210 protein-coding genes, 4 tRNA genes and 1 other RNA gene (2 of these 215 only partly in view) are annotated in these 226,225 nt (G+C 67.5%); 85 read left to right on the forward strand and 130 right to left on the reverse strand.

The genetic code is table 11. From position 1 onward, the window contains the following. Positions 1 to 1,752 carry the 5' portion of a S9 family peptidase gene (locus ACW171_RS07300; protein WP_492096413.1) on the reverse strand. The gene continues 492 nt to the left of window position 1, outside the view, so the window shows 1,752 of its 2,244 coding nt (coding positions 1-1,752); its start codon is at positions 1,750 to 1,752; the stop codon falls past the left edge of the window. A 264-nt stretch (positions 1,753 to 2,016) separates the two neighbouring features. On the opposite strand from ACW171_RS07300, the gene ACW171_RS07305 reads away from it, so the two are divergent. From ACW171_RS07305 to ACW171_RS07315, 3 genes are read left to right on the forward strand one after another with little or no spacing between them, the layout of a single operon-like run. Beyond that, positions 2,017 to 2,844, forward strand: coding sequence for a ferredoxin--NADP reductase (locus ACW171_RS07305; RefSeq protein WP_492096414.1), 828 nt, complete (start codon positions 2,017 to 2,019; stop codon positions 2,842 to 2,844). 10 nt (positions 2,845 to 2,854) lie between these two features. After that, the gene (locus ACW171_RS07310; RefSeq protein ID WP_492096415.1) at positions 2,855 to 3,187 is read left to right on the forward strand and encodes a chorismate mutase; all 333 of its coding nucleotides are present in this window, start codon (positions 2,855 to 2,857) and stop codon (positions 3,185 to 3,187) included. Between the two features lie 14 nt (positions 3,188 to 3,201). Continuing rightward, the gene (locus ACW171_RS07315) at positions 3,202 to 3,507 is read left to right on the forward strand and encodes a DUF1330 domain-containing protein (RefSeq protein ID WP_492096416.1); all 306 of its coding nucleotides are present in this window, start codon (positions 3,202 to 3,204) and stop codon (positions 3,505 to 3,507) included. Between the two features lie 2 nt (positions 3,508 to 3,509). Here the strand turns inward: ACW171_RS07315 and ACW171_RS07320 are convergent, their stop codons facing one another. The 3 genes from ACW171_RS07320 to ACW171_RS07330 form a co-directional block, all read right to left on the reverse strand. Further along, positions 3,510 to 3,863 carry a beta/gamma crystallin-related protein gene (locus ACW171_RS07320; RefSeq protein WP_492096417.1) on the reverse strand — a complete coding sequence of 118 codons (354 nt, stop codon included), beginning with the start codon at positions 3,861 to 3,863 and terminating at the stop codon, positions 3,510 to 3,512. 94 nt (positions 3,864 to 3,957) lie between these two features. Beyond that, positions 3,958 to 4,311, reverse strand: a complete 354-nt coding sequence (locus ACW171_RS07325) for an Hpt domain-containing protein (protein ID WP_492096418.1) — start codon at positions 4,309 to 4,311, stop codon at positions 3,958 to 3,960. After that, complete coding sequence (locus ACW171_RS07330) at positions 4,311 to 5,762, reverse strand: amino acid permease (protein WP_492096419.1); 1,452 nt, start codon at positions 5,760 to 5,762, stop codon at positions 4,311 to 4,313. The genes ACW171_RS07325 and ACW171_RS07330 overlap by 1 nt, the downstream gene beginning before the upstream one ends. A gap of 195 nt (positions 5,763 to 5,957) precedes the next feature. Between ACW171_RS07330 and ACW171_RS07335 the strand changes: the two genes are divergently transcribed. Continuing rightward, positions 5,958 to 6,033, forward strand: a tRNA-Lys gene (locus ACW171_RS07335). Positions 6,034 to 6,454: 421 nt separating this feature from the next. Here ACW171_RS07335 and ACW171_RS07340 read toward each other — a convergent pair. Together ACW171_RS07340 and ACW171_RS07345 are read right to left on the reverse strand one after the other, a co-directional pair. Next, positions 6,455 to 7,396, reverse strand: a complete 942-nt coding sequence (locus tag ACW171_RS07340; RefSeq protein WP_492096420.1) for a hypothetical protein — start codon at positions 7,394 to 7,396, stop codon at positions 6,455 to 6,457. Positions 7,397 to 7,400: 4 nt separating this feature from the next. Next, positions 7,401 to 7,562: a hypothetical protein gene (locus tag ACW171_RS07345; protein WP_492096421.1), complete on the reverse strand. Its 162-nt coding sequence runs from the start codon at positions 7,560 to 7,562 to the stop codon at positions 7,401 to 7,403. 123 nt (positions 7,563 to 7,685) lie between these two features. Here ACW171_RS07345 and ACW171_RS07350 point away from each other — a divergent pair, with 123 nt between their 5' ends. The 4 genes from ACW171_RS07350 (at position 7,686) to ACW171_RS07365 (ending at position 12,138) form a co-directional block, all read left to right on the forward strand. Next, a complete protein-coding gene (locus ACW171_RS07350) occupies positions 7,686 to 8,207 on the forward strand; it encodes an RNA polymerase sigma factor (protein WP_492096422.1) in 522 nt (173 codons plus the stop codon). Positions 8,208 to 8,244: 37 nt separating this feature from the next. Continuing rightward, entirely contained in the window at positions 8,245 to 9,168 is a 924-nt protein-coding gene (locus tag ACW171_RS07355) for a FecR family protein (RefSeq protein ID WP_492096423.1), read from the forward strand. A gap of 2 nt (positions 9,169 to 9,170) precedes the next feature. Beyond that, positions 9,171 to 11,486: a TonB-dependent receptor gene (locus ACW171_RS07360; protein ID WP_492096424.1), complete on the forward strand. Its 2,316-nt coding sequence runs from the start codon at positions 9,171 to 9,173 to the stop codon at positions 11,484 to 11,486. A 112-nt stretch (positions 11,487 to 11,598) separates the two neighbouring features. Further along, positions 11,599 to 12,138, forward strand: coding sequence for an outer membrane beta-barrel protein (locus tag ACW171_RS07365; protein WP_492096425.1), 540 nt, complete (start codon positions 11,599 to 11,601; stop codon positions 12,136 to 12,138). 302 nt (positions 12,139 to 12,440) lie between these two features. On the opposite strand, the gene ACW171_RS07370 is transcribed toward ACW171_RS07365, so the two are convergent. After that, positions 12,441 to 13,628 carry a benzoate/H(+) symporter BenE family transporter gene (locus tag ACW171_RS07370; RefSeq protein ID WP_492096426.1) on the reverse strand — a complete coding sequence of 396 codons (1,188 nt, stop codon included), beginning with the start codon at positions 13,626 to 13,628 and terminating at the stop codon, positions 12,441 to 12,443. 96 nt (positions 13,629 to 13,724) lie between these two features. Further along, positions 13,725 to 14,516: an alpha/beta fold hydrolase gene (locus ACW171_RS07375; protein WP_492096427.1), complete on the reverse strand. Its 792-nt coding sequence runs from the start codon at positions 14,514 to 14,516 to the stop codon at positions 13,725 to 13,727. Between the two features lie 171 nt (positions 14,517 to 14,687). Here ACW171_RS07375 and ACW171_RS07380 point away from each other — a divergent pair, with 171 nt between their 5' ends. Continuing rightward, complete coding sequence (locus ACW171_RS07380; RefSeq protein WP_492096428.1) at positions 14,688 to 15,155, forward strand: MarR family winged helix-turn-helix transcriptional regulator; 468 nt, start codon at positions 14,688 to 14,690, stop codon at positions 15,153 to 15,155. 249 nt (positions 15,156 to 15,404) lie between these two features. Here the strand turns inward: ACW171_RS07380 and ACW171_RS07385 are convergent, their stop codons facing one another. From ACW171_RS07385 to ACW171_RS07425, 9 genes are all read right to left on the reverse strand, one after another. Continuing rightward, positions 15,405 to 16,178: an anti-sigma factor family protein gene (locus ACW171_RS07385; protein WP_492096429.1), complete on the reverse strand. Its 774-nt coding sequence runs from the start codon at positions 16,176 to 16,178 to the stop codon at positions 15,405 to 15,407. Next, positions 16,175 to 16,693: an RNA polymerase sigma factor gene (locus tag ACW171_RS07390; RefSeq protein ID WP_492096430.1), complete on the reverse strand. Its 519-nt coding sequence runs from the start codon at positions 16,691 to 16,693 to the stop codon at positions 16,175 to 16,177. Before ACW171_RS07390 ends, ACW171_RS07385 begins: the two co-directional genes overlap by 4 nt. Before the next feature lie 9 nt (positions 16,694 to 16,702). Then, complete coding sequence (locus ACW171_RS07395; RefSeq protein WP_492096431.1) at positions 16,703 to 18,133, reverse strand: YncE family protein; 1,431 nt, start codon at positions 18,131 to 18,133, stop codon at positions 16,703 to 16,705. 4 nt (positions 18,134 to 18,137) lie between these two features. Continuing rightward, the gene (locus ACW171_RS07400; RefSeq protein WP_492096432.1) at positions 18,138 to 18,557 is read right to left on the reverse strand and encodes a DUF305 domain-containing protein; all 420 of its coding nucleotides are present in this window, start codon (positions 18,555 to 18,557) and stop codon (positions 18,138 to 18,140) included. Positions 18,558 to 18,615: 58 nt separating this feature from the next. Beyond that, on the reverse strand, positions 18,616 to 19,557 hold the full coding sequence (locus ACW171_RS07405; protein ID WP_492096433.1) for a hypothetical protein: 942 nt from the start codon (positions 19,555 to 19,557) through the stop codon (positions 18,616 to 18,618). Between the two features lie 74 nt (positions 19,558 to 19,631). Beyond that, a complete protein-coding gene (locus tag ACW171_RS07410) occupies positions 19,632 to 20,537 on the reverse strand; it encodes a LysR family transcriptional regulator (protein WP_492096434.1) in 906 nt (301 codons plus the stop codon). Between the two features lie 175 nt (positions 20,538 to 20,712). After that, the gene (locus tag ACW171_RS07415; RefSeq protein ID WP_492096602.1) at positions 20,713 to 21,546 is read right to left on the reverse strand and encodes an alpha/beta fold hydrolase; all 834 of its coding nucleotides are present in this window, start codon (positions 21,544 to 21,546) and stop codon (positions 20,713 to 20,715) included. A gap of 288 nt (positions 21,547 to 21,834) precedes the next feature. After that, a complete protein-coding gene (locus ACW171_RS07420; protein ID WP_492096435.1) occupies positions 21,835 to 22,305 on the reverse strand; it encodes a hypothetical protein in 471 nt (156 codons plus the stop codon). A 281-nt stretch (positions 22,306 to 22,586) separates the two neighbouring features. Then, positions 22,587 to 23,006, reverse strand: a complete 420-nt coding sequence (locus tag ACW171_RS07425; protein WP_492096436.1) for a winged helix-turn-helix transcriptional regulator — start codon at positions 23,004 to 23,006, stop codon at positions 22,587 to 22,589. Positions 23,007 to 23,062: 56 nt separating this feature from the next. On the opposite strand from ACW171_RS07425, the gene ACW171_RS07430 reads away from it, so the two are divergent. From ACW171_RS07430 to ACW171_RS07440, 3 genes are read left to right on the forward strand one after another with little or no spacing between them, the layout of a single operon-like run. Further along, positions 23,063 to 23,392, forward strand: coding sequence for a nuclear transport factor 2 family protein (locus ACW171_RS07430; protein WP_492096437.1), 330 nt, complete (start codon positions 23,063 to 23,065; stop codon positions 23,390 to 23,392). Next, positions 23,389 to 24,177, forward strand: coding sequence for an SDR family oxidoreductase (locus ACW171_RS07435; protein WP_492096438.1), 789 nt, complete (start codon positions 23,389 to 23,391; stop codon positions 24,175 to 24,177). The genes ACW171_RS07430 and ACW171_RS07435 overlap by 4 nt, the downstream gene beginning before the upstream one ends. A 21-nt stretch (positions 24,178 to 24,198) precedes the next feature. Next, complete coding sequence (locus tag ACW171_RS07440; RefSeq protein WP_492096439.1) at positions 24,199 to 24,510, forward strand: hypothetical protein; 312 nt, start codon at positions 24,199 to 24,201, stop codon at positions 24,508 to 24,510. Here ACW171_RS07440 and ACW171_RS07445 read toward each other — a convergent pair. The 12 genes from ACW171_RS07445 to ACW171_RS07500 form a co-directional block, all read right to left on the reverse strand. Next, positions 24,482 to 27,457, reverse strand: a complete 2,976-nt coding sequence (locus ACW171_RS07445) for a TonB-dependent receptor (RefSeq protein ID WP_492096440.1) — start codon at positions 27,455 to 27,457, stop codon at positions 24,482 to 24,484. The genes ACW171_RS07440 and ACW171_RS07445 overlap by 29 nt on opposite strands. 81 nt (positions 27,458 to 27,538) lie before the next feature. Continuing rightward, complete coding sequence (locus tag ACW171_RS07450; protein ID WP_492096441.1) at positions 27,539 to 28,534, reverse strand: FecR family protein; 996 nt, start codon at positions 28,532 to 28,534, stop codon at positions 27,539 to 27,541. A 90-nt stretch (positions 28,535 to 28,624) separates the two neighbouring features. Next, positions 28,625 to 29,131, reverse strand: coding sequence for an RNA polymerase sigma factor (locus ACW171_RS07455; RefSeq protein ID WP_492096442.1), 507 nt, complete (start codon positions 29,129 to 29,131; stop codon positions 28,625 to 28,627). An 81-nt stretch (positions 29,132 to 29,212) separates the two neighbouring features. Continuing rightward, entirely contained in the window at positions 29,213 to 31,999 is a 2,787-nt protein-coding gene (locus ACW171_RS07460) for a TonB-dependent receptor (protein WP_492096443.1), read from the reverse strand. A 131-nt stretch (positions 32,000 to 32,130) separates the two neighbouring features. Continuing rightward, positions 32,131 to 33,963: a Ca2+-dependent phosphoinositide-specific phospholipase C gene (locus tag ACW171_RS07465; RefSeq protein WP_492096444.1), complete on the reverse strand. Its 1,833-nt coding sequence runs from the start codon at positions 33,961 to 33,963 to the stop codon at positions 32,131 to 32,133. Between the two features lie 395 nt (positions 33,964 to 34,358). After that, complete coding sequence (locus ACW171_RS07470; RefSeq protein WP_492096603.1) at positions 34,359 to 35,063, reverse strand: Crp/Fnr family transcriptional regulator; 705 nt, start codon at positions 35,061 to 35,063, stop codon at positions 34,359 to 34,361. Continuing rightward, positions 35,063 to 35,290 carry a DUF6894 family protein gene (locus ACW171_RS07475; RefSeq protein WP_492096445.1) on the reverse strand — a complete coding sequence of 76 codons (228 nt, stop codon included), beginning with the start codon at positions 35,288 to 35,290 and terminating at the stop codon, positions 35,063 to 35,065. Before ACW171_RS07475 ends, ACW171_RS07470 begins: the two co-directional genes overlap by 1 nt. Before the next feature lie 110 nt (positions 35,291 to 35,400). Then, on the reverse strand, positions 35,401 to 38,694 hold the full coding sequence (locus tag ACW171_RS07480; protein ID WP_492096446.1) for an amidohydrolase family protein: 3,294 nt from the start codon (positions 38,692 to 38,694) through the stop codon (positions 35,401 to 35,403). 66 nt (positions 38,695 to 38,760) lie between these two features. After that, positions 38,761 to 39,294: a hypothetical protein gene (locus tag ACW171_RS07485; protein ID WP_492096447.1), complete on the reverse strand. Its 534-nt coding sequence runs from the start codon at positions 39,292 to 39,294 to the stop codon at positions 38,761 to 38,763. A gap of 10 nt (positions 39,295 to 39,304) precedes the next feature. Continuing rightward, positions 39,305 to 40,708: an MBOAT family O-acyltransferase gene (locus tag ACW171_RS07490; RefSeq protein ID WP_492096448.1), complete on the reverse strand. Its 1,404-nt coding sequence runs from the start codon at positions 40,706 to 40,708 to the stop codon at positions 39,305 to 39,307. Then, positions 40,709 to 41,512 carry a GDSL-type esterase/lipase family protein gene (locus ACW171_RS07495; protein WP_492096449.1) on the reverse strand — a complete coding sequence of 268 codons (804 nt, stop codon included), beginning with the start codon at positions 41,510 to 41,512 and terminating at the stop codon, positions 40,709 to 40,711. After that, positions 41,509 to 42,387 (reverse strand): SGNH/GDSL hydrolase family protein, encoded by an 879-nt coding sequence (locus tag ACW171_RS07500; protein WP_492096450.1) that lies wholly within the window; start codon positions 42,385 to 42,387, stop codon positions 41,509 to 41,511. Before ACW171_RS07500 ends, ACW171_RS07495 begins: the two co-directional genes overlap by 4 nt. A 297-nt stretch (positions 42,388 to 42,684) precedes the next feature. Between ACW171_RS07500 and ACW171_RS07505 the strand changes: the two genes are divergently transcribed. From ACW171_RS07505 to ACW171_RS07520, 4 genes are all read left to right on the forward strand, one after another. Beyond that, on the forward strand, positions 42,685 to 43,389 hold the full coding sequence (locus ACW171_RS07505; protein WP_492096451.1) for a CoA transferase subunit A: 705 nt from the start codon (positions 42,685 to 42,687) through the stop codon (positions 43,387 to 43,389). A gap of 1 nt (position 43,390) precedes the next feature. Continuing rightward, on the forward strand, positions 43,391 to 43,795 hold the full coding sequence (locus tag ACW171_RS07510) for a carboxymuconolactone decarboxylase family protein (protein ID WP_492096452.1): 405 nt from the start codon (positions 43,391 to 43,393) through the stop codon (positions 43,793 to 43,795). Then, the gene (locus ACW171_RS07515) at positions 43,795 to 44,454 is read left to right on the forward strand and encodes a 3-oxoacid CoA-transferase subunit B (protein ID WP_492096453.1); all 660 of its coding nucleotides are present in this window, start codon (positions 43,795 to 43,797) and stop codon (positions 44,452 to 44,454) included. Before ACW171_RS07510 ends, ACW171_RS07515 begins: the two co-directional genes overlap by 1 nt. Before the next feature lie 97 nt (positions 44,455 to 44,551). Beyond that, entirely contained in the window at positions 44,552 to 45,637 is a 1,086-nt protein-coding gene (locus ACW171_RS07520) for a toxic anion resistance protein (protein ID WP_492096454.1), read from the forward strand. Here the strand turns inward: ACW171_RS07520 and ACW171_RS07525 are convergent. From ACW171_RS07525 to flgK, 8 genes are all read right to left on the reverse strand, one after another. Further along, positions 45,634 to 46,239, reverse strand: a complete 606-nt coding sequence (locus ACW171_RS07525; RefSeq protein ID WP_492096455.1) for an ABC-type transport auxiliary lipoprotein family protein — start codon at positions 46,237 to 46,239, stop codon at positions 45,634 to 45,636. The genes ACW171_RS07520 and ACW171_RS07525 overlap by 4 nt on opposite strands. Further along, positions 46,236 to 47,174 carry an MlaD family protein gene (locus ACW171_RS07530; RefSeq protein ID WP_492096456.1) on the reverse strand — a complete coding sequence of 313 codons (939 nt, stop codon included), beginning with the start codon at positions 47,172 to 47,174 and terminating at the stop codon, positions 46,236 to 46,238. Before ACW171_RS07530 ends, ACW171_RS07525 begins: the two co-directional genes overlap by 4 nt. Before the next feature lie 11 nt (positions 47,175 to 47,185). Then, positions 47,186 to 47,968: an ABC transporter ATP-binding protein gene (locus ACW171_RS07535; RefSeq protein ID WP_492096457.1), complete on the reverse strand. Its 783-nt coding sequence runs from the start codon at positions 47,966 to 47,968 to the stop codon at positions 47,186 to 47,188. A gap of 8 nt (positions 47,969 to 47,976) precedes the next feature. Then, positions 47,977 to 49,095, reverse strand: coding sequence for an MlaE family ABC transporter permease (locus ACW171_RS07540; RefSeq protein WP_492096458.1), 1,119 nt, complete (start codon positions 49,093 to 49,095; stop codon positions 47,977 to 47,979). 108 nt (positions 49,096 to 49,203) lie between these two features. Next, positions 49,204 to 50,652, reverse strand: coding sequence for a UdgX family uracil-DNA binding protein (locus ACW171_RS07545; RefSeq protein WP_492096459.1), 1,449 nt, complete (start codon positions 50,650 to 50,652; stop codon positions 49,204 to 49,206). After that, positions 50,652 to 51,893, reverse strand: coding sequence for a putative DNA modification/repair radical SAM protein (locus tag ACW171_RS07550; RefSeq protein ID WP_492096460.1), 1,242 nt, complete (start codon positions 51,891 to 51,893; stop codon positions 50,652 to 50,654). The genes ACW171_RS07545 and ACW171_RS07550 overlap by 1 nt, the downstream gene beginning before the upstream one ends. A 66-nt stretch (positions 51,894 to 51,959) precedes the next feature. Continuing rightward, entirely contained in the window at positions 51,960 to 52,916 is a 957-nt protein-coding gene (locus ACW171_RS07555) for a flagellin (protein WP_492096461.1), read from the reverse strand. Next, positions 52,916 to 55,033 carry a flagellar hook-associated protein FlgK gene (gene flgK, locus ACW171_RS07560; RefSeq protein ID WP_492096462.1) on the reverse strand — a complete coding sequence of 706 codons (2,118 nt, stop codon included), beginning with the start codon at positions 55,031 to 55,033 and terminating at the stop codon, positions 52,916 to 52,918. Before flgK ends, ACW171_RS07555 begins: the two co-directional genes overlap by 1 nt. 395 nt (positions 55,034 to 55,428) lie before the next feature. On the opposite strand from flgK, the gene ACW171_RS07565 reads away from it, so the two are divergent. The 6 genes from ACW171_RS07565 to ACW171_RS07590 all read left to right on the forward strand — a co-directional run bounded on the left by ACW171_RS07565 (position 55,429) and on the right by ACW171_RS07590 (position 61,569). Then, positions 55,429 to 57,021 carry a flagellar hook-length control protein FliK gene (locus ACW171_RS07565; protein WP_492096463.1) on the forward strand — a complete coding sequence of 531 codons (1,593 nt, stop codon included), beginning with the start codon at positions 55,429 to 55,431 and terminating at the stop codon, positions 57,019 to 57,021. A 4-nt stretch (positions 57,022 to 57,025) separates the two neighbouring features. Next, positions 57,026 to 57,772: a flagellar hook assembly protein FlgD gene (locus ACW171_RS07570; RefSeq protein ID WP_492096464.1), complete on the forward strand. Its 747-nt coding sequence runs from the start codon at positions 57,026 to 57,028 to the stop codon at positions 57,770 to 57,772. 12 nt (positions 57,773 to 57,784) lie between these two features. Continuing rightward, positions 57,785 to 59,239, forward strand: a complete 1,455-nt coding sequence (locus ACW171_RS07575) for a flagellar hook-basal body complex protein (RefSeq protein WP_492096465.1) — start codon at positions 57,785 to 57,787, stop codon at positions 59,237 to 59,239. 173 nt (positions 59,240 to 59,412) lie between these two features. Further along, positions 59,413 to 59,697 carry a CtrA inhibitor SciP gene (gene sciP / locus ACW171_RS07580; protein ID WP_271085516.1) on the forward strand — a complete coding sequence of 95 codons (285 nt, stop codon included), beginning with the start codon at positions 59,413 to 59,415 and terminating at the stop codon, positions 59,695 to 59,697. Positions 59,698 to 59,804: 107 nt separating this feature from the next. Beyond that, a complete protein-coding gene (gene mnmA / locus ACW171_RS07585; RefSeq protein ID WP_492096466.1) occupies positions 59,805 to 61,010 on the forward strand; it encodes a tRNA 2-thiouridine(34) synthase MnmA in 1,206 nt (401 codons plus the stop codon). After that, entirely contained in the window at positions 61,003 to 61,569 is a 567-nt protein-coding gene (locus ACW171_RS07590; RefSeq protein ID WP_492096467.1) for a hemerythrin domain-containing protein, read from the forward strand. Before mnmA ends, ACW171_RS07590 begins: the two co-directional genes overlap by 8 nt. Here ACW171_RS07590 and ACW171_RS07595 read toward each other — a convergent pair. The 11 genes from ACW171_RS07595 to murC form a co-directional block, all read right to left on the reverse strand. After that, positions 61,566 to 62,069, reverse strand: a complete 504-nt coding sequence (locus ACW171_RS07595; protein WP_492096468.1) for a winged helix-turn-helix transcriptional regulator — start codon at positions 62,067 to 62,069, stop codon at positions 61,566 to 61,568. The two genes, ACW171_RS07590 and ACW171_RS07595, sit on opposite strands and share 4 nt — an antisense overlap. 218 nt (positions 62,070 to 62,287) lie before the next feature. Beyond that, positions 62,288 to 62,372, reverse strand: a tRNA-Leu gene (locus tag ACW171_RS07600). A gap of 10 nt (positions 62,373 to 62,382) precedes the next feature. Further along, complete coding sequence (locus ACW171_RS07605) at positions 62,383 to 63,816, reverse strand: M20/M25/M40 family metallo-hydrolase (protein WP_492096469.1); 1,434 nt, start codon at positions 63,814 to 63,816, stop codon at positions 62,383 to 62,385. Positions 63,817 to 64,245: 429 nt separating this feature from the next. Then, a complete protein-coding gene (lpxC, locus tag ACW171_RS07610) occupies positions 64,246 to 65,145 on the reverse strand; it encodes a UDP-3-O-acyl-N-acetylglucosamine deacetylase (protein WP_492096470.1) in 900 nt (299 codons plus the stop codon). Positions 65,146 to 65,329: 184 nt separating this feature from the next. Further along, entirely contained in the window at positions 65,330 to 66,898 is a 1,569-nt protein-coding gene (gene ftsZ / locus ACW171_RS07615; protein ID WP_492096471.1) for a cell division protein FtsZ, read from the reverse strand. Between the two features lie 255 nt (positions 66,899 to 67,153). Further along, positions 67,154 to 70,411, reverse strand: coding sequence for a TonB-dependent receptor domain-containing protein (locus ACW171_RS07620; protein WP_492096472.1), 3,258 nt, complete (start codon positions 70,409 to 70,411; stop codon positions 67,154 to 67,156). A 181-nt stretch (positions 70,412 to 70,592) separates the two neighbouring features. After that, positions 70,593 to 71,918, reverse strand: coding sequence for a cell division protein FtsA (ftsA, locus tag ACW171_RS07625; protein ID WP_492096473.1), 1,326 nt, complete (start codon positions 71,916 to 71,918; stop codon positions 70,593 to 70,595). A 35-nt stretch (positions 71,919 to 71,953) separates the two neighbouring features. Then, positions 71,954 to 72,844, reverse strand: coding sequence for a cell division protein FtsQ/DivIB (locus tag ACW171_RS07630; RefSeq protein WP_492096474.1), 891 nt, complete (start codon positions 72,842 to 72,844; stop codon positions 71,954 to 71,956). Beyond that, positions 72,832 to 73,770, reverse strand: coding sequence for a D-alanine--D-alanine ligase (locus ACW171_RS07635; RefSeq protein WP_492096475.1), 939 nt, complete (start codon positions 73,768 to 73,770; stop codon positions 72,832 to 72,834). Before ACW171_RS07635 ends, ACW171_RS07630 begins: the two co-directional genes overlap by 13 nt. A gap of 19 nt (positions 73,771 to 73,789) precedes the next feature. Then, positions 73,790 to 74,701: a UDP-N-acetylmuramate dehydrogenase gene (murB, locus tag ACW171_RS07640; protein WP_492096476.1), complete on the reverse strand. Its 912-nt coding sequence runs from the start codon at positions 74,699 to 74,701 to the stop codon at positions 73,790 to 73,792. Positions 74,702 to 74,836: 135 nt separating this feature from the next. Continuing rightward, complete coding sequence (murC, locus tag ACW171_RS07645; protein ID WP_492096477.1) at positions 74,837 to 76,285, reverse strand: UDP-N-acetylmuramate--L-alanine ligase; 1,449 nt, start codon at positions 76,283 to 76,285, stop codon at positions 74,837 to 74,839. A gap of 813 nt (positions 76,286 to 77,098) precedes the next feature. Between murC and ACW171_RS07650 the strand changes: the two genes are divergently transcribed. Then, the gene (locus ACW171_RS07650; RefSeq protein ID WP_492096478.1) at positions 77,099 to 78,178 is read left to right on the forward strand and encodes a site-specific DNA-methyltransferase; all 1,080 of its coding nucleotides are present in this window, start codon (positions 77,099 to 77,101) and stop codon (positions 78,176 to 78,178) included. A 3-nt stretch (positions 78,179 to 78,181) separates the two neighbouring features. Here ACW171_RS07650 and mutY read toward each other — a convergent pair whose 3' ends face one another. Further along, positions 78,182 to 79,210, reverse strand: coding sequence for an A/G-specific adenine glycosylase (gene mutY, locus ACW171_RS07655; RefSeq protein ID WP_492096479.1), 1,029 nt, complete (start codon positions 79,208 to 79,210; stop codon positions 78,182 to 78,184). A gap of 274 nt (positions 79,211 to 79,484) precedes the next feature. On the opposite strand from mutY, the gene ACW171_RS07660 reads away from it, so the two are divergent. After that, entirely contained in the window at positions 79,485 to 80,045 is a 561-nt protein-coding gene (locus ACW171_RS07660) for a DUF721 domain-containing protein (protein ID WP_492096480.1), read from the forward strand. A gap of 28 nt (positions 80,046 to 80,073) precedes the next feature. Here ACW171_RS07660 and ACW171_RS07665 read toward each other — a convergent pair whose 3' ends face one another. The 4 genes from ACW171_RS07665 to ACW171_RS07680 form a co-directional block, all read right to left on the reverse strand. Then, a complete protein-coding gene (locus ACW171_RS07665) occupies positions 80,074 to 81,369 on the reverse strand; it encodes a cation:proton antiporter (protein WP_492096481.1) in 1,296 nt (431 codons plus the stop codon). A 208-nt stretch (positions 81,370 to 81,577) separates the two neighbouring features. After that, positions 81,578 to 82,036, reverse strand: a complete 459-nt coding sequence (locus ACW171_RS07670) for a hypothetical protein (protein ID WP_492096482.1) — start codon at positions 82,034 to 82,036, stop codon at positions 81,578 to 81,580. A gap of 220 nt (positions 82,037 to 82,256) precedes the next feature. After that, entirely contained in the window at positions 82,257 to 82,943 is a 687-nt protein-coding gene (locus tag ACW171_RS07675; RefSeq protein WP_492096483.1) for an AbiV family abortive infection protein, read from the reverse strand. A gap of 131 nt (positions 82,944 to 83,074) precedes the next feature. Beyond that, positions 83,075 to 84,301: an HWE histidine kinase domain-containing protein gene (locus tag ACW171_RS07680; RefSeq protein ID WP_492096484.1), complete on the reverse strand. Its 1,227-nt coding sequence runs from the start codon at positions 84,299 to 84,301 to the stop codon at positions 83,075 to 83,077. A gap of 243 nt (positions 84,302 to 84,544) precedes the next feature. On the opposite strand from ACW171_RS07680, the gene ACW171_RS07685 reads away from it, so the two are divergent. The 7 genes from ACW171_RS07685 to ACW171_RS07715 all read left to right on the forward strand — a co-directional run bounded on the left by ACW171_RS07685 (position 84,545) and on the right by ACW171_RS07715 (position 91,470). Beyond that, positions 84,545 to 85,024, forward strand: coding sequence for a DUF421 domain-containing protein (locus tag ACW171_RS07685; protein ID WP_492096485.1), 480 nt, complete (start codon positions 84,545 to 84,547; stop codon positions 85,022 to 85,024). Then, complete coding sequence (locus ACW171_RS07690) at positions 85,024 to 85,512, forward strand: DUF421 domain-containing protein (RefSeq protein ID WP_492096486.1); 489 nt, start codon at positions 85,024 to 85,026, stop codon at positions 85,510 to 85,512. Before ACW171_RS07685 ends, ACW171_RS07690 begins: the two co-directional genes overlap by 1 nt. Positions 85,513 to 85,743: 231 nt before the next feature. Next, positions 85,744 to 86,376: a thioredoxin domain-containing protein gene (locus tag ACW171_RS07695; protein ID WP_492096487.1), complete on the forward strand. Its 633-nt coding sequence runs from the start codon at positions 85,744 to 85,746 to the stop codon at positions 86,374 to 86,376. Positions 86,377 to 86,380: 4 nt separating this feature from the next. Beyond that, the gene (locus ACW171_RS07700; RefSeq protein ID WP_492096488.1) at positions 86,381 to 86,992 is read left to right on the forward strand and encodes a thioredoxin domain-containing protein; all 612 of its coding nucleotides are present in this window, start codon (positions 86,381 to 86,383) and stop codon (positions 86,990 to 86,992) included. Between the two features lie 8 nt (positions 86,993 to 87,000). Further along, positions 87,001 to 87,609 carry a DsbA family protein gene (locus ACW171_RS07705; RefSeq protein ID WP_492096489.1) on the forward strand — a complete coding sequence of 203 codons (609 nt, stop codon included), beginning with the start codon at positions 87,001 to 87,003 and terminating at the stop codon, positions 87,607 to 87,609. A 7-nt stretch (positions 87,610 to 87,616) separates the two neighbouring features. After that, the gene (smc, locus tag ACW171_RS07710; RefSeq protein ID WP_492096490.1) at positions 87,617 to 91,054 is read left to right on the forward strand and encodes a chromosome segregation protein SMC; all 3,438 of its coding nucleotides are present in this window, start codon (positions 87,617 to 87,619) and stop codon (positions 91,052 to 91,054) included. Next, positions 91,054 to 91,470: a surface-adhesin E family protein gene (locus ACW171_RS07715; protein WP_492096491.1), complete on the forward strand. Its 417-nt coding sequence runs from the start codon at positions 91,054 to 91,056 to the stop codon at positions 91,468 to 91,470. Before smc ends, ACW171_RS07715 begins: the two co-directional genes overlap by 1 nt. Before the next feature lie 127 nt (positions 91,471 to 91,597). On the opposite strand, the gene ACW171_RS07720 is transcribed toward ACW171_RS07715, so the two are convergent. The 12 genes from ACW171_RS07720 to rnpB form a co-directional block, all read right to left on the reverse strand. Beyond that, positions 91,598 to 92,743, reverse strand: coding sequence for a mechanosensitive ion channel family protein (locus ACW171_RS07720; RefSeq protein WP_492096492.1), 1,146 nt, complete (start codon positions 92,741 to 92,743; stop codon positions 91,598 to 91,600). A 47-nt stretch (positions 92,744 to 92,790) separates the two neighbouring features. Next, positions 92,791 to 93,873, reverse strand: a complete 1,083-nt coding sequence (gene murG / locus ACW171_RS07725; protein ID WP_492096493.1) for an undecaprenyldiphospho-muramoylpentapeptide beta-N-acetylglucosaminyltransferase — start codon at positions 93,871 to 93,873, stop codon at positions 92,791 to 92,793. Positions 93,874 to 94,042: 169 nt separating this feature from the next. Further along, entirely contained in the window at positions 94,043 to 95,227 is a 1,185-nt protein-coding gene (locus ACW171_RS07730; RefSeq protein WP_492096494.1) for a peptidoglycan glycosyltransferase FtsW, read from the reverse strand. Positions 95,228 to 95,233: 6 nt separating this feature from the next. Beyond that, positions 95,234 to 96,718 (reverse strand): UDP-N-acetylmuramoyl-L-alanine--D-glutamate ligase, encoded by a 1,485-nt coding sequence (gene murD, locus ACW171_RS07735; protein WP_492096495.1) that lies wholly within the window; start codon positions 96,716 to 96,718, stop codon positions 95,234 to 95,236. A 4-nt stretch (positions 96,719 to 96,722) separates the two neighbouring features. Continuing rightward, complete coding sequence (gene mraY, locus ACW171_RS07740; protein ID WP_492096496.1) at positions 96,723 to 97,832, reverse strand: phospho-N-acetylmuramoyl-pentapeptide-transferase; 1,110 nt, start codon at positions 97,830 to 97,832, stop codon at positions 96,723 to 96,725. 73 nt (positions 97,833 to 97,905) lie between these two features. Continuing rightward, positions 97,906 to 99,297, reverse strand: a complete 1,392-nt coding sequence (locus ACW171_RS07745; RefSeq protein WP_492096497.1) for a UDP-N-acetylmuramoyl-tripeptide--D-alanyl-D-alanine ligase — start codon at positions 99,295 to 99,297, stop codon at positions 97,906 to 97,908. After that, the gene (locus tag ACW171_RS07750) at positions 99,290 to 100,756 is read right to left on the reverse strand and encodes a UDP-N-acetylmuramoyl-L-alanyl-D-glutamate--2,6-diaminopimelate ligase (protein ID WP_492096498.1); all 1,467 of its coding nucleotides are present in this window, start codon (positions 100,754 to 100,756) and stop codon (positions 99,290 to 99,292) included. The genes ACW171_RS07745 and ACW171_RS07750 overlap by 8 nt, the downstream gene beginning before the upstream one ends. Then, the gene (locus ACW171_RS07755) at positions 100,753 to 102,492 is read right to left on the reverse strand and encodes a peptidoglycan D,D-transpeptidase FtsI family protein (protein ID WP_492096499.1); all 1,740 of its coding nucleotides are present in this window, start codon (positions 102,490 to 102,492) and stop codon (positions 100,753 to 100,755) included. The genes ACW171_RS07750 and ACW171_RS07755 overlap by 4 nt, the downstream gene beginning before the upstream one ends. Then, entirely contained in the window at positions 102,489 to 102,908 is a 420-nt protein-coding gene (gene ftsL / locus ACW171_RS07760; protein WP_492096500.1) for a cell division protein FtsL, read from the reverse strand. Before ftsL ends, ACW171_RS07755 begins: the two co-directional genes overlap by 4 nt. After that, on the reverse strand, positions 102,905 to 103,855 hold the full coding sequence (gene rsmH, locus ACW171_RS07765) for a 16S rRNA (cytosine(1402)-N(4))-methyltransferase RsmH (protein WP_492096501.1): 951 nt from the start codon (positions 103,853 to 103,855) through the stop codon (positions 102,905 to 102,907). Before rsmH ends, ftsL begins: the two co-directional genes overlap by 4 nt. Further along, a complete protein-coding gene (locus ACW171_RS07770) occupies positions 103,852 to 104,319 on the reverse strand; it encodes a division/cell wall cluster transcriptional repressor MraZ (protein WP_492096502.1) in 468 nt (155 codons plus the stop codon). The genes rsmH and ACW171_RS07770 overlap by 4 nt, the downstream gene beginning before the upstream one ends. Positions 104,320 to 104,589: 270 nt before the next feature. Next, positions 104,590 to 104,976, reverse strand: an RNA gene (gene rnpB / locus ACW171_RS07775) — RNase P RNA component class A. A 77-nt stretch (positions 104,977 to 105,053) separates the two neighbouring features. Between rnpB and ACW171_RS07780 the strand changes: the two genes are divergently transcribed. Continuing rightward, complete coding sequence (locus tag ACW171_RS07780; protein ID WP_492096503.1) at positions 105,054 to 105,260, forward strand: hypothetical protein; 207 nt, start codon at positions 105,054 to 105,056, stop codon at positions 105,258 to 105,260. Position 105,261: 1 nt separating this feature from the next. Then, positions 105,262 to 105,555: a type II toxin-antitoxin system RelE/ParE family toxin gene (locus ACW171_RS07785; RefSeq protein WP_492096504.1), complete on the forward strand. Its 294-nt coding sequence runs from the start codon at positions 105,262 to 105,264 to the stop codon at positions 105,553 to 105,555. Here the strand turns inward: ACW171_RS07785 and ACW171_RS07790 are convergent. The 3 genes from ACW171_RS07790 to sppA all read right to left on the reverse strand — a co-directional run bounded on the left by ACW171_RS07790 (position 105,552) and on the right by sppA (position 108,541). Next, entirely contained in the window at positions 105,552 to 106,313 is a 762-nt protein-coding gene (locus ACW171_RS07790; RefSeq protein ID WP_492096505.1) for a peptidoglycan recognition protein family protein, read from the reverse strand. The genes ACW171_RS07785 and ACW171_RS07790 overlap by 4 nt on opposite strands. A gap of 4 nt (positions 106,314 to 106,317) precedes the next feature. After that, positions 106,318 to 106,638 (reverse strand): hypothetical protein, encoded by a 321-nt coding sequence (locus ACW171_RS07795; RefSeq protein ID WP_492096506.1) that lies wholly within the window; start codon positions 106,636 to 106,638, stop codon positions 106,318 to 106,320. Positions 106,639 to 106,768: 130 nt separating this feature from the next. Then, positions 106,769 to 108,541: a signal peptide peptidase SppA gene (gene sppA / locus ACW171_RS07800; RefSeq protein ID WP_492096507.1), complete on the reverse strand. Its 1,773-nt coding sequence runs from the start codon at positions 108,539 to 108,541 to the stop codon at positions 106,769 to 106,771. A gap of 221 nt (positions 108,542 to 108,762) precedes the next feature. Between sppA and panD the strand changes: the two genes are divergently transcribed. Beyond that, positions 108,763 to 109,119 (forward strand): aspartate 1-decarboxylase, encoded by a 357-nt coding sequence (gene panD, locus ACW171_RS07805; protein ID WP_492096508.1) that lies wholly within the window; start codon positions 108,763 to 108,765, stop codon positions 109,117 to 109,119. Between the two features lie 200 nt (positions 109,120 to 109,319). On the opposite strand, the gene ACW171_RS07810 is transcribed toward panD, so the two are convergent. From ACW171_RS07810 to ACW171_RS07820, 3 genes are all read right to left on the reverse strand, one after another. After that, positions 109,320 to 109,709: a DoxX family protein gene (locus tag ACW171_RS07810; RefSeq protein WP_492096509.1), complete on the reverse strand. Its 390-nt coding sequence runs from the start codon at positions 109,707 to 109,709 to the stop codon at positions 109,320 to 109,322. Between the two features lie 86 nt (positions 109,710 to 109,795). After that, a complete protein-coding gene (locus tag ACW171_RS07815; protein ID WP_492096510.1) occupies positions 109,796 to 110,509 on the reverse strand; it encodes a pirin family protein in 714 nt (237 codons plus the stop codon). Positions 110,510 to 110,774: 265 nt separating this feature from the next. Beyond that, complete coding sequence (locus ACW171_RS07820; RefSeq protein WP_492096511.1) at positions 110,775 to 111,533, reverse strand: SIMPL domain-containing protein; 759 nt, start codon at positions 111,531 to 111,533, stop codon at positions 110,775 to 110,777. A 217-nt stretch (positions 111,534 to 111,750) separates the two neighbouring features. Between ACW171_RS07820 and ACW171_RS07825 the strand changes: the two genes are divergently transcribed. Next, positions 111,751 to 111,826, forward strand: a tRNA-Ile gene (locus tag ACW171_RS07825). 96 nt (positions 111,827 to 111,922) lie between these two features. Here the strand turns inward: ACW171_RS07825 and ACW171_RS07830 are convergent. From ACW171_RS07830 to ACW171_RS07840, 3 genes are all read right to left on the reverse strand, one after another. Next, the gene (locus tag ACW171_RS07830; protein ID WP_492096512.1) at positions 111,923 to 112,753 is read right to left on the reverse strand and encodes an outer membrane protein; all 831 of its coding nucleotides are present in this window, start codon (positions 112,751 to 112,753) and stop codon (positions 111,923 to 111,925) included. Between the two features lie 109 nt (positions 112,754 to 112,862). After that, positions 112,863 to 114,338: a right-handed parallel beta-helix repeat-containing protein gene (locus ACW171_RS07835; RefSeq protein ID WP_492096513.1), complete on the reverse strand. Its 1,476-nt coding sequence runs from the start codon at positions 114,336 to 114,338 to the stop codon at positions 112,863 to 112,865. A gap of 14 nt (positions 114,339 to 114,352) precedes the next feature. Next, positions 114,353 to 115,825: a tetratricopeptide repeat protein gene (locus ACW171_RS07840; RefSeq protein WP_492096514.1), complete on the reverse strand. Its 1,473-nt coding sequence runs from the start codon at positions 115,823 to 115,825 to the stop codon at positions 114,353 to 114,355. Positions 115,826 to 116,087: 262 nt separating this feature from the next. Here ACW171_RS07840 and ACW171_RS07845 point away from each other — a divergent pair, with 262 nt between their 5' ends. The 7 genes from ACW171_RS07845 to ACW171_RS07875 all read left to right on the forward strand — a co-directional run bounded on the left by ACW171_RS07845 (position 116,088) and on the right by ACW171_RS07875 (position 122,832). Continuing rightward, positions 116,088 to 116,582, forward strand: a complete 495-nt coding sequence (locus ACW171_RS07845; protein ID WP_492096515.1) for a GAF domain-containing protein — start codon at positions 116,088 to 116,090, stop codon at positions 116,580 to 116,582. 10 nt (positions 116,583 to 116,592) lie between these two features. Then, positions 116,593 to 117,510, forward strand: a complete 918-nt coding sequence (locus tag ACW171_RS07850; protein ID WP_492096516.1) for an ROK family protein — start codon at positions 116,593 to 116,595, stop codon at positions 117,508 to 117,510. Beyond that, positions 117,507 to 118,184 (forward strand): SDR family NAD(P)-dependent oxidoreductase, encoded by a 678-nt coding sequence (locus ACW171_RS07855; protein WP_492096517.1) that lies wholly within the window; start codon positions 117,507 to 117,509, stop codon positions 118,182 to 118,184. Before ACW171_RS07850 ends, ACW171_RS07855 begins: the two co-directional genes overlap by 4 nt. A gap of 1 nt (position 118,185) precedes the next feature. Further along, positions 118,186 to 119,019, forward strand: coding sequence for an HpcH/HpaI aldolase/citrate lyase family protein (locus ACW171_RS07860; RefSeq protein ID WP_492096518.1), 834 nt, complete (start codon positions 118,186 to 118,188; stop codon positions 119,017 to 119,019). Between the two features lie 92 nt (positions 119,020 to 119,111). Continuing rightward, entirely contained in the window at positions 119,112 to 121,130 is a 2,019-nt protein-coding gene (locus ACW171_RS07865) for a capsule polysaccharide biogenesis protein (RefSeq protein WP_492096519.1), read from the forward strand. 190 nt (positions 121,131 to 121,320) lie between these two features. Further along, positions 121,321 to 122,469 carry a beta-ketoacyl-ACP synthase III gene (locus ACW171_RS07870; RefSeq protein ID WP_492096520.1) on the forward strand — a complete coding sequence of 383 codons (1,149 nt, stop codon included), beginning with the start codon at positions 121,321 to 121,323 and terminating at the stop codon, positions 122,467 to 122,469. A 102-nt stretch (positions 122,470 to 122,571) separates the two neighbouring features. Then, positions 122,572 to 122,832 carry a hypothetical protein gene (locus ACW171_RS07875; protein ID WP_492096521.1) on the forward strand — a complete coding sequence of 87 codons (261 nt, stop codon included), beginning with the start codon at positions 122,572 to 122,574 and terminating at the stop codon, positions 122,830 to 122,832. A 48-nt stretch (positions 122,833 to 122,880) separates the two neighbouring features. Here the strand turns inward: ACW171_RS07875 and ACW171_RS07880 are convergent, their stop codons facing one another. The 10 genes from ACW171_RS07880 to ACW171_RS07925 form a co-directional block, all read right to left on the reverse strand. Beyond that, positions 122,881 to 123,408: a porin family protein gene (locus ACW171_RS07880; RefSeq protein ID WP_492096522.1), complete on the reverse strand. Its 528-nt coding sequence runs from the start codon at positions 123,406 to 123,408 to the stop codon at positions 122,881 to 122,883. Positions 123,409 to 123,571: 163 nt separating this feature from the next. Then, positions 123,572 to 124,456, reverse strand: a complete 885-nt coding sequence (locus ACW171_RS07885; RefSeq protein ID WP_492096523.1) for a 2-dehydropantoate 2-reductase — start codon at positions 124,454 to 124,456, stop codon at positions 123,572 to 123,574. 197 nt (positions 124,457 to 124,653) lie between these two features. Next, positions 124,654 to 127,344: a pyruvate, phosphate dikinase gene (ppdK, locus tag ACW171_RS07890; protein ID WP_492096524.1), complete on the reverse strand. Its 2,691-nt coding sequence runs from the start codon at positions 127,342 to 127,344 to the stop codon at positions 124,654 to 124,656. 162 nt (positions 127,345 to 127,506) lie between these two features. Next, the gene (locus ACW171_RS07895) at positions 127,507 to 129,585 is read right to left on the reverse strand and encodes a catalase (RefSeq protein WP_492096525.1); all 2,079 of its coding nucleotides are present in this window, start codon (positions 129,583 to 129,585) and stop codon (positions 127,507 to 127,509) included. A gap of 246 nt (positions 129,586 to 129,831) precedes the next feature. Then, positions 129,832 to 132,051, reverse strand: coding sequence for a glycine--tRNA ligase subunit beta (glyS, locus tag ACW171_RS07900; protein WP_492096526.1), 2,220 nt, complete (start codon positions 132,049 to 132,051; stop codon positions 129,832 to 129,834). Then, on the reverse strand, positions 132,051 to 132,944 hold the full coding sequence (locus ACW171_RS07905; RefSeq protein WP_492096527.1) for a glycine--tRNA ligase subunit alpha: 894 nt from the start codon (positions 132,942 to 132,944) through the stop codon (positions 132,051 to 132,053). Before ACW171_RS07905 ends, glyS begins: the two co-directional genes overlap by 1 nt. Positions 132,945 to 133,021: 77 nt before the next feature. Next, complete coding sequence (locus ACW171_RS07910; protein ID WP_492096528.1) at positions 133,022 to 134,095, reverse strand: fasciclin domain-containing protein; 1,074 nt, start codon at positions 134,093 to 134,095, stop codon at positions 133,022 to 133,024. Between the two features lie 199 nt (positions 134,096 to 134,294). Then, positions 134,295 to 135,182 (reverse strand): 4-(cytidine 5'-diphospho)-2-C-methyl-D-erythritol kinase, encoded by an 888-nt coding sequence (locus ACW171_RS07915; protein WP_492096604.1) that lies wholly within the window; start codon positions 135,180 to 135,182, stop codon positions 134,295 to 134,297. After that, complete coding sequence (locus tag ACW171_RS07920; protein WP_492096529.1) at positions 135,179 to 137,008, reverse strand: tetratricopeptide repeat protein; 1,830 nt, start codon at positions 137,006 to 137,008, stop codon at positions 135,179 to 135,181. Before ACW171_RS07920 ends, ACW171_RS07915 begins: the two co-directional genes overlap by 4 nt. A 56-nt stretch (positions 137,009 to 137,064) precedes the next feature. After that, complete coding sequence (locus tag ACW171_RS07925) at positions 137,065 to 138,714, reverse strand: electron transfer flavoprotein-ubiquinone oxidoreductase (RefSeq protein ID WP_492096605.1); 1,650 nt, start codon at positions 138,712 to 138,714, stop codon at positions 137,065 to 137,067. Positions 138,715 to 138,910: 196 nt separating this feature from the next. On the opposite strand from ACW171_RS07925, the gene ACW171_RS07930 reads away from it, so the two are divergent. Both ACW171_RS07930 and ACW171_RS07935 read left to right on the forward strand, forming a co-directional pair. Continuing rightward, complete coding sequence (locus ACW171_RS07930; protein ID WP_492096530.1) at positions 138,911 to 139,702, forward strand: uracil-DNA glycosylase; 792 nt, start codon at positions 138,911 to 138,913, stop codon at positions 139,700 to 139,702. Between the two features lie 141 nt (positions 139,703 to 139,843). Further along, positions 139,844 to 141,571, forward strand: coding sequence for a lytic transglycosylase domain-containing protein (locus tag ACW171_RS07935; protein ID WP_492096531.1), 1,728 nt, complete (start codon positions 139,844 to 139,846; stop codon positions 141,569 to 141,571). 143 nt (positions 141,572 to 141,714) lie between these two features. Here the strand turns inward: ACW171_RS07935 and ACW171_RS07940 are convergent, their stop codons facing one another. Together ACW171_RS07940 and ACW171_RS07945 are read right to left on the reverse strand one after the other, a co-directional pair. Beyond that, positions 141,715 to 141,849: a hypothetical protein gene (locus ACW171_RS07940; protein WP_492096532.1), complete on the reverse strand. Its 135-nt coding sequence runs from the start codon at positions 141,847 to 141,849 to the stop codon at positions 141,715 to 141,717. A gap of 87 nt (positions 141,850 to 141,936) precedes the next feature. Beyond that, complete coding sequence (locus ACW171_RS07945; RefSeq protein ID WP_492096533.1) at positions 141,937 to 142,608, reverse strand: glutathione S-transferase family protein; 672 nt, start codon at positions 142,606 to 142,608, stop codon at positions 141,937 to 141,939. 215 nt (positions 142,609 to 142,823) lie between these two features. On the opposite strand from ACW171_RS07945, the gene purB reads away from it, so the two are divergent. The 5 genes from purB (at position 142,824) to ACW171_RS07970 (ending at position 146,971) form a co-directional block, all read left to right on the forward strand. Next, positions 142,824 to 144,119: an adenylosuccinate lyase gene (gene purB, locus ACW171_RS07950; protein WP_492096534.1), complete on the forward strand. Its 1,296-nt coding sequence runs from the start codon at positions 142,824 to 142,826 to the stop codon at positions 144,117 to 144,119. Positions 144,120 to 144,122: 3 nt separating this feature from the next. After that, positions 144,123 to 144,866: a 2OG-Fe(II) oxygenase gene (locus tag ACW171_RS07955; RefSeq protein ID WP_492096535.1), complete on the forward strand. Its 744-nt coding sequence runs from the start codon at positions 144,123 to 144,125 to the stop codon at positions 144,864 to 144,866. After that, entirely contained in the window at positions 144,863 to 145,375 is a 513-nt protein-coding gene (locus ACW171_RS07960) for a DNA-deoxyinosine glycosylase (protein ID WP_492096536.1), read from the forward strand. Before ACW171_RS07955 ends, ACW171_RS07960 begins: the two co-directional genes overlap by 4 nt. After that, a complete protein-coding gene (gene purU, locus ACW171_RS07965; protein ID WP_492096537.1) occupies positions 145,372 to 146,226 on the forward strand; it encodes a formyltetrahydrofolate deformylase in 855 nt (284 codons plus the stop codon). The genes ACW171_RS07960 and purU overlap by 4 nt, the downstream gene beginning before the upstream one ends. A 124-nt stretch (positions 146,227 to 146,350) precedes the next feature. Continuing rightward, positions 146,351 to 146,971 (forward strand): fasciclin domain-containing protein, encoded by a 621-nt coding sequence (locus tag ACW171_RS07970; RefSeq protein ID WP_492096538.1) that lies wholly within the window; start codon positions 146,351 to 146,353, stop codon positions 146,969 to 146,971. Between the two features lie 217 nt (positions 146,972 to 147,188). Here ACW171_RS07970 and ACW171_RS07975 read toward each other — a convergent pair whose 3' ends face one another. Further along, positions 147,189 to 147,512, reverse strand: coding sequence for a DUF1476 domain-containing protein (locus ACW171_RS07975; protein ID WP_492096539.1), 324 nt, complete (start codon positions 147,510 to 147,512; stop codon positions 147,189 to 147,191). Between the two features lie 288 nt (positions 147,513 to 147,800). Here ACW171_RS07975 and purC point away from each other — a divergent pair, with 288 nt between their 5' ends. From purC to ACW171_RS07990, 3 genes are read left to right on the forward strand one after another with little or no spacing between them, the layout of a single operon-like run. Further along, positions 147,801 to 148,559 carry a phosphoribosylaminoimidazolesuccinocarboxamide synthase gene (purC, locus tag ACW171_RS07980; RefSeq protein WP_492096540.1) on the forward strand — a complete coding sequence of 253 codons (759 nt, stop codon included), beginning with the start codon at positions 147,801 to 147,803 and terminating at the stop codon, positions 148,557 to 148,559. After that, positions 148,559 to 148,795 (forward strand): phosphoribosylformylglycinamidine synthase subunit PurS, encoded by a 237-nt coding sequence (gene purS / locus ACW171_RS07985; protein ID WP_492096541.1) that lies wholly within the window; start codon positions 148,559 to 148,561, stop codon positions 148,793 to 148,795. Before purC ends, purS begins: the two co-directional genes overlap by 1 nt. Before the next feature lie 58 nt (positions 148,796 to 148,853). Further along, complete coding sequence (locus ACW171_RS07990) at positions 148,854 to 149,318, forward strand: YbhB/YbcL family Raf kinase inhibitor-like protein (protein ID WP_492096542.1); 465 nt, start codon at positions 148,854 to 148,856, stop codon at positions 149,316 to 149,318. A gap of 3 nt (positions 149,319 to 149,321) precedes the next feature. Here the strand turns inward: ACW171_RS07990 and ACW171_RS07995 are convergent, their stop codons facing one another. Continuing rightward, the gene (locus ACW171_RS07995) at positions 149,322 to 150,422 is read right to left on the reverse strand and encodes a carbohydrate porin (RefSeq protein WP_492096543.1); all 1,101 of its coding nucleotides are present in this window, start codon (positions 150,420 to 150,422) and stop codon (positions 149,322 to 149,324) included. A 277-nt stretch (positions 150,423 to 150,699) separates the two neighbouring features. Here ACW171_RS07995 and ACW171_RS08000 point away from each other — a divergent pair, with 277 nt between their 5' ends. The 4 genes from ACW171_RS08000 (at position 150,700) to ACW171_RS08015 (ending at position 155,087) form a co-directional block, all read left to right on the forward strand. Then, complete coding sequence (locus ACW171_RS08000; protein WP_492096544.1) at positions 150,700 to 152,508, forward strand: methyl-accepting chemotaxis protein; 1,809 nt, start codon at positions 150,700 to 150,702, stop codon at positions 152,506 to 152,508. 111 nt (positions 152,509 to 152,619) lie between these two features. Next, complete coding sequence (locus ACW171_RS08005; protein WP_492096545.1) at positions 152,620 to 153,840, forward strand: MFS transporter; 1,221 nt, start codon at positions 152,620 to 152,622, stop codon at positions 153,838 to 153,840. A 33-nt stretch (positions 153,841 to 153,873) separates the two neighbouring features. Continuing rightward, entirely contained in the window at positions 153,874 to 154,536 is a 663-nt protein-coding gene (gene purQ / locus ACW171_RS08010; RefSeq protein ID WP_492096546.1) for a phosphoribosylformylglycinamidine synthase subunit PurQ, read from the forward strand. Then, entirely contained in the window at positions 154,533 to 155,087 is a 555-nt protein-coding gene (locus ACW171_RS08015; RefSeq protein WP_492096547.1) for a sugar O-acetyltransferase, read from the forward strand. The genes purQ and ACW171_RS08015 overlap by 4 nt, the downstream gene beginning before the upstream one ends. Here the strand turns inward: ACW171_RS08015 and ACW171_RS08020 are convergent. Beyond that, on the reverse strand, positions 155,084 to 155,314 hold the full coding sequence (locus ACW171_RS08020) for a hypothetical protein (protein ID WP_492096548.1): 231 nt from the start codon (positions 155,312 to 155,314) through the stop codon (positions 155,084 to 155,086). The genes ACW171_RS08015 and ACW171_RS08020 overlap by 4 nt on opposite strands. A gap of 89 nt (positions 155,315 to 155,403) precedes the next feature. On the opposite strand from ACW171_RS08020, the gene ACW171_RS08025 reads away from it, so the two are divergent. Then, complete coding sequence (locus ACW171_RS08025; protein ID WP_492096549.1) at positions 155,404 to 156,210, forward strand: TspO-related membrane protein; 807 nt, start codon at positions 155,404 to 155,406, stop codon at positions 156,208 to 156,210. Positions 156,211 to 156,216: 6 nt separating this feature from the next. Here ACW171_RS08025 and ACW171_RS08030 read toward each other — a convergent pair whose 3' ends face one another. After that, a complete protein-coding gene (locus ACW171_RS08030) occupies positions 156,217 to 156,396 on the reverse strand; it encodes a hypothetical protein (RefSeq protein ID WP_492096550.1) in 180 nt (59 codons plus the stop codon). Positions 156,397 to 156,499: 103 nt separating this feature from the next. Between ACW171_RS08030 and purL the strand changes: the two genes are divergently transcribed. From purL to ACW171_RS08045, 3 genes are read left to right on the forward strand one after another with little or no spacing between them, the layout of a single operon-like run. Continuing rightward, entirely contained in the window at positions 156,500 to 158,698 is a 2,199-nt protein-coding gene (gene purL / locus ACW171_RS08035) for a phosphoribosylformylglycinamidine synthase subunit PurL (RefSeq protein ID WP_492096551.1), read from the forward strand. 4 nt (positions 158,699 to 158,702) lie between these two features. Continuing rightward, the gene (locus ACW171_RS08040; RefSeq protein WP_492096552.1) at positions 158,703 to 158,948 is read left to right on the forward strand and encodes a DUF4160 domain-containing protein; all 246 of its coding nucleotides are present in this window, start codon (positions 158,703 to 158,705) and stop codon (positions 158,946 to 158,948) included. Next, positions 158,929 to 159,186: a DUF2442 domain-containing protein gene (locus ACW171_RS08045; RefSeq protein WP_492096553.1), complete on the forward strand. Its 258-nt coding sequence runs from the start codon at positions 158,929 to 158,931 to the stop codon at positions 159,184 to 159,186. Before ACW171_RS08040 ends, ACW171_RS08045 begins: the two co-directional genes overlap by 20 nt. 68 nt (positions 159,187 to 159,254) lie before the next feature. Here ACW171_RS08045 and ACW171_RS08050 read toward each other — a convergent pair whose 3' ends face one another. Continuing rightward, entirely contained in the window at positions 159,255 to 159,704 is a 450-nt protein-coding gene (locus ACW171_RS08050) for a peptidase S1 (RefSeq protein ID WP_492096554.1), read from the reverse strand. A gap of 265 nt (positions 159,705 to 159,969) precedes the next feature. Here ACW171_RS08050 and ACW171_RS08055 point away from each other — a divergent pair, with 265 nt between their 5' ends. Further along, positions 159,970 to 161,532, forward strand: coding sequence for an alkaline phosphatase D family protein (locus ACW171_RS08055; RefSeq protein WP_492096555.1), 1,563 nt, complete (start codon positions 159,970 to 159,972; stop codon positions 161,530 to 161,532). Between the two features lie 291 nt (positions 161,533 to 161,823). Next, the gene (locus tag ACW171_RS08060; RefSeq protein WP_492096556.1) at positions 161,824 to 162,258 is read left to right on the forward strand and encodes a DUF305 domain-containing protein; all 435 of its coding nucleotides are present in this window, start codon (positions 161,824 to 161,826) and stop codon (positions 162,256 to 162,258) included. Between the two features lie 3 nt (positions 162,259 to 162,261). On the opposite strand, the gene ACW171_RS08065 is transcribed toward ACW171_RS08060, so the two are convergent. From ACW171_RS08065 to ACW171_RS08095, 7 genes are all read right to left on the reverse strand, one after another. Continuing rightward, positions 162,262 to 163,083 carry a TIGR00282 family metallophosphoesterase gene (locus tag ACW171_RS08065; protein ID WP_492096557.1) on the reverse strand — a complete coding sequence of 274 codons (822 nt, stop codon included), beginning with the start codon at positions 163,081 to 163,083 and terminating at the stop codon, positions 162,262 to 162,264. Next, entirely contained in the window at positions 163,080 to 163,499 is a 420-nt protein-coding gene (locus tag ACW171_RS08070; RefSeq protein ID WP_492096558.1) for a PIN domain-containing protein, read from the reverse strand. Before ACW171_RS08070 ends, ACW171_RS08065 begins: the two co-directional genes overlap by 4 nt. After that, a complete protein-coding gene (gene vapB, locus ACW171_RS08075; RefSeq protein ID WP_492096559.1) occupies positions 163,500 to 163,748 on the reverse strand; it encodes a type II toxin-antitoxin system VapB family antitoxin in 249 nt (82 codons plus the stop codon). Between the two features lie 31 nt (positions 163,749 to 163,779). After that, positions 163,780 to 164,340, reverse strand: a complete 561-nt coding sequence (locus tag ACW171_RS08080; protein ID WP_492096606.1) for a 5-formyltetrahydrofolate cyclo-ligase — start codon at positions 164,338 to 164,340, stop codon at positions 163,780 to 163,782. Beyond that, positions 164,337 to 164,558 carry a hypothetical protein gene (locus tag ACW171_RS08085; protein ID WP_492096560.1) on the reverse strand — a complete coding sequence of 74 codons (222 nt, stop codon included), beginning with the start codon at positions 164,556 to 164,558 and terminating at the stop codon, positions 164,337 to 164,339. The genes ACW171_RS08080 and ACW171_RS08085 overlap by 4 nt, the downstream gene beginning before the upstream one ends. A gap of 484 nt (positions 164,559 to 165,042) precedes the next feature. After that, positions 165,043 to 165,369, reverse strand: coding sequence for a cell division protein ZapA (locus ACW171_RS08090; protein WP_492096561.1), 327 nt, complete (start codon positions 165,367 to 165,369; stop codon positions 165,043 to 165,045). After that, positions 165,369 to 165,629 carry a hypothetical protein gene (locus ACW171_RS08095; protein WP_492096562.1) on the reverse strand — a complete coding sequence of 87 codons (261 nt, stop codon included), beginning with the start codon at positions 165,627 to 165,629 and terminating at the stop codon, positions 165,369 to 165,371. Before ACW171_RS08095 ends, ACW171_RS08090 begins: the two co-directional genes overlap by 1 nt. Before the next feature lie 135 nt (positions 165,630 to 165,764). On the opposite strand from ACW171_RS08095, the gene tkt reads away from it, so the two are divergent. The 4 genes from tkt to purT are packed head-to-tail and all read left to right on the forward strand — an operon-like array spanning position 165,765 to position 170,128. After that, a complete protein-coding gene (gene tkt / locus ACW171_RS08100) occupies positions 165,765 to 167,714 on the forward strand; it encodes a transketolase (protein WP_492096563.1) in 1,950 nt (649 codons plus the stop codon). Continuing rightward, positions 167,714 to 168,118, forward strand: coding sequence for a VOC family protein (locus tag ACW171_RS08105; RefSeq protein ID WP_492096564.1), 405 nt, complete (start codon positions 167,714 to 167,716; stop codon positions 168,116 to 168,118). Before tkt ends, ACW171_RS08105 begins: the two co-directional genes overlap by 1 nt. Next, entirely contained in the window at positions 168,115 to 168,906 is a 792-nt protein-coding gene (locus ACW171_RS08110; protein ID WP_492096565.1) for a hypothetical protein, read from the forward strand. The genes ACW171_RS08105 and ACW171_RS08110 overlap by 4 nt, the downstream gene beginning before the upstream one ends. A 28-nt stretch (positions 168,907 to 168,934) precedes the next feature. Then, entirely contained in the window at positions 168,935 to 170,128 is a 1,194-nt protein-coding gene (gene purT / locus ACW171_RS08115; RefSeq protein WP_492092669.1) for a formate-dependent phosphoribosylglycinamide formyltransferase, read from the forward strand. Between the two features lie 166 nt (positions 170,129 to 170,294). Here purT and ACW171_RS08120 read toward each other — a convergent pair whose 3' ends face one another. Next, positions 170,295 to 171,566: a S41 family peptidase gene (locus ACW171_RS08120; RefSeq protein WP_492092670.1), complete on the reverse strand. Its 1,272-nt coding sequence runs from the start codon at positions 171,564 to 171,566 to the stop codon at positions 170,295 to 170,297. 10 nt (positions 171,567 to 171,576) lie between these two features. Further along, positions 171,577 to 172,875: an O-antigen ligase family protein gene (locus ACW171_RS08125; RefSeq protein WP_492092671.1), complete on the reverse strand. Its 1,299-nt coding sequence runs from the start codon at positions 172,873 to 172,875 to the stop codon at positions 171,577 to 171,579. A 265-nt stretch (positions 172,876 to 173,140) separates the two neighbouring features. Between ACW171_RS08125 and ACW171_RS08130 the strand changes: the two genes are divergently transcribed. After that, positions 173,141 to 174,286: a glycosyltransferase gene (locus ACW171_RS08130; RefSeq protein WP_492092672.1), complete on the forward strand. Its 1,146-nt coding sequence runs from the start codon at positions 173,141 to 173,143 to the stop codon at positions 174,284 to 174,286. Between the two features lie 51 nt (positions 174,287 to 174,337). On the opposite strand, the gene ACW171_RS08135 is transcribed toward ACW171_RS08130, so the two are convergent. After that, positions 174,338 to 174,427: transfer RNA gene (locus ACW171_RS08135), tRNA-Ser, on the reverse strand. A gap of 148 nt (positions 174,428 to 174,575) precedes the next feature. Between ACW171_RS08135 and msrA the strand changes: the two genes are divergently transcribed. The 6 genes from msrA to ACW171_RS08165 all read left to right on the forward strand — a co-directional run bounded on the left by msrA (position 174,576) and on the right by ACW171_RS08165 (position 181,996). Next, entirely contained in the window at positions 174,576 to 175,223 is a 648-nt protein-coding gene (gene msrA / locus ACW171_RS08140) for a peptide-methionine (S)-S-oxide reductase MsrA (RefSeq protein WP_492092673.1), read from the forward strand. Between the two features lie 8 nt (positions 175,224 to 175,231). Further along, positions 175,232 to 175,564: an MmcQ/YjbR family DNA-binding protein gene (locus ACW171_RS08145; RefSeq protein WP_492092674.1), complete on the forward strand. Its 333-nt coding sequence runs from the start codon at positions 175,232 to 175,234 to the stop codon at positions 175,562 to 175,564. Positions 175,565 to 175,693: 129 nt separating this feature from the next. Next, positions 175,694 to 178,267, forward strand: coding sequence for a TonB-dependent receptor (locus ACW171_RS08150; RefSeq protein WP_492092675.1), 2,574 nt, complete (start codon positions 175,694 to 175,696; stop codon positions 178,265 to 178,267). A 69-nt stretch (positions 178,268 to 178,336) separates the two neighbouring features. Further along, complete coding sequence (locus tag ACW171_RS08155) at positions 178,337 to 180,022, forward strand: alkaline phosphatase D family protein (RefSeq protein WP_492092676.1); 1,686 nt, start codon at positions 178,337 to 178,339, stop codon at positions 180,020 to 180,022. Between the two features lie 64 nt (positions 180,023 to 180,086). After that, positions 180,087 to 181,154 carry a chemotaxis-specific protein-glutamate methyltransferase CheB gene (cheB, locus tag ACW171_RS08160; protein ID WP_492096607.1) on the forward strand — a complete coding sequence of 356 codons (1,068 nt, stop codon included), beginning with the start codon at positions 180,087 to 180,089 and terminating at the stop codon, positions 181,152 to 181,154. Next, positions 181,151 to 181,996, forward strand: a complete 846-nt coding sequence (locus ACW171_RS08165) for a CheR family methyltransferase (protein ID WP_492092677.1) — start codon at positions 181,151 to 181,153, stop codon at positions 181,994 to 181,996. Before cheB ends, ACW171_RS08165 begins: the two co-directional genes overlap by 4 nt. Positions 181,997 to 182,298: 302 nt before the next feature. Here ACW171_RS08165 and ACW171_RS08170 read toward each other — a convergent pair whose 3' ends face one another. From ACW171_RS08170 to ACW171_RS08180, 3 genes are read right to left on the reverse strand one after another with little or no spacing between them, the layout of a single operon-like run. Then, positions 182,299 to 183,897, reverse strand: coding sequence for a methyl-accepting chemotaxis protein (locus tag ACW171_RS08170; RefSeq protein ID WP_492092678.1), 1,599 nt, complete (start codon positions 183,895 to 183,897; stop codon positions 182,299 to 182,301). 20 nt (positions 183,898 to 183,917) lie between these two features. Continuing rightward, positions 183,918 to 184,373, reverse strand: a complete 456-nt coding sequence (locus tag ACW171_RS08175; protein ID WP_492092679.1) for a chemotaxis protein CheW — start codon at positions 184,371 to 184,373, stop codon at positions 183,918 to 183,920. Further along, complete coding sequence (locus ACW171_RS08180; protein WP_492092680.1) at positions 184,373 to 187,141, reverse strand: chemotaxis protein CheW; 2,769 nt, start codon at positions 187,139 to 187,141, stop codon at positions 184,373 to 184,375. Before ACW171_RS08180 ends, ACW171_RS08175 begins: the two co-directional genes overlap by 1 nt. A 192-nt stretch (positions 187,142 to 187,333) precedes the next feature. Between ACW171_RS08180 and ACW171_RS08185 the strand changes: the two genes are divergently transcribed. Genes ACW171_RS08185 through ACW171_RS08200 form a run of 4 tightly spaced genes read left to right on the forward strand, consistent with a single transcriptional unit; the run spans position 187,334 to position 189,099 of the window. Next, on the forward strand, positions 187,334 to 187,720 hold the full coding sequence (locus tag ACW171_RS08185; RefSeq protein ID WP_492092681.1) for a response regulator: 387 nt from the start codon (positions 187,334 to 187,336) through the stop codon (positions 187,718 to 187,720). Position 187,721: 1 nt separating this feature from the next. After that, entirely contained in the window at positions 187,722 to 188,033 is a 312-nt protein-coding gene (locus tag ACW171_RS08190; protein WP_492092682.1) for a hypothetical protein, read from the forward strand. Then, positions 188,030 to 188,599, forward strand: coding sequence for a response regulator (locus ACW171_RS08195; RefSeq protein ID WP_492092683.1), 570 nt, complete (start codon positions 188,030 to 188,032; stop codon positions 188,597 to 188,599). The genes ACW171_RS08190 and ACW171_RS08195 overlap by 4 nt, the downstream gene beginning before the upstream one ends. Then, positions 188,596 to 189,099 carry a hypothetical protein gene (locus tag ACW171_RS08200; protein ID WP_492092684.1) on the forward strand — a complete coding sequence of 168 codons (504 nt, stop codon included), beginning with the start codon at positions 188,596 to 188,598 and terminating at the stop codon, positions 189,097 to 189,099. Before ACW171_RS08195 ends, ACW171_RS08200 begins: the two co-directional genes overlap by 4 nt. Here the strand turns inward: ACW171_RS08200 and ACW171_RS08205 are convergent. Continuing rightward, positions 189,081 to 191,336, reverse strand: coding sequence for a glycoside hydrolase family 88 protein (locus ACW171_RS08205; protein ID WP_492092685.1), 2,256 nt, complete (start codon positions 191,334 to 191,336; stop codon positions 189,081 to 189,083). The genes ACW171_RS08200 and ACW171_RS08205 overlap by 19 nt on opposite strands. Positions 191,337 to 191,463: 127 nt before the next feature. On the opposite strand from ACW171_RS08205, the gene ACW171_RS08210 reads away from it, so the two are divergent. After that, complete coding sequence (locus tag ACW171_RS08210; protein WP_492092686.1) at positions 191,464 to 192,843, forward strand: glycoside hydrolase family 28 protein; 1,380 nt, start codon at positions 191,464 to 191,466, stop codon at positions 192,841 to 192,843. A 231-nt stretch (positions 192,844 to 193,074) separates the two neighbouring features. Here the strand turns inward: ACW171_RS08210 and ACW171_RS08215 are convergent, their stop codons facing one another. The 7 genes from ACW171_RS08215 to rhmD form a co-directional block, all read right to left on the reverse strand. After that, positions 193,075 to 195,834: a TonB-dependent receptor gene (locus tag ACW171_RS08215; RefSeq protein WP_492092687.1), complete on the reverse strand. Its 2,760-nt coding sequence runs from the start codon at positions 195,832 to 195,834 to the stop codon at positions 193,075 to 193,077. 157 nt (positions 195,835 to 195,991) lie between these two features. After that, positions 195,992 to 197,446, reverse strand: coding sequence for an oligogalacturonate lyase family protein (locus tag ACW171_RS08220; RefSeq protein WP_492092688.1), 1,455 nt, complete (start codon positions 197,444 to 197,446; stop codon positions 195,992 to 195,994). A 25-nt stretch (positions 197,447 to 197,471) separates the two neighbouring features. Beyond that, on the reverse strand, positions 197,472 to 199,793 hold the full coding sequence (locus ACW171_RS08225) for a hypothetical protein (protein WP_492092689.1): 2,322 nt from the start codon (positions 199,791 to 199,793) through the stop codon (positions 197,472 to 197,474). A gap of 57 nt (positions 199,794 to 199,850) precedes the next feature. Further along, positions 199,851 to 200,753: an amidohydrolase family protein gene (locus tag ACW171_RS08230; protein WP_492092690.1), complete on the reverse strand. Its 903-nt coding sequence runs from the start codon at positions 200,751 to 200,753 to the stop codon at positions 199,851 to 199,853. Between the two features lie 12 nt (positions 200,754 to 200,765). Further along, complete coding sequence (locus ACW171_RS08235; RefSeq protein ID WP_492092691.1) at positions 200,766 to 201,521, reverse strand: SDR family NAD(P)-dependent oxidoreductase; 756 nt, start codon at positions 201,519 to 201,521, stop codon at positions 200,766 to 200,768. Further along, positions 201,518 to 202,369, reverse strand: coding sequence for a 2,4-didehydro-3-deoxy-L-rhamnonate hydrolase (locus tag ACW171_RS08240; RefSeq protein ID WP_492092692.1), 852 nt, complete (start codon positions 202,367 to 202,369; stop codon positions 201,518 to 201,520). Before ACW171_RS08240 ends, ACW171_RS08235 begins: the two co-directional genes overlap by 4 nt. A 15-nt stretch (positions 202,370 to 202,384) precedes the next feature. Continuing rightward, on the reverse strand, positions 202,385 to 203,578 hold the full coding sequence (gene rhmD / locus ACW171_RS08245) for an L-rhamnonate dehydratase (protein WP_492092693.1): 1,194 nt from the start codon (positions 203,576 to 203,578) through the stop codon (positions 202,385 to 202,387). Between the two features lie 137 nt (positions 203,579 to 203,715). Here rhmD and ACW171_RS08250 point away from each other — a divergent pair, with 137 nt between their 5' ends. The 3 genes from ACW171_RS08250 to lldD are packed head-to-tail and all read left to right on the forward strand — an operon-like array spanning position 203,716 to position 206,444. Then, positions 203,716 to 204,513, forward strand: a complete 798-nt coding sequence (locus tag ACW171_RS08250) for an IclR family transcriptional regulator (protein WP_492092694.1) — start codon at positions 203,716 to 203,718, stop codon at positions 204,511 to 204,513. 23 nt (positions 204,514 to 204,536) lie between these two features. Next, on the forward strand, positions 204,537 to 205,298 hold the full coding sequence (gene lra1, locus ACW171_RS08255; RefSeq protein ID WP_492092695.1) for an L-rhamnose 1-dehydrogenase Lra1: 762 nt from the start codon (positions 204,537 to 204,539) through the stop codon (positions 205,296 to 205,298). A 9-nt stretch (positions 205,299 to 205,307) separates the two neighbouring features. Next, positions 205,308 to 206,444, forward strand: a complete 1,137-nt coding sequence (lldD, locus tag ACW171_RS08260; protein WP_492092696.1) for an FMN-dependent L-lactate dehydrogenase LldD — start codon at positions 205,308 to 205,310, stop codon at positions 206,442 to 206,444. A gap of 6 nt (positions 206,445 to 206,450) precedes the next feature. On the opposite strand, the gene rhaT is transcribed toward lldD, so the two are convergent. Then, entirely contained in the window at positions 206,451 to 207,521 is a 1,071-nt protein-coding gene (gene rhaT / locus ACW171_RS08265) for an L-rhamnose/proton symporter RhaT (protein WP_492092697.1), read from the reverse strand. Between the two features lie 159 nt (positions 207,522 to 207,680). After that, positions 207,681 to 207,995 carry an L-rhamnose mutarotase gene (locus tag ACW171_RS08270; protein ID WP_492092698.1) on the reverse strand — a complete coding sequence of 105 codons (315 nt, stop codon included), beginning with the start codon at positions 207,993 to 207,995 and terminating at the stop codon, positions 207,681 to 207,683. 115 nt (positions 207,996 to 208,110) lie between these two features. Here ACW171_RS08270 and pelA point away from each other — a divergent pair, with 115 nt between their 5' ends. Further along, entirely contained in the window at positions 208,111 to 209,421 is a 1,311-nt protein-coding gene (pelA, locus tag ACW171_RS08275; RefSeq protein ID WP_492092699.1) for a pectate lyase, read from the forward strand. Here the strand turns inward: pelA and hutI are convergent. The 3 genes from hutI to hutC are packed head-to-tail and all read right to left on the reverse strand — an operon-like array spanning position 209,418 to position 212,223. Beyond that, positions 209,418 to 210,629, reverse strand: coding sequence for an imidazolonepropionase (gene hutI, locus ACW171_RS08280; protein WP_492096608.1), 1,212 nt, complete (start codon positions 210,627 to 210,629; stop codon positions 209,418 to 209,420). The genes pelA and hutI overlap by 4 nt on opposite strands. Further along, positions 210,629 to 211,516: an agmatinase family protein gene (locus tag ACW171_RS08285; RefSeq protein ID WP_492092700.1), complete on the reverse strand. Its 888-nt coding sequence runs from the start codon at positions 211,514 to 211,516 to the stop codon at positions 210,629 to 210,631. Before ACW171_RS08285 ends, hutI begins: the two co-directional genes overlap by 1 nt. Positions 211,517 to 211,521: 5 nt before the next feature. Continuing rightward, positions 211,522 to 212,223: a histidine utilization transcriptional repressor HutC gene (gene hutC, locus ACW171_RS08290; protein WP_492092701.1), complete on the reverse strand. Its 702-nt coding sequence runs from the start codon at positions 212,221 to 212,223 to the stop codon at positions 211,522 to 211,524. Between the two features lie 82 nt (positions 212,224 to 212,305). Here hutC and hutU point away from each other — a divergent pair, with 82 nt between their 5' ends. Together hutU and hutH are read left to right on the forward strand one after the other, a co-directional pair. Then, on the forward strand, positions 212,306 to 213,973 hold the full coding sequence (gene hutU, locus ACW171_RS08295) for a urocanate hydratase (protein WP_492092702.1): 1,668 nt from the start codon (positions 212,306 to 212,308) through the stop codon (positions 213,971 to 213,973). 2 nt (positions 213,974 to 213,975) lie between these two features. After that, positions 213,976 to 215,505: a histidine ammonia-lyase gene (gene hutH / locus ACW171_RS08300; protein WP_492092703.1), complete on the forward strand. Its 1,530-nt coding sequence runs from the start codon at positions 213,976 to 213,978 to the stop codon at positions 215,503 to 215,505. Between the two features lie 230 nt (positions 215,506 to 215,735). On the opposite strand, the gene ACW171_RS08305 is transcribed toward hutH, so the two are convergent. Beyond that, entirely contained in the window at positions 215,736 to 216,812 is a 1,077-nt protein-coding gene (locus tag ACW171_RS08305) for an aldo/keto reductase (protein ID WP_492092704.1), read from the reverse strand. A 137-nt stretch (positions 216,813 to 216,949) separates the two neighbouring features. Between ACW171_RS08305 and ACW171_RS08310 the strand changes: the two genes are divergently transcribed. Then, entirely contained in the window at positions 216,950 to 217,534 is a 585-nt protein-coding gene (locus tag ACW171_RS08310; protein WP_492092705.1) for a TetR/AcrR family transcriptional regulator, read from the forward strand. Here the strand turns inward: ACW171_RS08310 and ACW171_RS08315 are convergent. The 12 genes in view from ACW171_RS08315 to ACW171_RS08370 are tightly spaced (at most 9 nt apart) and all read right to left on the reverse strand, a layout consistent with a single transcriptional unit that may run on beyond the window. Next, a complete protein-coding gene (locus tag ACW171_RS08315; protein WP_492092706.1) occupies positions 217,518 to 217,964 on the reverse strand; it encodes a chemotaxis protein CheE in 447 nt (148 codons plus the stop codon). The two genes, ACW171_RS08310 and ACW171_RS08315, sit on opposite strands and share 17 nt — an antisense overlap. Then, positions 217,961 to 218,560 (reverse strand): response regulator, encoded by a 600-nt coding sequence (locus ACW171_RS08320; RefSeq protein WP_492092707.1) that lies wholly within the window; start codon positions 218,558 to 218,560, stop codon positions 217,961 to 217,963. The genes ACW171_RS08315 and ACW171_RS08320 overlap by 4 nt, the downstream gene beginning before the upstream one ends. Positions 218,561 to 218,563: 3 nt before the next feature. After that, positions 218,564 to 218,908 carry a DUF8776 family protein gene (locus tag ACW171_RS08325; RefSeq protein ID WP_492092708.1) on the reverse strand — a complete coding sequence of 115 codons (345 nt, stop codon included), beginning with the start codon at positions 218,906 to 218,908 and terminating at the stop codon, positions 218,564 to 218,566. Then, the gene (locus ACW171_RS08330) at positions 218,908 to 219,450 is read right to left on the reverse strand and encodes a chemotaxis protein CheD (RefSeq protein ID WP_492092709.1); all 543 of its coding nucleotides are present in this window, start codon (positions 219,448 to 219,450) and stop codon (positions 218,908 to 218,910) included. The genes ACW171_RS08325 and ACW171_RS08330 overlap by 1 nt, the downstream gene beginning before the upstream one ends. After that, positions 219,447 to 219,836 (reverse strand): response regulator, encoded by a 390-nt coding sequence (locus ACW171_RS08335; protein ID WP_492092710.1) that lies wholly within the window; start codon positions 219,834 to 219,836, stop codon positions 219,447 to 219,449. The genes ACW171_RS08330 and ACW171_RS08335 overlap by 4 nt, the downstream gene beginning before the upstream one ends. 9 nt (positions 219,837 to 219,845) lie before the next feature. Continuing rightward, entirely contained in the window at positions 219,846 to 220,886 is a 1,041-nt protein-coding gene (locus ACW171_RS08340; protein ID WP_492092711.1) for a protein-glutamate methylesterase/protein-glutamine glutaminase, read from the reverse strand. After that, positions 220,883 to 221,749: a CheR family methyltransferase gene (locus ACW171_RS08345; protein ID WP_492092712.1), complete on the reverse strand. Its 867-nt coding sequence runs from the start codon at positions 221,747 to 221,749 to the stop codon at positions 220,883 to 220,885. Before ACW171_RS08345 ends, ACW171_RS08340 begins: the two co-directional genes overlap by 4 nt. Then, the gene (locus tag ACW171_RS08350; protein WP_492092713.1) at positions 221,746 to 222,207 is read right to left on the reverse strand and encodes a chemotaxis protein CheW; all 462 of its coding nucleotides are present in this window, start codon (positions 222,205 to 222,207) and stop codon (positions 221,746 to 221,748) included. The genes ACW171_RS08345 and ACW171_RS08350 overlap by 4 nt, the downstream gene beginning before the upstream one ends. Positions 222,208 to 222,209: 2 nt before the next feature. After that, positions 222,210 to 224,552, reverse strand: coding sequence for a chemotaxis protein CheA (locus ACW171_RS08355; RefSeq protein ID WP_492092714.1), 2,343 nt, complete (start codon positions 224,550 to 224,552; stop codon positions 222,210 to 222,212). Between the two features lie 3 nt (positions 224,553 to 224,555). Further along, complete coding sequence (locus ACW171_RS08360) at positions 224,556 to 224,921, reverse strand: response regulator (protein ID WP_492092715.1); 366 nt, start codon at positions 224,919 to 224,921, stop codon at positions 224,556 to 224,558. Next, on the reverse strand, positions 224,918 to 225,193 hold the full coding sequence (locus ACW171_RS08365; protein WP_492092716.1) for an STAS domain-containing protein: 276 nt from the start codon (positions 225,191 to 225,193) through the stop codon (positions 224,918 to 224,920). The genes ACW171_RS08360 and ACW171_RS08365 overlap by 4 nt, the downstream gene beginning before the upstream one ends. Beyond that, positions 225,193 to 226,225, reverse strand: the 3' portion of a protein-coding gene (locus tag ACW171_RS08370) for a methyl-accepting chemotaxis protein (RefSeq protein ID WP_492092717.1). 890 nt of this gene lie beyond the right edge of the window; 1,033 of the gene's 1,923 nt are visible here — the last part of the coding sequence; the start codon falls outside the window, past its right edge; the stop codon is at positions 225,193 to 225,195. Before ACW171_RS08370 ends, ACW171_RS08365 begins: the two co-directional genes overlap by 1 nt.

Consider the following 226,225-nt stretch of genomic DNA (forward strand, 5'->3'; position numbering starts at 1 on the left):
GTCCTCGATCTCAGGCTGACCCATCTTCAGATACAGGGCCTCCTTGAACGCCGTGGACCGGTCGCCCTCGCCCCGGTTGTCCAGGCGGAAGACGATGTATCCCGCCTCGGTCAACAGCTGCGTGGTCGCCGGCTGCCAGCCGCGCCTGACCCCGCCGCCCGACGGTCCGCCATAGACCTGCATCACCACCGGATAGGTTTTCGACGGATCGAAATCGACCGGCTTGGCCATCTGCCAGACCAGGGTCTCGCCATGGCTTTCCAGCGTGCCGAATTCCATCACCGGGCGGCGCGAGACGAACGGCGCGAACGGATGGTCCGCATCCAGGGCGTTCTCTTCGATCCAGCGCACGAAGGTCCCGTCGGCCTCGTAGAGGCCCGACCGCGCCGGCGTCGTCAGGTCGGTATAGTTGCCGACATAGGCCGTGCCCGTCCGGTTCAGGCTGGCCGACCACCATCCGCCCTGCGGCGTCACCGGAACCGGCTTGACGGTGTCGCGCAGGCTGGCGCGGAACATCTGTTGTTCGATCGGATACTCTTCCTCATCGCGCATTGAGGCGGTGAAGAAGACGTCGCCGGTCTGGGCGTTGATCCCGTTCAGGCTCTTGATCGCATAGTCGCCCTGGGTGATCGGGCGGATCTGACGCCCATCGGCGCCGTACAGATACAGGTGACGCCAGCCGCTCTCCTGCGAAGACCAGATGAAGGTCCCATCGGCCAGCGCCTTGAAGTCGTTGTTCAGCGAGACCCAGGCGTCCGAGGTCTGCGTCGAGATCACGCGCGACGCGCCGGTGGCCGGATCGACGGCCAAGAGGTCCAGCCTCTTCTGATCCCGCGACTGGCGCTGGACGTAGAGCGTCCCGCCATCGGCCGACCAGTTCACCCGCGCCAGATAGATGTCGGTGTTGGTGCCCAGGTCGACCTTGACGCGGCGGTTGGCGGCCACGTCCTGCACATACAGTTCGACCACGGCATTGGGCCGCCCTGCGCGGGGATAGCGCTGCTCGATCACGCTGGCGCCGCCACCGGTGATGTCCAGGCGCGGGATGATGTCGACGGTCGATTCATCGGTCCGCTGCAGGGCGATGAATTTCTCGTTCGGGCTCCACCAGTAGCCGGTGTCGCGATCCATCTCCTCCTGGGCGATGAACTCGGCCGTGGCCCAGGTGATCAGGCCCTCGCCGTCCGTCGTCACCTCGGTCTCGTCGCCCGACGCCAGGTTCAGCACCACCAGGTCCTGATCGCGCACGAAGCTGACGTAGTTGCCTTCCGGCGAAACCTTGGCGTCGATCTCGTCGGCTTCGGTCTCGGTCAGGCGACGGATATCGCCCCCTTCCCGGCTGGCCAGGAAGATGTCGCCCTCCAGCGGCGCCAGGATGTATCGACCCTGTTCATCCCACGAGTACTCGACCACGCCCCGCTGAGAGATTCGCATCCGCTCGCGCCGCGCCTTCTCGGCCTCGGACAGTTCGCCGGCGTCGGGGACCAGAGCCCGCGCGTCGATCAGCTTGAACGGCTCGCCCGCTCCGGTCGGGGCCGCCCACAGGTCCAGCACCGAGACGTCGTCCTCGCGGGCCCGCAGGAAGGCGACCAGCTCGCCGTCGGGCGACAGGCTGACCCCCTGGGCCACCGGGCCGTTCAGGCTGGGGTTGGCGAACACCCGCTCCGGCGTCAGGACGGCGGGGTTCGAGGATTGAGCGAAGGCCGAACCGGCCGTCAGGGCGAAGACGGAAGCCAGAAGAAATGTGCGCATGGGAACGGACGCTAGTCGCAGAAATCGACCGCGTCATCCCCTTCCATCCGAAGGGCTGGCGCCTATCTTGGCCTGTCCGGCTGATCCTTCCGTTCACAGGGTGTCCGATGCGGCGAACGACACTCAGTGGACGACTTGGACTCCAATTTCCGAAGTCTGGTGCATGGGACTCTGTGGACGACTTGGACTCCAATTTCCGGAGTCGATTCGGCCGCGACCCCGACGACCTTTCGCCCGGCGGCCCGTCCGCCTAGAAGACCCGCAATGACCGACGCCGCCCTTTCCCCGTCGCCGCCCCCCCCGGCGCCCAAGCCCTCGGCCTTCCACGAGCTGGAAGTCCGGTGGGTCCATCGCTGGACCGACCAGCTGTTCAGCTTCCGCGTCGCCCGCCCCGAGGATTTCCGCTTCCGCTCCGGCGAGTTCGTGATGATCGGCCTGCCCGGCGAAGACGGTGCCAAGCCCACGCTGCGGGCCTATTCCATCGCCAGCCCGTCCTGGGACGAGGAACTGGAGTTCCTCTCCATCGCCGTGCCCGACGGCCCCCTGACGTCGCGCCTCGTCAACATCCAGCCGGGCGATACCGTCTTGATGGGCAAGAAGCCGACCGGCACCCTGGTGCTCGACGCCCTGACCGGTGGCCAGACCTTGTGGCTGATCGGGACCGGCACCGGCCTGGCGCCCTGGCTCAGCGTCGCCCGCGACCCCGACACCTACAGCCGTTTCGGCCGCGTCATCGTCTGCCACACGGTGCGGAACGCCGCCGACCTCAGCTACCGCGACTTCCTGACCTCGGGCATCCACGACGATCCCCTGATCGGCGACGAAGCCAGGGCCCAGCTGACCTATTATCCGACCGTCACCCGCGAGGATTTCGAAACACCCGGCCGCATCACCGACCGCATCACCTCCGGCGCCGTCTTCGACGACCTCGGCCTGCCGCTGGGCTTCTCGCCCGAGCGCGACCGGGTCATGCTGTGCGGCTCAATGGCCATGATCAAGGAAACGGCCGCGCTGCTCGACGGCTTCGGCATGAAGGAGGGCTCGAACGCAGAGCCCGGCGACTACGTTCTGGAGCGCGCCTTTGTCGGTTGACCCTGTGACGATGCACAAGCCTGCCCTGGTCGCCGTCGATCCCCGCGTGGACCCGAGCGAATGCCAGTCGATGGGCGAGGTCCGCCAGGGCGTCGACGCCCTGGACCGCGCCCTGGTCGCCCTCCTCGCCGAACGCCAGCGCTACATGGACGCCGCCGCCCGCATCAAGCCGAACCGCGACGCCGTCCACGACCAGGCCCGTATCGAGGACGTCGTCTCCAAGGTCCTGATCAGCGCCGAGGCCCATCACCTGTCGCCCGACATCGCCGAGCCCGTCTGGCGCCTGCTGATCGACCGCTGCATCGCCCACGAGTTCTCGACCTACGACCGCACCCGCAGCTGATCCGGAATCCTGTCATGACCGATGCCCCGACCGCCAAAGCCTATGTTATTAACGAGATCGTCGTCTCGGACCCTGACAGCTATGCGGAATATGCCCGCCTGGCCAAGCCGACAGTGGAGGCCTTCGGCGGCCGCTACATCGTGCGCGGCGGGAACGGCGAGGCCATCGTCGGCGAACCGCCCGCGGCCCGTATCGTCATCCTGGAGTTCCCAAGCCGTCAGGCCGCTCTCGCCTGGCGCCACTCGAGCGAGTATGGGGCCGTCCTCCCCATCCGCGAGGCGGCGTCCACCTCGCGCGTCTACGTCGTGGACGGCGTCTAGCCCTAGGATTCGGTCTGCACGACCGGGCGGATCGAACGGACGCGCTGGAGGCCCAGATCGCGCCTGACGTTCATCGTCCAGCCTTGCGTCACCCGGCATTCGCCGGTGAAGCTGACGCCGTCGCAGACCTCCCAGGCGCCGCCCTTGGTCTCAAGGCTCGCCGCACGCTCGCCGCCCGAAACGTGGCTATGGTCGCGCGTGAACAGCGTCGCGTCCCCCTGAAGACCCTGCTGGGTATAGAAGGTGAGGGTCGAACGCGTCTGGCTGGCGATCGGATCAGGGTTGTCCGCAGCTTGCTGGGCAAAAGCCGGGAGAGCCACGGCGAGAAGGGCGAGGACAGACAGTACGGCACGCATGACGACACCTCGTTTGGCTGTTGACCATCCAACCTGAGCGCGAAATCGAGAAATGGCAAGTTCACGTTCGCGCGACAGGGCATTCACGGCGACCTCACCCCTTGAGCGACCTCAGCATCAGCTCGTGCCGCCACGCCGCGACATCGCCCAGCGCCGCGTTCAAAGCATCCCTGACGCGATCCAGCCTGGCCGGGGCCACCTCCTTGTCCGAAGCCTCCGCCTCGGCACAGGCGCTGGCCAACGCCCCCGCCCCGATCCCCGCCGCCGCGCCCCGGATCGTGTGCACGGCGTCGCGCCAACCCTCGATCCGGGCGTCCAGCATCTGCGACCACATCTCGGCCTGCTGCACGAACAGCCCCAGGATCTCCTCCGCGACCCCGTCGTCGCCGCCGGTCACCGCGTCCAGCACGGCGAAGTCGACGGCACCCGACAGGTCGCGGCGGGACATCAGGCCGCCTGGTCCGGGTTCTTGGCCAGACGCGCATTCCGCGCCGACCACAGGAAGTAGACCACCAGACCGCCCAGGTTCCAGTAGAGGAAATACAGCTGGGTCCGGGGCTGTAGGCTGAAGAAGAAGACGACGCAGCCGATGATCGTGATCGCCCCGACCAGCCACCACAGCGGCGCCCGGAACGTCCGCACCCGGTTCGGATCGCGCAGACGCAGCACGATCAGGCTGACACCCACCGCCGCGAAGGCCGCCAGAGTACCGGCGTTGGCCAGCGACGCCAGTTCGTCCAGACGCATGACACCCGCCAGGGCCGCCACCACGATGGCGGTAAAGACCGTCACCACCGCCGGCACGCCGCGCGACGAAATCTTGGCCAGCGAGGTCGGCAACAGGCCGTCCCGCGCCATGCCGAGGAAGATCCGGCTTTGACCGAACAGGAAGGCCAGAAGCACGGTCGGAAGCGCGATGACGGCGCTCGCGGCGATCCACTGCGCCGCCGTCCCCTGCCCCATCTCACGCAGGATCAGCGCCAGCGGTTCAGGGCTTTCTGCAAAGCTCTCGACAGGACGCGCGCCGATCGCCGCAGCCGCAACCACCAGATACAGGACCGTGCAGATCACCATCGACCCGACGATGCCGATCGCCAGGTCGCGCTCGGGCTTCTTGGTCTCTTCCGCCGCCGTCGAGATGGCGTCGAAGCCGTAGAAGGCGAAGAAGATGATCGCCGCCGCCGCCATGACGCCCGTCTGCACCACCGGCTGGCCGGTCAGCACTTCCTGGAACGGCAGGGTCGGCGCGCCGAACCCGTTGGGCATGAAGGGCGTGAAGTTCGCCGCGTCGAACGCGGGCAGGGCGATGACCACGAACACGACCAGGGCCAGAACCTTGATGACCACCAGTACCGCGTTCAGCGTCGCGCTCTCCTTCGTGCCCAGCAGCAGCAGGCCCGTCACCAGGCCGATGATCGCCACGGCCGGCAGGTTGATCAGGCCGCCCTCGACATGAGGCCCAACCGTAAGGGCTGTGGGCAGATCGATGCCCAGCCCCGTCAGGAAACCGACCGCATAGCCCGACCAGCCCACGGCCACCGCCGACACGACCAGCGAATATTCGAGGATCAGGCTCCACCCCACGATCCAGGCGATCAACTCGCCCAGCACCGCGTAGGAATAGGTATAGGCGCTGCCCGCCTGAGGCATCATGGTCGACAGCTCGGCATAGGCGAGGGCCGCGCAGGCGCAGACCAGACCGGCCAGGCCGAAGCTGATCATCACCGCCGGCCCCGCCAGACCCGCCCCCACGCCGATCAGGGTCAGGATGCCGGTGCCCACGATCGCGCCAACCCCCAGCGCCAGAAGGTGCGGCCAGCTCAGCGTCGCCTTCAGGCGCGGCCCGTCCGAGGGCTGATGCATCGCATCGATCGACTTGCGCCGGTTCCAGAAGGCCATTCGCATACTCCCCGCTGACCCTTGGCGGGCCGATTCCGCCCAGACCCTAGACCGCCCTGCGGCGATCCGAAACACCGGGCGGAAAAGCCTTGCATCCCCGCCTCGATGTCTCTATCTCCCGCTCCCTTCGCCGGACGTCCCCAGATGCAGGCGAAGCGGGTCCAGCCCCCTCGGGTCTCACTGGACGGATGGTACGGGTGATTAGCTCAGTTGGTAGAGCAGCTGACTCTTAATCAGCGGGTCGTAGGTTCGAACCCTACATCACCCACCATCGTCTCTTTGAATTCTTTTAGAAAATATAAATACCGCCGATAGCAGAGGGCGTTGTGTTTGATTTGAACGGCGTCTAGGCCGGTTATTAGGACGGTAAAATCCGGTCTCGTTCAGGCGGTGACGTTCGCGTGACGGCCGGCGGTCGATTCATGCACTTGGTCCCCAGAGCGGCGAGTCTGTCTGGTTTCGTCCTGACGCAGGAAAATATCAGTCCAGCGGGTGCGCACGCCAGATTGGCGCATGTTTCTTCCAAGTTCTTGCCTCGCGAGGACGGTCGAAGGCCGAATAAGAAAGGCGACCGACCGGTTTCGGATGTCGGCCGGGCTTCGACCCGATCAAATCAGTGAGGGGCCGCGCACGGTTTGGCGCGACAGCGGAAGACGACTGAGACTGTTGGCCTGTCGCCTTACGAAGGCTACTCAGGGCTGGAGAAACAAGCCATTTGCCTCACCGAAGCGGAAGGTCGTAGCCTGGAACGACCCTCGTAGCGACCGTATGCTTCTCATGAGACTTGTCCGAAGCGTGGGAAGCAGCGGCACGCCCCAGCGCTGGTCGATATGACGCGCAAGTTCGCTGCAGCGTCGGTAGCCGAGGACAATCGGGCTTATACTATTGTCTGAATTTAGGATTCGGCCGCCCTCGACGCGCATGTCGCAAGATGCGGAGGCGACCCGCTGTGAGATTGCGCGGATTTCACCGCCTGCAAGATCGAGATGCGCGACGATATGACGAGCTTCTCGGTCGGTTAGTATGCCGCAAGCGGCACGCCGCTGCACGCGAAGCTGCAGGAGGGTACGGCAAAACCGGCTGACAACTTCGCTCGGTCCAGCGACGAGTTCGCCGATCCGGGTCCGTTGTCCCAGATCGCGCGCGAGTTCGGCTCCCACCAATGCCCGCGGGATCCGGGCCCAGGACGTGGCAGGCAGCGAAGCGCCTACGCCTGCAAAAAACTGCAGATGGTCGGGAGCGGCGCTGAAGGGATCTGACTGGAAGACGACGTCGCGCACGCCCGCCAAAATGACGTTCCGTATTTCCAGCCGTTCCTCAAGGAGTTGCGCGTAGACTGCGAGGCGGGCCACCATTGCGTGCGACTTCCAGTGCGGCACACGATCGGCGGCGATCACTGTCTCGACACCATGGGTGGACAGCCATGCCGTCAGGGTCGGCTCGCGGTCGACCACGAGAATCACCTGACCCGCAAACACGGCCCGCAGGGACCGCACGAAAGGCGCGATCCCCGCCAGATCGCAGCCGACGGCGCAGCCGAAAACGGCGTCACCCTCCCGCAAGATCGACGGGCCTACCATCGACGGCACCGCCGGATTGCGCGCCAGCCAGTCGCGATAGACCGTGCTCGTCATCGGCTCAGCCCCCGTCGCAGGTCGTCCCGCCGTCGCAGCGCGGTTCGGAGACCGGCCAGCCCTGGGCCGCCACGGCGATGACGATCGCGGCGAAGGCGGCGAGCACCAGGTGGGCGGTCTGGAGGATCCTGGATCGCCCCTGCAGTTCCGGGCCGCTGGTGGTCATGGCGTCTCCTCTTCTGCTGATCAGAGGGAAGACGCCGCCGCAACGTCGGAGCCTTACGGTCGCGACGGATGATTTTCGACCCCGGTTGCCAGCCGGATCGGCGAGGCGCTAAGGGGCGCGGGCATGGAAGCATCGCCCGAAAATCAGGCCGCCGGCCTTGAAGCGATCTTCGCCGAGATGCGTCCGGCGCTGGTTCGCCGCGCCGTCGCCATGGGCGCGGCGGGCGACGCCGAGGACGTGGTGCAGGACGTCTGGCTGAAGCTGCGGGCGGTCGATGCCCCGGTGGCCAGCCCCCACGCCTATCTGCTGCGCATGGTCTACACCGCCGTGCTGGATCGACGTCGGGGGGCGAGGCGGGCCGCCGCGCGCGACTTGGCCTGGTCCACCCCCGCCAACCTGCCCGAGGACGCGGTCGAACCGGCCGATGCCGAGCGCCGGCTGATCGCAGTGCAGACGCTTCAGGCGGTCGAGGCGCGACTGATCGCGCTGGGCGATCCCGCGGCGGCCATCTTCCGCCGTCACCGCATCGACGGGGTGACACAGAAGAAGCTGGCAGAGGAGTTCGACATGGGGCTGAGCACCGTCGAGAAGCATCTGCGGCGGGCCTACGCCGTCCTTCTGGACCTTCAGGGGGAACAATCGTGAGGCACATCGTGACGGGCGGCGTCCTGGAGTCATGGGGATGAGCGCGTTCGGGACAGAGATCGATCGTGAGGCGCTGGACTGGCTGGTCCGCGTCAACGATCCCGCCTTCGAGGGGTGGGCGGACTGGGACGCCTGGATGGCCGCCGATGCGCGCAATGCCGAAGCCTACTGGCGGCTGGCCGAGGTCGAGGGCGAGGCCGTCGAGGCGCTCAAATCCGCGCCGGTGCCGGGCGTGCGGCAAGTGATGCCGCGCCGCGCCTTCGCCCTGCCCCGCTCCGCCATGGCCGCAGCCTTCGCGCTCGTGGCTCTGGGCGGGGTCTGGTTCGTCTGGGACGGACGGCCGCAGCCGTGGACCATCGAAACGGCACCGGGAGAGCAGCGCACGGTTACCCTGAGCGACGGGTCCGAGGTGTCTCTTGCCGGAGCGACGCGGCTTACGCTCGACCGCAGACGCCCGCGTGATGTGAATCTGGAGGCGGGCCGCGCTCTGTTCAAAGTGACGCATGACGAGGCGCATCCGTTCGTGGTCGAGGTCGGCGATACCACCCTGACCGACCTCGGCACGACCTTCGACGTGACCCGGCTTTCCGACGGCACCCGGGTGGCTGTGTCGGAAGGCATCGTCCGGGTCGACACCCAGAACACCACGGCGACCCTGAACGCCGGGGACGGCGTGGTGGCGACACCGAACGGGCTGGAGAGCCGTTCGGTGTCGCCGGAAGACGTCGCGAGCTGGCGCGAAGGGCGGTTGTCCTACACGGGCGAGACCCTCGACGTCGTGGCTGAGGATCTGTCACGGGCGCTGAACCGGCCGATCACAGTCAGCCCCTCCGTCGGGAACCGGCGATTTAGCGGCAGCCTGACCACCACGACCGATGCCGCTAGCCTGAGGGCGCGGCTGGCGCGGCTGCTGGGCGTGTCCGTGGTCGAGAACGGCGAAGGCTGGCGGCTGGAGCCGTGACGGTGGCCCTACTGGCGGCCGGACTGATTGCGCTTCAGGCCGGGACGCCGCAGGCGTTCGACGTCCGCGCCGGTCCTGCCGCCCAGTCCGTCAACCGGCTGGCGGCCCAGGCTGGCATCGACATCGTCGTCACGACCAACCTGAGCGGCAGACGCACGCTGGATCTGCGCGGGCGCATGTCGCCGGAGGCGGCGCTGGAGCGGATGCTGCGTCCCCTCGGTGCCCGGGCGGTGCGGATCGGCGACGGCATGTACCGGGTCGAGGCGGCTCCCGCTGCGCCGCGCCGTCCGGCCGTTCGTCCCTCGCCACCTCCGGCAGAGCACGCGCCGACCCTGCTCAGCGAGGTGGTGGTCACCGCCATGCCGCCGGTCGGGCTGAGCGGAGTCTCGGGGCGAAACGCGGTGGATACCGGCGCGCTTGAGCGGGTCGAGGGAGCAGCGGCCAGCGATGCCGTCTCCGACCTGTCCGCCACGGTAGAGTCGACCCGTCAGGGCACCGGTCGCAACAAGCTGTTCATTCGCGGCCTCGCGGACTCGGCCATGAACGGCCCGCTGCAGGCGACCGTGGGTCAGTACCTCGGCGACCTGCGTCTGAACTACGGGTCGCCGGACCCGGATCTGGCCCTGATCGACGTGCGGCGCATCGAGGTGTTCGAGGGGCCGCAGGGGACGCGGTTCGGGGCCGGATCGATAGGCGGCGTCCTGCGCCTGCAGCCCGAGACGCCGGCCTTCAGCGAGACGAGCGGTCGCGTCGTGGCGGGCGCCGGCGTCACCTCGGGCGGTGCGGAAAGCGGCGAGGCCTCCCTGGTGCTGAACCGGTCGCTGGATGATCGCACCGCCGGCCGGATCGTCGCCTATTCCCGGCGTGAGGGCGGTTTCCTCGACAATCGGACGCAAGGGGTGCGCGAGGCCGACACCGTCGACACCGTCGGGGGCCGGGCCTCTGTGCGCTGGACCGACGGGACCTGGACCGTGGATGTCGTCGGGGTCGGCCAGCGGGTGTCGGCGGACGACGCCCAGACCGTGGCCGTGGGCGAGACCCGCTTCGCCAAGGCGGGCCGCGTGCTGGAGCCGTATCAGAGCACCATCGTTCTGGCCGGGGTCACCGCCCGGCGGCGCCTGGGCTCCGCGCTGCTGACCTCGGCGACCAGCATCTCGCGCCAGCAGTTGAACGAGCGGTTCGACGCCAGCCAGGTCAACGAGCCCTTCCCCGCTCTGGTCGATCGCCGGCAGACCGCGACGACCACCTCCACCGAGCTGCGCATCGACACAGACCCGATCGCCGGCTGGACCTGGTCCGGCGGCGCGGCCCTCGCGGTCGGCGAGACCCTGGTCGAGCGTCGCCGCCGCGACCTGTCGCCGACGCCGCGCCCGACCTATGGCGCCGACCTGACGCGGAGCTTCACCGAGGCGACGGCCTTCGGGGAGGCCTCGATGTCTCCTGCCTCCGACTGGCGCATCGCGGTGGGGGCGCGGCTGTCCGCCGTGAAGATCGACAGCGACGTCGACATTGTCGAACTGAGCTCGCTTCGGGCGGGCCCGACGATCGACGGCTTCGCCGTGCGAGTCACCCCCAGCCTGACCGCGCGCTGGGACGCCGCCCCCGCCGTCACCCTGTTCGCACGGGCGGAGCAGGCGGTGCGTCCGGCGGGCGTGAACGAGGCAAACGGCGCCTTTCAGCGCTACAACGGCGACCGCGTCACCCTGGTCGAGCTCGGCGCCCGCTCGGGCCGGTGGCGCGACGACCTGTCGGGCGAGATTTCCGTCGGCTGGGTCGACTGGCGCGACGTCCAGGCGGACGTCGTCACCCAGGGCGGCGATCTGGTCACCGACAACGTCGGCGACGGGGTGATCCGCTTCGTCTCGGTCAAGGGTTCGTGGACGCCGGTGCCGATGCTGGACATCTCGGGCGGCGTGTTCGTGAACGACAGCGAACTGACGCAGACGCGGTTCAGCGTCATAGGCGGCGGAACGACCGACATCCCCAACGTCGCACCGATCGGCGCACAGTTGAGTGTCGACTACAACGCCGGATCGCTGGGGAACCTGCCGCTGAGGCTCGGCGCCGACCTGCGCTACATCGGCCAGTCGCGGATCGGCGTCGGCCCCGCTCTCGACGTGCCCCAGGGCGGTTATGTCCGTTCCGAACTGACCGCGCGTCTTGGCGACGAGCGGCGCGCGGCGACCCTGCGCATCTCCAATCCTCTGAATCAGGACGGCGTCCGCTATGGGATCGGCTCGCCCTATCAGCTGGCCTCGCCCCAGGCCGTGCCGGTGCGGCCGCTGACCGTTCGGCTGGCGTTCGAAGCCGCATTCTGAAGAAATCTGGGCTCGACCGTAAGGCCCCCGCGGCCGGACGGCGTCCTTGGTTCATGGCGGCGATGCGGATGTGCACGACGCCCCGAACAGAACCCGGAGCCCCTCCCCCATGATGAAGACCACCCTCACGGCCCTCGCGGCCGCATGCGCCCTCATGCCCGCCGCCGCCCTGGCGCAAGCTCGGACTCCGGGCGAATCCCGGACCTACGCCACGCTCGGCTACACGGCCGTCGACACCGATCAGGCCGAGCTGGGCGCCGTCACCGGCCGCTTCGGCTACAAGGTCCTACCTTGGGTCGGCGCCGAACTTGAAGCCGGCGTCGGTATCGAGGACGAGAGCTTCGACGTCTCGATTGACGGCTCGGGCGTGATCGAACTGAAGCACGACGTGGCCGCCTATGCGGTCGCCTTCCTGCCGTTGGGCGATCACTTCGAAGCCCATGCCCGCATCGGCTACGGCACGACCAGCATCGAGCCCTCGGTCGCCGCCGTGAGCGTGCGCGGCGACGGCGAGAGCTTCAACTACGGCGTCGGTGCCAGCGCCTTCTTCGACGGCTGGAATGGGGTGCGCGCTGACTGGACCCGTCGGGAGTTCCAGGACGACGGCGGCGAGGCGGACACTTGGTCAATCAGCTATATCCGTCGGTTCTGAGACTGACGGCGGCGGGCAAGGCGATCAGCGTCTGGCCCGCCAGTGCCGTCAGCTTAGCTGCGCCAACTAGCGTCGACCACCCCGATCCCTCGTCGAGCCGTTCGGCTGCGACTGAACCTTTATTTTTTGAAACGCCGCTACTGGCTGATACTGTTAAAAAAAGTCGGCAGTTGCCACGGACTTCAGGGACTGATCCACTCTGGTCATTGAGACCGGAGGCGGCATGACGTTCATCTGACTGTCGGCGCGCGCTGGTCGCAGGCCACAGGGCCATATCGCTGACGACGGGCGAGAAAGCCTGATTAGCCTGAGGACGCCTGGGTCGACGCCGGCTTCTCCAGGTAACGTTTGAAGGCGAGGGCGACGAAGCCGGCGACGAGTCCCCAGAAGGCGGAGCCCAGCCCCCACAGGATCAGACCGGACCCTGTGGCGAGGAAGGTCACGATGGCGGGATCGCGGTCGCGCGGGTCGGTCATCATCCCTTCAACCGCACCGACCAGCGCCGGTATGAGCGCGAGCCCGGTTACCGAGGCGATCACCTCTGGAGGCAGGGCAAGGAAGGCGCGGACCAGGGCCGGCGCGAAGGCGGCCAGCGCGAGATAGAAACCGGCGTAGATCACCCCGGCCTGCCAGCGCCGGGTGGGATCGGGATGGGCGTGAGGCCCGGTGCAGATCGCCGCAGTGATAGCCGCGAGGTTGACGCCGTGCGCACCGAATGGGGCGCCGACCAGGCTGACGAGGCCGGTGGTCGTGATGAGGGACCCTGCGGGCGGCTGGTAGCCGGCCGAGCGAAGCACGACCAGACCGGGCAGATTCTGGGACACGAGTGTCACCACGAACAGCGGCAAAGCAAGGCTGGCAATGGCGACCGGGTCGAGTGTGGGCACGACAGGCAACAGGGTTCCGAATGTTCGGCCGGCGGCCAGCGGGGCCACGTCGTCCCTGGCAAGTGTGAAAGCGATCGCCGTGAACAGGACGAGGATCAGCGCGTAGAGCGGGACGCGGCGCCGGGCCGCCAGGAAGACGCAGACGAGAGCCCCGATCATCAGAGGGTCGGTTGCGCCCAACCGGAACAAGGTCAGACAGAAGGGGAGGAGCACGCTGGCCAGCATGGCGGATGCGATCGACGCCGGGATGCGCTCGATCAGGCGACCCAGGGCCGGGGTGATCCCGGCCACAATCATCATCACGGCGGCGGCCGCGAACACGGCCGCCGCGACTGACCAGGAGAGTCCTGCAGGAGCAGCGGCGAGCAGGGCAGCGCCGGGGGTCGACCACGCGAGGACCACCGGCATCTTATAGCGAAACGACAGTGCCGCTCCGGCTACCGCGATTCCGAGACAGAGCGCCGTCACCGCTGACCCGGTCTGTTCGACCGATGCCCCCATGGCGCCCAAGGCCTGCACCACCAGGGCAATCGTGCCGCCGAAACCGACGAAGGCGGCGATGAGGGCGGATGACCAGCACGGCAGGGGCGGTAGACGGAACATGGGATCAGCCTGCGGGAGAGCGGTTCTGGTAAGTACAGCGGAACGCTGGCGAGGTCGCGGGACCTCGCCAGCGCTGCGGGCGGGATCAGGCGAGCATCATTGCCCTTGGGCCGAGACCGCCCTGGCCGCCTGGTCGATCACGTCGGCGACGGCGTGCGGCTGCGAGACCATGGGCACGTGGCTGGCCGGGATCTCGACCTTGGTCGCGCCGATCTTTTCGGCCTGCTGGTTCAGCATGGCCGGGCTGATGGCGGCGTCCTCGGTGGCGACGATGAACCAGCTGGGGCGCGTCCTCCAGGCGGCCTGGGTCACCGGCGTGGCGAAGGCCGACAGGGCGATCGGCACCTGGGAATCGCGCATGAAGGCGGCCTCTGCGTCGCTCAGGTCGGCGGCGAAGCCTTCCTTGAAGCGCTCGAGGTTGAGGAAGCCAAAACCGTCAGGCTGTTCGTCAATGACGAAGGTCGAGGGAATGCCGAAGCCTGCGTATTGGTCGCCGGCCGTTTCGCCCACATCCGCAGTCAGGGCCGACACATAGACCAGGCCCTTGACCTTGTCGTCGACGCCAGCCTCGGTGATCACCACCCCGCCCCAGGAGTGACCGACGAGGATCGTGCCGCCGTCCTGGCGGGCGAGAGCGCGGCGGGTGGCGGCGACGTCGTCGGCGAGCGAGGTCAGGGGGTTCTGCACGATCGTCACCCGGTAGCCGCGGGCTGTCAGGTCGTCATAGACCCCGCGCCAGCCCGAGCCGTCGGCGAAGGCGCCGTGCACCAGCACGACGTTGCGGACCGACTGGTCGGCCGGCAGGGTCGAGGTCGTCTGGGCCTGGGCGGCCCCGCCGATGCTGGCGGCGCCGACGGCGGCGAGAAGGATGTTGCGGAACTTGATCATGGGGTGGTCCTTTCCTTGGAAATGGCAGGCCTCGGCCTGCCCGATTGAGAATGTTACGCCGCGAACTATTATCGCGATAAGTTTGATATCGCGGAGAGGTCGCGCCTTGTCAAACAGAAAATTATCGCGATATGTTTTTTCTCGCGAAACGTCGCGTCCTGGAGTGTTTTGATGACCCGACAGACCGGACCCATCCCGATGGAGGACCAGCTCTGTTTCACCGTCTATTCGACGAGCATGGCGATCCAGCGAGCCTACAAGCCCCTGCTCGACGCCCTGGGCGTGACCTACCCCCAGTACCTCGTCATGAACGTGCTGTGGCGCGAGGACGGCCGAACGGTTGGCGACATCGCCGAGGAGCTGGCGCTGGAGCCGAGCACCATGACCCCGCTGCTAAAAAGGCTGGAGGCTTCTGGCCTGGTAAGCCGGATGCGTAACCCGGGCAATGAACGCCAGGTCGTCATCACGGTGACCGATGAAGGCCGCGCTCTGAAAAAGAAGGCGGGGTGCCTAGCCGAGGCCCTGCTCGAACATTCGGGGGCGACGCCGGCTGAACTGGGCGAGATCAACGGACAAATGAAGGGTCTCCGGGACGCCATCTACGAGAGCCTCGGCGGGCGGAAGACGCCGGGCGGCTAGGTCCTCACCCCGACCTGATACGAGGGGATCGTGGCTGCCCTGCATCAGCAGACGGTGTCCGGGGCAAGCACCGTCCCATTGGCTGACGTCTCCTGAATCCAGGTGCGTATCGCAAGGTGGCCTCGGTGACTTCGGCCGTCATCAGTGACGTGAAGCGCCCGGACCGACCCTCGATCGCCCATCAGACATGCCCGACCCCGGGGGCTGAAGAGCCGCCCCCGGGCAAGCCGATCCGATCTGAAACGGGGATCAGGTGAACGAGGCCTGCCGTCGAACGTCCTCAGCCACGGGAAGCAGACCCGGCGACGCGTGGGGCGCCACGACGCTGAAGCCGAGGCCGTCGCGCGACCACGTCACACCGTCCAGCGCGCCGTAAGATTGTTCGGACATGGACCGGTTCTTCTCGACCTGCATCGGTCGCATCATCACGGCCAGCCGACCGCCCGCGGCGCCTTCATAGATGAACAGGGCGGCGGGACCATTGGGGGTGGTTACCAGCCGGCCGCCGAGGAAGCGATAACCGGCGCTCTGCAGGTCCGGCGGCTGCACCGGCGTGTCGAGACGTTCGGACACCCAGCGGGTCAAGGTCGTGCGCTGGTCGGAGGCCAGTTCAACCGGGCGAAGCGTGTCGGAGGCATAGACCACATAGTTGTCTGCGGCCTCCCGGCCGAGGGCCTGAATTCCCCGCGCGGGTGGTGAAACAGCCTCCCGCCCCACCCAACCCGACAAGCCGCCGATGAAGAGAATAGCCGCGGCGGCCGCGATCTGACGTCTTCCGGCCAGCGTCTTCCGCCGGCGCTCTACAATGGCTCTCAGGCTGAGTTCCGCGGGCAGAGGTTGATCCGCGAACGGGGCCAGCGCGTCACGCAGCGCCTCGCCCTGTTCGCCGTAGGCCGCGAACCTGCCCTGTGCCTCGGGGTGGGTGTCCAGATAGCGGAGCACCGCATCGCGCCGGCTCTCCTCCAGCACTCCATCGAGAAATGCATGGAGGTCGTCTTCGCTAATCGGGCGGTCCCCGGTCATTTGACCCTCCTTAGATGGGATTTGACGGGCGTGTCGGTGGTCATCGCACTGGCCAACCGAGCGCGTCCGCGCGAGAGCCGCGACATGACGGTTCCTGGCGGTACGCCGAGAATGCGGGCCGTCTCCGCATAGGACAGACCTTCAACCGTCACCAGCAGGATCACCGCTCGATATTCGTCCGGCAATTGGTCCAGCGCCCGCAGAACGTCAGAGCGTGCGAGGCCATACTCCTGGGCGGGTGCCACGGACAGAAACGCCGGATCCACCGTCTCGATGGGTGCCATCGTCCCCCTTCGGCGAAGGGAACGCCAGCGATCCACCGCCAGGTTATGCAGTATGGAGTAAAGCCAGCTGCGCGTATCGCCATCGGCGCGGCGCTGCCCCCAGCGGGCGACCGCGCGCTCCAGGCAATCCTGGACCAGGTCATCGGCCTCGGACGCATTGTGGACCAGGGCGTTGGCGTATCGCCGCAGCCCCGGGATCACCGGCTCGATCAACCGTCCCATATCCGTCATGCGCTTATCCTAGGGCGCCGGAACCTGGATCTGAACCGGGGCGCCAGGCATGGCCGCCGCGCCGGGCGCGATGACCAGATAGCGACGGGATGCGCCCTGATCGGCGCGAACCTGCTGGCGGATCGGCCCCAGCGCATTGACGATGGCGGCGCCGGCCGGATTGGTCGTAAAAGCGGCGATGGGCTCCAGAGGGCCGGACCCGTCTGCTGCGTCCGCCAAGGCGAGCACATAGGGGGACCGCGGCGTCAATCCCGACACCGATCCCTGAAGCACCTGGATCAGGCCCTGGTCGTACAGACTGATGGTGGTGCCGACCTCCGCGCCGTCGCCGGCGCGGAGGTGGACAAGTACCGGACCCGCGCCCGACCGGGGCTGAAGGTTACCGTCGCCGGGACCTGCGGGAACCGCGCCGGGTACATAGACGACGGCCTGTGGGGCCTGGCCGATGCCGATATTGGTCACGACCGTGTTGGAGGCGGTGTCGATCACCGCCAACTCCCCTGCGTTCTCCAGACCGACATAGACGCGCGATCCGTCCGGCGAGGCCCACAAACCGTGCGGCAGGGCGCCCACGGGAATCGTCGCGATGGGGCTGAAGTCATCGGTGCGGAAAACCTTGACGGTGTTTTCTCCGCCCACCGTCACATAGGCGAACTGGCCGTGCTCGGTTCGGGCGAAGTTGACGTGATTGGTTAGGGGCCCGGTATCCAGTGTGGTGAGCACGTCGAACGGAGGACGGGCGTTGAACGCCACCGTCTTGCCGATGTCCTTCAGGGTGAACCACACCTGTGACCCGTCCGGAGCGGCGGCGATATTGGGGCAGAAGGCGCTGGGCTGGGTCACCTCGCCCACGACCTCATGCCTGGCGGTGTCGACCACCACGGTCGTGGGGTTGAAGGACGAGCAGATGTAGCCGTAGCGGCCGTCCGGCGAGAAGATGGTCATGCCCGGCCCGCCGGGCGTCGTGATGCGACGGATTTCCGCATAGCTGACCGGGTCGATCACCGAGATATAGTCCTCGCCGCGAACCGTAACCCACAGCTCCTCGCCGTCAGGCGTGAAGAAGGCCTCGTGCGGCGATCGACCGATATAGGTCACATGCTTCACGGCGTTCGTGGCGGTGTCGATGAAACTGACCGAATTGGAGCCGATCGACACCACGGCCAGGGTCCGGCCGTCAGGGGAGAAGCCCAGGCCGTGGACCAGCAACTGACCCCTGTACAACGGGCTGAGATTGCCGGGCGCCGGATCGCCCAGGCTTATCAGCCCCACCAGACGGTTGGTGGACGGATCGGTGACGGAGACGGTGTTTGAAAACTGCTCCGCCGCATAGACGCGGTCGGCGTCGGAGATCGGGACCGTCGGGACGGTCTGGGCGTGAGCGGAGGCCGCGAGCAGGACGGTCGACAGGCCGGTCGCGACGAGGGTTTGGCGCGGCATTGGATCAGCCTCCGTGATGATGTGCGGATCGCCCGTCGGCGGAAATGGCAGGCGGATGAGTCGGCGCGGGGTAGGACGCGGGCGGCGGGTCGCCGACGGCCAGGCGCAGGGCGGCGATTTCCTGCTGCTGCTCGACGATGATCTCCTGGGCGAGGCGACGGATCTGTTCGTTCTTGCTGTGGCGAAGCACCGCCACGGCCATGTCGATTCCGCCCTGATGGTGCGGGATCATCATGGCTGCGAAGTCCCTGTCGATGTCGCCCGTCGGCTGGATCTCCATGGCGGCGTGCATTCGCGCCATGGCCGCCTCGTTCTCGGCCAGGAACTGCTCTGAAGGCGTACTCGCCGCCAGGGGCGTGAACAGGCCGAACACGGCGCACGCGGCGAACCGGCTCACGGACTTGCGGCAGGAGATGATCGACATTGATCGCGGCCTCTGATCGGAAGGTGGAGTTGATCAATGGACGTTGCGAGACGGCCCTTTATTCCCGCGGCTGGCCGACAAATCTCCGGTCCGGCTCCGATCCAACTCGGGTGAGAAGCGCCTCGAGGGCCGCGAAACGGTTTTGGACGGCCGGTGAAGCGAGGGGCTCGACGGTGACGACAGGCAGGCCTGCTGCGTCCCGGACCTCAATCGTCAGAGGGATCCCGAACCGGGTGGAAAGCGTGCTCCAGGCCGACAATTCGGCGAGGTCCTCGCCGGCGGTGGCTGTGGCGTAGAGGGAGACAAAGGGTGAAGCCGACAGCGCTCGGTAGAGGGCCGGGCTTTGCGACGTCGGTATTGGCGGTCCCCGCCGATAGACGGACGTTCCTATTGGTCCAGCAGCATAGGTCTCCGCCAGATCCCGATAGCCGGTCCACAGCGCACCGAAAGGGACAAGGTTCGTCGAGATTCCGAATTCCTGGTCGACCACATGGGCCGCTTCGTGCAGCAGCAGATAGGGAAGCGCAGGCGTGGCGCCCGCCAGGACGTGAACGCTGTAGCCGGAGCCATCCTCGGTGAAGAGCACCGCCTCCTTCTGGGTCAGAAACTCGCTCAGGGTCTTGTCGAGCACGTCCGCGCGCAGGGTGATCTCGAACAGGACCTTTCCATTAGGCCCGTCGTAGGCTCGGGTCAGCGCTGTGCCTGTGCTGGAAGGGGCGGCGATGAAGCTGAGACGGCCCAGGCGGCGCTCCAGGACCTGCAGATGCAGAGGCGGCAGGTCCGCGATCGCGCGTTCGACCAGCGCCCATTCGCGCCCGGTCAGTCGGTGCGCCTGGGCGTTCACCGCGCCCGCCTGCCGATAGGCTGCGATCGTCTCGTCAGATGGCGGCGTGATCCGCTCCCGCAACATTGCGGCTGGGTCGGCGCTGGCGCTCCTCCCGGGTGCGTGCTGTGTATCGCTCTGGGCCCCGGCATGATCGACCCCGGTCAGGGCGAGCAACGCCAGGACCGCCACCGCGAGCAAAGGCTTCTGTTTGATCCCACCCATCGGTTTGACGATCCTCATCTCCTGCATCAGTCGATCGACGACACGCTCAGGGCCCGGGCCGCGGCTATAAAGGCCTTCAGGGCGGCAGTCTGGTTTCGTCGGCTCGGATAGTAGACGCAGATGGCGAGGCGGGGCGGCGTCCAGTCCTCGAGCACGCGGACGAGCCGCCCGGCGGCGATGTCATCGCGAACGTCAGCCTCTATCATGAAACCCAGGCCGGCGCCGCCGAGGAGCGCGGTGTGAACCAGATAGGGCTCGTCGAGCGTCATGGGCCCTTCAACGTCCACCTCGAGGGGCTGGCCGTCCTTCTCGAACTGCCATTTGTAGATCGCCCCCTTGGGCAGCCTGACCCGCAGACATCGGTGCGCGGGCAGGTCAGCGGGCGAAAGCGGCTTGGAGTGCTGCTCGAAATAGGCCGGGGTTGCGACCACGGCGAAGGCCATCCGCGGTCCGACGGGAACGGCGATCATGTCGGTCGGGACGAGGCCGACCACCCGGACGCCGAGATCGAACCCGTCCGCGACGATGTCGGCCAGTCGCCCTTCGGTGACGAGGTCGATGTGGACCTGGGGGTTCTCACGCACGAACGGCAAAATCAGGTCAGGCAGGATGTAGCGGGCCGCGGTGGCGAAGGCGTTGATGCGCAGGGTGCCGGAGGGAACGGCTTGCCGGGATCGCGCAATGTCCATGGCGGCGTGGATTTCTTCCAGCGCCGGTCCGGTCTGGCTGACGAAGATCCGTCCCGCCTCGGTGAGGGAGACGCTCCGGGTCGTCCGGTTGAAGAGGCGCACGCCCAGGCCGGTCTCAAGCTTGCCGATCGCATTGCTGAGGGCGGTCGCCGATATGCCCAGATCCGCCGCCGCCGCCCTGAACGACCCGCGCTGAACGATGGCCGCGACAGCGTCCAGATCTCCGAGCGTCGTGCCGCGCATCATCCCGTCTCCGGACTGTCGAGGTCTCCCTGTAGCGGGATGACCGCCGGGCTCCAAGGGTGAGGTGCCTCAGGCGGCCCCGGCGGTTTTGCCGCCGGAGCCGCCATCAAGAGGCTGTGCTCGCTTCTTGACCGCCGGTCTGGCCTGCCGGCGGGCTCGTCGAACCCGCGATGGTTCACTTCCTGAAGAAGGCCAGCAGGTCCGCATTCACGATTTCCGGGTTGATCGTGCACATGCCGTGGCTGAGACCCGGATAGATCTTGAGCTCGCCTTGGCGGAGCATGGGGGCCGCCAGCCGGGCCGACGTTTCGACCGGCACGAGTTGATCGTCGTCACCGTGAAGGACGAGCGTCGGTACCGAAATGGCCCGTAAATCTTCGCTGAAGTCCGTCTCCGAGAAGGCCTTGATGCAGTCGTAGTGCGCCTTTGCGCCGCCTTGCATGCCTTGACGCCACCAGTTGGCGATGATGCCCGGCTGCGGGGTCACGCCCGGGCGGTTGAAGCCGTAGAAGGGCCCGCTCGGCAGATCCCAGAAATGCTGGGCCCGGTTGCCCGCCAGCGTTTCGCGGAAACCGTCGAAGAGTTCGAGCGGCAGACCGCCGGGATTGCCCGCCGTCTTGATCATGACGGGCGTGACGGCGCCGATCAGCACGGCCTTCGCGACCCGTCCGCCGCCTCCATGTCGGGCGACATAGCGCGCCACCTCGCCCCCGCCGGTCGAGTGACCGACATGAATGGCCGATCGCAGGTCGAGCGCGGCGGCCAGGTCGGCGACATCAGCCGCATAGTGGTCCATGTCATTGCCGGTATCTGTCTGCGCCGAGCGGCCGTGGCCGCGGCGGTCATGGGCTATGACGCGATAGCCCTCGCCCAGGAAGAACAGCATCTGGCTGTCCCAGTCATCGGCGGACAACGGCCAGCCATGGTGGAAGACGATCGGCTGGGCGTCCTTCGGGCCCCAGTCCTTGTAGAAGATTTCCGTTCCGTCGCGGGTCTTGATCGTGGTCATTGTCGAAGCTCCAGGGTTGTCGACAGGGGTTGGAAAGAGAGCTGCGACCGCCGAAGCGGGCAGGCTCAGGGCGACGCCGGTTGCGCCGCTCACCGCCAGCAGTTGGCGCCGGGTGGTGGCAGGTACGGAGTCGTGTTGTGTGGTCATGTTCTGCCTCCAGGCCTTGTCGGTGAGTGGCTCCTGCAGCTGACGGTGCCCGTGCGTCCGGCGAGCCGCCAGACGCCCTGCAGGTCGAGACATCTCATCTTTGGTGTCAGTCAGCCGCCGCGTTGAGGGAGCTCGACCCGATCAGCGACGCGTGCCTTCAGGCCCCGTGGAGCTCTTGGTCCGCGACGGGATCTCGGAGGCCGGCACGAACCTCAGGGCCGAGACGGCGTCCACCGGCTCCGGCGTCAGTTCAACGCCACGTCCCTCGAAAGAGGCGTCGAGCAGGATGCGGAGAGAGCGATTGGTCTCCATCGGCAGCATCGAGATCATGCAGACCTCTTCCAGCGACGCCGACTCGGCGACGTCGATGAGCTCATCCCGGAGGTCCTCGCGGGTGTAGGTGATGATATAGTTGTAGTCCTGTTCGAGGGTGTACAGCTTGTGCTCGCGCAGGCTCTCCGGGGCGTCGCTGTCCTTGAAGTTCCACAGGAACTTGGCGGGGCCGCCGACGACCGGGCCGCCGAAGATCAGCTGACGCGCCATGAGGGCGTCCATGATGCGGAAGGCCTGTGAGGTCTGTTCCGCGCTGATGAAAACTTGGTAGTACTGCATGATGATCGTCCTTTGGGTTGGTCGTTCGCAGCGGGCGGAGGGTGGCGGGAGCCGACCGATCGACCATTGCAACGATCCCAAGGTACGGGTCAGCCGTTGTCGCGAGAACTGGGATTAACCGGGATGGCGCGTCCCAGTTTCGCGGATAATCAGCCCCATTGTCCCGCAGCGGGAGCCAACATCCGGGCCCGATCTTGCTGCTATGGCCGCTCTGGCGGGGGTGCGACTATGGGGCCGTTGAACACTGACGGCACCAAGCCGCCCTGGCCAAGACGGCGGTCTCAGGCCTTTTCCAAAGCGACGGCGTCGCGTTCGATCAGACGATCGCGCACCTCGGCCGGAGCCTCCTCCGCCCAGGTCAGGAGCCTGTCCAGAACTGGACACAAGGCCTGCCCCCATTCGGTGAGGGAATACTCCACCTTGGGCGGGACCTGCGGATACACGATGCGGGCGACCACTCCGTCGGTCTCCAGTTGACGCAGCTGCTGGATCAGCATCTTCTGGGACACGCCGGGAATGGCTCGTTCAAGCTCCGAGAACCGTCGCACATTCGAGCCGAACAGCTGGAACAGGATGACCAGCTTCCAGCGGCCCTCCAGAATGCGGATGACGTTGTGGGCGCTGCCCGCCGCTGTCTGCGGCGTATAGTCGACACGCTTACCTTCAGGTGTGTTGCTGACTTTTTTGTCCGTTCTTGTCATTCGCGGAGCTTATTTCCAGTTTTCCGACACCACAACTGTTGTCCCGGGAGACACCGATGACGCCTTCACTGCCCAAACCCATCGCCGACTATGTGGAGGCTAACGCCCGCCTCGACGTAGATGGCATGCTCGAACCCTTCGCCGCCAATGCCGTCGTGGAAGACGATGGTGGACGTCACAGCGGTCATGCCGAGCTGAGGCTCTGGCTGGAGCAGGCGACGATCGCTGCGAAGGCGGTCTTCACCCCTGACGCCGTGCGTCACGAGCAAGGCCGGGTCGTGGTCGAAGGCCCGACATACGGAGACTTCAAGGGGAGCCCGATCCGCTTCACGATGCGCTTTACGCTCGACGACGACGCCATACAGGCGTTGGAGATCACGGCGTGACCGCCCTTCCCGACCCGACGGAGTTCGAGGGCAAGCGCGTCCTCGTCACGGCCGGAACCAAGGGGGCCGGCCGTGCGACCGTGAAGCGGTTCCTGGCGGGTGGCGCAAGGATCATCACTGCGGCCCGCGCGGCTCCGGACGATCTGGAGGGCGTGGAATTCGTCAAGGCCGACCTGACGACCGCCGAGGGGTGCGCGACCCTCGCCGAGGCCGCCGACCGCCGTCTCGGCGGCGTTGACGTCCTGGCCCATGTCGTCGGCGGTTCCTCTTCGCCCGGCGGCGGCTTCGCGACCCTCACGGATGATCACTGGCGCGCGGAGCTGGACCTGAATCTGATGCCGGCGATCCGGCTGGATCGTCTGCTGATCCCGCAGATGATCGCGCGGGGATCAGGCGCGATCGTCCACGTCTCTTCCATCCAGGCGACGCTGCCGCTGCCGGAATCGACCACCGCCTACGCGGCGGCGAAGGCGGCGCTCGAGACCTACAGCAAGTCGTTGTCCAAGGAGGTCGGGCCTAGGGGCGTACGGGTCAATGTGGTCTCTCCCGGCTGGATCCAGACGGAAGCCTCCGATGCCCTGATGGAGCGGATCGCGGCCAGCACGGGCGGCACCCTCGATGAGGCGCGACAGAGCGTGCTGGCCGGGTTGGGGGGTATTCCCCTGGGACGTCCGGCCCAACCTCAAGACGTCGCCGAGCTTATCGCCTTCCTCGCGTCTGATCGGGCGTCCGCCATTCATGGCGGCACATTCGTGATCGACGGCGGCACAATACCGACGACCTGAGGAGCCGGCGGGATTAACTGTGTGCTTGGTTGCCGGTTCGCCTCGCATGTCAGGGCCCGTTCGCGGTTCCCAGATACCACCTCCGCCAGGCGGACCAGGCCTGCCGTCGGACCTCCGGGGCGACGGCGATCGCTTGCCCGGAGGCGCGAGGGGGGGCGCCAATGGACCTATCGCGGCCGACCGCTTTATCTCTGGAGCGGAGACGATCGAGTGGGCGGTGCGGACACAAACCGGTCCCAACCAGGCTTCGGGGCGTCGAAGGTGTCGTCGGGACTCGCCACCGGCAACAGGCGGCCGATCGCCATCACAGGCGCCATCGAAGAGCCAGACTGAAATTCCGTCCAGCCCGTCCCAGTTGCAGCAGTCGGCCCTCACGGCCCTCCCACGACAAGTCCGTCGTGTCAGTCAGGTTGGTCGCGCCCAGAACCAGTTGCGCCCCAGGCCCCACCTCCCAGGTCGCCTGAGCATCCAGATAGCCGGCGGGGGCCACCACGAACGAACTGATCCCACCACCCTGCATGTCGGCCTCGGAGACGAAGGCCGAACGCCAGGACCAGGACAGGTTCAGACCCAGGGGCCTGCGCTCGTAGTAGGGATTGAACGACCAGGCGAAGTCCGACACCCCGGCCAGGTCGCGCCGCAGGCCGGTTTCCCGTTCGGTGGCTTCCGCCCGGGTCCAGGTGGCGCTCGCCCACAGGCCCAGGCCGGACCGCAGGCGGTGGTTGAAACCCAGTTCCAGCCCGGTTGTCCGGGCCCGGCCAGCGTTGCGGGGCCGCGACATGATCACCTCGGCGGCGACCGGACCGCCGGCCCGGGTTTCGAACACCAGCCGCTCCTGCGCCTCGACCGTCAGGATGAAGTCGTCGATCGACTTGTGGAACACCGCCACGCTCAGTGCGCCGCGCGGGAAGCTCCACTCCCAGGACAGGTCGTAGTTGGTCGACAGATAGGGCCTGAGCGTCGGATTGCCGCCGACCCCGGTGAAGATCGTGCCCGGCTCCGGATCATTGATCGCCGCCTGACCGAGATCGAAGATGGACCGCACCAGGGTGCTGGCCGGCACAGTGGCCGAGCGCAGGTCCGCTAGGGAGGGCCGGGTGATCGAGCGCGACACCGCCAGTCGCACCAGCCGGTCCTCGTCGAACTCGACCACCAGATTTGCGCTGGGCAGCCAGACCCTGTGAGACCCCGAATAGGTTTGACGCCGGACCTCGATGGCCCCCGCGGGGTTGACGCCGAGGATGGAGCCGTCGACCTCGGTCCGGGTCTCGACCCCCCGGACTCCGAAATTGCCGAACGCCGGCAGGCCGGCGAGAGCCCCGGCGACATCGAACCGGACATAGGCCGCCGCGACCCGCTCACCCACGCCATAGGAGTTTTGCAGATCGGCTCCGGTCGGGATCAGGTCGCGCGGGCGCGGCGAGATCCCGTCGAACTCGCCGGGGATGACGAACGCGGAGTCGAACCAGCGGGAATCCGCAGTCACCCAAGGGCCGGGAGGCGTTTCCAGCAGATCGGCGAACACCTCATCCGGCGTGGTCAGTGCGTAGGCGTCGGCGTCCATGTCGAGCCCGGGGCGGAGGAAGGCCTCGCGATCGCGCCGCTGATAGTCACGGCTGCGGTCGCTGAACTGGACGCCGAACTTCACCGCAGACAAGCCGAGGATGTCGCGGCGTCCCTCCAACGATCGCCGTGCATCGACCCTGGCCGTCAAGTCGTCATCGCGGGACTCCACCGCCCTCACATGAAGTCGCGGCGGTCCGAGCGCGGCCGGGTCCAGCAGATCCATGGCGGTGGACAGTCGGGCCGCCCGACGGCTGTCGGCGGCGTCGCCGAGTTCGAAGACATAGGGGACACCGTCCGGCGACGGCGCCGAAATACGCTGCAAAGGCCGGTCCAGCACCGAAAGCGCCATGGAGGCGCTCAGCCGCGGCGTGATCCGCCATTCGCCCGGGCGCCAGACGGCGCCGACCGAGCCGGCCAGGTTCAGATGCGACTGATCCGAAAACTCCGTATTGTTGTCGATCTCGCCGTCGGTGACCTCGCCGGCCACCACCGCGCCGTCGCGAACCGTCATCGCGCCCCACGGCGCCAGCAGCCGCTCGCCCAGTCCGAAGACCAGCCGGTCCTCGCGGATGGCGTTATCGAAGGTCGAGGCGAGGGCGTCGAGATCCAGCGACAGGACCGGCGAAAGCCGCCAGTCGGCGCCGAGGAAGGCGCTGCGCCGCCGGCGGTCCTCGCGCTCGACCGTCGTGCGGACATCGTTCGGCACGGCGACGGTCTGGCCATCGACGACGAGGTCGCGATAGCGCTGGATCTGAAACCGGTCGTACAGCACCGACCGCTCCTCCTGCGCCACGCCCGCGACCAGGCCGCGGTCGCCGTCGGCCGACACTAGACGGCCGGCGAGCGACACATCGGGGCCGATGCGGCGGGTCCGCTGTTCCAGGCCGGCACCCGTCCGCAGCGTCAGGAAGGGATCGCCGTCGAGCCCGCCCACGGTCTCGATGTCGATATTGGCCCCGATGCCGCCATCGACCAGGTCCGGCGTCGATGACTTGGTCAGCCGCGCCCCCGCCAGCAGGTCGGCGGACAGGGCCCGGAAACGGAACTGGCGACCGCTCTGGGTCGAGTTGCGGATGTTTTCGTTGAAGGCCACCGGGGCGCCGTTCAAGGTCACCGACTGGAACAGAGGGCCCAGCCCCCGGACGCTGACGAACTGCCCCTCCCCGACCTCGCGCTCGATGGCCACGCCGGGGACGCGTTGCAGGGCCTCGGCCAGGTTGGCGGCAGGCAGTTCGCCGATCCGGGCCGCCGAGACCCCATCCGAGATCACGTCGGCCTCGCGCTTGCGGCGCACCGACTCGTCGATCTGGTCGGACAACCGCCCCAGCACGACCACCGGCTCCAGCTCGGTCGCTTCCGCTTCCGGCGTGGGAGGCGGAGCGGTCGCTGTCGGCCGGGCATCAACCCAGACGCGCACTCCGCGGGCTCCGACAAACCGGTAACGCAGATCCGAGCCGTTCAGCATGCGCCCCACCGCCGATCGCCACGACATCCGCCCCCGCACAGCCCGCGTGCGCAGCCCGGGTCGCGGCCCGAGGAACACAAGTTCGCAGTCAGCGGCCAGACACAGTTCAACCAGCGCTACGGAGGCGTTCTGCGCAGGGATGTCGAGGTCGCGCAGTTCCGCGATCTGGGCAGGAGCCGGCGAAGCGGCCAGCGCCAGGCCGAACGCCGCCGCCACGCCGACCGGCAGCGATGGTGCAAGCGGTTTCACGCAGCAATACCCAGTCAAGACAGCGGCGGGAGCAGCCGCCCCCTTAGCGGCGTGGCGTGACAGGTCTGCGATAGCCTCTGTTCATTCGGCGCGGATCAGGGTCCGGCCGTCCGGCGTGTTCTCGACCGTGATCGGCAACAACTGGTCCATCCGCTCGACCAGCGTCCCCTCTCCCGACAGCGGCAGGACGGCGGTCACCCGGGAGCGGGCCAGGCGGGAATCGTCGACCACCAGCGGCCGGTCGGCGTAACGGCCGGCGGCGATCACCACCTCGGACAGGGGGACGTCACGGAACACAAGCCGCCGCTTGCGCCACGCGGTCATTGTCTCGACGTCGACCGGTTCGGGGCGGCCGGGGCCGGCCGCCGTCAGCCTCAGTCTCTGCCCGGGCAGAAGGGCAACGGCGTCGGCTAGGGCGTCCCTGTCCGCGGCGTCCCGCGTGCCGACCGAGACCCGGCCCTCCAGCAGGGAGACCTCGCCGCTCGCGTCGGTGAGCGCGGTGACGAACCGTGTGCCGGTGACGATCACCCTATGATCCGACACCGTCACCTGGAAGGGCAGGTCCTCATAGTGCGCCACCTCGAAATAAGCCGCTCCACGTTCCAGATCGACCCTTCGGACGTCGTCGGTCAGGGCGACGCGGATCGCAGAGTCGGCGTCCAGGGTCACGGAGGAACCGTCGGCCAGCACCACGTCGAGCACCTCGGTCGGCGGGCTCTGATAGAGCTGGCCCTGGGGCGACGACGGCAATATCAGGACCGTAGCGACGAAGGCGGTCACGACGGCCGCCAACGCGCCGGCCACGGCCGGCCACGCCGACCGGCCCGCGGCGCTGCGGGCGCGGCCGGCTTGCGGTCTGATGTCGGCGAGGTCGCGGGCGAAGGCCCCGCGCAGCGGCTTCAGCGCGAGGCTGTCGGCCTTGGCCGCCTCATAGTGGGCGAGATGGGCGGGGTCCGCCTCCAGCCAGTCCATAAAGGCGACCTGGTCGCGCGCGTCGACGTCCGGCCGGCTCATGCGCGCCAGCCAGTCCTCGGCCGTCTGCGGCCGTCGGTCGAACAGGGCCGTCAGGCGGTCCATCATGGGCGCTCGCATCTCCTCATCGAAGGCGCTTCCGGACGGTCGCCGCGATTCCCTTCACAAGGCACAACGATCCAGCGGGTGAACACCTCAATGCTCCCGGGATTTTTTCAGTTGGCGGAGCGCTTCTGCGACGTATTTCTCGACCATACTGACCGAAACCCCCAGCCGCGCGGCGATCTGGCGATAGGTCAGGGCCTCGAAACGGTGCAACAGGAAGGCGTCGCGGCAACGCGGCGGCAGGGCGCGGATGACCGCCGCGGCGGCGGCCAGGTTCTGACGCTGGATCAGGCGGTCGTCGGCCGGACTGGCCTCGCTGGCGAGGGCTCGGGGGCCGGCGTCCAGCGCGTGCACGTCGTCGTCCGTGCGCCGGCGCGAGTCGCGGCTCTCGGCCTTCCAGCGGTCGTTCTGCAGATTGCGAGCGATGACGAACAGCAGCGGCCGGGCGTCCGGCGTATCCAGCTGGTGGCCGGCGCGGTGGAAACGCAGGAAGGCGTCCTGCACCACATCCTCCACGTCGGCGGCCGCCCCGCCCTTGCGGGTCAGCCAGACGATCAGTTCGCGGCGCAGATCGGCGACGACGGCTTCAGGCGACATGGCACCCTTTCCGCCGCGCCGGACATGCGAAGACGCCCCCTCGCGAGGAGGGGGCGTCCATGCAGGCGGGACTTGCGGGGATCAGAAGCTTGCCCGCAGACCGAAGGACACGCGCCGGCCCGACAGTTCGTAGGTCGTCGGGAACGCCGGATCCATCGTGTAGCCGGTGGTCGCCTCGTCGGTGATGTTGATGCCCTCGACATTCAACTGGATAGAGTCGTTGAGATTGTAGCTGAGCGAGATGTCAGTCTGGCCATAGGCGTCGCGCCAGATCGGATACATTTCATAGCCGATGCCTTCGACGTACTTGTCCTTGAAGTTGTAGGACGCGCGCGCCTGGAAGCGGTCGTTCTCATAGAAGAGGGTGACGTTGTAGGTGGACTCGGCCAGTCCGACCGGCGGTGTCGGGATGTCGAGGTCTGACTCTCCGGTCAGCGAACTGTCCAGGATTGTGTAGTTGGCGTTGATGCCAAAGCCCTCCAGCGGGGCGAAGAACAGGCCAAACGGAACGACGGCGACCAGTTCGACGCCGCTGATCTCATAGGATCCTTCGGCGTTCACCGGCTGATAGACGTCGAACTCATACACGCCGTCGATCGTGCCGTTGGCGTTGTATTTGGTGACGTTGGGCACGGTGCCGGTCAGTTCGTTGCGGACAACGCCCTCGATCTCCTTCCAGAAATAGGACACGGCCAGCAGGCCGCCTTCCGGAAGGTAATGCTCCAGTCCCAGTTCCCATTGCTTGGCGTAGGTCGGCTCCAGACCCGGGTTGCCGTCGGTGAAGCGGAAGGAGTTGAAGTTGGCGGTGCGCTTGTAGGCCAGATCGGTCAGAGCCGGACGGATCAGGGTTTCGGAGGCGGCGCCGCGGAACACCAGACTGTCCGTCAGATCGGCGGAGAAGTTGATAGCCGGCAGGACCTTGTCATAGGTCCCCTCGCTGGACACGGGCTCGGGTGTGTAGCCGATGGTGCCGTTCGGGTTTTGGATCTGGAAGAATCCCGCAGACTCAACGGTGGTGTCGACGTAGCGGACGCCGCCGTTGACCGCGACCGGAACCGGGCCCAGGTCGAAGTCCAGATCAGCCATGGCGTTGAGGCTGACGACTTCTTCCGACACTTCGTAGAACTGACCCGGATCGAACGGCGTGACGAACCCGTCGTAGCGGAAGGTCTCACGCGCGTATTCATTCGACACCTGGCTCCAGGTCAGTTCCCGCGCGCTGTAGGCGCCGCCGGGCACCAGATCGGAGATGGACGTAAGCGGGCTGTCGGCGAGGGTCCGCCGATTGACGTAGGAGGCGTCGCCCGGTCCGGGGCCCTGGATGTTCAGCTGGCCGTATTGCCGGTCCTTAGTCTTGTCCGTGTAGCGGGCGCCGAACTGCACGCGGCTTAGGGCCGGGAAGAAGTCGAGCGACAGGTCTTTGGTGAGGTCGATCTGGGCAGCGTATTTGTCGTCATTGACGCTTTCGAGATTGGTCTCGTAGGCCTCGAACAGATACCGCTGCGGCGCATTGTACATGTCGATCGTCGCCGGGTTGGCGCTCGGGATGGTCTCGCCGCCTGTCTCAGTCCAGCGAGTCCGCGACGGCGCATACGCGACGTGCTTCAGGTTGGCGAAATCGATCGTCCGCTCGGCGCCCGAATAGCCGGCCAGGGCGTGCAGGCTCCAATCGTCGCCGCGCCAGTTCAGCTCGCTCCCAAACTGGGCGTATTCGGTCTCGCTGATCCGTTCCTTGCTCAGGAACTCGTGCTGGGTTGCGGTGTAGGAGACGTCCCGCAGCACCACAATGCCCGAGTCCGACAGGGTGGTGTCGTCGAAGGCATGGATCGTCTCGAAGGTGCTGCGGCTGGACGCCGAGTAGGCGGCGGCGTCGTATTCGTCCTCGGTCGCATCATAGCCGCCTAGCATGGCGTCGAACGACAGGTCGAAATTCGAGGACGGACGATACTGCAGCGACAGGGTGCCGCCCCACTGGTCCTGAGTGTTCAGATAGACGCGGTCGCCGACCTTGTCCTGGAAGATGATGCGGCCGGTTTCGTTGCGATCGTTCGGATCCGACACGACCACGCCGGCGTCGCGCGCCAGGACGGCGAGCGCCTGCGCTTCGCGAACGCCGCCAGCTTCCAGGAAGCGGAAGGCCGGTCGGAAGTTGATGCCCGAGTTGGCGTCGGTCCGGTTGGTGCGGCGTGCCGCCGAGAAGGACGCCAGAGCGCCCCAGCCGCCCCAGGTGTCGCTAACCAGGAAGGAGACCTTGGGATCGATCTCTTCGGAGATGGAGTTGTAGGCGCCCTCGACCGAACCGACGGCACGGGTGCCGGAGAAGTCGAACGGCCGGGCGGTGGTGATGTTCACCGTGCCGGCGATGCCGCCTTCTTCGTCCGCCGCCGTCGGCGACTTCTGCACAGTGACCTGCTGGATGATCTCCGAGGCGAAGATGTCCAGTTCGACCTCGCGGCCGCCGCCGCCCGAGGCCGTGGCCAGGTCGTTGATGGTGACGAAGGTGAACTCGCTGGGCAGGCCCCGTACGTTCACGCGGCCGCCAAGACCGCGGTTGCGCTCGATGGTGACGCCGGGAATGCGCTGCAGCGCCTCGGCCAGGTTCTGTTCGGGGAAGTTGGCGACGTCGGTGGCGACGATCGAGTCCGAGAAGCCGACGTTCTCGCGCTTGATGTCGATCGCCCGCTCAAGGCTGCGCTGGTAGGTGCCGGTGACGATGATCTCGTCCAGTTGGGCCGAGTCCTCGGCCTGAGCAGGCGCCTCCTGGGCCGAGGCCACTCCGGCGCTCATCAGGCCCGCGAGGGCGCAGCCGCCCATCAGCCGGGCCATGTTGGGACGGCGGCGCATGCCGCTGGTTTTGATCGATTTCATCATTGGAATTCCCGCTGGGTCGATGTTGACGTCGGCGGCCGCCGGCGAGGATCGCCGGCCTTCGCCCCCGCAGGCATCAACGACCGTCACCAGACGCCCCTCAGCGTGTGACAGCGGAATTCATTCAATCTTCACCGAGGTGTCGCGTTCGTCGGCGGCGACCGCCGCGCCCGTGCCGCCTCCACCTCGGCGCGGGCCATTTCCATGTCGCGGCGGAAGATCGCCGAGGCCTGCTCGGAGCCGTAGATCACCGCGCCGGCCAGGATCCCTGCCTCGGCGGCACTGTAGCTGTGCGAGCCGCAGATGTAGCGGCTTTCGGCGAACTCGCGACCTCGCGCATACAGGGCATCGGCCCGCCAGGTCGCCAGTTCGGCCAGGATCATGGCCACGTGCATGCCATGGGCCGCATGGCCCGAGGGATAGTCCGGATTGCCGGCCAGATGGTCCGACTTCGCCTCGCAGATCGGCAGGTCGGAGCCAACCCAGGGCCTCCGAGTGCCCCAGTGGGTTTTGGCCTCCCCGACCACCGACCGGTCGTTGCCCGACCGGTGCAGCAGCGCGGTCAGAACCGGAACCTCGACCTCGGTCAAACGCATGCCGAGGGCGTCGGCGAAATGGTCATACATCGAGCCGGTCACGTCGTGGGCGGCCAGCGTCCAGCGCGGCGAGCCTTTCAGCGCCCGGGCCTCGCGGAATAGCTCGGCGTTGGCGCGGTCGCGAGGGGAATCCGGCTCCGGCGGAGGCGCCAGCACCGTCGTCAGGTCCGGCCGGTCCGCCTGGGCCAGATAGCCGCGTATCGGGGCGCCCTCGACCATCTCGACGGCGAGGTCGTCGCACCGCGCGGCGCCGCGCACGGGATTGCAGGTGGCCGCCGCGCCGCCGGTCAGCCGCACCTGCCAGGTCGGAAAGCGCGGGTCGGCCCACAGATAGTCGGTGGACACATACTGGGCCCCGCTGGCAAGCGCCGCGCTGCGCCGCTCCGGATCGGCCAGACGGGCCTCGCGGGTGTCGGCATCCGCCCGGGTGCGCACGACGAAGCCGGCGGCGACTGCGGCGCGGATGCGGTCCTGTTCGGCCACCGGATCGTTGAGCGTCAGATAGGCGGCGGCAGGCGAATCCTCGTCGGTGTTGACGAACATCGCTCTGCCCTCCAGCGACGGTCGGCCGTCGGCATAGGCGGCGACCTTGGCAGGCCCCTCGTCGAGCGCGAAGAACACCTTGCCGCGCGACCGGGCCAAGGTCGGCCAACCGCCCGCGAGCACGGCCTCCCTGAGGGAGGCGCGGTCGCCACGGATGGCGTCCGGCGTGATCAGCCGGTCTGGGTCGAACACCGAGCGGATCTCCTTGTCCAGCGCGTCCCAAGCTGCGGCATCGAAGTCCAGCAGGGTTGTCCCGCCCGGCATTAAGGCCCGGCCGGTCTTGGCGTTGAGCATGATCAGGATCGGCGCATGGTCCGGATGGGCCGCCGACCAGTCGCGGACTTCGCCCAGACAGGCGACGAAGGTCAGGCACGAACTGCGGAAATCGACATCCGGCATGTGCAGGGTCTTGAAGCCCGGCCGCGCCATGGCCTCGGTGAAGGTCGCGCTGACGGGGGCGCCGCCGCCCAGAACCGTCAGCGGCCGGGCGAAACGGCCGCCTTCCGGGTCGTGCAGCACGTCCAGCTCAAGCTGGCGGGCACCCGCGTCCAACTGTTCGGCGAGCGGGCGGTGGGCATAGTCGAGGCCCAGCGCCCCCTCCCCCTCCGCCGCGACCATGGCCGCCAGCTCTTCGGCGGGGATGGCCAGCTTGTAGCTGTTGTGGGTGCCGACGGCCTGCAGGTCGTTGAGTCGCAGAGTCTGGTCCATCCAGGCGCGGGCGCAGGCGTCGCCGCCGGCGACCTGCACATCGGCCGCTTCGGGGCGGCAATCGGCCGGGTCGATCGGTCCGGTCGACAGGAGCAGAGACAGAAGCAGGGCGTGCATGGATCCTCCGAAGCAGCGGTGGAGGCCTGGCATTCATTCGCGACAGCGGCGTCACAGCGGGCCTCGCCTCCTACAACCGCGCTTGCGGCCCGGACCTCAGCAACCTTTCGGCAGAAGCCTTTCGAACTCCCTCCAAGGTGCGTCGCTTGTCTGGGCAGGGCCGCCGCTTTGTTTGGGCGTTTGTGCACAACGGTGCAGCTCACCCAGGAACTCAAATGGTGCAGCGCAGACTGGTAGCCGTTACGGACGGTGAAAGCTTGCGAAAATCCTAATAAAAAATGGGCTTCAGCATGAAGCTGACCTATTGATAGTCGTATCCAGTGGAGAAACCTACATCACCCACCATCGTCTGTTCGGAATAGTCGCCCCCCCTTTAGCGGCGTTTGGCACCGGGACTACTTGAGCGTCGCAGTCCGCTCTCGGATCGCGTCGTAGCAATCACAGGCGGCGTGCTCCAGAATCTCGCGGCTGACGATCTTCACCACGCCTCGTCGCGCGCGGATGCCTCCTGCCTGGCCGAGTTCTTGCCAGGACGCGTTCACAGTCGTCCGTCGCACGCTCATCGTGTTGGCGAGGTCTTCCTGCGTCAGGGAAAACTCGTCGCGTCCGGTCCGGTCCTGAATCGTCAACAACCAGCGCGCCAGACGAGGCGTCACCGTATGCACTGAGTTGCAAACCGCATTCTGGGCCGCCTCGATCTGGTTGTTGTGGGTCAGACGCATGAGAAGCCGCAGCAGCGGCGGACTGTCCAGCACCCTCGCCCTGAGCATATCCGCAGGCAGGGCCCACGCGTCGCCAGCGATCTGCACTTCGACGTCCCAGCCGCACGCCTCATTCGCCAGGAAGGCGGCGAGGCCCGTCACGCCCTCGCGTCCAACATTGGTCGCCATTCCCGCGCGCCCATCATCGAACCGGATGACATTGGCCAGATCCGCCGTGATCGGCAGATAGACCACTTTCACGTCATGGCCGGCGCGGGTCACGACATCGCCTTGAGGCAGGTGCCGGAGCGTCATGGAGGGGCGCAGCGCGGCTTTGTCGTCTGCGGACAGGGCTGCCCACAGCCGGTTCTCGTTCGGGTCCTCGTCAGACGTGATCATCAGTAGCAACGGCCATTGGCTGTGACGCTGTACACGGGCGCAGCGTCCTCATCGGTCACCATCACCTCATAGTGCCCGCCCCTCGCCAAGGTCGCGCGCTTGGATGGAATTGTCTCGGCGAAAACTTCGAGGGCGACCGCACGGGCCGCCTCGTGATCCGCGAGTTCCTCGCCCTCGTGATCCTTCATCACGTCACCATTGCTCAAGCGAAAGAAATAGCGGGGCATTTCAGTCTCCGTCGGCCGTGCTGACCAGCAGGGGCAGAAGATCCAAGGCACCACGGAGGTTCCAGGGGTTTCGCGGATCAGCGGCCGTCAATGGCGAACCCGGTCATCGGTCAGTGCCCGTCGTGGCCGTGCCCCTCCGCATCAGCCGCCCCGACCGCGAAGCCCTGATCGTTCCCGTTCTCGAACCAGAACGGCGCCCGGGCGCGCGTACGCAGCCCGACTTCGTTCATGCGATCATCGTAGAGACGTCCGTTGGCCAGTGTGTAGCGGATCGCCGTGGTGTTGCGGATGCTGTCCAGGGGATTGGAATCCAGCACCACCAGATCGGCCAGCTTGCCGACCTCCAGCGAACCCACGTCGCGGTCCAGACCCAGCGCCCTAGCGCCGTTCAGCGTGCCGGCTCGCAAAGCCTCCATCGGCGTGAAGCCGCCCTGTTGCAGCATCCACATCTCCCAGTGGGCACCCAGGCCTTCGCGCTGGCCGTGAGCGCCGATCTCGACGACGACGCCCAGATCGTTCAGCGCCTTGGCCTGTGCGGCGATCCGGATGTGGTTCCACTCGTCGGCGGGCTGGGTCGTCGGGCGACGGGCGCGGGCGTCGAGGATGCGGCGCGGGACGTACTGGGTCAGGATCGGATGGTTCCAGACCTCGCTCTCCTGGTACCAGTAGTTCTCGCCAAAGGCCCCGCCGTAGGCCACGACCAGGGTCGGGTTGTAGGCGACATCCGACTGACGCCACAGGTCGTGGACATCGTCGTAGAGACGGGCCAGCGGGATTGAATGCTCGATCGTCGTGTGGCCGTCCACGATCATCGTCATGTTGTGCTCGTAGAGCGACCCGCCCTCCGGCACCACGTTCATGCCCAGCTGACGCGCAGCCTCAAGGATCTGCTGGCGCTGTTCGCGACGCGGCTGGTTGTAGCTCTTGACGCTCCAGGCTCCGACGGCCTGCATCCGCCGCAGGGTCGACAGGGCGTCGTCCAGATCGTTGACCACCGCCGTGAAGGGCGTGTTCGCTCCGTACAGGATCGTGCCCGTCGAGAAGATGCGCGGCCCCACGACCCGGCCGGCGCGGGCGAGTTCGGAATGGGCGAAGATTTCGGAGGTGTCGTTGGACGGATCGTGGATCGTGGTGACCCCGAAGGCCAGGGCGGCGTAGTTGACCCAGCTCTGCTGCGGGATGATCTCGTCCGACCCCATGGAGCCGTGCCAGTGGGCGTCGATGATACCCGGGATAATGGTCTTGCCGCTGACGTCGACCACGGTCGCTCCGGCCGGAACCGAGACTTCGCCGCGCGGCCCGACGGCTTCGATCCGGTTGCCGTTGGTGACGATGATCCCGTCCTCGATGACCGCGTCCCCGTTCATGGTGACGATCCGGGCGCCGGTGAGGGCCAGACGGCCTTCCGGGCGGTCGGCGGCCTGCTGGAAGCCGAGGTCGATGCCGGTTTCCGGTGGCTTGGGCAGTTCGGCCGGAGCGCCCTCGACGAAGGCGAAGCCCTGGTTCAGCTCGCGGCTGAACAACTGCGGCCCCAGGGACCAGCTCAGGCGACTGCTGTCTCCCGACCAGTGAACCCAGTCGCCCGCGTCGCGCGTGAACCGGGTCTGCGGCAGGGCCTTGCCATCCGCCGACAGGGCGACTGGGCGACCGGTTCGCGTGAACGGCGACACGAAGGCGTTGAACCGCTCGGTCCAGGCGACCCAGCGCTCGTCCGGCGACAGTACGAAGTCCGCCGCCCATTCCGAGGTCAGGTGAACCCGCTCGTCATGCCCGCCCAGATCGACCGACTTCAGCGCCGCCTTGCCGTCCGATCGGCCGGTGAAATAGATGCGGTCGTCAGAAGCCCCGAACTGGGGCTCGCGCCCGGCATCGGTGACGAAGGTCGCCGCACCGCCCGAGGTCGGCACGCGATAAATCCCCGGCTCGCGGCTCCAAAGGCCCGAGGTCAGGAAGCCGTCCGCCACCTTGCGGAAGACAACGGTCCGCCCGTCGGGGGAGAAGGTCGGCTCGATGTAGTGGCCGGGATTGGTCGTCACGACGCGGCCTTCGCCGCCGCCCGCCGGGATCACGCGGACCGTGCCGAGATCCTGATCGTCCCAGGTCGTGTAGACGATCGAGCGGCCGTCGCGCGACCAGTTCGGATAGAGCTCGAAGTGGTCCGACTGGCGCGTCAGGCGACGCGGCGCGCCGTTCGGCAGATCCTTGATCCACAGATTGCCCAGGGCCTCATAGACCACGCGCGATCCGTCCGGCGACGTCCGGGCCCAGCGCACCATCTTCACGTCGAAGGTGTCGGGTGCGACCTCGACCGGGAAGCGGATAGCCTCCTGAATGCGGCGGATGTCGGCGACGTGGAACGGGATCTCCGTCACCTCGCGGCTGGCCACATCAATGCGGTTGATCTTGCCGCCGGCCCAGAAGACGATCGAGCGGTTGTCGGGCGTCCAGCTCATCGCCGGATAGACGCCGTGGATGGCCCAGGTCTCCTGCAGGTCGCGGTCCAGGCCCGCATAGATGGCCGTCTCGCGCCCGGTCTCGATGTCCATGACGTAGAGGGTCGACTGGTAGCGAACACGACGGATGAAGGCCAAGCTCTTGCCGTCCGGCGAGGGTGTCGGCCGGATCGAACCGCCCGGCCCGCCCAGGAACTCATCGACCTCGCCCGTCTCGCGGTCCAGCCGCTGGATGACGTAGATCTCGCCGTTCACATCCTTGGAGTATTCGAAGACATCGCCAGGCGTGTTGTCATCCGAGAAGTAGAGATATCGGCCGTCCAGCGAGAAGGCGGGTTCGCCCGAATCCTTCTGCTGCGTCCGGCGTGTGGTCAGTTGCACCCCGCCGCCGCCCGAGCGGTGATACATCCACATCTCGCCGGCTCCCAGCGAGCGCGTGCCGGTGAAATGCTTGCGGCCCACGATGAACTCGCCGTCCGGCGACCAGTCTGGAGAATTCAGCAGGCGGAAGCTCTCGTCCGACACCTGAGTCGGGTTCGACCCGTCGCGGTTCATGACCCAGATGTTGTCGCCGCCGTCGCGATCGGAGGTGAAGGCGATCTTCGTTCCGTCCGGCGAGTATTTCGGCTGCATGTCCCAGGCGACGCCCGAGGCGATGGCGCGCGCCTCGCCGCCCCCGATCGGCATGACATAGATGTCGCCCAGAAGGTCGAAGACAATCTCCTGACCATCCGGGCTGACGTCCAGCGCCATCCAGGTGCCTTCGGTCACGTCGATCGCGGCGTCGTGAGCCGGTCCCGGCGGGGTCTGTATATCCCACTTCGGAGCCTCGGGCTCCTCGGCCAGCGGCGCGGCGGGCACGATCGCCGGTTCCGGCGCAGCGGTCTGGGCCCAGCCGGTATTGGCGAAGGAGGCCGCCAGAACGGCGCTCAGCACGACACGCATCAGCATGTGACAATTCCCCAAATCTCTTTCCCGCCTGTTTAGGGAGCCGTCAGAGCTTTGGCGAGACCCGGTTCAGTCGCGAGGGCGCGCCGACCAGCCGGCATCACGCCCGGCCTGGTAGCCGTCGCGGACGGCCTGTCTCGGCTGGTCGGCACCCAGCTGAGCGATCTGTTCGGCCCAGACGTCGGCGAGACGACGCACGGTCGTCGTCACCCAGCCCGGCGCCTGCTGGCGCGACCAGTTCTGGATCGACACGGCGTTGAAGATCAGCAGGAAGACCGTCGCCACCACGATGACGCGGCTGGTCCAGCGGCGGTCGCGCGCGGCAACACCCTCCTCGTCGGGCGGTTCTCCCGGCGGGAAGGCGAAGCGGCCGAGCGCCAACAGCGGATTGACCGGCTCCGGCGCGGTCGGCAGGTCATGCGCGTCCGCTGTCTCGATCCAGTCGCTCGAAGGTTCTGCCGTGGCATCCGGTCCGGCGTTTTCGACCGGTTCGTCCAGATAGGGCTCGGCCGTCTCCCCCTCCAATGGCGGGAAGGGGTTGGCAGGCAAGGCCGTCGGGAAAGGCGCCAGAGGGATTTCGGGATCGTCGGGGCGGTCGCTCATTTCATGCCCCTCAGAACTGGAAATAGATGAAGGGGGCCACGCCGTCGGGCCGCACCGCCTCGACCAACAGGATGGCCACACCGATCAACAGGCCCATGGTCAGGGACGGTGCCGGCTTCAGCCAGGTCGCGATCCCCTCGGCCGCGCGTGGCGGCAGCCAGTGCATGGCCAGACCGCCGACGATCAGCACGGCCAGGAAGGGCGTCACCAGGGTCGCGGGCTCGAGCCGTCCCAGACCCGTCAGCACCTCCATCGCCATCGGGAAGGTCTCGGCCCGGAACAGGATCCAGCCCAGGCAGACGATATGGAAGGTCACCAGCACGCCCAGCCACGCGGGCGGTCCCTTGCGGTCGCCCAGAACCGACCGTCCCAGACGTTCCACCACCTGCACCCCGCCGTGCAGCGCGCCCCAGGCGACGAAGGTCCACGCCGCCCCGTGCCACAGCCCGCCCAGCAACATGGTGATGAAGACGTTCAGGCACGACCGGACCAGCCCCTTCTTGCCTCCCCCCAGCGGCACGTAGAGATAGTCCCTCAGCCAGCTCGACAGGCTGATGTGCCAGCGCCGCCAGAAATCCTGCATCGAACTGGCGCGATACGGCTGATCGAAGTTGCGCGGGAAGGAATAGCCCAAGAGTGCCGCGATCCCGATCGCCATGTCTGAATAGGCCGAGAAGTCGCAGTAGATCTGGACCGCATAGCCATAGACCGCCGCCATCAGGTCCAGCGTTCCGTAGGACGCCGGATCGAAGAAGACCGGATCGACCAGCCGCACCGACAGCTCCGATGCGATCACCGTCTTCTTGAACAGCCCCCAGCAGATCAGCAGCAGGCCGTGCGTCGCCATCTCCCGCGTCAGGCGCGGCGCGCGGTCGAACTGGGGCAGCAGATCCGACGCCCGCACGATCGGCCCGGCGACCAGATGCGGGAAGAAGCTCATCAGCAGCATGACGTCGAGCAGCGACTTCGCGACCGGCGTCTTACCGCGATGCACATCAACGACGTAGCTGATGCCCTGGAAGGTGAAGAAGCTGATCCCGACCGGCAGCACGATCTGCAACAGCGGCAGGTCCCGCTCCCACCCGAACCGGGCCAGCAGATCGCCCGCCTGTTCGACGAAGAAGCCGTAGTATTTGAAGAAGCCAAGGATCACCAGGTTGGCCGCGACGCCGAGGCCCACCAGCCACTTGCGTCGCCCGCTCTCGCTGGAGCGGTCAATCAGGACCGCCACACCCCAGTTCAGGATAGCCGAGGCGATCAGCAGGGCGACGAACCGCCAGTCCCACTGGGCGTAGAAGAACCAACTGGCCAGCAGCAGGAACAGCTTTCGCCGCCCGTTCTCACGATCCAGCGACCAGGCGGTGAAATAGACGAACAGGAAGAACACGCCGAAGGCCAGCGTCGGGAACAGCACCTAGCGTCCTCCCCGCCGGTCGTAGGCGGCGATGATGTCGGCGGCCAGCAGGGACCCGATCCAGTCGCCGCCCGCGAAGGTGAAGTGCACATGGTCGCCGCGCATCAGGGGTTGATCCCCCTGCGCCAGGGCGAAGGCCGAACAGTCTCCCCCCATGCGGCCCCTCCAGTCCCAGAACGCGACGCCCATCGACGCCGCGACGCGATGCTGCACGTCCCGCACCACCGACAGCATGTCCGGAGCCTTCCAGCGATGGTCGAGGTCGCCCGCACACCGTCCGCCGCCGTCACCCCGCATCGCCTCGGGCGCACCGAGGATCAGTATGGCCGTGCCTGGCGCCTCACGGCGAACCCGCTCGATCTGCGCCCGCAACAGGGCTTCATAGGCGCGTGGGTCGAGCAGTTCGTCGAACCCCTCGTTGGTGCCATAGGCGATGACCACCAGGTCCGCGCCCGTCTCACCGCCGTCGAACAGGGGCTCTTTGTCCGCCATGCCGTTCAGCGTCGCCCCGATCACTCCGTGGGTGTTCAGCTCGATCGGCGCGCGGCTGAACCGCGACTGCAGCCGCCACAGCAGGGAGTTGGTGATGTCGCCGCCTGCCGTATGGCTGTCCCCAAACTGGACGATGCGCACCGGCCGGAGTTCCGCCAGCGCGCGGAAGAAGGCGTCCAACGCCTCGGGCTGGCACAGGCCACCCGGACAGGTCGCGCTGACCGGTGACGGCAGAGGCGTATAGGGGCGTTCCTGCGCCGCGGCCGATCCCGCCAGCGCCAGTCCTGCGATAACGGCCAGAGCCCGGATCACGCCGCCGGTTCTGCGACCGGGCTGACCAGCCCCGCGTCCCGCTTCAACCGCGCCGCCACCGGCTCGGTGATCCGCAGGTATCCGGCCATCGACATGTGGATCCCGTCATTGGCCCGCATCAGCCGCCGACGCCCGGTGCCTGTCTCCGGCAGGTAGGCGTCGTATTCGCCCTCGGCGTTCCGGGTGATCGTCTCGGTCTCGAGATAAGGCACGCCCAGCGCCTGCATCCGCGCCGACACGACCGCGTTGATCAGGGTCATCTTGGCGTCGAAGCTCGCCCGCTTCATCGTCGGCAAGCCGATCCAGTAGACCGCCACGTTCTGACCCCGCAGCATCGCGACCAGGTCGTCGACCCGTTTCGCGTAGGCGAGCTTCCAGCCGTCCGTGCCGAAGTCATGGAGCTCGCCGTCGATGCTGATCCCCTGGGCGTCGTTGGTGCCGAACAGGATGACCGCGACATCGACCGGCTGATCGGCGATCTGGCGCGCCGTCTTGGCCTGGATGTCGACGTAGTCGTAGCGGCTGAGCCCCGTCGAGACTTCGCTGAACTTGGTCACCGTCACGCCGGGTTGGCCGCGCATCTCGCGATAGAGGCCGGTCCACAGACCGTCGGCCATGGAGTCCCCGAACACCCCGATCCTCAGCTGGCCTTGCGCGGCCCTCTCGGCCAGAGGGGTCAGGACGGGGGCAAGCGGCGCGGCCACGACCGGCAGCGGCGCGGGCGCGATGGGCTCGGGACCGGCCGAGGCGCTGGCCACGCCCCCCAGCATCAGGGTCGGACGACGCAGCCAGCCTCGTCCGTCCGGCGTCAGCGCCAGCCCGATCAGGACCCCGACGACCAGGGCCGCCGTCACTGCATTGATGCCCGCGCGCAAACGCCCCACCCCGACCGGAAACTGTTGTGCCGCTTATAGACCGGCGCGGTTCGCCCCCGCCATGCCGCACGCGCCACGCACGAGGATAAAGGTTACTGTCGGCGTTCGCTGGGAGTTCGTGGTGATATCCATCGCTCTCTCGAACGGTGGGGGTCGGGGTACACCGACGGAAGCGTCGCGGCGCTGGATCAATGGCGCTCGGCCTCTCACTTCGCTACCTTGCCCAGAGGTTCCGACCGCCGTATGGACGGTCAAAGCCACCGATATTCATCCATCGGTGAAATAAACGAGGAAGCGATGCGCAAGATCTACGCCGACGCCACTGCGGCGCTCGAGGGCCTGACGTTCGACGGCATGACCGTCATGTCCGGCGGATTCGGTCTGTGCGGCATCCCCGAGAACCTGATCGCCGGGTTGAAGGCCTCGGGCGTTAAGGGGCTGACCGTCATCTCCAACAACGCGGGCGTGGACGGCTTCGGCCTCGGCCAGCTTCTGGAGACGCGTCAGATCGCCAAGATGATTTCCTCCTACGTCGGCGAGAACAAGGAGTTCGAACGCCAGTACCTGGCCGGCGAGCTGCAGCTGGAGTTCAACCCGCAGGGCACCCTGGCCGAACGCATCCGCGCGGGCGGCGCCGGCATCCCGGCCTTCTTCACCGCCACCGGCGTCGGCACCCTGGTCGCCGAGGGCAAGGAGGTCCGTACCTTCGACGGCCGCGACTACGTCATGGAGACCGGCCTCGTCGCCGATCTGGCCATCGTCAAGGCGTGGAAGGCCGATGAGCGCGGCAACCTCGTCTTCCGCAAGACCGCCCGCAACTTCAACCCGATGATGGCCACAGCGGGCAAGACCACCGTCGTCGAGGTGGAGGAGATCGTCCCCGTCGGCTCGCTCGACCCGGACAACATCCACACGCCGGGCGTCTACGTCGACCGCCTGTTCGTCGGCACGTTCGAGAAGCGGATCGAACAGCGCACCATCCGCCAGCGCGCAGAGGCCTAAGGTGTCGAACGAACGCGCCGATCGCGGCGCGGCCTATATGGCGACGCTGGATCCGGGTCTGGAGGGGGCGCTGCGCAAGGGCATGGCCCCCATCGCCCCCGACTTCGCCGACATGATGGTGGAGTTCGGCTACGGCGAGATGATGAGCCGTCCCGGCCTCGACCCGAAGAGCCGCCAGTTCGTGACCCTCGGCATCCTCGCCGGCCTCGGCCATCCTGTCGATCAGTTGAAGGGCCACATTAACGGCGCCCTGTCGGTGGGGATCACCCCCGCCGAAATCGTCGAGGCCCTGATGCAGGTCGCCATCTATGCGGGCTTCCCCGCCGCCACCAACGCCCTGCGCGTCGCCAAACGCGTCTTCGCCGAACGGGGCGTCAGCCCCCTGCCCGATACCGGAGAAAACTGATGCCCCGCACCCGCGAACAGCTCGCCGAACGCGCCGCCCAGGAACTGCAGGACGGTTTCTATGTGAACCTGGGCATCGGCATTCCGACCCTGGTCGCCAACTACATTCCGGCCGGCATGGAGGTCACCCTCCAGTCCGAGAACGGCATGCTCGGCATGGGCCCCTTCCCCTATGACGAGGACGTCGACGCCGACCTGATCAACGCCGGCAAGCAGACGATCACCGAGATCCCGGAGAGCGCCTATTTCAGCTCGGCCGACAGCTTCGCCATGATCCGCGGCGGCCACATCAACCTGTCCATCCTGGGCGCCATGGAAGTCGCCGAGAACGGCGACATCGCCAACTGGATGATCCCGGGCAAGCTGGTCAAAGGCATGGGCGGCGCCATGGACCTGGTCGCGGGCGTGAAGCGCGTCGTGGTCGTCATGGAACACGCGAACAAGCACGGCCAGTCCAAGGTGCTGAAGTCCTGCACCCTGCCCCTGACCGGCACGGGGGTTGTCAGCCGCATCATCACCGACCTGGCCGTCTTCGACGTCAAGCCCGGCGGCGCGGGCCTGGAACTGATCGAACTGGCCGACGGCGTGACCTTGGAAGAGGTCGCCGCAAAGACCGAGGCGACCTACACGGTTTCCCTATCGTTAAAAGCTGCGGCATAGTTCTCTCCGACCGGCCCGCACGGCCTGATCCGGAAAAGTGTTCGCGGTTTTCCGAGCAGATCAGGCCCCACCAGAATGGCCGGTGACGGAGGGTGACATGGGTGTTGCGGGGTCGATCAGTCCGCCGGGCGGCGCACCGAAGCCGGATCCCGCACGCGTGGCGGCTATCCGCTACACGATCATCGACGAGCCGGAGACCTGTGCCGCCTTTGGCGAGGTCGCTCGCGCCAATCTCGCGTCGCTGAACGACCGGACCCTGGCAGAGACCCGCAGCGGCGATCTTGGCGAGTGCCGCCTGCTGCTCGACCATGTTCGTGATCGCGTCGCCGGTCTCGACCCCGCGCGTCTGCAACCCAGATCAGGCTTCGCTGGACTTTTCGACAGCCGAAACAAGCGGCTGAAGGATTTTCGCGCCGGTTACGCCTTGGTCGCCTCGGCGGTCGGCCAGTCCGCCGCCGACATCGGGGACCGCGCCGGCGCCCTGGCCCGCAAGGGAAACGCACTGGAAACCCTGTGGTCCGAGACGCGCGACGCGATTGCCGAGCTCGACGCCCACATCGCCGCCGCCCGAGGCTGGCTGGTCAACGAGGCCGCCTCGCCCGTCGATCAGGCCACCGCTTCGATCAATGCCGTCGCGGCGGAGCCGAAGACGCCCGAAGACACTCACGAACGCTGCGAAGCCCAGGCCGACGCCGCGGCGCATACGGAAGTGGTCGAGCCTGTCCAAGCCGCCGCACCCGAGACCATTGGCGTCACCGCGGACGCCGGCGAGGCGATCGAGAATTCGCCGAGCGCCGAACCCGAAGTTTCACCGGTCGCCGCGCTGCCCCATCCGCTGGAAATCCGTCTGGTGGCGTTGGAGGGCGTCCGGGCCACGGCGATCGGCCGCCTGCCACTGCTGCGCGCGGCGCAGAATGCCGACTGCCGCGCCCCCGCCTTGCTGAAAGATGTCTGTGACGGCGTCGAAGCCTGGCGGGCGGACTGGCGGGACGCCCTGGGTCTCAAGGGCAAACGCCCGAAAAAGACCCGCCCCGACCGCGCCCGTTTGGCGAACGCTTCGACCGCTCTCGATGACCGCATTCAGGCCGCGGGCCGCGAGCTTTCCGCCGCACAGGCCCGCCGCGCCGAACTCGACGCCCGCGCCTGTCCGCCTCAGGCCGCAGCGATGACCCTCGCCGCCTAGCTGCCCGTCGCGTTGGAATCCGTCCAGGACACGATCTGCGTATTCAGGTCGCGCGTGGCCACATCATAGGCGTCCACGATGGCCGAGATGCGGTTCTCGCCCGCCGGCTGGCTGACCGTGAAGGTCTGTTCCGACACCACCGTCCGCTCCGGGAAGCGCAGCAGCCGCGCCCGCGCCGTGATGACCACGGTCGGCGCTCCGCCGGCGTATTCGTACCGCGTTTCGAACGCCCGCACGTCAACGTCCAGCAGACGCGTCGTCGGCGTCAGCTCACGACGCCCGATCAACCGCACCGTCCGCGCCTGAGAGGCGAATGACGCTTCCAGCGCGTCGCTGTAGAGCATCAGAGACGGCGACACCCAACGGGCGCCGCCGATATAGGCGGCTTCCGATCCCGTCACGCCCAGCAAACGGTCACCTTGTGACGCCTGGGGCATTTCGACCGAGCGCAGCTTGACCTGCACCGGCGATGCGACGGCCGTCGTCGCCGTCCCGGTCGGATCGCCGAAGCGATAGAGCTGTACGGGGTCCGGCGACGACAACAGGGCGCACCCTGACAACGAAACGGCGGCGATGGCCGCGAGGGCGAGGGTGCGGATCACGGCTGGACCTCCAGTTCCTGGGACGGCGCCCGTCCGATGAAGTCGCGCGGGCTGGATCGGACATCGTCCACCAGGCCCTGCAAGGATTCCGTCGCCTCCTGTAGCCCCTGGATCGCCTCCAGCAGCTGCGGCACGCCGGTCGTGGCGAACTCGCCGGCCGGTCCCTCGATGGCGTTGGCCGTCCGATTGATCGAAGCGATGGCGGTGCGGGCGTCGGCGGTCGCGGCGTTGATGTTCTGGATCGCCTGCTGGCCGTCGGTGTTGACCAATCGGCGCGCGTCGACGCCCAGGGCGCGGTACTCGGCGATGGCTCCGTTGGCGTTCTCCAGCGCCTTCTCCAGGTCTTCGAACATGCCCTTGCGAGCCTCAAGCTCGGTCGACAGGGCCTCGACGTTCTTCAAGCTGGTCGAGAAGCTGCGGATATTGTCGTCGGACAGAACGCGGTTGATCCGGTTCAGCGCATCCACCGTCTGGGCCAGCACCGTGCCCGAACCCGACAGCAGTTCGGCGATCGGCGACGGCTGGGACTGGATCACCGGAACCACGTTTTCGGGATACTGGGTCTTCAGCAGGGCGCTGCCGTCCGTGCCGGCCGTGATCTGGATATAGTTCAGGCCCGTGATGCCTTGCGGCTCCAACTGGGCGCGCGAGGTAACCCGCACCGGCGTCGTGCCGTTCAGGCGCACACGCGCGATGACCTGATCGCCCTTTTCGGGGTCAAGGTTCAGGTCGGTGACCTCGCCGACGCGGATGCCGTTGAAGTGGACCTCGCCGCCTTCCGACAAGCCGCGCACCGGTCCATAGAAGACGATGTCATAGATGTCGTAGTCGTCGTTGAACTGGAGCCGGGCCAGCCAGATGGCGAACACCGCCAGCGCCGCCAGCAGGGCGACGGTGGCTATGCCCACTGCGGCGTAATGTGCGTCTCTTTCCATTTCGTCTCGTCCTAAGCCGCCTTGGTGACCGCGCGTCCGCGCGGCCCCAGGAAGTATTCCTTGATCCACGGGTGGTCGGATTTCTCCAGTTCCTGCACCGTGGCCTTTTCGATCACTTGTTTGTCCGCCAGCACCGCCACCTTGTCGCAGATGGCATAGAGGCTATCGAGGTCGTGGGTGATCATGAAGACGGTCAGACCCAGGTCGTCGGAAAGCTTCCGGATCAGGTCGTCGAAGGCCGCCGCCCCGATCGGGTCCAGCCCCGCCGTCGGTTCGTCCAGGAAGATCAACTCGGGATCCAACGACAAGGCGCGGGCCAGACCGACGCGTTTCCTCATCCCGCCCGACAGTTCCGCCGGCTTCTGGTGATGACTCTCGGGCTTCAGGCCGACCATGGCGATCTTCATCTCGGCGAGCTCGCGAATGGTATTCTTGGGCAGCTTCGTATGCTCGACCATCGGCGAGGCGACGTTTTCCAGCACAGTCAACGAACTGAACAGGGCCCCTTGCTGGAACAGGACGCCGGTTCGCCGTTCGATGTCCTGACGCTCGGCGTCGGTCGCTCCACCCACGTCGTGGCCGAAGATGCTGACGGTCCCACCCTCGGGTTCCTTCAGCCCGATGATGGAGTTCAGCAGAACCGTCTTGCCCGTGCCCGACCCGCCGACGACGCCCAGCACTTCGCCGCGCTGGACGTCCAGATCCAGGTCACGGTGGATCACCTGGTCGCCGAACTGGCTGAGCAGGCCCCGGACTTCGATCAGATTTTCGCGCGGCTTCGGCGCGTCCTTCATGGGCGCGCTCACAGGTTCAACTCCAGGAAGACCAGGGCGAACACGGCGTCCAGGGTGATGATTGCGAAGATCGCCTGCACCACAGCCGCAGTCACCCGCCGGCCCAGGCTCTCGACGTCGCCCGCCACCGCCATCCCCTGCCGACAGCCGATGGCGGCGATGACCACGGCGAACACCGGCGCCTTGACCAGACCGACCATAAGATGGGTGCCCATCATCGGGTCTTCGTTGATGCGCTGAATGAAGAAGGCCGGGCCGTAGTCCAGCTGGCTCCAGGTCACGATGCCGCCGCCGATGAAGCCGGTCACCATGCCGATGAAGGTCAGCAGCGGCATCATGATCAGCATGGCCGTCAGCCTTGGAATCACCAGGGCCTGGAATGGATTGACGCCCATGACCTGCATGGCGTCGACCTCCTGATTCATCCGCATCGAGCCGATCTCGGCCGCGAAGGACGAAGCCGAACGGCCCGCCAACAGGATGGCGGTGATCAGCACGGCCAGTTCGCGCAACACCGCCACGGCGACCAGTTGCACCGTGAACACCCCGGCCCCGAACTGGGTCAGAAGGTTCGCGCCCAGGAAGGCGATGACGGCGCCGATGAAGAAGTTTGTCACGGCCACGATCGGCAGCGCGTCCAGACCAGACCGCTCGACCTGGCTGACCCACGCCGGCCAGCGGATCGCGCCAGGATGCCTCAGCGCATAGCCGGTCGCTCCCATCAGTCGCCCCAGGAAAGCCATCGACAGCAGCATCTCCGCCGCCGCGTCATGCACCCCGTGGCCGATCTTGGAGAAGATGCGAACGAAAGACGAAGGCCGTCTCGGCGGCTCGGCGCTCTGGCGTTCCAGGGTCTCGACCATGGCATAGATGCGGCCCGCCTCGGGGCGGCTTTCAAAGGCGTCGGTCGGCATGGCGAAGTTCGACGCCTGGACAAGGGCCAAGGCGCCCGCCGTATCGAACCGACCCAGCTCCGACAGATCGACGTGCTCGATGCTGACGCCTTCCAGCTTGTCGCCCAGCCGCAGCGCCGCCTGACCGAGCGACATGGTCGTCCAGTCGCCCGTGAGCTTGAGCACGGTCGCGTCGCCCTTGGCGTCCTCAATCTCGAAATCGGCCGTTTTCATCCGACCACCCTTAGCCGAGCCACGGCGAATCGCCCATGCCCGAAAGCCGTGCCGAAACCGCATGAAAGACAGGCCGTCTTCGTTCGGCAACAGCCGCTATGCGCAGCGTTACAAGAGATCGCGAACCGCCTTCAGGTCTCGCACGAAGGCGGCCCGCTCGCGAACCTTGGCCTCGGCGTCCGGAATGCGCAGCAGATAGGACGGGTGGACGGTGATCATCGCCTTCGATCCATCCGACAGCGCCAGGGCCCGCCCCCGCTCCTGCGTCACCGCCACCTTGCGGTTCAGCATGGCGAGAGACGCTGTCCCGCCCAGCGCCAGCGTCACCTTCGGCCGCACGATCCGTCGTTCCTGGTCGAGCCACCAGCGACAGGCCGAGACTTCGCTGGTCGTCGGTGTCTTGTGCAGCCGCCGTTTACCGCGCGGCTCGTGCTTGAAATGTTTGACGGCGTTGGTGACATAGACATCGGTCCGGTCGATGCCCGCCTCGTCCAGGGCGGCGTCCAGCACCTGCCCCGCCGGTCCCACGAAGGGTCGACCTGCCAGATCCTCCTGATCCCCCGGCTGTTCGCCCACGATCATCAGTTTCGCCGCCCTGGGCCCCTCGCCGCACACCCCCTGGGTCGCGTCCTGATAAAGCGGGCACCGGCGACAGGCCTGCACGCCGTGGCGCAGTTCTTCCAGATCGGAGGCGATGAATCCCTCCTCCCACGACCCGTCGCGGACCGAACGAGCGATGGCCTTGGCCAAACGGCCGTTGGGTTCTGTGTGCTGCGCGGCGACCATGACTTCCGTCCGAGCGTGCGACGCGGCCACCAGTTCCGGTATCAGTGACGCTTCCGGCAAGTTCTTCCAGTATCGCTTGGGCATCTCGCCCTGCATGGTCTGAACCTTCAGCCGCGCCGGATTGAAGGTCGAGGCGTAGTAGGTCTTCCAGAACTCCTCGATCTCGTCGTCCTGCGGCGCATCCGACGCGTCGGCGGCCGGGCCGAACGTCAGAGCTTCACCGTTCCAGAAACACGATCCATCCGGCGTCAGGATCGTCCATCGCATGGTCGTGAATCGGCGCGCGAAGAAGCCGGACGTCTTCTCCAGCACCCGATGGGCCGGCTCGAACCAGGCGACGTAGGTTTCTCCCTCCTCGTCCGGAACCGCGCGGAAACGGACGAAGGCCTTCATCTTGTGCGAGGCGCGGCTGACGTTCTTCGCCCGCTCCATGGCGTCGGCGACGTCGCGATCCGACACGACCTTCATCAGGTCCGGCTCGTCTCTCAGCCGCCACAGCAGCCGATACATCAGGTCGAACCGATCGGCCGACCGATGCAGGATCACCTCCTGTGCGATGTCCACGAAGGCCTGAGGCACGGTGAACTGGGCTTCACCCTTCCGGCCTTCGCCGGGGTGCACGGATGGGGTGTCGAACAAGGACCCCGTCTCTTCCGCCCCCGCCACCACGAACCGCGCGTCCGCCGGGCCCACCCCGGCGAGCCGGAACGCCCGCGCGGCCTTTCGCCACCCGTCGAAATCGGTCTCGTTCGCCAGCTCCGCCGTCGGCATCAGAACAGGCTTAGCTGCTCGGCCTTCGGTTGCCCCACCAGCCGCTCTCGCAAGTCCACCGCATCGGTCAGCCCGCCCGGCGTCCAGTCCAAGGTGGTGATGAAAGGCCGCACCTTGTCGATCCCCCGACAAAGCCGCGCGATGTCTTCCAGCCTCAATGTCCGATACCGGCGCACAGAGATCATCCGGTCCACCGACTTTACCCCCAGCCCCGGCACGCGCAGCAGAATCTCTCGTGGCGCGGTGTTCACATTGACCGGGAACTGCGCCCTCTGGTTCAGCGCCCAGGCCAGTTTCGGGTCGATCGCCAGATCCAGCATTCCGCCGGTCGACGCCTCCCCGATTTCCGGCACCGAGAAGCCGTAAAAGCGCATGAGCCAGTCGGCTTGATAAAGCCTGTGCTCTCGCATCAGCGGCGGCTTCGACAACGGCAGCGCCGAACTGGAATCCGGGATCGGCGAAAAGGCCGAATAGTAAACCCGCCGCAAGCCATAGCCGCCATAAAGCGAAGCCGACCGATCCAGGATTTCGGTATCCGGCGCCCCGTCCGCGCCGACGATCAACTGCGTCGACTGCCCGCCCGGAGCGAACTTCGGCGGCCGCGCTCGATCCTTCTTCTGCGGTTTCGCCGCCTCGACCTTGAGCCGGACATTCGCCATCGCCTTTTTGATGACGCCGACGTCCTTCTGCGGCGCCAGCCGGCCCATGGCCTCGTCGCGCGGCAGTTCGATATTGGCCGAAAGGCGGTCTGCATAGAGCCCCGCCTCCTCGACCAGCTTCGGATCGGCTTCGGGGATCAGCTTCAGGTGGATGTAGCCGCGAAAATCATGCTCTTCGCGCAGCTTTTTCGCCACCAGCACCAGCTGTTCCATCGTGTAGTCGCCGGACTGGATGATGCCCGACGACAGGAACAGACCCTCGATATAGTTCCGGCGATAGAAGTTGAGCGTCAGTTCAACGACTTCTTCCACGCTGAACCGGGCCCGCTGCACGTTCGAGGACACGCGGTTGATGCAGTAGACGCAGTCGTAGATGCAGAAGTTGGTCAGCAGGATCTTGAGCAGGCTCACGCACCGCCCGTCCGGCGTATAGGCGTGACAGATGCCCATGCCTTCGGTGGAGCCGATCCCCTTGCCCCCGCGGCTATCGCGCTTGGACGTGCCCGACGACGAGCAGGAGGCATCGTACTTCGCCGCATCGGCAAGCACCGCCAGCTTTCGTCTGAGATCCAGCTGGGCCATCGTTCATGGTATGTTCCATTTCACGATCGAGGTCCAGCGTGGCCGTTCAAGAGTCTGGAGGCCGACTTATCTCAGATAATTCAAGAGAGAGACGTCTTTGAGCTGCGCCACGACCTGCGCCGACGCCTGCACCGCCACCTGGGATAACTGCAGCTCCGTGACGGACTTCAACGGGTCGGCAGTCGTCCGGCCGGACACCAGCTCGTTCAACGAAAGTTGCTGGGCCTCATGGCTGACCGTCACCTGCTCAACCCGCTGGGCGAGAGACCCGTTGCGAGCCGCCGCATCGATGGCGACGGTCGATGCGGAGTCGAGCCGCTTCAGCTGAGCAGTCAGGAAAGCCTTTTGCGTGTCCGTGGGCTTTCCTGTCAGAGGTCCAGTGGCGGGATCGTCGTTGTAGGCTTTGATATCCTTGAATATCTGGAAGATATGGCTTTGCGTGACTCCGTCAGAGTCGGTGAAGTTGAAGCCGTCAGCCAGATAGCCGGTCTCGAGAGACGTATTCTCCGCGATTCGCGACACCGGCTTGATCTGATCGTTGGTGAAGGCGTCCGCGATGGCAGGCGTCGCCGCCAGTTCTGCCAAGGTCGAGACCGAGACCGGCGCCTTGGTCGTGTTCGCGCCCGAGTACAGATAGCCGCCTTGATGGCGATAGTTCAGACCGTTCACCGCCGACTGAAACTGACCTTCGAGGTCGAGCATCAATGTCGAGGTCGAGTCCGAGGCCAGCGCGCTCCCGATCGCCTCGCGTGCGCCGCTCAGGGCATCGACAACCACCGTAAGCGATAGATCCTGTGCATCCAGCCGGGCGGCGACGGCTTCTCCGGTATCGAGAAACCCCTGAACCCGGGCCGCCGCGCCTTTCAGCGCCGTCAGCGTCTCGGAGCCTCGACCGAACCCAGTCAAATCAGTGGCGATCTTGCCCGTCTGGACCCGCTCTCCGGCCTCATTCTGGGTCTGCTGCGCTTGCATCAGGTTCAGCAGCGCAGACTGGTAGTTTCCGTTGGTTGAAACGCGGGTCATCAGATCATCCCCAGAAGCGTGTCGTACATGTCCTTGGCGGCCTGGATCATCCGGGCCGAGGCGTTGAAGGCCTGTTGATAGGTGGTCATCAAGACCAGCTCCTCATCCAGGTTCACACCCTCGTGGTTCTGCTGACGGGCGTCGGCCTCGGTCGACAGAGCTTGTGCGCTCTGCTGGCGGGTCTTGGCCGCCTGGGCCTTGCCGCCGATTTCGCCAGACAGCTCCGAAGCGTAACGCGACACCGAAAGATTGCCGCCGGGACTGTCGCCGGCAGCCGAGAACCGGACCGTCTTCTGGCCCGCGTCAGCCAGCACCAGCGCGCCGCGACCGTCGCCGGAACTTAACGCCGAGGCACCCGCCGCAACCGAGAGGTTCAACTGCGCCAAGGCCAGTTTCGACGGGCTTTGCTGGATGTCGGTCCGTACCTTGAACCCATCGGCGCGTGAGGCTCGAACCCCGCCGCCCAGGCCGAACAACTCGGTCGCCGACACGCCGGACGGCACCTGGGTCGTCGTATCTTCCAGAACGGTCATGCGCGGCGCTGGATCACCCAGGGCCGTGAACTTGATCTCGCCGGTCGCGTCGATGGCGAAAGAGCCATAGCGGCCGACGCCGGTCGTCGTGCTGTTCAACGCGGTCAGAAGGTCGCCTACGGTCCCGCCGGCCGGGATCGCCACCTGGATATCGCGGAGCTTCGCGCCGCTTTCCCCTGTGAAGCGGAAGCTCAGTGTCTCACCGGCGGTGAAGCCGTGCGGCGATGCAGCCGTCATGCCGGTGTCGTACAGCGCTGGACGATCCGTCGAGATCAGGTCGTTCATGCCGAAGTAGTGGGAGAAGCCGCGTCCGGCCTTCGAACTCGGTGTCGTGGCGCTGTCGGCGATCGCGACACCGTTGGCGCTCGCGGACGTGATGCTGAGCTTGCCGTCGACGAAGCTGGCGGTCGCCGCCCCTCCAAAAGCCGTGTTCAGATCGGTCAGGAAGTTGGCCGGGGTCGAGGCCACGCCGTTGATGGTCAGGATCGAACCCGAGAACACGATGTCCGCCCGCGTCGCTATAACGCCCGTCGTTGGATTGACCAGCGCGATCGTCGTCTCGCCCGTGAAGCCTGTCAGGGCGCCAGCCAGGCTCTGACCGACATTCTTGCCGGTCAAGCTGGTGGGCGGGGGCACGGCGGCGTTGGCGTTGTGCGCGCGGTTGAGCTCGTCGGCGACGTGGGTGACCAGTTCCGCCAGCCGCTCGGCCGTCTGGGGCGCATCGACGTCGCGCAGCTCCAGCAGCCCCTTGATCTCGCCCGACTTCAATCCGTCGGCGAAGGGTCGCTTGATCCCACCGGGCTCGGTGACCCAGATTTCGTTGAAGGCCGTCTCCGCGTTGACCGTGCCCGCGCGGTTGTAATCCAGCTTCGCGGCACCCGCCCCCGCAAGCAACAGACCGGCGCCGGTACGGATCGACACACCGCCCACAGACCGCTGTGTGACCTGGACGTCCATCAGGTTGGACAGTTCATCGACCAGCTTGGCCTGCTGCGTCTGCGCGCCCGAGGCGTCGCCGTTCAACACCGTGGCCTTGGCGATATCGACGTTCAGCGTCTCGATCTGCTGCAACAGGCTGTTCGCCTTCTCGACGGCGCTCTGAATCCGGCCGTCGGCATCCTCGCGCACCGCCTGGATCTGGTTCGAGATCCGACCCGCTTCGTCGAAGATCGCCTGGGTCTTGAATAGGGCGTCCTGACGACGCGGTCCCGACACCGCATCCTCGGCCGCCACGGCGAAGGACGAGAAGACGTCGTCTATCTGGGAGAAGAAGCCCGTATCCCCGCCCGGATCGCCGAACAGAGACTGAATGCGATCGTACAGTTCGTAGCGCACGCCCTGACGGCTCGCCTCGGCGCCGGCGTTCAGCGCGGCGGCCTGCAGGAACCGGTCGGTGGCGATCCGAACGCGCGCGACCTCGACGCCCGTGCCCACGCCCTGGGTCGTCAGGGAGACCTGATCGGCGATCTTGCGGACGTATCCGGGCGTGTTGACGTTGGAGACGTTGTCGGAAACCACGCGCAACTGCGTCTGGGCCGTCTGCAAGCCCGAGTTGGCGATGTTCAGGATGGTGCTCAGGCTCATCCGATTAACCCTCCGCCCGGCAAGCCCTGCCCGGCAGGCTGCGTGTCTTGCCCAGCCACGCGCAGAGACGCGTTTGGCAACGCCTTGATTTTCTTGAACATCACTGGACGCGACTGGCTCATGGCGATTCGCGTCGCAAACGACGGGCCACCTAGCCGGGCAGACGGTCCGCACCCGGAAAGGTCTTGGAAAGGCGCCGGGCAAAAAGCGACTTTTGCGCGGCAAGAAACGTCGTCGGCGCCCGGTACCTCCTCGACCCTGATCGGGCCTTTACCCAACAAATACATGCCATTGAGGCGGCCAGCCGCACTTGGCCCAAGGCTTGCGACGGCCCAGCTGAATGTTCCGGCGCAGCAGGCGCCCTCGTCCTCCAGTTGTGAATTGCCTGCCGCCGTATGTCCGCGCCCAGCCTCGCCATTCCTGCCGCGCCCTTCATGGGCCATGCCGCCGCTCCGAAGCGCGGTGCGGAGACGTCCGACGCCGACTTCGCCTCCGTCCTGGACGACGCAGCAGCGGCTGAAGCGCCCTCCAAGGCGCCGGCCCCCGCGACCAACAAGACCAACGCGAACGCCACGCCCGCCGAGGACGTCCCGACAGACGACGCCGCGAATGTTCCCACTGACGAGGCGGCTGTCGTCGCAGTCGAGGTCATCGTTCCCGCCCCCGTCATCCTAGCCGCTACGCCAACCCCGGCCGCACCGGCGGTTGTCGAAACCGCTCCGACGGGCGAGGTGCCTGCGCCTTCTCTCCCTGTCGAGGTTTCGGCCTCGCCGCTGCTCGATACAGCCCCGGTGCCCGAGGCCGCCTCTTCTGCCGCGCCCGTCGTCGAGCCGACCGCAGACGCCAAGGCCGAAACGCCCGCGACGGTCACGGCCGAGGTGCCCCCGATCGATACGGTCGTCGACACCGCCGCCAAGGCAGCCAAGGCCGGGGCCGCCGCCGCTGCCGAGACCGCTTCGGACAAGCCGGCCCCGGTGCCCGCTCCCGCCGATCTCCCGGATCTCCCCACCGTCCAAGCCGAGCAGCCGGAACAACCGAAGGCCCTAGCGCCCGCTTCCGCTGCCGTGGTCGCGCCCCCTGCTGCGGCCGTGGTTGCTCCGGCCGCACGTCCCGCCAAGCCCGCCGCTGAAACCAACGCCTCGCCCCAATCGCCCGAGGATGCCGCCGACACCCCGGATGCAGCCTCTACTGCGACCGTCGAGGCCAGCACTCTGTCGGAAGCCCCCGCCGCTCCCGTCGATGCGCCGCGCACCCGTTATGCGATCGACCGCGCACAGACCGGCCGCCTCGATGTCGCTTCCAACAGCGCGGCCTCCGCTGACACCGAAGCGTCCGCCCAGCCGACCGCGCCCCGGGTTTCGACTCCTGCCGCCCCTACGGCCGCTCCGACGACAGGCGTTCCCTCCGCCGCCGTCACCGAACTCGCGGCAACCCCACTCACGGCGGAAGATGCCCCGGTTACGGCCCCTGCCGCACAGGCACCGACCACCGAAGCCCGACAGACCGAAGCCGCCGCCTCCCTGGCCCTTTCGACCCTTTCCCAGGCGACGATCGAGACGACAGCCAAGATCGCCGCCCAGATCGTGCGCAAGCTGGATGCGCGCTCGACCCGCTTCGAAATGGCCCTGACGCCCGAAGGCCTCGGCAATGTGGATGTCAGCCTCGACATCGACGCCGACGGCAAGCTCATCGCCAGGATGGCCTTCGACAATCCGCTGGCCGCCACGGAACTGCGCGGCCGCGCCGACGAGCTTCGTCGCCAGCTCCAGGAGTCGGGCTTCACCGTCGCTGACGATGCCTTGTCCTTCGCCGAGCGCGACGCCTCCGCCGGCCAGCAAGGCGGCTCGGCCTTCGATCGCCGTCCCGACCCGCGCAACGCTCGTGCCTTCGGCGCCGCCTCGCGTCTGGAAGCCGACGCCGACCGGCTTCAGGCCGCCCGCTGGATCCCTCTCACCCTGACGCCCGACCGCGTCGACATGAAAGTCTGAACCGATGGTCGATGCCGTTACCACCACCCAGGCGACCACCCGCACGGAGACCAGCCGCGCCAGCCTGGTCTCGAACTTCGAGACCTTCCTGACGCTGCTCACCGCGCAGCTGAAGAACCAGGACCCGCTGTCGCCGATGGACTCGAACCAGTTCACCGAGCAACTGACGCAGATGACGGGCGTGGAGCAACAGCTCCTCACCAATGACCTACTGACTAGTCTCCTCGCGGCCCAGCAGGGAGCCGGCCTGAACGGCGCCACCAACTACATTGGCAAGGAGGCCACCGCCGCCTGGGCCGTCACCAAGCTGGATGAAGGCAAGGCGACCTGGTCCTATGAACTCGGGGCCGCGGCTTCGGAGGCGACGCTGCAGGTGCTGGATTCGACCGGCACGGTCGTTTGGACCGGACCTGCGCCGGACCGCACCACCGGAACCCACGATTTTGTCTGGGACGGCAAGACCACCGCAGGCGGCCAGTTGCCCGACGGCGGCATCTACTCGCTCAAGGTCGCGGCCAAGAACGGCGCGGCCACGGTCGACTCCCAGGTCCTGACCAAGGGCCGTGTGACCGGCGTCGAGATGTATGACGGCGTCCCCTACCTCACCATCGGCAACGCGATCGTGCCCGTTTCCAGCGTCATCGGCCTGGACGAGTCCGTCGTGGCCGAAGCGCCGACCGACGACAGCGACGACGAAAGCCTCGCCGCCCGCATCGCCGACGCCATGAACCCCCTCAAGTTGCTTTCCTAAGGAGCCCACGTCGTGAGCATCAACTCTGCCCTTCTCGCCGGCGTCTCCGGCCTGACCGCCAACTCCGCCGCCCTGGCCGCCATCTCGCAGAACATCGCGAACGTGAACACGGTCGGCTACAAGCGGACCGCCGTCGATTTCTCGACCGTCGTGAATGCACAGAACCAAGGCGCGGGCTATTCCGCCGGCGGCGTTCTCGGCCAGACCCGCAACTACATCTCGCAGGCCGGCCAGCTTCAACGCACGACCTCTTCGACCGACCTCGGCATCGCGGGCCAGGGCTTCTTTGTCACCACTGAGAAGGCCGAGGGTCTGGACGCCGGCGACGCCCGTCTGTTCACCCGCGCCGGGGCCTTCCGCGTGGATGAGTTCGGCTACCTGAAGAATACGGCGGGTCTGTATCTGCAGGGCTGGCCGGTGGACTCCGAAGGCGGCATCACCCGCGATCCCTCCGACCTCGGCAAGCTGAAGTCGATCAACGTCGGTTCGGTCGGCGGAACGGCCGAGCCAACCACCCGCGCCCAGTTGAATGCCAACCTGCAGTCCAGCCAGGTCGTCTCGCCTGACATCGCCACCTACAATGTCGCGACCAACTCGATGTCGGTCTACGACGCCGAGGCGGGGACGGGCTTCAAGCCGGACTTCCAGATCACGATCCCGGCGTCGGACTCCAAGGGCGGCCAGCGCACGATCGCGTACTCCTTCCTCAAGACCGCCAACCCCAACGAATGGCTCTCAGAAGTCCACGTGATTCCGGCCACGGATATCGAGAACGGCTCGACGCCGGCCAACGGCATTCTGAAGTCAGGCCTGGTCCTGTTTACCCAGGACGGCCGCCTGAACATCACCGATATGAAGACGGCGAACGACGCAGCGATCTTGGCCGGCACGACGCCGCCCTACCTCTTCAACGACTTCGCCGCCGCGGCTCTGACGGTTGGAGCCTCCGATCCGGCCACCGTGGGCACGGCCACAGCGCCTCAGTGGAAAGACTCGCTCGGCATCGACGACCAGACGATCACATTCGATCTGTCGGCCTCGGCCGGTGGCCTGACCCAGTATGACTCAGACTCGATCGTCCAGGCCGTCGTCACCAACGGCACCGCCTTCGGCAACCTGTCGAACATCGAGATCGACGACGAAGGCTTCGTCACCGCCATCTTCGACAATGGCGTCACCCGCCGCGTCGCCCAGGTCGCCCTGGCCACTTTCACAAGCGCCGACAGCCTGCAGACGGCCAATGCCAACGCCTATCGCGTCAGTCAGGGGTCCGGCACCTATAACCTCAAGGCTCCCGGCACCGGCGGGGCTGGGCTCATTGGCGCCTCACAACTGGAAGCCTCCACCGTCGATCTTTCGCTGGAGTTCACCGGCCTGATCACCACCCAACGCGCCTATTCTGCCTCATCCAAGATCATCACCACCGCGGACGAGATGTTGGCCGAACTCATCAGCATCAAACGCTGATCTTAAGGTAACACGGCGTTCAACTGGATGAACAAGTACTCAACAACCTGCCGAAACGGCGTTCGTGGACGGAGTGGATTTTATCCATTCCTTCACCACGACCCTAAACCCGGCTTTAGCGGCCCTTGGCTACATTCACGATCAATTGGTGGTGGTGAATGAGGCAAAAGCCCATGTTGCAAGAGCGACGCGTGAACAAGCAAGGCGAGCAATATGTCGTCGGTCCGACGGGCACCCCCCTGACGATGCGCGACCTGCCGCCTGAGAATACGGATCGCTGGGTCATCCGTCGCAAGGCGGAAGTGGTGGCCGCCGTGCGCGGCGGGCTGCTCAGCCTGGATGATGCGCTTCTGCGCTATCGTCTGACGGCCGAGGAGTTCCTCGCCTGGCAGAAGGCGATCGATAAATGGGGCATGCAGGGCCTGCGCACGACGCGGATCCAGAACTACCGCTCCTAAGCCTACTCTCCCCGAACGAACGACGGCCGTACCCGGCGACGGGTGCGGCCGTTGTCGTTTGGAGGCCCGGCCTCGAAATCGCGCGCCTTAGCCTCTATATGCGCGCCATGAGCCTGGTCGAAGACGTCTGCCCGATCCCGATTATCGCCCCCGTCGACATCGACGAGGCGGTCGAGAGCGCGCGTCTGGCCGTCGGGCTGCCCGTCGGCTCGCGCGTTGTCGCGGCCATGTCGGGCGGGGTAGACTCCACCGTCGTCGCGGCCCTGCTGACGAAGGCCGGCTATAACGTCGTCGGCGTCACCCTCCAACTCTACGACCATGGCGCGGCGCTGAAGAAGAAGGGTGCCTGCTGCGCGGGTCAGGACATCCATGACGCCCGCCTCGCCGCCGAGATGCTGGGCATCCCCCACTATGTCCTCGATTACGAAAGCCGCTTCCGCGACGCCGTCATCGACCAGTTCGCCGACTCCTATCTGAAGGGCCAGACGCCGGTCCCCTGCATCCGCTGCAACCAGACTGTAAAATTCCGCGACCTGCTCGACGTCGCCCGCGACCTCGGCGCCGCCGCCATGGCGACGGGCCACTACGTCGGTCGCGCCGTCGCCGCCGACGGCCGGGCCCAGATGCGCAAGGCCATCGATCCCTCGCGCGACCAGTCCTATTTCCTGTTCGCCACGACGCGCGACCAGCTCGACTATCTGCGCTTCCCCTTGGCCGGTCTGGAGAAGCCCGCCGTGCGTGGGGTCGCTGCCTCGCTGGGTCTGAAGATCGCCGCCAAGCCCGACAGCCAGGACATCTGCTTCGTCCCGTCGGGCGACTACCGCACCCTGATCGACCGCCTGCGCCCGCAGGGCCGCGAGGCCGGCGAGATCGTGCACATGGACGGCCGGGTGCTGGGCAATCACGCCGGCATCACCGACTACACCATCGGCCAGCGCCGGGGCCTGAACGTCGCCGTGGGCGAGCCCCTGTTCGTGACGAAGCTCGACCCCGACAACCGGCGCGTCATCGTCGGTCCCCGCGAGGCCCTGCTGACCGCCTCCCTGACGCTGGACGAAACCAACTGGTTGGGCAACGAAGCCTCCATCGAAGCCGCCGCCGAATCCAATGCTCCGGTCCTCGCCCGCGTCCGCTCGACCCGTCCGCCCTCGCCCGCCCGCATGACACTTAAGGACGGTGCGATCTCAATCGTCTTCGAAACCGGCGAAGAAGGCGTCGCCCCCGGCCAGGCCTGCGCCCTCTACGATCCCGCCGACCCCGACCGTCTGCTGGGCGGCGGCTTCATCGCGACCACGACGGCCTGTGTTGTCTGACGACCTGCACGCCCGGTCCGGCTTGCCGGAGGACTACCGCTACCTGCTCGCCGACCTGCCCCGCGACCGCTGGCACGGCCATGAGGTCGCCGCTATGGCCCGCTTCTGGCTCCAGATGCATTCCGGCTTCCGCCGCGAGGTCGCCAGTATGGACGCCCTGACCGCCCAATGGCGCGCGGGGACCATCGCCCTGCCCGACCTTCACCGCCGCCTGATCCCCACACTGCAGCAGTTCCTCCAGCACCTGGACGGCCACCACAACATCGAGACCCACCACTATTTCCCAACCATGCGTCAGGTGGAGCCGCGTATCGGCGCCGGCATCGACCTTCTGGACCGCGACCACGACGTCATCCACGGTCATCTGGAGACCTTGTTCCAGACCGGGCTGGCCTTCCATCAGGGCGTCAGCGGCAATACCCCCACAGCCGGCGACGCCGCCTCGCGCCTCGCCGATGCGCTCGAAGCGGCCGCCCCCGCACTAAGCCGCCACCTAGAAGACGAGGAGGACATCGTCGTCCCCCTGATCACCCGCCACGCGGACGTCTTCAAAGGCTAGGCAGCGTCCTCAACCACCGCATCCTTGGGCAGGACATCGGCCACGGTCGGCCGGTTGGCGTGAAAATGGATCTCGGTGTCGCGCCGCTTCACGATCTCGCCGCAGCAGGAACAGGCCACGCGCGGTTTCAGCTCGGCACCGCACGTCTTGTGGGTGAAGCTGACGCCGGAATCCGCGTCGCCGTACAGATGCTGGGAGCCCCAGCCGTGCATGACGATCAGCACGTCCGACAGGGCCCGCCCCTTGGCCGTCAGCACGTATTCGTTCCGCGGCGGCCGTTCGGAATAGAGTTGTGGTTCCAGCACCCCGTGCTGCACCAGGGTCTTCAGCCGCGCGGCCAGCACGTTACGCGCCACGCCAAGCCGCTCCTGCCACTGTTCGAAGCGCTTCACGCCCTGGAACGCATCGCGAATGACCAGAAGCGTCCACGGATCGCCGATCACCTCGAGCGTCGCGGCGATGGAACAGCTCTGTTTTGAATAGTCAGCGGTTCTTCCCATGAGGACGAAGGTGACGTTGGGTCAGCGGTTTGGCAAGAGGGTTGCCAAAAGGAACCCTGTTGGTCAGTTTCATTTGGTACCGAACCTATGAGTCGGCCCCGTGGCGTTCCTGCATTCCTGACCGCACGGGCGGATCCAACGCGTCCGCCCACGTCCTTGCAGAGTTCTGAAGACTGGCTGGCCTGGCAAGGTACGGAGGCGGCCGGCCTCGTTTCGGTTGGTGCGGGCGGCCGGGCTCGAACCGGCATGACCGAAGTCGGCAGATTTTAAGTCTGCTGCGTCTACCAGTTTCGCCACGCCCGCGGCTTCGACCTCACTCCGCCGGGCGCACGGCCCTGAAGTCAACGTCGGAATCCGCCACCAGCCAAACCAGGGCGGCCCAGGCGGCGACGTTCTGACGGAGCTGGACGGGGTCGATCTTGTCGAGCGTGTCGTCGGCGGTGTGGTGGAGGTCGAAGTAGCGCAGACCGTCCTGCTTCAGGCCGAAGACCGGGACGCCGGCCTGGACGATCGGGCCGATGTCGGCACCGCCTTCGGTCTCCGGCACGTTCGAGCGGAGGACGCCGATGGGGTAGAGGACGCGGTTGGCGGCGTCGGCGAAGGCGCCGGTCTGGGCGCCGACGGGCAGTTGCAGGGCGTAGACGCGGTCGGCGCCGAAATCGCTTTCGCCGGTGAAGACGTGGTTGGCGATGTCCTCGGGCGAGAGGCTGCGCAGATAGGCGCCGCCGCCGTTGCCGGTGTCGGTCGGCTGGGCGACCTCTTCGGATCCATACAGGATCACGCGGACGGTTCGGGCCGTGCGGCCCTGTTCGGCGATGGCCTTGGCGGCGGCGATGGTGATGGCGCCCCCTGCCCCGTCGTCGATGGCGCCGGTGCCGAGGTCCCAGCTGTCCATGTGCGAGCCGAGGACGATCACCTCTTCCGGGCGCGAACGGCCCGGCATGTCGCCGATGACATTGTGCGATGTCGTCTCATAGGTATGGGCCGTCGAGGAGAGGCGGACCCTCACCGGGTCGCCGTAGGACACCAGTCGGCTGAGCTGGTCGGCGTCCGGCGCGCTGAGGGCGAAACCAGGCAGAGGCACGACACCGTCGACGTAGCGGGTCGTCCCGGTGTGAGGCATGCGATGCTCGTCGGAGCCGACCGAGCGCATGATGAAGGCCGCGGCGCCTTTCTGGGCGGCGACCGCTGGACCGGCGCCCCGGATGCGGGTCAAGGGCCCATAGCCGGCGCCGGACTGCATGGAGACCAACTGGCCCGCGTCGATGTAGGCGATCTTGCCGGCCAGAGAGCCGTCGGGAACGGCCTGGAGGTCTTCGAGGGATGCGAAGCGCGCAACCTCAGCCTCGATGCCGCCTGCGGGCGTGCCGGGGGAATGGCCGAGCGCCGCGACGACCAGAGGCTGGGGGTTGTCGCCCACGATGGAGGCGCTTTCCTCGCCGCGCTCCCATCCGACCAGGGGGAAGGGCTGGATGTGAACGTTCTTGAAGCCCAGTTCGCGCATGTAGCCGGCGGCCCATTCGGCAGCGGCGGTTTCGGAGGCGGACCCGGCGGGGCGCGGGCCGAAACGGGTGGTCAGCTGGGTGACGTAGTCCATGGCCACGGTGTCGTTCAGAGCGGCGTCGCGAACCTGTTCGGCGGCACGGATCGTGGCGGCGTCCTGGGCCATGGCGGGCGCGGCCAGAGCGGTCGCCAAACTCAGCACGGACACGGCGGCCAGGGCCGAGCGACGAACGGAAACGAACATGCCGAAACTCCAGATCACGAGAGGACCTGAGCCTTAGAGCCTGACGCCGAAAAGTGGGAGCGGTTTTCCCCCTGGATCGAGAGAGGATTCAGCACCTCGCCAGATTTCGAACGGCCAAGCGACGTGGAAGCCTGGAAATCCAGCGCGCCAGGGAGACCGGATTCGACCCCGAAACTGAGTGGCAAGGTCGACAGAGTCGCGCCGCGATCGTTCTGCTGCGTGCGGTGCGACTCCAAAATAGACTGTTGCAGACTCGACAGAGTCGCGCAGTGTGACCGTTGTCCGCATGCCCCGCTATGTGGATAGCGGACGACGAACCCGCATGGGCGGATATCCGACGTGTCAAAGACCAGGCGCTCAAACTGGAGAGCCTCAGTCGTTCGCGCAACCGACCGAAAGGAATAAATTCGGAATAAGGGAAGGGAAGCCTTAGCCGACCTGAGCCAGTTGGGGCTCCAGGACGACCTCGCGCCAGGCGTGAGGCGCGTTCAACAGGGCGCGGACCAGAAGGTTGTTGACCGCGTGACCGGCCTTGTAGCCTTCGTAGCGGCCCAGCAGGGGCGCGCCCAGGACGTAGAGGTCGCCGATGGCGTCCAGCGCCTTGTGACGCACGAACTCGCGTTCCATGCGCAGGCCGCCGGGATTGAGGATTTCATCGCCGTCGATCACCACGGCGTTCTCCAGGGACCCGCCCCGGGCCAGCCCGGCCTGACGCAGGGCCTCGACCTCATGGGCGAAGCCGAAGGTGCGGGCGGACATGATCTCGTCGCGGAAGGTTTGTTCGTCGACCACGAAATCGACGACCTGATTGCCGATCACCGCGTTGTCGAAATCGATCTCGAACCGCATCTCGTAACGGTCGCACGGATAGAGGGCCGCATGCTTGTCGCCGTCCGTGACGTGGATCGGCTCCAGGATCTCGATGTAGCGGACCGGGGCCTGTTGACGGCGGAAGCCGGCGCGATCCAGCAGCCGCACGAACGGCAGGGCGGAACCGTCCAGGATGGGGAGTTCGGGGCCGTCGACCTCGACGATCACGTTCGAGACGCCCAAGGCGCAGAAGGCGGCCATCAGGTGTTCGATGGTGGAGAGGCGAACCCCGGCCGCGTTCTCGATCATGGTGTTCAGCCTGGCATCGACCACGGCGTCACCCGATACCAGGATGCGGTTGTCGCGATCGGTGATGTCGGTGCGGACGAAGACGATGCCTGTCCCGGTCGGCGCGGGACGGATGGCCAGACGCACACGTTGACCCGTGTGCACGCCCACGCCCGCGCAAATCGCAGGGGCGACCAGGGTCCGTTCGCGATGATCGTTGCGAGGCGGCAAGGCTAAATCCACTGAACGCCCGGCGCACGGGGAGGCGCGCATGAGCGGAAGATCGATCCCTAGCGGGACGTTTGACCAGCGAAAACCAAAGTCGGGTTTCGAATTGTTTCCGGTTCGGTAACCTTGGCCGCAACGAAAAACGCCCCAGGTTTCCCCAGAGCGTCTCGAGCGGGTATGCGTCGGATCAGTTCGCCAGGCGACGCAGGAACGACGGGATTTCCAGATCGTCCTCGACGGCCGGAGCCTGTTCCGGCTGGGGCTGGGCGGTCTGGCGCAACTGTGGCTGGGCGCGCGAGGCGGTGGGAGCCGGAGCATAGGCGGTCTGGGCCCGCGGCTTCTTGCCGAACAGGCTCCAGCCGGACTTGCGATGGTCGCGATCGTCATAGACCGGTTCGTCGTATTCGGCGTGAGCCGGCGGTGCCGGTGGCGTGCGGTCCATGTAGAGGTCGCCCTGGTCCGGGCGAGCCGACACGGCCGGCTGACGGCCGTGATCGGATTCGAACTCTTCGACCCAGGGATCGACGATGGGCGACAGGTTGCGCTCTTCAGAGACGTGAATAACTGGTTCCGGCGCGCGGACGGGTTCCGGAGCCGGCGTCTGGAAGGTCGGGACGACGGGGGCAGGCTCAGGCGCACGATAGGCGGCCTCGGCGCGGACAGCCTCGCGGCGCACGGGTTCCGAAGCGCGCGGGGCCTCGGCCACCGGGGCGGCGCGACGCGGATCCTGGAAAGCGGCCGAACCCTGGGAAACGTGGCGCGGAGCGACCGGCTCGATCTTGGCGGCGGCTACCTCGTCCATGCCGGTGGCGACGACCGAGACGCGGATCTTGCCGTCCAGGGCGGGATCGAAGGCGGCGCCGAAGATGATGTTGGCGTCGCCGTCCACCTCGGCCGAGATGGCGTTGGCGGCCTCGTCGACTTCCAGCAGGGTCATGTCCAGACCGCCGGTGATGTTGACCAGAACGGCCTTGGCGCCCTTGAGCGAGGTCTCGTCCAGCAGCGGGTTGGCGATGGCGTTCTGGGCCGCCAGCAGGGCGCGGTCGTCGCCCGAGGCCTCGCCCGTGCCCATCATGGCCTTGCCCATCTCGGACATGACCGAGCGCACGTCGGCGAAGTCGAGGTTGATCAGGCCGGGCAGGATCATGAGGTCGGTGATCGAACGCACGCCCGAGTGCAGGACCTGGTCGGCCATGCCGAAGGCGTCGGCGAAGGTGGTGCGTTCGTTGGCGACGCGGAACAGGTTCTGGTTCGGGATGACGATCAGGGTGTCGACGTAGCGTTGGAGCTCGGCGACGCCGGCGTCGGCCAGACGCATGCGGTGGCGGCCTTCGAAGGTGAAGGGCTTGGTCACGACGCCGACGGTCAGGATGCCGCGATCGCGGGCGCATTTGGCGATGACGGGCGCCGCGCCCGTGCCGGTGCCGCCACCCATGCCGCAGGTGATGAAGACCATGTGCGCGCCTTCGAGGTGCGCATGGATTTCGTCGGCGGATTCCTCGGCGGCGTTCATGCCGACTTCGGGGTGGGCGCCGGCGCCGAGGCCTTGGGTGATCGTCTCGCCCAATTGGATGCGGCGATCGGTCTTGGCGAACGACAGGTGCTGGGCGTCGGTGTTGGCGACGACGAACTCGACCCCTTCGAGGCCGGCGTCGATCATGTTGTTGACGGCGTTGCCGCCGGCGCCGCCGACGCCGAAGACGACGATCCGGGGCTTCAATTCCGTGGCCGAGGGCCGCACGAGCGAGAGAGACATTTCCAAACCGACCTTTGTTCCGACCCTGCCCCTTTAACGTCCAGTGCGAAGTCCCCGCAGATTCGCATTGGTTATGAGCGCGTTAAGGATCGCGCATCGTCGTTAAGGGAAGGTTACCGGATAGCGTGAGTCGGACCGCTGACGACCCCAATCCCCAAGCGTAGCGGCAAATAATGCCGACTGGGCATGTTCAGGGGATAAAAAGAAAGGGCGACCCGAGGGCCGCCCTTTCCGTCTTGGTTCTAACCGAACCCCTTACCAGGGACGGTAGTTCAGGCTGACCGAGAAGCGACGGCCGTAGGGGTCGAAGTTCGAGTAGAGAGCCGAACCCAACCAACGGGCCTGTTCGGCGTCGAAGGCGTTGGTCACGGCGCCGCGAACGGTCAGGTCGTCGCGGACCTTGTAGCTGACCGAGAAGTCGTGGCGGGCGAAGTTGCCCGAGTCCATGTACTCCACGTTGCGGCTGTCGGCGTTGGCGACGAAGTCACGGGCCTGGACGATGTCCTGAGCCGTCTGCCAGTCCATGGTCCAGCCGAGGGTCAGAACGTCGTTAGGCTGGTAGTTCAGCTGCGAGGTCAGACGAACCTTCGGATAGAAGAGCGTGCTTTCCAGGGCGGTGAAGTCGCCCGGGTTGTCGATGTTGTTGAAGTTCTTCTGTTCGATCAGCCACGAACCGTTCAGGGCGTAGTTGAAGACACCCCAGTCGCGGCCGAGCATCTCGTCGGTGTCGAAGCGGTAGTTGGCCGTGAAGTCCAGACCGCGGACGTTGCGCTTGGCGTAGTTGATCGAGCCCTGGATGAAGTCGACCAGCAGGAAGCGATCGTCGCGCGGCGTGACGGGGTCGTCGACGCCGGTACGGGTCAGGGTGGCGCAGGCGCCGGCGTTCAGGGTCGGGCCGCTGACGCAGTTGTTGCCGGCGACCTGGGCCGTGACGGCCGCGATGACGTTGTCGATCTGGATCTCGTAGTAGTCGAAGACCAGCGACAGGTTCGGCGCAAAGTTCGGCGTCAGGACGGTCGAGAAGGTGAAGGATTCCGACTCTTCCGGCTGCAGCAGCGGGTTGCCGCCGTTACGACCGGCGACGCTCGAACCGTATTCCGGACGATAGGCGTTGGCGGCCGTCGGATCCGTGAAGTTGTACGTCAGGCCGAACTGAGCCGCCAGAGCGGTACAGTTGGCGATGCGGTTGTTGCGGATCGTGGTGTCGGCGACGCCCTGGATGTTCGCCGTGGCGCAGGGGTCGGTGAACAGCAGGAAGGTCTGGGTTTGCGGCGCATAGGCTTCGCCCAGGCTCGGTGCGCGAACCGACGTGTTCAGGCTGGTCTTGAAGGCCAGCTCTTCGGTCGGACGGTAGACCAGATTGACGCCGTAGACGTCGCTCTTGCCGAAGTTCGAGAAGTCCGACGTGCGGTACGAACCCGACAGTTCGGCGTAGTCGCCCAGCCAGGTGTCGCGGAACAGCGGCAGCGAAAGCTCGCCGAAGAACTCCGTGACGTCGTACTCGGCCGGCGCGAAGTCGGCGCCGCCGTTCAGCTGAGCGTAGGTGTCGCCCAGCGAGGCCGAACGACCGCCGCCTTCGGTCAATTCCTTGCGGTATTCAGCGCCCAGAGCGACACCGATCGGGCCGGCGCCCCAGAAGTCCCACAGCTGAGCGGCGACCGACGCCAGGGCGTCGTGCTGCTCGTTCTTCTGGTCGAACTCCAGGCCGGCGCGGACGTAGTCCAGCGCCTCCTGCGACTGGTTGCCGAGGCCGAAGACGTTCAGCGGAACGCACTGAGCGACGTCCGGCGAAGCGGCGTTGAGCGTACCGCCGACGTTGGGGTTGCGGTTGGTGACCGTGCCGCCGTTGGCAGTCAGCGCCTGCACGCGGCAGACGATCTGGCCCGAGGCGTTGCGGATGGCGTCCATCGCGTAGGAGAAGCGCGCGATGTTGAGGCCGTTCTCCTCGTTGTGGTTGTCGGCGCGGCCGTAGGTGTAGCCGATGTCCCAGTCGACGTTCTTGAAGATCGAGACGTCGCCGGCGTTGCCGTTCAGGCCTATGACGTAGCGTTGCAGCTGACGTTCGTTGTGCTGCGGACGGTCGACCAGCCAGGCGGTGTAGCGAGCGAACGGAGCGGCTGCGGTACCGGTGATCGGGGCCGGCGAAGTCGCCGTGGCGTTACCGTAGGTGGTGACGCGGTTGGCGCGGATCGCGGCGGCCAGGTTGGCCGGCATGAAGGCGTTGTCGGTCCGCGTCGTATAGGCCGAGGTGCTCAGGATCTGCGACGAGTTGGTCGCCGACAGGCTGTCGGAGATGTAGATGTCGCCGAACGAGTAGCCGGTCGCCAGATCGGTCGTCTCGTCGACGTACTTGGCTTCGGCGTACAGGTTGATGTTCTCGGTGATGGCGAAGTTGGCGCCGACCTGGAAGCGGGCGCTCTCGGACTTCGGCAGGGTCGAGTCGACGTTGAAGATGGTGTTCGGGTTTTCACCGTCGCCACCGACGTTGACGGTACGGTTCGTACCCGTCTGGGCGACCCAGTCGCCGAAGTTGGCGGTGCGAGCCGTCGTGCCTTCGAAGACGTAGGTCGAGCCGGGAGCGACCCCGAAGCAGCCTGCGGTCGTGATGGACGTGCCGGTGCAGCGCGAGGTCGGAACGATGTTCGGGTTATCCAGGGCGCTCGGCTGGTAGTTGTTGGCCAGGGTGACCTGACCCCAACGCAGCAGCTGCAGGCCGCGGCGGTCGCGGTAGAGCTGGCTGTCGGCGACACCGTCGAACGGCGCGGCAGCGGGATCGGCGTCCCGGCCGACCAGGCCCCAGCCATCGGCCAGCCAGTCGATGTCGGGAGCCAGGACTTCGTCCAGGGTCTCGTACTCACCGAAGGCGTAGACGTTCAGGCGGTCGTCGAAGAAGTTCTTGCCGGCCAGAACCGAGATACGGCCCGAGTCCTGGCCGCCGTCGTTGAGCTGAGCCCAGCGGCCGTCGATTTCGAGGCCTTCGAAGTCCTTGCGCAGGACGAAGTTCAGCACGCCCGAGACGGCGTCGGCGCCGTAGACCGACGAGGCGCCGCCCGTGACGATCTCGACCGACTCGATCAGCAGGCGGGGGATGGTGTCGACGTCGACGGCCAGCGAACCCTGCGGCGAACCGACGTGGCGACGACCGTCAACCAGCGTCAGGGTGCGGCCGGCGCCCAGCGAGCGCAGGTTCGGCAGCGACAGGCCGCCGGCGTTCAGGGAGCCGGTGGTGTCCGACGGAACCTGCGAGTTCGACAGGGCCGGGATGGTCGCCAGATAGTCGATGACCGTGTTCTGGCCCGAGGTCAGCAGGGTCTCGCGCGTGACCTGGATCAGCGGGGTCGGGGCGGTCGTCGGGTCACGACGGATACGCGAACCGGTGACGACGATTTCTTCAACCTGAGTGGATTCTTCGTCCTGAGCGGGCTGGGTCGATTGGGCGAAGGCCGGAGCCGACATAGTCAGAACGCCCGCGAGGACGGTCGTTCCAAAGAGATACTTGCGAGTGGTTAGCATTGTGCTTGGCCCCGATGACTGAATGACGCACGGCAGACTTCTGCGAGTCTGAACGTTCGAGCCGTTGCTAGTCAGAGATTGGGGAAGGAGCAACCATTGCGGCGCGACTGCGGCAAACCGAACTCGGATTTGTTACACTTCGGACACACCACGGACACAGCGCAGAACAGCGTTCAGAATCCTAGAGGTTGTCGCGCAGCCAGCCTGCGGCCCGCGCCACGAGATTTCCGCCCTGAACCTTGGGTGCATCGGCAGCGCTGATTTGTCGCGACATTAGTTTCCTGGCGGAAACGGCTTCTCTGGGGCCGTAGGCGGCGCGCAGGAGAACGCCCGCCGCCGAGCAGAAGGCGGGGCCAGCGGCCGAGTCGGCCAAATGCGGCGCCCTTTGTGGCCGACCGAGGCGAACCGGTCGGTCGAAGACGCGGACCGCGAGCTCGCGCACACCGTTGAGCTGGCTTCCACCGCCGACCAGAACTAGGCCCGCGCCCGGCTCCAGGCCCACGCCGGCGTTTCTAAGACGATCGCGTAACAACTCCAGCGTTTCCTCGACACGCGGCGCGATTACTGTCTTCAGCATGGCGCGAGGGACGATGACCGGTCCGGCGTCGGCGTCCTCGCCGCGCGGCGGGGCCTCCAGCATTTCACGATCCTCGTTGGCGCTGGCCATGGCCGAGCCATGCAGGGTCTTCAGACGTTCGGCGCCCGCCTTGGACGTCGAAAGACCGCGCGCGATGTCGGAGGTGACGTGATCGCCGCCGACGTTCAGCGACTCGATGTGCAGCAGCGACCGGCCGCCCCAGACGGCGGCGGAGGTCGAGCCGCCGCCCATGTCGATGCAGACGCAGCCCAGATCCATCTCGTCTTCTTCCAGGGAAGCGAGCGAAGAGACGACCGGCGCGGCGGCCACGCCCTGAAGGTCGAGGTGAGCCAGTTCGAGGCAGTGGCTGAGCGAGGCGAACGCGCTTTCCGCCATCGAAACGACCAGCAGGTCGAGCCCAAGCGAGCCTCCACGCATCGAACGAGGATCATGGACGCCGCGCGCGCCGTCGACTGACCATCCGATCGGCAGGACGTGGATGGGACGGCGGTTCGGCAGGCGGATCTGGGCCAGGGCCATGCCGATGGCACGGGCCAGATCGGCGTCTCCGACCGGGTTGGCGCCGAGCGAGACGCGGGCCTGGACCCGGTGACTGGCCATCTGGCCGATCGCGGTCGTGACGATGACGCCCGAGACCGGGGCGCCGGCCGTTCGCTCGGCCCGTTCCACGGCGTGGCCGATGGCCTGTGCGGCCTCGTCCATGTTGACGATGGTCCCGCCGCGCACGCCTTTGGACTGGACGTGGCTAGCGCCGGCGACACGGATGGTGCGGTCGGCATGACGTACGCCGTCAGGCTTCATGATGAAGCAGGCGACCTTGGACTGACCCAGGTCCAGCGCCGCGACCACGGGGGCGCGATTGGCCGCCCGGCCCGCGTCCGTCGTCGTATCCGCCTTCTTGCCCGCCATAAGCTTGCCGCCCTCTACTCTTGTATCTTTATGTCTCAGGCGCCGACGCCGGGACGCACGGCCACTTGGCCCTCGGTCCGGAGGTCGATGCGGGCGAAGCCCAGTTCCAGCAGCCGCTCGCGCTGGTCGAGGGCGTCGAGCTGGATCAGGGCCGCTTCCTGCTTCACCGCAGGCAGTTGGATGATGCCGCCGTCCTTCAGACGCAGGTCCCAGCGGCGCTCGTCGACGCGCACGAGGGCGTCGACGCGGCCCATCAGGCGGGGACGCTGGGCCAGCAGGGGCAGGATATCGCCCGCTGCCTTGTCCGCGCCGGCGCCCACGACCAGCGGCAGGCCCGGATAGCGGCCGGGGTCGGCGCCCGGAATGGCCCGGCCCTCGCCGTCGATGACATAGGTCTGGCCGCGCATCTGCCAGACGGCGAGCCTATCATGCTCCTTGATCTCGACGATCAGGGTGTCGGGCAGGAGGCGGACGACACGGGCTTCCTTGACCCAGCCCACGGCCTGGACGCTGGCCTGAAGGGCGTCGAGATCGAGGGTCGTGATCGGCTGGCCCGCTTCCAGATCCAGCGCGCGCTGGATCGAAGGCGTCGCCTCGGCCGATGCGCCCTGGATGTTCACCCGGCGGAGCTTCAGACCCATGCCGATTGTGATCTGGTCCATGCCATGGGTGACCGACTGGCCGATGCGTTCGGCGCGGGCGCCGGTCGCCAGTACGAGAGCCAGCACGCCGACGCCGGCGCAGATCGACAGGACGACGGCGCGAGGCGTCAGGTCAAGCTTGCCGAGCGCGGCCATCTTGCCGGGCACGCCGCCGGCGTTGCGGGGCGCATTGCGTGAGCGACCGCCCTGCCCCTTGGGTGCAGCGCTTCGCTTGGGCGCAGACGCAACATTCGCGCGCCGACCGCCGCGAACTACCGCGGGCATGAGGCGTCCTCCACCATCCACCGGACCAGATCTTGATAGCTCATGCCGAGATGGGCGGCCTGCTCGGGGAAGAGCGAGGTCGGGGTCATGCCCGGCTGAGTGTTGACCTCCAGCAAGACGAGTTCGTCCTTAACATCGTCATAACGGAAGTCGGACCGCGAGATGCCCCGACAGCCCAGGGCGGCATGCGCCTGCTCGGATTCCCGAAGCGCAGCCTCGAAAACATGGGGCGGGAGGTCGGCGGGAAGTTTGTGGACAGAGCCGCCCGGCGCGTATTTGGCCTCGTAATCGTAGAAGCCCTTGACCGGGGTGATGTCGGTGACGGTCAGGGCGCGAGGGCCGGTCGTCTCGCCGATCACGGCGACGGCCAGTTCCTTGCCAGGGATGTAGGGCTCGACCATGACCTGTTCGCCGTAGGTCCAGTCGTCCGCGCCGACGGCGGCCTGGGGACCGTTGGCGCCGGCCATGACCAGATAGACGCCGACGGAGGATCCTTCGGCGTTTGGCTTGATGATGTAGGGCGGCTCGATGACGTGGCAGCGGGCGACCTCGTGACGGTCGAACAGGCCGCCGCCGGGGACCTTGATGCCCGCCGCGCCGAGCACGGCCTTGGTCTTGTCCTTGTCCATCGTCAGGGCCGAGGGAAGAACGCCGGAGTGGGTGTAGGGGATCTGCAGGGTTTCCAGGATGCCCTGGACGCATCCGTCCTCGCCCCAGTCGCCGTGCAGGGCGTTCAGGACGACGTCGGGTTTCAGCGCGGCCAGCACCTGGGCCAGGTCGCGGCCGGCGTCGATGCGGCTGACCTTGGCCACCTGACCTTCGAGAGCGTCAGCACAGCCCTTGCCCGAGGAGAGGGAAACGTCCCGCTCGGAGGACAATCCGCCCATCAGGACGGCGACGTGCATCTCTGACAGGGGACGGGACATGAGCTTTTCTAGCGCTGGGTTATGACGGGCGGCCGATCCTCTTGATCTCCCATTCAAGGTTTACGCCGAGTTTACTTTGTACGTCGGCGCGGACGGTTTCTCCCAATCCTTCGATATCGGCAGCGGTGGCCTCGCCGGGATTGATCATGAAATTGGAGTGGAGTTCGGAGAACATCGCGCCGCCGCCGGTGACGGCGTGCAGTTTTCCGCGCCAGCCCGCCTCGTCGACCAGCTTCCACGACGAGTGACCGGGCGGGTTCTTGAAGGTCGAGCCGCCGGTTTTTTCGCGGATCGGCTGGGTCTGTTCGCGGCGGGAGGTGATCTCGGCAATGCGGGCGGCGACGGCTTCGGATTCGTCCGGGGTTCCGCGATAGACGGCCTCGATCCAGATGATGTCGGCCGGCGCCTCGGAGTGGCGGTAGGTGTAGGCGAAGTCGGACAGGACGTAGTCGACACGCTCCCCGGTCGGGGTCAGGCCCCAGGCGGAGACGAGGATGTCCTTAGTCTCGGCCCCATAGCAGCCGGCGTTCATGGTCAAAGCGCCGCCGATGGTGCCGGGGATGCCGGCGTAGAATTCCAGACCGGCGAGGCCCGCCCTGGCCGAGGCCTTGGCGACCATGGCGTCCAGAGCACCGGCGCCGGCGGTGATGGTGTCGCCCTCGGTCGTGATCCCGGCGAACGGACGGCCAGCGAGGCGGATGACCACGCCCTCGACGCCGCCGTCACGGACGATGACGTTGGAGCCGACGCCGAGAACCATGACGGGCACGGATGGGGCGAGGGCCTTGAGGAAGGCGGCGAGATCATCGGCATCGGCCGGGATGAACAGGACCTCGGCCGCGCCGCCGACCCGGAACCAGGTGAAGGGGCCGAGGGGCTCGTCGCGCAGCAGCTTGCCGCGAACAGAAGGGAGAGAATTGCGCCAGGTCATAGGTTCTTCCGCTCATCCCCGCGAAAGCGGGGACCCAGTGCTTTGGACGGTGGTCTAGGAGGGTGTTGCGCTGCTTGTCCAACACAGCGCCTCACGAAAGGACTGGGTCCCCGCTTTCGCGGGGATGAGCGGATTTTATTGGCTCAGCGCTTCCAGCTGCGCCGGAAGGGCGTAGGCCCAGGCCGTGATGTCGCCGGCGCCGAGGAGGACGACGACGTCGCCGGGCTTCGCTTCCTCGGCGATCACGCGGGGCAGGACGGCGGCGTTTTCGAGGGCAGAGACTCGCAGGTGGCCGTAGCGGCGGATGCCGTCGACCAGAGCCTGTTTGTCCACGCCCTCGATCGGGGTCTCGCCCGCCGCGTAGACGTCGGCGACGATGACGCTGTCGGCGTCGGAGAAGCTGGTCGAGAACTCGTCCATCAGGTCACGCAGACGGGTGAAGCGGTGCGGCTGGACCACGGCGATGACGCGGCCACCGCCTTCGGCCGTATGGGCGACCTGGCGGGCGGCCTTGAGGACGGCGGCGATCTCGACGGGGTGGTGGCCGTAGTCGTCGACGATGCGGACGCCGCCCACGACGCCGGTCGTGGTGAAGCGGCGCTTCACCCCCGCGAAGGAGGCCAGGCCCGAGCGGATGGCGTCGTCCGACACGTCGAGCTCGCGAGCCACGGCGATGGCGGCGAGCGCATTGGCGACATTGTGCCAGCCGGCCATGGGCAGATGCAGGCCGGTTATGCGGACGGGCTCGTCCAGCGCGGCCAGACCGCGGCCCTGGATGACGACGTCGAAGCGGGCGCCGTCGGGGCTCATCTCGCAGTTGTCGGCGCGGACCATGGCCTGGGGGTTCATGCCGTAGGTGACGATGCGGCGGTTATCGATCTGGGCGACCAGGCGCTGGACCTCGGGATGGTCGAGGCAGACGGCGGCGAAGCCGTAGAAGGGGATGTTCTCGACGAAGTCGCAGAAGGCTTTCCGCACGGCGTCGAAGTCGCCGTAGTGGTCGAGGTGTTCCGGGTCGATGTTGGTGACGATGGCGACCGTCGACTTCAGGCGCAGGAAGCTGCCGTCGCTTTCGTCCGCCTCGACCACGATCCAGTCGCCGTCGCCGACCTTGGCGTTGGTGCCGTAGGCGTTGATGATGCCGCCGTTGACCACCGTCGGATCGAGCCCGGCGGCGTCCAGCAGGGCCGCGACCATCGAGGTCGTCGTCGTCTTGCCGTGGGTGCCGCCGACGGCGATCGAGAACTGCAGCCGCATCAGCTCGGCCAGCATCTCGGCGCGGCGGACCAGGGGGATGCGGCGTTCGCGGGCCGTCATCATCTCGGGGTTCGAGGGCTTGACCGCCGTCGAATAGACCACCGCCGAGACGCCTTCGCCGATGTGGGCCGCGTCGTGGCCGATGAAGATCTTCGCGCCGAGAGCCGCCAGCCGCTCGGTGTTGGCGCTCGATTTGGCGTCCGAGCCCTGCACCGAATAGCCGATCTTGAGCATGATCTCGGCGATGCCGCTCATGCCGATGCCGCCGATGCCGACGAAATGAACGGGACCGAGGTCGAACGGTACGGGGCGAAGGCGAGCGATCATCCCAGCGTCATAGCGAGGGTGAAATCGGATTGCACCCTCCCCTCATCCGGAGACACGCGTCATCGTCCTTCCGCTGTGAACGGGTATGGGGAAGTCGACGGAGCCTGGGCGTTCGCCCGGAACCGAGGTGGCCCCCTGCTTTCGCGTTACGGGGACCGCTTGATTGTGTTTTCGGCTCGCGCCGAGGCTCCGTCCCCGATCGGGTCCGCGAGCGTCGCCCAGCGGGTTTACGGACACCCCGGGGGGGCCTGCATCCCCGCCTCGGCGAAGACCGGCCACAAGTCCCGGGTCCTTTGGACCCTTAGGCGATAGGCCCGCGACGGGCGGCAGGCTCAGGCCCGCCGGGCTCCGAGGTTTCACGCCCCTCGAACAACCCCGCTACGATCGGTCCCGCCGCACGTCCGGGTCCTGGGCCCAGGACGCCTTCCCCGACGACGGGATGGCTCCCATCATAAGGCATGTTCGAGGGGGCGCCGGTTCGGAGGGGTCTTAAAAGTTCGCGGCTTTGGAATCGTTGGGGGATTTGGGCGATCCTTGGGCAAACTTGGACGTCTTTATCCGTGCACCCCGGCGAAGGCCGGGGTCCAGATCAAGCGCCCAGGCGGCCGGGATGGGGCGTCGGCCTGCTGCCTGAACCTTTGGTGACCTCCATCTGGACCCCGGCCTTCGCCGGGGTGCACGGAGAGAGAGAGAGAGAGAGAGAGAGAGCGGGTGTGACTCCTCACCCGCCCGCGCCGCGATTTTGCCCGTCAGATAACTCCACCTTAACCACAAGGATTCACGGTTGCCCCCTCACTCCCCGGGGCCGAGTTCGTGACCGATCTGAAGACCGACATTATCCATCGCGGCGACTGCATCGAGATCCTGCGCTCGCTGCCAGACAAGTCCGTGGACATGGTCTTCGCCGACCCGCCCTATAATCTGCAGCTGGGCGGCGACCTGCTGCGGCCGGACAATTCGAAGGTCGACGCGGTCGACGACGACTGGGACAAGTTCGACAGTTTCGCCGCCTATGACGCCTTCTGCCGCGACTGGCTGAAGGAATGCCGGCGGGTGCTGAAGGACGAGGGCTCGATCTGGGTGATCGGCTCCTATCACAACGTCTTCCGGCTGGGGTCGGCGATCCAGGACCTGGGGTTCTGGGTGCTGAACGACATCATCTGGCGCAAGTCGAACCCGATGCCGAACTTCAAGGGCACCCGGTTCACCAACGCCCACGAAACCCTGATCTGGGCCGCCAAGTCGCGGGACCAGAAGCGCTACACCTTCAACTACGACGCGCTGAAGGCCTTCAACGAAGACACCCAGATGCGGTCCGACTGGACCTTCGCCCTGTGCACGGGCGAGGAGCGGATCAAGGGCGAGGACGGCAAGAAGGCGCATCCGACCCAGAAGCCCGAGGCCCTGCTGCACCGGGTGATCCTGGCCGCGACCAAGCCGGGCGACGTGATCCTGGATCCCTTCTTCGGCACCGGCACGACGGGCGCAGCGGCCAAGCGTCTGGGCCGCCACTACGTCGGCATCGAGCGCGATCCGGAGTACGCCAAGGTCGCCGAGACGCGGATCAAGGCCGTGATCGCCGCCCGACCCGAAGACCTGGTCGTCACCGGCTCCAAGCGGGCCGAGGTCAAGGTACCGTTCGGGGCGCTGGTCGAGGCGGGCCTGCTGTCGCCCGGCGACACCCTGTATTGCCCCAAGGGCGAGCGCGAGGCGCGGGTGCGGGCCGATGGGTCGCTGGTGTCGGGCGCGATGACGGGCTCGATCCACAAGCTGGGCGCGTTGTTCGAGAACGCACCGGCCTGCAACGGCTGGACCTACTGGCGCTTCCGGACGGACACGGGGTTGAAGTCGATCGACGCCCTGCGTTCCGAAGTTCGCGCCGGGATGCAGTAGCGATCACATCGCAAGGGCGCGTTCCAGCGCCTTTCGGAACACGGTCGGCAGAGCCGCCAGGGCCTCGGTCTCCGGCGTCCAGAGGAAGTCGCCCTGCCCCGTCGCGACCCGCACCGTCAAGGTCAGGGAGAAGTGGGTGAAGACGTGCTCGACGGCGCCCGCCTCCATCCAGTCGGCGGCGACCGGCGGTCGAGCCTCGAGGTCGCCATCGGACCAGTCGCCGGTCGGCAGGCCCACCATCCCGCCGAGAAGCCCCTTGTCCGGGCGGCGAACCAGCGCCACCGCGCCCCGGCCGTCGCGCAGGACCCAGGCGACGCCCCGACGATGCGGGCGGGCGGCCTTTTTCGTCTTGAGCGGATAGAGTTCGGGCTCGCCCGTGGCGCGGCCGGCGCACCACTGGGCGATCGGACACATCAGGCAGAGCGGCGACTTGGGGCGGCAGATGCCTGAGCCGAGGTCCATCAGGGCCTGGGCCCAATCGCCCGGCCGGTCGTCGGCGACGAGGGTGGCGGCGAGGCGCTTCAGCTCGGGTCGGGCGGCGGGGACCGGGGTCTCGACGGCGAACAGGCGGGAGACGACGCGCTCGACATTGCCGTCCACGACATTGGCCGGGCGGTCGAAGGCGATGGCGGCGACGGCGGCGGCGGTGTAGGCGCCCACGCCCGGCAGGGCCAGAAGCGCCGCCTCGGTGTCGGGGAAGACGCCGCCGTGATCCTTCGCCACCGCGCGGGCGCAGGCCAGCAGGTTTCGCGCGCGGGCGTAGTAGCCGAGGCCCGCCCAGGCGGCCATCAGATCGCCGTCGGGCGCGGCGGCGAGGTCGCCGACCGTGGGCCAGCGGGCGGTGAAGCGCTCGAAATAGGGGGTGGCGTGGGGGACGGTGGTCTGTTGCAGCATCACCTCCGACAGCCAGACGCGATAGGGGTCGGTGCGCCGGGCCGCGCCGGGCGGGCTGCGCCACGGCAGGGTGCGCGCATGGGCGTCGTACCAGGCCAGCAGGGCGGCGCGCAGGGTGGCGATGTCGGCGGGGCGCATTGGGTGAACCATAGCCGGTCGTATTCCAGGGCGCACCGGCCTTCTCCCTCCCCCTCGGGGGAGGGTGGTCGGAGCGAAGCGGAGACCGGGTGGGGACGGCGGCGCGATACGGATACGGCTGTGTGTGGCTTGCCTTGCCGTCCCCACCCGGTCGCTGCGCGATACGGATACCGCTGCGTGTGGCTTGCCTTGCCGTCCCCACCCGGTCGCTGCGCGACCACCCTCCCCCGAGGGGGAGGGAGAAGTCGGCGCGAATATCGGCTACACACCACCCATGGCGCGCGACCTGCCCACCGATGCTGAGACCCGCGAGATCCTGGCGCGGAGACGGACCCGGCCGATGCCGCGCCCGGCGCCGCCGGCCGGGCGGTCGCTGGCGCCCTTCATCAGGGAACTGGACGAGAAGTTCGGGCGTGGCGCGGGCGCGCTGGAGCCCCGCTGGCGCGAGATCGTCGGCGACCAGCTGGCGCGGGTGACGCGGCCTCAGAAACTGACCAAGGGGCGGGCGGGATCCGGCGGGACGCTGGAACTGCGCGTCGCGGGGCCGGCGGCCCTGCTGGTCCAGCATCAGTCGGCGGACATCCTGGCGCGGGTGAACCTGTTCCTCGGGCCGGGCGCGGTCGACAAGCTGAGGATCGCGCAAGGGCCGGTGAAGCCCCTGGCCCAGATCGCCGCCTCGACCAAGGGGGCGCGGCGGCGGATCGATCCGCTGGATGCGGCGGCGGAGGCGGAACTGGCCAAGTCGGTCGAGGCCGCGCCGGACGGGCTGAAGGCGGCGCTGGCGAACCTGGGCCGGGCGGTGCTGTCGGATGAGGCGAAGGGGCGGCGGCGCTAGGACGGCGCGCGAGGCGACGTGCGGCCTCTCAAGCCGACGCGCCCCTGCCGGAGGTTTCGGGCTCGGCGCCGTCCGCCTCCGCGTCCGGGTCGCGACCCTGGCTTCGGTCGAAGCGCCGCATGATCGGCGTGACCGTGATCCCATGCAGAAGGATCGACATCAGGCAGATCAGGCCCACGATGGCCCAGAGCCGGTCGCCGCCCTCGAACGGCGCGGCGTTCAAGCCGTAGGCCAGATAGTAGAGCGACCCCACGCCACGGATGCCGAAGAAGGCCATGATCAGCTTCTCGCGCAGGGGGCGCTTCCAGCCGATGAAGCCGATCATCCCTGACAGCGGCCTGACGACCAGGACGATCACGACGGCGACCGCGACGTCCAGCGGCCTCAGCGGCGCCAGCAGGCCCGAGACCAGGGCGCCGCCGAACAGGACCAGCACCACCATCATCGCCATGCGTTCGATCTGTTCGATGAAATCGTGCATCTGGGCGTGGAATTCGTGGTCGCGATCCGCGTGCCGGAACGCCAGCGCTGTGATGAAGACCGCCAGAAATCCGTAGCAGTGCAGCATCTCCGTCACCGAATAGGAGATGAAGGTCGCCGCCAGGACGATGAAGCCGTCACGCGTCGCCGCCAGCCGGGTGCTGACCGGGATGGTGAAGGTCAGCCAGCCGAACAGCCAGCCGATCGCCCAGCCGATGCCGAGACCGGCCCCGATCTCCCACAGGACATTGACGGTGAGCCATTCGACGAACCAGTCCGACTTTTCGCCCGACGCCACCAGCGCCAGGGCGATGGCCAGATGGACGAAGGGAAAGGCCAGCCCGTCGTTGAGACCGGCCTCGGACGTCAGGCCGAACCGGACCTCGTCCTCGCGCCCCTCACGCGGCGCCCCCACCTGGATATCAGAGGCCAGGACCGGATCGGTCGGCGCCAGGCTTCCAGCCAGCAGGACCGCCCCGGCCAGCCCGAGCCCCAGCACCGTCCAGCCCAGCATCACGATCGCCAGGATCGACAGCATCATGGTCACGCCCAGCAGACGCCAGGTCACGCCCCAGCGCCGGAGGTTGAAGATCCGGTCGATCTTCAGCCCGGCCCCCATGAGGGCGATGATGACCACGAACTCGGTCAGCCGTTCGGTGATCTCGGGATAGGCCTGGGGCAGAGGGTCGAACCGCACCTGGGGCAGGCTGAACAGCGCGGCCCCCAGGATCACGCAGACGATCGGCAGCGACAGCGGAGCGCGGCGGAACACCAGCGGCAGCCACGCCACCATGGCGACCAGAACCCCCACCACGAACAGCATCAGGATATAGGGATCGGGCATCAGGTTCCGGGGCGGTTGATAGGGCGGCGCTCCCTTAATGCGGCAACGCCCGTGAGGTTACGCGGTGCCTGTGGACGCGGTGGTTTCACGGCCGGTTATTCGGATGAGGGGCGTGCGCTGACTGTCGAGCTCTGGCTTGCGACGGGATAGTTCATGGCTAGACGCCGTAGGGTCGTTTCGGCGTGCAGCCAATGACCGCCCTCGACCCTCAGCTAGCCTTCCGCCAGCGCCGCCCCACCACCAACCCCACTAGGAATGAAATAAGCGCCGCCAAACAAGCGACGATCAGTGGCCTTTGATCTTGCGCTGGTGTCTCAATCGCCAACGTCGTCACCTCGCCGGGTTCCAACTGGTCGATTAGACGCGCTCTCAGCGCGTCATCGCGAATGTCCTTCGGGCCAAGCATTCCCCGGACGATTAGCTGGTCGTTCTCGTGGTTGGCGTAGAAGACCCCGACCTTGTCGAAATCGGGAAACGCAGCGCGGTCGCACTGCACCTCAAGCCCGTCCAGATCGTAGGTGATGACGCCTGTCCCCGCGTCTCCCTTGAAGAATGATCTAGGCAGGACGTTCACTTCGAGGCGACCATCGCCCTGGCGCAGTCCCACGACCCTGCCAACGAAGATCGTATCCGCCTCATCCCAGTAGCGGTCCTGGGTTTCTCGCATGAGCCGCTCATAGGCTTGCGCTTCGCTTTCTCCCGAGTTCCTCGGAACCGCATAGCTGCACGCTTCGGCTACGGACGCCGATAACCAGCACAATCCCAGAAGCCCAAACAGAATAGCAGCGCGAGCCATCAGCTGATTGTTCGACAGGCGCGTGCCTAGGTCAAATGTCCGTTTCCCACCCATCGGCGACCTTGGAAGGTCTAATTTTCGGACAGCCAAGCTACGCAAGATCGCCCATGAAGCGCGCAACAGCATCTGGCTCGATGTCAGTCAGGCCTTCCGCTCGAAGCGCCGCATACCACGCGATCACTGCGGCACCCATTCCCGGCGTCGCGTAGGTGGGGCCCACGTGCGTCACCCAAAGCTCCATCTCTCGTTGGGTCACTTCCCGGGCCGGGAGAACAATCCGCGCTTGTTGAACTATATGATCAGTCAACTCGGCGCTGATCGCCTCTTCAGGCTGCGACCAATGACCATCGTCACCGTAGCAGTCGGAATAGAACGCAAGTTGTTTCAACGCGTCTAATAGCTCGGCGTCGTCCCCGCTTTCGACGGCAGGTTGGAAATCAAGAAGTTGACGAGCCCCCTCCTCAATAAGTTTGCCCACTATCCAATGCGTATTTTTTGACGTGTGCTTGCGATACTCCTTCCATGCGCTTTTGATCGCTTTGTCATTTGGAGCGATAGACATGAGCCGTAGGACGCGGGTCTTACCGCTTTCCTCAATGGAAAGGATCGCGAGCGCAGCGGCTGAAGGGTGACGCCCTTCCTTCTGAAGTAGTTCAGCGTCAGCAAGAAGCCGTTGGGCGCTTCGAACGGCCGCGTTCATACCCATCACGATGCCGGCGATATCCGGCTTTCCGCGAAACTGGGCAGGTCGGTTCGCACGGTGCTGATCATCCTTCACTCGATGATAGTGGAGGGAAGGGCTAGATACGCAAGTGGGTCTGCTGTTGCGTCCGCTCGCCACCCTCAGCCGTCCTTCGCCGGGTCCGCTTACGACACCACCGTCGCCTCCGAGCCGCCTGGACGCAGCCCCTACTTCCCGACCAGCGCCTCGACCGGGACGTTGAGCGTGTAGGCGAAGCCGGTCGGGGTGTAGGCGAGCGTGACCTGGCCGCGCAGCTGCTGGCCCAGGGAGGTGATCATGCGGGTGCCGAAGCCCTTGCGGGTCGGCTCCTCGACGGGCGGGCCGCCGGACTCGATCCAGTCCAGATGCATGCGGCCGCCGTCGATGCGCCAGGACAGGTGGACCTGGCCGCCGGGCTGGGACAGGGCGCCGAACTTGGTCGTGTTGGTGCAGAGCTCGTTCAGGGTCATGGCGAAGGCGATGACCGAGCTGGAGGTGATGCGGATGTCCTCGCCGGACACGACGAAGCGGCCGTCGCCCGGGTCGAAGGGCTCGATCGCGCTGCGGACCGTGCTGTCGATGGTGGCGTTTTCCCAGCTCGACCGGGTCAGCAGGTCGTGGGCGCGGGCCAGGGCGGCGAACCGGCCGTCGATGGCCGAGCGGGCATGGGTCATGCTGGTCGCGGTGCGCAGGCTCTGGTCGGTGATGGCGCCGACGGTGGCCAGCATGTTCTTGATCCGGTGGTGCAGCTCGGCGTGGATCAGGTCCTGCAGCTTGTCGGCGGCGTCGCGTTCCTCGGCCTCGATGCCGGCCTGGACCAGCAGGGCCTTGGCGTCGATCCCGGCCTGTTCCAGCGCCAGTTTGAGGCTGTCGTTCTCGGTCGTCAGGGCGTCGAGCTGTTGCGCGTCCGTTTGGGAGACGGTCTTCAGACGCAGGGCCCTGGCGTGGACGCTCGCCTGCTGGAGCTGGTAGCGGAGCTCGCGGTTCTCGGTGGTCAGGGCGCCGTTCTCGGCGGACAGGGAGGGCAGCACCTCCAGCGCGCCCTTGCCGACCATGTCCTGCAGCTCGACGATCATCTGTTCGATCTCGAGCGGCTTGGGGAAGAATTTGCTGTCTTCAGGCGCGTCGGCCTCGGTCACCGCGATCTGTCCGGAGACCAGGACGATCTTGATATGGGGCCAGCGCGCATGGGTCAGGTGGGCGAGCTTGAGCCCGTCCATCGTGCCCGGCATCTGGATGTCGGTGAACAGGCAGGAGATGTCGTCGCGGGCCTCCAGGATGGCGATGGCCTCGTCGGCGTTGATCGCCTCGACGGATTCGAAACCGGCGTCCTGAACGATGTCCACGGCGCGCATCCGCAGCATCAACTCGTCTTCGACGACCAAGACGACGGACGGCGATACATCTGTAGTCATCGGGAGTTCCTGCGGACTTCGATTTCGTCGGGTGGCGAAGACGGCATGCCAATTCTGGTGAACCGACGCACCGAAACCTTAGGCCAGACCTGACTAGAGCAAGTTGATCTAAACGCCTACTTTTCCGGCGCGGTCGAGAGACGCGTCCGGTTCGCTGTCAGCGACCTACGCAGAGGGGAAGGCCGGTTCCGGCAGGACGGCAACCCTGCCATACGACAGGCGTTGCGCCTACGGGAGGCAACAATGCCAGACTCCATCTTCAGCGGATGGGACGGGATCCTTCGTATCCTGTTCATCGCCCCGGCTGCCTATGCGGCGCTCGTCATCATTCTGCGTGTGTCGGGAAAACGCACATTGTCGAAGCTGAATGCGTTCGACTTCATCGTGACCATCGCCATCGGCTCCACTCTGGCTTCGGTCATAACGACAAAATCGCTCGCTTTGGTCGAAGGCCTCGCGGCCCTTGCGGTTTTGGTCGTGCTCCAGTTTCTGGTCACGGCCATGTCGGTTCGCTGGGCTTGGATCAATCACGCCGTGAAGGCAGAGCCAACACTCCTGTTGAAGGACGGGAACGCGCTCCACGACGCGATGCGCCGTCAGAGAATCACGCTGGATGAGCTAGAGGCTGCGGTCCGCCAGGCTGGCGGCGGAGCACTGTCGGAAGCCCGAGCCGTATTCCTCGAGACCGACGGAACTCTGAGCGCCATTATGACGGGGCGCTGATGGACCATCTGCATGCTCTGATCGGAACGCAGGGAGAGGACATCAGCTGGTGGCAGATGTCGATACGGGCCTGCCTAGTCTTCGTCATCGGGGTCCTGATCGTCCGCTTCGCCTCCACCCGCGCGTTTGGAAAGTGGAGCGCGTTGGACATCATTCTAGCGGTCGTGGTCGGGTCCAATCTCGGAAGGGCGATGACCGGCAACGCGCCCTTTCTCGCGACCCTCGTGGCGACCTGTGTCCTGCTGGCTCTGCACGATCTTCTAATACGCGCATCGGCCCGATGGTCCTGGGTCAGCCTCATCACGAAAGGCAGGTCCGTCCGGCTAGTCAACGAGGGCGCTCCCATCGAGGCCGCGATGCGGAGGGCGGGCATTGGAGACCGCGACCTTCACTTGGCGCTGCGCTCGGCCGGGCACGCGGACCTTGATGAGGTCCAGTCCGTCACCCTTGAACGCAACGGCGACATCACCGTCGTCGCCCGCCCTTAGACACGCTCGTTCGCTAGAGTCCGCTTCCCACCCCAAGCAGACCCTCACAACGACGGCTTTCGGCCGCCTCGCCTCAATCCGGTCTTGACCATTCGGCCGTCGTGCATTGATTGGCATGTCGAGACTGAGACGGCTCAAATTCGCCGCACCTGTTCTCGACAACCATGGAATTCGCGCGGCCGTCGGGGAATCGCGCGATTATCCCGGGCCTGAGTTCGCAAGGAAGACGCCATGCCGTTCAAATACGCCTCCATGAGCCGCCGTGCGGCCGCTGTCGGCTCCGCGCTTGCGGCCATGACACTGCTGGCCGCCTGTTCGGGTGGCGGCGCGACTGCCGTCGCCGAGGGCGACATGGCGCAGGGCGCGCCCGAGGGCGCCAAGGTCACCGTGGTGGAATACGCCTCGGTCACCTGCGGCCACTGCGCCGCCTGGCAGGCGCAGGTCTATCCCGAGTTCAAGGCCAAGTACGTGGACACCAACCAGGTCCGATACGTCTTCCGCGAACTGCCGACGGCGCCGGAAGCGGTCGCGGTCGCCGGCTTCCTGGTCGCGCGCTGCGCCGGGCCGGACAAGTATTTCCCGGTCATCCACGAGATCATGGCCAGTCAGGACGAGATCTTCGGCGGCGTGCCTCCGCGCAACCTCCTGCTGCGCATCGCCAACGGCGCGGGTCTGTCGGAAGAGCAGTTCCAGGCCTGCGTCACCGACGCCGATGCGATCCAGGCCATGGATGCCCGCATCAAGGCCGCGCGGGACGCCGGCGTGACCGGCACCCCCTATTTCATGGTCAACGGCGAACCCGTGAAGGACACCTCCATGGCGGGCCTGTCGACCGCCATCGACGCCGCCCTGGCCGCGAGCTGATCCGATGGCCTTGTTCCGCAACCTGATCCTGGCCGTGACGGCCCTGACGCTGGCCTCGTGCGGCGGGTCCAAGGCCGTGGTCGACGGCGACATGGCCCTGGGCGCCGCCGAGGGGGCCAAGGTCACCGTGGTCGAGTATGCCTCGCCGACCTGCCCGCACTGCGCCCTCTGGCAGGAGAACACCTGGCCGGCGTTCAAGGCGGCCTATGTCGATACGAACAAGGTCCGCTACGTCTTCCGCGAACTGCCGACGCCGCCGGCCGATGTGGCGGCGGCCGGCTTCCTGATGGCGCGCTGCGCCGGAGCGGACAAATATTTCGACGTGATCCACGCGATCATGAAGAGCCAGGCGGAATGGCAGGCGGGCGGCAATCCGCGCGACAGCCTGGTCCGCATCGCCGGCGAGAACGGCATGGACGAGGCGGCCTTCACCCGCTGCGTCACCAATCCGGAAGCCATCGCGGCACTGGAAACGCGCGTGAAGGCGGCGACGGACGCGGGCGTGATCAACACCCCGACCTTCTTCGTCAACGGCCGTCAGGTTTCGTCCATCGGCGGCGAGGGCGCGGTCATGGCAGACCTCGGCCCGGCCATCGAGGCCGAGCTGGCCAAGTGAGTACCCCGATGATCCGCACCCTGTTCCTGACGCTGGCGCTGGTCGCCGCGCCGCTTTCGGCATCCGCCCAGACGGCGAGCGGCCTGCCCGCCGTGTCGGCGAGCGACCGGGTGCTGGGACGGGCCGATGCGCCGGTGACGGTGGTCGAATACGCCTCCTTCGTCTGCTCGCACTGCGCCGACTGGCACACCACGGTCCTGCCGTCGTTCAAGGCGCGGTTCATCGATACGGGCCAGGTCAAGCTGGTGTTCCGCAACCTGCCGACCAATCCGGCGCAGGTCGGGGCGCGGGCGGCGGGGATCGCCCGGTGCGCGGTTCCAAGCCGCTTCTTCGATGTCGCCTCCTCCTTCATGACGGGTCAGGCGGCGATCATCGCCGGAGGTCCGCTGGCCGATTGGTATGCGACCGGCGTCGCCGCCAGCGGCCGGACCCAGGCCGAGATCGACGCCTGCCTGGCCGATCCGGCGACGCTGAACGGCATCCGGGCGGAGGTCGCCGGCGCCAATGCCGCGGGGGTCCAGAGCACGCCGAGCTTCTTCGTCAACGGCCGCGCCGTATCGGACATCTCGCTGGAAGGCCTTTCGGCCGCGATCCGGCCTCTGTTGCCCCACAGCTGACGACGGGATGCAGTTCCAGCGCCTCCGTCTGGTCGGCTTCAAGTCGTTCGTCGATGCGTCGGAAGTGCAGATCGAGCCGGGCCTGACGGGGATCGTCGGGCCGAACGGGTGTGGCAAGTCGAACGTGCTGGAATCCATGCGCTGGGTCATGGGCGCGAACTCGGCCAAGGCCATGCGCGGCCAGGGCATGGACGACGTGATCTTCGCCGGGGCCTCGAACCGGCCGCCGCGCAACCACGCCGAAGTCCAGCTGACCATCGACAATGCGCAACGCCGCGCGCCCCAGCCCTTTACCGACAGCGCCATCATCGAGGTGTCGCGCCGGATCGACCGTGGCCAGGGCTCGACCTATCGCATCAACGGCAAGGAGGTGCGGGCGCGGGATGTGCAGTTGCTGTTCGCCGACGCCTCGACGGGGGCGAACTCTCCGGCGCTGGTGCGTCAGGGGCAGATCAGCGAGCTGATCGCGGCCAAGCCGCAGAACCGTAGGCGCATCCTTGAGGAGGCCGGCGGGGTGGCGGGGCTGCATACGCGCAGGCACGAGGCGGAGCTGAGGCTCAAGGCGGCCGAGGCCAATCTGGAGCGGCTGGACGACATCGGGCGGGAGCTGGATACGGCCCTGGTCCGGCTGAGGCGCGAGGCGCGGCAGGCGGAGAAGTACAAGAAGATCTCGGCCGAGATCCGGGCGTTGCAGTCGGCGCTGCTGTTCGTGCGCTGGAACGATGCGCGGCTGGCGGCGGAGACGGCGGCGTCTGAGCTGAGCGCGGCGGATCGGGCGGTGGCGGAGGCGACCTCGAACGCGGCCAAGGCACAGACAGCGGCCCTGTCGGCGCAGGAAGGCCTGAAGCCGGCGCGGGAAGAGGATGCGGTGGCGGCGGCCCTGCTGCACCGGGCCTCGCTGGAGCGCGACCGGCTGGACATGGCCGAGCAGCAGGCGCGGGCCGAGGTGGACCGGCTGACGGCCGAGGCCCAGCGGATCGCCAACGACACCGAGCGCGAGATCGCCATGTCGGGTGACGCCGAGGCCGAACTGGCGCGGCTGTCGGCGGAACTGGAAGTGCTGACGGCCGAGATCGCGGCGGCGCCCGCGCGCGGGCCGGAACTGGAGCGGGCGCTGGAAGCGGCGGAAGAGGGTCGCCGGGCGGCGGACGCGGAGGTCGAACGGCTGGCGGGCTCGCTGGCGGCGGTCGAGGCGCGCGCCAATGCGGAGACGGCGCGGAAACGCGACGCAGAGGCGCGGGTGGCGCGGGCGGTATCGGCTCTGGATGGCGCGAAGCGGGAGCGCGAGGCGCTGGGGCCGCTGGAGACGCCGGAACTGGCCAGCGCGCGCGAGGCGCTGGAGACGGCGACGGCGGCGCTGACGGAGGCGCGGGCGGGTGTCGAGGCGGCGGAGGCGGCGCGCGGCGACCGGGCGCGGGCCGAGCAGGAGGCGCGGACGGCGGCGCGGGCGGCCGAGGATCGGCTGGGGCGGCTGCAGACCGAGGCGCGGGGGCTGGCGTCGCTGCTGGTCTCGGGACGGCGGGATCATCCGCCGGCGCTGGATCAGGTCAGTGCCGCCAAGGGATACGAGGCGGCGCTGGCGGCGGCGCTGGGCGACGATCTGGACGCGGCGCTGGATGCGAAGGCGGCCGCCTATTGGGGCGGGGCGGATGTCCCCTCCCCCGCCTGGCCCGCCGGGATCGAGCCGCTGGGGAAACATGTGAAGGCGCCCGAGGCGCTGGCGGCGCGGCTGGCCCTGTGCGGGGTCGCGGGCAAGAGCGAGGCGCCGGGGCTGGCGAAGACGCTACCGGTCGGGGCGCGGGTGGTGACGAAGGAGGGCGACCTCTATCGCTGGGACGGGTTCGTCAGCCGGGCCGAAGCGCCGAGGCCGGCGGCGGTGCGGCTGGCGCAGCGGACGCGACTGGCCGAGCTGGAAGCCGAGATCGACGAGGGCAAGCCGACGCTGGAGGCGGCGCAAGGGGCATTGAAGGCGGCGACCGAGGCGTTCCGGGCTTCGGAAGAGGCGGTGAAGGCGGCGCGGCTGCTGCCCTTCGCGGCGGACAAGGCTGTGACGACGGCGCGGGACGCGGTGCAGCGTCTGGCCAACGAACAGGCGCGGCGCGAGGCGCGGGCGACGGCGCTGGACGAGACCCTGGCGCGGCTGACGGTGGAGCATGAGGCGGCGCAAGGCGCCTTGGCCGAGGCGATGACGACCGACGCGCCGTCGGAGACGCTGGAGGGGCTGAAGGTCGAGCTGGCCGAGGCGCGGACGGGGACGGATGCCGCGCGCGGCGCGGCGGCGGGGGCGCGGGCGGACCGGGACGCGGAGGCGCGGGAGCGGGCCGGGCGCGAGCAGAGGCTGGCCGGGTTGACGCGGGAGCGGGACGGCTGGACCGGGCGGGCGAAGGATGCGGCCGGACGGATCAAGGCGCTGGAGGGGGATGGGACGAAGACGGCGGCGCAGTTGCTGCAGGCCGAGCGGGCGCCGGAGGCCTTGGCCTCGCAGCGGTCGTCGCTGATGGACATGCTGACCTCGGCCGAGACGCGGCGGAAGCAGGCGGCGGATGGGCTGGCGGTCGCCGAGGGCGAGGCCGCGGACGCGGACCGGGCCAGCCGGGCGGCGGATGCGGCGGCCTCGACGGCGCGAGAGGCCCGGGCCGGGCTGGCGGCGCGGGCGGAGGGGGCGGCCGAGCGGCTGCTGGACGCGCACAACAACGTCCGCGAGGCGGCGCAGATGTCGCCCGAGGAACTGGGCCAGAGGCTGATCGACGACGCCATCGCGCGGCCCCCCGATGCGGCCGGCGCCGAGAGCCTGCTGTTCGGGCTGGAGCGGGAACGGGAACAGTTGGGCGCGGTGAACCTGCTGGCCGAGGAAGAGGCGCGGGAGTACGGCGAGCGGCTGAACACCATGCGGCTGGAGCGGTCGGACCTGACGGGCGCCATCGCAAAGCTGCGCGACGGGATCGACGAGTTGAACGCCGAGGGGCGCGAGCGGCTGGTGGCGGCGTTCGACGTCATCAACGACAACTTCAAGAGCCTGTTCGAAGCCCTGTTCGGGGGCGGTCAGGCGGAGCTGAAGCTGGTCGAGAGCGACGATCCACTGGAGGCCGGGCTGGAGATCTTCGCCTGTCCGCCGGGCAAGCGGCTGTCGGTCATGTCGTTGATGTCGGGCGGGGAGCAGGCATTGACGGCGGCGGCATTGATCTTCGCCGTCTTCCTGGCCAATCCGGCGCCGGTCTGCGTGCTGGACGAGGTGGACGCGCCGCTGGACGACGCCAATGTCGATCGCTTCTGCCGGATGCTGAACGAGATGCGGAACCGGACCGACACGCGGTTCATCGTCATCACCCACAACCCGGTGACCATGAGTCGGATGGACCGGCTGTACGGGGTGACCATGCCCGAGCGCGGCGTGTCGCAGCTGGTCAGCGTGGACCTGACCCAGGCCGAGAAGCTGGTCGCGTGATGCAGGACGTTCCGGTTTCTCCGCCAGAGGCGCATGCGCTGGTGCTGACGGGCGTCGGGCGGTTCGTTGTGTTCGCCGATGCGGCGACGATCCGGCGGGAGGCAGACGGGGTGCGGATGCGGTCGCTGCAGGTCGTCGAGGAGGACTTCACGGTCGGGACGACGCGGTATCTGGGCGGGTGGTCCTGGTGGCGGTTCGACTGTGCGGCCGGGATGGCGGATCGGCTGGATTTCGCCTCGGTGGCGGTCGGCGGGGCCGAGGGGCCGAGCACGCCGGAGAGGCAGCCGGCCTATGCGGCGGCGCCCGGCGGGGATGCGGCGGAGTTGCTGGCCGTGGCGTGTGGGACGGTGGAGCCGGAGGTCGTGGCGGTGACGGTGGAGGATGCGGTGAGGATCGGGCGCGCGGCGATGGACTGATCCCTCTCCCAGCAGGAGAGGGCTTGAGCGCCTGAGAGCCGTCAGGCGCTCAGACTTGCGCGAAAGGGTGAGGGGTTGGCTTCGCCGGTGATGGCAGGACCCTCACCCTTTCGGCCAAGACGCCTCGCTATCGCTCTGCGGGCCTCAAGCCCTCTCCCACCGGGAGAGGGGTCAGGGACGTGGCGTTGCGGTCGATGTTCAGACGATCCTGAGGCAAGGCCTCGGGACATTCATCCCGCATGAAGGCCAGCATCTTCTCCCGGATTTCGCAGCGGAGGTCGAAGGCGACGGGCGCCGAGCGGGCGCTGGCGAGGCAGCGGACCTGGGCGACGCGGTCGGTGATGTCGGTGACCTGGAGGTTGACGACGTCGCCGTCCCACAGAGGAGACGCCTTGCAGATGCGTTCCAGCTCGGCGCGGAGGCGGTCGATCGGGGCCTCGTAGTCGACGTAGAGCATGGCCGTGCCGATCAGGCGGGAGGTCTCGCGGGTCCAGTTCTGGAAGGGCTTTTCGATGAAATAGGTCAGCGGCAGGATCAGGCGGCGCCAGTCCCACAGCTTGACCACCACATAGGTGGAGGTGATCTCCTCGATCGTGCCCCATTCGCCTTCGACGATGACGGCGTCGTCGATGCGGACGGGCTGGGCCGTGGCGATCTGGATGCCGGCGAACAGGTTCTTGAGCACCGGCTGGAGCGCCAGACCGGCGATGATGCCGACGACGCCGGCCGAGGCCAGCAGGGACACGCCCCACTGACGCACCGCCCCGATGGTCATCAGGGCCATGGCCACCGTGACGATGCCTATGCCGATGACGGCCGCCCGCTGGAGGATGCGGGTCTGGGTGACGTGCTTGCGGGCGACGAGGTTGTCCTCGGTCGCCATGTTGAACTTCCGCAGATAGACGACCGCCCACATGTCGACGGCGCCGGCGACGATCCAGCCCATCACCAAGATAGTCAGGATGAGGATGATCGAGCGGACGGACGCCGAGGGCGCAGGGTCCAGCGGCGAGGCGGTGACCGAGATGCCGATGGCGATGAGGATGATGAGGATGCGCAGCTTCTTGCGCGCCCGCTCCACCACGCCGCGCCAGAACAGGTCCCGCTTCTTCACGATCAGGCGCAGGATGGAGAAGACGAGCCGGTGCACGATCCAGCCCGCGCCGACGAAGACGGCGACGACGATGGCCACGACCAGCCATTCCGGCAGCCAGTAGAACTGGCGCCAGAGCATCAGGATCTGGTGAGTCAGGTCGGTGATTTCGGGGGGCATAGACGCAAATAGCGTATCAGCGGCGTCTTCCGTTCCCAACGGAAGGGTCATCCGGCCGTGGCCTCGGCCAGGTCGGCGAGGCGCTGGGCGGCGTCGGGGATGGCGACGGACCGGGCTGCGGCGCTCATGGCGGCGAGGCGCAGCGGGTCGGCCAGGACGCCCGTGACGGCGGCCGCCATGGCCGCGACGGTGACGTCGTCCTCGAGGATCACCTCGGCGGCGGAGACGTCGGTCAGGAGCTTGGCGTTGAGGCGCTGGTGGTCGTCGGTGGCGATCTTCAGCGGGATCAGAATCGAGGGCATGGCGGCGACGGCCAGCTCGGCGCAGGTCGAGGCGCCGGCGCGGCCGATGACCAGATGGGCGGCAGACAGGCGGGTGGCCATGTCGCGGAAGAAGGGGGCGACCTCGGCCTCGATGCCGGCGTCGAGATAGATCTGGCGGGAAGTTTCCAGGGTCTCGGGACGGGACTGCTGCTGGACCCTGAGACGGCGGCGGAGGACGTCCGGCAGGGCGGCGAGGGCGCGGGGCGTGGTCTCGGACAGGAGGCGAGCACCCTGGGAGCCGCCGGTGACGAGGATGTGGATGGGGCCGTCTCCCGGAGGGGCGTAGGCGCGGTCGAACAGGGCGCGGATGTCGGCGCGGACGGGGGCGCCGACGACTTGCGCTCTCGATTTCACGGCGGGGCTGGCGCGTTCGAGGGTCGGGAAGGAGGAGGCGACGGCGCGGACGTGGGGGGCGAGGATGCGGTTGGTGCGGCCGAGGACCGCGTTCTGTTCGTGGATCAGGGTCGGGCGCTTCTGCAGGATGGCGGCGACCAGGGCGGGGGCGGAGGGATAGCCGCCGAAGCCGACGACGACCTGGGCATCCAGACGGTCGAAGGCGGAGCGGGCCTGGTGCACGCCGCGCACGATGGCTACGCCAGCCTTGGCCAGGGCGATGGGGCCGGAGCCGGTGGCGGCGTCGAGGGCGAGGCGTTCTTCGGCGGGGAAGGCGTGGGCGTATTGCTCGCCGCGATGGTCGGTGGCGAGGACCACGCGCCAGCCGCGCGAAGCCATCTCGCGGGCCAGGGCCTCGGCCGGGAACATGTGGCCGCCGGTTCCGCCGGCGGCGACGACGCAGAGTTTGGACAAGGGCGCGGTCTCCAGAGATCGTCCTTCTCCCCTCGGGGGAGAAGGTGGCAGGCGGAGCCTGACGGATGAGCGGGCTGCCGGGCGCAAACGAGATTCGACCGCGTGGCGGATAGATACCCCTCATCCGGCCCTGCGGGCCACCTTCTCCCCCAAGGGGAGAAGGGAAAACTTAAGGCATCAACAGGCGGCGGGGCCGTTGCAGGCTCGCGCCGGGTTCGTAGGCACCGGGGCGGCGGCGGGTCAACGCCAGCGCAAACCCCATGGTCAGGCCCATGGCCATCATCGAGGAGCCGCCGTAGCTGATGAAGGGCAGGGTCATCCCCTTGGTCGGGATCAGGTTCAGGTTCACCGCCACATTGATCGAGGCCTGGAGGCCGATCAGCATGAACAGGCCCGCCGCCGCGGTCTGTTCGAAGGGATCGTTCAGCTTCATCGCCCGGCCCATGCCGCGGAAGACGATGAAGGCGTAGAGGCCGATCATGACGAGGCTGAGGACCAGGCCGAACTCCTCGGCGCCGACGGAATAGATGAAGTCGGTGTGCAGGTCGGGGACCGAGCGCTTCATCACCCCCTCGCCCACCCCGCGTCCGACCAGGCCGCCGGCGCGGATGGCCTCGGAGGCGCGGTCGATCTGGTGGGTGTCCTCGACGCCGGGGGAGACGAACTTGGCGACGCGCGACTGGACGTGGGGGAAGAGCAGATAGATGGCGGTCATCCCGGCGACGAACATCCCGCCCAGGACCGCGACCCAGCGCAGGGGGACCCCGGCCATGAAGAAGACGGCCATGAAGGTGGTGGTGATCAGAAGCGTCTGGCCGATGTCGGGCTGGATCAGCAGCAGGGCCACGGTCACGACGTAGAAACCGAAGGCGATGGAGACGCCGGGTACGCCCTGGCCTTTTTGCCCTTCCGCGAACATCCAGGCGGCGAAGACGATCAGGCTGGGCTTGGCGAACTCCGACGGCTGGAGGCTGAACGGGCCCAAGTTCACCCAGCGGGCCGCGCCCTTCACCGTGTCGCCGATGAAGGGCAGCATGGCCATGACGACGATGGCGCCGAGCAGGCCCAGGACCGCGATGCGGCGGACGCCTCTGGGCGACAGCAGGGAGGTGATCAGCATCAGACCGACGCCGCCCGAGGCCCAGACGATCATGCGCCACGAATAGTGGAAGGGGTCGGTGATCGACTCGTCGGCCAGGATGGCGGCGGGGGACGAGGCGAACGACAGCATGACGCCGAGGCCCATGAGGGCCAGTGCGGCGCCGAGCAGGCCGCGATCCACCGTCCAGAACCACTGGGCGATCGGGCTCTGGTCGTTGCGCGAGAAGGGGTGGGAGTAGGTCGCCTGGGTCATGGTTTCTCAACCATGAACGGAAGGGGTAGCGCCCAGGTTAAGAACGGCGGCCCGGAAGGCCTCTCCGCGCGCCTCGAAGTCGGGAAATTGATCGAAACTGGCGCAGGCGGGGCTGAGGAGGACGACGGCGTCGCCGCCGGCGGTCGCGGCGTCGGCGTCGGCGGCGGCGAGGGCGACGGCTGTGGCCATGTCCCTGGCGATGACGTGGGGCGTGGCGCCGAGGGTGGCGGCGAAGTCGGCGGCGGCCTCGCCGATCAGGTAGGCCTTGGCGACGCGGGGGAAGAGGTCGCGCAGGTCCTCGATGCCGCCGTCCTTGGCGCGGCCGCCGGCGATCCAGAAACTGGTCGGGTAGGACATCAGGGCCTGACGCGCGGCGTCTGCGTTGGTCGCTTTGGAGTCGTTGACGAAGCGGACGGGGCCGAGATGGCCGACCGTCTCCATGCGGTGAGCGAGCCCGGGGAAGGTCATCAGGCCTTCGACGGCGGCCTCCTGCGAGACTCCGATGGCGCGGGCGCCGGCGTAGGCGAAGGCGGCGTTCTGGGCGTTGTGGCGGCCCGGGAGCGAGCGGGCGGGGGCGAGGTCGGCGATGGCGATACCGTCGGCGGTCAACTTGCCGTTGGTCGCGTCGACGATGATGAAGCGGCCGGCGTCGAAGGCGGCGACCTGGTCCGGCAGGCGGGCGGCGAGATCGGCCAAGGGAACGCCGCCGGTCGGGTCGATGTGCTCCGGCGGGGTCCGGGTGGTGATGGTCGAGACCCGCAAGCGGCGGTCGTTCAGGGCGTTGACGGTCTTCCAGCCCCAGTCGTCATCGACGCCGATCAGGGCGACCTTATCGGGCGACATGATCTGGAACAGCCGCGCCTTGGCCGCGACATAGCCCTCCATGCCGCCGTGCCGGTCGAGGTGGTCGGGGCTGACGTTGGTCAGGATGGCGACGTCGGGGGCGAAGGAGGTCGTCAGGTCGAGCTGGTAGCTGGAGACCTCGATGACATAGGCCTGGACCTCGGTGGGGGCCGGGAGGGCGAGGACGCCGATGCCGATATTGCCACCGACGGCGACCTTCAGCCCGGCCTGTTTCAGGACCCAGCCGATCAGGGCCGTGGTCGTGGACTTGCCGTTGGTGCCGGTGATGGCGATCACGCTGGGCCGGAGCGACGCGGGGGTGGCGGCGATGGCGCGGGCGAACAGTTCGATATCGCCGATGACGGGGACGTTCGCGGCCCTGGCCTTGTCGACGGTCCAGTGGGGCTTCGGGTGGGTCAGGGGGGCGCCGGGCGACAGGACCAGGGCCGCGAACGAAGACCAGTCGGCGGTCGTCAGGTCCTCGAGCTCGAACCCTTCGGCTTCGGCCTGCATGCGGCCCGAGACGCCGTCGTCCCACAGGATCGGCTCGGCTCCGCCCGCAAGCAGCGCGCGGGCGGCGGTGATGCCCGAGCGGCCGAGGCCGAAGACGGCGACGCGCTGGCCCTCGAAACCGGGAACCGGGGTCATTGGGTCAGCGTAGTTTGAGGGTGGACAGGCCGATCAGGGCCAGCATGGCGGCGACGATCCAGAAGCGGATCACGACCGTCGATTCCGGCCAGCCCATCTTCTCGAAATGGTGGTGGATCGGGGCCATGAGGAAGATGCGCTTCTTGGTCATCTTGAAATAGCCGACCTGGATCATGACCGAGGCGGCCTCGACGACGAACAGGCCGCCGACGATGCCCAGGACCAGTTCGTGCTTGGTGGCGACGGCGATGGCGCCGAGCGCGCCGCCGAGAGCCAGGGAGCCAGTGTCGCCCATGAAGATCTTGGCCGGCGGAGCATTGTACCAGAGGAAGCCGACGCCCCCGCCGATGATGGCGGCGCAGAAGATGGCCAGCTCGCCCGAGCCCGGGACGTGGTGGACGCCCAGATATTCCGAGAAGATGAAGTTGCCGACGAGATAGGAGATGATGCCGAAGGCCGCCGCCGACATCATGACTGGCACGATGGCGAGGCCGTCGAGACCGTCGGTCAGGTTCACCGCGTTCGAGAAACCGACCAGGGTGAAGGCGGCGAAGGCGACGTAGAACCAGCCGACGTTCAGCAGCACGTTCTTGAAGAAGGGGAAGGCGATGGAGGTCTCCAGCCCCGGCGAGGTCGGCGACTGCGTCATCCACAGGACCACGAGGACGCCGGCGATCACCGAGACGATGACCTGGGCCAGGAGCTTCTGTTTGGAGGTCAGGCCGGCGGAGGTCTGTTTCGTGACCTTGGCGTAGTCGTCGACGAAGCCGAGGACGCCGAAGGCCGCCGTCACGCCGGACACGATCCAGATGTAGGGGTTGGTCAGGTCGCCCCAGAGGAAGACGGCCACCGCGATACCGGCCAGGATCATCAGGCCGCCCATGGTGGGGGTGCCGACCTTGGACAGGTGGCTGACGGGGCCGTCGGCGCGGATCGGCTGACCCTTGCCCTGTTTGACGCGCATATAAGAGATGAAGCGGCTGCCCATGGCGACGGCGACGATCATGGCCGTGGCCATGGCGAGGGCGACGCGGACGGTCTGGTACTGGACCAGGTTCAGCAGGGGGTAATCCTGCGCCACATCGGCGTAATACAGATACAGCAGATAAAACATGACTTCCCCTAGCCCCTATCGGGTCGCGCGCGGCGCTCCCCTCCCCTTGAGGGGCGCACCCCCCGAGTGTCGTCTAGCGCTCTAACCCCGCAAGCGCGGCGGCGACAAGCGATGCCTTCGACCCATTCGAGCCCTTCACCATGATGATGTCGTCGGCGCGCACGAGATCGGCGGCCTGGGCCGCGAGATCTGCGGCCGTCTCGGCCCAGACGCCGCGACGGGCGGCCGTCAGGGCGTCGTAGAGATGGCGCATCTCGGGTCCGGCGGCGTGGACGATGTCGAGACCGGCGGCGTCGAGCGGTTGAGCGAGGCCTGCGTGCAGGGCTTCGGACTGGTCGCCCAGCTCCAGCATATCGGTCAGGACGACGATGCGGCGGCCGCCGGCCGCGATCGGCTTGGCGCCCAGAGAGCGGAAGCCGGCGGTCATCGACAGCGGATTGGCGTTGTAGCTCTCGTCGATCAGGGTGAAAGCGCCGCCGGGTATGGCGATGCGGCGCGTCTCTCCCCTGCCCTTCAGCGGCTGGAAGTCGGCGAGGGCCGCGAGGGCGGTCTCGACGGGGACGTCGAGCGCCTCCAGCATCAGGATGACGGCGAGGCTGTTCAGGCCCCAGTGGAAGCCGGACTGCTTCAGGGTGAAATCAAGCGCACGACCGCGCAGGTCGGCGGTGACGCGGGCGCCGCCCTCGAACGGGACGAAATCGATCAGGCGGGCTTCGTGACCGGCAGCCGAGCCGAAGGTGGCGATGTCGGCGCCGACGGCCGTCGCGGCGGCTTTCAGCGTGTCGACCCAGCGGATGTCGCCGTTGATGACGGCCAGACCGCCGGGCGTCAGGCCCTGGAAGATGGAGGCCTTCTCGCGGGCGACGCCGGCCTCGCCGTCGGCGAAGCCCTCGATGTGGACGGGGCCGACCGTGGTGACGCAGGCGGCGTGAGGGCGGACCTGTTTCGACAGGGGCGCGATCTCGCCGGGCGCGTTCATGCCGATCTCGAAGACCGCGCGTTCGGTCGCCTGGGGCATGCGGGAGAGCGTCAGGGGCACGCCGATGTGGTTGTTGTAGCTCTTGATCGAGGCGTGGGCCGGACCTGTGAGGTCGAGGCCGGCCTTGATCGCCTGGGTGACGCTAGTCTTGCCGACGCTGCCGGTGACGGCGCCGCGTTTGGCCGGGGTTCGGTCGCGGGCGAAGGCGCCCATGGCCTCCAGACCGTGCAGGGTGTCCGGGACGATGACGCAGGGGCCGTTGACCGGATGTTCGACGAGGGCGCCGGTGGCCCCGGCGGCGAAGGCCGAGTCAGCGAAGTCGTGGCCGTCGCGCGCGCCCTTCAGCGCCAGGAACAGGTCGCCGGGGCCGATCTCGCGGCTGTTGTAGGTGAGGCCGTGGGCGGTGAAGTCGCCGCCTTCTATCCGTCCGCCCGTGGCCGCTGCGATGTCGTGGGCCGTCCAGAGGCGCGGGATCGTGTCAGGCATCTAGACGCAAAGCCTCGGCGAGTTCGGTGGCGTCGTCGAAGGGATGAGTCGTCCCGCCCACGATCTGACCCTGTTCATGCCCTTTTCCGGCGACGACGACCACATCTCCGTCGCGCATCAGGGCCGTCGCCTCGCGGATGGCGGCGCGGCGGTCGCCGATCTCCAGGGCGTCCGGGCAGCCGGCGCGGACCTCGGCGCGGATGACGGCGGGGTCTTCCGAGCGGGGATTGTCGTTGGTGACGATAGCGATATCGGCCAGACGACCGGCGATCTCGCCCATCAGAGGGCGCTTGCACTTGTCGCGGTCACCGCCGGCGCCGAAGACGACGATCAGGCGGCCGGTGGCGTGGGGACGCAGGGCCTTGAGCACGGTTTCGAGGCCGTCGGGGGTGTGGGCGTAGTCGACATAGGCCTCGCCCCCTCTAACGCTATCTGGGCCGCCCGAGACGCGTTGCAGGCGGCCGGCGGCGCCGGTGATCTTTTCGAGGGCATGCAGGACCCTGGCGGCGTCCTCACCGGCGGCGATGCACAGACCCGCCGCGACCAGGGCGTTGGAGGCCTGGAAGGCGCCGGCCAGCGGCAGGAGCACGTCGTGGCGGTCGCCGCGCACGTCGAGGATCAGGCGCTGGCCCTCGGGCACGGCGCGGCGTTCGATGAGGCTGAGGTCCCTGCCCCGCTCGCCCACGCCCATGACGCCCAGGCCGGACATGATCGAGGCCGCGGCGAAGGCGTTGTAGGCGTCCGAGTCGGCGTTGAGCACGGCGGTGCGGCCGCGCGGGAGGAGGGTCTCGAACAGGCGCAGCTTGGCGGACCGATAGGCCTCCATGTCGCCGTGGTAGTCGAGGTGGTCCTGGGTCAGGTTGGTGAAGGCGGCGGCCTTCAGCGTCACGCCGTCGAGGCGGCGCTGGTCGATGCCGTGGGACGAGGCTTCGAGCGCGAGGTGGGTCACGCCGCCCTCGGCCAGGGTGGCCAGCAGACGGGCGGCGTCGCCGGCGTCTGGACTGGTCAGGCCGGGCGGGGTCAGGGCTTCGGTCCTGGTGCCGGACTGGGCGACGACGCCGAGCGTGCCCATCGAGGCGGCCTTGATGCCCATGGCGGCCCAGATCTGGCGGCAGAAGGCGGCGACCGAGGTCTTGCCGTTGGTGCCGGTGACGGCGACGCAGGTGGCCGGCTGGGCGCCGTAGAAGCCGCGCGCGGCCAGCGCATAGGCGCGGCGGACGTCGCCGGAACGGACCAGAAGCGGGGCAAGATTCTCGGGCGTGTCCTGGGGGGCGAGGACGGCGGCGGCCCCCTGGGACAGGGCCTGGGGAATGAAGGCGCGGCCGTCGGCGGCGTTGCCCGGCAGCGCCACGAACAGCGAGCCGGGGGCGACCTTGCGGCTGTCGGAGGTGACGCCGGTGATCAACGGATCGGTCGAAACGTCGCGCCGCAGGAGGTCGGACAGACGGACGGCGCTCACGGCTGCACCGTCGTGACTGCGGGAGGATCGTCGCGCCGCTGGAGGTTCAGGAAGCCGGCGATGCGGTCGATGGTGCGACCCACGACCGGCGCGGCCACGCCGCCGCCCTGACGCGAGCCGTTGGCCGGATCATCGACCAGGACGAAGATGACGTAGCGTTGGGCGTCGGAGGGCCCATCCGCCGGGAAGACGCTGGCGAAGGAGCCGACGCCGCGCGAGAAGTCGTAGCGGCCGTTGACCAGCTTGTTGGCCGAACCGGTCTTGCCGCCGACGCGCAGGCCCGGCGCGTTCGCCGCCCGGCCCGAACCGCGCAGGACGTTGGCGCGCATCAGCTGGCGGATATCGGCCGAGGTCTCGGGGCTGACGACGCGGTGACCTTCGGCGCCCGAACCGCCGCGACGCAGGGACAGGGGCCGGTAGATGCCGCCGTTGACCAGGGCGACCGTGGCCGCCGTCATCTGCAACGGGGTGATCATGACGCCGTAGCCGAAGGACATGGAGGCGCGCGCCGAGTCGTCCCAGCGACGGCCGCCGCTGGGGGCCGCGCTTTCGCGCAACTCGAACGGGGCAGCGTCCAGAAGGCCCAGCTTGCGGAAATAGCTGCGCATCGCGCTCTCGCCCAGCTCGACCGCGAGGCGCGAGGTGCCGATGTTGGACGAGTGCAGATAGACGTCTTCCAGGGACAGGATCTTGTTGGTGGCGTGGAAGTCCTGAATGCGGCGATTGCCGATCATATAGGCCTGGGAGGCGTCGATCATGGTGTCGAGATCGGCCAGGCCGGTGTCGATGGCGGCGGCCACGGTGAAGGTCTTGAACACCGAGCCCATCTCGTAGTGGCCCGAGGTGACGCGGTTCAGGGCGGCGTCGTCCGAGGCCTGGCCGCGACGGTTGGCGTCGTAGGTGGGCCAGGAGGCCATGGCGAGGACTTCGCCGGTCTTGGCGTCGGCGATGACGCCGACGGCGCCCTTGGGCTGGCTCTCGGCGGCCATGGCGGCCAGCTCGTTCTCCAGCACGCCCTGGACCCGCAGGTCGATCGAAAGGGCGAAGTCCTCGCCCTTTGAGCCGGCGTCGCGGATGGCGTCGTTGAAGGCCAGTTCGGCACCGGAGACGCCCTGCCCGCCGGTGTCGGCCGTGCCGATCAGATGGGCGGCGGAGCTGTTCAGCGGATAGACGCGACGATCCTCGGGCTCGAACGAGACGCCGCCCAGGGCCAGGGCGTGGACAGCCTGACGCTCGGCCGGGGTCAGGCCGGGCTGGGCGATCAGACGACGGTCGCCGTCGAGCACGCGACGCAGGCGTTTGGCCGAGATGCCCGGCAGGGCGCGGCGGATCTGGCGGAAGGCCGCCTCCTTGTCCCAGACCTCGGACGGATCGATGTAGAGGCCGTAGTGGGTGATGTTGGTCGCCAGCAGGGCGCCGTTCCGGTCGGTCAGGTCGGCGCGTTGCAGGGCGCCGGCGACGGACGCGGTGCCGTGCCTGCCATGCGGGGCCAACAGGGCCGCGTGGGCGGCACCGAGGGCCAGAGCCGAGAAGACCACGACGAAGAAGCCGCGGATCAGGAAGATGCGGACGCGGGTGTCCTCTTCCGGCCGCGCGTCGGCGCGGGCGCGTTCGAAGGCGTGCTCCACAAACCAGACAGCCTCGCCCAGCCAGCGAAGCCAGGGCGACACGGCCGAGGTCAGAGGGCGGCCGGCTCCGGGCGCGGGGCGGAAGGCGCGGGGATCGTGGACGGTCATCGCACGGCCTCCGCATCGGTGACAGCCGGCGCTGCAGGAGGCGTAGGCGCGGCGGCTTCACGCGCCGGCGCAGCGGGCGCGGCCGGGATCGGGACCGGCTTCAGCGCCGGCAGTTCGCCCTCTTCGACCTGACGCTCCGCCTTCACGGGCGCGAGAGCGGCGCCGCGCGACAGGGCCTCCAGCCGACCGGGCTGTTCCAGGCGTGCGGCCTCGGCGCGAAGCAGACGAACGCGCTGGCCGTTCTCGGCGATTTCACGCTCCAGCCGACCGATCTCGGCGCTTTCGCGCGCAGCGGCGGCCTTGGCCACATAGACGGAGAAGACCATGGCGGCGACACAGACCACGCCGATGATCTCGATCCAGCGGATGCCGCGGATCTTCCAGCTGAACAGGCGTTGGACCGATTGAGCGATCATGCGGCGGCGCTCCACACGGGGGCGTCGGTGCGGACGGCGGCGCGCAGTTTGGCCGAGCGCGAGCGCGGATTGGCGGCCAGTTCCGCCTCGCCGGCCTCGCGTGCGCCTTTGAACTGGAGGGTGAAGCTGGGCTTCCGGGTTTCGATGACGACGGGCGCGTGGCGCGAGCCGCCCGGCGCATTGCCGCTGCGCTCGGTCAGGAAGGCCTTCACGATCCGGTCTTCGAGCGAGTGGAAGGTGACGACGGCCAGACGCCCGCCGGGAGCCAGGGTGCGTTCGGCGGCTTCGAGGCCCCTGGTCAGCTCACCCAGTTCGTCATTCACGGCGATGCGCAGGGCCTGGAAGGTGCGGGTCGCCGGATGGGTCGGGGCGCCGCGACGGCCGCCCAGCGCCTTTTCGACGACGTCTGCGAGGTCGAGGGTACGGGTGAAGGGCTGAGTGATGCGGCGCCGCAGGATGGCGGTCGCGATGCGGCCGGACTGACGCTCGTCGCCATACTGTTTGAGGATGTGGGCCAGGGGGCCGTGGTCCCAGCCGTTGACGATGTCGGCCGCGCTCTCGCCGTCACGCGCCATCCGCATGTCGAGAGGGCCGTCACGCATGAAGGAAAAGCCACGCTCCGCCTCGTCCAGCTGCATGGAGGAGACGCCGATATCGAAGACGGCGCCGTCGAGCCTGGCCTGGCCAGTCTCGGCGAAGGCGTCGGACAGGCCGGAGAAGGCGGTGCGGACCAGCTGGAACCGGCCCGGGAAGTCATTGGCGACGGCGTCGGCATGGGGCTGGACCGTCGGGTCGCGGTCGAGGGCGATGACGGTCGCGCCGGTCGCGAGAATGGCGCGGGTGTAGCCGCCGGCGCCGAAGGTGGCGTCGATCACGACGTCGCCGGCCCTGGGCGCCAGGGCCTCGATGACTTCATCCAGCAGGACGGGAGCATGGGGGCCGCTCACTGGTCGTTGCCCGGCATGCGGCGGCGTGCCGTGTCGCCACGTTCGCGCATAGCCTTGCGCGCCAGGACGCGGCGCTCGTCCTTGCGGGCGTTCCAGCGGGCGCGGTCCCAGATCTGGAAGCGCGGGCCGAGACCGACGATGACGACGTCTTCGCCGAGGCCGGCTTCCTGGCACAGGCTTTCGGGCAGGGTGATGCGGCCGCCGCCGTCGTAGGCGAGCTGTTTCTGGCCGCCGTAGACGGTCTCTTCCAGCGCCGTGCGCCAGTCGTCGCCGAACGGCAGGGCTTCGATCATGGCGACGTATTCGGCCATCAGCTTGTCGCCGCCGGCCTCGAGACAATCGGACTCGACCGAGAAGAAACAGAAGACGCCCAGGTCGGCGCCGTTTGCGGAGGTGCGGAATTCCTGTGGGATCAGGAGACGGCGCTTGCCGTCCAACTGCTTCTCACTGGTTCCGAGAAACACGCCCGTCCAATCGAGCCTGTCGGCTCGCCCCTAAGAGTTCATCCCCGCGCCCGAAAAGCCGGCGCCGCCTAATCCCACAACAGCCATCATGGGATAGCATGGGATCAGATGGGTCTCAATGGGATTGGTTAGCACGATTTAACCAAAGTTGTAGCCGTTGCAGTGTTTCAACAGAACATACACGGAACATGTGCAGTATTGATCGTCGAAAACCCAGTGCAGACACGAGGAACCGTGTCGCATTGTGGCGAAAAGGGGTTAGCGGGGGATAAAGCCAGACGGCCTGTAAGCCGGGTTCTGTCCATCCGAAGATGGTGACGATCATTCCTCTGGACCGCCCATCGCTGGACGGTTCTCGCGACCTACCCGGACGCCTCGGGCGGTGAACCCTGCGACCGAAGCCGCGCGACGTCCCTATTCGGTCTTGCTCCAGGCGGGGCTTGCCATGCCGTCGCTGTTACCAGAGACGCGGTGGGCTCTTACCCCACCCTTTCACCCTTACCCGCGCCGAAACGCAGGAGGTTTGCTTTCTGTGGCGCTATCCCTCGGGTCACCCCGGGCGGGCGTTACCCGCCGCCTTTTCACCGTGGAGCCCGGACTTTCCTCGACGGGAGACAAAGCAAGCTCTGGCCCCGCCGCGACCGTCCGGCCGTCTGGCGGGGTCTCAGTGCGCGCTCGGGAAGGCAGGGTCAACCGTGAGATGCGAGCGGTGCGTGTTTGTGGTAGGGAGGCACATGGCACAGCCCGCTCCCCATTCCCCGCCGGAACAGTCGAAAGAGACTTCAGAGCAGAAAGACGCTCGTTTGGCTTGGGAGCGCGCGCGCATCGCCGAGGGCGACGCTGATTTTGCGGCGGGACGGTTCATCAGTGGAGACGAGGCGCTCGACTGGCTGGACCGCTGGGCAGCAGGTGAGGATCTGGAAGACCCGGCCATCGCCTGATATGGCCGACTACACGATCTTTCTCTCTGCAAGATCGCGACGCGACCTCAATGCCATTCAACGTTGGTTGAACCAGCCGGGTACCGGCTTGAAGGCCCGCCTCAAGGTCGCCCGCATTACCCGCGCCCTATCGGAGTTACAGTTCACTCCAGGGCGATGGCCCGTAGGCGAGCATTCGGGCGCGCGACAGCGGCCCATCGAAGGCCATACAATCATCTACCGGATTGATGAGCGCGCGAAGCAGGTCCGGATCATACGCATCTTCGGGCCTTTCCAGGACCGGTCGACCCTCTAATTCAGCACGCCCGTGACGCTTTCGGCCGTCGCCAGTTGAAGTACCCCCATCAACGTCGCCCGCGTCTCGCCATCGGCGACGCCGTCCACCTTCGAGGGTCGCCAGTGGCGTTGGAAGGCTTCGACCGTGATGCGGGTCTCTTCGGTGTACTTGGCGTCCGGCAGGGGTTCGTAGCCGAGGCGGTGCAGGCCGGCCTGAAGGACATGGACGCCGAGACCCTCGTCGCCGATGCCGAGCGGGACGCCGAGGGCGGCGATGCGTTCCTGGGCCGGTTCGAACCACAGACCCTGGCGGTGGCCGGCCAGGGTCTTCCAGGGGAAGCGTTCGCCGGGGTCCTGTTTGCGGGTCGGGGCGACGTCGGAGTGGCCGAGGATGCGGGCGTCCTCAATCGCCCAGCGGGTCCGGATTTCGTCGATGAGGGTGATGACCGAGGCGACCTGGGCGTCGGGGAAGTCGCGATAGCCGAACTCGTGGCCCGGATTGACGATCTCGATGCCGATGGAGACGGCGTTGATGTCGGTCTCGCCCTTCCACCAGCTCTTGCCCGCATGCCAGGCGCGCCGTTCCTCGGGAACAAGGCGAAGCACCGAGCCGTCTTCATCGACGACATAGTGGGCCGAGACCTTGGCGTTGGGATCGCGGAGGCGCGCGATCGAGGCCTCGGCGGTCTGCATGCCGGTGTAGTGGAGCAGGACCATGTCGGGCGGGCCGCGACGCTGGTCGAAGTTGGGCGAGGGAGCGTCGCCGATGGTCAGCATGGGCTCAGCGGCCGTGACGTTCCCAGCCGTAGGCCACCCACGTATCGCCGACCTTCTGGGCCTCGATGACGTCATCGGTGCTGCGGCGAGCGCGGACGGCGACGCGGCGACGGGCGCGCATGGCGAGACCGGCAAAGAAGATCAGCACACTGGCGAACAGGGCGATCACGGCGACGGCGGCGGCGGTGAAGACCGCCAGAACCGCGCCCAGCGCCAGGGCGGCCACGGTGGCGATCACGCCGCCCAGCCACAGGATCGGCGCGAGCAGGCCCTGGGGCCGGCGGCGATTCTGGAAACCGAGGGTGGCGAACGGATCCTGCGTCATCTGTCTTCCTTGTCGAGCGCGCTCGGAGAGTCTCCGGCAACGCCTGAAACCCCAATGTCGGTCCACAGAGGTGAACCGTCAATGACCGGCCGCTTCACAGGCGAGTGTTAATCGCCGCACCCGGAGCGATCTAAAGCGGCTGGTCGGCGAGGACGGAGGCCCCCTGCCCCCGCATACGGTCGGCCTCGACGCGGGACAGGATGGCCTGGGCCTGCGGATCGGCCATCACGCCACCGAGGGTCACAAGGGCCCGGGCCGCTTCGGATTGAACACCGAAGGCCGCCGACAGGGCTTCCCACGGCGTCTGGGGTTCGGGGAAGCGCTTGAAGCGAACCGACTGGTCGGCGGGTATCTCGGCCAGTTCACGGGCCTTGCCGATCGCCTCGGTCAGGCCTCCGAGTTGATCGACCAGGCCGAGGGTCTTGCCTTGGGCACCCGTCCAGACGCGGCCTCGGGCGATCTCGCGCACGCGGGCGATGGGGATGCGCCGGCCCGTCGAGACGCGCTGCACGAACTCCTCATAGGTGCGGTCCATCGAGGCGGAGAAGGCGGCGCGCTGGGCTTCGGTCCAGTTCGACGAGGGGCTGAAGGCGTCCGAGTACTGGCCGCCGACCGTCAGGTCGCGCATGTCGATGCCGAAACGTCCGAGCGCCTCGGACACCACGAACTTGCCGCCGAACACGCCGATGGAGCCGGTCAGGGTCGAGGGCTGGGCCACGATCCAGTTCGCTTCCGAGCTGATCCAGTATCCGCCCGAGGCCGCATAGTCGCCCATGGAGACGACGACCGGCTTGCCGGCCGCCTTGGCCGCGCGCACGGCGGCCAGGATCTGTTCGGACGCCTCCGGCGAACCGCCGGGCGAGGAAACGCGGAAGACGATGGCCTTGACCGACTTGTCCTCGATCGCGTCGTAGATAGCCTCGGCCGTTGGGTCCGACGCGATGGAGGAGCCGCCGCCGAAGCCGCCGCCGCCCGTTCCAGTGACGATGGCACCCTCGCCGCCGACGATGGCGATCGCGTCGCGGCCGGAGCCCATGCGTTCGCCCTGTGACGAAGCATAATCGCCGAACTCGATGATGTCGGCGCCGTTTCCGGCCCGGCGTTTGGCCTCGGCCTCGGCCTCCTCGACCTGGCCAATCTTGTCGATCAGCTTGAGCTGCAGGGCCTGGGCGGCGGAATAGGGACCGGCCTCGATGGTAGTCTTGAGGGCGGGAGCCTCGACCTTTCGATCGAAGGCGGCGTTGGCGAGGGCCGAGTCGTAGATGGACGTCATCCAGGCGGTCATCGCCTCGCGGTGAGGGCCGGTGTAGTCGGACTGGGTGAACTCGTTGACGGCGTTCTTGTACTCATAGCGCTGCTCGAACTCGGGACGGACGCCGTAGCGTTCGAAGGCGCGGGCGAGGAAGATGCTGTTGGCCGAGAAGCCCGTCGCCTGGAAATTGGCGGTGTTCTGCATCCAAAGCTCGGACGCCGAGGCTCCGACCATATAGCTGGAGATCACCGTGCCGACGGGCATGAAGCCCTGCGAGTGGGCGATGACCGGCTTGCCCGAGGCGCGGAAGCGGCGGACGGCCTGACGGATTTCGTCGGCGGCGGCTGGGGCCAGACCGGCTTCCGGCAGACGGACCAGCAGGACCTTGATGTGCGTGTCCTTCTCGGCCTGGGCCAGGGTGTCGACGATGCCGACGACGGACAGGCCGGAACCGCCGAAGGCGGCGAAGGGATTGTTGGAGACCTGATCGGTCAGGCCTTCGCGCAGGTCCAGTTCCAGGACGGCGTTGGCCGGGGTCGCCGGCTCGCTGGACGATGCGGCGGCCGCGATGATCAGCACGATCGGCAGGACGACGACGAACAGGATCAGGCCGGTGAAGACACCGAGCACCGTCAGGAAGAATTGTTTCATGGGCGGGGGAGCGTCCGGTCCGGAGGCCACGGGCGGCCCGAGCGTGAACATAAGGGTCGGGGCGTTGCGGTCAAATGAATGGGGTGTAACGGGGGAATCCCGCCAGGACCGGTCATCTCGCGCGCGCAGCATTGCGATTGAAGACGGGGCAGGAAATCCCTATATCCGCCGTCTGCGAGCGGGGGCCTATCGCCCCGCGTAACGACTGGACCGCACCTCCCATGCTGGTCACGATGATGAAGGCCAAACTGCACCGCGCGACGGTGACCCAGGCCGATCTGGACTACGAAGGCTCGATCGCCATCGACGGCGATCTGCTGGATGCCGCCGGGATCTTTCCCAATGAGCAGGTCGATGTGCTGAACATCACCAATGGCGCGCGCTTCACCACCTATGCGATCGAGGCCCCGCGCGGGTCGAAGGTCATCGGCGTCAACGGCGCGGCGGCGCGTCTGGTGCAGAAGAACGACAAGGTCATCGTGGTGACCTATGGCCAGATGCCGCAGGAAGAAGCGCGCCAGTGGGCGCCGACCGTGGTGCTGCTCGATGACGGCAATGCGATGAAGACCGCGGCCTGACAACTGTCCTTCTCCCCTTGCGGGAGAAGGTGGCTGAGCGAAGCGAAGTCGGATGAGGGGTCACGCTGACTTCGCCGACCGTCGTGGCCCCGAATTATTCCGACTGCCGCATAACCCCTCACCCGATCGCGCAATCACGACGGCTGAAGCCGTCGTGCGCGAGCTCCCTCTCCCGCAGGGGGAGAGGGATGGAAGAGGCGTCAGCGCTTGTCCAGGCTCCAGGCACCGGGGCCCGAGGTCACGAGATACAGGAAGATGAAGCAGAACAGGATGGAGCCGTCGCCGCCGTTCACGATCGGGAACGGGCTGGAGGGGGCGTGGAACATCCAGTAGGCCACGGCCATCATGCCCGACATGACGAAGGCGGTCGGGCGGGTGAACAGGCCCAGGATGATCAGGACGCCGCCGACCGTCTCCAGGATCGCGCCGACGCCCAGAAGCGTGGCGATCTCCTGCTGGCCCGGCTCGGCGCCGGCGGGGAAGCCGATGAGCTTGACCAGGCCGTGGCCCAGGAAAAGCAGGCCGGTGACGATGCGGAGGATCGCAAGCGCCTGGGGTTGCCAGCGTGCGGCGGCATTGAACGCATTCATAGATTTCATCCTTGTCTGAACGGGTCGTCGTGAGAATGCGGCCCGCACGGCGAAGCTAAGCCGTGCGGGCCGGTTGGCAAGCGGTGTTACGCGGCGTCGACCAGGACGATCTCGGCGTCGTTGACCGCAGTGACCGTGATCGTCGCCTCGTTCGAGATGGCGGCGCCATCGCGGGCATTCAGGCGCACGCCGTTGACCTCGACCTCGCCGATCGCAGGGACCAGATAGCCACGACGGGTGGCCCCCAGCGGATAGGTGGCGCTTTCGCCGGCCTTAAGGGTGGCGCCGACGATGCGGGCGTCGGTGCGGATCGGCAGGGCGTCACCACCCCTGCCTTCGATGTCTCCGTCGAAGCCCGAGGCGAGCACAACGAACTGACCGGCGCGGTCACCCTTGGGAAAGGGCTTGGCGCCCCAGGCCGGAGCCTCGCCGCGGTTCGTCGGCTCGATCCAGATCTGGAAGATGCGGGTCAGGATGGGCTCGGCATTGTATTCGGCGTGGCGGATGCCGGTGCCGGCGCTCATGACCTGGACATCGCCGGCTTCGGTGCGGCCCTTGTTGCCCAGGCTGTCCTCGTGGGTGATCGCCCCTTCGCGGACATAGGTGATGATCTCCATGTCCGAGTGCGGGTGGGGCGGGAAACCCGAACCGGCCGCGATCTCGTCGTCGTTCCAGACGCGGAGATTGCCCCACCTCATCCGGCTCGGATCATAGTAGTTGGCGAAGGAGAAATGGTGTTTGGCGTTCAGCCAACCGTGGTTCGCTCCACCCAGGCTGTCGAACGGTCTGCGCTCGATCATCGTAGTCTCTCCGGCCGCAGGACGTCCCGCAGCGCTGTTGCTCGGACGGTAACATAGGGGGGCGGAGGAGAACTGCAACAGTTGTAGTGTCGGAAAAGCTGTCTCCTCCCTGTCGCGCAGCGATGGGGAGGTGGATCCATAGCGAAGCGGAGGAGACGGAGGGGTTCTGAGCGTCGATAAGAACCCCTCCGTCAGTTCGCGAAGAGCTCACTGCCACCTCCCCATTCGCCGAGCGGCGAACAGGGAGGGGACTTCGCGTCAGGCATCAGTTGCCCAGGTCGTAGGTCCCGGTGATGTCGATCCGCACTGTCATCTCGCCGGCGGCGACCGGGGTCGAGGCGCTGTCGGCCATGGCCATGCGAGCGCCGGTGAACATGACCGGAGGCTGAGGCGTGTAGCCGCCGCCCTCGTTCAGCGAACGGACCCCGCCCAGTTCGACGCCAAGAGCCTGGGCATACAGGCGCGCCTTATCCTGCAGGGCGCGGACGGCCAGAACGCGGGCCTGATCCTCGGCGGCCTTGGGATCCTTCAGGCCGAAGGAGATGCCGTTGATCTGATTGACCCCGGCGCCGACGACGGCGTCAGCGGTCGTGCCGACCTTGGTCAGGTCATTGATGACCACCGTGACCTGGTTGGAGGCCTGATAGCCGCGCAGGCGAGGCGGTTGGTCGTTCTGGTAGTCGTACTGGGCCGAGAGGTTCAGACCCGAGGTCTGGATGTCGCGGTCGGCGATGCCGGCGCGGCTGAGGGCGGCGAACACTTCCTGCATCCGACGGGCGTTGTCAGCCATGGCGGCCTGGGCGGTCGGGGCCTCAGTCTGGACGCCGAAGGTGATGGTGGCCATGTCGGGCGCGACCTTGACCTCCCCATAGGCGGACAGATTGAGGGCGGGTTGGGCGGCCATGGCGTGCACCTGCATCGGCGTGGTGGGGGAAGACTGGGCGAAGGCGGCGGGCGCGGCGAAGGCCGTCAGGGCAGCGGCCGTCATCAGGGCGGGCATCAGGCCCTTGAAGGTGCGGGTCATGGGAAGTCCTCATCGAGAAGCGAAACGGAGACGGCCCTCGTTCTCTGCGCGAGCCGTGGCCGAACCTTGGCCTTTAACGCCTGAACGGCAGAGACGGTCGCATCAGCAGAAACCGTTCATCGAGATGAAATCGCCGACAGATGCGCGGCCCTTTACGGGCCGTCACGGCGCCTGCTAGGCCCGTCCCTCGCCCGTGCGCACGCGCCGCGGGCTTCGGGGGCCCGTAGCTCAATGGTTAGAGCCGACCGCTCATAACGGTCTGGTTGGGGGTTCGAGTCCCTCCGGGCCTACCACCCTTCCCAAACGAAGAACGGCCCGGCCCTTCAGGAGAGGGACCGGGCCGTCGGGCGCTACGCGTGGGGGACGGAGGAGCGCCCGGTTCGAGAAAGCTAGAAGCGGTAGGCCGCCGTCACGCGGAAGGCGTGCAGCTTGATCGTGTCGTTGGAGCGAATCTGATCGGTTCCGTTCGCGTTGACGAGCAGGAACGGATTGGTCGCAGGCGCCGTGCCACGGCCCGTGCGGACGACGAGGGGGTCGTTCACGTCGAGGTCGGAATAGAGATACTCCACGCCGATGGTGACGTTGTCGGTCAGGCGCTTCTCGAGGCCCGCACCGGCCTGCCAGCCGTCGGCATCGCTGTCGCGGCTGGTCGGGGTGAAGCTGTTGGCGCCGTTGGACGTGAAGTAGGTCTGATCCACCTGGGCCACTGCATAGCCGGCGGTGACGTAGGGCAGCCAGGTTCCGGCGTCGAAGCCGACGCGGCCCCGGATGGCGGCGATGGAATCCACATTGCGCGAGAAGCTGTAGCTGGCCGGGGTGGTGGAGAAGCCGGTGACCGTGTCCTGAAGGTCGGTCGAGGTCCACTCGCCGACGACGCCGAACACCATGCCGCCCATCTGGACGTCGTAACCGGCGCGCACGCCGTATTCGCCATTGCCGTCATCGTCGGCGGAGCAGCCTGCAGCGGCGTTGTTGGCATTCGGCGTGCCGTCGCAGAAGCCTGGCGAGAAGGCGTCCGCGCCGGTGGTGGTGTTCACCGCGTCGGCGAAGGCACCGTTCAGGTTGGTGTCGAACAGGATGGTCTCGTCACGATCCTGGCTCGGCTTGGTGTAGCCGGCATGGCCGCCGACGTAGAGGCCTGACCAGTCCTGCGCAGCGGCCGGAATGGCGACCATGGTGAGTGCGGCAACGCTGGCCGTGGCGACGAGGGTCTTGATCATCGATGAGTTCCTTCAACGGCCGGAGAGGGCCTGACGAAGGCAACTACGGATCAGACAGGATCAGGACGCATCGACGCCGCGATTTCGCCGCAGGTGCGACAACCCGCCGCTATCGACGCCACCGATCCTCGCCGCGAATCCGTCCGCCGTCGATGTAGCGACCGTTGGAATCGTACCAGCCGTCGCCCTGCTGGAAGCGCCAGTAGTTGTCCGGCATGTACGAATACGAGTTGTATGGGTCGCCGTAGGCCCCATCCATCTCGTCCCACCAATCACGCGGATAGGCGGTGAACTGGCAGTCGTAACCCTGGTCGGGACGCTGGTACCATTGAGGGGCGTGGCGGTCGCGGTAGCGGGGCTCCCAGCGCGGGCGGCACAGGTCGTTGGACCAGACGCGGTTGCCCGAGGCGTCGAGGCTGGAACGGTAATCGCGCTGAAAGACCTCGCGCACCCCGACGAAGGTGTTGTTGCGCACCGTGGCCCGGCCGGAGACGGCGACGCCGACGGCTTCGGCGCGTATGCGGCTGTCCGTCAGGGTCAGCTCGCCATTGTAAACAACGGCGCCGCGATCAACCTTGCAGATTTTGGAGTTGGCGACGGTTAGGGCGGCGCCTTCGACCGCGACACCTTCGGAGAAGCCGCAGATTTTGGTGTTGGTCACATCGACCCGAGCCAGGTCGCGACGCGAGCGGACCATCAGGCCGATCGAGCGTGGGCCGTAGCCGGGAGTGGCCTCAGCACCGGTCAGGGTGGTGGCGTCTATGCGAGAGGCCTGGCCCGAGCCTCCGGTCAGGATCTCGATGCCCGATTGGGAACCCGAGATCACCACTTCCCACGTCGTCAGGGTCGCGGCTTCGACATAGATGGCCGGCGCTATGGTCTGCGCGTTGATCACGGTGTCGCGCAGATCGACCTCGCCGCCGTCGGCATAGATGGCCGCCTCGTCGCCCGCATGTCGGATGCCGAGGCGATTGGCGACGACCTGGCCGCCGTAGCTGACGATGCAGGCCGCGTCCCCGCCGCGCGGCGAGGTCAGGACGATGTCGCGCAATTCGAGCCGGACGCCGGAGGCGACGGTGATGCAGGGCATGCCGTCCGGCGCCTGGAGCACGGCGGGCGTCGTGTCGTTCCAGCGGCGCGGGTCGAAGCCGCCCTCGCCGATGATGGTCATGGGCTTGTCGACGTTCAGCCAGCCAACGCAGGCGCCGGCGCGGGCCCGAATGACGAGGGTGCCGCCGGGACGGACGCGCTGGACCGCGTTTTCGACCGCGCCGGTGCCGGGATTGCCGCCGCAGTCGACGAGGACGATCTCCTCGCCCCCCGGCTGGATGGGGCCGCCATAGGGGGGCTGATAGCCCGGGCGCCAGTCGGGACGGTGGGTCCCGTAGTTCCAGCGACGCGGTTGACGCTGGGGTCGGCTGCCGCTCGCAGGCGGATCGAGCAGAAGGCCGAAGTTCGGACGCGTCTGGCTTTCGACGCGGGCGGCGGTCTGGGCCTGAACCTCGGGTGCGGCGGTCGTCAGGCCCGCGGCGATGGCCAGGGCGGCCAAAGCCCGGGAAGCCTGGGTGAGAGTGAGCGTCTTCATCGGTCCAGCCCTCCTTAGCGGCGCTGCGAACGGGAAACCTGGGCGAGGACCGCCTGCAGGCGAGAGGCGGAGGGGCCGAAGCCGGCCAGCGCCGAATCGATGCGGGCGGCGACGGCCTCCGCCTTGTCCTGATCCGCGACCCCGGCGACGCCGAGGGCGAAATAGGTCGAGATGGCGAACTTGGCCTCAGGGCTTCCCTGCTTGTCGGCCTGCGAATACCAGTGGAAGGCGCGGGCGTAGTCGGCGGGGACACCGATGCCCTCGGAATACATGACCGCCAAGACCAGTTGGGCCTCCGAAGAGCCGTTGACCGCCGCCAGCTGGATCGCGCGGACCATCTCCAGATAGGACAGCCGCGATTCCATGTTGTGGCCGAGCATGGCCTCCAGCGTCTGGATCTGACGGGCCGAGAGGTCGTTGGGAGCGTTCTTCACGTCCTCCGTCACGCCGAGATAACGCAGGGCGCGGCCCACGTGGACGAAGGGCAGTTCGGTCATCCGGCCCAACGCATATTCATAGGCGTCGCCGCGCGGGCGGCTCTCGTCCGAGAACGGCACGCCGGAGGCCGGGGCCTCATTCGGATAGAATTCGTAGGGCGGCACCCACTGGCGGGCCTTGGCCTCGACGAAGGCGCCGTAGCGCGATCGACCGGGCGAGGAGCGCTCGAAATCCTTGAGCAGGACGTAGGCCCCGACGTCCCCGGTCTGAACCGCGAGGTAGTTGTAGAGGTAGGCGTCGACGTCGTTCCTGGGGAACAGGCTGACGGCCGCGTAGTAGCCTGCGCGGCGACGGTCGGGCTGGCCGCCCGCGTTTCGGCCCCAGGCCTCGCGCGCCTGGGCGTTGTCCTGGGGTTCGCCGAACGGGCCGTAGAGGGCGTCGTGCAGGCGGGCCAGGGCGCGGAAGCCCTCGGCGTCCTGGGTCGAGAGGACGTAGATGATCCGGTTCCGGACCTCGGACTGCTCCTCCATCGTCATGCGCGACAGCTGGTCGTCGAGGCGGCGATAGGCGACGTGGCGCTCCCAGGCGCGACAGTCGTCGTAACGCGAGACGTTGCGCAGGCCGCCGAACAGGCCGCCGCGATCGGCCCGGTTGATCGGCGCGTAGCCTTCGTCGTTGGCCAGGGCGAGGCCGGTCCAGGCCGCGCTCTCGATCGGGTCTTCGATATTCTTGTCGGTCGCGCGAAGGGCGGCGTAGCGGGTGCCGAGCTCGAGCTGAGCGAAAAAGTCGCCCCGGAAGGCCGCACGACGCAGCTGGCGAAGGCCCGCCTCCTGAGCGTTGAACTCCGAGCCCGTGACGGACTGCGGACGCGGACAGGCGTTGGCGGCGGCGCTGTCGCCCTTTCGCCAGAAGGTCACACCCTGATCACTGCAGCTCGAGACCGCGCCGGCTGTCAGCGCCAGTGCGGCGATCACCGCAACGGCGGCGATCGGCCCCCGCAGACGGGAGCTGCGCGCGCGGTCGTCATCCCTGGCGTCGCTGTCGCGCATTCCCCTCACCCCGTTTCCCAGGCTCTCCTTGCGGCGGCCTGTCGTTAACCATTTCCCAAACCAGCGGTTTGGTCCAGAGAACTTCCGATCTTGGTTAACGATGTTTTGCGACAAAGCGTTGCCGCAGGAAGACCGGAATTTGGCGCGGTCAAGCTTAGTCCACAGAAAACAGCGGTTTACGGTTGAAGGGCGTGGCCGGCCTCGCACTTTGGGACCCTGCGGCCTATATGCCGCGCTCGCCGAACGAAACGCCGGAGCCGCCATGTCCTACGTCGCCCGCGACGACCGTCCCGCCGAAAAGGCCGCCCGCTACGCCGAGGTCGAGGCCGAGATTCTGGCCGTTCTGGACGGCGAACCCAACGTCACGGCGCGGATGGCCACGGTGTCTTCGATGCTGGCCGATGCCTTTGAGGATTATTTCTGGACCGGCTTCTATGTCGTCGATCCGTCCAAGGACCGCGAACTGGTGGTCGGGCCGTATCAAGGGACGCTGGGCTGTCTGCGAATCGCCTTTGGACGCGGTGTCTGCGGGACGGCGGCGGAGACGAAGACGACCCAGATCGTGGAGGATGTGCACGCCTTCCCCGGCCACATCGCCTGTGACGGCCGGTCCGAGAGCGAGATCGTGGTGCCGGTGGTGGACGGCTCTGGCGCCCTGATCGCCGTGTTCGACGTGGACGCCACGCGCAAGGCCGCGTTCGATACGGTGGACGGCGAGGCGCTGGAGCGGTTGCTGGGCAAGGTGTTCGCCCGCTAAGCCTGCCGCCATGCGTATCGGGATCGACTTCGGCGGGACAAAGATCGAGGCGGTCGGGCTGGATGCCGACGGCGCCGTCCTGGCCAGGAAGCGCGTGCCCAATCCCGGCGCCTATGCGCCTGCGATCGAAGCCGTCGCGGACCTGGTCGGCTTCATCGAGGCCGAGACGGGGCGCCGGGGCACGATCGGCATGGGCACGCCGGGGTCGCAGTCGCCGCGCACCGGGCTGATGCGGAACGCCAACTCCACCTATCTGAACGGGCGGCGGTTCGGCGACGATCTGGAGGCCCGACTGGGACGGCGGGTCAGGCTCGCCAACGACGCCAACTGTCTGGCTCTGTCGGAGGCGACCGACGGGGCGGCGGCGGGCGCGAAAGCCGCCTTCGCCATCATCATCGGCACGGGCTGCGGCGGCGGACTGGTCGTGGACGGCAAGCTGGTAGAGGGCGTCGGCGGGGTCGCTGCAGAGATCGGCCACATCAGCCTGCCCTGGCCAAGCGCGGACGAGGCGCCGGGGCCGAAATGCTGGTGCGGACTGAACGGATGCCTGGAAAACTGGGTGTCGGGATCGGGCCTGCAACGCGATCATCTGGAGCGGACCGGTCAGGCCTTGGACGCGCCGGGGATCGTGGCGGCGGCCCGGGCGGGTGAGGCGGCTGCGGTCGAGAGCCTGGACCGTTACATCGACCGGCTTGGGCGAGCGATCGCCATGACGGCCAATCTGGTCGATCCGGACGTCTTCGTGCTGGGCGGCGGAATGTCGAACGTGACCGAGCTGTACGAGCGATTGCCACCCGTCGTGGAACGCCATGCCTTCTCCGATCGCTGGGAAGGCCGGATCGCGCCGGCGGTCTGGGGCGATGCGTCCGGCGTCAGGGGCGCGGCGCGGCTGTGGGCGCTGGACGAAATTCAAGGAGAGACCGCATGAGCAACCGCACGATCGTCGTCACCGGCGGCCATGGCGTCCTGGGCAAGGCCGTCGTCGAGGCGGCGTTGTCCCGAGGTTTAAACGTCGCCCTGATCGATCACGCGACGGGCGAGACTGCCCCCGGCGGTACGCTGGAAATCGGCGGGGTGGATCTGACGGACGCGGGTGCAGCCGAGGTTGCCATCGCGAAGGTCGTCGAGAGGTTCGGCAGTATCGACGCCTTGCTGAACATCGCGGGCGGCTTCGTCTGGCAGACGACGGATGACGCCAGACCCGCGTGGGACGGGATGTTCGCGCTGAACCTGACCACCGCGCTGAACGCCTCGCGCGCGGCCCTGCCCCATCTGAAGGCGTCGACCGAGGGACGGATCGTCAATGTCGGGGCCAACGGCGCGCTGAAGGCGGCGGCCGGCATGGGACCCTACGGCGCGTCCAAGTCGGCGGTGCACCGACTGACAGAGGCGCTGGCGGAGGAGTTGAAGGAGACCTCGGTCACCGTGAACGCCGTCCTGCCTTCGATCCTGGATACAGACCAGAACCGCAAGGACATGCCCGACGCCGATCCATCGAAATGGGTCCGGCCGTCGGATCTGGCCGAGGTCATGCTGTTCCTCGCCTCGCCGGAAGCGCGGGCGATCACCGGGGCCCTGCTGCCCGTCACCGGCAGGGTCTGAGATGGATCGTCCGCGCAGTCTCCTGTTCCTGCCCGCCTCGAACGCGCGCGCCATCGAAAAGGCGCGGGGGCTGGACTGCGACCTAGCTGTGCTGGATCTGGAGGACGCGGTCGCGCCGGAGATGAAGGTCGAGGCGCGGGCGGCGGCGGTCGAGGCGCTCAAGGCCGGCGGGTTCAAGGGCGCGGTCGGAGTGCGGATCAACGCCCTGGGCACGGACTGGGGCGAGGCGGATCTAGGGGCGCTGGCAGGCTTGCCGCTGGACTGGATCGTCGCGCCCAAGGTCGAGGAGCCGGGGCTGGTCGACGCCTATGATCCGCGGATGGACGAGGCCGTTCGGCTTTGCGCCATGATAGAAACGCCGCTGGCCCTGATGCATCTGAACGCCATCGCCGGGGCGGGAGGGTCGCTTAAGGCATTGATGCTGGGGGTCAACGATCTGGCTGCAGCGCTGGGGACCGGCTCGTCGAAAGATCGCGAACCTCTGAAACCCTGGCTGGCGGCCACGGTGGCTGCGGCGCGGGCGCATGGACTGGCGGCGATCGACGGTGTCTTCAATGGGCTGAGCGATCCCGAGGGGCTGGCCGCGGAATGCGCGCAAGGGCGGCTCTATGGCTTCGACGGCAAGAGCCTGATCCATCCGAACCAGATCGAGACGGCTCACGCGGCCTTTTCCCCGACGCCGGAAGAGATCGCGCAGGCGCAGGGCATCGTCGCCGCCTTCGCGGCACCGGAGGCGGAGGGGCTGGGCGCGATCCGCGTCGCCGGCGCCATGGTCGAACGACTTCATCTCGCGCGAGCCCAAGCCCTGCTGGCGCGCGCGGAACGAAGCCGATAAGGCGATAGCCGAGCTCGGCGAAAGCGTAACGGTTGCAACACCCTGTCCCTCTCAGCACTGACGCGCGCGGCGAACAGCCCCGGCGCGCATGGGTGTGTTCTCCGGGGATCCTGGAGACCCCGTTTCTGCGAACCTTCCTGCCCGAACTGGACCTGAAAGCCAGCCCGTTCGCGGCCGTCGACGCCGTCATCGGCTGGGGCCTGAAAGACACCTCCAAGGTCGGCCGGGCGCGGGCAAAACGCCGGAACCTGCCCTATCTGGCGCTGGAGGACGGGTTCCTGAGGTCGATCGGCCTGGGCGAGACGGGCGCGGCCTCATTGAGTCTGATCGTCGACGACATCGGGGTCTATTATGACGCCACCCGGCCCTCGCGGCTGGAGCGGCTGATCGAGACCGCTCCGGACTGGTGCGACGACGCGTTCCGGCGAAGGGCCGGCGCCCTGATCGACAGGGTCGTCGGAGCGGGCCTGTCGAAGACCAATATGGGCGGGCCGCTGGATCGGTCGATCCTGAAGCCTGGCAAGCGTATCCTGCTGGTCGATCAGACGGCGGGCGACGCCTCGATCGGCAACGGTCTGGCGGGTCCGGAGAGCTTCGCCCGGATGGTGCGGACGGCCAAGACCGAGCACCCCGACGCCCAACTGATCGTCAAACGCCACCCGGCCGTCGCGGCGGGCAAGAAGAAGGGTTGCATCGCCGATGCGGACCTGTCGTGCGTCACTCTTCTCGACGACGATGTGCGCCCGGCGGATCTGCTGGCCGAAATGACCGAGGTCTGGTGCGTGACCTCGGCGCTGGGATTCGAGGCCTTGCTGCGTCGGTTGCCGGTTCGTTGTTTCGGCGCACCCTTCTATTCCGGCTGGGGCCTGACGCAGGACGAGGTTCAAACGGGTCGCCGCGCTGTGTCGCGCGATCTGGAGACCCTCGCCGCCGCCGCCCTGATCGCCTATCCCCGCTATGTCGATCCGGTTACGGGCCAGCGCTGCGAGGCAGAGGTGGCCGTGGAGCGGCTGATCTCGCTGCGCGACCGGGCCGAGCGGTTGGGGGGTTACTGGGCCGGGGTCGGCTTCTCGCCCGCGAAACGCCCGCCGATCCGGCGTCTGCTGAACGGCCCGCGCACGACGATGAAATATTTCGCTTCGGCCAGCCGGGCGGCGGCCAAGGCCGAGGGCCTCGGCGGCCGGATGATCTACTGGGCCGGCAAGGAGACGCCCGAGATCGCAGACGTCGCCACCACGACCTCGGCGCCCGTGGTGCGGATGGAGGACGGCTTCATCCGCTCGCGCGGCCTGGGCTCGGACTTCTTCGGGGCTCTCAGCGTCGCCCTGGACGACCAGGGCGTCTATTACGACCCGACCGGACCTTCGCGGCTGGAGAGTCTGATCGAAGGCGGCGGGCAGTCGCCGGAGATGCTGGCGCGCGCCGCCGCCCTGAGGACCCGCGTCGTCGAGGCAGGGCTGTCGAAATACAATCTGGCCGGCAGCACGGTCCGGCCGGATTGGCCGGCGGATCGCCGCAAGGTGCTGGTGGTCGGTCAGGTGGAGAACGACAAATCCATCCTGAAGGGCTGCGGCGACATCCGCACCAACTCGGGCCTCGTCGCGGCGGCTCGGGCGGATTTTCCGGATGCCTTCCTGATCTATCGCAACCACCCGGATGTGATGAGCGGCAACCGGCCGGGCATGCTGGACGCCTCGGCGATCGAGGCGGTCGATGCGACGGCCGACGATTACGACATCATCGACTGTCTGGAGGCCTGCGACGTGCTGGCCACCCTGACGTCCCTGTCGGGCTTCGAGGCCCTGCTGCGCGGCAAGGCGGTCGCGGTCTATGGCCGGCCCTTCTACGGCGGCTGGGGGCTGACGCAGGACCGGATGCGCTATGAGCGTCGGACGCGGCGAGCCAGCCTCGACGCCATCGTGGCCGCCGCCCTGATCGAATATCCGATCTATGTCACGCCCGAGGGCTGGCCCTGCGAGGCGGAAGATCTTGTCAGCGCCCTGATCGCCGCCAGAAATGATCCGCCCCCGGCCGCGCCGTCGAACCAGATCGCGCGTTGGTGGAAGGGTCTGACGGCCAGTCTCGACCGTCGCCCGCCACCGGCCTATTGAAGACGCAAGCAGAGGCCCAATCTACATTGGCCCCCTTCTCACCGTGCACCCCGGCGAAGGCCGCGGTCCAGATGGCCTTCCCGGTTTCGGGATCAGCATTTCCGATGTTGATCCCACCGACAGAGCCTGTGATCTGGACCCCGGCCTTCGCCGGGGTGCACGGGGGATGGAAACAGGAAACGCACCACCCGTGACCCACGCCGTCATCGCCGCCACCGGCCTGTTCACCCCCGAACAGTCGATCTCCAACGCCGAACTGGTCGAGGCCTACAACGCCTGGGCCGACCAGTGGAACAAGGACCATGCCCTGCAGATCGCAGAGGGCGATGTCGCGGCCCTGACGCCCTCCTCCGTCGAGTTCATCGAGAAAGCGTCCGGTATCAAGAGCCGGTTCGTGCTCGACAAGGCGGGCATCCTCGATCCGAAACGGATGGCCCCCCGCATCCCGGAACGGTCGAACGACGAACTGTCGACCATGGCCGAGATGGCCGTGAAGGCGGCGCGTCAGGCGATCGAGGCCTGGGGCAAGCCGGTGTCTGAGATCGGCGCTGTCCTGTGCGCCGCGTCCAACATGCCCCGCCCCTACCCGGCACTGGCGGTCGAAATCCAGCAGGCGCTGGGCATCGACGGTTTCGGCTTCGACATGAACGTGGCGTGCAGTTCGGCCACCTTCGGCATCAAGACGGCCGCGGACTTCATCGCCTCGGGCTCGGTCAAGGCCGTACTGATGGTCAACCCCGAGGTCTGTTCTGCCCACCTGAACTTCACCGACCGGGACAGCCACTTCATCTTCGGCGACGTCTGCACCGCCGTGATCGTGGAGAGCTCGGACACCGCTGCCCCAGGCGGTTGGGATGTTCTGGGAACACGGCTGAAGACGGTCTTTTCCAACAACATCCGCAATAATTTCGGTTTCCTGAACCGCTGGGCCGAGGAGACGGGCTCAGGGCCGACCGAACGCGCGGCGGGCCAACAGGACGACAAACTGTTCATCCAACAGGGCCGCAAGGTCTTCAAGGACGTGGTGCCTCTGGTGTCCGACATGATCGTCGATCACGCGGGCGAACTGGGCATCGAGCCGACCGGCCTGAAGCGGATGTGGCTGCACCAGGCCAACATCAACATGAACCAGATGATCGGCCGCAAGGTTCTGGGTCGCGACCCTGAGCCGGAAGAGAACGTCATCATCCTGGACGAGTACGCCAACACCTCCTCGGCCGGATCGATCATCGCCTTCCACCTGAACCAGGACGGGTTCGAGGCGGGCCAGACAGGGCTGATCTGCAGCTTTGGCGCGGGCTATTCGGCGGGAACGGTTTTCGTGCGCAAGCGGGCCTGATCACAAACTGATGACCCGTAGAACACCGGCTTAGCTTGCACCCGGCGCACGAGTCTGTGAGGACTGTGGCATCCAAGACACCGATGCCACGGAGAGTCCGGATTGAACCAGACGCCCGCAAAGCCCAAATTCCTCGAAGCCCTCGCGCGAGACGTCGCGATGGTGCTGAAATCGCTTGGCGGTTCGGCGCATCAGGACACGGTCATCGACTGTGTCGCAGCGTTGAAACGCACGCGCGGCGAACCGGTGACGCAGGATCTGCGTCAGGCCGTCGTCCAGGCGTTCGAAGAGTTCTCCGAATGGTTCACCCGGCCGTTCGGTGACGGGTCCAAACGCTGGGCGCTGATCGCGGAACCCGCGTGACGAGCGCCCCGCCCGCGATGCGGACGGGGCTTCATCTCTTTCTAAACCCTAGAAGCGACGCACGTAGCTGAGGCCATAGGTGTCGGCTTCGCCGGCGTCGTCGCGGAAGTCGCGGCGGGTCCAGTCGGCGCGGATGCCGTTCTGGGCGTCGATGAAGTAGTTGGCGCCCAGGCCATAGTTGAAGCTCTCGCCATCGGCCTCGACGGACACAGGGCCGGCTTCGGCCTTGATCTTGGTGGTGCCGTAGCCGAGGCGGCCGAACAGTTCGAAGTTCGGCGACACCGGCACGATGCCCACGCCGTAGATGGCGGCGTCATACTCGTGTTCGACCTTGCCGTTCACGCCGGCGATCGAGAAGTCGTCGTCGCGGACGCCGAACGAGCCTTCGCCTTCAACGGCGAAGTTCGGCGACAGTCGGGCGCCGAGGCGGCCGGTGACCGCGCCCAGGTCGCCGTTGTCGGTGTCGAACGCCGTGTAGCCGGCCGTGCCGTACCACTGCGGGTTCGAAACGGTCTGAGCCATGGCAGGAACGGCCATCAGAGAAAGAGCGGCGGTCGCGAGAAGAATGTTACGCATTGTTTCTTATAACTCCTAGATGCGAGGCAAAAGCGCCTCGGCCCCATCCAGCGAGTGCTCAAGTAAGTATCCGCGTCCGCCGTTCCATAGTCCGATAATTACATAACAGCGACTGTGCGTGCCGAAGCACAGACGTCGTTATAGAACCGCGAAGCTGCCACATTTACTCCACAACAGATAACAGGGTTGCGGCCATGGCGTTGAGAGGCGTGTCGATGCCATGCCTGGCCCCCAGGCGGGCGATGACCCCGTTGCGGGCGTCCCACTCCATCGGCCGCCCCGCCAGACGGTCGCCGAGCAGGGAGTTGACCGAATCCGGGGCCGAGGCGCGGGTGCGTTCGACGACCCAGTCGGGGACCTCGTCGCCCAGCGACGCGCCGACGGCGCGGCCGACCAGAACGCATTCACGCACCATCGCCCGCATCAGATCCTCGATCCCGTCCTCCCGCACCACGCCGGACGGCAGGCGGGTCAGGGCGTTGACCGCCCCGACGCAGTTGAGGCTGAGTTTGGTCCAGGCGACGGTCGTGAAGTCGTCGGTGGTCGAGGCCTCGATGACGCTGTCGGCGAACAGGGCGGCGAAGGCGGCGCCGGCTTCGCCCGACGGCATGGTGACGGTGCCGTCGCGGCGATGGCGGATGCGGCCGGGCGCGTCGCGTTCGGCGGGGATGTCGACGACGACCGGGACGATGCGCTCGGGGGCGACGAAGGCGGCGAACCGCTCGACGTGTTCGACGCCGTTCTGGAGCACGGCGACGAGGGTGTCGGGGCCCACCAGGGGCGCGAGCCAGGCCGAGGCGGCGGCGACGTCATAGGCCTTGGTGGCGACCAGGACCCAGTCGACGGGGGCGGTGATATCCGACGGGTCGGTGACGACGCGGGGGCTCGCCTCGATCACCCGGCCGTCGGGGGCTTCGACCATCAGCCGGTCCAGCGGGGTGCGGGCGCAGAGTGTCACGGAGGCGACGCGCGAACTTTGAGACAGCCAGGCCGCGACCGTGCCGCCAATGGCGCCGGGGCCGACGACGGCGATGGAGCGTGGGGTCACCGCCCCTTCTCCCCTTGCGGGTCGACGAAGGAGCGCAAGCGATCCGAGGAGGGGTGGCAGGCGAAGGCTGACGGATGAGGGGTCACGCGGGCGTCCGGGCGGGGATTTGGCAACCTTGATCTCCAGTAACGGCGTGACCCCTCATACGACCTCGCTGCGCTCGGCCACCTTCTCCCGCAAGGGGGAGAAGGAAGAGTCTATCGGTCCTTTTCGCGGGCCTCGCCGCCCTGATGCACCAGCGAGGCCTGGGCCGCCGCCAGACGGGCGATCGGCACGCGGTAGGGGCTGCAACTGACGTAGGCCAGGCCCACCTCCTCGCAGAAGGCGATCGAGGCGGGGTCGCCGCCGTGTTCGCCGCAGATGCCCATCTTGATGTCGGGGCGGACGGCCCCGCCCCGCTCGGCGGCGATGCGGATCAGGTCGCCGACGCCTTCCTGGTCCAGACGGACGAAGGGATCGGTCTCGAAGATGCCCTTGTCCATATAGGCCTGGAGGAAGCGGCCAGAGTCGTCGCGGCTGATGCCGAATGTGGTCTGGGTCAGGTCGTTGGTGCCGAAGGAGAAGAACTCGGCGTGCTGGGCCAGGTCGCCGGCGCGCAGGGCGGCGCGGGGCAGTTCAATCATGGTGCCGACCAGGTACTCGACGCTGTCGCCGGCCTTGGCGAAGACGTCGCGGGCAGTGCGGTCGGTCAGCTCGCGCAGGTATTTCATTTCCAGACCGAGCGCGACCAGCGGGTGCATGATCTCGGGGATGGGGGCCTCGGCGGCAGTCTTCTTGACCTCCAGCGCGGCCTCGAGGATGGCCCGAACCTGCATCTCGTAGATCTCGGGATAGGCGACGCCGAGGCGGCAGCCGCGGTGGCCGAGCATCGGGTTGGTCTCGTGCAGTTCGCGGGCCCGGCGCTTCAGCTTGGCGGCGTCGATGCCGCTGGTCGCCGCCAGGGCGTCGATGTCCTCGTCGGAGTGCGGGATGAACTCGTGCAGGGGCGGGTCGAGCAGGCGGACCGTGACCGGCAGGCCGGCCATGATGGTGAACAGCTCGACGAAGTCCGACTTCTGGAACGGCTCGATCTTGGCCAGGGCCGTGCGGCGGCCGGCCTCGTCGTCGGCCAGGATCATCTCACGCACGGCGGCGATGCGGGCCTCGTCGAAGAACATATGCTCGGTGCGGCACAGGCCGATGCCCTCGGCGCCGAAGCCACGCGCGGTCTTGGCGTCCAGCGGGGTCTCGGCGTTGGCGCGAACCTTCAGGCGACGCACCTTGTCGGCCCAGGCCATCAGGGTCTGGAAGTCGCCGGTCAGCTCCGGCTCGATCATGGCGACGGCGCCGTCGAGGACCTCGCCCTTGGAGCCGTCGATCGTGATGATCTCGCCGGCCTTAAAGGTACGGCCGCGCGCCGAGAAGGTCTGGGCCTGCTCGTCGATATGGATTTCGCCGGCACCGGAGACGCAGGGACGGCCCATGCCGCGTGCCACAACGGCGGCATGGCTGGTCATGCCGCCCCGCGCCGTGACGATGCCGCGCGCCGCGTGCATGCCGTGGATGTCCTCCGGCGAGGTCTCCTCGCGCACCAGGATGACGGCGTCGCCCAACTGGTTCAGCCGCTCAGCCTCGTCGGCGTCGAAACAGATCTTGCCGGTGGCGGCGCCGGGGCTGGCCGGCAGGCCGGCGGCCACGACGTGGCGGACCGCGTTGGGGTCGAGCGTCGGGTGCAGCAGCTGGTCCAGAGCCGAAGGCTCGACGCGGCTGATGGCCTCTTCCTGGGTGATCACGCCCTCGGCGGCCAGGTCGACGGCGACCTTCAGCGCGGACTTGGCGGTGCGCTTGCCGTTGCGGGTCTGGAGCATCCAGAGCCGGCCCTGTTCGACCGTGAACTCGATGTCCTGCATGTCGCGGTAGTGGGTCTCCAGCTTGCCGACGACGTCGACGAACTGGGCGAAGACCTCGGGCATGGCCTCTTCCATCGAGGGGGCGGTCTCGCCCATCTCCTCGCGGCCGGCGATGGTCAGGGACTGGGGCGTGCGGATGCCGGCGACGACGTCTTCCCCTTGGGCGTTGATCAGGAACTCGCCGTACAGGCGGGCCTCGCCGGTCGAGGGGTTGCGGGTGAAGGCGACGCCGGTGGCCGAGGTCTCGCCCATGTTGCCGAAGACCATCGACTGGATGTTCACGGCGGTGCCCCAGCTTTCGGGGATGTCGTGCATGCGGCGATAGAATTTCGCGCGGTCGTTCATCCAGCTGGCGAAGACGGCCGAGACCGCGCCCCACAGCTGTTCGCGGGGATCCTGGGGGAAGGGTTTGCCCAGCTCCCGCTCGACCACGGCCTTGTACTCGGCGACGACCTTTTCCCAGTCCTCGGCCTTCAGGTCGGTATCGACGGTGACGCCCAGACGGTCCTTGTGGTCGTCGAGGACCTCCTCGAAGTCGTCGTGGCTTAGGCCGAGAACCACGTTGGAATACATGGTGATGAAGCGGCGGTAGGAGTCGAAGGCGAAGCGGCGGTCACCGCTGAGTTTGGCGAGGCCTTCGACCGTCTCGTCGTTGAGGCCGAGGTTCAGGACCGTGTCCATCATGCCCGGCATGGAGGCGCGGGCGCCCGAGCGGACAGAGACCAGCAGAGGGTTGGAGGCGTCGCCGAAGGTCTTGCCGACGATCGATTCGACGGTCTTCAGACCGGTCGCGACCTGTTCGGCGAGGTCAGCGGGATAGGTGTTCCCGTTCGAAAAATAATGGACGCAGGCCTCGGTCGTGATCGTGAAGCCGGGCGGCACGGGCAGGCCCAGCCTGGCCATCTCGGCCAGGTTCGCACCCTTGCCGCCGAGATGATTCTTCATCGACGCTTCGCCGTCGGCGGACCCGCCGCCGAAGCCGTACACCCAGTTCGTCATCGATAGTCCCCTGAAGCCGTGTCGAGTTCGGCGGGTTGTCCCCGCTCTCGTGCCGACCTGACTACAATGCTGCGAACGCGAAGGCGAGGCCGGGCTGTAACAAAGGGTGATGGCATGTTTCGGTTCCGGCGCCTCTGGGAGAGAGGCGCCGGACCCGAAGTATCAGGCCAGCATGCGGACGTTGGGCTCTCGGGCCCACTGGCGCGTGGCGGCCGGCGCCAGCCAGGCGTCGACGCCATCGGCCAGATCGACGACGCCGTCGTCCGCTTCGACATTGGCCTTGTCGAGCAGCGGTTGGGCCTCTGCGGTGAAGCCGATGGCCTTCAGGTGGGCGAAGGCGAAGGCCGCGAAATCGACCGCCGCGCTCTCCTTCAGCAGTTCGGCGCACCCGGCCTCGGACACGACCAGGGCCACCGCGTCGAAGACCACGGAAGGGGTCCCGGCCAGCTGACCATCGGCCTTCAGCGTCTTGCCGCCCTTGAGCTTCACGCCGCCGATCTTCGGAGCGACGATCTTGACCGTCGCGCCCTGCCCTTCGGCCGCCGCCTTGACGGCGTCGACGATCGCGCCATCCGCCCCGTCGGTGACCAGGATGCCGACCGCGCGACCCTTAAGCGTGTCGGGATATTTGCCGACGATCCGCAGGGCGGGCGAGGCGTCCATGTCGAAAGGTTCGCTCGCGGCCGGATTGGCGGCGGGCAGTTTGACGTTCAGGCCGTCGGCGACGCGCTGAGCCAGGGTCGCGTCGACGTTCTGGAGATTCCCCAGAACGCGATCGCGGACGTGATCCATGGTCACTTTCGAAAGCTCGAACACCAGGGCGCTGGCGAGATGGGCCTGTTCCGGCTCGGTCTGGCTCTGGAAGAACAGCCGCGCCTGCGAATAGTGGTCGGCGAAGGTTTCGGCGCGGATGCGGACCTTGGTCCCCTCGACCGGCTGTTCGAACGAGCGGAAGCCGCCCTTGGGATCCTCGCGCGGGCCGCCGTCCTCACCGGCCTGGGACAGGCTGTTGGGTTCATAGTTGGCGCGGCCCTTGGGGACCTGCATCTGCATCTGGCCGTCGCGCTGCATGTTCTGGAACGGGCAGCCCTTGGCCTGATTGATCGGGATCTGGTGGAAGTTGACCGTGCCCAGGCGCGACAGCTGGGTGTCCTGGTAGGAGAACAGCCGCCCCTGCAGCAGGGGGTCCTCCGAGAAGTCGATGCCGGGCGGAATGTTGGTGGGCAGGAAGGCCACCTGTTCGGTCTCGGCGAAGAAGTTGTCCGGGTTGCGGTTCAGGGTCATCTTGCCGATGACGCGCAGCGGATACAGTTCCTCCGGGATCAGCTTGGTCGAATCCAGCACGTCGAACGGCAGGGCGTCGGCCTGTTCTTGCGTCAGCAGTTGCACCGCCAGGTCCCACTCGGGGAAGTCGCCCGCGTCGATGGCCTCGAACAGGTCGCGGCGGTGGAAGTCGGGGTCGGCGCCGGCGATCTTGACCGCCTCGTCCCAGCAGGTCGATTGCGTGCCCAAACGCGGCCGCCAGTGGAATTTGACCAGGGTCGCCTCGCCCGCCGCATTGATCAGGCGGAAGGTGTGGACGCCGAAGCCCTCGATCATCCGGTAGGAGCGAGGGATGGCCCGGTCGCTCATCGCCCACATGATCATGTGGGTGCTCTCGGGCATCAGGCCGATGAAGTCCCAGAAGGTGTCGTGCGCCGACGCCGCCTGCGGATAGCCCCGATCGGCCTCCATCTTCACGGAGTGGATCAGGTCGGGGAATTTGATGGCGTCCTGGATGAAGAAGACCGGGATGTTGTTGCCGACGAGGTCCCAGTTGCCTTCGGTCGTGTACATCTTGACCGCGAAGCCGCGCACGTCGCGCGGCGTGTCGACCGAGCCCGCGCCGCCCGCGACAGTCGAGAAGCGGGTGAAGAGCTCGGTCTGTTTCCCGACCTCGGTCAGAATCTTGGCGGTGGTGTAGTCGGCCAGGCTCTCGGTCAGTTCGAACACGCCGTGGGCGGCCGAGCCGCGCGCGTGGACGATCCGCTCGGGGATCCGCTCATGGTCGAAGTGCTGGATCTTCTCGCGCAGGACGAAGTCTTCGAGCAGGTGCGGCCCGCGCGGGCCGGCCGAGAGGGTGTTCTGGTTGTCGCTGACCGGGACGCCGTGGTTGGTCGTCAGCCGGGTTTCCGGCGTCGAAGCGGTCTGATGGGTCTCCCCGGCGTTGCCGGGGATGGTGGGGATCTTGGCGGTGGGCATGGGGAGCGTCCTGACTGCGGGTTGCGGTCGGAACGCGCGGGTATGCTCAAGGTCTCAGCTTGGCCGTGGCTAGGTTTATTGTGTCGGCTGGATGACTCACGTTCCTTCTCCCGGTGGGAGAAGGTGGCCGCGAAGGGGACGGATGAGGGGCGGGCCTCACCGGAGGCGCACGGCCCTCACCCATTCGCGCGAGAACACTCGCTCCGCTCGTGTGCGCTCAAGCCCTCTCCCACCGGGAGAGGGAGGCTACCCCGCCACCTGTCCGAAGTCGGCGACCTTACCCATGACGGCGCGGACCTGGCCCAGCAGCTTCAGCCGGTTGTCGCGTTCGGCGGGGACGTCGGAGTTGACCATCACATCGGTGAAGAAGGCGTCCACCGGGGCGCGCAGGGCGGCCAGCGCCGTCATGGCGGCGGCGAAGTCCTCGGCGTCGAGGGCCTTGTCGACGGCGGTGCGGGCGGCCTCGGTGGCGAAGGCGAGCTTGGTTTCCGCCTCGGGCTGGTTCGGCAGGCCCGTCTGGACCATGCCGGTCGGGACGGCGCCCTTCTTCTCCTCGGCCTTGAGGATGTTGGAGGCGCGCTTGTAGCCGGCCAGCAGGTTGGCGCCGTCGTCGGTGGCGAGGAAGGCGTCGAGCGCCTCCACGCGGCGGACGATGCGCACGAGGTCGTCGTCGCCGAGCGCGAAGACGGCGTCCACGAGGTCGTGGCGCTTGCCCTGGTCGCGGAGGAGGACCTTCAGGCGGTCGGCGAAGAACAACAGCAGATCAATGTCTTCAGCGGCTTTGCCAATGCTGCTCTCACCAAAGCGTCGAGCGAACAGCTTAATGTGATTTTCGGTGAGATCGCGGAGACGGCCGCGGATCTGGTTATCCAGCACCAACCGGATCACTCCCAGCGCCGCCCGCCTCAGCGCGAACGGGTCCTTCGAACCCGTGGGCTTCTCGTCGATGGCGAAGAAGCCGACGAGGGTGTCGAGCTTGTCGGCCAGGGCGACGGCGACGGTCAGGGGCGCGGTCGGGACCGAGTCCGCGGGACCCTGCGGCTTGTAGTGGTCGCGGATGGCGTCGGCGATCCGATCCCTTCTCCCCTCGGGGGAGAAGGTGGGTCGAAGGCCCGGATGAGGGGGCGTTTCAGCGGACTCGGCGGCAGTCATTGCGGGCGCGGACGCAGCCCCCTCATCCGACCCTGACGGGCCACCTTCTCCCCCGAGGGGAGAAGGAAGAAGACGCGCATAATAGCCGCCCATGATGCCCTGAAGTTCAGGGAACTCACTCACCATGCCACTGGCCAGATCGGCCTTCGACAGACGCGCAGCGTTGAAGGCCTGATCCGGGTCGGCGCCGACCAGGGGGGCGATCTCGCGGGCCAGGGCGGCGATGCGCTCGACGCGCTCGGCCAGGCTGCCCAGCTTGGCGTGGAAGGTGACGCCGGAGAGTTTCGACAGCCAGGCGTCGAAGCCGACCTTCTTGTCTTCGTCCCAGAAGAAGCGGGCGTCGTTCAGGCGGGCGGACAGGACGCGGCTGTTGCCGGCGGCCAGGGCCACGCCGCCGTCGGAGGCCTCGACATTGGCGACGACCAGGAAGTTGGGGGCCAGCTTGCCGGTCGCGGGGTCGCGGACGGCGAAGTATTTCTGGTGCACCTTCATCGACAGGCGCACCACCTCGGGCGGCAGGTCGAGGAACTGCGGGTCCATGTCGCCCAGGATCGGCGTCGGCCATTCGGCCAGGCCCGCGACCTCGTCCAGCAGGCCGTCGTCGTCGACCATCTCCAGACTGCGCGCAAGGCAGGCGGCGCGGGCGGCCTCGAGGATTTTCAGCTTGCGGTCGGCGACGTCGAGCAGGACGAAATGCTGTTCGAGCTTGGCGCGATAGTCGGCGAAGTCCTTGACCGCGAACGGCTGGCCGGAGCCGAGGAAACGGTGGCCCTCGGTCGTGTCGCCGCTGACGATGCTTCCGCCGCCCGGCGAGCCGTCGGCGATGGCGAACGGCACGACCGCGCCGTCGAACAGGCAGACGATCCGCTTCAGCGGGCGCACCCAGCGCAGGGTCGCGTCGGCCCAGCGCATCGACTTGGGCCAGGGGAAGTTCCGGATGACGTGTTCGACCGTCTCGGCGACGACGGCGGTGGTCTCGACGCCCTTCTGATCGATGACGGCGAACAGGACGCCGTCGCGCTCGGTCAGCTGGTCGCGGGTGAGGCCGGTCTTGCGCAGGAAGCCTTCCAGCGCCTGTTCCGGGGCATTGGCGCGCGGGCCCTTTAGCTCTTCGGAGCGGTCGGGCGTCGCGATCGGCAGGCCCTCGATGACCAGCGTCAGGCGGCGCGGACCGGCGTAGGTGGTCAGCGCGTCCCAGGTCAGGCCGGCAGCCTTCAGCCGTTCGGTCGCCATGCGTTCGAGATCGCGCGCGGCGCCCGACTGCATGCGGGCGGGGATCTCTTCGGAGAAGAGTTCGACGAGGAGTTGGGGCATCAGGCGGTTTTCCGCTCTTGTTCGACGTAAGCGAGGGCGCAGGCCTTACACAGGTCGCGGATGCGGCCGATGTAGCTCTGGCGTTCGGCGACGGCGATGGCGCCGCGGGCGTCCATCAGGTTGAACAGGTGTGAGGCTTTCAGCACCTGGTCGTAGGCGGGCAGGACCAGCTGCTGGCCTTGCGGGCCGGTCATGGCCAGCAGGCGGCTCGATTCCGCCTCCATGTCCTCGAAGCGGCGCTTCAGGCCCTCGACATCGTAGCCGTGGAAGTTGGCTTCCGACTGCTGGCGTTCGTTCTCCAGGAAGACTTCGCCATAGGTCAGGCCGTCCTCGTTGAACTTGAGGTCATAGACGTTGTCCACGCCCTGGACGTACATGGCCAGGCGCTCGAGGCCGTAGGTCAGCTCGCCCGAGACGACGTCGCATTCGATGCCGCCGACGCCCTGGAAATAGGTGAACTGGGTCACCTCCATGCCGTCGCACCAGACCTCCCAGCCCAACCCCCAGGCGCCGACCGTGGGGTTCTCCCAGTCGTCCTCGACGAAGCGGATGTCGTGAAGTTTGGGATCGATGCCGATGGCGCGCAGCGACCCGAGATAGAGCTCCTGAAGGTCGGCCGGGTTCGGCTTTAGGATGACCTGAAACTGGTAGTAGTGCTGGAGACGGTTGGGGTTCTCGCCATAGCGGCCGTCGCCGGGACGGCGGCTGGGCTGGACGTAGGCGGCCTTCCACGGCTTGGTCCCCAAGGCGCGGAGCACCGTGGCGGGGTGGAGCGTGCCGGCCCCGACCTGCTCGTCATAGGGCTGCAGCAGCGCGCAGCCGCGCTCGCCCCAGTATCTTTGCAGGGTCAGGATCAGGTCCTGGAAGGCGAGCGGTTTGGTCGGTGCGGCCACGGGGAGTCTTTTGGGCAAAGAGAAAGGCGGCGGACCCTAGGGTCTGCCGCCTTCCAACTCAACACGTCGCTGGCGGATTAGGCCTGCGGGGTCGGCGTGGGAGCCGGGGTCGGGGCTTCGTCGGCGTCCTCGTCATCGACCTGACCATCGGTCGGGTTGGGGACGGTCGGCGAGGCGACGGTCGTGGTCGTCGCGGCCGGCTGGCCGTTCGGAGCGTTGACGCCGGTCGCCGGACGGGTGGTCGTCGTCGAAGCGTTGGGTGACGCCATCGTCGGGGCGGTCACAGGGGCGGTCGGAGCCGTCGTCGTGGTCGTGGCGGGAGCGGCCGGGGTGGTCGGCGGCGGTGCGACGGCGCCCTCGTCGGTGGCGCTGTCGGCGTCCATGGTGTCGGCGGTGGCCGAGTCGTCAGTGGTCATGGCGTCATCGGCAGGCGGAGGCGCCTCGACGGTGTCGTCGGCCGGCGGGCTCGCGGCAGGCGTTTCCGTCGCAGCCGGAGCGGCTTCCTCGGCGTCGCCGGTGGCCACCATAGAGTCGGCCGGATTCAGGACGCGGTCGATGATGAAGATCGAGCCGTTGCCGGCGTCGATATCGGCCGTGGTGACGGTGGCGTTGTCGACCTTGATCGCGTCGCCGGTGCCGTCAAGCTGGACTTCGGTCGTGGCGGCGGTCTGGACGCCGCCCTTGGCGCCCTCGATCTGGCTCGACTGAACGTCGGCCACGACCACGTGGTAGAGCAGGACCTGGCGCAGCTCATTGACGTTGGCCGGATCAAGCAGACGGGTGCGGTCCGCCTCAGGCAGGGCCGCGAAGGCCGCGTCAGTCGGGGCGAAGATCGAGATCGCCGGCTGGGACTTTAGGGTGTCTGTCAGCTGGGCGGCGTCCAGAGCGCCCAGAAGGGTCGTGAACTGGCCATTGGCGCGCAGCACATCGACGACCGTGTTCTGGGTCGCCGCAGCGGTTGCGCCCGAAGCGGCCGTAGCCGAGGTGTTCTGGGTCGGCGCTGCGACAGGCGTTTCCATTGGTTCCGGCGCGGTGATCGGCGGGGTCGTGGACGGCGCCGCAGGCGAGGCGGGGGCGGTCTGGGCGAAGGCTGAGCCGGCGGCGAACAGGGCCACGGCGGCGGTTGCAGTCAGAAGACGCGTGCGAAGCATGACAGTATCCTTTTCAATGCTGGACAGACCCGCGGGGAGGATAGGATCGCGGCCTGTTACTCAGTGTTACGAAGCCAGTGAAAGGCTTTCGCAACGGACAGGTTCCACATCGTGACGTTATCAATCGGGACAAGGCGAAGCTTCGAACCATCTCTGGGCCATCTCTAGGCGGACGGCACGCGAGCGACGTTACTTGGCCTTATTGTGCCGCTTTCGCCGCATCGTCGCCCAACACTGTCGCCTGAACCCACCAATTGTCGTGATCGGTGCGCAGGTCAGCGGCGGCTCGCTCGGCGGCCTCGGCGTCGTCGAAAAGGCCGAAGACGGTGGCGCCGGAGCCCGACATCCGGGTCATACGCGCGCCGGTCGCCGCCATGGCCGAGAGGGCGGCGCCAATTTCGGACTCAAGCGAGACGGCCGGGCCCTGGAGGTCGTTCCGCTGTCGGGCCAGCCAGTCGATCACCTCCGGCGGGGACCAGCCGGCGGGGGGTGATGGACGATCGGCGGGCTTCGGCGGCGCCCCGTCATAGGCGCGATAGACGGCGCCGGTCGACGACGGGCGGCCGGGGTTCACGAGGACCGCATGGAGCGGCTGAAGGGCGGGTTCGAACGACAGCCGGTCGCCGATCCCCTCGGCCCAGGCGGACCGCATGGCCAGACACATGGGACCGTCCGCGCCGACCGATCGCGACAATTCCGCCAGCCCCGCCTCGCCCAGGTCCAGCCTCAGGGCGGCGTCGGCGAGACGCAGGACGGCGCCCGCATCGGATGAGCCTCCGCCAAGGCCGGCGGCGATGGGCAGGCGCTTGTCCAGGGTGACCGCCAGGGCGGGTACGCCGATCCCGGCCGCATCGCCGAGGGCGCGCAGGGCCTTGAGGATCAGATTGTCCCCCTCTTCCGCCAGAGGCTTGCCGAACGGGCCGGTCACTACAAGGGACAGCCGGTCGGAGGGCGTCACGGTGACGAGGTCCCCGACGTCGGCGAAGGCCACGAGACTGGCCAGGGGGTGATATCCGTCCGCGTCGAGGGGGCCTACGTGCAGGAACAGATTGACCTTGGCGCGAGCGACGGCGCTGAGGGTCGTCAGAGTTCCAGCCCCTCGGTCAGCTTGCGTTCGACCTCGGCGCGGCGTTCGGCGTCGGGGTCGAGGGTCAGGACGCGGTTCCACTGGAAGCCCGCTTCCCGCTTCCGACCGACCTGCCAGTAGGCGTCGCCGAGGTGGTCGTTGATCTCGGCATTGGCAGGCTCCTTGGCCACGGCCTGTTCGAGGGTCTCGACGGCGGTGTCGAACTGGCCTTGGCGGAATTGGGCCCAGCCGAGGCTGTCCTGGATGTTGCCGCTCTCGGGATCTGCGGCATGGGCGCGGGCGATCATCTCCGCGCCTTCGGCGACGCGCGTGCCGGTGTCGACCCAGAGATAGCCGAGGTAGTTGAGGTAGGTGGGCTCCTCCGGTTCCTGCTGCAGGGCCGCCCAGAGCTGAGCCTCCGCCTCGGGGATCCGGCCCATGGATTCGTAGGCGGCGCCGCGCATGAAGCGGACGTTGGAGGCCTGGGTCTCGGTGTCGAGGAGCGGACCGTTCAGCAGGGCCAGGGCCTCGTCGTAGCGGTTGAGCTGAAGCAGATGACCGGCCGTGACCAGGGCGATGCGGGGATCGTTGGGCGTGGCCTCGCGTGCGGCTTCGAAGGCGACCAGGGCCTCGTCCAGCTCCTGGTCCTCGGCCAGGCCGAGACCGATCAAGACCTGGGCGCCGGCGTAGAGCCGTGGCTCGGTGCGCGGGACCTGGGCGAGAACGGCGCGCGAGGCGGTGTCCAGGTTGGCCTGGGCCAGGGTCTGGCCCAGCAGATAGAGGGTGTCGGGATCGCGCTGGAGGTTCAGCGACAGGCGCAGATAGACGACGGCGAACTCGTTGGTGCCCTCGCTGCCGGCCTGACGGGCGGCGATGATCAGAGCGCGGGCGGCGCCGTCCTGATAATCGGTCAGGCCCGGTGGACGCCCCCGTGCCTCGACGCGGCTCTTGGCCGAGACGATAGCCGGATCCTGTGAGCCCGCCGCCAGGGTCGAGTCGTAGAAGGCCAGGGCCTCGTCTCGCTTGCCGCGACGCTCCAGAAACTCACCATAGGCCGTGCGGAACAGCGGCGCGCTGCGGGCGTCGAAGGCCAGGTCGCGCAGTTCGGCCTCGGCTTCGTCGAAGCGGCGGCGGTGCTCGAGAAGCTGGGCATGATGGTAGCGGCCGAACAGGACGGTGATCGGGTCGCCGGTCGGGTTGGGCTCGGCCAGGGCCGTGTCCCAGTCTCCGGCGGCGGCGGCGATCCACGGCGCGATCAGGGCTGCGGCGCGTGCATGGGGGGCGAGGACGGGACGAGCCTTCAGCGCCGCGTTGGCTTCGCGTGCGTCCCCGGCCACGAAGGCCTGGACCACCGAGACCAGGGCGCCGGCCTCGGCGATCACGGGTGAGGCGGTGGCCGGATCCGGCGAGATGCGGGCGGCGATGTCCAGGTCGCCAGCCAGCAGGGCGGCGGTGAAGGCCTGATCGCGGACGGTGGGCTGTTCGGGCGTCAGGCTTTCGACCGCGCTCAGATAGGTCGCGCCCTCGGCGGCCTCGCCCCGGCTGAGGGCGGAGCGGCCGGAGAGATAGAGACCATAGGCGGTGCGACCCTCGGCATCGCGAGGCGAAGGGGACCAGACGCGCGGAATGGGCTCGATCGTCGGTGCGGCGGTCTCAGCCCCCTCCCCCACCACGATGAGGGGCGCGGGCGGCGGAGCCACGGTCGGCGCGGAAACCGGCGGCTCCGGCAGGACGTCCTGGATGCGCGGCGCAGGATCGACGACCGGCGGCGCCTCCTGGGCCAGGACGGGCGCAGCCGTCAGGGCGCTGAAGGCGATGAGGACGGAGCGGAGGGAGGCGTGACGCATTCGCCGACATTCACCGGCTTATGAGGCTGGGACAAGGCCCCTGCTCCGCCCCCGCCTCACATATTCGGGTAGTTCGGGCCGCCGCCGCCTTCGGGCGTGGTCCAGACGATGTTCTGCGACGGATCCTTGATGTCGCAGGTTTTGCAGTGGACGCAGTTCTGGGCGTTGATGACGAACTTCGGATCGGTCTTCGCCGCCTCGTCGGCGTAGACGACCTCGTAGACACCCGCCGGGCAGTAGAGGCGCGCCGGCTCTCCATATTTCGGCAGGTTGACGCGGATCGGCACGGTCGGGTCGATCAGCTTCAGGTGGGCCGGCTGTTCCTCGGCGTGGTTGGTGTTTGAAATGAAGACCGACGACAGCTTGTCGAACGACAGTTTCCCGTCCGGCTTCGGATAGGTGATCGGTTTGTGCTTCGAAGCCGGCTCGGTCGAGGCCGCGTCGGTCTTCGCGTGCTTCATCGTCCAAGGCATGTTGAGGCCGAAGGACGACAGCCACATCTCCGCGACACCGAAGGCTCCGCCTAGGGTCGTGCCGAACTTCGACAGGAAGGGCTTGGCGTTGCGGACGGCCTTCAGCTCCTTAGCCACCCAGCTGTTCTCATAGGCGGCCTGGTATTCGACTAGGTCGTCGCCCGAACGGCCGGCCATGACGGCGTCATAGGCGGCGTCGGCGGCGAGCATGCCGGTCTTCATCGCGTTGTGGCTGCCCTTGATGCGCGGGACGTTCACGAAGCCGGCTGAGCAGCCGATCAGGACGCCGCCGGGGAACAACAGCTTCGGCACCGACTGGAAACCGCCTTCGGTAATCGCACGCGCGCCGTAGGAGATGCGGGTGCCTCCCTCGAGATGTTCGGCGATGGCGGGGTGGTGTTTGAAGCGCTGGAACTCGTCGAACGGCGACAGGAACGGGTTCTTGTAGTTCAGGTGAACGACGTAGCCGATGGCCACGTAGTTGTCCCCGAAGTGGTACATGAAGCTGCCGCCGCCGGTGAACTCGTCCAGCGGCCAGCCGGTCGTGTGCTGGGCCAGGCCCGGCTGGTGCTTCTCGGGCGGGACCTGCCATAGCTCCTTGAGGCCGATGCCGTATTTCTGGGGCGACTTGCCGTCCTGGAGCTTGTGGCGGGCGGTGATGGTCTTGGCGAGCGACCCGCGCACGCCCTCGGCGATGAACACGTATTTGCCGTGCAGCTCGATGCCGGGCTGGAAGTCGCCCGTGGGCTGGCCGTGCTTGTCGATACCGAAGACGCCGGCGACGACGCCTTTGACCCGACCCGAAGGCTCGTCCCAGACGACGTGGCTGGCGGCCATGCCGGGGTAGACCTCGACGCCCATGCCCTCGGCCTGTTCGCCCAGCCAGCGGGTCAGGTTGCCCAAGGAGGCGATGTAGCAGCCGTCGTTGTGCATCATGGGCGGCAGCATCGCCATCGGCAGGCTGATCTGGCCCATCGGGCCGAGCACCATGAAGCGGTCCTTCGTGACAGGCGTCTCCAATGGGGCGCCCATGGCCGTCCAGTCGGGGAAGAGCTCGGTCAGCGCCTTCGGATCGATGACGGCGCCGGACAGGATGTGGCCACCGATCTCGGCCGACTTCTCCAGCACGGCGACGGTGATTTCCTTGCCGTCCTTCTCGGCGCGCTGCTTCAGGCGGATCGCCGCAGACAGGCCGGCCGGGCCGCCGCCGACGATCAGGACGTCGTATTCCATGACCTCGCGCTCGACGCCTTGCAGGGCCTCCAACGGCGGCAGGTTGTCCAAGATGGCTTCCTGGGCCGCCGTTTCGACGCCGCCTTCGATCGCTTCCTCGGCCATGTCGTTTCTTATTCCTCGTGGGTCGTGTGGGTATCCGGTTATCGGAACGTGACGCAGGGGCGGTCAAGGACTATCCCTGCGAGTTACCCGCATGAACGCCCAGACCCACGACATCGCTGCGATCGAAAGCCTGCTCGCCTTCTGGGCCGATGCGGGGGTGGACGCTTGCTTCGAGGAAGCGGCGGTGGACCGGACCATCGTCGTCGCGCCGGCGCTGAAAGCCGTCGCCAAGGCGACCGCCTCCGTCACGCCCGTCGTGAACATGGGGGATCAGACGTCGGAGGCGCGTCGCCTGGCGAATGGCGCGGACACGATGGAGGCGCTGGCCGAGGCCGCCGCCAGCTTCAAGGGCTGCGAACTGGTGGGGATGGGCGCGAAGGGCTGCGTCTTCGGACGGGGCGATCCGCACGCGCCGATCCTGATCATCGGCGAGGCGCCCGGGGCGGAAGAAGACGCGGCGGGCGAACCGTTCGTGGGCAAGGCCGGCAAGCTTCTGGACAAGATGATCGCGGCGGCGGGGCTGACGGACAAGGTCTATGTCACCAATACCGTCTTCTGGCGGCCGCCAGGCAACCGGACGCCGACGCCGCAAGAACAGGCCGTCTGCGCGCCGTTCGTGGAGCGGGCCTTCTATCTGATGAAGCCGAAAGCCGTGCTGCTGCTGGGGGCGGCGGCGGCGAAGTCGGTGCTGAAGACCGACGAGGGCATCATGCGACTGCGGGGTCAGTGGCGCGACTGGCGGCTGGCGGAGGGGGACGTTTCGGCCCCGGTGATGGCGACCCTGCACCCCGCCTTCCTGCTGCGACAGCCCCAGGCCAAGCGTCAGGTCTGGGCCGACATGCTGGCCTTGGCGGTCAGGCTGGACGGACAGGATTCCGCCTAGAACCAAAGTTACAGAGTTCCATGCCGCTGATGTGATTGAGGGATTCACCACATTGCGGCATACTTGTTGTTTGACGACCGATCGCAGAGCACGCGTCTCCTGAATCGAGACGGGAACGCGCAGCACGAGGGGGCCGCCGCCTTGTACAGTACCCACCGCCGCGCCCTCCGGGCGCCGACGTTCGCCTTCGTGCTGGCCGGTCTTTCGGCCGCCGCCCTGCCCGCCCTCGCCGCGCCCGAACCCTATCTGTCGGCGGTCGCCGCCGAGGGTGAAGGGGAACAGGGCATCCGCATCAGCACCAACGCCCTCTCGAACGCCGACCGGCTGAGCTACACCAGCGCCTTCGATGCCCTGCGTCGCGGGGATCTCGACGCCGCCCGCGCCTCGGCGCGCCAGGCCGGTGACCGCGTCCTGCTGGGTCAGGTCGAGTTCGAGCGGATGTTCCACCCGGACTACACCGCCTCCTACGACGAGCTGGCGGCCTGGCTTCAGGACTATGCCGACCTGCCGAGCGCCCAGCGGGTCTATGCCTTGGCCGAGCGTCGCCGCCCGGACGGTGCCGAGATGCCGCGCCGCCCGACCGGCGCCTATTTTAGCCGTGCCTGGGATCAGGTGGCGGCGGCCGGCGGCAATTCCGAAGGCGATCCGGCCAAGGCCGCCCGCGTAGCCCTGAACCGCGACGATCTTCAGGGTGCCATCGCCCAGGGCGAACAGATCGGCGACTGGTGGGTCGTGGGCCTGGCGGCCTGGCGCACCGGGGACTATCCCCGATCCTACACCGCCTTCGAGCGCGTCGCGGTCGATCCGACCGAGGATGGCTGGACCCGCGCCGGGGCCGCCTTCTGGGCCGCCCGCGCCGCCGGCCAGATCGGCCGACAGGACCGGATCCAGGAGCTGCTACAGCTATCGGCCCGATGGCCCGCAAGCTTCTATGGCCAGATCGCCCTGCGTCAGCTGGGCCAGGAGCCGACGATCATCAACGGCGGCCCGACCCCCTATGAGGCGGTGGCCCGGACAGCATCATCCTCCGCGAACGAAGGCCCCATCGGCGTCAATCAGCGCGAGATGGACGACTTCCTCAACAGCGAGCCGCGCGCCCGGCGCACCGTCGCCTTCTTCGAGATCGGCCGGGCCAGCGATGCGCGCGACGAGCTGAGGAACGGCCTGCGCACCGCCAGCGACCGGACGCGCCGTCTGTGGACCGGGCTTGCGCGCGTGCTCGGCCCGCGCCTGGGGGGAACCAGCAACGACGCGACCCGGATCGACGTCGCCGGCTATCCCATGCCGGAGATCACGCCGGAGGGCGGTTGGACGCTGGAGCGGTCGCTGGTCTATGCGATCGCGCGCAAGGAAAGCGGCTTCAACGCCGAGGCGCGTTCGCCGGTGGGCGCCTATGGCCTGATGCAGGTGATGCCGTCGACGGCGGCGGAGATGACCGGCGACCGGGGCTTCGTATCGAGCCCGCAGCGGCTGTTTACGCCGGCGACCAATGTCCGTCTGGGCCAGGCCTATGTGAACCGGATGCTGGCGCGGCCCGAGTTCCAGGGCGACCTGTTGCGCGCCGTGTCGAGCTACAACGCGGGCCCCGGCCCGATGCTGGGCGCCCTGCGTCGTCTTGGTCCCGGCGCCGATCCCCTGCTGCTGATCGAGACGATCGACGTGCCGCAGGCCCGCGAATACGTCGAGAAGGTCGTGGCGGCCTACTGGATCTATCAGCGGATGACGGGCGGGCCGCTGAACACGCTCGACGCCGTGGTGGCGGGCCAGACGCTGGTTCCTATTGCCTTGGACTATGTCGCGCCGCCGCCGACGCCGCTGTCGACCGAGCCGGTTCAGGTGGCGTCGATGCAGCCCGTCGGGACCCGCTGAACGCCGGCTCGGTTGGACTCCAATGGACTCGGCGTGTCCGAGTCCAGAGAGTCCAAGTCTTCACTGATCAGGTCAGAAACGGCCGGTAAGCGACTGGACTGTCGAAGGTCTGATATCGCCCGATTGCACGGGCACGGTGCACCCTAGAGGATGCTGCCGACCAGGGAGGCGCACAGGCAGCAGCCGACCAGGATGAAGACGCCATAGGTCATCAGCGTCGGGCGGCGCTGGGCCTCCGGGCGCGTGATGACGGGAATGGTCGACGTCGGGGCGGACATGGCGCAGGTCTCGGGTTCGAGCGGGACCCTAACGTCGTTCCCTTAAGGGCCGGTTCGCAGGTCTCGTTAATCGGCAGTGACCCTGTCCTAAGGCCGAACCGTGACAGCCTGTTCCGACCATTCGAGGAAGTCCGGCTGCTGTAGCAGCTCGGCAACATATGTGGCCGCCACGCCATCGACGTCGCCATGGGCCGCCAGATCGATCTGGTAGTGGCGGAAGCGGGTGGCCAGGGGCGTGAAGAAGGCGTCGGGCATGGACCATTCCCCGAACAGGTAGGGGCCGCCCGCGCCGAAGCGGGCGCGCATCTCGGTCACGATGGCGACGAAGCGGCGGACGTCGGCGGCGACCGTCGAGCTGGTCGGGGTCGGAGCGCGGTCGGGGCCGACCATGGTGTGAATGACGCCGACCGCGTCGGGTCCCATGCCGCACTCGGTGCGCAGAGCGCCGAAGCCGGAGTGCATTTCGCAGGCGACCGACCGAGCGAGCCAGCGGGCGTGGGGGTCGGCCGGCCAGAGCTTGGCATCCGGGAAGCGTTCGGCGGCGAAGACGCAGATGGCCATGGAATCCCAGATGGTCACGCCATCCACGTTCAGGACCGGCACCTTGCCCGTGGGCGAGGCCTCGGCGAGGGCGGCGGGCGATTCCGGGCCGTAGAGCGGCACCTCGCGGACGGTGAAGTCCGCGCCGCAGCGCTTCAGCACCAGCCAGGGGCGCAGCGACCAGGTCGAGAAGGCCATGTTGCCGACGATGAGTTCCACGGTCTTTCTCCCGGTGATTCTTCATTCCACCGTGCACCCCGGCGAAGGTCGGGGTCCAGATGGCGGACGCCACGGATTGGATCAGCGGACAGGATGCGACATCCCAGCCACCCCATTCGTGATCTGGACCCCGGCCTTCGCCGGGGTGCACGGATATGAGGTTGGAGCTGCGCACGGCTTGACTCTGGGGGGGCGGCGACCGACACGCACGGCCCATGATCACGCGCTATTCCCGCCCCGAGGCCGTCGCCATCTGGTCCAATGAGACCAAGTACAAGATCTGGTTCGAGATCGAGGCCCATGCCGCCACGAAGATGGCCGAGCTGGGCGTGATTCCGACCGAGGCCGCAGAAGCCATCTGGGCCAAGGGCGAGCACGCCGCCTGGGATGCTGACCGCATCGACGAGATCGAGCGGACGACCAAGCACGATGTGATCGCCTTCCTGACCCATGTGTCGGAGACGGTCGGCGAGGAAGCGCGCTTCCTGCACCAGGGGATGACGTCGTCGGACGTGCTGGACACCTGTTTCTCGGTCCAGCTGGTGCGCGCCTCGGACCTGTTGATCGCGGGCGTCGATCGGGTGCTGGCGGCGCTTGAGGCGCGGGCCAAGGAACACAAATACACCCCGACCGTGGGCCGTTCGCACGGCATCCACGCAGAGCCGGTGACCTTCGGCCTGAAGCTGGCCGGCTATCATGCCGAGTTCCAGCGGGCGAAACGGCGCCTGATCACGGCCAAGGAAGAGATCGCCACCTGCGCCATCTCGGGTGCCGTGGGGACCTTCGCCAACGTCGATCCGGCTGTGGAAGAGTATGTCGCAGACAAGATGGGCCTGCAGGTCGAGACGGTTTCGACCCAGGTGATCCCGCGCGACCGTCACGCCGCCTTCTTCGCGGCGCTGGGCGTCGTGGCCTCGTCGATCGAACGTCTGGCGGTGGAGATCCGCCATCTGCAGCGCACCGAGGTTCTCGAAGCCGAGGAGTTCTTCGACAAGGGTCAGAAGGGCTCGTCGGCCATGCCGCACAAGCGCAACCCGATCCTGACCGAAAACCTGACCGGCCTGGCCCGTCTGGTCCGCTCGTCGGTCGTCCCGGCGATGGAGAACGTCGCCCTGTGGCACGAGCGGGACATCAGCCATTCGTCGGTCGAGCGCGGCATCGGGCCGGACGCGACCATCCACCTCGACTTCGCCCTGAACCGTCTGGCCGGGGTGATGGAGCGGCTGCTGGTCTACCCTGAGAACATGCAGAAGAACCTGGATAAGCTGGGCGGTCTGGTTCACTCGCAGCGCGTGCTGCTGGCCCTGACGCAGCTGGGCCAGTCGCGCGAGGACAGCTACGCCGCAGTCCAGAGAAACGCGATGAAGGTGTGGCGCGGCGAGGGGAACTTCCTCGACTTCCTCAAGGAAGACCCGGAGGTCATCGTGCCGGACGCCGATCTCGAGGCCCTGTTCGACCTCGGCTATCACACCAAGCATGTGGACACGGTGTTCAGGCGCGTGTTCGGATAGGGCGTGTCTGAACCGATCCGCCTGAACCCGACGCTCGACGCCCGCGACTTCGCCGCCGAGTTCCAGCGCGCGGGCGTGGTGCAGGTGCCGGATTTCCTGACCCCCGACAGCGCCGACCGGCTGGAGGCCGCGCTGAAGACGGCGACGCCCTGGGGACTGTCGCTGACGAACGGCGCGGGCAAGGGCGAGTGGCTGTCGCCCGAGGCGCTGCAGGCCCTGGGTCGCGAAGCGGTGGCAGCCAAGGCGCGCGAGGCCATGGCGGGGGCGCGGACCGGCTTCGGCTTCAGCTTCCTGTCCTATCCGATCATCGAGGCCCTGCTGGCCGGGCGCGAGCCGGGGCATCCGACACACGAACTGGTGCAACTGCTGAACAGCCCGGAGGCACGGGATTTCTGCGCCGCCGTGGCCGGCGAGACCGGCATTACCAAGATCGACGCCCAGGCGACCCTGTTCCGGCCCGGCGACTATCTGACCCTGCACAACGACACCGGCGTGGGCGAGCGGCGGGCGGCCTATACGCTGGGGCTGACGCGGGATTGGCGGACCGACTGGGGCGGCCAGCTGCTGTTCCACGACGAGGGCGGGGATGTGCCGCGCGGGCTGATGCCCCGGTTCAACGTGCTGACGCTGTTCAAGACGCCGCAGTGGCACACGGTGGCGACCGTCGCCCCCTATGCCGGGGCGCCGAGGCTGTCGATCACGGGGTGGCTTCGCGACGACAAGCCCTACGTCGACCAGGGACGGTGACTCTGAAAAGGGCGTTCGCGCCGGTCGTCGACGCGGAGACGCAGGTGCTGATCCTGGGCAGTCTGCCGGGCGACGCCTCGCTGGCGGCGAGCCAGTATTACGCCCATCCGCAGAACGGCTTCTGGCGGCTGGTCGGCGGAGTGGTCGGACGCGATCTGGCCGCCCTGCCCTATCCGGATCGGCTGACGGCGCTGAAGGTTGCGGGTGTGGGGCTGTGGGACGTCGTCGCGGGCGCCGAACGGGTCGGCAGTCTCGACACCGCAATCCGCGCGCCGGAGTACGCCGACCTGGGCGGGCTGATCGCCATGCTACCGAGGCTTCGCGCCGTGGCCTTCAATGGCGGCAAGGCGGCCAGGGACGGTCGACGGATCCTGGTCCCCGTGAACGGGCTGACGCTGATCGACCTGCCGTCGTCGAGCCCGGCGCATACGCGGCCACTGGCGGAGAAGGCCGAGGCGTGGTCCATATTGCAGCGCTTCCTCCCGCCCGCCTGCCAGACTGACCCATGATCCTGACCCTCTCCTGCCCCGACCGGCACGGCATCGTCGCCGCCGTGTCCGCCTTTCTGTTCGAGCGGGACTGCAACATCTCCGACGCCCAGCAGTTCGGCGACGCGAACTCGCAGACCTTCTTCATGCGGGTGGTGTTCGAGCCGGCGGACGGCGACGCACCGGCAGCGATCCGGGAGGCCTTCGAGACGGTCGCGGGGCGGTTCGGCATGGACTGGACACTGAGGGGGCCGGAGCCGCGTCGGGTGATGATCCTGACGTCCCGGTTCGATCACTGTCTGGCGGACCTGCTCTATCGCTGGCGCATCGATGAGCTGCCGATGGCGGTGACGGCGGTCGTGTCGAACCATCCGCGCGATCAGATCGGCCATGTCGATCTGGGCGGCCTGCCGTTCCATCACCTGCCCTTGAACGGAAAGGAGGGGGCGGGCGACAAGGCGTCGCAGGAGGCGATGCTGTCCAGGCTGATCGAGGAGACGGGGACAGAACTGGTGGTGCTGGCCCGCTATATGCAGATCCTGTCGGACGATCTGGCGACCCGCCTCGAGGGGCGCTGCATCAACATCCACCATTCCTTCCTGCCGGGCTTCAAGGGAGCCAAGCCCTATCACCAGGCCCATGCGCGAGGCGTGAAGGTGATCGGGGCGACGGCCCACTATGTGACCGGCGATCTGGATGAAGGCCCGATCATCGACCAGGATGTCGAGCGCATCAGCCATCGCGACACGCCGGACGACCTGATCCGCAAGGGCCGCGACATCGAGCGGCGCGTGCTGGCGCGGGCGGTGCGATTCCATCTGGAGGATCGGGTCCTGCTGCATGGATCCAAGACGGTAGTCTTCGCCGACTGATCAGGACGTCCCCTACGTGCGGTAACCTGTCACGCCGGTTTCTGTGATCGAAGCGCATCCTTTATGTCGTTCACCCGTCTTTACGGTCAGCGCCGCATGAAGCGGCGGCTCAGGAGAGACGTCCATGAATACGCGTATCCTCGCCCTTTCGGTGGCCTCGGCCGCCGTCCTCGGCCTCGCGGCCTGCAACAACAACGCCGAGACCCCGGCGGCGACCGACGCGGCCCCGGCCGACACCACCGCCATGGCATCCGCCTCCACCGACCCGATGGTCGGCGGCGCCGCCATGAGCCCGAACGAGACCATCGTCGCCAACGCCGCCAAGGCCTCGACCCTGACCACCCTGGTCAGCGCGGTCCAGGCCGCCGGTCTGGCAGAGACCCTGTCGGGCCCGGGTCCGTTCACGGTCTTCGCGCCGGACAACGCCGCCTTCGAGAAGGTGCCCGCCGCCACCCGTGAATCCCTGATGGCCCCGGCCGGCAAGGCCGACCTGACCAAGATCCTGACCTATCACGTCGTGCCCGGCCGCCTGACGGCCGCCGACCTGGCCACCCAGGCCCAGGCGAACGGCGGCAAGGTCGAGCTGACCACCGTTCAGGGCGGCATGCTGACGGCCACCGTGAACCCGGACGGCTCCGTCACTCTGACGGACGGAAACGGCGGCATGTCGCGCGTGACGCAGGCCGACGTACTCCAGTCGAACGGCGTCGTGCACGTCATCGACACCCTGGTCATGCCGAGCTGATTTTTCGGTGAACCATTTGCGGACTGCTGCATTTTCCAGATGCGCAAGACGCAAAACATCGGGTGAGGCTATCCCCCCTAGCCCCCGGTAAAAAAGGGCCGCAGATCCCCCGCTGCGGCCCTTTTCCTTGCCTGACAGCCAAATACGAAAAACCGCACCGCAGCGAGGCTGCGATGCGGTTGGATTTCAGCGGCACGAAGGCTGCGGACCTGGTGGATTATTCTCCGGCGCGGACCTGGTCGCGCGCGATCGAGGCCAGTTCGTCCATCTTGGAGCGGATCTCGCCTTCCGAGACGGTCAGGCCGGAGCCTTTGAAGTCGCCGGCGATCTTGCGGAAGACGTCTTCCTCGCCCGGCTGTTCGAAGTCGGCGCGGACGACGGCCTTGGCGTATTCCTCGGACGAATCGGGGCTCAGGCCCATCTTCTCGGCAGCCCACAGTCCCAGCAGCTTGTTGCGGCGGGCCATGGCCTTGAACTCTTGCTCCTGATCGAGCGCGAACTTGGACTCAAAGCCCTTTTCCCGATCATCGAAGGTCGTCATCAGTCGTCAGTCCATCCGCCACGGGCCAGAGAGGGCGGCCTCGCCGGCGTGGTCTATGACCCGGCGTCAACGAACGCAACGGATATCGGACGGCATGGAGCGTCCCGCCCACGGACAATCGCGGTGTGTGGCTTTGGACAGGCGTTTGTGTCGCAGGGCGCATTCCGCTATGGAGAGCCCGACCCATTTCCCGCTCAGCTCGAGACCGGATCGCGCCGCCCAGACGACACTCTGGCCGCGCGATTTTCGTTTTCAGGCGACAGCGCATCCCCGTCTGGGACCAAGATGATGAATTCGAAGCGCAAGAAGATCTACGAGGGCAAGGCCAAGATCCTTTACGAAGGACCCGAGCCCGGCACCCTGATCCAGTATTTCAAGGACGACGCGACGGCCTTCAACGCCCAGAAGAAGGCGACGCTGGAAGGCAAGGGCGTCATCAACAACCGCATCAGCGAGTTCGTGATGACCCGCCTGAACGGCATCGGCGTCACCAACCACTTCATCAAGCGGCTGAACCTGCGTGAGCAGCTGATCCGCGAAGTCGAGATCATCCCGCTGGAAGTCGTGTGCCGCAACATCGTGGCCGGCTCGCTGGCGACGCGCCTGGGCCAGGAAGAGGGCACGCCCCTGCCCCGCTCGATCATCGAATTCTACTACAAGAAGGACGAGCTCAACGACCCGATGGTCACCGAAGAGCACATCACGGCCTTCAACTGGGCCTCGACCCAGGAGATCGACGACATCCTGGCCATGACCCTGCGCGTGAACGACTATCTGTCGGGCATGTTCGGGGCTGTCGGCATCACCCTCGTGGACTTCAAGATCGAGTTCGGCCGGGTGTGGGAAAACGACTTCGCCCGCGTCATCCTAGCCGACGAGATCAGCCCGGACAGCTGCCGCCTGTGGGACACGGCGACCGGCGAGAAGATGGACAAGGACCGCTTCCGCCGCGACATGGGCAATGTCATCGAAAGCTATACCGAGGTCGCCAAACGCCTCGGTATCATGAAGGACATGCCGACCGTGATTCAGGGGGGACTGCACTGATGGCCAAGGTCAAGGTTCACGTCTTCCTCAAGCCCGGCGTTCTGGACGTTCAGGGCAAGGCCGTCGAAGGCGCGCTGAAGGGTCTGGGCTGGGCCGGCGTGTCGAACGCCCGGGTCGGCAAGCTGATCGAACTGGACCTGGACGGCGTGGACGATCCCGCCGCCGAGGCCAAGAAGATGTGCGAGACCCTGCTGGCCAACACGGTCATCGAAAGCTACCGGGTCGAAGTGGCCTGACGGCAACCGCTCCGGCGGGCGGCCGTTTGACACGGCGAGCGCAACACGGAGCGGACCCATGGCCTTCACCCTGACTTCCAACGACTTCAACGACGGCGACGTCCTGCCGGACGCCCAGGTGCAGGCGAAAGGCGATACCTCGCCCCATCTGGCTTGGTCCGGCGCGCCGGAGGGGACGAAGTCGTTCGCGATCACCCTGTTCGATCCGGATGCGCCGACGGGGTCCGGTTTCTGGCACTGGACGGTGGCCAATATCCCCGCAGACGTCAGCGAAATCCCGGCGGGCGGACCTGTGCCGTCCGGCGCGGTCGAGGGACGTACGGACTACGGCGCGCCGGGCTTCGGCGGGGCCGCACCGCCTCCCGGACACGGCCCGCACCGCTACATCTTCACGGTCTTCGCCGTGGATGTGGACAGCCTGCCGGTCACGCCGGAAGATTCCGGGGCGAAATACGGGTTCAACCTGCATTTCCACACGCTGGCCAAGGCCTCGATCACGGCGACCTACGAGAACAAGGGCTGAACCCTATCGCAGCGTCAGGATAACGCGAAGGCCGGCGATCAGGAGGGGGTCGCGATCCTCATCGCCGCCGGGGTTGTGGATCCACTGCAGGTCCGGCTGGATCGTGAACGGGCCGATGCTGTCAGCGTAGGTCAGTTCGATGCCACCCTCGGCGTCGCCGAACGTCGTACCGACGTCCAGGGCATTGGCCTGGGCCTTGTCGGACAGCAGGCCCTGATGGAAGCCGATCGAGAAGGCGCTCTCGGGACGGCTCTCGAACACCGAGTCGACCCGGAGACCGGTCTGCCAGCCGCCCTTGAAGTCCGTCGTGTCGCCGTCGGACACACCCAGCCGCAGGAAGGCGCGCACCGTCGGGGCGTCATCGCCCTCGAACACTGTTCCTTCGGCCACGAAATAGGCCCCTTGGGCGTCGCTGAGCGCGGGATCGCCGCCAGGCAGGACGTCGCGGATGTCCTCCTGGCCTTCGCCATAGCGCCAGGCACCGACGGCGATCCGCACGGGACCAGACCAGCCGGCCTCGGCGAGATAGAGGATTCCGTCATCGAGCGTCGTGTCGACACCGCCGTGGTCGCCGATCGTCCCTGCCCGGGCGTTGACCGCGGCGGCCTGAACATGAAGGCCGTCCGGCGAACCTATGCGGACCCGCGCCGCCAGCGACGTCGAAGGGAAGATGGCCGGGCCGTTCGGTCCGGTGGCCGCCAGTTCCGAACCGATGCCGAACGGAGGCGCGATCAAGAGGTCCGACGCCTCGGTCACGTAGAACTCGCTGTTCACGTCATAGAGACCCGCCAGGACCGAGGCGGCGCCGTCGGCCAGATCCTGCTCTATCCAGGCCTCGTAGAGGCGCACGCCCTGGGCGCCGACCTCGATATTATCATAGCCCTGAAGGGTGCCCGCGATGGCGTTGGGTTCGCCCCCGCCGTTCGCCAGCAGGCTGAAGTGGACGCGGGCACCGCGCCAGCCGAACTGGCGCTCGAGATCGCCGTCCAGAGAGACATCCAGATTGTCGAGAAAACGCCCCGCACGTGAATCAGCACCGTCGATCACGCCAATGACATCGGCGGTATATGCGGCCTGCAACTGCCAGATCCCATGGTCAGCCACGAGGCTCGCAGGTTCGTCATAGGTTCCGGCGAATGCAGCCGTCGATGACAGCAATGCGCTTACAGCAACCGATAGGCTTACACTCGAAATAAAAGTCATGGCGTTGGCCATCCATTCTGGAAGAGGCCGACGTCGACAACATCAGCCCCCAGGTTTTTCCTGATGGTCGGGCAAACAGCTCAAGAAAACGCCAGTTTCCGAATACGTAGTGCTACCTAACTGACAAAACGACGATCGTTAAGGTTAGCGGTCTAGAGGATGGGAAACGGAGGAAACCATGCTCTCGACGATCCGATCCAAGGTGAAATTCGCCGGCCTCGTGATGGTGGTCCTGTGCACGCTCGGCTCCGGCGCGGGCCTGCTGATCGCCGGATTCCTGAGCGGCTCGATGGCCGATTCGGCCCGGATCGCCGAAGTCATGCGTAATCACATGCAGGCCGACATGATGCATGACGCCCTGCGCAGCGACGTCCTCGCCGCGATGCTGGCGGCGCAGAACGGCGAGGCCGGTGCGATGACCGGCATTCGTGCCGATGTCACCGACCATGCCGCGACCTTCCGGGACGCCGTCGAGCAGAACAACGGCCTGGCCACCGAGCCGGGAACGGTGACCGCCCTGAACGAGGTCAGCGAGCCCCTTCAGCAATACATCGGCTCGGCCGAGCAGATCGTATCGCTGGCGGGCAGTGATCCGGTCGCAGCCAATGTCGCCCTGCCGGCCTTCAAGGCGAGCTTCGTCGAACTGGAAGGGCGGATGGAGACGATCTCGGAGCAGATCGAATCGACCCTTCTGGCGACCAAGTCGCGTGCCGACCTACTCGCCAAGGGCGGGATCGCGGTGATGATCCTGGTCATCCTTCTCAGCGTCGGACTGAGCCTTGGGCTGATCCGGCTGTCGATGCGCACGGTCGTGGCCCCTATCGGTGTCCTCGACGACGAGATGGCCGCTTTGGCGCAGGGCCGGACGGACGTCGAACTGACCAGCTCCGGCCGCGTGGACGAGATCGGTGCCGTCGGGCGATCGGTCGTGGCCCTTCAGGCCCTGATCGTCGAACGCGCACAGGCCGAAGCGGCCGCGCAGGCCACCCAGCGCTCCCTGGCCGAACAGGCCCAACTGGCCGTCGCCGAACAGCAGACCCAGGTCGTGACCGCCATGGCCGAGGGTCTCGACCATCTGATGCGCGGCGACCTGACCCACCGCATCGAGGGCCGCTTCCCAGAGGGCTACGAGAAGCTGAAGGACGATTTCAATGCGGCCGTGGTGCGGCTGGAGGAGACCCTGGTCTCGGTCGACGGCAACGCCGCGGTCATCCGCAGCGGCGCCCACGAGATGACCCAGGCCACCGACGACCTGTCGCGCCGGACGGAGCAGCAGGCCGCCAGTCTGGAAGAGACGGCCGCCGCTCTGGAACAGATCACCGCGACCGTGAACCGGTCGGCGGAGGGTGCCCGCAAGGCCTCCGACGTCGTCGGCGAGGCGCGGGAGGATGCCGAGGCCAGCGGACGCGTGGTCGGAGAAGCCGTCGCCGCGATGGACGCCATCCACGCCTCGTCCAACGAGATGGGCCAGATCATCAGCGTCATCGACGAGATCGCCTTCCAGACCAACCTTCTGGCCCTGAACGCCGGGGTCGAGGCCGCGCGCGCCGGCGACGCCGGCCGTGGCTTCGCCGTGGTCGCCTCCGAGGTCCGGGCGCTGGCCCAGCGCTCCGCAGGCGCGGCCAAGGAAATCAACACCCTTATCTCGAACTCCGGCCGGCAGGTGTCGCTGGGCGTCGATCTGGTCCGTCAGGCGGGATCGAACCTCGACAAGATCGCCGGCCGCGTCGTCCACGTCGGCTCTCTGATCTCCGAAATTGCCGCCGCCAGCCAGGAACAGGCGACGGCGCTGCGCGAGGTCAACACGGCTGTCAGCCACATGGACCAGGTCACCCAGCAGAACGCCGCCATGGTCGAACAGACCACGGCCGCCAGCCATTCGCTGGCGCAAGAGACCGAGGTTCTGAGCCAGTCGGTCGGACAGTTCCAGTTGTCGGGACGTTCTGACGGCGGGCGAGAAGGCTCCCGGATGCGCGCCGCCGCCTGATCGCGGGATCGCGCATACAAAGCGTGATCGGTCCAGACGCCGGTTTCGGTTGAAGGTGATCGGCGATCACCTATTTTGCAGTGCAGCAATTACGCTGCCTGCAGGACCGCCATGACGACAGACACGCCCTGCATCGACGCCTGCGCGCCCGAGGCGACCTTGCGCGGACCAGGGGCCGTCGCCCTGGTGCTGACCGCACTGGCCATGGGCGGTTTCGCCATCGGCGTGGCCGAGTTCGCGGCCATGAGCATCCTGCCCGACTTCGCGGCGGGTCTGGGCGTGGACGAGCCGACGGCCGGGCATGCGATCAGCGCCTATGCGGCCGGTGTGGTGGTCGGGGCTCCGGTGCTGGCGGCGTTCGGGGCGAGACTGCCGCGCTGGATCCTGCTGATCGGGCTGATGGCGATGTTCGCGGTCGGCAATACGCTGAGCGCCCTGTCGCCGAACTTCGAGACCATGCTGGTGTTCCGCTTCCTCAGCGGCCTGCCGCACGGGGCCTATTTCGGGGTAGCGGCGCTGGTGGCGGCATCGACCGTGCCGTTGAGGTTCCGGACGCGAGCGGTCTCCACCGTCCTGATGGGGCTGACGGTCGCGACAGTGCTGGGCGTGCCGGTCGTGAACATCATCAGCCAGACCTATGGCTGGCGCTGGACCTTCGGCATCGTCGGGGTTCTGGCCGTCGTCACCATGACCCTGGTCGCCCTGTTCGCGCCGCGCGATCCGGCCCATGTCGACGCCAGCCCGATGCGCGAACTGGCGGCCCTGAAGAACCGGCAGGTGTGGTTGACGCTGGGGGTCAGCGCCATCGGTTTCGGCGGGATGTTCGCGGTCTATGCCTTTCTGGCGTCCACTCTGCGCGAGGTTACGGGCGTTGGGCCGGACGTCCTGCCCTGGGTCTTCGCCGTGTTCGGCGTCGGCATGTTCAGCGGCAATATCCTGGGCGCCTGGGCCGGCGACAAGTTCGGCTTCAAGGCGGCGGCGGGGCTGCTGATCTGGAGCGCGATCGCCCTGGCCCTCTATCCGCTGGCGTCACAGCATCTGTGGTCGATGCTGCTCGTGGTGTTGTGCATCGGCGCGGGCGGCGGCCTGGGATCCATCCTCCAGACGCGGCTGATGGATGTGGCGGGCGAGGCGCAGACCCTGGCGGCGGCGCTGAACCATTCGGCGTTCAACACGGCCAATGCCCTGGGGCCGTTCCTGGCGGGGACGGCGATCGCGGCCGGGCTCGGCTGGGCCTCGGCGGCCTGGGTGGCGGTGGCGCTGACGCTGGGTGGACTGGTCGTCTGGGTCTGGGCGGCGTGGGATCGACGCAAGCCTGTCGCGGCGGCCTGACATTTCTTCCGAACCCTGCTAGAGGCCCCGCCCATGAGCGCAGCCGTCATCGTCTTCCCCGGTTCCAACTGTGATCGGGACTGCAAGGTCGCCATCGAGCGGTCGACCAACGAACGCGTCGAGATGGTCTGGCACCAGGAGACCGAACTGCCTTCGGGCCTCGACCTGATCGTCCTGCCGGGCGGGTTTTCCTACGGCGACTACCTGCGTTGCGGAGCGATGGCGGTGCAGTCGCCGGTGATGCAGGCCGTGAAAAAGGCTGCGGACGACGGTGTCGTCGTGGTCGGCATCTGCAACGGTTTCCAGATCCTGTGCGAGGCCGGGATGCTGCCGGGCGCTCTGCTGCGGAACGCGGGCCTCAAATACGTCTGCAAGCCGATCTCGCTGGAAGTGACCAACGGCCAGACGCGTTTCACCGCCGGCTATCAGGGCCAGCGCGAGGTGATCATGACCCAGGGCAATGGCGACGGAAACTATTTCGCAGACGCCGAGACCCTGGCCCGGATCGAGGGCGAGGGTCAGGTGGTGTTCCGCTACGTCGACAATCCGAACGGCTCGGTCTCCAATATCGCCGGGATCCAGAACGCGCGCGGCAATGTGCTGGGGATGATGCCCCACCCCGACCGTGCCTTCGAGGCTGAGCTGGGTTCGGCCGACGGCGCGACCCTGTTCCGGTCGATCTACGCGGCGGCGTGAGCCTGCGCACCGAAAAGCAGAAGATGCTGGCGGGGGAGGCTTACGACCCCGGCGACGCCGAGCTTCAGGCCGATCACACGGCGGCCAAACACTGGATGGTCCGGTTCAACGCCGCCTTCGCCGCCAGCCCGGCCGAGCGCCACGCCCTATTGGTCGAACGACTTGAGTCCGTGGGCAAGGGGGCCGTGATCCGCGCCCCGTTCCACGTCGACTATGGGTCGAACATCGTCCTGGGCGACGGCGTGTTCCTGAACTTCAACTGTGTGATCCTGGATGTCTGCCGGGTGGTGATCGGCGAACGGACGGCGATCGGACCTGGGGTGCAGATCCTGACCGCCGATCATCCGCGCGATCCCGTCGAGCGGGCGAAAGGGATCGAATTCGGGCGACCCATCACGATCGGCAAGGACGTCTGGATCGGCGGCGGGGCCATCATCCTGCCGGGCGTCACCATCGGCGACGGCGCCCTGATCGGGGCCGGCGCCGTGGTCACGCGTGATGTGCCGCCGGGCGCGACCGCAGTCGGCAACCCGGCGCGCATCAAGGCCTAGGCGGCGTCTGGCGAGCCGAGGACGGAGGTGTCCCGTTCGATCACGCCGTCGACATCATCCTCTTCCATTCCGGGTTCGACATCTTCGGTGACGACGCCGCCGGGATCGCGCTGGGCGGCCAGTTCGCGGGCGCCGACGCCCAGTCCCTGTTCGATGGCCAGGTTGGCGTCGACTTCGTCGGTTTCGAAGTGCGGGGTCTCTTTGGGCGTCTTGGTCGGGTCGGTCATGAGTGTCTCCTGTGACTGTCGAAGATCAAGCGAGCAAAGGGTCTCGCGGTTCCAGTGAACCAAGCGCTGCCGTATGCGTAGTGTCGGACATGAGCACTTCACTGAACGGCGGACAGTCCGCTTCCACGACGGACATGCGATCGACGCGCCGCCTCGTCGTCTTCGCCGCCATGGTCTTCGCCGTGGTGATCGGCCAACTGCAGCAGTTGGTGAACCTGGGGCAATCGCCGGCTGAGTTCGCCGCCGACAGCGACGCGACGCTGAAGGTCGTCGGCTGGGCCTTTGCGATCTGGGGGCCGATCTATCTTGGGCTGGTCGTCTATGCGGTGCGGCAGTTGCTGCCGAAAACGCATGAGACCGAGATGCTGCGGGCGTTCGGCTGGCCGTCGCTGCTGGCGCTGCTGGGCATCGGCTGGTGGATCCTGGCGGCGGCCTGGGATCTGGAGGTTGGAACCACCGTACTGATCTTCGGGTCGCTGATCGTCCTGCTGATTCCGCTGCTGCAGAGAGCGGACGCCATCCGCGCGCTGTCGAACAGGGATCGGGACCGCTGGATGACGGTCTGGCCGCTGGCGGCCCTCGCCGGGTGGCTGACGGTGGCGGCTCCGGTCAATCTGCTGACCGTGGCGACAGGGAACGGCGACCTGCCGAGCGTCCTGCCCCCGACCGCATGGGCTCTGATCGCTGTCGTGGCGGCGGCGGGCATGGGTCTGCTGGTTACATGGCGGACGCGGATTCTGGCCTATCCCCTGCCGATCGCCTGGGGCCTGCTGGGCGTGTTCGTCGCCGAGCAGGCCAAGGGGAACGCCGTGCTGGCCTTCGGCGCACTGGCGGCGTCGCTGGTCGTGCTGGGCGGTAGCCTCGTGATCACCTTCGGGCTGCGGCCCAAGAGGTAGAGGGGGTCAGACCCCCTCGCCGTCCAGGCCCTCTTCTTCCTCGGCGACGTCAGCCAGGTCGATGTGGTTCTCGGCATGACGGCCGATCCGTTCGGCCAGACCGGACGCACCGACGTCATCGGCGGCGATCTCGGGAGCGTCCGGGTCTTCGGGGGTGGCGGCGGGATCGATGGGGAGGTCGGTCATGGCGGGCTCCTGTGAAGCGTTGCTCAAGAACAGCGATCCGCGCGGACAACCGTTCCAGTCGGGCGGGCTGACAGTCGGGCCGATCACGGCTAAGAGGCGCGCCATGAGCGCTCCCGAAAAGACCATCGCCGAACTGGCCGCCGAATACGGCCTGAACCCCGCAGAATACCAGGTCGTCCTCGACCGGTTGGGGCGCGAGCCGAACCAGTTGGAACTGGGCGTGTTTTCGGTGATGTGGTCGGAGCACTGCTCCTACAAGTCGTCGAAGCTCCACCTGGGCAAGTTCCCGACCACCGGCCCCCGCGTGATCTGCGGCCCGGGGGAGAACGCGGGCGTCATCGACATCGACGACGGCGACGCCTGCATCTTCAAGATGGAGAGCCACAACCACCCGTCCTTCATCGAACCCTATCAGGGCGCGGCGACGGGCGTGGGCGGGATCATGCGCGACGTCTTCACCATGGGCGCGCGGCCCGTGGCCCTGCTGAACGCCCTGCGATTCGGCGACGTGGGACATGAAAAGACAAAGCGCCTTGTGAAGGGCGTGGTCTCGGGCATCGGCGGTTACGGCAACTGCGTCGGCGTGCCGACGGTGGCGGGCGAGACCAACTTCCACTCGGGCTACAACGGCAACATCCTGGTCAACGCCATGTGCGTGGGCCTGGCGAAGGCGGACGCCATCTTCTACTCGGCCGCGCCGGGGCCGAACATGTCCGTGGTCTATTTCGGCTCCAAGACCGGCCGCGACGGCATCCATGGCGCGACCATGTCCTCGACCGAGTTCGACGACGAATCGGAATCCAAGCGCCCCACCGTCCAGGTCGGCGACCCGTTCGCTGAGAAGCTGTTGATCGAAGCGACGCTGGAGCTGATGGCCTCGGGCGCCGTCGCGGCGATCCAGGACATGGGCGCAGCAGGGCTGACGTCCTCGTCGGTCGAGATGGCCGGCAAGGGCGGCGTGGGCATCGAACTCAACATGGATGCCGTTCCTCAGCGCGAAACCGGCATGTCCGCCTATGAGATGATGCTGTCGGAATCGCAGGAGCGGATGCTGGCGGTGCTGAAGCCGGGCCGCGAGCAGGACGGATACCGCATCTTCGAGAAATGGGGGCTGGACGCCGCCGTCATCGGCGTGACCACCGAGACCGGTCGACTGATCCTGAACCACCACGGCGAGGTCGTCTGCGACGTGCCGCTGGCGCCCCTGTTCGACGATGCGCCTCTCTATGATCGTCCGTGGGTCCAGCCGGAACTGCATCCGCGCCTGTCGCCGGGTGAGGTGCCTGCGCCGACCGTCTGGGAGGACGCGGTGCTGAAGGTGCTGACCTGTCCCGACATGGCGTCCAAGCGCTGGATCTGGGAGCAGTACGATCGCCACGTCATGGCCGACACCCTGCAGGACTCGGCGACCGGTGCCGATGCGGGCGTGGTGCGCGTGCATGGCACGGACAAGGGTCTGGCCGTGACGTCGGACTGCACCCCGCGCTATGTGCAGAACGACCCCTATGAGGGCGGAAAACAGGCCGTGGCCGAGGCGTGGCGCAATCTGACGGCCGTGGGGTCCCTGCCCATCGCCATCACCGACAACCTGAACTTCGGCAACCCGCAACGGCCCGAGATCATGGGCCAGATCGTGCGCGCCATCGACGGCATGGCCGAGGCCTGCCGCGAGCTGGACTTCCCGGTCGTGAGCGGGAACGTCAGCCTGTACAACGAGACCAATGGGGTCGCGATCCCGCCTACGCCGACGGTTGGGGCCGTCGGCCTGCTGACCAACTATGACGTGGTGACCGGCTTCTCCACCATGGAAGCGGGCGACACCCTGGTCCTGATCGGCGAGACCAACGGAGAACTGGGCGCGTCGATCTATCTGCGCGAGGTTCTGGGCCGCGAGGACGGGGCGCCGCCGCCGGTGGACCTGAAGTTGGAGCGCAAGACGGGCGATTTCGTGCGCGAGATGATCGAGGGCGGGCGTCTGACCTGCGTGCACGACCTGTCCGACGGCGGTCTGGTCGGGGCGGCGGCGGACCTGGCGCTGGCGTCGGATTGCGGCGTGGTGCTGGACGCGTCGAGCGCGACCCACGCCCATGTCCTGCTCTTCGCGGAAGACCAGGCGCGCTATCTGGTGGCCGTTCCGAATCCGCAAGAGGTGCTGGCGGCGGCGCGCGAAGCCGGGCTGCATGCCTCGGTCGTGGGCCATGCCAAGGGCGACGCCTTCGCTTCGACCGACCTGTTCAGCATTCCGATGAGACACCTGCGGGAAATCCACGAGGGCTGGATGCCCGGCTGGATCGAAGGCTGAGGCGATGCCGGAAGTCTTTCGCCATAAGGGCTTCCGGTTTCATTTCTTCTCGAACGAAGGCAACCCGCGCGAACCTGTGCACATCCATGTCGAGAGCGGGGATGGCAAAGCGAAGTTCTGGCTCCGACCTGAGGTTCAGATCGCATCGGAAAGCGGCTATAGTCGCAAAACGCTGGCCGAGCTGACGTGGATTATCCGCAAGGAGCGCGACCGGATCGAGCGGAGATGGAATGACCACTTCAGCAGCTAAGAAGGTCTGGTTCGACGACTACACGATGTGGGTCGATCTCGAAGACGGCCGCACCATCGGTGTGCCGCTCGCATGGTTTCCTCGCTTGCTGGACGCCACCTCTGCTCAGAGAGAAGCCGTTCGCATCGGCTATGGCGGCGAAGGCCTTCACTGGGAAGAGATCGACGAGGACATTTCCGTCGCCGGTCTGATCGCGGGCCGGGGTGACATGACCCGTCGTCCGGCGACCGCAGCCTGAGCCTTCGACAAACGAAGCCAGGCCGCCCTCTCGGACGGCCCGGTCGAAGTCTGTCTTGAAGGACGGGCCTAGTTCGACTCGGAGATCAGCAGGGTCGAGGACGCGCCGTCGCCCACGGCACCGACCCAGACGTCGTAGGTACCGCTCTGGGGGCGGGCGAAGCTGACGATGGGGTTCAGGCCCTGAGAGTCGTCATCGCAGTACCAGCGGCCGTCGGGGCCGTTGATGACAAGGCTGGTGTCGCCGTCGGAGACCACGCCGAAGCTCAGCGGGAACGAACCGGCCGTGTAGGTGAACTCATAGTCCGGGGCGTCGGCGATCATGCCGGTGCAAGCGCCGCCGAGACGCGAAGCGTCGATGCCACCGCCCGAATAGATGCTGACCCGGATGGGGTCCGGCGTGAAGCCGGCGCTGGCGCGCATGCCGCCGGACCCTGCGGTGGCGCTGGGGTCCTGGGCGGCGGCTGCAGTGGCCGCAAGGGCGGCGGCGATCGCCGAGGCTAGGGCTACGATACGCATGGCGGGCTTCCTTTGATTGGACAATGAGTTTGGATCGACGCGGCGAGAGGCCTCGGGGAGGCCTGGATCTGCGCAGAGCGACGCCGAAAGAATGAAGGTCTTCATGGTGGCCCCCAGCCTGATGAAACAGCCCCCGCCGTCTTCGCAAAACATGACTCACCAGAGCTCAGCCCTACAACCCGACGATTCCTGACAGCGTAGGTTTCGTACAAAAGGACATTGTCACATACGTCGGCTAGGGAAGTGGTCTGCTCGGAGTTCCCACATGTCCCTGTTCCTGTCCCGCCGCCTGCTTCTGACCGGTCTCGGCGCCGGTTCTGCCGCCGCCGCCCTGCCCCGCGAAGGGTTGGCGCAGGCGGTGTTCGACGAGAACCCATTCCAGCTGGGTGTGGCGGCCGGAGATCCCCTGCCCGACGGCTTCGTGATCTGGACGCGCATCGCGCCGCGGCCGATGGAGCCTGGCTACGGCATGCCGCGTCAGGCGGTGGCCGTGACCTGGGAGGTGGCGGCCGATACCGGGTTCCGGACGATCGTGCGGTCCGGTGAGGCGCTGGCCCGGCCAGAACTGGGGCACGCGGTCCATGTCGAGGTCGAGGGGCTGGAGCCCGGCCGGCCCTATTTCTATCGCTTCCGCGTCGGTTCGGAACGGTCCGGCATCGGGCGGGCCAAGACCGCGCCGCTGGCGGGGGCGCCTCTGGCCCAGGTGAAGTTCGGCGTCGCCGGATGTCAGGCCATCGAGAGCGGCTACTATACCGCCCACCGCAAGATGGCGGCCGAGGACCTGGATTTCGTCTTCTTCTACGGGGACTACATCTACGAGGGGCGCGGCAACCGCATCTATGGCGGGACCTCGACCCAGGAAAACCTGCGCGTCCATCAGGGCGGAGAGGTCTATTCCGTCGACGACTACCGGCGGCGCTATGCCCAGTACACGATGGACCCGGACCTGCAGTCCGCGCGGCAGTCGGCGGCCTGGTTCGCGGTCTGGGACGACCACGAGATGGACAACAACTGGGTCGGGGACATCGATCAGGAGGGGTCGCCGGCCGAGATCTTCCTGTTGCGGCGGGCCGCGGCGATGCAGGCCTTCTATGAGCATATGCCGTTGCGCCGCTCGGCCTTCCCGCGCGGGTCCCAGATGCAGCTGTATCGTCGCGCCAGCTATGGCGACCTGTTGGACGTGCATCTGCTGGACACGCGCCAGTATCGGTCGGATCAGCCTTGCGGCGACCGCTTCAACTCCGGCTGCGAGGCGATCAATGCCCGCGAGGCCGAGGTGCTGGGCGAGGCCCAGCAGGCCTGGCTGTTCGACGGGCTCAACCGTTCCAAGGCGAAATGGAACACGCTGGCGCAGCAGATCATGGTCATGGACCTGGATCGAAACCCCGGCGACGACTACGGCGTGAACCCGGACAGCTGGGCCGGGTATCGCGTTCCGCGCGCCCGATTGCTGAACCAAATCAGAGACCGGCGCATCGACAATGTCGTCGTCCTAACCGGGGACGAGCACCAGAACTATGCCGGCGAGCTCTACGTCGATGGGCGGAACCCAGAGGGCGAACCGATCGCGACGGAGTTCGTCGCGACCTCGATCAGTTCCGGCGGCAACGGGGTCGATCAGCGGCCCGACATGGCGGCGATCCAGTCGGCGAACCCGCAGCTGAAGTTCAACAATTCTCAGCGCGGCTATGTCGTGTGCGAGGTGACACCGGAACAGTGGCGGACCGACTTCAAGGTGCTGGACCAGGTACAGGACCGGACCGGGACCCTGTCGACCCGCAAGTCGATGGTGGTCGAGGCCGGCAGCGCCCGCCTTATGGACGCCTGACTGGACTCCGGAAGACGAGTCCAGATAGTCCACTGAGTCCCGAAGTTTAGATTTAGCGCAATAAATCAGTGGCTTGATGCGTCATCTGAGCTGGCTCCTCCCACTCGGGAGTCCCAGGGGAATTCACGCCCGCGCCGATGTCAAAGACCCATCCCCGCAGATCGGGAGGTTCGATGCACGCTGCAAGACGGTTGAAGGAATTTTTTCTTGCTTCGGCATCGCGACATCGCGGGACGCGACAGCGACGCCAGATTGCGGCACTCTGATCGATATTCGCCGAGGAAGCCGTCCATGATCGCCAGCCGCCTGATCGCCCTGGTCGCCCTGTCCCTGTCGCTCGCAGCCTGTGACGGCGGCGGCGATCCGGTGCAGCAGGCGATGCGCGAAACCGCGACCAAGAACCAGGCGGCGACCGTGGTCGAGGGTGCCGTGTCCGGACCGGAAGATCATTCCGCACATCAGGTGCCGAGCGGCCCGACCGCAGGGGACCAGGCCTTCGTCGCCTCGGAGGCCGAGATGCACCGGCTGATGGCCGCAGCCTCGGGCGAGACCTTGGATCAGGCCTATATCGCCAAGATGATCGCCCACCATCAGGGGGCGGTGGCCATGGCGGAAGTGGCCCTGCGCGGCAGCCGCGATCCCGAAGTGCGGCGGATGGCCCAGGCGGTCGTGGACACCCAGACGCGAGAGATCGCCGAGATGCGCGCCTGGAGGCCGGCCTCCTGAGGATCAGACCTGCGGGATGTGCTGGCTGAGGCGACCGCCGACGCGGATGGGTTCGACGCGGGTGGCGAGGCCGGTCTTGTCGTCGGTCTCGACATAGACGCCGCAGATCGTGGCCGGGCCGCTGGCGGGATTGTAGCGGCCGCCGGAGACGCGGGTGGTGAAGCGCCGCAGGGGCTCTTCCTTCTCGTTGCCGATAACCGAGTCGTAGTCGCAGCAGCCGCCGGCGTCCGTCTGGTAGGCCGTGCCGCCGGGGAGGATCTGGCAGTCGGCGGTCGGGACGTGGGTGTGGGTGCCGACGACGAGGGAGGCGCGGCCGTCGCAGAAGTGACCCATGGCCATCTTTTCCGAGGTGGCTTCGGCGTGCATGTCGACGATGACGGCGTCGGCGACGAGGCCGAGCGGGGCGGCGTTGAGCTCGCGGTCGACGGCGCCGAACGGGTCGTCCTGGGGGTCCATGTGGACGCGGCCGAGGACGTTCATGACCAGGACGGTGCGGCCTGAGTCGGTCTCGAACAGGTTGGCACCGGCGCCGGGCGCGTCCATCAGCCGGGGATAGTTGGCCGGGCGGATCAGGCGCGGCTCGCGAACGATATAGGTCAGGGCCTCGCGCTGGTCCCACGAGTGGTTGCCGAGCGTCAGGCAGTCGGCACCGGCCATGAACAGTTCCTTGGCCGTGTTCTCGGTGATGCCGAAGCCGCCGGCGGCGTTCTCCGCGTTGACCACGACGAAGTCGAGCTTGAGCACCCGCTTGAGACCGGGGAGGTGATCGGAGATGCCGTCGCGACCGGATTTGCCGATCACGTCGCCGAAGAAGGCAAGTCTCATGTCAGATAGGGTCCTGGAGGGCCGGCGGGCCAGTCTTCGCAACGCAGGCCATCTACGCGACCAAACTCACGCAAATTGCCAGTTACAACGATCAGCCCTCGGCTACGGGCATGGCCGGCGATCAGCAAATCGTTTGCGCCGATCATCTGTCCACGGCGCTGAAGATCAGCCTTGATGTCGGCGGCATGATCGGCGTCGGCCGCGTTGAAGTCCAGGACCGTCACCCGCGCGAGCACGCCATCGACCGCCGCCTTCTGCTCCATCGGCCGATCGGAAATCAAGGCTCCATGAATGAGCTCGTGACGCACCACCACCGATGTGTGGAGGCTCGTTCCCAACCCGTTCAACCGAGCGGCGAGTTCGCGTGATCTGTTGCGCAGGAGGCGCACGAAAATGTCGGAGTCGAGCAGATACACCTAGTCGAACTGGATCGCGGTGTTGTCGATCACGTCCTCAGCGATGCGGATATCGATCCCCGGCCGATCGAAGAAGTCATCCCACAGGGCATCAATCGGTACCAGCAACAAGCCTTTGCCCTGCGGAATAACGCGCAGTTCCTTCACCCCGTCCGGAAAGGCGAGCGCCTTGGGCAACCGCACAGCCTGCGACCGATTGGAGGTGAAGACCGTCGCCTTGGCATAGGGCGGCTTGAAGGGCGCGTTCATGGCGTGACCTTCGGCTCCAGGGATGTATATGTCAATGGGATATGCCAAAACCGCGATAGCCTGCCTCGGTCAGTACGCCGTGCAGGGGCCCGTCATGGGGCTCGGTCGGGAGGCGATCGACTTGCTGACCCTGATAGGCAAAGCCGATGCGGATCGCGTCGGGCCGCGCCGCGAAGGTCCGGTCGTAGTAGCCGCCCCCCTGCCCCAGCCGGCCGCCGAACGGGTCGAAGGCGAGCAGGGGCGTGATGATCAGGTCGGGGTCGACGACCTGGGCTAGCGAAATGGGCGCGGGACAGCCGGCGGCATCCAGTTCCAGCGGATCGCCGGGAGACCAGCGGCGGAAGATCAGGGGGGCGTCGCGCAGCAGGGCGACGGGCAGGCAGATGTCGGCCCCGGCCGAGATCAGGGCGCGGGCCAGGGGCTCCGGGTCGAGTTCCGAGCCCATGGCGCGATAGACCGCGACGAGGGCGGCGGACGGAAGGTCGGCGAAATGAGACGCCGCGCGTTCGGCCGCCAGAGGATCGGCCGAGGCCACCCTGCGCCGGGCTGCGCGGGCTTCGGCGCGCAGGGCTGGCTTGTCCGGGAGGGTCAGACGTGGGTCCTGGCGTTCTTGTCGAAGGTCAGGACGACCACGACGAAGAAGATCGCGACCTCGGCCAGCATCAGAGCCCAGACCCAGGCCTCATTGCGCAGCAGGTTGCCGGTCAGCAGCATGGCCAGGATGAAGACGCCGGTTGCGGTCCAGCCTTCCCAGCTTGCGGGAGAGGCCCCCCAACCGATCCGCTTCGGTCCGAACCAGGCGCGCTTCATGCTCTCTTCCCCGCGCGCAACCGCGCTCAAGCCGCGAGCGGTAGCGCCCAAACAAGCCCGCGCTCAAGCCGTGAGCCGCCGCGCGGCGGGCGATAGCGCGACAAAAGAGAAAGGTTGGCGGCGCCGTAAGAGCCGTGAAGGACGGTTTGAATCCTCTCGAGCCTGGGTAGCCAGGTGGGCTCCGCGTACCCGACCCCACGAGGTCAGACAGGGGCAGATCCCTTCGAGTGAATTAAGGCCGCGAGGATATGTTGCCTTCGACGAGAGCCACAGCATGACCCGCCGTGGAGGAAGATAGGCGCTGACGAAGGATGGAGCAATGGGCGTGACGTCTCCTCCCTGTTCGCCGCTTGGCGAATGGGGAGGTGGATCCGAAGCGTAGCGGAGGAGACGGAGGGGTTCTTCGTGCGGCAAAAGCCCCTCCGTCAGCTCGCGAAGAGGCTCGCTGCCACCTCCCCATCTGCGATGGGGAGGAGACGTCGGCTTACAAAGACTGGGCGATCTTCTCGATGCGGGCGGCGACGGCGTTGAGGGCCTCGGCCACGCCGTTGTCGGAGGCGGGGGCGGAGGTCGTGGCGGCGGGGGTGGCGAGGCCCTTGTCCGCATTTATCCGTACCTCGTGGAGTTCGTCGGCCAGGACTAGCGCCGCCATCAGGAACAGGCGGATGTCGCCGACATGGCCCACGTCGCCCGCGACCTGGCGCACATGGACGTCGAACTGTTTCGCCAGGATACGGACCCGCTCCTCCTGACCGTCGGCGCAGCCCACGGCGTAGGGGCGTCCGTTGATCTCGACCGTGACCGTGGCCATCAGGCGTCGTCCCGGGCGAGGATGTCGCGCACGGCCAGGGCGGCGGCGGCAAGCGCGGCGGAGGCGTCGCGGCCTGCGGCCTCCAGCTCGGCGATGCGGCGGTGCTCGTCGGGACCGGCAGGCGTGGGGATGGCGAACAGGTCGTCGTCGGCCATGTGCGGCGCAGACGCGGGACGCGCCTTCAGCTCCAGCACCTTGCGTTCCAGCAAGGCGAGGGCCCGGTCGATCCTGTCGCGCGCGGCTGTGGTGGCGTCGGCCATCATTTCCTCCAGATTTCGTATAGAACCCGCCGGGACGCCGGGGTAAAGCGGCGCGCCTCCCTTTTCCGCACCAAGACGAAAGGTCCGCCCGTGGCCCAAGGCTCAGACGCACCCGAAAAAGCGACCCCGAAGATGATGGCCGACGCCATCCGCGTTCTGGCGATGGACGGGGTGGAGAAGGCCAACAGCGGCCACCCCGGCATGCCGATGGGCATGGCCGATGTGGCGACCGTGCTGTTTTCGAAGTTCCTGAAGTTCGACGCGAGCCGTCCGGACTGGGCCGACCGCGACCGCTTCATCCTGTCGGCGGGTCATGGCTCGATGCTGATCTACGCCCTGCTGCATCTGACGGGGTACAAGGCCGCGACCGGCGAACAGCTGTCGAACTTCCGCCAGTGGGGGTCGAAGACGGCGGGTCACCCCGAGTACGGCCACATGCCGGGCGTGGAGACGACGACGGGTCCTCTGGGTCAGGGGCTGGCCAACTCGATCGGCTTCGCCATGGCCGAGCGGCATCTGGCCGCCAAGTACGGTGATGATCTGGTCGACCACCGGACGTGGGTGATCGCCGGGGACGGTTGCCTGATGGAGGGTGTGTCGCAGGAGGCGATCGCCCTGGCCGGTCGCTACAGGCTGAACAAGCTGACTGTGCTGTGGGACGACAACGAGATCACCATCGACGGCAAGGTCAGCCTGTCGGACGCGGTCGACCAGAAGGCCCGCTTCAAGGCCTCGGGCTGGGCGGTGAAGGCCGTCGACGGCCACGACATGAAGGCGATCAAGTCGGCGCTGCAATGGGCGACGCGTCAGGACAAGCCGACGCTGATCGCCTGCAAGACCAAGATCGGTCGCGGCGCGGCGACGATGGAAGGCAGCCACAAGACCCACGGCGCGGCCCTGGGCGCGGCCGAGATCGCGGCGACGCGTCTGGGCCTGGCCTGGAACCACGAGCCGTTCGTGATCCCCGAGAACATCGACAAGGCCTGGAAGAAGGTCGGCAAACAGGGCGCCAAGGCGCGCAAGGCGTGGGAAGCCCGTCTGGCCGCCTCGTCGCAGGCGGCGGACTTCACGCGTGCGATGAAGGGCGACCTGCCAGAGAGCGCCTTCGACGCGCTCAACGCCGGGATCGCGCAGCTGATCGTGGACAAGCCGGCGCAGGCGACCCGTCAGGCATCGGGCGCCGCGCTCGACGCCCTGTTCGCCGCCGTGCCTGAGATGGTGGGCGGCTCGGCCGACCTGACCGGATCGAACAACACCTTCGTCAAGGGCACGCCGATCTTCGACGCCCCGACCTATGAGGGTCGCTACGTCAACTGGGGCATTCGCGAGTTCGGCATGGCCGCGGCCATGACCGGGATGGCGCTGCATGGCGGGATCATCCCCTACGGCGGCACCTTCATGGTGTTCTCGGACTATAGCCGGAACGCCATCCGCATGGCGGCCCTGATGGGCATCTGCGTGATCCACGTCCTGACTCACGATTCGATCGGTCTGGGCGAGGACGGCCCGACGCACCAGCCGGTCGAGCATCTGGCGTCGCTGCGGGCGATCCCGAACCTGCTGGTGTTCCGCCCCGCCGATACGGTCGAGGCGTTCGAATGCTGGCAGCTGGCCCTGCAGCACAGGGCGACGCCGTCGGCCATGGCGCTGTCGCGTCAGAAGACGGCGGCGGTGCGGGTGACGGCGTCGGATGAGAACCTGTCGGCACGCGGCGCCTATGAGCTGAAGGCCGCGAACGGCGAGGCCAAGGCGACCCTGTTCGCCACGGGCACGGAAATGCCGCTGGCGCTGAAGGCCGCGGAGGCGCTGGAGGCCGAAGGCACGCCGACGCGGGTCGTGTCGGTCCCCTGCTTCGAGCTGTTCGAGCAGCAGGACGCCGCCTATCAGGCCTCGGTCATCGGCCGGGGCACGGTGCGGGTCGCCTGCGAGGCCGCGATCAAACAGGGCTGGGAGCGGTTCATCGGCGAGGACGGCGCCTTCATCGGCATGACCGGCTTCGGCGCCTCGGCCCCGGCCGACGTGCTGTATCGTGAGTTCGGCATCACGGCGGACGCCATCGTGGCGGCGGTGAAGGCTCGCCTCTGATGAGTCGCATCGGCGCGGTCAGCCTGCTGGTCCGCGACTATGACGAGGCCGTCGCCTTCTATGTCGGCAAGCTGGGGTTCGCGCTCAGCGAGGATACCGACATGGGCGGCGGCAAGCGGTGGGTCAGGGTCACGCCGAAGGGGGGCGAGACCTCTCTGCTCCTGGCCCGCGCGACGACGGAGGCGCAACTGGCCCAGGTCGGCGATCAGGCGGGCGGCCGGGTGTGGCTGTTCCTCGAGACCGACGACCTGTTGCGCGACCATGCCGCCTGGCTGGAAGCCGGGGTCAGGTTCCGAGAGACCCCAAGGTCCGAATCCTATGGCAGGGTGGTGGTGTTCGAGGATCTTTACGGCAACGCCTGGGATCTGATCGAGCCGGCAATCGCGGAGGGGCGAACCCAATGAAGACGATCACGGGCGTGGCCATCGCGGCCCTGATGCTGGCGGCGTGCAATCCGGGCGCGGAGACGAAGACGGACGCCCCGACGGCCTCCGCCAACAGCGCATCGGGCGCCGCGACCTTCACGGCCCAGCCGGATCTGGCTGAAGGCGTCGAAGCCTCGCCCCGGCTAGTCGGCGACAGCGCGGCGATCACGGCGATCAACGCGGATCTGGCGCGCATCGACGGCGCGGTCCTGGCCAACGGCTGCGAAGGCGGCGGCGGGATCGAGCGCGGCGTCAGCCAGCCCATGACCGGCCCCGGCTATGTCACCTTCTGGATTGCCGAGGGCTATTACTGCGAGGGCAACGCCCATCCCAGCAACGGCCAGACCGCCCTCACCTACGAGCTAGCGACCGGCCAGCGCGTGGACTGGGTCGCGGCAGCGCCGGGCCTGAAACTGGTGCGCGGAGACATGACCGACATGCCCGCCAACTATGTGGCGCCCGTGTCGTCGAGCGAGTTGACGGCCTGGTACAGCCGCAAGATGCTGGCCTCCACCGACGTCGAGCGGCTCGGCGACTGCGGCGACGTCTGGACGACCGAGTCGATGGGCGACACCAGCTTCAAGGTCTGGCTCGATGCCGAGAACGGCGGCCTGTCGGTCAGCCCGGAGTTCGCCCATGTCATTCAGGCCTGCGCCGACAGCGTCACCATGACGCCTGAGGAGATGCGCACCAACGGGGTCTCGGCCGCGATCATCCAGGCCGTCACGGCCGCCCACGCCGCGGGCAACTGGGCGCCCAAGGAATAGGCCGAACCGGCAGAACAAGGACGACACGATGAAGCTCGGCACCCCTCTTTCGGACACGGCCGTCCGGGTCATGCTGCTGGGCGGCGGCGAACTCGGCAAGGAGGTCGCGATCGAACTGCAACGGCTGGGGTGCGAGGTGATCGTCGTCGATCGCTACGCCAACGCTCCGGCCATGCAGGTGGCGCACCGCTCGCACGTCATCCCGATGACCGATGCCCAGGTTTTGAACGGCGTCATCCTGGCCGAGGCCCCGCACATCATCGTGCCGGAGATCGAGGCTATCGCTACCGAGGTTCTGGCGGACATCGAGACGGCGGGACTGGCGCGGGTCATCCCGACCGCGCGCGCGACGCAGCTGACCATGAACCGCGAGGGCATCCGGCGGCTGGCGGCCGAGGAGTTGGGCCTGCCGACCAGCCCCTATGCCTTCGCGGGATCGGCGGACGAGCTGGCGGCGGCGGCGAACGCGATCGGCCTGCCGGTTTTCGTGAAGCCGGTCATGTCGTCGTCGGGCAAGGGCCAGTCCTTCATCGACGGCTATGAGGAGGCCTATGACGCCTGGGCCTATGCGCAGTCCTCGGGGCGGGTCGAGACGGCGCGGGTCATCGTCGAAGGCCGGATAGACTTCGATTTCGAGATCACACTTCTGACCGTGCGGTCCTTGCGGGACGGAGCGACGGTCACCGACTTCTGCGCCCCCATCGGCCATCGTCAGGTCAAGGGCGACTACGTGGAAAGCTGGCAGCCGCAGGCGATGAGCGCGACGGCGCTGGCAAGGTCGCAGGAGATCGCGGGCAAGGTGACGGAGGCGCTGGGCGGGCTCGGCGTCTTCGGGGTCGAGCTGTTCGTCAAGGGCGACGAGGTCTGGTTCTCGGAAGTGTCGCCGCGTCCGCATGATACCGGCCTGGTGACCCTGGCGACGCAGACGTTGAGCGAGTTCGCCCTGCATGCGCGGGCGATCCTGGGCCTGCCGGTGGATGTGTCGCAGCGAGAGATCGGCGCGAGCGCCGTCATCTATGGCGGGATGGAAGCCGAGGGGATCGCCTTCGAGGGCGTGGCCGAGGCGCTGTCGGTGCCGACCGCCGACCTGCGGCTGTTCGGCAAGCCGGAAGCCTTCGAGCGGCGTCGCATGGGGGTGGCCTTGGCGCGCGGCGAGACGACGGATCAGGCGCGGGAGCGGGCGCGCGAGGCGGCCGGTCGGGTGAAGCCGGTAAGGGCTTAACTTCCCTTCTCCCCCTGCGGGAGAAGGTGGCTGAGCGGAGCGAGGTCGGATGAGGGGTCGTGCTGACGCTGACTGTTGAATCCCGCCTCCCCCACCTCAAACGCCCGCGTGACCCCTCATCCGTCAGCCTTCGGCTGCCACCTTCTCCCACAAGGGGAGAAGGATTCTAGAGGCTCGGCCGTCTCGCCGCCGCACGCTGTTCCTCGGGCTCCAGGGCCAGCAAGGCGATCGCTGCATCCAGCGCTGGATCGAGACCGGCGCGGCGTTCCTCGGGCGTGCGGACGACGACGATGTCCGGTTCCACGCCCCGCTTTTCCAGCCGCACGCCGCCGGCGGTGATGTAGTCCGCGCGGCTGAGAGTCAGGCGGCCGCCGTCGGGAAGCGGGCTGTCCTGCGAGATCAGGACGGCGCCGGCAGTGTGTTCGCCGACGACGAGTGCGCGGCCGGATTCCTGAAGAGCGGCGGGGGTCAGTTCGGCGGCGCTGCGGCTCGATCCGTCGACCAGGAGGGCGACGTCGTTGGTGACCGGTCCAGGCAGGGTTCCACAGCCGGGCATGACCGACAGGGTGATCGGCCTGCCGTCCCGCGACACCCGCGTGGCCCACGCCTGACGCAAGGGAAGGAAGCATGACAGGGCCGCGTCCGCCTCCAGCAGCAGGCCTCCAGGATTGCCGCGAAGATCGATGACCACGTCGGTCTCGGGCGACACCTCCGACAGGCGCTGGCCCAGCCAGCGACCGAGGCCGGACTCGAAACCCTCGACACGGAGCACGACGACGCCGGGGCGCGACCTGTCGGCACTGAAGGCCGGAAGCGGGTCCATGATGCGGGGCGTGACCGAGACACGCTGCAGCGCTCCGGCGTCGTCGGTGAGGTCGAGCTGGATCGCACGCCCCTCCTCCACGTCGAAATCCACACCCCAGGCGCGGCCGTCGACGGCCTGGAGCACCCAGCCGGGCTGAAGGCCGGCGTGTTCGGCGGGCGAGCCGGTTCGGACGGAATCGATGCGCCAGACGTCGCCGTCCTGGCGGGCGAGCGAGACCCCCATGACCGCGCGGCGCGTGCGCAGCTGGTCCTGGCGCCGGGCGACGGCCGGGGAGATGGCGCCGGCATGCTCGTCGTCCAGGAGGTCAAGCATGCCGCTGATCGCGCGATACAGGCTGTGGTCGTCGGGGGCGGCCACGGCTTGGGGCCGCCAGGATTCTCGCGCGGCGTTCCAGTCCTGACCATGCAGGCCGGGGTCGTAATACTGGCGGCGGACGGTGTTCCAGACGGTATCGAACACCCGAGCGTTCATCCGGGCGCGATCGCGCGAAGGCGTCTCGACCGATGTCTCGGCCGTCTGGGCGGCGGTCGGCGCGGGCATGAGCGCCGTCCCCGTGAGGAGGACGGCCCCGGCGATGATCGAAAGGAAGACGCGGCGGGCGGGGAGAACCATCCCGATCAGCCTAGACCGCCCTTGCCTCGCGCCTCAAGTCACGAACGCGAGGCTCAAGGACCGGAGCTCGCGCTCGCCCCGTTCGAGGCCGTGTGGGCCCCGTCGGCCGGACCAGCAGACCCTGGGCCTGGGCCGCCCTGCGCATCAGGTCCGGCGCGAACGACAGGACGACCAGAACCACGAACGACCGGGTCGCCGCGGCCTCGAGCGACAGGGACACGAGGCAGGGCAGAGCCAGGACCAGTGCCGCGAGACTGTAGGTGCGTCTGGCGTTCGGATGCAGCGCGCGGATCACGGACAGGGTCCGGCCGAAACCGACAAGGAAGACCGCGAGATAGAGGCCAAGACCGAGGAGGCCGTTCTCCACCGTCACCCGTTGGAACTCGCCGTGAATGCCCAGGCGAAGATGCGCGGGCGCATAGGGATATATCTGCTGGATATAGTGGACGTAGACGTTGGTTCCGATGCCGAAGAGCGGATGTTCTCGGAACAGGGCCTCCGAGACCTGTAGCGAGAACATTCGCTGGGCATTGCTGAGGCTGTCGACCGGGGCGCCCCGGGCCAGGGCATCGAGGCTCAAGGCCGTCGTCGGCGGGTTGAACAGGGTGTCGATCTGGCGGGTCAGATAGTCGTTGGACGTGGACAGGGCGAACAGCTGCAAAGCCTGGGCGCCGATCGCCAGCATCACGGCCATGGCGACGATCCGGCCCCGTCCGTAAACGAGCGCGCTGAGCAGGCCGAACACCAGCAAGGCCTTGCGCTCTCCCGACAGCAGGACGACCGCGCCCGTCGCCAGCCAAAGGATGACGCCGAACCGCCAGCCCGGCCGGACGATCAGGAAAAGGCCCAGGACCACGGGCAGGAAGGTCATGCTGAGCTTTGCGTCGCCGAGCGTCTTCCATCCGCCGCCGTGACCGATGGCGATGTGGTAGCCCGCGTTGAAGACCATGACGGCGAACAGGCCGGTGAGAAGATAGAGCCCGACCCGCCTCAGATCGATCGCATCCTTGAGGATGAACAGGGAGGTCGCGAACATCAGGACGACGGAGACCTGGACAGACTCTCTCAACCCGTTCTGCGCCGAGACCGTGAGCGCCGAGACCGCGTGCCAGGCCAGGTAGGGCAGCAGGATCCAGAGAGAGGTCGCGGGTCGGCCCAGTCGCATCCGCCCCAGCTGCGCCACGGACGTCGCAAACAGGACGGCGACCAGGACGTCGAAGGGACGAAGGGTCGCTACGCCCGTCGCGAACTGGAACGGCGTGAACAGGGAGACAACGACCAGGGCGAGCAGGCCGCTCGTCGGGTCCATCGCGGGCGGAGTAAGCCGCCGGACGCGCGGAGGACTAGGCGGCGGCGGGACGTGATCTTGAGGACAAATCGCGGGTTCCGGCTCAGGGAAGGGCTTGGCCGGCTCGGAAGCCTCAGGAGTCCGCGCGCGACGACGCCGAGCCGGCCGAGCCAGGCCGGTTGGCGCAACGCGCTCTCGTTGATCGACATCTTCGGCTTCCATTCAAGATTGCATTAAGCACAAATGCGAATGATAACTCTAGCGGGAATGTCCGTTGGAGGTCGGCATGAAGATTGTTCATGTGATTACTCGCTTCATCCGTGGCGGAGCGGACGAGAACACCCTTTTAACGTGCAATACTCAGGCCGGGACAGAGGATGACGTTCACCTGATCCACGGCGGAGAGTTCAACAAAAACATGCTGATGATGCTGGACAGGAGAGTGATCGTCCACTGCACGCCCTCGATGGGGCGCAGCATCCGGCCATGGGACGACCTCACGGCGTTTCTCTCTTTAGTTGCAATCCTGAGGAGACTCGCGCCGGATATCGTCCACACCCATACATCCAAGGCGGGCGCCCTCGGGCGGATGGCGGCCTGGATCGCGCGGGCGCCGATGGTGGTCCACGGCGTTCACATCCTGCCCTACCACAACGTGCCCAGGCTCAAGCACGCCGTCTATCTCGGCGTCGAACGGGCTCTGGCTCCGCTGACCCATGCCTTCGTGAATGTCAGCGAGGCGCTGAGCGACCTGGGCGTTCGCCACGGCGTCGGTACGCCGGAACGACACTTCGTCGTGCCCAGCGGGATGGACGTCCGCCGATTCCGCGAGGCGAGGCCCTTCTCTCAGGTCGAACTCGAGAGGCGGCTTCCGGGGCTGACGGCGTCCGCTCCCCTGATCGCCTTCGCCGCAGCCCTGGAGCCGCGAAAACGGCAGTGCGAGTTTCTTGATGTGCTGGCGGCGGTCCGGACCCGGGTTCCGACCGTGCAACTGGCGCTGTTGGGCGAAGGGTGTGACGAGGCCCGGTTGCGCGCCCGCGTCGAAGCCCTGGGGCTGACCGAGGCGGTTCACTTCGTCGGCTTCACCGACGAGGTCGAACGCTGGATCGCCAGCGCGTCTGTGTGTGTCCTCGCTTCGGAGCGGGAGGGCCTGGCGCGCGCCGTCATCCAGTATGTTCTCGGCGGCCGACCGGTCGTCTCCACCCGTCTTCCCGGCATCGAAGCCGTCGTCGAGGACGGTGTCGGCGGAAACTTGGTGGACATCGATCGCCTGGACGACATGGTCGAGCCGATCGTCGAACTCCTGACGGACCCCGCCCTTGCGGGGAGAATGTCGGCGGCCGCGCGCGCACGCGACCTGTCCGCGTGGGACCAGGACGCCATGGGGCGGGGACTGGCGTCGATCTATCAGCGAGGCCCGCACCGGCGATGATCCAGGCCATGCTGAAGGACCGGTCCATATCATCTCGAAAAATGGAAGCCGTGGCGGACAGAGAGGGATTCGAACCCTCGGTAGGCTTTCACCTACACACGCTTTCCAAGCGTGCGCGATCGACCACTCCGCCACCTGTCCGTTGAACCACGAGGCCCAGCGCCCGGGAGGTCGCCCGGGGAGGCGAGGCTGATAGAACAGCCGCGCGCTTCGGGCAAGCGTCCGACTGGTCAAAACCATCCGTGCTTCCCATATGGTCGCCATGTCCATTCTTTCACGGATCGCAACCATGCTGAGCCCGAAGACCACACTGCCCACCGCCGACACCGCCCTGCCCGGCCGGTCCACGCCCCTGCCGACTGACGAGGTCCATTTCGTCAACGGTCGCCCGTTGAAGGGACCGCATCCTGAAGGCTTCCAGACCGCCATCTTCGGGATGGGCTGTTTCTGGGGCGTGGAGCGCAAGTTCTGGTCGCTGCCCGGCGTCTGGGTGACGGCCGTGGGCTACTCGGGCGGGATCACGCCGAACCCGACCTATGAGGAAACCTGCACCGGCCTGACCGGTCAAACCGAGGTGGTGCAGGTCGTGTTCAATCCGGCCGAGATCTCCTACGCCGAACTGCTCAAGACCTTCTGGGAAGGCCACGACCCGACGCAAGGGATGCGTCAGGGCAATGATGTCGGCTCGACCTATCGTTCGGCCATCTACTATCTGAACGACGCGCAACGCGTGGAAGCCGAGGCCTCGCGCGACGCCTATCAGGGCGCCCTGTCCAAGGCCGGAAAGGGTGAGATCACGACCGAGATCACCGAGGCCGGGCCCTTCTACTTCGCCGAGGGCTATCATCAGGGCTATCTGGCCAAGAACCCGGCCGGCTACTGCGGCATCGGCGGGACGGGCGTGGTCTGCCCCATCGGCGTCGGCGTCGACGCCTGATGGATCGGATGGGGATCGGACAAGTCTGTCTGGCCCTGCCCGGAGCGACCCTGGACCATCCCTTCGGCGACCATCACGACGCCTACCGCATCGGCGGCAAGATGTTCGTGATGGTCGGCGAAGCGGGCGGGGTGTCGTTCAAGGTCTCCGACATCGCCTACGAGATCCTGACCGAGACCGGAAAGGCACGCCCGGCACCCTATCTGGCGAGAGCGAAGTGGGTGAATCTGCCGGATCCGCAGGCCTGGGACGAAGCCGAACTGGCCGATCATTTCGCCATCGCCCACCGTATCGTATCGCAAAAGCTGACGAAAAGGGTGCGCGCCGAACTGGGGCTGTGAGCCGCCGCAAACGAACGGATCGCGACGGTCCATCCGTCTACGGCGCAACCGTCATCCGTGCATCACCAGCCCGTCGTACAGGCGATGCCAAGCGGGATTAGGGGGCATGACAGCAACAGGGGCTGTTTCATGTTCAATCGCACTTCGACCAAGACAATTCTGATGGGCTGCGCCGCCGCGTGCGCGCTCGCCACCTCTGCGAACGCCCAGGTCGCGGGCGATCAATCGTCCCAACTGGAAGAGGTGATCGTCACCGCCCAGCTGCGCGCGCAGGATCCGATCGAGGTGCCCTTCGCCCTGACCGCCTACAGCGGCGAGTTTCTGGATAGCCTCGGCGTCCAGGACTTCGAGGAACTGTCGGCCTTTGTGCCCGGCCTGCTGGTGCAGAACCAGTCGCCGAACAACCCCGGCTTCGTGATCCGGGGCCTGACCTCGGACTCGACCGGCGCATCGGACGAACCGCGCGTGTCGATCTATCAGGACGGGGTGTCGATCTCGCGGGCGCCCGGTGCCTTCGTCGAGCTGTTCGACGTCGAGCGGGTCGAGGTCTCCAAGGGTCCGCAGTCGACCCTCTACGGCCGCGGCGCCCTGATCGGCGCGATCAACGTGATCCAGAACAAGGCCGATATCGACGGCTTCGACGCCGAAGGCCGCGCCGCCATCGGCAACTACGACTACCGCATGGTCGAGCTGATGCTGAACGCGCCGGTCGGCGAGACGGCCGCCTTCCGCTTCGCCACCCGCTTGAAGAGCCGCGACGGCTACGTCGAGAACCTGCTGGGCGGCCGCGACTACAACGGCGTGGATACCCAGGCCTTCCGCGCCTCGGCGGCCTTCGAGCCGACCGATGCGCTTCGGGCCGACGTGATCGCCAACTACCAGCAGGACAATCCCTCGGGCGTCAGCTTCCGCTCGATCTATTACAACCCGCAGGACCCCAACACGGGCGCGGTGCTCAGCACCGACCGCACCCCGGAATCGCCCGCCGCCCTGACGCCGGGTTCGGGCCTGGCCGGCGGCTCGGAGCTGGGCATCGACCGCGAGGTCTGGGGCCTGACGGGTCTGGTCCGCTATGACCTGTCCGACGGCCTGACGCTGAATTCGGTCACGGCCTACCGCACCTTCGAGACGTCCGAGAGCTTCGATCCTGACGGCATCTCCCTGCCGATCCTGACCGGCATCGGCCAGTCGGACGGCGAGCAGTGGAGCCAGGAACTGCGCGTGAACTGGGACAACGGCGGCGCCTTCTCCGGCTTCGTCGGCGCCAGCTACTTCCGCGAAGAGAACCAGTCGTCCTCGCCGATCGAGATCGATGAACGTCTGGCCCTGGCGCAGCTGGCCGGAATCCTTGACGGCACGCCGCTGGCCGTCCTGCCGACCACCCTGCCCCGCTCGGTCTATGCGTCGCAGGCCTTCCTGCAGCCGCTGCTGGGCGGCCTCGGCATTCCCGCCGCCGCCCGCGCCGGCATCGCCAACAACCTGAAGGCCAGCCACCAGGAAACGGCGGCGACAAACACCGAGCTGGAATCCTTCGACGTCTTCGGCGACCTGACCTGGAAGCCGACCGATCGGCTCGAGTTCGCCGCCGGTGTTCGCTACACCTCGGATTCGAAGACGACCGAGTTCGGCTCCTCGGTGCTGAACGGTCGCTCGATCGCCGGCGGCCTGCTGGCGGTCCAGCAGCTTCAGGGCCAGATCAACCAGCTGATCGCCGTCGGCACCCCGGCCGCCCTGGCCCAGGCCGGCGCGCTGGGCGCCTTCGCCACCGGTCTGGTGACGCAACTGGCCACGCCGGGCGCAGTCAACGCACCCGTGTCCGCCGCCTTCCCCCTGTTCGGCCTGACCTTCCAGCCGACGGCCGGCAACGGCGGCACGACGGCCCGCGACCTGGACGACGACGGCCTGACCTATCGTCTGACCGGCCGTTATGCGGTGTCGGACGACGCCAGCCTCTACGCGACCTACGCCCGCGGCCGTCGTCCGGCGGTCCTGGCCGTGACCGTGCCCTCGACCCCGTTCGGTGCCCCGATCTTCACCGAGGTCCCGGCCGAGACCGTCGACAGCTATGAAGTCGGCTTCAAGTCGGCGCTGATGGATCGTCGCCTGCGGGTCGACGGCGCCGTCTACGCCTATCAGTACGAGAACTTCCAGACGACCGAACAGGTCGGGACCCAGTTCATCACCACCAACGCGGGCGAGGCCGAGGCCTACGGCTTCGAGGGTCAGGTGAACTACATGGCGGCCGACTGGCTCGATGTCTTCGCGACCTACGGCTACAACCACGCGCGGTTCACGACCGGCGCCCGCGACGGCAACCGCTTCCGCCTTTCGCCGGATCACCGCGTCTCGTTCGGCGCGCTGGTGACCCTGCCCGTCACGGGGGGCGCCTTCGAAATCCAGCCGACCTATAGCTGGCAGTCGGAAGTCTTCTTCGACGACAACAACGACCGCTCGGACCTGCAGACGACGGGCTTCGTGCCTGACCGGATCGTCGACGAGTTCCAGGACAGCTATGGCCTGCTGAACCTGCGCGTCCGCTATGTTCCGACCGACGCCAACTGGTCGGTCGAGGCGTTCGGCGACAACTTGACGGACGAAGCCTTCATCAAGGACGCCGGCAACACGGGTGACAGCCTGGGCCTGCCGACCTTCATCGCCGGCGAGCCGCGCACCTACGGCGCCGTGGTCACCGTCCGCTACTAGACTACGCCTTGTCCGACGGCGCCCCGGTTCGCCGGGGCGCCGTTTTCTGTTTTGTCGCCGGAGTTCGCCATGACCATCGACCGCCGCAGTCTTCTGGGCCTGATCGGGGCCGGCTCCGTCGCCACGCCTGCGTTCGCCGCTGCGGCGCAAGGTGGGGTCGTCAGCTTCCAGCACGGCGTCGCCTCGGGCGATCCCGACCGATATTCGGCGGTGTTCTGGACCCGCGTCACGCCCGCCGACGCCTCGGGCGGCGATATCGAGGTGACGCTCGAAGTGGCCCGAGACGCGGACTTCGCCGATGTGGTCCGAACGTCTTCGGGCCTGCGCGCCCGCGCCAGCCGCGACTTCACCGTCAAGCACGACCTGGACGGCCAGGGGCTGGAGCCCGGCGCCGAGTATTTCTACCGCTTCGTCGCCGGGGATGTCGTCTCGCCCGTCGGTCGGGTGCGGACCCTACCGGCAGGCGCCGTCGCCGAGGTCGCCCTGGGCGTCGTGTCCTGCCAGCTGTACCCGGGCGGTCTGTTCAACGCCTATGACGCCCTGTCGAAAGAGCCGCGCCTCGACGCCGTCGTGCATCTGGGCGACTACATCTACGAATATGGCGCAGAGCCCGACGACTACGGCCTGTCGACCGGAGCGGCGCTGAGCCGTATTCCCCAGCCGCCGCACGAGATCCTGACGCTCGAGGATTACCGGCTGCGTCACGCCCAGTACAAGTCGGATCCGGACCTTCAGGCGGCCCACGCCCGCGCCGCCTTCATCTGCGTCTGGGACGACCACGAGGTGGCCAACGACGCCTGGTCCATGGGCGCCGAGAACCACACCGAGGCCACCGAAGGCGACTATGCCGCCCGCAAGGCCATTGCCCTGCGCGCCTATTACGAGTGGATGCCGATCCGCGAGCCGAAGGCGGGCCTGTCGCTCGATCACGTCAACCGCAGCTTCGAGTTCGGCGACCTGGCGACTCTGGCCATGGTCGAGACGCGACTGCTGGCCCGCGACAAGCAGCTCGACTACGCCACCGACATGCCGATGGTCGACGGGGTTCCGGACCTGGCCGCGTTCAACGCGACGCTCAACGCCGCCGACCGCGACCTGCTGGGCGACGCGCAGAGGAACTGGCTGAAGGACGTGTTGGCGGCGTCCAAGGCCGACAACAAGCCGTGGCAGGTGCTGGGCAACCAGGTCGTCATGGCGCGCGTGATCGGCCCCGACGTCACCAAGATCGCCTCTGAAGCCCAGATCGAGGGGATGATCGCCGGCCTACCCGAGGACGTCCGATCGGGCCTTCGCCAGATGATCCAGTTGTACAAGCTCGGCGTGCCGTTCGGCCTCGACAGCTGGGACGGCTATCCGGCCGGACGCGAGCGTCTGTATGCGGCCTTCAAGGAGGCGGGCGTCCAGCCCATCGTCCTGGCGGGCGACAGCCACGCCTATTGGGTCAACGACCTGAAGGACGCCGCCGGCGAGCGTCGCGCCGCGGAGTTCGGCACCAGCGCCATCTCCAGCCCCTCCCCCGGCGACGCCGTCGCACCTCTGCCGCTGGGGCCGCTGCTTTCGGCCAACAACGACGAGGTCGTTTTCTGCGACCAGACAGCCAAGGGCTATATCCTGTTGACCCTGACGCCCGAGCGGGCCGAGGCCAAGCTACAGGCGGTGTCGACCATCCTGGCCAAGCCCTATACCGCCCGCACCCTGTCGACCTGGGTGGTGATGCGGGACGCCGACGGCATCACGGCGCCGACGCGGGTCTGATCCTCAAATTGCTGGGACGCACAGCCGATACGGGTTTCTTTACGAACCTGTGGTTGTGTTGCGTATGCTCGACATCGCGACCCAACCCGACCCCGCATCGTCCCGCCCGCGCCCCGTGCGCGTGATGGTGGTCGACGATTCGGCCATCGTGCGCGGCCTGATCATCCAGATGCTGGAGAAGTCGCCCGAGGTGGTGATCGCGGCGCGGGCGGCCAACGGCGAGGCGGCGGTGGCTGAACTGGGCCGGGTCGAGGTCGATGTGATCGTGCTGGACCTCGAGATGCCGGTGATGGACGGAATGACCGCCCTGCCCCTGCTGCTGGCCAAGCGGCCGGGCGTGAAGGTGGTCGTGGCCTCGACGCTGAGCCAGAGGAACGCGCGGATCAGCCTGGAGGCCCTGCAACAGGGCGCGGCCGACTATGTGCCCAAGCCCGAGACGGGGACCCTGGTCAGGGCGGAGGATTTCGAACGGGAGCTGGTCGGCAAGGTGCTGGCGCTGGGGCGGCGGAGATCGAGCCCGGCCGCCCTGGCTCCGGCCGTGGCGCCTCGCCCGACCCGCGTCGTCCGGCCGAGCGTCATCGCCATCGGCGGATCGACGGGAGCGCCGCCGGTGCTTCTGGAGCTGATGGCAGGGTTGAAGGGGGTGGCCCAGCCCATCCTGATCACACAGCACATGCCCGCGACCTTCACCGCCCTGCTGGCCGAACAGATCGAGCGGGCCTCGGGCCGGCCCTGCGCGGAGGGGAAGGACGGGGAGCCGGTCCTGGCGGGTCGGGCCTATGTGGCGCCCGGCGGGTGGCACATGACGGTGGGGCGGTCCGGCGCGACGCCGGTGATCCGGCTGAACCAGGAGGCACCTGAGCATTTCTGCCGGCCCGCCGTGGACCCGATGCTGAGGTCTGCGGTCGAGGTCTATGGCGCCCGGCTGCTGGCCGTCGTCCTGACCGGGATGGGGCATGACGGAGCCGAGGGATGTGCGATGACGGCCAAGGCCGGGGGCCGGTTCGTGGTCCAGGACGAGGCTACGAGCGCGGTCTGGGGCATGCCCGGGGCGGCGGCCAAGACCGGGCTGGCGGAGGCGATACTGCCCGCCTCGAAGATCGCGCCGTGGATCGTGGAGGCCTGCAAATGACGACGACCCTGGGCGCGCCCGACGACATCGAGGCCTTCCGCCGCCTGGTGCTAGAGCGATCCGGTCTGATCCTGAGCGCGGACAAGGACTATCTGCTGAAGAGCCGGCTGGAGCCGATCGCGCGGGCCGAGGGGCAGGCCGATGTGGCCGCGATGCTGCGTCAGGTGCGGGTGGCGCCGTCCGCCAGGCTGGCCCAGCGCTGCATCGACGGCATGGCGACGCACGAGAGCTTCTTCTTTCGCGACACCACCCCGTTCGACCAGTTGCGCGAGACCCTGTTGCCCCAGCTTCACGCTGCGCGCGGGGCCTCGAAGACCCTGCGCATCTGGAGCGCCGCCTGTTCCAGCGGGCAGGAGCCCTACTCCCTGGCGATGATGCTGCAGGAGGAGCGGGCCAGGTTCGGGGACTGGAAGATCGAGATCCTGGCCACCGACTTTTCGCAGCCGATCCTGGAGCGGGCCAGGACCGCTCTCTACAGCGACTTCGAGGTCCGGCGCGGCCTGAGCGAGCAGCGCCAGGCCCGCTTCCTGACGCGCGAGGGCGAGATGTACCGCATCGCGCCAGAAGTCCGGGCGATGGTCCAGTTCCGCCATCACAACCTGCTGGACGGGATGGCGACCCTGGGCCGGTTCGACCTGATCTTCTGTCGCAATGTGCTGATCTATTTCGACCCGGCGACCAAGGCGAAGACCCTGGAGGGTATCGCCGCCTGCCTGAACCCCGAGGCCAGTTTGATCCTGGGCAGCGCCGAGACGGTGGTGGGTCTGGCCGGGGCGTTCGAGCCGACGCCGGGCTTGCGGGGAGTGTTTCGGGTCAAGGGAACACACAGGGCGGCGGCGTGATCGCTTTGTCCGCCGAAACACCATGACAAAACGGACATTCCGGACAAAAGCCGCCGGGCTCGCTCTCTCCGCGAACGGTCACCGAGCACTATAGGGCCAGCGCGAACCTGGGCACGAAGAGAAGGCGTCGGGCACCGTCAGCACTGACGCGAGACGGATCCGGGCGTCAAACATAAAAATATGATCGACGCCATCCGGCCAAGCCTCATGGAGACTTCGACACCAGAGAAAAGAGGCGCGGCCCCGTCGTCGGGACCGCGCCTCTCCCGCTCACGACGCGGGCGTTTGGGGAGCGTCGTGAGCTATGCGTTCGCCAGCTTGTCCATTTCCAGCGTCAGGCTCTCGGCCTGCTGGGCCAGTTCGCCCGAAGCGTTCAACAGGTCGTTGGAGGCCTGGCTGGTCTGGACGGCGGCGGCGGAGACGTTGGCGATACTGGTGGAGACCAGTTGGGTGCCCTCCGAGACCTGACTGACGTTGGCGGCGATCTCGCGGGTGGCGGCGGTCTGTTCCTCGACCGCGCCGGCGATGGCGGAGGCGATCTCGGCGACCTTTCGGATGGTGTCGGTGATGCCGGCGATGGCGCCGACCGAGGTCTGGGTCGCCGACTGCATGGCGTTGACCTGGGACGAAATCTCGTGCGTCGCGCGGGCAGTCTGGTCCGACAGGCTTTTTACCTCGGAGGCCACCACGGCGAAGCCCTTGCCCGCCTCCCCCGCACGGGCCGCCTCGATGGTGGCGTTGAGGGCCAGGAGCTTGGTCTGGCCGGCGATGTCGTTGATCAGGGTGACGACGTTGCCGATCTTCTGCGCCGCCTCGGCCAGGGACTGGATGGCGTCCGACGTCTTGTCCGCCTCGACCACCGCGTGCTGGGAGATGCTGGAGCTTTCGGCGACCTGACGCGCGATCTCGGAGATGGAAGCGGTCAGTTCCTCGCCCGCCGACGACACGGTCTGGACGTTGACGGAGGTGACCTCTGCGGCGGAGGCGACCGAGGCGGCCTGACGCGTGGTCTCCTCGGCGGTGCGGGCCATGCCCTCGGCGGTGGCGCGCATCTCGGAGGCGGCGGAGGCGACGATGGAGGAGATTTCGGTGACGCGTTCGGCGATCCGCTTCTGTTGCGTGATGTCGGTGGCGTATTTGACGACCTTGAAGGGCCGCCCGTTGAGATCGAGGATCGGGTTGTAGCTGGCCTGGATCCATATCTCGCGACCGCCGGCGCCGAAGCGCTTGTACTGGGCGGCGTCGTATTCGCCGCGGCCCAGCTTCTCCCAGAACATGCGGTATTCCAGGCCCTGGGCCGTGGCCGCGTCGATGAACATGGAGTGGTGGCGACCGACGATCTGGTCGGCGCGGTAGCCGACGGCCGCGAGGAAATTCTCGTTGGCCGACAGGATCGTGCCGGACATGTCGAACTCGATCACGGCCTGGGCCTTGTTGATCGCGGCGATCTGGCCCTCGAAATTGGCGGTGGCCAGCTTCTGGGCGGTGATGTCGGTAGCGTATTTGACGACCTTGAACGGGCGGCCCGTCGCGTCGAGGATCGGGTTGTAGCTGGCCTGGATCCAGATCTCGCGGCCGCCGGCGCCGACGCGCTTGTACTGGCCGGCGTCGAACTCGCCGCGCCGCAGCTTGTCCCAGAAGGCGCGGTAGTCGGGACCGGCGGCGTCGACGGGATCGACGAACATGGAATGGTGGCGACCCTCGATCTGGTCGAGCGAGTAGCCGACGGCGGACAGGAAGTTGCCGTTGGCGTGGCGGATGGTGCCGTCGAGGTCGAACTCGATCACGGCCTGGACCTTGTTGATCGCGTCGAGCATGCCTTCGCGCAGGCGTGTCTCGGTATCGTCGGCGGCGGGATCGAAGGCGTCTTCCAGCGTGTGGGCCAAGGCGGATTGGGACATGGCGGACATCCTTGGTGCGGTCAGGCCGCGAGAGGGTTGGCGGGGGACAGGGTGAGGAAGCGTTCGACGTCGAGAACCAGCATCAGGTCGCCGTCGAGCCGGTAGAGGCCGTCACAGACCGCGCGCCAGTCGGCGCTGAGGGTGATGGGCGCCGGTTCATGATCGGCGACGGCGAGCCACAGCACGTCGCCGACGTCGTCGACCTGAAGCGCGTAGAGTTCGCCCGAGCGTTCGACGATGACGCTCATGTGCGGGGCGTCGGGTCGGCGCGGCGGCATGCCCATGCGCGTCCGGATATCGATGGCGGTGACGATGCGGCCGCGCAGATTGAGCGAGCCGGCCACCTCGGGCGGGGCGAGCGGCACGACGTCGATGCGGACGGCGGCGATGACGTCCTGGACCGACAGGACCGGGACGCCGAAGGTCGCATCCCCGACCCGGATTGAGACGAGGCCCTGAATCGCGGGATCGGACATCAGGCGGCGCCCCGTAGAGGTTCGAGGGTCTGGGAGACGGCGGCGAGGATGTCTTCGCCCGCTCCGCTGCGGGCGAAGTCGGCGAGGCCGGTCGGGGTGTCGAGCCGGTGGGTGCCCAGCGCCAGCAGAGGCGTCGCGTGCCAGGACGACGCCTGGCCGAAAGCCTGCGCCATCTGGCGGGCGTGGGGGCCGGCGGGCGATGTGTCGGCGAGGATAAGGTCGTAGAGGGCGCCGTCGTCGTGCAGGGCCAGGGCGCGCTGAGGGTCGGAGGCGACCTCCACGGCATAGCCGGCCTGGGCGAGGAGCGGACCGAGAAGAAGCTGGGTGAAGGGGCTCTGATCGACGACGAGCAGGCGTTTGGTCGGAACGGCGGCGGGCGTGACGACCGAAGGCGCGGCGGCGGGACCCACCTTGCGCCAGTAGGACTCGACGTCGATCAGCTCGGTCGCCCGACCCGCGACGACGAGGCTCGCGCCGACCGTCTGCATCGGGCCCTCGGCGATATCGACGATCTCGTCGACCAGCAGACCCAGGCTGCGATCGTCGCGGGTGAAGACCAGCAGCGGGCGTTTCGCCTCGCCGTCGAACACGGCCGGGCCGCCGTCGGCGACGATGATCTGCATCAGGGCGCCGCGATACTGGACGACCGATCGGCCGTCGACCCATTCGACGGCGGAGGCGTCGAGCTCCTCGATCCGCGCGACCTGGCCGAGCGGGGCGGCCTTCAGGGCCTCGGTGGCGGCGCGGAAGATGAGGAAGGGCTGGGTCAGTTCGAGGATCGTGGCGGCCTCGGTTTCGACCGGATCGCCGCCGACCAGCTGGGGCGCGCCGGCCTCCAGCGACATGCCCTTGAAGTCGAGGATCATGATGACCGAGCCGTCCCCCAGGATGGTGGCCCCGGAGTAGATCTTGAGGTGACGCAGGAGGGTCGCGACCGGTTTGACCACGATCTCCTCGGTGTCGAACACCCGGTCGACGATGACGCCGAAGGTAAAGGCGCCGACGCGGCCGACGACGATGCAGGCGTCGCTGCGAGGTGTCTCCGGCCCCGACAGACCGAGCAGGGTTTCCAGCGAAACAAGCGGCAGGAGGCGGTCGCGCAGGCGCAGGACGGAGGCGCCGTTGATCTGTTCGATGCGGCGGCCTTCGGAGCCGTTGGCGCTGACCAGCTCGACGATGGAGGCCTGGGGCATGGCGAAGCGCTCGCCGTTGGACTCCACGATCAGGGCCGAGACGATCGACAGGGTCAGGGGGATGCGGATGGTGAAACGTGTCCCCTGACCCTCCGCCGAGGTCAGGTCGATGACGCCGCCGATCTTTTCGATATTGGTGCGAACGACGTCCATGCCGACGCCCCGGCCCGAGACGGCGGTGACGGTCTCGGCGGTGGAGAAGCCGGGCAGGAAGATCATCTGACGAGCTTCGGCGTCGGACATGGCTGCGGCCTGGGACGAGGAGAACAGGCCGTTGGCGACGGCCTTGGCGCGGATGCGGTCGGCGGGCAGGCCGCGCCCGTCGTCGGCCATCTCGACCACGATGGCGCCGCCCTCGTGCCGGGCCGAGAGGGTGATGCGGCCGGTGGCGGACTTGCCGAGGGCGAGGCGGTCGGCGGGCGTCTCCAGGCCATGGTCCGCGGCGTTGCGGATCATGTGGGTCAGGGGATCCTTGATGAGCTCGAGCACCTGGCGGTCGAGTTCGGTGTCCTGGCCCGAGGTGATGAGTTCGATCTGTTTGCCCAGGTCGGAGGCGAGGTCGCGGACCAGGCGCGGCAGCTTGGCCCAGGCACCCGAGATGGGCTGCATCCGCGTGGTCATGACGCCTTCCTGCAGTTCGGAGGTGACCTGGTTCAGGCGATGGAGCGGGCCGGCGAAGGGGCTTTCAGGGGCGCCGCGAAGGGTCTGGATCAGTTGGTTGCGGATCAGGACCAGCTCACTGACCATGGTCATCAGGTTCTCGAGCACATCGACACTGACACGGATGGTCTGGGCGGCGGTCTCGGGTTCGGCGGCGGGCCGGGCGGCGGCGGGTTCGGGCGGGGCGTCGGACGGACGAGCCAGGAGGGCGGCGGTGGCGGCGGGGCAGGCCTCCAGCGCGATCAGGGCGGTCGCCACCGCGTCGAAGACCTGGCCGGTCTGTTCCTGGGTCAGGCGCGGGAAGGCCTTGGCGACAGCGGTTGCGAAGCCGTCCACCGATACGCCGCGCGCCTGGGCGACCAGGCCTTCGCGCCAGGACGCCTGCAGGCCGTCGAGGTCGATGCCCGCGAAGTTGGGGCCGATGCCGGGGTCGGCGACGAGGTCGCCGACGGCGGTCTCGCAGGCGGCGTCGAGGGTGGCCTCTCCGCCGAGGCGGTCGAGCACGGAACGGGTCGGGGTCGCGGCGGCGGGCGCGGTCTGTCCGGCGAAGACGGCGTCGAGGCGGGCGATCAGGGCGCTGTCGTCGCCTTGGGGCTCGGCACCGCAGACGGCGATGCCGTCGATGACCAGGCGCACGACATCCACCGCGTCGAGGATGGCCGAGACCGAGACCGCCGTGACCGGCAGGGTGTTGTCGCGGAAGCCGCCCAGGACGTTCTCGGCCGCATGGGCCACGGTCTGCAAGCGACCGAGACCGAGGAAGCCGGACGTCCCCTTGATGGTGTGGATCAGGCGGAAGATGTCGCCCAGCAGTCCGGGATCGTCGGGGCTCTGTTCAAACGAGACGAGCTTGTTGTCGAGGGCTTCGATGCCCTCGCGCGCCTCGGCCACGAAATCCTGGATGACGTCGTCCAACGGTGCGGTTCCCCCTGAACGGATCGCAACGGCGACCAGGTCAGCAGCACAACCTATCCGCGCTTTTGGTTAACCGCGTCTGAATAGGCCCGTGGTCGCCTGACTTCGCCGTTAACCAAGCCTTATCCCGCTCGTCTTTAGGTTGTTTTGACGGGGCCGGCGCGCGGCCTGTTGGAGGAGAGCGGAGATCGCATGGCCGTCGACAAAACGATGAATGTTCTGGTGGTGGACGACTACAAGTCCATGGTCCGGATCGTCCGGGGCCTGCTGAACCAGCTGGGCTTCGCCAATGTGGACGAGGCGATGGACGGGCCGTCGGCGCTGTCGATGATCCGGTCCAAGGACTACGGCCTGGTCCTTTCTGACTGGAACATGCAGCCGATGACGGGGCTGGAGCTGCTGAAGGAAGTCCGGGCCGAGCCGCGGACCCGCACCCTGCCCTTCGTCATGGTCACCGCCGAGGCCAAGGCCGAGAACGTCGTCGCCGCACGACAGGCCGGAGTGAACAACTACGTCATCAAGCCCTTTACCCTGGCGGTGCTGAAACAGAAGCTGACCACCGTGCTGGGCGAGCTCTGAGGTGGAGGTCCTGATCGAGATCGAGACGCTGAAATCCGAGCTGGAGGCGGCGTGCGACGCCCTGTTGTCGGCGGCGCAGACGGGATTGGAGTTGTCGGAGGACACGCCGGTCGATGGCGAGGCGGTCGCCCTAATGTTCGCCGAGATCCTGGGGCTGTGCGCCTTTCAGGATCTGGCGGGACAGAGACTGGACCGGATGTCGAGGGCGATATTGGGCGGGGTGGCGGACCAGCGGCCCGATGCGCATCTGCTGAACGGTCCGACCAGGGGCGGTCTGGATCAGGCCGCCGCGGACGCCCTGTTCGAGCAATGAGCCTGCCGACCACGCGTCTGGGACTGAAGGGGGTGGCGCCGCTGATCGTGGACGACAACGTCCAGTCGCTGGATCTCGTCTCGGCGATCCTGATGGGGTTCGGCATCAACAAGGCGGTCAAATGCGGCTCGGCGGCCGAGGCGCGGGATGCCCTGCTGACGCGGGCTTTCGACCTGATCATCGTCGATTGCGAGATGCCCGATGAAGATGGCTATGGACTGATCCGGCATATCCGCGGCGATCCGCAGGCGCCCAACTTCACCGCGCCGGTGCTGATGATGAGCGCGCTGACGCCGCGGTCCAAGATCGAGGCGGCGCGGGACGGGGGGGCCAACTTCACCATCGCCAAGCCGGTGTCGCCGACGACGCTGCTGCAACGGATGCTGTGGATCGCCCAGAGCCGCAGGATGTTCATCTCCGACCCCGGCTACTGCGGGCCGGACCGGCGGTTCCGCACCGTTCCCCTGCCCGAGGGCATGAGCGAGCGGAGGAACGCCGACCTGATCCTGACCGCCAAGCCCGAGCGCGCCCTGTCTCAGGACGAGATCGACGGACTGTTCACATGACGCGCGCATCGACCGTCGCCTTCGTGCCGCGCAACCGACTGTCGAACATCCTGACGAGCCCCGACGGCAAAAGTTTCGCCGATCATGTGTGCCGCGCGGAGGAAGCCGTGCAGGCGATCGCGCCCGCGCTGACGGCAGGGATCGGCGTCGATGTGCGGGCCCTGGTACGGCTCTGCCGTCAGGCGGAAGGGGATACTTTCGGCCAGTGCCGCGAGATCGGCTGGCTGGCGCTGAGGATCGTCGAGAGCGCGCGGCTGGCCGGACGGCCGGCGCTGGCGGAGATCGCCCAGGGGGTGTGGGAGATGATCGACGCCCTGTCCGGGCGCGGCGTCTGGCACACCGATGCGCTGAGCCTGCACAGTGATGCGCTGGCCGTGATGCTCGCCGAAGAGGGCGAGGGGTTCGACGGCCTGAGCCTGACGCGGGAACTGGCGCGACTGCGTCAGGCCATAGGGGTGGGAACGGCACCCATGACGGCCGGTCAGAACTCTGGCGTCTGACCGGCCACGAAGGTCTCCCAGGCCTCGCGCGTGGCGAAGTCGAGACCGTGATCCCAGGCCGAGCCCATGTAGTAGGTGAAGGGCACGCCGGGGGTGACGCGGACCAGGATCAGATAGTTCTCGGCGTCCTGGGCGAAGCCTTCGACCATGGCCGGATCGACCAGGATGGCGATGCCGAGCGAGCCATGATCCGGGCTGGTCGGTTCCCAGAACATCAGGCGGCCGTTCGCCTGATCCCGCGTCACAAAGCCGGCGCCGGCGTCGTTGGTGCGTTTCGAGATGCCGATGCCCACGATCAGGGGCTCGGCGCTGTCCGACTGGAGCGTCGAGGTCATGCGGGTGAAGTTCGAGCCCAGCGGCAGGGAGAACTCGCGCGTCTCCCAGACCCGGCGGGCGACATCGACGGGCCAGGGGCGATAGTCGACGGTGAAGCGGGCCTCGTCGCCGCCCGTCTCCTCGATGCGATGGGTGGAGAAGTTGCGGCTGGTCCAGAGCTTGTTGTCGAACCAGATGCCGAGCCCGCCTGCGCCGCGACCGCGACCGACGTCGTAGAAGTCGAGGCCTTCGCCCCGGTCGGTGTGGTAGTTCGGGAAGCGCAGCTGGCGGTCCATGTAGGGGTAGCGCACGCGCTTGGCCCAGACGTCGATGCCCGATCCGGACGGCGGCTCGCGCCCCTCCAGCGTCGGGCCATAGATGCGGTGGGCGACGCGGTCGTTCTCCCACAACAGGTCGTCGAGGCGGTCCGGCGCGAACCGAGCGACGGCGCGCGGAACCTGTTCCTCTTCCGTCGGCGGGGTGAGGCGTTCGATGGTCGAGGGCCGGCCGAGACCGGCGGGGTCGTAAGCCAAGGCGCGGGTGGCGCGCATCTCGGCGTCGCGGCGCGCCTGTTCTTCCGGACCGCGCACGGTGACCGGAGCCGGCGGGGTCGGGGTGGTGGCGGCGATGACCTCGGCGCTGTCGCGCGCGGGTTCGGCCAGAGGAAGGGACTTCACCGGACTGCTCAGGTCGGCGATCTCCAGACCGGCGAGGATATAGGTCCCGGCCACATACAGGCCGGTGTCGGTCGGGGCGGTGGAGACGGGCTGGTCGCCGGTCTTCTGGGCCGCGCCGATCAGGCCGTTCGGCAGGACGTGCTCGTTCAGCGCCGCCCAGCCCTTCTGGATCACCGGCAGATAGGTCGCGCGGTCCAGAAGGCCGTGGTTCACGCCCCAGGCGAGGGCATAGACATAGAAGACCGAGCCAGAGGTCTCGGCCTCGGGATAGGTTTCGGGATCGAGCAGGCTGGCGCGCCACAGGCCGTCGTCCTGCTGCAGCTCGGCGATGCGCGGGGCCATCTCCTGGAACAGATCGACATAGTACTGGCGGCCCGCGAAATTGGCCGGGACGCTTTCCAGCCAGCGGACCAGCCCGCCCATGACCCAGCCGTTGGCGCGCGACCAGAAGATGCGGTCGCCGTCGGCGTCGCGATGTTTCTGGTCCTTGAAGCGCTCGTCGCGCAGGAACAGCCGTTCCTCCGGCGCCCACAGTCGCTCGGCCGTGCGACGCCATTCCTTGTCGGCGGCGATCAGGTATTTCGGGTCGCCGGTGATGGCCGACATTCGGGCCAGGACCGGCGGCGCCATATAGAGGGCGTCGGCCCACCACCAGACCAAGGCGGGCGTCTCGGTCGCGCGGTTCAGGTGCGGAACCTGCCAGTCCAGACGCTGACGCAGTGGCATCAGGACGCCTTCCTGGCCGCGCCTAGAATAGAGTTCTTCGTAGAGGTCGCCGATGGTGATGTCGTCGGCGTTCAGCATGGTCGGGCCGGAGCGGGCGCCGCGGACGCTGTAGTTATAATGCTCGGCCACGGCGGTCAGGAACCGCAGGGTCTCGGGGTCGTCGGAGACGCGGGCAAGGCGGGCGGCGCCGACGTAGAAGGTCGCGGCGACCCAGTTGGACGACATCTGCGACAGGTTGCTGCCGGTCGACAGGGCAAGCGGCTCGGACGCCATCGCGGCGATCTGGGACGATGCGACATATTCGACGGCCGCCAGGGCTTCGGCGCGCGACGGCAGGTGGGCCGGGTCGGTGTTCAGGGCAGGACGCGGCCGTGCCTGCAGCCACTCGGCCTCGACGCCCGGAGACAAGGTGGGAGAAGCTTGGGCCGCCGGGGTCTGCGCCTGAACGGTCGTCCCGATCGCGGTCGTCGTGAGCAGGGCGGCGGCGAGGCCGCAAGCGGCTCGTGAAGCGAATGACATCGGTTACCTCCGTGACGGCTACGCGTCTTGCGCTCACCCTAACGTTCGCTATCGTGAGACGGAAGAACAGAATGTGGGAAACTCTGACGCAGACCGTCAGGTTACGCCATCGCACCGGAGGACCATCATGCACCGTCGCAACCTGCTTCGTCTCGGCCTGACCGGCGTGCTGGCGACGGCCACGCCCGCCTTCGCGCAATCCTCGGGCCGCACGTTCGACGCTGCAGATTTCGGCGCGGTCGGCGACGGTGAGACGATCAACACCCGCCCGATCCAGGCCGCAATCGACGCGGCGGCGGGCGCGGGCGGCGGGACGGTGGTGCTGAAGCCCGGCGTCTATCTGTCCGGCTCGCTGTTCGTGAAGTCGGGCGTGACCCTGATGATCGGCCGCGGCGCGACGGTGAAGGGCCTGCGCGACCTGGCCGCCTATCCGATGGTCCGCACCCGCGTCGCCGGGATCGAGATGGACTGGCCTGCCGGTCTGCTGAACGTCTACCAGCAGCGCGGCGCGAAGATCACCGGCGAGGGGCTGGTCGACGGCGACGGCAAGGTCTTCTGGGACAGCTACTGGGCCATGCGGCGCGACTATGATCCGCGCGACCTACGCTGGGCCGCCGACTACGACTGCCGCCGCCCTCGCCTGATCCACATCTATGATTCCGACGAGGTCGAGGTATCGGGGCTGAACCTGGCGCGATCCGGGTTCTGGACCGTGCATGTCTGTTATTCGCGCGACGTGAAGGTCGCCGACCTGATCATCCGCAACAACCTCGGCGGACGCGGCCCCTCGACGGACGGGATCGACATCGACTCGTCCGAACGGGTGCTGGTCGAGCGCTGCGACCTGTCGGTCAACGACGACGCCATCTGTATCAAGGCCGGACGGGACTGGGACGGCCTGCGCGTCGCCCGCCCGTGCCGCGAAGTGCGGATCAGGGACTGTATCGTCCGCGATGCGCTCGCCGGAATGACGTTCGGATCGGAGACGTCGGGCGGGTTCGAGGACATCGAGGTGTCGGGCCTGAGGATCGAGTATCCGGTGCCGCTGGGAATCTTCTTCAAGTCGGGCCACACGCGCGGCGGGGTCATCTCGAACATCCGTATCCGCGACGTCTTCATGCAGGACGTGGCGACCCTGTTCCGGGTGAACCTCAACTGGTACCCGAACTACAGCTACGCCCAGATCCCGGCGGGGATCACGGACGTGCCCGACTACTGGCGGGCGCTGGCGACGCCGGTGCCGCGCGAGCAGGGCATTCCCCGGATCCACAACGTCCGCCTGTCCGACATGAAGGTCGTCGGCGGCAAGGTCGGGTTCGAGGCGGCCGCCTATGCCGAGGCGCCGCTGACGGACTTCGCGTTCGAGCGACTGGACTGGGACGTGCGGGACGCCGGGACCATCGCCAATGCGAGGGACTGGCGGTTCACCGACTGCAATATCGACACCCTGGACGGCAAGGGGCCGAGGGTCACGGATTCGACGGGCGTGACGGGGTTGCGGGCCTAAGCCGCGTCCCCTTTCCCTCTTTCGTCATCCTCCGGCGCGAAGCGACCGGGGGACGCAGCGGCGCGCGGGAGCGCGAACCTGTCGCGGACACAACCTGCCTGAACAGATCGCCTTAGGCGCCTCCCCCGGTCCGATCTTCGATCGGCCGGAGGATGACGAAAGACAAAAAGACGGCCCGGAGCGAATGCTCCGGGCCGAGGTCTGCTCTGGAAAAATTTCCGAGGGAGGAGATCAGTATTTCCAGCGCAATCCGATGGCGACCTCGCGGCCCGTGTGACGATAGTCGGACACGCGATCCAGGGCGTCGACATACCGATCGACATACTCGTCGGTCATGTTGATGCCTTCCAGCGACAACGTCATGCTGTCGGTGAAGTCGTAGGACATCGAGAAATCGATGTTGGTCGTGTCGTTCACGCCCTCTTCCGAGTTGCCGTTCGCGCCCGGGAAGGACAGCAGATACTGGCTGCGGTGAGCGGCCGAGACGCGGGCCTGGAACGGACCGTCCTCGTAATAGAGGGTGGCGTTGGCGGTGTTCTTGGACTGGCCCGTCAGACGGTTCTTGCCGGCCGTGCCGTAACCCACTTCCGAATCGACGAAGGTGACGTTGCCGACGAAGCCGAAGTTCGACCAGAAGCCGGGCAGGAAGGTGAAGGGCTGCTGGTACTGGATTTCAATGCCGTCCAGGGTGCCGCCGTCGCCGTTGATACGGCGCGTGACCTGGAAGATATCGGTCGGCTGGGCGGCGCCCTGCAGCAGTTCCAGCGGCAGACCCAGGGTGTTGTAGGCCAGGCCTTCGGTCACCGAGGTGATGAAGCTGTCGATCTCCTTGTGGAAGACGGCGACGGCCAGGAGGCCTTCGTTCTGGAAATACCACTCGATCGAGGCGTCGTAGTTGGTGGCGCGGAACGGGTTCAGCAGCGGGTTGCCGTAGGAGACCGTACGTGTGGTCGGAGCCACCGACCCGCCGGGCGTCAGGTCGCCGAGGGTCGGACGCGACATGACCTTGGCGGCAGCCAGACGGATGACCACGTCCTCTCGCGGCTCGATCGCGAGGTTGAACGACGGGAGGGTGTCGGAATAGTCGTTCTCGGTCGTGACGTAGTTGTAGGCGGGAACGCCGCCGACCGTGATGGTCTGCCAGCCCTTGGCCGTGACTTCGGTCGTGGCGTAGCGGATGCCGGCGTTGCCGCGCACGACCCAGCTGCCCAGCATGGTGTTGAAGTCGGTCTGGAAGAAGATGCCGTTGTCGGTCTCGTCCACCTCGCGCTCGCTGCGGTTCGGAAGCAGCGGGTCGTTGTAGTTGGTCAGGGTGCGGGCCAGGGCGTCGATGTCCGGCACGATGAAGCGCAGATCGGTTCCCGAGGGGGCGTCGACATAGCCGGCGATATCGACGATGCGACCTACTCCGTCGACGCCGACGATCCGGTTGACGCCCGTCGGCGATGCGTTGGGGCGGGCCAGGCCGAAGGTCTCGAAGGCATAGGTGCGGTATTCGCCGCCCAGCTTGAAGCTGATCGAGTCGGTCCAGTCATAGGCCAGGGCGCCGGCCGCGACGTTGTTCCCGAAGTTGCCGCCGCCGCTCGAGCGGGTGGCGTTGACCAGGGTGAAGCGCTGGCCCGAGGTGACGTCGAAGCCGTAGTCGAGCAGCGGCTGGCGATTATTCTCGCGCGCATCGAAGGTGTAAGTGTTGTTGGCCGCCGTCTCGAAGCGATAGGCGACGTTCAGCGGCGTGCGGGCTTCCGAGCGGTTGACGCCCAGCTTCAGGGTCCCGTGCAGGCGGTCGGTGAAGTCGTGACGCGCGTTCAGCGAGGCCTGGTAGAAGTTCGACTCGTTGCGCGAGAAGCCGTTCTCAGCCGCCACGATCATGTTATCGAAGACGCCGTAGGAGAAGGCGTTGCGGGACGCATCGATCGCATAGTCGCGGACGACGACCTGGTTGACGGCCGCGCGGCTGAACGACCAGGCCTCGATGTTCGGGCTCTCGGTCTCGGAGTTGAAGCGCGACCACAGAAGGTCGAGGTTGACCTCGGTGGTTTCACGAGGACGCCATTGCAGGGCGGCGGTCATGCCCAGCCGGTCCTCGAAGGTCTCACCCAGGGTGTAGCGGGGAATACGCGGATAGAAGGCGTTCAGCACCTCGGTCCGCTGGGCGGTAGTGGTGCAGGGAATGCAGCCCCCGAAGTTCGTGCCGCGGCCATAGGGCGAGCCGGTCGTCGGGTTGACATTGGTCGGATCGCCTTTCTGCCAGCGCGTCGTGTTGAAGCTGCCCAGCACCGGCGCGCGTTCGGAATAGGCCACCGACACCAGGGCGCCGAAGGTCTGGTCCTCATTGGACCAGCTCAGCAGGCCGGCGAGGCGCGGAATGGTCGTCTCCGACAGGTCGTTGTAGGAGGCCTGGGCCGAGAGGGCCGAACGGAAGCCCGGCTCGTTGAAGTCCAGCGGACGGCCGGTCTGGAGATCGACGGTGGCGCCCAGCGAACCCTCTTCGATTTCGGCGGACTGGGTCTTGCGGACGCGGATCGAATTGAACAGCTCGGATGCGAACATCGAGAAGTCGAACGAGCGGTTGCGGTTGCCGCCGTTGGCCGCCTGGGCCTCCAGGCCGTTGATCCGGGTGCGGGTGAAGTCCGAACCCAGGCCGCGCACGGAGATGGTCGTGCCCTGACCGTTGACCCGGTCGATGGTCACGCCGGGCAGGCGCTGGATGGCCTCGGCCAGGTTCTGGTCGGGGAAGTCGGCGATGTCCTCGGCCAGGATGGCGTCCACGGCGCCGGCCTCGTTGCGCTTGATCGACAAGGCCTGTTGCAGCGAGGAGCGGAAGCCCGTGACGACGATCTCGTCGACCTCCGTGGCGTCGTCCTGCGCGGCAGGCGCCGGGTTCGGTTGCGGAGCCGTCTGGGCGGCGGCGATCTGGGGCGTAAGGGCGACGGCCAGTATCGCGATGGCGGACGCGCTGGACGCAAGTGTGACGTGGCTGGACCGGCTCATGGTGTCTTCTCCCCGCCCGGCGCTCATGGCACCGGTGTCATTAGTTGAAATGGCGTTGCGACCTTTGGGATCACAGCCCGTTCCACTTTCTGCAACAGCTTCTCGCTTTTTGCAACAGAACATCGAGTCGGGTCTCGAAGGACCGTCAGATCGGGTGTCAGGCCTGGGCGACCTCGACCGCATAGACGTGGTTGCGACCGTGCATGTTGGAGACGAACACGATCCATCGGCCGTTCGGCGTGAAGGTGAGGTTGGGCTCGAGCCGGTAGTCGTGCCCCCCCATGTCCACGAGCCGCTCGGACCGCAGATACTCGACCGAGATCAGGTCCGGCTGATCGCTCATCGGGTCGCCGTCGACGATCGGCTCGGGCTTCAGAAGGACGATCCATTTGCCGTCCGGCGCATGGGCGACCATGTCGCCGTCCCCGCCGTCGCCGGCGAACAGGGTCCCGTCGGGCGAGGCGTTGAAATGGACCGACCAGTCATTCTGTTCGACGCGGCGATAGATCCGCTTGCCCGTCTCCAGATCCACCGAGGCAACCCAGAAGACCTGGCCGCGCGGCGTCTGCAGATCGTAGTGGACCTGTCTGCCGTCGGGGCTGAACCACTCGTGCCCGAAGATCTCGAAGTTCATCGTGCGATGGTGAGTCTTCCTCAGACCCGTGCCGTCGGCGCGGATAGCCCACATCCGGTCGACCCGGTGCCAAGGGCCTTCGTGGCAGAAGATGATCTGCTGAGGATCGGTCGGCGAGAACTGGGTATGGCCGATCCACTCGTTGGTCTGGTGGATCACGCGACGCTCACCGGTCGCGATGTCGATCACGAAGATCTCCATCGGGTAGCGGGCGGCCCAGCGTTGCAGCATCCGCACGCCCTTGGCGCGGGCGAAGTTCAGGGGGCGGCCGTCCGGGCCGTTCGCGGCATACTCGGCCTGATCGAACCGGCGATTGCGGGGGTCCGGCACGGTCGGCTGCAGCGGCTCAGAGCCATAGGCCACGAAGCCCAGCAGCATGGTCTCGTCGGCGTTCACCGAGTTGATGTTGCCGTTCGGAACGCGGGCCACCTCGCGAGAAGCCCGGGTATCCACGTCGATGACGAAAATGGTCTTGGCCCGGTCCATCAACTGGCCGTCGCTCGGGGCGGTCACGGAATAGTAGACGTTGCGACCCGCCCGGCCCGTGAACATCAGGTCGGCGTGTTCGTCGGGCACGAGGACGCTGACGGTCCAGTCAGACAGGTCGACGGTCGAGATGCCCTGGGGCGTCGAGATGACCATCAGATCCGGCAAGCCCGCCTTCTTCGGCACGAACATGTTCTTGTAGAAATACGGCTTGCCGCCGCCCCCGTCCGGAGAGATGCGGCGGATGCGGTGGCCGGTCTTTTCGTCGATCCACTCGGTTGGCACCGGACCATCCCAGGTCGGGAACTCGGGCGGGGTCTCCTGCACCGAAGGCGGGGCGGTGTTGGGCGCGGGCCAGACCGGCGTCTGGCCCGACGCCTGCGGGGCGACGGTCGGGGCAGTGCGGGCCTGGGCATGGGCGACGGATGCGAATGCGCCTGCGGCCGGGGCGGCGAGCAGGGCCTTGAGCGCAGTGCGGCGTGAGGTCGTCATGGGGCGTTCCTCTTCTTTGTTCTGATCAGGGGGCGGGCGTGAGGCCTTCGACCCGGACGGTCCAGCCGTCCCTCGGAAAGCCGGGCGCATGTCCGGTGGAGCCGTCCCAGCCCGCCGCCATCAGGCCCACGGCCATCAGCAGCGACCCGTTCGACGGGAAATAGGTCTCGGCCGCGCGGCGGTAGCCGGGACCGTCGGGATTTATCGCCATCTGCACCCCGCCCGCGCCGGCCGAGACTGGCACCAGTTCGTCCGCATGCTCGTCCAGGTGGACGCGCGGCGTCATGCCGGTGACGCCCCACTGATTGTTCTTGAGGTCGGCGAACAGCCAGTCGACGGCCTTTTCGGGTTCGCCCAGACGCGCGGCCGTCATGGCCATCATGGGGAAGTCCCAGCCCCAGGTCTGGCGCACGTCCCAGTTGGCCTCGACCGCCTCGAAGGTCCGGCGCATGGCCTCAGGATCGATCCGTGCACCGGGGATGAAGCCGTAGGCCATCAGGAAGGACGGGTGGTCGCGATTCTTGCACTGGGGCTCGGACGCGTGCTCCCGACATGCGTCCGAGGCGGCCGTCTGCCAGAAGTCCGGCAGGTTCTCGATCGGCAGATAGAGGCCGCCGTGCATCGGCGGCGGCGCGATCTTCACCAGAGCCTGGTCCCAGTCGGCGCGGCGCGGCTGACCCTTGCGGACCCGCCATTGTTGCGCCGTCTCCAGCGCCCAGCGGAAATACTCCAGCTCGAACGTCGGATTGGTGGTGGTCAGGGGATCGTAGTTTTCCTGGGCCGGGATCATCGGCGCGCCGAGGTTCAGACGCCCCTCACGCTCGATCGGCCAGGAGGCCAGCAGGTCGGCGGTGGACTCGACCAGTTCAGCGTAGCGCTCCAGCACGGCCGGGTCGTTGTCGGCACGCCAGACCAGTTCGGCCAGCAGGATCGGATGCGGCTGCTGCCACATGATGAAGGGCGAGACGAGGCTGGGGCTGTTGCGCCCTTCCGGCCCGGTCATCTTGGGCCACCAGGCGCCTTGGACGCCGTGACGGGCGGCCTCGGCGCGGGCGTTGCCGAGATTGCCCAGATACCAGGGCAGGCTGCGCTCCAGCATGTCGGCGTGCCCCCACATGGCCTGCCAGCCCGAATGCCACGGGTGCATTTCCAGATGGAATTTGCCGTACCAGGAGTTCGAGAACAGCCCCTCCTCCTGAGGCGGCAACTCCCCTGCCCCGTTCAAGGCGGACAGGTATTGCGACAGCACGACGCGGCGTTCGAGTTCGGCGGCGCGCGGGTCGGTGGAGCCCGAGAAATCGACGGCCCCGCCGTCGGTCCAGAAGTCATGCCAGTGAGCGGTCGTGGCTGCGACGCCGTCGGCGAAGGCGGGCGTCGCGGCGATCGGCTCGGCCTGGTCGAAGCGGACCGTGACGGTCAGGCGATCGCCGGTGCTCGCGGCGACATCGAATTCGGCGTCGCCGGCTCGTGTGACCCGGCCGTTCCCGGCGATGGCGGAGGTGAAGCTGGTCTCGTCGATGGCACGTCGGATGCGCGTTTCGTGGTCGGTCTGCGCCACGATGGAGAGGCTCTGCGCCCCTTCGGTTTCGAAGCTCGTCGTGTCCGGATTGATGGCCGGATTCACCGTCGGATAACGGACGCGGACGCCGAGGCCCGCGCTCTCGACGAGGGGCGAAGACACCTCGACCATGACCATGTCGAGCGTCGGATGCACCCGCGTCACCACCTCTACCGGCTGGCCATCATAGGCGAAGCGGCTGGTCAGGGCGCCGGTCCACAGGTCCAGGGTCTGGGTCGTGCCGGTGACCTTGGCGAAGTCCAGCGGCGCGCCGTCGGCGAGCGTCAGGCCGATCCGGCTCAGCGAGAACCGGTGCGGATTGGCGCGCAGCCAGGTGTAGGCCGGGTTGGTCTCCGCATCCGCCCACGACCGCATCCAGGCGTAGGGCTGCTCGCCTCGCCCTGGGACGGGCACCTGGATGAGGCCGTTCTGTTCGGTGTAGCCCTCCGGGTTCGGAAAGCTGTGCCAGGCCCACTGGGCCATGGTCAGCAGGGGGGCGAGTTCGGAGTATTGCTCGGGGAAGGTCTGCAAGCCCGTGATGTCGGCCGTGAAGCCGAGGTCGCCGTTGCCCAGCATGATCGGCGCGTGGCGGTCGATCTCGGTCAGGGTGACGTTGTGGCGGGTGACGAGGGCCCGACGGTCGATGCGCGTGGCGGGGGCGACGGCGGATGTCGGCACGCCCGCCCGTTCAACGGTCTGGGCGCAAGCCGCCATAGGCGCCGCCATGAGGACGGCCAGGCAGGCGGCGGCGAGCGCGCGCTGCTTTGTCGATCGAGTCGCGGTGACCATGGTCGTCTCTCCTGGGGTCCTCGGGCCCGGCCGTCTTGATGCGGCCTTGTGGCGAAATCAGATGCGGTAGATGGCCTCGGCGTTGGAGGCGAACAGACGGTCGCGCTCGGTCGCGCTGAAGTCGGCAGTGACGCTGTAGAAGGCGGAATAGACGGCGTCGAAGGTCCCGTGCGCCCGGTCGACCGGGAAGTCGGAGGCGAACATCGCGCGCTCCGTTCCGAAGGCTTCGATGCATTCCAGAATGATCGGCCGGACGCTATCGACCGACCAGCTGCGGTCGGTGATGCCGAGGCCCGAAATCTTGATCGAGATTTGCGGCTGGCGCGCAAGTTCGTGCAGGCCATCGCGCCACACGCGCATGCCCTCGGCGTCGCGATCGGTCGGCAGGCCGGCGTGATTGACGATCAGCGGCACCCGCGGATTGCGGCGCGCAATGCCCGCCGCCGTCTGCATCTGGACTGGATAGAGCTGCAGATCGAAGGACAGGTCGTGCCCCGCCAGCTTCGCCAGCCCCGCCTCCCAGGCCGGGTTCATCAGCGGGTCATGCGCGTTGTAGGTCTTTGACGGATCGGGGTGCCAGCAGACGATCTGGCGAATGCCCCGCACGTTCTTGCGCGCCGCATGCGCCTCAAGCAAGGCGTCGAGATCAGGGTCCAGCAGGTCGGCGCCCGCGACAATTCCCTGAGGGTAGCCGTAATCATCGGCCATGGCCTGGAGCCAGACCGTCTCGCCCAGATGCTGGCCGATCGGCAGGCCCGCCTCGACGTGGACGATCTTGTCGATGCGCCAGTCCCCCGCGTCCGCGAAATAGTCGCTCAGCAGATAGTTGCGATGAGCGATGCCGCTCATGTCGCCGCCCGGATTGTTGGGCAGGGGATCGTCTTGCAACCAGCCATAGCGGGCGCGCGACAGGTCCCACAGGTGGACGTGCGGATCGACGATGCGAAGGTCCGACGCCACCGCCCCGCCCTCCTAATAGGTGGTCCGACCGCCCGACGTGTCGAACGTCGAGGCGGTGGTGAAGCTGCATTCCTCGGAGGCCATGAAGCAGACCATGGCGGCACTTTCCTCGACTTCGCCGAGGCGGCCCATCGGGATCTTGGAGCGCATGTAGTCGACCTGGCTGGCCGGCAGTTGCTCCAGGATCGGGCTCTCGAAGGTGGCGGGGGTCAGGCTGTTGGCGATGACGCCCTTACCCGCCAGTTCCTTGCCTAGCGACTTGGTGAAACCGATGACACCGGCCTTCGACGCCGAGTAGGCGCTGGCGTTCGGATTGCCTTCCTTGCCCGCGACCGAGGCCACGTTGACGATCCGGCCGTAGCCGTTGGCCAGCATAAAGGGGACGACCGCGCGGCTGCAGTAGAAGACGCCGTTCAGGTTGATGTCGACGACCCGTTTCCAGCTGTCGATCGGGAACTCGTGCACCGGCACGGTCGCGCCGGTGATCCCGGCCGAAGCGATCAGGATGTCGATCTTGCCGAGCATCTTGTTGGCTTCGGCCGCGGCGGCGGAGACGGCGTCGGCGTCCGACACGTCAAGCGCGACGAAATGCTGGGCGCCAATCTCTGCGGCGGCGGCGGCCAGGGCCTCGGCGTTCAGGTCCCAGAGGGAGACCTGGCCGCCCTCCTGGATGATGCGCTCGGCCGAGCATTTTCCCAGGCCCGAGGCGCCGCCGGTGACGATGGCTGTGCGGCCCGCGAAACGGCCGGCGTAGACAGCACCGCTCATCGCGACCACGCCACGAAGGTCTGGCCCTGCTCGCCCAACTTCTCTATGCCGAGGCGAACCGTGTCGCCGGCCTTGAGGTACCAGGGCTCCGGCTTCTGGCCGAGACCCACGCCCGGAGGTGTGCCCGTCGTGATCAGGTCGCCGGGCTCCAGCGTCATGAACTCCGACAGGTAGGAGACGATCTCGGCGACAGTGAAGATCATGGTCTTCGTGTTGCCGGTCTGGACGCGCTTGCCGTTCACGTCGAGCCACATGTCCAGGTTCTGGACGTCGCCGACCTCGTCGGTCGTAACCAGCCAGGGGCCGACCGGCCCGAAGGTGTCGCAGCCCTTGCCCTTGTCCCAGGTCGGGCCGCGCTCGATCTGGAAGGCGCGCTCGGAGACGTCGTTGATCAGGACGTAGCCGGCGACGTGGTCAAGGGCTTCTTCCTTGGTGACGTAGGAGGCGGCCTTGCCGATGACGATGCCCAGCTCGACTTCCCAGTCGGTCTTAAGCGAACCGCGCGGGATGACGACGTCGTCGTTCGGACCGTTCAGGCAGGAGATGGCCTTCATGAAGACGACCGGCTCGGACGGGATCGGCAGGTTTGATTCCGCCGCGTGGTCGGCGAAGTTCAGCCCGATGGCGATGAACTTGCGCGAACCGTTGACCGGCACGCCATAGCGTTGCTCGCCCTCGACCAGCGGCAAGGAACCGGTGTCAATCGCAACCAGCTTCGCCAGCCCTTCGGCCGACAGAAGATCGGGCGTGATGTCGGCGACGACGCCCGACAGGTCGCGGATGCGGCCCGCGGCATCGAGCAGGCCGGGCTTCTCGGCGCCCTTGGGACCGTAACGCAACAGTTTCATCTCGAGGCTCTTCTCTCAGCGCGCGTAGGGGCGGTGCAGGGCGATGTCGCGGTTCAGCTCGACGCCGAAACCGGGGGTGTCGGGGACCTTGAGCCGGCCGTTCACGGGCACGGGCTCGCCGATCAATTGCGGATGGAACATCGGCACGACCTCGTCGGCACCGGGAGCCATCATCAGGAACTCCGCGAACGGGCTGTTATGGCGGGTCACGACGAAGTGGTAGGAATAGACGCTCGATCCGTGCGGGATCATCAGCACGCCCTTGGCGTCGGCCAGGGCGGAGATCTTGATCAGTTCGGTCACGCCGCCGCACCAGCCGACGTCCGGCTGGATGATGTCGCAGCACTCCATCTCCAGCAGCATGCGGAAGCCCCAGCGGGTGGCCTCATGTTCGCCGGTGGTGACCAGCATGCCCTGGGGGGCGTTCTTCTTCAGCGCCTGATAGCCCCAGTAGTCGTCGGGACTCAGCGCCTCCTCGATCCACTTCAGACCCAGTTTGTGCGCCTCGTGCGCCAGACGGGTGGCGTAGTTCAGATCCAGCGCCATCCAGCAGTCGAACATCAGCCAGAAGTCGTCGCCGCAGGCGTTGCGCATGGCCTCGAGTTCGGCGAGGTTCTTGTGCAGCCCCTCCTCGCCCTCGGCCGGGCCGTGGTGCAGGGGCATCTTGCCGCCGATGAAGCCGAGTTCCTTGGCTTTGTCGGGACGCGCGCCGGTGGCGTAGAAGGTCAGTTCGTCGCGGACCGGACCGCCCAGCATGGCGAAGACCGGCTCCTGGCGCAGGCGACCGAGCAGGTCCCACAGGGCCAGATCGACGCCGGAGATGGCGTTCACCACCAGCCCCTTGCGGCCGTAGTACTGGGTCGAGAAATACATCTGGTCCCAGATCTTCTCGACCTCGGACGGATCGCGGCCTTCGAGGAAGCGCGCCAGGTGTTTCTCGACGATATAGGCGGCGGGTTCGCCGCCGGTCGTGACCGCGAAACCGACCACGCCGTTCTCGGCCTCGATCTCGACGACGAGGGTGCCGAGCACATTGATCCCGAAGCTGCGGCGGCTCTGGCGGTACTCGGGGTACTTGGCCATCGGCGTGGCGATGTGGTCGTCGATCCAGTGGCCGTCGCCCTGATCGTGATAGTCTGCGCCGCCGCCAGACCCGTCGTTCTTCACGACATAGGCGCGCACGGCCTTGATCTTCGAGAGACGGCTCATCGCTGAATCGCTCCTCGGCGATTGTTTCCCATATTTCGGGATGACACTGGCGTTTCTCCGCGTGCCGCGTCAAACTGGAGGTGCAAATGACCGCCGACTTGCGCGTTTTGCTACATTCTGAAACAGGTGATTACGTGATGGGACAAACAGCGTCAATCGAGCTCGAAGCCGAAGAGCCCGCCGCCGGCAAGGCGTCCGGCAGCCAGACCCTGATGCGCGGTCTGGACGTGATCGAGGCGCTGATCGACGGTCCCCTGCCCCTGGCCGAACTGTCGGAACGGCTGGAGCTGACGCGCAGCACGACACACCGTCTGGCCGCCGCCCTGGTGGATCGCCGCCTGCTCTCCTTCCGCCCGCGTGAGGGATACACCCTGGGTCCGAAACTGCTGGAGCTGGGCCATGCCGCCAGCCAGCAGATGCACCTGCCGCGCATCGCTCGTCCTTGGCTGGAGCACCTGTCGGCTCAGACCGAGGATACGGTTCACCTGGGCGTCCTCGACGGTCATCACGCGCTCTATCTCGACAAGGTCGCCGGGCGTCGCCGCATCAATATCGGCTCCAGTCTGGGCGAGCGTCATCCGATCGCCTCGACGGGTCTGGGCAAGGCCCTGATCCTCGACAAGTCGGAGCCCGAGTGGACCGACTTTTACGCGCCCGACGGCAAGGCCTTCGATTCGACCGCCCGTGCCGTCTGGCTTGAGCGCATGCGCGGCTATGCGTCCAAGGGTTACGCCTTCGACCTCGAGGAGAACGAAGACCAGATCCGCTGCGTCGCCGCCCCCGTGCGCGGCGTGGACGGCAAGATCGTCGCCGCCCTCAGCGTCTCCAGTGCCGCTCAATATATGTCGGACGCACGCATGGCTGAGCTGACCAAGACGGTCACCGACGCGGCCAATGCCATCAGCCGCGATCTCGGCTGGGCGCCCAAACCTTAGATAACCACCCTATCGGAGGCCCCATGCTGCTTGAGAACAAGGTCGTCCTCGTCACCGGGGGCTCGCGCGGCATCGGAGCGGCCATCGCCATCGAAAGCGCCCGCCAAGGCGCCGACGTCGCGATCCATTCCAACAAGGGCGGCGAAGTCGCGGCCGAGGTCATCGCGCAGGTCGAGGCCTTGGGTCGCCGCGCCATCCACGTCGAGGGCGACGTGGCCGAGTTCGACAGTGCGGCCAAGTTCGTCAACGCCGCCGTCGAGGCCTTCGGCCGCGTCGACGTCTTCGTGTCCAACGCCGGCATCTGTCCGTTCCATGCCTTCCTCGACATGCCGCCCGAGACGCTGAAGCGGACCATGGAGGTCAATCTCCACGGGGCCTATTTCATGACCCAGGCGGCGGCGAACCAGATGGTCAGGCAGGGGGACGGCGGCGCCATCATCGCCGTCAGCTCGATCAGCGCCCTGGTCGGCGGCGAGTACCAGACCCACTACACCCCGACGAAAGCCGGGGTGCACAGCCTGATGCAGTCCTGCGCCATCGCGCTGGGCAAGCACGGCATCCGCTGCAACTCGGTCCTGCCGGGCACCATCCTGACCGACATCAACAAGGACGATCTGGCCGACCCGAAGAAGCGGGAATACATGGAACAACGGATCCCGCTGGGCCGTCTGGGCCAGCCCGAGGATCTCGGCGGGCCCGTCGTCTTCCTGGCCTCCGACCTGGCGAAATACGTGACCGGCGCGGCCCTGCTGGTCGACGGCGGCATGTTCGTGAACCTGCAGTAGGCGCGGGCGGTGATCATCTCGTCGCCCGGTGATTTCCGCAAGGCCGCGCGCCGCAGACTGCCGCCCTTCCTGTTCCACTACATCGACGGCGGCGCCTACGCGGAACAGACCCTGCGCCGCAACGTCGAGGACTGGCAGGACGTGGCCCTGCGCCAGCGGGTGCTGGGCGGCGTCGGCGAGGTCGACCTGACGACCCGGCTGTTCGACGAGATCCTGAGCCTGCCGGTCATCCTGGCGCCCGTGGGGCTGACCGGAATGTATGCCCGGCGCGGGGAGGTCCAGGCGGCGAAGGCGGCGGCGTCACGTGGCGTGCCCTTCACCCTGTCGACCGTCTCCGTCTGCCCGATCGAGGAGGTGGCCCCGGCCATCGACCGGCCGATGTGGTTCCAGCTCTATGTCCTGCGCGACCGGGGCTTCATGAAGGATGCGCTCGAACGGGCGAAGGCGGCCGGTGTGAAGACTCTGGTCTTCACCGTGGACATGCCAATCCCCGGTGCCCGCTATCGCGACGCCCACTCGGCCATGAGCGGGCCGAACGCGGAGATCCGACGCATGGTGCAGGCCATGACCCACCCCGCCTGGGCGTGGGACGTGGGTCTGCGCGGCACGCCGCACGATCTGGGCAACGTCTCCCGCTACCTCGGCAAGGCGACGGGACTGGCCGACTACATCGGCTGGCTGGGCGCGAACTTCGATCCTTCGATCTCGTGGAAGGATCTTCAGTGGATCCGCGACTTCTGGGACGGGCCGATGATCATCAAGGGCATTCTCGACGCCGATGATGCGCGGGATGCGGTCAGCTTCGGCGCGGACGGGATCGTGGTGTCGAACCACGGCGGGCGACAGCTGGACGGCGTGCTGTCGTCCGCGCGCGCCCTGCCCGCCATCGCTGATGCGGTCAACGGCGAGCTGAAGATCCTGGTCGATTCCGGCGTGCGGAATGGGCTCGATGTGGTGCGGGCTCTGGCGCTCGGGGCCGATGCGGTGATGCTGGGGCGCGCCTTCGTCTATGCGTTGGCGGCAGGCGGTCAGGCGGGTGTCGAGACCTTGCTGGACCTGTTGGCCAAGGAGATGCGGGTCGCAATGACCCTGACCGGATCGTCGAAGATCAGCGACATCGGGCCGGACGCGATCGCCCGGCCCTAGGCCCCATTACCGACTGATATAGTTGCCGTAGCCGATGATGCCGGTCGCAAGGATCAGCAGGCCGATGCCGGAGAACACCATCAGTCGCGCCTTGGTCGGGGCGCCCTTCCACTCCTTGAAGGCGAAGCCCCACAGGGCGCCGAAGATGATGATGCTGGCCATGTGCAGGGTCCAGGACGAGAAGCCGAAGCGACCCATCTGGCTCTCGCCCATAGTGTAGAAGAAGAACTGGAAGTACCAGATCGTCCCGGCGATCGCAGCGAACAGGTAGTTCAGCGCCAGAGGGATTTTGCCGGCGACGGGAGTCGAGGGATCCTCGCCCGACGCCTTGCCGACCCACTGGCCGGCCGACTTGTTCTTGACGATCAGATGCCCGCACCAGACGGCGTTGGTGATCAGGCCGCCGAACATGACGATGCAGAGGACCGGCAGACCGACCCACAGCGGACCGGTGCCGGCCGCCGCGCTCAGCTGACGGATCGGCTCGCCGGCCGCCAGGCCGAAGGCGAAGCAGGACGACATGACGCCCGAGAAGATCGCGACGCCGATGCCCTTCTTGAAGTCGAACTCGGCGATGGCGGCGTTGTCGACCGGCTCGCCCTTCTTGGCGCCGGCCAGGGCCACTACGATGATGCCTGCGAGCGTCACCAGCAGGCCCAGCAGAATGACATTGCCCGAGGGGCTGTCGATCAGGGTGGAGGCGAAGGTGCCCTGGAAGATCGGCGGAATCAGGGTGCCGAAGACGGTGCAGAGCCCCAGCACCACCGCCATGCCCAGCGACAGGCCGAGATAGCGCATCGTCAGGCCGTAGGTCAGGCCGCCGAAGCCCCACAGACAGCCGAACAGGACGCAATAGCCGATCGTCGACGACGGCGTCGCCGACAGTACGCCCATCAGGTCATTGGTCTGGATCGAGGCGAAGAACCAAGGCGCGACGACCCAGGAGAAGACACCGCCGGTGATCCAGTAGATCTCCCACGACCACCGCTTCACACTGCGATACGGCACATAGAAGCTGGCGGCGGCCAGGCCGCCCAGCCAGTGGAAGATGACGCCTAGGAACGGGTTGCCGGGCACGGTGAGACCTCCATTACGAACAGGCGATGGAAGGCCGGAAAGGGCGGAGCGTCAGCGAAGGCCGACTATCGATGTTCCGTCCCGTTCCCACATTTGCGCCATGCGGTTCATTATTTGGATTCACCCTAGAGGGCGTGAAGCGAGGCCGTCAAGCGACGGTCATTCCAGATGGAACATGTCGATCAAGACCGTCTGCACCGGCGCTCCGGACGGTTCGGTCTGCATGAGGTCGGCCATATGCGCCCACCACCGCTTCATCACCGGCAGGTTCGGCAGATCGTCCATTCGGTGATCGTCGCTGCGCCACAAGGTGGCGAACAGCCGACCGCTCTGCGGTTCCAGATGGATGGAGTAGTCCCGCACCCCGGCTTGATAGAGGGCGTCGCGGAGGTCGGGCCACAGCGCGTTGTGCCGCGCCTTGTATTCGGCCTCGGCGCCGGGGTTCAGATGCATGACAAACGCGATCTTCTGCATCGGGTGCGACTCCATCACGGTTGGTGAGTTGACCAAGCGATCTCATCATATAGCATGTCGTGCAACATAATGAGAAAGCGGCGAGACCGTCGCTTCGATCCAGGGACGGCTCTTGATGTCAGCGTATCGCACCCGGGCCGTGGCCCTGCTTCCGCTTCTGTTGGGTCTCGCGCTCGCGCCGGCCGTTCACGCCGAAATCCTCCGACAGAACGTCCCGGCTCAGTCCCTGACCGCCGAACGGATCGCCCAATTGCCCGACGCCGCAAACCGTCAGGCCTGGGCCGCCTATCTGGACCGGTCGCATGCGCAGGCGTTGCTCGACCGTGCGGCCCTGACCGCCGAACTGCCGGCCGGCTCGACCGTGCCGCCGCCGCCCATCGCCTCCGGTGGCGGGCTCCAATATCTTCCGCTCGACCGCGACGCGGCCTGGTACGCTTCGGCCGAGGCCCGCACCCTGGCCGACGCGACCGTGAGCTTCCAGACCCCGGCGGGCGGCTGGAGCAAGAACCAGGATCGCCGCCTGGCCCGCCTGCCCGGCCAGCGCTTCTCCAACGACGCCGAGACGATGGAGTTGAACCCACAGAATTTCGACGCGCCCGTGGACCGCTTCTGGACCTTCGTCGGCACGCTGGACAACGGCGCCACCACCTCCGAGATGCGCTTCCTCGCCAAGGTCGCCGAACAGGCGCCGGGACCGGAGGGCGACGCCTATCGCGCCAGTGTGACCAAGGGCGTCGAGTACCTTTTGAACGCCCAGTATCCGAACGGCGGTTGGCCCCAGAACTGGCCGGTCGAGGGCGGTTTCCACGACGCGGTCACCTTCAACGACAATGCCGTGGCCGAGGCCGCCATGCTGCTGGAGGACGTGGTCGAGAACCAGAACGGCTTCGGCTTCCTGTCGGAAGACTTCGAGGCGCGTGCTGATCATTCGGTTCGCCGCGCGGTCCGGGTCATCCTGGCCGCCCAGGTCCGGGTCGACGGTCAGTTGACGGCCTGGCCGCAACAGGTCGATCCATTGACGCTGAGCCCGTCCAGCGCCCGCAACTACGAGCCCCAGTCGATCGCCAGCGGCGAGACCACCGACGTCCTAATGTTCCTGATGCGCCAACCCGCGCCGTCGGCGGAGACGAAGGCCGCCATCCGTGCGGGGATCGCCTGGCTGGAGGAGAAGCGGCTGTATGATCAGTCGTTTGAGATGACCGATGATGGTCGCAAGCTGATCGAGCGGGAGGGCGCCGGGCCGCTGTGGTCGCGCAACTACGATCTGATGACCGGCCTGCCGATCTTCGGCGACAAGAACCAGATGATCTACGACGACGTCAACGAGATCTCGATCGGCCGTCGCAACGGCTATTCCTGGTGGATCAACTCGCCGCAACGGGCGCTGGACGCCTACGTCGCCTGGAACGCCGCCCACCCGGGCTAGGCCGGGACACCCGCCACGTATCGCGCATTGAGGATCGGCTTGCCGAGCCAGTAGCAGAGCTCGGCGGGTCGGGTGGCGTCCCAGACAGCGAGGTCGGCGGCCTTGCCCACCTCCAGCGTGCCGATCTCGTTCGATAAGCCGAGTGCCTTCGCCGCATGGCGGGTCGCGCCGGCCAGCGCCTCCTCTGGCGTCAGGCGGAACTGGACGCAGGCCAGGGTCATCGCCGCCGTCATCGAGGCGACCGGCGAGGTGCCGGGATTGCAGTCGGTCGCCACTGCCATCGCCACGCCGTGCCGACGCAGCGCCTCGATCTGCGGCGGGGTCGTCTCGCGCAGCATCAGATAGGCGCCGGGCAGAAGGACAGCGACGACGCCGGCCTGTCCCATCGCTTCGATGCCCGCCTCGTTGGAGTGTTCGATGTGGTCGGCGGACAGGGCGCCGTAGCGGGCGGCCAGCGCGGCCCCTCCCCCATCCGACAGCTGGTCGGCGTGCAGCTTGACCGGCAGGCCCAGCGCCCTCGCCTTTTCGAACAGGCGCGACACCTCGGCGTCGGAAAAGGCGATGGGCTCGCAATAGGCATCGACCGCATCGACCAGACCCTCGGCATGGGCGGCCGGCAGGATGTCGTCGGTGGCGATATCGACATAGGCCGAGCGGTCAGTGCGATGCTCGGGCGGCACGGTGTGCAGGCCGAGATAGGAGGTGCGGACACGGACCCCGGCCTCACGCCCGATGCGGCGAGCGACGCGCAGCATCTTCAGCTCGGCGTCGTGGTCGAGGCCGTAGCCGGACTTGATCTCGACGGTCGTGACGCCGGTGGCCTTCAAGCCTGCTAGCCGCGACAAGGCCGAAGCGTAGAGCGCGTCCTCCGACGCCGCCCGCGTCGCCGCCATCGACGAGACGATGCCCCCGCCGGCCCGCGCGATCTCTTCATAGGTCGCGCCGTTCAGACGCTGTTCGAACTCCCCCGAACGGTCGCCGCCGAAGACCAGGTGGGTGTGGCAATCGACCAGGCCCGGCGTGACCCAGCGGCCGTCCAGCCGGTCTGTATGAATGGCATCGTGCGGCGGCAGGTCCCCGCGCGGCCCGACCCAGGCGATGCGGCCCTCACGGATCAGGATTGCGGCGTCCTCGATCGCGCCATAGGCGACACCGCCGTCCACCATCGTGGCGACATGGCAGTCCGTGATCAGTCGGTCAGCGCGGATCATCGCGTCTCGAACCCGGCCAGGAGTTCGCAGAACCACCGCCCCACGGTCAGGGAGCCAAGGTCGCCGATCTCCAGCGAGGGATCGTATTCGGTCAGGTCGACGGCCTTCACCTTCGGGTGCGCGCCGATTACACGCGTCGCATCGAAGAAGTCCTGGACAGACACTCCGCCTGGTCGCGCGCCGGGCGACGCAGGCCACTGGCTGCGGTCGATGACGTCGATGTCGAAGTCCACATAGATGACCTCGGCCAGCGCCGCGAGCCGTTCCAGCTCCTCGGCCACGACGACGGCCAGGCCCCGGTCGCCGCACTCGCGCGCCATGCGGACCGAGATGCCCGCCGTCTTGGCCTTCTCATGCGCGCGCCGGGTGTTGGCGAAGGGGGCGAGGCCGATCTGGCTGATGCGCGCCCCGTCCATGCCGTCGTCCAGAAGGGCCTGGACCGGATTGCCGTTGGTCAGGCCCTGATCCGTATCGCGGAGGTCGAAATGGGCGTCGAGCGTCAGCAGCGCAGTCCGCTCCAGACCCAGCCCGTGGACGCCGGGCCGGGTGATTGCGTTGTTGCCTCCGACGAGGATGGTCAGGCCGCGCGACCCTTGGGCCGCCACCGCGCCACGCACCGGCTCGAAAGCATCGGCGGGCGACATGGCCTTCAGGAAGACGTCGCCGGCGTCGTGCACGGCGACGCCCAGCTCGCAGCCCGTCTCCACATCATAGGTCGAAAAGCGCGGCAGGACCGCCCGGAACGCCTTGGGTCCCAGATCGCAGCGCCCCGGCGTCAGCGATCGCTCGTTCAGCGGCGCGCCGATCAGGGCCACAGGCGCGTCCGGATGCTGGCCCACCAGATCGCCGACGGAGCGCCAGCCCAGGGCTTCGGATGCGGTCATCAGGGTCATCCCTTGGTCGGAGAAAAGCGGGCGACCAGATCATAGGCCCCGCCGGGGAAGGTCTGCCAAGCCCAGGTGACGCCGAGCCCGTCGCGCCAGGTCCGACGCTCCAGCCGCAGACAGGGCGCGCCGTCCGTCAGGCCCAGATGGGTCGCCGTCTCGGGGTCGGCGCCGACGGCCGAGATCCGGTGCTCGGCCTCGGTCCAGGGCATGTGGGCCAGCAGCCAACCGCCGGGCGGCTGGGCTGTGAAATCGGCGTGCTCGGCCTCGGGTGCGGCGGTCAGGGAGATCAGGCGGCGCTCGAAAACGAACGGCAGGTCATCGGCCAGATGCAGGGTCTCCAGCTCGATCACCCGGTCGCCGAGATCGGTCTCGGCGGCGCGCGCGGGGCGGACGATCCGGCCCAGCAGCTGATGCGAATAAACCAGCCCCCGACCCTCGACCTCGGACTGAATATCGGGGATCGCCACCAGCGCCGAAGAGTGCACCGGCGGGTGAGCCACCACCGTCCCGGCGCGACGTCGACGCACGACCAGACCGCGTAGGGCCAGGTCCGACATGGCGCGCGACACCGTCATCCGGGCGCAGCCGTAGTCGGTCGTCAGGGTCGCCTCGGTCGGGATGCGGAAGCCCGGCCGCCACTCGCCCGAGGCGATGCGACGCTCGATATCCCCCGCGATCCGGCGGTGCAGCGGCTCCTGATCCATGCGTCGAAACTGCCGCTTGCACGCAATAATGTCTAGACATAACACTGGCGCAGACGGCGGCCAGCGCCGCAGGGAGGATCCGATGAGCGCCACCCCCAACACCCGTGTCATCCGTTCACCGCGCGGCCCCGAGATGACGGCAAGGACCTGGGCCGCCGAGGCCGCGCTGCGCATGCTGATGAACAACCTCGACCCGGAGGTGGCCGAGCGTCCCGAGGACCTCGTCGTCTATGGCGGCATCGGCAAGGCCGCGCGCGACTGGGCCAGTTTCGACCGCATCGTCGAGAGCCTGCGCGCCCTGGCGCCGGACGAGACCCTGCTGGTGCAATCAGGCAAGCCGGTCGGGGTGTTCCGCACCCATGAAGACGCGCCGCGCGTGCTGATCGCCAACTCCAACCTGGTGCCCAAATGGGCGACCTGGGCGCATTTCAACGAACTCGATCGCAAGGGCCTGATGATGTACGGCCAGATGACGGCCGGGTCGTGGATCTACATCGGCACGCAAGGCATTGTTCAGGGCACCTACGAGACCTTCATGGAGGCCGGGCGCCAGCATCACGGCGGCGACTGGTCGGGCAAGTGGATCCTGACCGGCGGTCTCGGCGGCATGGGCGGCGCCCAGACCTTGGCGGCGACCATGGCAGGCGCGTCCTGCCTCGCCGTCGAATGCCAGCGCAGCCGGATCGAGATGCGTCTGCGGACCCGCTATCTCGACGTCATGGTCGAAACGCTCGACGAGGCCCTGGCCATGATCGAGGAGGCCGGACGCACCGGAAAACCCATCTCCGTGGGCCTGCTCGGCAACGCCGCCGAGGTCCTGCCGGAGATGGTCAAACGCGGCGTCCGCCCCGACCTCGTCACCGACCAGACCAGCGCGCACGACCTGATCAACGGCTATCTGCCCGTGGGCTGGACCGTCGCGGAGTGGGAGGACAAACGCGCCTCCGACCCCGGTGCCGTCGAGGCCGCCGCCAAGGCCTCGTGCGCCGTCCATGTGCAGGCGATGCTGGACTTCCAGGCGGCCGGCATCCCTGTCACCGACTATGGCAACAACATTCGCCAGGTCGCCTTCGATCAGGGTGTGGCCAACGCCTTCGACTTCCCGGGGTTCGTGCCGGCCTATATCCGCCCGCTCTTCTGTCGCGGCATCGGGCCGTTCCGCTGGGCGGCGCTGACCGGCGATCCGGAGGATATCAGGAAGACCGACGCGGCGATGAAGCGGCTGTTCCCCGACAACCCGGGCCTGCATCGGTGGCTGGACATGGCGGGCGAGCGGATCGCTTTCCAGGGTCTGCCGGCGCGTATCTGCTGGATCGGTCTGGGCGACCGTCATCGGGCGGGACTGATGTTCAACGAGATGGTGGCGTCGGGGGAGCTTTCGGGCCCCATCGTCATCGGGCGGGATCACCTCGATTCAGGCTCCGTCGCCAGTCCGAACCGCGAGACCGAGGCGATGATGGACGGGTCGGACGCGGTGTCCGACTGGCCGCTGCTGAACGCGCTGCTGAACACGGCGTCGGGGGCGAGCTGGGTGTCGCTGCACCACGGCGGCGGGGTCGGGATGGGCTATTCCCAGCACTCCGGGGTGGTCATCGTCGCCGACGGCACGCCGGAGGCGGCGAAGCGGCTGGAGCGGGTGCTGTGGAACGACCCGGCGACGGGCGTCATGCGCCACGCCGACGCCGGCTATGAGATCGCCCGCGCCGCGTCGCGCGAGTATGGGCTGAACCTGCCGAGTCTGAAGGCCTGAACATGACCAAGATCACCCTCGGCGCCGCCCCCCTCACCCTCGCCCAGCTGCGCGCCGTCCTCGACGGCCCGGTCAGCGTCGAACTGGCTCCCGCAGCCTGGGCCGATGTCGAGAAGAGCGCCGCCACCGTCGCGGCGATCATCGCCGAGGGCCGCACGGTATACGGCATCAACACGGGGTTCGGGCTGCTGGCCAATACCTCGATCGCGCCCGGCGACCTGGAGACGCTGCAGAAGAACCTGGTGCTGAGCCACGCCTGCGGGGTCGGGGCCTTGCTCGACGATGCGGTGGTGCGGTTGATCCTGGTGCTCAAAATCGCCAGCCTGTCGAAGGGCGCTTCGGGCGTGCGGCGCGAGACGCTGGAGGCGCTGATAGGGCTGGTGAACGCCGATGTCCTGCCCTGTATTCCGTCCAAGGGTTCGGTGGGGGCGTCGGGCGATCTGGCGCCTCTGGCCCATATGTCCTGCGTCCTGATCGGGGTCGGAGAGGCGCGTCATCGGGGCGAGACGCTGGACGCCGAGACCGCCCTGGCGCGGGCCGGTCTGTCGGTCCTGACCCTGGGTCCCAAGGAGGGGCTCGCCCTACTGAACGGCACCCAGTGCTCGACGGCGCTGGCGCTGGCGGGGCTGTTCGCGACCGAGGCCGCGTTCGCGGCGGGCATTGCGGCGGGCGCCTTGTCGGTCGATGCGCTGAAGGGATCGGACGCCCCATTCGATCACCGTATCCACGCCCTGCGCAACCAGCCCGGCCAGATCGACGTCGCCGCCGCCCTCCGGGGCCTGATGGCCGACAGCGCCATTCGCGACAGCCACCGCGAGGGGGACGCCAAGGTGCAGGACCCCTATTCCCTGCGGTGCCAGCCCCAGGTGATGGGGGCGGTGCTGGATGTCATCCGCAACGCCGCTGCGACTTTGGAGCGCGAGGCCAATGCGGTGACGGACAATCCGCTGGTCCTCATCGAGGACGGGGACGTGATCTCGGGCGGCAACTTCCATGCCGAGCCGGTGGCTTTCGCCGCCGACCAGCTGGCCATGGTCCTGTGCGAGATCGGCAATATCTCGGAGCGCCGGACCTCGATCCTGGTCGATCCGAAGATGAGCGAATTGCCGGCCTTCTTGGTCAAGGAGAGCGGGCTGAACTCCGGCTTCATGATCGCCCAGGTGACGGCCGCCGCCCTGGTGGCCGAAAACCGGATGCTGAGCCATCCGTGCAGCGTGGACACGGTGCCGACCTCGGCCAATCAGGAGGACCACGTCTCCATGGCCACCCACGGCGCGCGGCGCCTGCTGGAGATGGCAGAGAACACAGCGACCGTGGTCGGGATCGAGCTGCTGGCCGCCGCCCAGGGGATCGAATTCCATCGGCCGCTGAAGAGCTCGGAGCCGCTGGAACAGGTCTGGGCGATCGTTCGCGAAGCCGTGGCCGCCTATGACAGCGACCACTATTTCGCGCCGGACATCGCACGGGCGACGGACGGGGTCAGGGCCGGGCGATATCGCAGGTTTGCGGAGGCGCTGTTGCCCTCGGCCTGACAGGAGGCGCGACTCCAAAAAAGACGATACAGAGTCTACAGAGTCGGACGACAATCGTTTGAATTCAGCGCGTTGCTATTTCGCGGTCCGCGACTCCTCAGCCTATGTCGGAGGAAGCGGCGCTTGATCTGACGGTTTCAAAGACCCGCGCGAGACCTGGGCGTCGATCGGCTCCGCCGCAAGGACCGTAGGAGAATAAATTCTTCTCGTCGTGATCTGACTTCAGCGCATCACTCGAGCCAGCCTGCCACGTCGTTTCCGCCGAAGACCATCCGCCGGATCATGGGGGCCGTCAGACTGGCGCTGAATCCCGCCTCGGGCGCGCTGGCCTCGTTCAACCGTGACATCTGGTCGTCGCTGAGCGCGAACTCCGTCGCGACCAGATTGCCGGCCAGCTGGGTCGCGTCGCGAACACCGATCAAGGTGGACGTCACGCCGGGGCGTTGCATGACCCATCGCAGTGCGACCTGGGCCGGGGACCGCTCGACCTCTGCGGCGACCGCCTTCAAGGTGTCGAGAACCAGCCAGTTGCGGTCGGCGAACTTGCTCTGGCCGAACGGGTTGGCGCCGCTCAGCCGGCCGCTGTCGGAGGTGTCGTCCCGCCGATACTTGCCGGTCAGGAAACCTCCGGCCAGGGGGCTCCACGGCATGACGCCCATCCCGCCTTCGCGTGCGGCGGGGATGTGCTCGGCTTCGACGTCGCGGGCGACCAGGGAGTATTCGACCTGGATCGCAATGGGGCCGGGCACACCGCGTTCAGCGGCCAGGGTCGCCGCCTTCATGGCCAGCCAGGCGGGCATGTCGGACAGGGCGTAGTAGCGGATCTTGCCCGAGCGAACGAGGTCGCCGAGCGTCTGGACGATCTCTTCCACCGGCGTGACGCCGTCCCAGATATGCATCCAGTAGAGGTCGATGAAATCGGTCCCGAGACGCCGACGCGACGCGTCGAGCGCGCGGTGGATGTTCTTGGCGCCGGCGCCCCCGGCGTTCGGATTGCCCGAGCCGGCCTGAGCGCCAGTCAACGGGCTGGCCGAGCCGTTGAAGGCGAACTTGGTGGCCAGGACGATCTCGTCACGCGACTTCGTCTCGGTGATGAACCGACCGACCAGACGCTCGCTCTCGCCGCCGGAATAGATGTCGGCCGTATCGACGAAGTTGCCGCCCGCAGCCCGATAGGCGTTGAAGACGTCCCTGGATGCGGCCTCGTCGGCGCCCCATGCGCCCGGGCCGAACGTCATGGTCCCCAATGCCAGCGGACTGACCACGAGGCCGGATCGGCCGAGCGTGCGATAGGCGGTGAGGGACATGGTGGAAACTTTCGTAGCGGTTGCTACGAAACCCATGAACCCCTTGTGCGGGAGGGTCAAGCTATTCCATAGTGACCGTTATGGAACAGTCCGAAGGGGTGAGACGATCAGGCCGACCGCTTTCGTTCGATCGCGACGTGGCGCTTCGGCACGCCATGCTGACCTTCTGGCGTCACGGCTATGAGTCCAGTTCGGTCGCCGATCTGACCTCTGCGATGGGCATCTCGACGCCCAGCCTCTACACGGCCTTCGGCGACAAGAGGCAGCTCTTCCTGGAAGCCGCCCGACTGTATGCGGGCGACCAGGAGGCATTGGCCGAGGCCATCGCCGCAGCGCCAACCGCGCATCGGGCGGCACACGACCTGCTTACCGGCGCCGCGATCACCTACACCGGCGAGGACACGCCGCCCGGTTGCCTGCTGGCGAGCGCGACGGCCAGCGGCTCGGCGCAGTCCGCCGACGTGCAGCACGCCGTGGCAGCGATACGGGGCGGGGTCCAGCAGTGTCTGAAAGACAGGATCGGGCGGGACATCGGCGAAGGCGTCCTGCCGGCGGATACCGACGCGGCGGGCCTGTCGGGCATGGTGATGGCCGTGATGCAGGGCCTGTCGGTCCTGGCGCGGGACGGCGCGGATCAGGCGGCGCTGTTGTCGATCGTCGGCGCCGCGCTTCAGGGCTGGCCGGGGCAGAGGCGCGTGGGGTCGGTCAGCGCGCCTGGGTGATCGAGCGCAGGCCCGCCAGAAGAGTGTCGCTCGTGCGGCCGGCGCGGCAGTCGTTGGCGAGGATTAGGCGCAGGGCCTGGGCGTGGACCTGGATCGAAGGCCAATGCCAGGTCTCGGCCTGGATCATGCGGTCGGAGATTTCGCACAGGCTGTAGGCCGCGTCGAACAGGGGGCCCGTGTCGAAATAGCCGGCCACATCGACGATCGACGACCCCAGCGCATAGACGCGCTGGCCCATGCCGGGAGCCGCCTCGACGCACAGGGCCTCGAGCGCCTTGATGGTCTCGGCCACCGTGGCCATGGCGTCTTCGCGATGGGTTTCGAGCTGGGCGACGGCCTGTCGCTCCAGGTCGCGGACCTGGCGACCGCCCGGCTCCTGCATCTGTTTGGCCAGAGGGCTCTTGACCTTGAACGTGCGGGCTTCGGTCACAGCGAGACCTTCATCGGTTTCATCAGCATGTCGATATCGGACTGGTCCATATTCGCTTCCTTGGCGGCGCCGACGTGTTCGGACAGGTCGCCGCTGCGACGGCCCGGCATGCCCACGGGCGGGCCGAAGTTCCGCACCCGGCGGTCGGGTCCGGCATAGCTGTCGCACTCGACGAACTGGCGCTCATCACCGCCCAGCCAGAGGATGCGCTGGAGGAGGACGGTCGGGGTCAGGGGTTTGGTGACGACGAAGCTGGCGCCGCAGTCGCGACCCTTGTGAACCTTGGACTGGGAGGCGTGGCCCGTCAGCAGGATGACGGGAGTGTAGCGCAGCGGCGGCGCGGTCTCGCGCCGGAGCCATTTGACGAAGTCGTAGCCGTCCATCTCCGGCATCGAGCAGTCGATCAGGACCAGATCGACGTCACGCGTCTCCATGATCGACACGGCATCGGGCGTGGATCCGCACTTGATCTGCTGCTTGACCCCGAAACCCTGGAAGATCGAGCTCAGCATATCGAGCGACTTCTGATTGTGATCGATCAGAAGCACGTTCGAGCGTGCGAGATTCACTCTGTCGGGGGTGGGGGGACGCGCCATCGATCAGTCGAACAGGGTCAGATCGCCGGAGGAGGGCGCGGACGCGGTCGGGCGCACCGACGGCGCGCCGACCAGACGGTCATAGAGGTCGGACAAGGTCAGCGCGTGCAGGGCCGTCGTGATCGGGGCCCCCGCCCCTACCGCCGCCGCCAGTCCGCTGAGACCCTCGAGGCGCTGGATCAGAAGATCGAAGTCCTGGACATCGGCCATCGCGGTCGCGCGACGGTCCGCCTGGCAGTCGGCGACCAGTTCGGTCGTCAGGTCGGCCAGCTCTTCGAGCCGCGTGCGGATCTCGGCCAGTTCGTCGGAGACGGCGACCAGCAGCAGGCGGGATTGAGCTCTCAACATCAGAACAGCTCCACGGCGCCGGAAGCGACAGGCTCGACGCGGGGCGGCGCCTGGACAGGCACATGGCCGTCGGTGACCGCGCGTTGAAGGGCCCGGCCGGTGGACGGCCAGTAGTGAAGGCGTCGCCCGCCCTGGCCGCGCAGGCTGCCGCCGACCACGGGGATGCCCTCGTCGCGCAGGAAGCGTTCGGCGAAGTCGGCGTTCTGCATGCCGACGTCGCGCAGGCTGTCGAACATGCGGCCGCCGCCGAACAGCTTGGCCTCCAGCCGGTCGCGGCGGGCGCCGGCCTTCATCACGTCGTTGATCAGAAGCTCCATCGCATAGGCGCCGTAGCGGCGGCCCGCGTCGGTCCCCGCCCCTGCCCCTTCGGGCAGCAGGAAATGGTTCATGCCGCCGACGCCCGTATCCGGGTCGCGCAGGCACATGGCCACGCAACTGCCCAGGATGGTGGTCAGCATGACGTTGCGGTCGGACGTCACGTGGTGCTCGCCCTGGCCCACGTGGATCCGCTTTTCGGTCGCCAGGGCCTCCGGCGACATCATGTAAGGGGCCCGAAGACGCTTTCCAGCTTGTCCTTCAGCTGGGCCACGGTGAACGGCTTGACCAGGTAGTTGTTGACGCCGAACTGGACCGCGCGCTGGACCAGCTCCTTGTCGGCGCGCCCCGTCAGCATGATGAAGGCGGCGCCCTGGGTCGGCGGGTGCGAACGGACGGCGCGGAGCAGGCCCAGACCGTCGAGCTTGGGCATGTTGAAGTCCGAGATCACAAGATGCGCGGGCTTGGTGATCATCTCGCGCAGACCGGCCTCGCCGTCGGCGGCTTCACGGAACTCGCGGAAGCCGATCTGTTGCAGGCTGTTGCGGATGAGGGCGCGCATCGACAGTTGGTCGTCGACGATCAGGACGTGGATGGCGGAAGCGGCAGGCATCGGAAATCCTCAGGCGACTGTCTGGGCGTGGGGGGACGCGCACAGATCGAGAATGGCGGACGATAGACGGGTGAGCGGCAGCTGGCGCTCGACGGCCCCGATCTCCTGGGCGACGCGCGGCATGCCGTAGACAACGCAACTGGCCTCGTCCTGACCCAGGGTGTGGCCGCCGGCGTTGCGCATTTCGAGCAGGCCCTGCGCACCGTCGCGGCCCATGCCCGTCAGGATGACGCCGGTCATCGGGCGGCGCAGTTTGGAAACCGAGCGGAACAGGACGTCGACCGAGGGACGGTGGCCGCTGACGGTGTCGCCTTGGCTCAGGCGGCAACGCGGCGTGGTGCCCGAGACCTCCAGATGGGTCAGGCCGCCGGGCGCCAGATAGACATGGCCCGGGATCAGAGGGGCGCCGTCGACGGCCTCGGTCACCGTCGCGGCGGAGGCCTTGTCCAGGCGTGCGGCGAAGCTGGGGGTAAAGGTCGCCGGCATGTGCTGGGTGATGACCGTGGCCGGGCAGTTGGCCGGGAAGGCCGAGATGATCGTCAGCAGGGCCTCGACGCCGCCGGTCGAAGCGCCGATGGCCAGGATGTGATCGGCGCCGGGGCGGTAGTCGGTTCGGGGCCGGACGGCCTCGACCGGCGCGCGGGCGCGGACGCGGGAGCGGGCGGCGGTCTTCACCTTCAGCGTCAGTTCGGCGAAGGCCTCCTGGGCCGTGACGCCGGCGCCGGGTTTGCCGACCGCGTCGACCGCGCCGATCTCGAGCGCCTGAAGGGTGATCTCGGCGCCCGCCTGGGTCAGGGTCGAGACCATGACGACGGGCATGGGCCGCAGCCGCATGATCTTCTCGAGGAATTCGATGCCGTTCATATTGGGCATCTCGACGTCCAGGGTGATGACGTCGGGGTTCAGTTCCTTGATCAGGGTGCGGGCTTCGAGCGGATCGGCGGCCGAGCCGACGACCTCGATCTCCGGATCACGACGCAGGGCGGCCGTGATCAGGCCGCGCATGGTCGGGCTGTCGTCGACGACGAGGACTCTGATCGGGACACTCATGCGGCCAGCCTGTAGGTCGTCAGGCCGCTGGTGATCAGCTGCTGGGTCGCCGGGCCGCTGACGCGTTCGGAGTGGCCGATGTAGAGGGTGGCGCCGGGGTTCATCAGCGGGGTGAACCGCTTCCAGACCTTCTCCTGGGTCGCGTCGTCGAAATAGATCACGACGTTGCGGCAGAAGATGACGTCGAACTTGTGCCGCATCGGCCAGTCGCCGATCAGGTTCAGCTCGCGGAACGACACGAGGTCGCGCAAGGCCTGGTTGGCCGAGAGCATGTCGCGGCCCTGCGAGGGGGCCTTTTCGAAGAAGCGGTTGCGCAGCATCGGCGGGGCGGCTTCGAGGTGTTCGGCCGAATAGACGCCGGCGATACCGTCGGCGACCATGTTCGGATCGATGTCGGTGGCCAGGATGCGGAAGTCGAGCTCGTTGGCTTCCGGCAGGACGGCCAGGACCGTCATGGCCATCGAATAGGGCTCCTGTCCGTTGGAACAGGCGGCGGACCACAGGCGGATGCGCTCGCCCCGGCGGGCGCGCTCGGCCAGGCCCGGCATCACCTGATCGCGCAGGTGCTCGAAATGGTGCGGCTCGCGGAAGAAGCGGGTGACGTTGGTGGTCAGGGCTGCGGTCATCGCCTGGCGCTCGTCGACCTCCGCCGAATCCTGGATCAGGGCGCAGTAGTCGCGGAAGCTGCGCAGCCCCAGCGTCCGCAGACGCTTGGCCAGCCGCGAATAGACCAGGGCGGCCTTGCCCTCGTTCAGCGCGATGCCGGCGTGGCTGTGCAGGATTTCGGCGATGTGACGGAAATCCTCGGCCGTGAAGACGAACTCGCCTTCGACCAGGGAGGCCCGTCCGACGGGACTGCTCATGCGGCTTCGGCCTCGGCCGCGTCGGGGATGATCCGGTCGAGTTCGATCAGGCTGATCAGGCGGCCGTCGAGGGCGAACAGGCCCTTGACGAAGGACTTCACCTGTTCGCTGGCGACGTCCGGCGTCGGCTGCATCGCCTCGTCGGTCAACTGGATGATGTCGGACACGGCATCGACCAGAAGGCCCACCATGCGACCGCCGACGTGGGCGACCATGATGACGTGACGCGCGGTCGGCTCGGCGGTGCGCAGGCCGAAGCGGGCGCCCAGATCGATGATCGGCAGGACGGCGCCGCGCAGGTTGATGACGCCCTTCATGAAGCCCGGAGCCCGCGGAAGCGGGGTCGCGGGGGTCCAGCCGCGGATCTCGCGCACGGACATGATGTCCACGCAGAATTCCTGTTCGCCGATACGGAAGGCGATCAACTCACGGGCGGCGGCGTTGGTGGCTTCAGTCATGATCAGCTCGCGATCTTGAGTTCGGTACGGGCGGTCTCGTGGCGCACGAAGCGGCGACGCGAGGAGGCGACGATGGAATCGACGTCCAGGATCAGGGCGACCCGGCCGTCTCCGAGGATGGTCGCGGCGGCGACGCCGTCGACCTGCTGGTAGTTGGTCTCGAGGCTCTTGATGACGACCTGACGCTGGCCTTGGATCGCGTCGAACAGGAGGGCGGCGCGCGTGCCGCCCTCGGTCTCGACGACGACGGCGACGCCGGTCTCCGGCGCGACCGGGGTGTCGCGGAAGCCCATGCCGAGGGCGACGTCGATCAGGGGCACGAACTGGTCGCGGAACCGGATCACCGGGTCGTGGCCGCCGACGAAGTGGATGTCCTCCAGGCGCGGAGTCAGGCTCTCGACGATCGCGGTCAAGGGCGCGACCAGGGTCTGTTCGGCGCCGGTGACGACCATGCCGTCGAGCACCGCCAGCGTCAGCGGCAGGCTGAGGGTGAAGGTCGAACCCTTGCCCGGATTGGACGAGATCGAGATGCGGCCGCCCAGGGCCTGGATCGAACGACGGACCACGTCCATGCCCACGCCGCGCCCCGAGACGTCGGTGATGGTCTCGGCCGTCGAGAAGCCCGGCAGGAAGATCAGGTTGTCGATCTCGTCGTCGGTCAGGGACGCGTCCTCGGCGATCAAGCCGCGCGAGATGGCGATGCCCTTGACCCGTTCGCGGTTGATGCCGGCGCCGTCGTCGGAGATTTCGATGACGATCCGGCCCGAACGGTGCAGGGCGGCCAGACGCACCGTGCCCTCGGCGGGCTTGCCGGCGGCGACGCGAGCGTCCGGGCTTTCCAGCCCATGGTCGATGGCGTTGCGCAGCATATGGGTGATCGGCTCGGCCAGACGTTCGACCACGGTCTTGTCGACCTCGGTGTCTTCGCCGGCGGTGACCAGTTTGACGCGCTTGCCGGTCATCTCGCCGACTTCGCGGACGAGACGCGGCATGCGCTGGAAGACGGACTTCACGGGCTGGGCCCGGATGGCCATGACGCTGTCCTGGATCTCGCGCGTCAGCAGCTCGAGGTCTTCCAGACCGACCGAGATGCCGGACGAACGGGCCAGGCCGCTCTCGATCACGCGCTGGGCCAGCATCGCCTGCTGGATGACCAGTTCGCCGACGACGTTGATCAGGCGATCCACCCGGTCGAGGTCGACGCGGATGGTTACGGGGGCCGGTTGCGCCGGTGCGGTGGGGGCCGCCGGGGCGCTCGCGGCGGGCGTGGGCGCAGGGGCGGGCCCCGGTTGCACGGCCGGCGCAGTCGGCACGGCGATCGGCTGTGTCAGCGGTTGTGCCGCCGGGATTTCTGGAGTCGCAACCACGGCGACCGGTTCTGCGATGGGCGCAGACGGGGGTGCGGCGACGACCTCTTCCTGAGCGCGGGCCAGAAGGGCGGCGATGTCGAACTCGGGTTCCGAAGGGGCCTCGACCGAAGCGGCCTGCTCCACCGGCGCGGCGGCCGAGGCGGGGCGGATCGACAGGTCGCAGTCGGTCTCGACGAAGTCGAACACGTCGCGGATCGCGGCCTCGCCACCTTCCGTGACCAGGTCGACGGTCCAGGACAGATAGGATTCCTCGGGGTCCAGCACATCCAGATCCGGCACGGCGGAAACGTCGAGCGTGACGGTCGTCTCGCCCAGACGCGCCAGCTCGCGCAGCAGGATCGCCGTCTCGTTGGCGTTGACGTACATGCGGCCATGAGGATGGAACACGACCCGCCAGGCGTCGTCCGACGATGCGGGCGAAGGCTCGGCTTCAACCGAGCCGCCCAGATCGGCGAGGTTGAAGGCGACCGGCTTGAAGCCGAAATCGTCGCCCTCCAGGTCCATGCTCATCGGGACGGGTGCGAAGACTGGCTCGGGCTCGGGCGCGGAGACTTCGGCCGCCGAAGCCACGGCCTCGCCGTGCGTCAGGGCCTCCAGCTCGGCGACCAGACCGGCGGAGCGGGCCTCATCGACCGGCGCGCCCTGACCGCGCGCGGCGGCGATGTGGTCGGCCAGGACGTCGGAGGCGCGCAGCAGGGTCTTGACCGTGACGTCGTCGCACGGCTTCCGCCCCGAACGAATCTCGTCCAGCAGGGTCTCGAAGACGTGGGCGAACCGGACCAGGGCCTCCAGGCCGAACGCCCCCGCACCGCCCTTGACGGAGTGAACTGCCCGGAAGACGGCGTTGACCGTCTCGGTGTCGGTGTCCCCCTGCTCGATCGCCAGCAGGCCCGTCTCCAGGTCGCCGAGCAACTCGTCGCACTCCTGGAAGAAGACGACCTTGATGGCCTCAAACGGATCTGCCGCGTCGCTCATGGGTCAGGCCGCCACGCGTCGCACGGCTTCGACCAGCTTGGCGGGGTCGAACGGCTTGACGATCCAGCCGGTCGCGCCGGCGTCGCGGGCGCGCTGCTTCTTGGCCGCATCGCTTTCGGTCGTCAGGACCAGGACCGGGGTGGCGCGGTGGGCCGGGTCGGCACGAACGCCCTCGATCACGCCGAAGCCGTCCATGCGGGGCATGTTGATGTCGGTGATGATGATGTCGGCGCCTTCGGCCGCGAGCGTCTCCAGCCCGTCGATGCCGTCGACGGCCTGGATGACGCGGTAGCCCGCGTCGACCAGGGCCATCATCAGCATGTCGCGCATGGTGCGGCTGTCGTCGATGGTCAGGATGGTCTTGGTCACGAGAAGGCTCCTTGGGGGGTGGCCTCGGCGGCCCCGAACGCGTTCCACTGATCGGCGAACTCAGGCGAGACGTCGTCGATCTTCAAAGAATGGCCGTCCCTGGCCCAGGTCTGCTGGGCCGAGATCAGGACCTGTAGGCAGAGGCCGCCCAGACGCTCGACGCGCGAGGCGTCGATGACGACGGACTGACCGCGCATCGGCAGGAGGGCCGCCTTCAGAGGCTCGGCCTGGGCCAGGTCGAGAATGGCCGGAAGGGAGATGGAAGCGGTCATCAGAACTCTTCCCAACCGTCTTCCGACACGACCGGCGCGGGCTTGCGGGCCGCGCCGCCGTGACCGACCGTGCGCATCTGGGCGACGGCGCGTTGGGCCGGGCGAGCCGGGGCGTGGGAGGTGCGAGCCGCCGGAGCGACCGCGCCGATCTGGAAGCGGGCGACCGAACCGGCCAGGCTTTGAGCCTCCTGCGACAGAGAGTGGCTGGCGGCGGTCGATTCCTCGACCATCGCGGCGTTCTGTTGCGTGACCTGGTCCATCTGGTTCACGGCGGTGTTGACCTGCTGGAGGCCGGTCGCCTGTTCCTGGGCGGAGGCGGCGATCTCGGACACCAGGCCGTCGATCTCGGCGACGCGGCCGACGATGCGTTGCAGCGCTTCGCCCGTCTGACCGACCAGGGCGACACCGGCGTTGACCTGGGTGGTCGAGGCCGAGATCAGCGTCTTGATCTCCTTGGCGGCCTCGGCCGAACGCTGGGCAAGGGCCCGGACTTCGGAGGCGACGACCGCGAAGCCGCGGCCTGCGTCACCGGCACGCGCGGCCTCGACGCCGGCGTTCAGGGCCAGCAGGTTGGTCTGGAAGGCGATCTCATCGATGACGCCGATGATCTGGCTGATCTCCTGGGCCGACTTCTCGATCGCGCCCATGGCGCCGACAGCGTCACGAACCACGACGCCCGAGGTCTCGGCGTCGCCCTTGGCGGCCTGAACAGTCTCGGAGGCCTGACGGGCGCCCGAGGCGGTGCGGTTCACCGTGGCGGTGATCTCGTCCAGGGCGGCGGCGGTCTCTTCCAGGCTGGCGGCCTGTTGTTCCGTGCGACGCGACAGGTCGTCGGAGGCCTGGGCGATCTCACCGGCGCCGGACCGGATCGCCGAGACATTTCCGGCCACGACCGACATGGCGTCCTTCAGCTGAGCGATGGCGGCGTTGAAGTCGTCCTTCAGCTTCACATAGTCGTCGGGGAAGGACTGGCTGATGCTGTAGGTCAGGTCGCCGCGCGTCAGGTGATCCAGGCCTTCGCCCAGGGCGGCG

This window comes from Brevundimonas sp. FV1ye28 (genome assembly GCF_058681135.1).

Coding starts and splice junctions, on each gene's coding strand:
- ACW171_RS07810 (WP_492096509.1), bottom strand. CDS start 109,709: ATGAATGCGTTCAATGCCGCCGCACGCTGGCAACCCCAGGCGCTTGCG.
- ACW171_RS07385 (WP_492096429.1), bottom strand. CDS start 16,178: ATGACCGGGGACCGCCCGATTAGCGAAGACGACCTCCATGCATTTCTC.
- vapB (WP_492096559.1), bottom strand. CDS start 163,748: ATGAACGCGCCCTTCAAGCCGCCCTATGCCAAGGCGACGGTCTTCACC.
- ACW171_RS08225 (WP_492092689.1), bottom strand. CDS start 199,793: ATGGTCACCGCGACTCGATCGACAAAGCAGCGCGCGCTCGCCGCCGCC.
- ACW171_RS07660 (WP_492096480.1), top strand. CDS start 79,485: ATGGCGCGCGACCTGCCCACCGATGCTGAGACCCGCGAGATCCTGGCG.
- purC (WP_492096540.1), top strand. CDS start 147,801: ATGAATTCGAAGCGCAAGAAGATCTACGAGGGCAAGGCCAAGATCCTT.
- ACW171_RS07605 (WP_492096469.1), bottom strand. CDS start 63,816: ATGTTCGTTTCCGTTCGTCGCTCGGCCCTGGCCGCCGTGTCCGTGCTG.
- ACW171_RS08060 (WP_492096556.1), top strand. CDS start 161,824: ATGATCGCCAGCCGCCTGATCGCCCTGGTCGCCCTGTCCCTGTCGCTC.
- ACW171_RS08195 (WP_492092683.1), top strand. CDS start 188,030: ATGAGCCTGCCGACCACGCGTCTGGGACTGAAGGGGGTGGCGCCGCTG.
- ACW171_RS07530 (WP_492096456.1), bottom strand. CDS start 47,174: ATGGAAAGAGACGCACATTACGCCGCAGTGGGCATAGCCACCGTCGCC.
- ACW171_RS08110 (WP_492096565.1), top strand. CDS start 168,115: ATGAAGACGATCACGGGCGTGGCCATCGCGGCCCTGATGCTGGCGGCG.
- ACW171_RS08250 (WP_492092694.1), top strand. CDS start 203,716: ATGGGACAAACAGCGTCAATCGAGCTCGAAGCCGAAGAGCCCGCCGCC.
- ACW171_RS08345 (WP_492092712.1), bottom strand. CDS start 221,749: ATGAGCAGTCCCGTCGGACGGGCCTCCCTGGTCGAAGGCGAGTTCGTC.
- ACW171_RS07415 (WP_492096602.1), bottom strand. CDS start 21,546: ATGACCACGATCAAGACCCGCGACGGAACGGAAATCTTCTACAAGGAC.
- ACW171_RS08005 (WP_492096545.1), top strand. CDS start 152,620: ATGACGACAGACACGCCCTGCATCGACGCCTGCGCGCCCGAGGCGACC.
- ACW171_RS07680 (WP_492096484.1), bottom strand. CDS start 84,301: ATGACTACAGATGTATCGCCGTCCGTCGTCTTGGTCGTCGAAGACGAG.
- ftsZ (WP_492096471.1), bottom strand. CDS start 66,898: ATGTCTCTCTCGCTCGTGCGGCCCTCGGCCACGGAATTGAAGCCCCGG.
- ACW171_RS07910 (WP_492096528.1), bottom strand. CDS start 134,095: ATGCTTCGCACGCGTCTTCTGACTGCAACCGCCGCCGTGGCCCTGTTC.
- ACW171_RS08095 (WP_492096562.1), bottom strand. CDS start 165,629: ATGGCCGACGCCACCACAGCCGCGCGCGACAGGATCGACCGGGCCCTC.
- ACW171_RS07475 (WP_492096445.1), bottom strand. CDS start 35,290: ATGCCCCGCTATTTCTTTCGCTTGAGCAATGGTGACGTGATGAAGGAT.
- ACW171_RS07720 (WP_492096492.1), bottom strand. CDS start 92,743: ATGCCCCCCGAAATCACCGACCTGACTCACCAGATCCTGATGCTCTGG.
- ACW171_RS08270 (WP_492092698.1), bottom strand. CDS start 207,995: ATGCAGAAGATCGCGTTTGTCATGCATCTGAACCCCGGCGCCGAGGCC.
- ACW171_RS08350 (WP_492092713.1), bottom strand. CDS start 222,207: ATGACTGAAGCCACCAACGCCGCCGCCCGTGAGTTGATCGCCTTCCGT.
- smc (WP_492096490.1), top strand. CDS start 87,617: ATGCAGTTCCAGCGCCTCCGTCTGGTCGGCTTCAAGTCGTTCGTCGAT.
- ACW171_RS08085 (WP_492096560.1), bottom strand. CDS start 164,558: ATGAAGCGCGCCTGGTTCGGACCGAAGCGGATCGGTTGGGGGGCCTCT.
- ACW171_RS08205 (WP_492092685.1), bottom strand. CDS start 191,336: ATGTCATTCGCTTCACGAGCCGCTTGCGGCCTCGCCGCCGCCCTGCTC.
- ACW171_RS07355 (WP_492096423.1), top strand. CDS start 8,245: ATGAGCGCGTTCGGGACAGAGATCGATCGTGAGGCGCTGGACTGGCTG.
- ACW171_RS07745 (WP_492096497.1), bottom strand. CDS start 99,297: ATGCCTGACACGATCCCGCGCCTCTGGACGGCCCACGACATCGCAGCG.
- ACW171_RS07925 (WP_492096605.1), bottom strand. CDS start 138,714: ATGGAATACGACGTCCTGATCGTCGGCGGCGGCCCGGCCGGCCTGTCT.
- ACW171_RS07395 (WP_492096431.1), bottom strand. CDS start 18,133: ATGCCGCGCCAAACCCTCGTCGCGACCGGCCTGTCGACCGTCCTGCTC.
- lra1 (WP_492092695.1), top strand. CDS start 204,537: ATGCTGCTTGAGAACAAGGTCGTCCTCGTCACCGGGGGCTCGCGCGGC.
- ACW171_RS07565 (WP_492096463.1), top strand. CDS start 55,429: ATGTCCGCGCCCAGCCTCGCCATTCCTGCCGCGCCCTTCATGGGCCAT.
- ACW171_RS08125 (WP_492092671.1), bottom strand. CDS start 172,875: ATGGACCCGACGAGCGGCCTGCTCGCCCTGGTCGTTGTCTCCCTGTTC.
- ACW171_RS07835 (WP_492096513.1), bottom strand. CDS start 114,338: ATGAAGACGCTCACTCTCACCCAGGCTTCCCGGGCTTTGGCCGCCCTG.
- mnmA (WP_492096466.1), top strand. CDS start 59,805: ATGAGCCTGGTCGAAGACGTCTGCCCGATCCCGATTATCGCCCCCGTC.
- ACW171_RS08165 (WP_492092677.1), top strand. CDS start 181,151: ATGACGACGACCCTGGGCGCGCCCGACGACATCGAGGCCTTCCGCCGC.
- ACW171_RS07330 (WP_492096419.1), bottom strand. CDS start 5,762: ATGGCCTTCTGGAACCGGCGCAAGTCGATCGATGCGATGCATCAGCCC.
- ACW171_RS07520 (WP_492096454.1), top strand. CDS start 44,552: ATGGGTGTTGCGGGGTCGATCAGTCCGCCGGGCGGCGCACCGAAGCCG.
- ACW171_RS08065 (WP_492096557.1), bottom strand. CDS start 163,083: ATGAGACTTGCCTTCTTCGGCGACGTGATCGGCAAATCCGGTCGCGAC.
- ACW171_RS07990 (WP_492096542.1), top strand. CDS start 148,854: ATGGCCTTCACCCTGACTTCCAACGACTTCAACGACGGCGACGTCCTG.
- ACW171_RS07465 (WP_492096444.1), bottom strand. CDS start 33,963: ATGCACGCCCTGCTTCTGTCTCTGCTCCTGTCGACCGGACCGATCGAC.
- ACW171_RS07780 (WP_492096503.1), top strand. CDS start 105,054: ATGGCACAGCCCGCTCCCCATTCCCCGCCGGAACAGTCGAAAGAGACT.
- ACW171_RS07420 (WP_492096435.1), bottom strand. CDS start 22,305: ATGCAGTACTACCAAGTTTTCATCAGCGCGGAACAGACCTCACAGGCC.
- ACW171_RS07795 (WP_492096506.1), bottom strand. CDS start 106,638: ATGACGCAGGATCCGTTCGCCACCCTCGGTTTCCAGAATCGCCGCCGG.
- ACW171_RS08325 (WP_492092708.1), bottom strand. CDS start 218,908: ATGTTGAGAGCTCAATCCCGCCTGCTGCTGGTCGCCGTCTCCGACGAA.
- purS (WP_492096541.1), top strand. CDS start 148,559: ATGGCCAAGGTCAAGGTTCACGTCTTCCTCAAGCCCGGCGTTCTGGAC.
- ACW171_RS08285 (WP_492092700.1), bottom strand. CDS start 211,516: ATGACCGCATCCGAAGCCCTGGGCTGGCGCTCCGTCGGCGATCTGGTG.
- purT (WP_492092669.1), top strand. CDS start 168,935: ATGAAGCTCGGCACCCCTCTTTCGGACACGGCCGTCCGGGTCATGCTG.
- ACW171_RS08210 (WP_492092686.1), top strand. CDS start 191,464: ATGCACCGTCGCAACCTGCTTCGTCTCGGCCTGACCGGCGTGCTGGCG.
- ACW171_RS08330 (WP_492092709.1), bottom strand. CDS start 219,450: ATGATGTCGCCGGAGGCCCTGGCGACCGAAAAGCGGATCCACGTGGGC.
- ACW171_RS07410 (WP_492096434.1), bottom strand. CDS start 20,537: ATGCGCGGCACGACGCTCGGAGATCTGGACGCTGTCGCGGCCATCGTT.
- ACW171_RS07630 (WP_492096474.1), bottom strand. CDS start 72,844: ATGCCCGCGGTAGTTCGCGGCGGTCGGCGCGCGAATGTTGCGTCTGCG.
- ACW171_RS08215 (WP_492092687.1), bottom strand. CDS start 195,834: ATGAGCCGGTCCAGCCACGTCACACTTGCGTCCAGCGCGTCCGCCATC.
- ACW171_RS07545 (WP_492096459.1), bottom strand. CDS start 50,652: ATGCCGACGGCGGAGCTGGCGAACGAGACCGATTTCGACGGGTGGCGA.
- rhmD (WP_492092693.1), bottom strand. CDS start 203,578: ATGAGCCGTCTCTCGAAGATCAAGGCCGTGCGCGCCTATGTCGTGAAG.
- ACW171_RS07325 (WP_492096418.1), bottom strand. CDS start 4,311: ATGTCCCGCCGCGACCTGTCGGGTGCCGTCGACTTCGCCGTGCTGGAC.
- cheB (WP_492096607.1), top strand. CDS start 180,087: ATGCTCGACATCGCGACCCAACCCGACCCCGCATCGTCCCGCCCGCGC.
- ACW171_RS07850 (WP_492096516.1), top strand. CDS start 116,593: ATGCGTATCGGGATCGACTTCGGCGGGACAAAGATCGAGGCGGTCGGG.
- ACW171_RS08055 (WP_492096555.1), top strand. CDS start 159,970: ATGTCCCTGTTCCTGTCCCGCCGCCTGCTTCTGACCGGTCTCGGCGCC.
- ACW171_RS07755 (WP_492096499.1), bottom strand. CDS start 102,492: ATGACCGTCCACGATCCCCGCGCCTTCCGCCCCGCGCCCGGAGCCGGC.
- ACW171_RS07555 (WP_492096461.1), bottom strand. CDS start 52,916: ATGACCCGCGTTTCAACCAACGGAAACTACCAGTCTGCGCTGCTGAAC.
- ACW171_RS07540 (WP_492096458.1), bottom strand. CDS start 49,095: ATGAAAACGGCCGATTTCGAGATTGAGGACGCCAAGGGCGACGCGACC.
- ACW171_RS08155 (WP_492092676.1), top strand. CDS start 178,337: ATGACCATCGACCGCCGCAGTCTTCTGGGCCTGATCGGGGCCGGCTCC.
- sciP (WP_271085516.1), top strand. CDS start 59,413: ATGTTGCAAGAGCGACGCGTGAACAAGCAAGGCGAGCAATATGTCGTC.
- ACW171_RS07320 (WP_492096417.1), bottom strand. CDS start 3,863: ATGCGTGCCGTACTGTCTGTCCTCGCCCTTCTCGCCGTGGCTCTCCCG.
- ACW171_RS07665 (WP_492096481.1), bottom strand. CDS start 81,369: ATGCCCGATCCCTATATCCTGATGCTGTTCGTGGTGGGGGTTCTGGTC.
- pelA (WP_492092699.1), top strand. CDS start 208,111: ATGTCAGCGTATCGCACCCGGGCCGTGGCCCTGCTTCCGCTTCTGTTG.
- ACW171_RS07785 (WP_492096504.1), top strand. CDS start 105,262: ATGGCCGACTACACGATCTTTCTCTCTGCAAGATCGCGACGCGACCTC.
- tkt (WP_492096563.1), top strand. CDS start 165,765: ATGGCCGACGCCATCCGCGTTCTGGCGATGGACGGGGTGGAGAAGGCC.
- ACW171_RS07350 (WP_492096422.1), top strand. CDS start 7,686: ATGGAAGCATCGCCCGAAAATCAGGCCGCCGGCCTTGAAGCGATCTTC.
- ACW171_RS07895 (WP_492096525.1), bottom strand. CDS start 129,585: ATGCCCACCGCCAAGATCCCCACCATCCCCGGCAACGCCGGGGAGACC.
- ACW171_RS07975 (WP_492096539.1), bottom strand. CDS start 147,512: ATGACGACCTTCGATGATCGGGAAAAGGGCTTTGAGTCCAAGTTCGCG.
- ACW171_RS07730 (WP_492096494.1), bottom strand. CDS start 95,227: ATGACCCAGGCGACCTACTCCCACCCCTTCTCGCGCAACGACCAGAGC.
- ACW171_RS07670 (WP_492096482.1), bottom strand. CDS start 82,036: ATGCGAGAAACCCAGGACCGCTACTGGGATGAGGCGGATACGATCTTC.
- ACW171_RS08355 (WP_492092714.1), bottom strand. CDS start 224,552: ATGAGCGACGCGGCAGATCCGTTTGAGGCCATCAAGGTCGTCTTCTTC.
- ACW171_RS07620 (WP_492096472.1), bottom strand. CDS start 70,411: ATGCTAACCACTCGCAAGTATCTCTTTGGAACGACCGTCCTCGCGGGC.
- ftsL (WP_492096500.1), bottom strand. CDS start 102,908: ATGATCGCTCAATCGGTCCAACGCCTGTTCAGCTGGAAGATCCGCGGC.
- ACW171_RS07305 (WP_492096414.1), top strand. CDS start 2,017: ATGACCGACGCCGCCCTTTCCCCGTCGCCGCCCCCCCCGGCGCCCAAG.
- ACW171_RS08175 (WP_492092679.1), bottom strand. CDS start 184,373: ATGTCCGATCCCGCGATTCAGGGCCTCGTCTCAATCCGGGTCGGGGAT.
- ACW171_RS08200 (WP_492092684.1), top strand. CDS start 188,596: ATGACGCGCGCATCGACCGTCGCCTTCGTGCCGCGCAACCGACTGTCG.
- ACW171_RS07515 (WP_492096453.1), top strand. CDS start 43,795: ATGCCCCGCACCCGCGAACAGCTCGCCGAACGCGCCGCCCAGGAACTG.
- ACW171_RS07855 (WP_492096517.1), top strand. CDS start 117,507: ATGAGCAACCGCACGATCGTCGTCACCGGCGGCCATGGCGTCCTGGGC.
- ACW171_RS08365 (WP_492092716.1), bottom strand. CDS start 225,193: ATGACCGCTTCCATCTCCCTTCCGGCCATTCTCGACCTGGCCCAGGCC.
- ACW171_RS08105 (WP_492096564.1), top strand. CDS start 167,714: ATGAGTCGCATCGGCGCGGTCAGCCTGCTGGTCCGCGACTATGACGAG.
- ACW171_RS07400 (WP_492096432.1), bottom strand. CDS start 18,557: ATGTCGATCATCTCCTGCCGCAAGTCCGTGAGCCGGTTCGCCGCGTGC.
- ACW171_RS08240 (WP_492092692.1), bottom strand. CDS start 202,369: ATGAAACTGTTGCGTTACGGTCCCAAGGGCGCCGAGAAGCCCGGCCTG.
- mutY (WP_492096479.1), bottom strand. CDS start 79,210: ATGCGCCCCGCCGACATCGCCACCCTGCGCGCCGCCCTGCTGGCCTGG.
- ACW171_RS07460 (WP_492096443.1), bottom strand. CDS start 31,999: ATGAAATCGATCAAAACCAGCGGCATGCGCCGCCGTCCCAACATGGCC.
- ACW171_RS07550 (WP_492096460.1), bottom strand. CDS start 51,893: ATGGCCCAGCTGGATCTCAGACGAAAGCTGGCGGTGCTTGCCGATGCG.
- ACW171_RS08170 (WP_492092678.1), bottom strand. CDS start 183,897: ATGTCCCAATCCGCCTTGGCCCACACGCTGGAAGACGCCTTCGATCCC.
- ACW171_RS07595 (WP_492096468.1), bottom strand. CDS start 62,069: ATGGGAAGAACCGCTGACTATTCAAAACAGAGCTGTTCCATCGCCGCG.
- ppdK (WP_492096524.1), bottom strand. CDS start 127,344: ATGACGAACTGGGTGTACGGCTTCGGCGGCGGGTCCGCCGACGGCGAA.
- purB (WP_492096534.1), top strand. CDS start 142,824: ATGATCACGCGCTATTCCCGCCCCGAGGCCGTCGCCATCTGGTCCAAT.
- ACW171_RS08090 (WP_492096561.1), bottom strand. CDS start 165,369: ATGGCCACGGTCACGGTCGAGATCAACGGACGCCCCTACGCCGTGGGC.
- ACW171_RS08220 (WP_492092688.1), bottom strand. CDS start 197,446: ATGACGACCTCACGCCGCACTGCGCTCAAGGCCCTGCTCGCCGCCCCG.
- hutC (WP_492092701.1), bottom strand. CDS start 212,223: ATGGATCAGGAGCCGCTGCACCGCCGGATCGCGGGGGATATCGAGCGT.
- ACW171_RS08185 (WP_492092681.1), top strand. CDS start 187,334: ATGGCCGTCGACAAAACGATGAATGTTCTGGTGGTGGACGACTACAAG.
- msrA (WP_492092673.1), top strand. CDS start 174,576: ATGCTGAGCCCGAAGACCACACTGCCCACCGCCGACACCGCCCTGCCC.
- ACW171_RS08040 (WP_492096552.1), top strand. CDS start 158,703: ATGCCGGAAGTCTTTCGCCATAAGGGCTTCCGGTTTCATTTCTTCTCG.
- ACW171_RS07830 (WP_492096512.1), bottom strand. CDS start 112,753: ATGATCAAGACCCTCGTCGCCACGGCCAGCGTTGCCGCACTCACCATG.
- ftsA (WP_492096473.1), bottom strand. CDS start 71,918: ATGGCGGGCAAGAAGGCGGATACGACGACGGACGCGGGCCGGGCGGCC.
- ACW171_RS07860 (WP_492096518.1), top strand. CDS start 118,186: ATGGATCGTCCGCGCAGTCTCCTGTTCCTGCCCGCCTCGAACGCGCGC.
- ACW171_RS07535 (WP_492096457.1), bottom strand. CDS start 47,968: ATGAAGGACGCGCCGAAGCCGCGCGAAAATCTGATCGAAGTCCGGGGC.
- ACW171_RS08235 (WP_492092691.1), bottom strand. CDS start 201,521: ATGAGCGGTGCTGTCTACGCCGGCCGTTTCGCGGGCCGCACAGCCATC.
- ACW171_RS07815 (WP_492096510.1), bottom strand. CDS start 110,509: ATGATCGAGCGCAGACCGTTCGACAGCCTGGGTGGAGCGAACCACGGT.
- ACW171_RS07845 (WP_492096515.1), top strand. CDS start 116,088: ATGTCCTACGTCGCCCGCGACGACCGTCCCGCCGAAAAGGCCGCCCGC.
- glyS (WP_492096526.1), bottom strand. CDS start 132,051: ATGCCCCAACTCCTCGTCGAACTCTTCTCCGAAGAGATCCCCGCCCGC.
- hutH (WP_492092703.1), top strand. CDS start 213,976: ATGACCAAGATCACCCTCGGCGCCGCCCCCCTCACCCTCGCCCAGCTG.
- ACW171_RS07340 (WP_492096420.1), bottom strand. CDS start 7,396: ATGACGAGCACGGTCTATCGCGACTGGCTGGCGCGCAATCCGGCGGTG.
- ACW171_RS07470 (WP_492096603.1), bottom strand. CDS start 35,063: ATGATCACGTCTGACGAGGACCCGAACGAGAACCGGCTGTGGGCAGCC.
- ACW171_RS07700 (WP_492096488.1), top strand. CDS start 86,381: ATGGCCTTGTTCCGCAACCTGATCCTGGCCGTGACGGCCCTGACGCTG.
- ACW171_RS07715 (WP_492096491.1), top strand. CDS start 91,054: ATGCAGGACGTTCCGGTTTCTCCGCCAGAGGCGCATGCGCTGGTGCTG.
- sppA (WP_492096507.1), bottom strand. CDS start 108,541: ATGAAACAATTCTTCCTGACGGTGCTCGGTGTCTTCACCGGCCTGATC.
- ACW171_RS07880 (WP_492096522.1), bottom strand. CDS start 123,408: ATGCGTAACATTCTTCTCGCGACCGCCGCTCTTTCTCTGATGGCCGTT.
- ACW171_RS07480 (WP_492096446.1), bottom strand. CDS start 38,694: ATGCTGATGCGTGTCGTGCTGAGCGCCGTTCTGGCGGCCTCCTTCGCC.
- ACW171_RS07705 (WP_492096489.1), top strand. CDS start 87,001: ATGATCCGCACCCTGTTCCTGACGCTGGCGCTGGTCGCCGCGCCGCTT.
- purU (WP_492096537.1), top strand. CDS start 145,372: ATGATCCTGACCCTCTCCTGCCCCGACCGGCACGGCATCGTCGCCGCC.
- ACW171_RS07375 (WP_492096427.1), bottom strand. CDS start 14,516: ATGATCAAGTTCCGCAACATCCTTCTCGCCGCCGTCGGCGCCGCCAGC.
- ACW171_RS07940 (WP_492096532.1), bottom strand. CDS start 141,849: ATGTCCGCCCCGACGTCGACCATTCCCGTCATCACGCGCCCGGAGGCC.
- ACW171_RS07345 (WP_492096421.1), bottom strand. CDS start 7,562: ATGACCACCAGCGGCCCGGAACTGCAGGGGCGATCCAGGATCCTCCAG.
- ACW171_RS07450 (WP_492096441.1), bottom strand. CDS start 28,534: ATGGACCGCCTGACGGCCCTGTTCGACCGACGGCCGCAGACGGCCGAG.
- ACW171_RS07820 (WP_492096511.1), bottom strand. CDS start 111,533: ATGACCCGCACCTTCAAGGGCCTGATGCCCGCCCTGATGACGGCCGCT.
- ACW171_RS07365 (WP_492096425.1), top strand. CDS start 11,599: ATGAAGACCACCCTCACGGCCCTCGCGGCCGCATGCGCCCTCATGCCC.
- ACW171_RS07840 (WP_492096514.1), bottom strand. CDS start 115,825: ATGCGCGACAGCGACGCCAGGGATGACGACCGCGCGCGCAGCTCCCGT.
- murB (WP_492096476.1), bottom strand. CDS start 74,701: ATGACCTGGCGCAATTCTCTCCCTTCTGTTCGCGGCAAGCTGCTGCGC.
- ACW171_RS07970 (WP_492096538.1), top strand. CDS start 146,351: ATGAATACGCGTATCCTCGCCCTTTCGGTGGCCTCGGCCGCCGTCCTC.
- ACW171_RS07380 (WP_492096428.1), top strand. CDS start 14,688: ATGACCCGACAGACCGGACCCATCCCGATGGAGGACCAGCTCTGTTTC.
- ACW171_RS07425 (WP_492096436.1), bottom strand. CDS start 23,006: ATGACAAGAACGGACAAAAAAGTCAGCAACACACCTGAAGGTAAGCGT.
- panD (WP_492096508.1), top strand. CDS start 108,763: ATGCTGGTCACGATGATGAAGGCCAAACTGCACCGCGCGACGGTGACC.
- mraY (WP_492096496.1), bottom strand. CDS start 97,832: ATGTTTTATCTGCTGTATCTGTATTACGCCGATGTGGCGCAGGATTAC.
- ACW171_RS07635 (WP_492096475.1), bottom strand. CDS start 73,770: ATGTCCCGTCCCCTGTCAGAGATGCACGTCGCCGTCCTGATGGGCGGA.
- purL (WP_492096551.1), top strand. CDS start 156,500: ATGAGCGCTCCCGAAAAGACCATCGCCGAACTGGCCGCCGAATACGGC.
- hutU (WP_492092702.1), top strand. CDS start 212,306: ATGAGCGCCACCCCCAACACCCGTGTCATCCGTTCACCGCGCGGCCCC.
- ACW171_RS07485 (WP_492096447.1), bottom strand. CDS start 39,294: ATGAGCGACCGCCCCGACGATCCCGAAATCCCTCTGGCGCCTTTCCCG.
- ACW171_RS08045 (WP_492096553.1), top strand. CDS start 158,929: ATGACCACTTCAGCAGCTAAGAAGGTCTGGTTCGACGACTACACGATG.
- ACW171_RS08000 (WP_492096544.1), top strand. CDS start 150,700: ATGCTCTCGACGATCCGATCCAAGGTGAAATTCGCCGGCCTCGTGATG.
- ACW171_RS08150 (WP_492092675.1), top strand. CDS start 175,694: ATGTTCAATCGCACTTCGACCAAGACAATTCTGATGGGCTGCGCCGCC.
- ACW171_RS08145 (WP_492092674.1), top strand. CDS start 175,232: ATGGGGATCGGACAAGTCTGTCTGGCCCTGCCCGGAGCGACCCTGGAC.
- ACW171_RS08050 (WP_492096554.1), bottom strand. CDS start 159,704: ATGCGTATCGTAGCCCTAGCCTCGGCGATCGCCGCCGCCCTTGCGGCC.
- purQ (WP_492096546.1), top strand. CDS start 153,874: ATGAGCGCAGCCGTCATCGTCTTCCCCGGTTCCAACTGTGATCGGGAC.
- ACW171_RS08320 (WP_492092707.1), bottom strand. CDS start 218,560: ATGGCGCGTCCCCCCACCCCCGACAGAGTGAATCTCGCACGCTCGAAC.
- ACW171_RS07695 (WP_492096487.1), top strand. CDS start 85,744: ATGCCGTTCAAATACGCCTCCATGAGCCGCCGTGCGGCCGCTGTCGGC.
- murC (WP_492096477.1), bottom strand. CDS start 76,285: ATGATCGCTCGCCTTCGCCCCGTACCGTTCGACCTCGGTCCCGTTCAT.
- ACW171_RS08025 (WP_492096549.1), top strand. CDS start 155,404: ATGAGCACTTCACTGAACGGCGGACAGTCCGCTTCCACGACGGACATG.
- ACW171_RS07685 (WP_492096485.1), top strand. CDS start 84,545: ATGCCAGACTCCATCTTCAGCGGATGGGACGGGATCCTTCGTATCCTG.
- ACW171_RS08305 (WP_492092704.1), bottom strand. CDS start 216,812: ATGTCCCTCACCGCCTATCGCACGCTCGGCCGATCCGGCCTCGTGGTC.
- ACW171_RS07390 (WP_492096430.1), bottom strand. CDS start 16,693: ATGACGGATATGGGACGGTTGATCGAGCCGGTGATCCCGGGGCTGCGG.
- ACW171_RS07430 (WP_492096437.1), top strand. CDS start 23,063: ATGACGCCTTCACTGCCCAAACCCATCGCCGACTATGTGGAGGCTAAC.
- ACW171_RS07570 (WP_492096464.1), top strand. CDS start 57,026: ATGGTCGATGCCGTTACCACCACCCAGGCGACCACCCGCACGGAGACC.
- ACW171_RS07790 (WP_492096505.1), bottom strand. CDS start 106,313: ATGCTGACCATCGGCGACGCTCCCTCGCCCAACTTCGACCAGCGTCGC.
- ACW171_RS08120 (WP_492092670.1), bottom strand. CDS start 171,566: ATGGTTCTCCCCGCCCGCCGCGTCTTCCTTTCGATCATCGCCGGGGCC.
- ACW171_RS07455 (WP_492096442.1), bottom strand. CDS start 29,131: ATGTCGCCTGAAGCCGTCGTCGCCGATCTGCGCCGCGAACTGATCGTC.
- ACW171_RS08340 (WP_492092711.1), bottom strand. CDS start 220,886: ATGAGTGTCCCGATCAGAGTCCTCGTCGTCGACGACAGCCCGACCATG.
- ACW171_RS08030 (WP_492096550.1), bottom strand. CDS start 156,396: ATGACCGACCTCCCCATCGATCCCGCCGCCACCCCCGAAGACCCGGAC.
- ACW171_RS07930 (WP_492096530.1), top strand. CDS start 138,911: ATGAACGCCCAGACCCACGACATCGCTGCGATCGAAAGCCTGCTCGCC.
- ACW171_RS08020 (WP_492096548.1), bottom strand. CDS start 155,314: ATGACCGACCCGACCAAGACGCCCAAAGAGACCCCGCACTTCGAAACC.
- ACW171_RS08130 (WP_492092672.1), top strand. CDS start 173,141: ATGAAGATTGTTCATGTGATTACTCGCTTCATCCGTGGCGGAGCGGAC.
- ACW171_RS07690 (WP_492096486.1), top strand. CDS start 85,024: ATGGACCATCTGCATGCTCTGATCGGAACGCAGGGAGAGGACATCAGC.
- ACW171_RS07310 (WP_492096415.1), top strand. CDS start 2,855: ATGCACAAGCCTGCCCTGGTCGCCGTCGATCCCCGCGTGGACCCGAGC.
- ACW171_RS07315 (WP_492096416.1), top strand. CDS start 3,202: ATGACCGATGCCCCGACCGCCAAAGCCTATGTTATTAACGAGATCGTC.
- ACW171_RS07370 (WP_492096426.1), bottom strand. CDS start 13,628: ATGTTCCGTCTACCGCCCCTGCCGTGCTGGTCATCCGCCCTCATCGCC.
- murD (WP_492096495.1), bottom strand. CDS start 96,718: ATGACCCCGGTTCCCGGTTTCGAGGGCCAGCGCGTCGCCGTCTTCGGC.
- ACW171_RS07920 (WP_492096529.1), bottom strand. CDS start 137,008: ATGCGTCACGCCTCCCTCCGCTCCGTCCTCATCGCCTTCAGCGCCCTG.
- flgK (WP_492096462.1), bottom strand. CDS start 55,033: ATGAGCCTGAGCACCATCCTGAACATCGCCAACTCGGGCTTGCAGACG.
- ACW171_RS08335 (WP_492092710.1), bottom strand. CDS start 219,836: ATGCCTGCCGCTTCCGCCATCCACGTCCTGATCGTCGACGACCAACTG.
- ACW171_RS07505 (WP_492096451.1), top strand. CDS start 42,685: ATGCGCAAGATCTACGCCGACGCCACTGCGGCGCTCGAGGGCCTGACG.